The organism is Micromonospora sp. H33 (genome assembly GCF_052068455.1).
Lineage (GTDB): Bacteria > Actinomycetota > Actinomycetes > Mycobacteriales > Micromonosporaceae > Micromonospora.
In genome coordinates this window covers 1-225518 of record NZ_JBQHDE010000006.1, presented here as the reverse complement: position 1 = coordinate 225518, position 225518 = coordinate 1, and the positions used below count along the sequence as shown (strand labels likewise).

Annotated in this window: 213 protein-coding genes and 4 pseudogenes (1 of these 217 running past the window's edge); 136 read left to right on the top strand and 81 right to left on the bottom strand. The window is 73.2% G+C overall.

Annotated elements, in window-relative coordinates; all coding sequences use genetic code 11:
* Positions 1–563, bottom strand: the 5' portion of a protein-coding gene (locus tag ACTMS0_RS16795; RefSeq protein ID WP_441156127.1) for an SDR family NAD(P)-dependent oxidoreductase. It extends 469 nt beyond the left edge of the window; only the first 563 of its 1032 coding nucleotides appear in the window; the start codon lies at positions 561–563; the stop codon falls past the left edge of the window.
* 362 nt (positions 564–925) lie between these two features.
* On the opposite strand from ACTMS0_RS16795, the gene ACTMS0_RS16790 reads away from it, so the two are divergent.
* Both ACTMS0_RS16790 and ACTMS0_RS16785 read left to right on the top strand, forming a co-directional pair.
* Positions 926–2086 carry a polysaccharide biosynthesis C-terminal domain-containing protein gene (locus ACTMS0_RS16790; protein WP_441156126.1) on the top strand — a complete coding sequence of 387 codons (1161 nt, stop codon included), beginning with the start codon at positions 926–928 and terminating at the stop codon, positions 2084–2086.
* 143 nt (positions 2087–2229) lie between these two features.
* Positions 2230–2877, top strand: a complete 648-nt coding sequence (locus ACTMS0_RS16785; protein WP_441156125.1) for a sugar transferase — start codon at positions 2230–2232, stop codon at positions 2875–2877.
* 239 nt (positions 2878–3116) lie between these two features.
* Here the strand turns inward: ACTMS0_RS16785 and ACTMS0_RS16780 are convergent, their stop codons facing one another.
* Positions 3117–3533: a hypothetical protein gene (locus ACTMS0_RS16780; RefSeq protein ID WP_441156216.1), complete on the bottom strand. Its 417-nt coding sequence runs from the start codon at positions 3531–3533 to the stop codon at positions 3117–3119.
* 289 nt (positions 3534–3822) lie between these two features.
* Between ACTMS0_RS16780 and ACTMS0_RS16775 the strand changes: the two genes are divergently transcribed.
* A complete protein-coding gene (locus ACTMS0_RS16775) occupies positions 3823–5100 on the top strand; it encodes a nucleotide sugar dehydrogenase (protein WP_441156124.1) in 1278 nt (425 codons plus the stop codon).
* Positions 5101–5191: 91 nt separating this feature from the next.
* Here the strand turns inward: ACTMS0_RS16775 and ACTMS0_RS16770 are convergent.
* Positions 5192–7652 (bottom strand): annotated as a pseudogene (locus tag ACTMS0_RS16770) (Tex family protein).
* On the opposite strand from ACTMS0_RS16770, the gene ACTMS0_RS16765 reads away from it, so the two are divergent.
* Positions 7651–9162, top strand: coding sequence for a deoxyguanosinetriphosphate triphosphohydrolase family protein (locus tag ACTMS0_RS16765; RefSeq protein WP_441156123.1), 1512 nt, complete (start codon positions 7651–7653; stop codon positions 9160–9162). The pseudogene ACTMS0_RS16770 and the gene ACTMS0_RS16765 overlap by 2 nt on opposite strands.
* A gap of 3 nt (positions 9163–9165) precedes the next feature.
* Here ACTMS0_RS16765 and ACTMS0_RS16760 read toward each other — a convergent pair whose 3' ends face one another.
* The 5 genes from ACTMS0_RS16760 to ACTMS0_RS16740 all read right to left on the bottom strand — a co-directional run bounded on the left by ACTMS0_RS16760 (position 9166) and on the right by ACTMS0_RS16740 (position 15243).
* The gene (locus ACTMS0_RS16760) at positions 9166–10311 is read right to left on the bottom strand and encodes an MBL fold metallo-hydrolase (RefSeq protein WP_441156122.1); all 1146 of its coding nucleotides are present in this window, start codon (positions 10309–10311) and stop codon (positions 9166–9168) included.
* Positions 10312–10435: 124 nt separating this feature from the next.
* The gene (locus tag ACTMS0_RS16755; RefSeq protein WP_441156121.1) at positions 10436–11620 is read right to left on the bottom strand and encodes a zinc-dependent alcohol dehydrogenase; all 1185 of its coding nucleotides are present in this window, start codon (positions 11618–11620) and stop codon (positions 10436–10438) included.
* 196 nt (positions 11621–11816) lie between these two features.
* Positions 11817–12581, bottom strand: a complete 765-nt coding sequence (locus tag ACTMS0_RS16750; protein ID WP_441156120.1) for a succinate dehydrogenase/fumarate reductase iron-sulfur subunit — start codon at positions 12579–12581, stop codon at positions 11817–11819.
* Positions 12578–14509, bottom strand: coding sequence for a fumarate reductase/succinate dehydrogenase flavoprotein subunit (locus tag ACTMS0_RS16745; RefSeq protein WP_441156119.1), 1932 nt, complete (start codon positions 14507–14509; stop codon positions 12578–12580). The genes ACTMS0_RS16750 and ACTMS0_RS16745 overlap by 4 nt, the downstream gene beginning before the upstream one ends.
* Before the next feature lie 2 nt (positions 14510–14511).
* A complete protein-coding gene (locus tag ACTMS0_RS16740; RefSeq protein WP_441156118.1) occupies positions 14512–15243 on the bottom strand; it encodes a succinate dehydrogenase cytochrome b subunit in 732 nt (243 codons plus the stop codon).
* Between the two features lie 35 nt (positions 15244–15278).
* Between ACTMS0_RS16740 and ACTMS0_RS16735 the strand changes: the two genes are divergently transcribed.
* A complete protein-coding gene (locus ACTMS0_RS16735) occupies positions 15279–16208 on the top strand; it encodes a LysR family transcriptional regulator (RefSeq protein ID WP_441156117.1) in 930 nt (309 codons plus the stop codon).
* Positions 16209–16211: 3 nt separating this feature from the next.
* Here ACTMS0_RS16735 and hrpA read toward each other — a convergent pair whose 3' ends face one another.
* Positions 16212–20252, bottom strand: a complete 4041-nt coding sequence (gene hrpA, locus ACTMS0_RS16730; protein WP_441156116.1) for an ATP-dependent RNA helicase HrpA — start codon at positions 20250–20252, stop codon at positions 16212–16214.
* 102 nt (positions 20253–20354) lie between these two features.
* Between hrpA and ACTMS0_RS16725 the strand changes: the two genes are divergently transcribed.
* Complete coding sequence (locus tag ACTMS0_RS16725; protein ID WP_441156115.1) at positions 20355–20783, top strand: cytidine deaminase family protein; 429 nt, start codon at positions 20355–20357, stop codon at positions 20781–20783.
* A 30-nt stretch (positions 20784–20813) separates the two neighbouring features.
* On the opposite strand, the gene ACTMS0_RS16720 is transcribed toward ACTMS0_RS16725, so the two are convergent.
* Positions 20814–21173, bottom strand: a complete 360-nt coding sequence (locus ACTMS0_RS16720; RefSeq protein ID WP_441156114.1) for a YciI family protein — start codon at positions 21171–21173, stop codon at positions 20814–20816.
* Positions 21174–21292: 119 nt separating this feature from the next.
* Here ACTMS0_RS16720 and ACTMS0_RS16715 point away from each other — a divergent pair, with 119 nt between their 5' ends.
* The 4 genes from ACTMS0_RS16715 to ACTMS0_RS16700 all read left to right on the top strand — a co-directional run bounded on the left by ACTMS0_RS16715 (position 21293) and on the right by ACTMS0_RS16700 (position 25350).
* Positions 21293–22339, top strand: a complete 1047-nt coding sequence (locus tag ACTMS0_RS16715; RefSeq protein WP_441156113.1) for a FecCD family ABC transporter permease — start codon at positions 21293–21295, stop codon at positions 22337–22339.
* On the top strand, positions 22336–23382 hold the full coding sequence (locus ACTMS0_RS16710) for a FecCD family ABC transporter permease (protein WP_441156112.1): 1047 nt from the start codon (positions 22336–22338) through the stop codon (positions 23380–23382). Before ACTMS0_RS16715 ends, ACTMS0_RS16710 begins: the two co-directional genes overlap by 4 nt.
* Before the next feature lie 115 nt (positions 23383–23497).
* Positions 23498–24406 carry an ABC transporter ATP-binding protein gene (locus ACTMS0_RS16705; RefSeq protein WP_441156111.1) on the top strand — a complete coding sequence of 303 codons (909 nt, stop codon included), beginning with the start codon at positions 23498–23500 and terminating at the stop codon, positions 24404–24406.
* Entirely contained in the window at positions 24406–25350 is a 945-nt protein-coding gene (locus ACTMS0_RS16700) for an ABC transporter substrate-binding protein (protein ID WP_441156110.1), read from the top strand. Before ACTMS0_RS16705 ends, ACTMS0_RS16700 begins: the two co-directional genes overlap by 1 nt.
* 109 nt (positions 25351–25459) lie before the next feature.
* On the opposite strand, the gene ACTMS0_RS16695 is transcribed toward ACTMS0_RS16700, so the two are convergent.
* On the bottom strand, positions 25460–26353 hold the full coding sequence (locus ACTMS0_RS16695) for an endonuclease domain-containing protein (RefSeq protein ID WP_441156109.1): 894 nt from the start codon (positions 26351–26353) through the stop codon (positions 25460–25462).
* A 184-nt stretch (positions 26354–26537) separates the two neighbouring features.
* A complete protein-coding gene (locus tag ACTMS0_RS16690; RefSeq protein WP_441156108.1) occupies positions 26538–27185 on the bottom strand; it encodes a hypothetical protein in 648 nt (215 codons plus the stop codon).
* A 231-nt stretch (positions 27186–27416) separates the two neighbouring features.
* On the opposite strand from ACTMS0_RS16690, the gene ACTMS0_RS16685 reads away from it, so the two are divergent.
* A complete protein-coding gene (locus tag ACTMS0_RS16685) occupies positions 27417–29438 on the top strand; it encodes an N-acetylmuramoyl-L-alanine amidase (RefSeq protein WP_441156107.1) in 2022 nt (673 codons plus the stop codon).
* 244 nt (positions 29439–29682) lie between these two features.
* On the opposite strand, the gene ACTMS0_RS16680 is transcribed toward ACTMS0_RS16685, so the two are convergent.
* Together ACTMS0_RS16680 and trmB are read right to left on the bottom strand one after the other, a co-directional pair.
* Positions 29683–32187, bottom strand: a complete 2505-nt coding sequence (locus ACTMS0_RS16680) for a DEAD/DEAH box helicase (RefSeq protein ID WP_441156106.1) — start codon at positions 32185–32187, stop codon at positions 29683–29685.
* Positions 32188–32295: 108 nt separating this feature from the next.
* Entirely contained in the window at positions 32296–32997 is a 702-nt protein-coding gene (gene trmB, locus ACTMS0_RS16675; RefSeq protein ID WP_441156105.1) for a tRNA (guanosine(46)-N7)-methyltransferase TrmB, read from the bottom strand.
* A 125-nt stretch (positions 32998–33122) separates the two neighbouring features.
* Here trmB and ACTMS0_RS16670 point away from each other — a divergent pair, with 125 nt between their 5' ends.
* Positions 33123–33791 carry a hypothetical protein gene (locus ACTMS0_RS16670; RefSeq protein WP_441156104.1) on the top strand — a complete coding sequence of 223 codons (669 nt, stop codon included), beginning with the start codon at positions 33123–33125 and terminating at the stop codon, positions 33789–33791.
* 8 nt (positions 33792–33799) lie between these two features.
* Entirely contained in the window at positions 33800–34459 is a 660-nt protein-coding gene (locus tag ACTMS0_RS16665) for a class F sortase (RefSeq protein ID WP_441156103.1), read from the top strand.
* Positions 34460–34485: 26 nt separating this feature from the next.
* Here ACTMS0_RS16665 and ACTMS0_RS16660 read toward each other — a convergent pair whose 3' ends face one another.
* The 6 genes and pseudogenes from ACTMS0_RS16660 to ACTMS0_RS16635 all read right to left on the bottom strand — a co-directional run.
* The gene (locus ACTMS0_RS16660) at positions 34486–34806 is read right to left on the bottom strand and encodes an antibiotic biosynthesis monooxygenase family protein (RefSeq protein WP_441156102.1); all 321 of its coding nucleotides are present in this window, start codon (positions 34804–34806) and stop codon (positions 34486–34488) included.
* Positions 34807–34912: 106 nt separating this feature from the next.
* The gene (locus ACTMS0_RS16655; RefSeq protein WP_441156101.1) at positions 34913–35710 is read right to left on the bottom strand and encodes an exodeoxyribonuclease III; all 798 of its coding nucleotides are present in this window, start codon (positions 35708–35710) and stop codon (positions 34913–34915) included.
* Positions 35711–35838: 128 nt separating this feature from the next.
* Positions 35839–36759 (bottom strand): proteasome assembly chaperone family protein, encoded by a 921-nt coding sequence (locus ACTMS0_RS16650; RefSeq protein WP_441156100.1) that lies wholly within the window; start codon positions 36757–36759, stop codon positions 35839–35841.
* A 106-nt stretch (positions 36760–36865) separates the two neighbouring features.
* Positions 36866–38245: an IS607 family element RNA-guided endonuclease TnpB gene (tnpB, locus tag ACTMS0_RS16645; RefSeq protein ID WP_441156099.1), complete on the bottom strand. Its 1380-nt coding sequence runs from the start codon at positions 38243–38245 to the stop codon at positions 36866–36868.
* On the bottom strand, positions 38242–38538 hold the full coding sequence (locus tag ACTMS0_RS16640; RefSeq protein WP_441156098.1) for a hypothetical protein: 297 nt from the start codon (positions 38536–38538) through the stop codon (positions 38242–38244). Before ACTMS0_RS16640 ends, tnpB begins: the two co-directional genes overlap by 4 nt.
* Positions 38535–38678 (bottom strand): annotated as a pseudogene (locus tag ACTMS0_RS16635) (IS607 family transposase); the annotation flags it as partial. The gene ACTMS0_RS16640 and the pseudogene ACTMS0_RS16635, both read right to left, overlap by 4 nt.
* A gap of 282 nt (positions 38679–38960) precedes the next feature.
* On the opposite strand from ACTMS0_RS16635, the gene ACTMS0_RS16630 reads away from it, so the two are divergent.
* Both ACTMS0_RS16630 and ACTMS0_RS16625 read left to right on the top strand, forming a co-directional pair.
* A complete protein-coding gene (locus ACTMS0_RS16630) occupies positions 38961–39104 on the top strand; it encodes a hypothetical protein (protein ID WP_441156097.1) in 144 nt (47 codons plus the stop codon).
* A 43-nt stretch (positions 39105–39147) separates the two neighbouring features.
* Positions 39148–39918 (top strand): EcsC family protein, encoded by a 771-nt coding sequence (locus ACTMS0_RS16625; protein ID WP_441156096.1) that lies wholly within the window; start codon positions 39148–39150, stop codon positions 39916–39918.
* A 10-nt stretch (positions 39919–39928) separates the two neighbouring features.
* On the opposite strand, the gene ACTMS0_RS16620 is transcribed toward ACTMS0_RS16625, so the two are convergent.
* Entirely contained in the window at positions 39929–40777 is an 849-nt protein-coding gene (locus tag ACTMS0_RS16620) for a GDSL-type esterase/lipase family protein (RefSeq protein WP_441156095.1), read from the bottom strand.
* 110 nt (positions 40778–40887) lie between these two features.
* Positions 40888–41493 (bottom strand): antibiotic biosynthesis monooxygenase, encoded by a 606-nt coding sequence (locus ACTMS0_RS16615; protein WP_441156094.1) that lies wholly within the window; start codon positions 41491–41493, stop codon positions 40888–40890.
* Between the two features lie 194 nt (positions 41494–41687).
* Here ACTMS0_RS16615 and ACTMS0_RS16610 point away from each other — a divergent pair, with 194 nt between their 5' ends.
* From ACTMS0_RS16610 to ACTMS0_RS16590, 5 genes are all read left to right on the top strand, one after another.
* Positions 41688–41951: a DUF6343 family protein gene (locus tag ACTMS0_RS16610; RefSeq protein WP_441156093.1), complete on the top strand. Its 264-nt coding sequence runs from the start codon at positions 41688–41690 to the stop codon at positions 41949–41951.
* Between the two features lie 12 nt (positions 41952–41963).
* Entirely contained in the window at positions 41964–43379 is a 1416-nt protein-coding gene (locus tag ACTMS0_RS16605; protein WP_441156092.1) for an NADP-dependent succinic semialdehyde dehydrogenase, read from the top strand.
* An 88-nt stretch (positions 43380–43467) separates the two neighbouring features.
* Positions 43468–44430, top strand: coding sequence for a TIGR03885 family FMN-dependent LLM class oxidoreductase (locus tag ACTMS0_RS16600; protein ID WP_441156091.1), 963 nt, complete (start codon positions 43468–43470; stop codon positions 44428–44430).
* A 38-nt stretch (positions 44431–44468) separates the two neighbouring features.
* The gene (locus ACTMS0_RS16595; protein WP_441156090.1) at positions 44469–46043 is read left to right on the top strand and encodes a Na+/H+ antiporter; all 1575 of its coding nucleotides are present in this window, start codon (positions 44469–44471) and stop codon (positions 46041–46043) included.
* On the top strand, positions 46040–46297 hold the full coding sequence (locus ACTMS0_RS16590; RefSeq protein ID WP_441156089.1) for a UBP-type zinc finger domain-containing protein: 258 nt from the start codon (positions 46040–46042) through the stop codon (positions 46295–46297). Before ACTMS0_RS16595 ends, ACTMS0_RS16590 begins: the two co-directional genes overlap by 4 nt.
* 1 nt (position 46298) lies before the next feature.
* Here ACTMS0_RS16590 and ACTMS0_RS16585 read toward each other — a convergent pair whose 3' ends face one another.
* Both ACTMS0_RS16585 and ACTMS0_RS16580 read right to left on the bottom strand, forming a co-directional pair.
* Positions 46299–46826 (bottom strand): N-acetyltransferase family protein, encoded by a 528-nt coding sequence (locus ACTMS0_RS16585; RefSeq protein ID WP_441156088.1) that lies wholly within the window; start codon positions 46824–46826, stop codon positions 46299–46301.
* Between the two features lie 126 nt (positions 46827–46952).
* On the bottom strand, positions 46953–49319 hold the full coding sequence (locus tag ACTMS0_RS16580) for a transglycosylase domain-containing protein (RefSeq protein WP_441156087.1): 2367 nt from the start codon (positions 49317–49319) through the stop codon (positions 46953–46955).
* Between the two features lie 122 nt (positions 49320–49441).
* Between ACTMS0_RS16580 and ACTMS0_RS16575 the strand changes: the two genes are divergently transcribed.
* Positions 49442–50188, top strand: coding sequence for a hypothetical protein (locus tag ACTMS0_RS16575; RefSeq protein WP_441156086.1), 747 nt, complete (start codon positions 49442–49444; stop codon positions 50186–50188).
* 93 nt (positions 50189–50281) lie between these two features.
* Here ACTMS0_RS16575 and ACTMS0_RS16570 read toward each other — a convergent pair whose 3' ends face one another.
* The 4 genes from ACTMS0_RS16570 to ACTMS0_RS16555 form a co-directional block, all read right to left on the bottom strand.
* Entirely contained in the window at positions 50282–50794 is a 513-nt protein-coding gene (locus tag ACTMS0_RS16570; RefSeq protein ID WP_441156085.1) for a hypothetical protein, read from the bottom strand.
* 91 nt (positions 50795–50885) lie between these two features.
* A complete protein-coding gene (locus ACTMS0_RS16565; RefSeq protein ID WP_441156084.1) occupies positions 50886–52109 on the bottom strand; it encodes an MFS transporter in 1224 nt (407 codons plus the stop codon).
* A gap of 102 nt (positions 52110–52211) precedes the next feature.
* A complete protein-coding gene (locus ACTMS0_RS16560; protein WP_441156083.1) occupies positions 52212–52499 on the bottom strand; it encodes a hypothetical protein in 288 nt (95 codons plus the stop codon).
* Between the two features lie 99 nt (positions 52500–52598).
* Positions 52599–52757 carry a hypothetical protein gene (locus tag ACTMS0_RS16555; RefSeq protein ID WP_441156082.1) on the bottom strand — a complete coding sequence of 53 codons (159 nt, stop codon included), beginning with the start codon at positions 52755–52757 and terminating at the stop codon, positions 52599–52601.
* 196 nt (positions 52758–52953) lie between these two features.
* Between ACTMS0_RS16555 and ACTMS0_RS16550 the strand changes: the two genes are divergently transcribed.
* Positions 52954–53679, top strand: coding sequence for a PP2C family protein-serine/threonine phosphatase (locus tag ACTMS0_RS16550; RefSeq protein ID WP_441156081.1), 726 nt, complete (start codon positions 52954–52956; stop codon positions 53677–53679).
* 4 nt (positions 53680–53683) lie between these two features.
* On the opposite strand, the gene ACTMS0_RS16545 is transcribed toward ACTMS0_RS16550, so the two are convergent.
* From ACTMS0_RS16545 to ACTMS0_RS16535, 3 genes are read right to left on the bottom strand one after another with little or no spacing between them, the layout of a single operon-like run.
* Entirely contained in the window at positions 53684–56389 is a 2706-nt protein-coding gene (locus tag ACTMS0_RS16545; protein ID WP_441156080.1) for an ATP-dependent RNA helicase, read from the bottom strand.
* Between the two features lie 54 nt (positions 56390–56443).
* On the bottom strand, positions 56444–56638 hold the full coding sequence (locus ACTMS0_RS16540) for a DUF397 domain-containing protein (protein ID WP_441156079.1): 195 nt from the start codon (positions 56636–56638) through the stop codon (positions 56444–56446).
* A 39-nt stretch (positions 56639–56677) separates the two neighbouring features.
* On the bottom strand, positions 56678–57520 hold the full coding sequence (locus ACTMS0_RS16535; RefSeq protein ID WP_441156078.1) for a helix-turn-helix domain-containing protein: 843 nt from the start codon (positions 57518–57520) through the stop codon (positions 56678–56680).
* Between the two features lie 141 nt (positions 57521–57661).
* Here ACTMS0_RS16535 and ACTMS0_RS16530 point away from each other — a divergent pair, with 141 nt between their 5' ends.
* The 3 genes from ACTMS0_RS16530 to ACTMS0_RS16520 are packed head-to-tail and all read left to right on the top strand — an operon-like array spanning position 57662 to position 60439.
* Positions 57662–58291, top strand: a complete 630-nt coding sequence (locus ACTMS0_RS16530; protein WP_441156077.1) for a GOLPH3/VPS74 family protein — start codon at positions 57662–57664, stop codon at positions 58289–58291.
* Positions 58292–58331: 40 nt separating this feature from the next.
* Positions 58332–59852: an APC family permease gene (locus ACTMS0_RS16525; protein WP_441156076.1), complete on the top strand. Its 1521-nt coding sequence runs from the start codon at positions 58332–58334 to the stop codon at positions 59850–59852.
* Positions 59849–60439, top strand: coding sequence for a GNAT family N-acetyltransferase (locus tag ACTMS0_RS16520; RefSeq protein ID WP_441156075.1), 591 nt, complete (start codon positions 59849–59851; stop codon positions 60437–60439). The genes ACTMS0_RS16525 and ACTMS0_RS16520 overlap by 4 nt, the downstream gene beginning before the upstream one ends.
* A gap of 119 nt (positions 60440–60558) precedes the next feature.
* Here ACTMS0_RS16520 and ACTMS0_RS16515 read toward each other — a convergent pair whose 3' ends face one another.
* A complete protein-coding gene (locus tag ACTMS0_RS16515; protein WP_441156074.1) occupies positions 60559–61386 on the bottom strand; it encodes a SigB/SigF/SigG family RNA polymerase sigma factor in 828 nt (275 codons plus the stop codon).
* Between the two features lie 377 nt (positions 61387–61763).
* Here ACTMS0_RS16515 and ACTMS0_RS16510 point away from each other — a divergent pair, with 377 nt between their 5' ends.
* Positions 61764–62516: a hypothetical protein gene (locus ACTMS0_RS16510; protein WP_441156073.1), complete on the top strand. Its 753-nt coding sequence runs from the start codon at positions 61764–61766 to the stop codon at positions 62514–62516.
* Here the strand turns inward: ACTMS0_RS16510 and ACTMS0_RS16505 are convergent.
* Positions 62465–64054: a phospholipase D family protein gene (locus ACTMS0_RS16505; RefSeq protein ID WP_441156072.1), complete on the bottom strand. Its 1590-nt coding sequence runs from the start codon at positions 64052–64054 to the stop codon at positions 62465–62467. The two genes, ACTMS0_RS16510 and ACTMS0_RS16505, sit on opposite strands and share 52 nt — an antisense overlap.
* Positions 64055–64186: 132 nt before the next feature.
* Here ACTMS0_RS16505 and ACTMS0_RS16500 point away from each other — a divergent pair, with 132 nt between their 5' ends.
* Positions 64187–64315 (top strand): hypothetical protein, encoded by a 129-nt coding sequence (locus ACTMS0_RS16500; RefSeq protein ID WP_255456070.1) that lies wholly within the window; start codon positions 64187–64189, stop codon positions 64313–64315.
* A gap of 75 nt (positions 64316–64390) precedes the next feature.
* On the opposite strand, the gene ACTMS0_RS16495 is transcribed toward ACTMS0_RS16500, so the two are convergent.
* The 3 genes from ACTMS0_RS16495 to ACTMS0_RS16485 form a co-directional block, all read right to left on the bottom strand.
* Complete coding sequence (locus tag ACTMS0_RS16495) at positions 64391–65377, bottom strand: pirin family protein (protein ID WP_441156071.1); 987 nt, start codon at positions 65375–65377, stop codon at positions 64391–64393.
* Positions 65378–65387: 10 nt separating this feature from the next.
* Entirely contained in the window at positions 65388–65870 is a 483-nt protein-coding gene (locus tag ACTMS0_RS16490; protein WP_441156070.1) for a MarR family winged helix-turn-helix transcriptional regulator, read from the bottom strand.
* A gap of 177 nt (positions 65871–66047) precedes the next feature.
* Positions 66048–66635 (bottom strand): general stress protein, encoded by a 588-nt coding sequence (locus ACTMS0_RS16485; RefSeq protein ID WP_441156069.1) that lies wholly within the window; start codon positions 66633–66635, stop codon positions 66048–66050.
* A 101-nt stretch (positions 66636–66736) separates the two neighbouring features.
* Here ACTMS0_RS16485 and ACTMS0_RS16480 point away from each other — a divergent pair, with 101 nt between their 5' ends.
* Genes ACTMS0_RS16480 through ACTMS0_RS16470 form a run of 3 tightly spaced genes read left to right on the top strand, consistent with a single transcriptional unit; the run spans position 66737 to position 69899 of the window.
* Positions 66737–68590 (top strand): glycoside hydrolase family 15 protein, encoded by a 1854-nt coding sequence (locus ACTMS0_RS16480; protein ID WP_441156068.1) that lies wholly within the window; start codon positions 66737–66739, stop codon positions 68588–68590.
* Positions 68587–69366 carry an SDR family oxidoreductase gene (locus ACTMS0_RS16475; RefSeq protein ID WP_441156067.1) on the top strand — a complete coding sequence of 260 codons (780 nt, stop codon included), beginning with the start codon at positions 68587–68589 and terminating at the stop codon, positions 69364–69366. The genes ACTMS0_RS16480 and ACTMS0_RS16475 overlap by 4 nt, the downstream gene beginning before the upstream one ends.
* 32 nt (positions 69367–69398) lie before the next feature.
* Entirely contained in the window at positions 69399–69899 is a 501-nt protein-coding gene (locus ACTMS0_RS16470; RefSeq protein ID WP_441156066.1) for a metallophosphoesterase family protein, read from the top strand.
* Between the two features lie 44 nt (positions 69900–69943).
* Here the strand turns inward: ACTMS0_RS16470 and ACTMS0_RS16465 are convergent, their stop codons facing one another.
* Entirely contained in the window at positions 69944–70159 is a 216-nt protein-coding gene (locus ACTMS0_RS16465; RefSeq protein WP_441156065.1) for a DUF3072 domain-containing protein, read from the bottom strand.
* A 119-nt stretch (positions 70160–70278) separates the two neighbouring features.
* On the opposite strand from ACTMS0_RS16465, the gene ACTMS0_RS16460 reads away from it, so the two are divergent.
* Entirely contained in the window at positions 70279–71214 is a 936-nt protein-coding gene (locus ACTMS0_RS16460) for an NAD(P)/FAD-dependent oxidoreductase (RefSeq protein WP_441156215.1), read from the top strand.
* Positions 71215–71264: 50 nt separating this feature from the next.
* Here the strand turns inward: ACTMS0_RS16460 and ACTMS0_RS16455 are convergent, their stop codons facing one another.
* From ACTMS0_RS16455 to ACTMS0_RS16445, 3 genes are all read right to left on the bottom strand, one after another.
* On the bottom strand, positions 71265–72545 hold the full coding sequence (locus ACTMS0_RS16455) for a cation:proton antiporter (RefSeq protein ID WP_441156064.1): 1281 nt from the start codon (positions 72543–72545) through the stop codon (positions 71265–71267).
* 95 nt (positions 72546–72640) lie between these two features.
* Positions 72641–73318: an HAD family hydrolase gene (locus ACTMS0_RS16450; RefSeq protein WP_441156063.1), complete on the bottom strand. Its 678-nt coding sequence runs from the start codon at positions 73316–73318 to the stop codon at positions 72641–72643.
* Positions 73319–73387: 69 nt separating this feature from the next.
* Positions 73388–75514 carry an ATP-binding SpoIIE family protein phosphatase gene (locus ACTMS0_RS16445; RefSeq protein ID WP_441156062.1) on the bottom strand — a complete coding sequence of 709 codons (2127 nt, stop codon included), beginning with the start codon at positions 75512–75514 and terminating at the stop codon, positions 73388–73390.
* Between the two features lie 187 nt (positions 75515–75701).
* On the opposite strand from ACTMS0_RS16445, the gene ACTMS0_RS16440 reads away from it, so the two are divergent.
* Entirely contained in the window at positions 75702–76568 is an 867-nt protein-coding gene (locus ACTMS0_RS16440) for a mechanosensitive ion channel family protein (RefSeq protein ID WP_441156061.1), read from the top strand.
* Between the two features lie 63 nt (positions 76569–76631).
* Here the strand turns inward: ACTMS0_RS16440 and ACTMS0_RS16435 are convergent, their stop codons facing one another.
* On the bottom strand, positions 76632–77009 hold the full coding sequence (locus ACTMS0_RS16435; RefSeq protein WP_441156060.1) for a DUF6401 family natural product biosynthesis protein: 378 nt from the start codon (positions 77007–77009) through the stop codon (positions 76632–76634).
* Positions 77010–77168: 159 nt separating this feature from the next.
* Here ACTMS0_RS16435 and ACTMS0_RS16430 point away from each other — a divergent pair, with 159 nt between their 5' ends.
* Positions 77169–77618 (top strand): hypothetical protein, encoded by a 450-nt coding sequence (locus ACTMS0_RS16430; protein ID WP_441156059.1) that lies wholly within the window; start codon positions 77169–77171, stop codon positions 77616–77618.
* A gap of 12 nt (positions 77619–77630) precedes the next feature.
* Here ACTMS0_RS16430 and ACTMS0_RS16425 read toward each other — a convergent pair whose 3' ends face one another.
* From ACTMS0_RS16425 to ACTMS0_RS16405, 5 genes are all read right to left on the bottom strand, one after another.
* Positions 77631–77843: a hypothetical protein gene (locus tag ACTMS0_RS16425; RefSeq protein WP_441156058.1), complete on the bottom strand. Its 213-nt coding sequence runs from the start codon at positions 77841–77843 to the stop codon at positions 77631–77633.
* A 197-nt stretch (positions 77844–78040) separates the two neighbouring features.
* On the bottom strand, positions 78041–78301 hold the full coding sequence (locus ACTMS0_RS16420; protein WP_441156057.1) for a hypothetical protein: 261 nt from the start codon (positions 78299–78301) through the stop codon (positions 78041–78043).
* A gap of 134 nt (positions 78302–78435) precedes the next feature.
* The gene (locus tag ACTMS0_RS16415) at positions 78436–78897 is read right to left on the bottom strand and encodes an SRPBCC family protein (protein WP_441156056.1); all 462 of its coding nucleotides are present in this window, start codon (positions 78895–78897) and stop codon (positions 78436–78438) included.
* A 46-nt stretch (positions 78898–78943) separates the two neighbouring features.
* Positions 78944–79360, bottom strand: coding sequence for a DUF2795 domain-containing protein (locus tag ACTMS0_RS16410; protein WP_441156055.1), 417 nt, complete (start codon positions 79358–79360; stop codon positions 78944–78946).
* A 46-nt stretch (positions 79361–79406) separates the two neighbouring features.
* Positions 79407–80387, bottom strand: a complete 981-nt coding sequence (locus tag ACTMS0_RS16405) for a YihY/virulence factor BrkB family protein (protein WP_441156054.1) — start codon at positions 80385–80387, stop codon at positions 79407–79409.
* A 161-nt stretch (positions 80388–80548) separates the two neighbouring features.
* Between ACTMS0_RS16405 and ACTMS0_RS16400 the strand changes: the two genes are divergently transcribed.
* Positions 80549–80968 (top strand): ChaB family protein, encoded by a 420-nt coding sequence (locus tag ACTMS0_RS16400; RefSeq protein WP_441156053.1) that lies wholly within the window; start codon positions 80549–80551, stop codon positions 80966–80968.
* 51 nt (positions 80969–81019) lie between these two features.
* Here the strand turns inward: ACTMS0_RS16400 and ACTMS0_RS16395 are convergent, their stop codons facing one another.
* Complete coding sequence (locus ACTMS0_RS16395; RefSeq protein ID WP_441156052.1) at positions 81020–82453, bottom strand: aldehyde dehydrogenase family protein; 1434 nt, start codon at positions 82451–82453, stop codon at positions 81020–81022.
* Between the two features lie 72 nt (positions 82454–82525).
* On the opposite strand from ACTMS0_RS16395, the gene ACTMS0_RS16390 reads away from it, so the two are divergent.
* Positions 82526–84130 carry a phytoene desaturase family protein gene (locus ACTMS0_RS16390; protein WP_441156051.1) on the top strand — a complete coding sequence of 535 codons (1605 nt, stop codon included), beginning with the start codon at positions 82526–82528 and terminating at the stop codon, positions 84128–84130.
* Between the two features lie 54 nt (positions 84131–84184).
* Here ACTMS0_RS16390 and ACTMS0_RS16385 read toward each other — a convergent pair whose 3' ends face one another.
* From ACTMS0_RS16385 to ACTMS0_RS16375, 3 genes are all read right to left on the bottom strand, one after another.
* Entirely contained in the window at positions 84185–84964 is a 780-nt protein-coding gene (locus tag ACTMS0_RS16385) for a polyprenol monophosphomannose synthase (protein WP_441156050.1), read from the bottom strand.
* Positions 84965–85092: 128 nt separating this feature from the next.
* Positions 85093–86094 carry an SDR family oxidoreductase gene (locus ACTMS0_RS16380; protein WP_441156049.1) on the bottom strand — a complete coding sequence of 334 codons (1002 nt, stop codon included), beginning with the start codon at positions 86092–86094 and terminating at the stop codon, positions 85093–85095.
* Positions 86091–86528 carry an SRPBCC family protein gene (locus ACTMS0_RS16375; RefSeq protein ID WP_441156048.1) on the bottom strand — a complete coding sequence of 146 codons (438 nt, stop codon included), beginning with the start codon at positions 86526–86528 and terminating at the stop codon, positions 86091–86093. Before ACTMS0_RS16375 ends, ACTMS0_RS16380 begins: the two co-directional genes overlap by 4 nt.
* Positions 86529–86797: 269 nt before the next feature.
* On the opposite strand from ACTMS0_RS16375, the gene ACTMS0_RS16370 reads away from it, so the two are divergent.
* Genes ACTMS0_RS16370 through ACTMS0_RS16335 form a run of 8 tightly spaced genes read left to right on the top strand, consistent with a single transcriptional unit; the run spans position 86798 to position 95491 of the window.
* Positions 86798–88483 carry an HAD-IIIA family hydrolase gene (locus tag ACTMS0_RS16370; protein ID WP_441156214.1) on the top strand — a complete coding sequence of 562 codons (1686 nt, stop codon included), beginning with the start codon at positions 86798–86800 and terminating at the stop codon, positions 88481–88483.
* Positions 88480–89457 carry a glycosyltransferase gene (locus tag ACTMS0_RS16365; protein ID WP_441156047.1) on the top strand — a complete coding sequence of 326 codons (978 nt, stop codon included), beginning with the start codon at positions 88480–88482 and terminating at the stop codon, positions 89455–89457. The genes ACTMS0_RS16370 and ACTMS0_RS16365 overlap by 4 nt, the downstream gene beginning before the upstream one ends.
* A complete protein-coding gene (locus tag ACTMS0_RS16360; RefSeq protein WP_441156046.1) occupies positions 89442–90662 on the top strand; it encodes a glycosyltransferase in 1221 nt (406 codons plus the stop codon). Before ACTMS0_RS16365 ends, ACTMS0_RS16360 begins: the two co-directional genes overlap by 16 nt.
* Positions 90659–91363 (top strand): D-sedoheptulose-7-phosphate isomerase, encoded by a 705-nt coding sequence (locus ACTMS0_RS16355; RefSeq protein WP_441156045.1) that lies wholly within the window; start codon positions 90659–90661, stop codon positions 91361–91363. Before ACTMS0_RS16360 ends, ACTMS0_RS16355 begins: the two co-directional genes overlap by 4 nt.
* A 10-nt stretch (positions 91364–91373) precedes the next feature.
* A complete protein-coding gene (locus ACTMS0_RS16350; RefSeq protein WP_441156044.1) occupies positions 91374–92891 on the top strand; it encodes a PfkB family carbohydrate kinase in 1518 nt (505 codons plus the stop codon).
* On the top strand, positions 92888–93574 hold the full coding sequence (locus tag ACTMS0_RS16345) for an SDR family oxidoreductase (protein ID WP_441156043.1): 687 nt from the start codon (positions 92888–92890) through the stop codon (positions 93572–93574). Before ACTMS0_RS16350 ends, ACTMS0_RS16345 begins: the two co-directional genes overlap by 4 nt.
* Positions 93571–94524: a glycosyltransferase family 9 protein gene (locus ACTMS0_RS16340; RefSeq protein WP_441156042.1), complete on the top strand. Its 954-nt coding sequence runs from the start codon at positions 93571–93573 to the stop codon at positions 94522–94524. Before ACTMS0_RS16345 ends, ACTMS0_RS16340 begins: the two co-directional genes overlap by 4 nt.
* Complete coding sequence (locus ACTMS0_RS16335; protein ID WP_441156041.1) at positions 94508–95491, top strand: DNA topoisomerase IB; 984 nt, start codon at positions 94508–94510, stop codon at positions 95489–95491. Before ACTMS0_RS16340 ends, ACTMS0_RS16335 begins: the two co-directional genes overlap by 17 nt.
* Positions 95492–95723: 232 nt before the next feature.
* Here the strand turns inward: ACTMS0_RS16335 and ACTMS0_RS16330 are convergent, their stop codons facing one another.
* Together ACTMS0_RS16330 and ACTMS0_RS16325 are read right to left on the bottom strand one after the other, a co-directional pair.
* On the bottom strand, positions 95724–96737 hold the full coding sequence (locus tag ACTMS0_RS16330; protein ID WP_441156040.1) for a helix-turn-helix domain-containing protein: 1014 nt from the start codon (positions 96735–96737) through the stop codon (positions 95724–95726).
* A gap of 60 nt (positions 96738–96797) precedes the next feature.
* Entirely contained in the window at positions 96798–97556 is a 759-nt protein-coding gene (locus tag ACTMS0_RS16325) for a TetR/AcrR family transcriptional regulator (RefSeq protein ID WP_441156039.1), read from the bottom strand.
* Positions 97557–97678: 122 nt separating this feature from the next.
* On the opposite strand from ACTMS0_RS16325, the gene ACTMS0_RS16320 reads away from it, so the two are divergent.
* Positions 97679–98626 (top strand): ATP-binding cassette domain-containing protein, encoded by a 948-nt coding sequence (locus ACTMS0_RS16320; protein WP_441156038.1) that lies wholly within the window; start codon positions 97679–97681, stop codon positions 98624–98626.
* The gene (locus ACTMS0_RS16315; RefSeq protein WP_441156037.1) at positions 98619–99383 is read left to right on the top strand and encodes an ABC transporter permease; all 765 of its coding nucleotides are present in this window, start codon (positions 98619–98621) and stop codon (positions 99381–99383) included. The genes ACTMS0_RS16320 and ACTMS0_RS16315 overlap by 8 nt, the downstream gene beginning before the upstream one ends.
* 61 nt (positions 99384–99444) lie before the next feature.
* On the opposite strand, the gene ACTMS0_RS16310 is transcribed toward ACTMS0_RS16315, so the two are convergent.
* From ACTMS0_RS16310 to ACTMS0_RS16295, 4 genes are all read right to left on the bottom strand, one after another.
* Positions 99445–99948, bottom strand: coding sequence for a hypothetical protein (locus tag ACTMS0_RS16310; protein WP_441156036.1), 504 nt, complete (start codon positions 99946–99948; stop codon positions 99445–99447).
* A gap of 43 nt (positions 99949–99991) precedes the next feature.
* The gene (locus ACTMS0_RS16305) at positions 99992–101623 is read right to left on the bottom strand and encodes a RecQ family ATP-dependent DNA helicase (RefSeq protein WP_441156035.1); all 1632 of its coding nucleotides are present in this window, start codon (positions 101621–101623) and stop codon (positions 99992–99994) included.
* 94 nt (positions 101624–101717) lie between these two features.
* A complete protein-coding gene (locus ACTMS0_RS16300) occupies positions 101718–102668 on the bottom strand; it encodes a TIGR03557 family F420-dependent LLM class oxidoreductase (protein WP_441156034.1) in 951 nt (316 codons plus the stop codon).
* 183 nt (positions 102669–102851) lie between these two features.
* Positions 102852–102974: a hypothetical protein gene (locus tag ACTMS0_RS16295; protein WP_441156033.1), complete on the bottom strand. Its 123-nt coding sequence runs from the start codon at positions 102972–102974 to the stop codon at positions 102852–102854.
* A 177-nt stretch (positions 102975–103151) separates the two neighbouring features.
* Here ACTMS0_RS16295 and ACTMS0_RS16290 point away from each other — a divergent pair, with 177 nt between their 5' ends.
* The gene (locus ACTMS0_RS16290) at positions 103152–104645 is read left to right on the top strand and encodes a glycoside hydrolase family 3 protein (protein WP_441156032.1); all 1494 of its coding nucleotides are present in this window, start codon (positions 103152–103154) and stop codon (positions 104643–104645) included.
* Positions 104646–104688: 43 nt separating this feature from the next.
* Here ACTMS0_RS16290 and ACTMS0_RS16285 read toward each other — a convergent pair whose 3' ends face one another.
* Together ACTMS0_RS16285 and ACTMS0_RS16280 are read right to left on the bottom strand one after the other, a co-directional pair.
* Positions 104689–104979 (bottom strand): GNAT family N-acetyltransferase, encoded by a 291-nt coding sequence (locus ACTMS0_RS16285; RefSeq protein WP_441156031.1) that lies wholly within the window; start codon positions 104977–104979, stop codon positions 104689–104691.
* Positions 104976–105125, bottom strand: a pseudogene (locus tag ACTMS0_RS16280) (cysteine desulfurase-like protein); the annotation flags it as partial. The gene ACTMS0_RS16285 and the pseudogene ACTMS0_RS16280, both read right to left, overlap by 4 nt.
* Before the next feature lie 58 nt (positions 105126–105183).
* On the opposite strand from ACTMS0_RS16280, the gene ACTMS0_RS16275 reads away from it, so the two are divergent.
* From ACTMS0_RS16275 to ACTMS0_RS16245, 7 genes are all read left to right on the top strand, one after another.
* Complete coding sequence (locus ACTMS0_RS16275) at positions 105184–105534, top strand: hypothetical protein (protein WP_441156030.1); 351 nt, start codon at positions 105184–105186, stop codon at positions 105532–105534.
* A gap of 61 nt (positions 105535–105595) precedes the next feature.
* Positions 105596–106417, top strand: a complete 822-nt coding sequence (locus ACTMS0_RS16270) for a DUF1206 domain-containing protein (RefSeq protein ID WP_441156029.1) — start codon at positions 105596–105598, stop codon at positions 106415–106417.
* Positions 106418–106497: 80 nt separating this feature from the next.
* The gene (locus ACTMS0_RS16265) at positions 106498–107694 is read left to right on the top strand and encodes a mechanosensitive ion channel family protein (RefSeq protein ID WP_441156028.1); all 1197 of its coding nucleotides are present in this window, start codon (positions 106498–106500) and stop codon (positions 107692–107694) included.
* Positions 107695–108097: 403 nt separating this feature from the next.
* Entirely contained in the window at positions 108098–108532 is a 435-nt protein-coding gene (locus tag ACTMS0_RS16260) for a phage holin family protein (RefSeq protein WP_441156027.1), read from the top strand.
* Positions 108529–108843, top strand: coding sequence for a DUF3618 domain-containing protein (locus tag ACTMS0_RS16255; RefSeq protein WP_441156026.1), 315 nt, complete (start codon positions 108529–108531; stop codon positions 108841–108843). The genes ACTMS0_RS16260 and ACTMS0_RS16255 overlap by 4 nt, the downstream gene beginning before the upstream one ends.
* Entirely contained in the window at positions 108840–109112 is a 273-nt protein-coding gene (locus tag ACTMS0_RS16250; RefSeq protein WP_441156025.1) for a DUF4235 domain-containing protein, read from the top strand. Before ACTMS0_RS16255 ends, ACTMS0_RS16250 begins: the two co-directional genes overlap by 4 nt.
* Positions 109113–109407: 295 nt before the next feature.
* Positions 109408–109611, top strand: coding sequence for a cold-shock protein (locus tag ACTMS0_RS16245; protein WP_013732668.1), 204 nt, complete (start codon positions 109408–109410; stop codon positions 109609–109611).
* A gap of 161 nt (positions 109612–109772) precedes the next feature.
* On the opposite strand, the gene ACTMS0_RS16240 is transcribed toward ACTMS0_RS16245, so the two are convergent.
* A complete protein-coding gene (locus tag ACTMS0_RS16240) occupies positions 109773–110021 on the bottom strand; it encodes a hypothetical protein (RefSeq protein WP_441156024.1) in 249 nt (82 codons plus the stop codon).
* Complete coding sequence (locus tag ACTMS0_RS16235) at positions 110015–110998, bottom strand: aldo/keto reductase (RefSeq protein ID WP_441156023.1); 984 nt, start codon at positions 110996–110998, stop codon at positions 110015–110017. Before ACTMS0_RS16235 ends, ACTMS0_RS16240 begins: the two co-directional genes overlap by 7 nt.
* Positions 110999–111083: 85 nt before the next feature.
* Here ACTMS0_RS16235 and ACTMS0_RS16230 point away from each other — a divergent pair, with 85 nt between their 5' ends.
* Positions 111084–111878, top strand: coding sequence for a trans-aconitate 2-methyltransferase (locus ACTMS0_RS16230; RefSeq protein ID WP_441156022.1), 795 nt, complete (start codon positions 111084–111086; stop codon positions 111876–111878).
* Complete coding sequence (locus tag ACTMS0_RS16225; RefSeq protein ID WP_441156021.1) at positions 111875–112900, top strand: adenosine deaminase; 1026 nt, start codon at positions 111875–111877, stop codon at positions 112898–112900. The genes ACTMS0_RS16230 and ACTMS0_RS16225 overlap by 4 nt, the downstream gene beginning before the upstream one ends.
* A 299-nt stretch (positions 112901–113199) precedes the next feature.
* Here the strand turns inward: ACTMS0_RS16225 and ACTMS0_RS16220 are convergent, their stop codons facing one another.
* Entirely contained in the window at positions 113200–114603 is a 1404-nt protein-coding gene (locus ACTMS0_RS16220; RefSeq protein ID WP_441156020.1) for a HAMP domain-containing sensor histidine kinase, read from the bottom strand.
* Positions 114604–114632: 29 nt separating this feature from the next.
* On the bottom strand, positions 114633–115322 hold the full coding sequence (locus ACTMS0_RS16215) for a response regulator transcription factor (protein WP_441156019.1): 690 nt from the start codon (positions 115320–115322) through the stop codon (positions 114633–114635).
* A gap of 73 nt (positions 115323–115395) precedes the next feature.
* On the opposite strand from ACTMS0_RS16215, the gene ACTMS0_RS16210 reads away from it, so the two are divergent.
* Positions 115396–116316, top strand: a complete 921-nt coding sequence (locus ACTMS0_RS16210) for an ADP-ribosylglycohydrolase family protein (RefSeq protein WP_441156018.1) — start codon at positions 115396–115398, stop codon at positions 116314–116316.
* 100 nt (positions 116317–116416) lie between these two features.
* Here the strand turns inward: ACTMS0_RS16210 and ACTMS0_RS16205 are convergent, their stop codons facing one another.
* On the bottom strand, positions 116417–117325 hold the full coding sequence (locus tag ACTMS0_RS16205) for a DUF1775 domain-containing protein (RefSeq protein WP_441156017.1): 909 nt from the start codon (positions 117323–117325) through the stop codon (positions 116417–116419).
* Positions 117326–117544: 219 nt separating this feature from the next.
* Between ACTMS0_RS16205 and thrS the strand changes: the two genes are divergently transcribed.
* The 3 genes from thrS (at position 117545) to ACTMS0_RS16190 (ending at position 121298) form a co-directional block, all read left to right on the top strand.
* The gene (gene thrS / locus ACTMS0_RS16200) at positions 117545–119551 is read left to right on the top strand and encodes a threonine--tRNA ligase (protein ID WP_441156016.1); all 2007 of its coding nucleotides are present in this window, start codon (positions 117545–117547) and stop codon (positions 119549–119551) included.
* Positions 119552–119674: 123 nt separating this feature from the next.
* Complete coding sequence (locus tag ACTMS0_RS16195) at positions 119675–120187, top strand: HIT family protein (protein WP_441156213.1); 513 nt, start codon at positions 119675–119677, stop codon at positions 120185–120187.
* Positions 120188–120239: 52 nt separating this feature from the next.
* Positions 120240–121298: an aldo/keto reductase gene (locus ACTMS0_RS16190; protein ID WP_441156015.1), complete on the top strand. Its 1059-nt coding sequence runs from the start codon at positions 120240–120242 to the stop codon at positions 121296–121298.
* Between the two features lie 155 nt (positions 121299–121453).
* Here ACTMS0_RS16190 and ACTMS0_RS16185 read toward each other — a convergent pair whose 3' ends face one another.
* On the bottom strand, positions 121454–123607 hold the full coding sequence (locus tag ACTMS0_RS16185; RefSeq protein ID WP_441156014.1) for an elongation factor G-like protein EF-G2: 2154 nt from the start codon (positions 123605–123607) through the stop codon (positions 121454–121456).
* Between the two features lie 251 nt (positions 123608–123858).
* Between ACTMS0_RS16185 and pgsA the strand changes: the two genes are divergently transcribed.
* The 6 genes from pgsA to pdxT all read left to right on the top strand — a co-directional run bounded on the left by pgsA (position 123859) and on the right by pdxT (position 128947).
* Positions 123859–124494, top strand: a complete 636-nt coding sequence (gene pgsA, locus ACTMS0_RS16180; RefSeq protein ID WP_441156013.1) for a phosphatidylinositol phosphate synthase — start codon at positions 123859–123861, stop codon at positions 124492–124494.
* A gap of 22 nt (positions 124495–124516) precedes the next feature.
* Positions 124517–125452 carry a phosphatidylinositol mannoside acyltransferase gene (locus ACTMS0_RS16175; RefSeq protein WP_441156012.1) on the top strand — a complete coding sequence of 312 codons (936 nt, stop codon included), beginning with the start codon at positions 124517–124519 and terminating at the stop codon, positions 125450–125452.
* Positions 125453–125468: 16 nt separating this feature from the next.
* A complete protein-coding gene (locus ACTMS0_RS16170; RefSeq protein WP_441156011.1) occupies positions 125469–126629 on the top strand; it encodes a glycosyltransferase family 4 protein in 1161 nt (386 codons plus the stop codon).
* A gap of 79 nt (positions 126630–126708) precedes the next feature.
* On the top strand, positions 126709–127212 hold the full coding sequence (locus tag ACTMS0_RS16165) for a hypothetical protein (RefSeq protein WP_441156010.1): 504 nt from the start codon (positions 126709–126711) through the stop codon (positions 127210–127212).
* Between the two features lie 137 nt (positions 127213–127349).
* Complete coding sequence (gene pdxS / locus ACTMS0_RS16160; protein WP_441156009.1) at positions 127350–128267, top strand: pyridoxal 5'-phosphate synthase lyase subunit PdxS; 918 nt, start codon at positions 127350–127352, stop codon at positions 128265–128267.
* A gap of 74 nt (positions 128268–128341) precedes the next feature.
* Positions 128342–128947, top strand: a complete 606-nt coding sequence (gene pdxT, locus ACTMS0_RS16155) for a pyridoxal 5'-phosphate synthase glutaminase subunit PdxT (RefSeq protein WP_441156008.1) — start codon at positions 128342–128344, stop codon at positions 128945–128947.
* A gap of 152 nt (positions 128948–129099) precedes the next feature.
* On the opposite strand, the gene ACTMS0_RS16150 is transcribed toward pdxT, so the two are convergent.
* Positions 129100–129951, bottom strand: coding sequence for a helix-turn-helix transcriptional regulator (locus tag ACTMS0_RS16150; protein ID WP_441156212.1), 852 nt, complete (start codon positions 129949–129951; stop codon positions 129100–129102).
* 103 nt (positions 129952–130054) lie between these two features.
* On the opposite strand from ACTMS0_RS16150, the gene ACTMS0_RS16145 reads away from it, so the two are divergent.
* The 3 genes from ACTMS0_RS16145 (at position 130055) to ACTMS0_RS16135 (ending at position 131982) form a co-directional block, all read left to right on the top strand.
* Positions 130055–130711 carry an NADPH-dependent FMN reductase gene (locus ACTMS0_RS16145; RefSeq protein WP_441156007.1) on the top strand — a complete coding sequence of 219 codons (657 nt, stop codon included), beginning with the start codon at positions 130055–130057 and terminating at the stop codon, positions 130709–130711.
* A gap of 3 nt (positions 130712–130714) precedes the next feature.
* Entirely contained in the window at positions 130715–131011 is a 297-nt protein-coding gene (locus tag ACTMS0_RS16140; RefSeq protein WP_441156006.1) for a hypothetical protein, read from the top strand.
* Positions 131012–131232: 221 nt separating this feature from the next.
* The gene (locus ACTMS0_RS16135) at positions 131233–131982 is read left to right on the top strand and encodes a YebC/PmpR family DNA-binding transcriptional regulator (RefSeq protein WP_441156005.1); all 750 of its coding nucleotides are present in this window, start codon (positions 131233–131235) and stop codon (positions 131980–131982) included.
* A gap of 137 nt (positions 131983–132119) precedes the next feature.
* On the opposite strand, the gene ACTMS0_RS16130 is transcribed toward ACTMS0_RS16135, so the two are convergent.
* The 3 genes from ACTMS0_RS16130 to ACTMS0_RS16120 form a co-directional block, all read right to left on the bottom strand.
* Entirely contained in the window at positions 132120–132260 is a 141-nt protein-coding gene (locus ACTMS0_RS16130; RefSeq protein WP_441156004.1) for a hypothetical protein, read from the bottom strand.
* A gap of 118 nt (positions 132261–132378) precedes the next feature.
* Positions 132379–133326 (bottom strand): HAAS signaling domain-containing protein, encoded by a 948-nt coding sequence (locus ACTMS0_RS16125; protein WP_441156003.1) that lies wholly within the window; start codon positions 133324–133326, stop codon positions 132379–132381.
* Positions 133323–133664, bottom strand: coding sequence for a PadR family transcriptional regulator (locus tag ACTMS0_RS16120; protein WP_441156002.1), 342 nt, complete (start codon positions 133662–133664; stop codon positions 133323–133325). The genes ACTMS0_RS16125 and ACTMS0_RS16120 overlap by 4 nt, the downstream gene beginning before the upstream one ends.
* A gap of 172 nt (positions 133665–133836) precedes the next feature.
* On the opposite strand from ACTMS0_RS16120, the gene ACTMS0_RS16115 reads away from it, so the two are divergent.
* Both ACTMS0_RS16115 and dnaE read left to right on the top strand, forming a co-directional pair.
* Entirely contained in the window at positions 133837–135426 is a 1590-nt protein-coding gene (locus ACTMS0_RS16115; protein ID WP_441156001.1) for a LamG-like jellyroll fold domain-containing protein, read from the top strand.
* Between the two features lie 177 nt (positions 135427–135603).
* A complete protein-coding gene (gene dnaE / locus ACTMS0_RS16110) occupies positions 135604–139137 on the top strand; it encodes a DNA polymerase III subunit alpha (RefSeq protein ID WP_441156000.1) in 3534 nt (1177 codons plus the stop codon).
* Positions 139138–139172: 35 nt separating this feature from the next.
* Here dnaE and ACTMS0_RS16105 read toward each other — a convergent pair whose 3' ends face one another.
* Positions 139173–139856 (bottom strand): response regulator, encoded by a 684-nt coding sequence (locus ACTMS0_RS16105; RefSeq protein ID WP_441155999.1) that lies wholly within the window; start codon positions 139854–139856, stop codon positions 139173–139175.
* The gene (locus ACTMS0_RS16100; RefSeq protein ID WP_441155998.1) at positions 139853–141439 is read right to left on the bottom strand and encodes an ATP-binding protein; all 1587 of its coding nucleotides are present in this window, start codon (positions 141437–141439) and stop codon (positions 139853–139855) included. The genes ACTMS0_RS16105 and ACTMS0_RS16100 overlap by 4 nt, the downstream gene beginning before the upstream one ends.
* A 159-nt stretch (positions 141440–141598) precedes the next feature.
* Between ACTMS0_RS16100 and ACTMS0_RS16095 the strand changes: the two genes are divergently transcribed.
* From ACTMS0_RS16095 to ACTMS0_RS16055, 9 genes are all read left to right on the top strand, one after another.
* Entirely contained in the window at positions 141599–142978 is a 1380-nt protein-coding gene (locus ACTMS0_RS16095; protein WP_441155997.1) for a cation:dicarboxylate symporter family transporter, read from the top strand.
* A 187-nt stretch (positions 142979–143165) separates the two neighbouring features.
* Positions 143166–144203 (top strand): aminotransferase class V-fold PLP-dependent enzyme, encoded by a 1038-nt coding sequence (locus tag ACTMS0_RS16090; protein ID WP_441155996.1) that lies wholly within the window; start codon positions 143166–143168, stop codon positions 144201–144203.
* Positions 144204–144494: 291 nt separating this feature from the next.
* On the top strand, positions 144495–145256 hold the full coding sequence (locus ACTMS0_RS16085) for an ABC transporter ATP-binding protein (protein ID WP_441155995.1): 762 nt from the start codon (positions 144495–144497) through the stop codon (positions 145254–145256).
* Positions 145243–145935, top strand: coding sequence for an ABC transporter ATP-binding protein (locus ACTMS0_RS16080; protein ID WP_441155994.1), 693 nt, complete (start codon positions 145243–145245; stop codon positions 145933–145935). Before ACTMS0_RS16085 ends, ACTMS0_RS16080 begins: the two co-directional genes overlap by 14 nt.
* A gap of 45 nt (positions 145936–145980) precedes the next feature.
* Complete coding sequence (locus tag ACTMS0_RS16075) at positions 145981–147240, top strand: ABC transporter substrate-binding protein (RefSeq protein WP_441155993.1); 1260 nt, start codon at positions 145981–145983, stop codon at positions 147238–147240.
* Positions 147237–148118 carry a branched-chain amino acid ABC transporter permease gene (locus ACTMS0_RS16070; RefSeq protein ID WP_441155992.1) on the top strand — a complete coding sequence of 294 codons (882 nt, stop codon included), beginning with the start codon at positions 147237–147239 and terminating at the stop codon, positions 148116–148118. Before ACTMS0_RS16075 ends, ACTMS0_RS16070 begins: the two co-directional genes overlap by 4 nt.
* Entirely contained in the window at positions 148115–149131 is a 1017-nt protein-coding gene (locus ACTMS0_RS16065) for a branched-chain amino acid ABC transporter permease (protein WP_441155991.1), read from the top strand. Before ACTMS0_RS16070 ends, ACTMS0_RS16065 begins: the two co-directional genes overlap by 4 nt.
* A gap of 148 nt (positions 149132–149279) precedes the next feature.
* Entirely contained in the window at positions 149280–150842 is a 1563-nt protein-coding gene (locus ACTMS0_RS16060) for an MFS transporter (RefSeq protein WP_441155990.1), read from the top strand.
* 11 nt (positions 150843–150853) lie between these two features.
* A complete protein-coding gene (locus ACTMS0_RS16055; protein WP_441155989.1) occupies positions 150854–151462 on the top strand; it encodes a TetR/AcrR family transcriptional regulator in 609 nt (202 codons plus the stop codon).
* Positions 151463–151520: 58 nt separating this feature from the next.
* On the opposite strand, the gene ACTMS0_RS16050 is transcribed toward ACTMS0_RS16055, so the two are convergent.
* Positions 151521–153440 carry a helix-turn-helix domain-containing protein gene (locus ACTMS0_RS16050; RefSeq protein WP_441155988.1) on the bottom strand — a complete coding sequence of 640 codons (1920 nt, stop codon included), beginning with the start codon at positions 153438–153440 and terminating at the stop codon, positions 151521–151523.
* A gap of 14 nt (positions 153441–153454) precedes the next feature.
* Positions 153455–154237 (bottom strand): 3-hydroxybutyrate dehydrogenase, encoded by a 783-nt coding sequence (locus tag ACTMS0_RS16045; protein ID WP_441155987.1) that lies wholly within the window; start codon positions 154235–154237, stop codon positions 153455–153457.
* A 240-nt stretch (positions 154238–154477) separates the two neighbouring features.
* Between ACTMS0_RS16045 and ACTMS0_RS16040 the strand changes: the two genes are divergently transcribed.
* The 9 genes from ACTMS0_RS16040 (at position 154478) to ACTMS0_RS16000 (ending at position 164283) form a co-directional block, all read left to right on the top strand.
* Complete coding sequence (locus tag ACTMS0_RS16040) at positions 154478–154807, top strand: DUF1905 domain-containing protein (protein WP_441155986.1); 330 nt, start codon at positions 154478–154480, stop codon at positions 154805–154807.
* Positions 154808–154913: 106 nt separating this feature from the next.
* Positions 154914–155441, top strand: a complete 528-nt coding sequence (gene ruvC / locus ACTMS0_RS16035; protein WP_441155985.1) for a crossover junction endodeoxyribonuclease RuvC — start codon at positions 154914–154916, stop codon at positions 155439–155441.
* On the top strand, positions 155438–156040 hold the full coding sequence (gene ruvA / locus ACTMS0_RS16030) for a Holliday junction branch migration protein RuvA (RefSeq protein WP_441155984.1): 603 nt from the start codon (positions 155438–155440) through the stop codon (positions 156038–156040). The genes ruvC and ruvA overlap by 4 nt, the downstream gene beginning before the upstream one ends.
* Positions 156037–157101: a Holliday junction branch migration DNA helicase RuvB gene (ruvB, locus tag ACTMS0_RS16025; protein ID WP_441155983.1), complete on the top strand. Its 1065-nt coding sequence runs from the start codon at positions 156037–156039 to the stop codon at positions 157099–157101. The genes ruvA and ruvB overlap by 4 nt, the downstream gene beginning before the upstream one ends.
* A 138-nt stretch (positions 157102–157239) precedes the next feature.
* Positions 157240–157578 (top strand): preprotein translocase subunit YajC, encoded by a 339-nt coding sequence (gene yajC, locus ACTMS0_RS16020; RefSeq protein WP_441155982.1) that lies wholly within the window; start codon positions 157240–157242, stop codon positions 157576–157578.
* A gap of 261 nt (positions 157579–157839) precedes the next feature.
* Positions 157840–159744 carry a protein translocase subunit SecD gene (gene secD / locus ACTMS0_RS16015; RefSeq protein ID WP_441155981.1) on the top strand — a complete coding sequence of 635 codons (1905 nt, stop codon included), beginning with the start codon at positions 157840–157842 and terminating at the stop codon, positions 159742–159744.
* Position 159745: 1 nt separating this feature from the next.
* Entirely contained in the window at positions 159746–160936 is a 1191-nt protein-coding gene (secF, locus tag ACTMS0_RS16010; RefSeq protein ID WP_441155980.1) for a protein translocase subunit SecF, read from the top strand.
* Positions 160937–161023: 87 nt separating this feature from the next.
* Complete coding sequence (locus ACTMS0_RS16005; RefSeq protein ID WP_441155979.1) at positions 161024–161590, top strand: adenine phosphoribosyltransferase; 567 nt, start codon at positions 161024–161026, stop codon at positions 161588–161590.
* Between the two features lie 236 nt (positions 161591–161826).
* Positions 161827–164283, top strand: a complete 2457-nt coding sequence (locus ACTMS0_RS16000) for a RelA/SpoT family protein (RefSeq protein ID WP_441156211.1) — start codon at positions 161827–161829, stop codon at positions 164281–164283.
* Between the two features lie 87 nt (positions 164284–164370).
* On the opposite strand, the gene ACTMS0_RS15995 is transcribed toward ACTMS0_RS16000, so the two are convergent.
* Both ACTMS0_RS15995 and ACTMS0_RS15990 read right to left on the bottom strand, forming a co-directional pair.
* Positions 164371–165147, bottom strand: a complete 777-nt coding sequence (locus ACTMS0_RS15995; RefSeq protein ID WP_441156210.1) for a peptidylprolyl isomerase — start codon at positions 165145–165147, stop codon at positions 164371–164373.
* Between the two features lie 100 nt (positions 165148–165247).
* Positions 165248–166126 carry a peptidylprolyl isomerase gene (locus tag ACTMS0_RS15990; protein ID WP_441155978.1) on the bottom strand — a complete coding sequence of 293 codons (879 nt, stop codon included), beginning with the start codon at positions 166124–166126 and terminating at the stop codon, positions 165248–165250.
* Positions 166127–166395: 269 nt separating this feature from the next.
* On the opposite strand from ACTMS0_RS15990, the gene ACTMS0_RS15985 reads away from it, so the two are divergent.
* The 3 genes from ACTMS0_RS15985 to ACTMS0_RS15975 all read left to right on the top strand — a co-directional run bounded on the left by ACTMS0_RS15985 (position 166396) and on the right by ACTMS0_RS15975 (position 169523).
* On the top strand, positions 166396–167115 hold the full coding sequence (locus ACTMS0_RS15985) for an MBL fold metallo-hydrolase (protein ID WP_441155977.1): 720 nt from the start codon (positions 166396–166398) through the stop codon (positions 167113–167115).
* Positions 167116–167168: 53 nt separating this feature from the next.
* Positions 167169–168497, top strand: coding sequence for a histidine--tRNA ligase (gene hisS, locus ACTMS0_RS15980; RefSeq protein WP_441155976.1), 1329 nt, complete (start codon positions 167169–167171; stop codon positions 168495–168497).
* 90 nt (positions 168498–168587) lie between these two features.
* Positions 168588–169523, top strand: coding sequence for an acyl-ACP desaturase (locus ACTMS0_RS15975; RefSeq protein WP_441155975.1), 936 nt, complete (start codon positions 168588–168590; stop codon positions 169521–169523).
* A gap of 52 nt (positions 169524–169575) precedes the next feature.
* Here the strand turns inward: ACTMS0_RS15975 and ACTMS0_RS15970 are convergent, their stop codons facing one another.
* On the bottom strand, positions 169576–170088 hold the full coding sequence (locus ACTMS0_RS15970; protein ID WP_441155974.1) for a PaaI family thioesterase: 513 nt from the start codon (positions 170086–170088) through the stop codon (positions 169576–169578).
* 56 nt (positions 170089–170144) lie between these two features.
* Between ACTMS0_RS15970 and ACTMS0_RS15965 the strand changes: the two genes are divergently transcribed.
* Positions 170145–170621, top strand: a complete 477-nt coding sequence (locus ACTMS0_RS15965) for a winged helix-turn-helix transcriptional regulator (RefSeq protein WP_441155973.1) — start codon at positions 170145–170147, stop codon at positions 170619–170621.
* Positions 170622–170694: 73 nt separating this feature from the next.
* Here ACTMS0_RS15965 and ACTMS0_RS15960 read toward each other — a convergent pair whose 3' ends face one another.
* Complete coding sequence (locus ACTMS0_RS15960) at positions 170695–171525, bottom strand: SGNH/GDSL hydrolase family protein (RefSeq protein WP_441155972.1); 831 nt, start codon at positions 171523–171525, stop codon at positions 170695–170697.
* A gap of 241 nt (positions 171526–171766) precedes the next feature.
* Between ACTMS0_RS15960 and ACTMS0_RS15955 the strand changes: the two genes are divergently transcribed.
* The 5 genes from ACTMS0_RS15955 to ACTMS0_RS15935 all read left to right on the top strand — a co-directional run bounded on the left by ACTMS0_RS15955 (position 171767) and on the right by ACTMS0_RS15935 (position 177832).
* A complete protein-coding gene (locus ACTMS0_RS15955) occupies positions 171767–172825 on the top strand; it encodes a S1 family peptidase (protein WP_441155971.1) in 1059 nt (352 codons plus the stop codon).
* A 182-nt stretch (positions 172826–173007) separates the two neighbouring features.
* Positions 173008–174813: an aspartate--tRNA ligase gene (gene aspS, locus ACTMS0_RS15950; protein WP_441155970.1), complete on the top strand. Its 1806-nt coding sequence runs from the start codon at positions 173008–173010 to the stop codon at positions 174811–174813.
* Positions 174814–174916: 103 nt separating this feature from the next.
* Positions 174917–175729, top strand: coding sequence for an SDR family oxidoreductase (locus tag ACTMS0_RS15945; protein ID WP_441155969.1), 813 nt, complete (start codon positions 174917–174919; stop codon positions 175727–175729).
* A 103-nt stretch (positions 175730–175832) separates the two neighbouring features.
* Positions 175833–176426 carry a helix-turn-helix domain-containing protein gene (locus ACTMS0_RS15940; protein ID WP_441155968.1) on the top strand — a complete coding sequence of 198 codons (594 nt, stop codon included), beginning with the start codon at positions 175833–175835 and terminating at the stop codon, positions 176424–176426.
* A complete protein-coding gene (locus ACTMS0_RS15935) occupies positions 176423–177832 on the top strand; it encodes an MFS transporter (protein ID WP_441155967.1) in 1410 nt (469 codons plus the stop codon). Before ACTMS0_RS15940 ends, ACTMS0_RS15935 begins: the two co-directional genes overlap by 4 nt.
* Positions 177833–177928: 96 nt before the next feature.
* Here ACTMS0_RS15935 and ACTMS0_RS15930 read toward each other — a convergent pair whose 3' ends face one another.
* Positions 177929–178666: a GNAT family N-acetyltransferase gene (locus ACTMS0_RS15930; RefSeq protein ID WP_441155966.1), complete on the bottom strand. Its 738-nt coding sequence runs from the start codon at positions 178664–178666 to the stop codon at positions 177929–177931.
* A 165-nt stretch (positions 178667–178831) separates the two neighbouring features.
* Here ACTMS0_RS15930 and ACTMS0_RS15925 point away from each other — a divergent pair, with 165 nt between their 5' ends.
* The 20 genes and pseudogenes from ACTMS0_RS15925 to ACTMS0_RS15830 form a co-directional block, all read left to right on the top strand.
* Positions 178832–179041 (top strand): hypothetical protein, encoded by a 210-nt coding sequence (locus tag ACTMS0_RS15925; protein ID WP_441155965.1) that lies wholly within the window; start codon positions 178832–178834, stop codon positions 179039–179041.
* 76 nt (positions 179042–179117) lie between these two features.
* Entirely contained in the window at positions 179118–180626 is a 1509-nt protein-coding gene (locus tag ACTMS0_RS15920; RefSeq protein ID WP_441155964.1) for a replication-associated recombination protein A, read from the top strand.
* A 2957-nt stretch (positions 180627–183583) separates the two neighbouring features.
* Positions 183584–184207, top strand: a complete 624-nt coding sequence (locus ACTMS0_RS15915) for a hypothetical protein (RefSeq protein WP_441156209.1) — start codon at positions 183584–183586, stop codon at positions 184205–184207.
* A 150-nt stretch (positions 184208–184357) separates the two neighbouring features.
* Positions 184358–184819, top strand: coding sequence for a DUF948 domain-containing protein (locus tag ACTMS0_RS15910; protein WP_441155963.1), 462 nt, complete (start codon positions 184358–184360; stop codon positions 184817–184819).
* A gap of 32 nt (positions 184820–184851) precedes the next feature.
* Positions 184852–185157 carry a hypothetical protein gene (locus ACTMS0_RS15905; RefSeq protein WP_441155962.1) on the top strand — a complete coding sequence of 102 codons (306 nt, stop codon included), beginning with the start codon at positions 184852–184854 and terminating at the stop codon, positions 185155–185157.
* Entirely contained in the window at positions 185154–187832 is a 2679-nt protein-coding gene (gene alaS, locus ACTMS0_RS15900) for an alanine--tRNA ligase (protein WP_441155961.1), read from the top strand. The genes ACTMS0_RS15905 and alaS overlap by 4 nt, the downstream gene beginning before the upstream one ends.
* Before the next feature lie 72 nt (positions 187833–187904).
* Positions 187905–188366, top strand: coding sequence for a Holliday junction resolvase RuvX (gene ruvX, locus ACTMS0_RS15895; RefSeq protein ID WP_441155960.1), 462 nt, complete (start codon positions 187905–187907; stop codon positions 188364–188366).
* Positions 188363–189565: an endolytic transglycosylase MltG gene (gene mltG, locus ACTMS0_RS15890; RefSeq protein ID WP_441155959.1), complete on the top strand. Its 1203-nt coding sequence runs from the start codon at positions 188363–188365 to the stop codon at positions 189563–189565. Before ruvX ends, mltG begins: the two co-directional genes overlap by 4 nt.
* The gene (locus ACTMS0_RS15885; protein WP_441155958.1) at positions 189565–190389 is read left to right on the top strand and encodes a shikimate dehydrogenase; all 825 of its coding nucleotides are present in this window, start codon (positions 189565–189567) and stop codon (positions 190387–190389) included. The genes mltG and ACTMS0_RS15885 overlap by 1 nt, the downstream gene beginning before the upstream one ends.
* 152 nt (positions 190390–190541) lie before the next feature.
* Positions 190542–192242 carry a CBM96 family carbohydrate-binding protein gene (locus ACTMS0_RS15880; RefSeq protein WP_441155957.1) on the top strand — a complete coding sequence of 567 codons (1701 nt, stop codon included), beginning with the start codon at positions 190542–190544 and terminating at the stop codon, positions 192240–192242.
* Between the two features lie 215 nt (positions 192243–192457).
* Positions 192458–194386 (top strand): hypothetical protein, encoded by a 1929-nt coding sequence (locus tag ACTMS0_RS15875; protein ID WP_441156208.1) that lies wholly within the window; start codon positions 192458–192460, stop codon positions 194384–194386.
* A 156-nt stretch (positions 194387–194542) separates the two neighbouring features.
* A complete protein-coding gene (locus tag ACTMS0_RS15870) occupies positions 194543–196156 on the top strand; it encodes a lipopolysaccharide biosynthesis protein (RefSeq protein ID WP_441155956.1) in 1614 nt (537 codons plus the stop codon).
* A gap of 2 nt (positions 196157–196158) precedes the next feature.
* The gene (locus tag ACTMS0_RS15865) at positions 196159–197520 is read left to right on the top strand and encodes an O-antigen ligase family protein (protein ID WP_441156207.1); all 1362 of its coding nucleotides are present in this window, start codon (positions 196159–196161) and stop codon (positions 197518–197520) included.
* Positions 197517–199121: a lipopolysaccharide biosynthesis protein gene (locus ACTMS0_RS15860; RefSeq protein ID WP_441155955.1), complete on the top strand. Its 1605-nt coding sequence runs from the start codon at positions 197517–197519 to the stop codon at positions 199119–199121. The genes ACTMS0_RS15865 and ACTMS0_RS15860 overlap by 4 nt, the downstream gene beginning before the upstream one ends.
* A gap of 8 nt (positions 199122–199129) precedes the next feature.
* The gene (locus ACTMS0_RS15855; protein ID WP_441155954.1) at positions 199130–200032 is read left to right on the top strand and encodes a sulfotransferase domain-containing protein; all 903 of its coding nucleotides are present in this window, start codon (positions 199130–199132) and stop codon (positions 200030–200032) included.
* Positions 200029–201291: a hypothetical protein gene (locus ACTMS0_RS15850; RefSeq protein ID WP_441155953.1), complete on the top strand. Its 1263-nt coding sequence runs from the start codon at positions 200029–200031 to the stop codon at positions 201289–201291. Before ACTMS0_RS15855 ends, ACTMS0_RS15850 begins: the two co-directional genes overlap by 4 nt.
* 224 nt (positions 201292–201515) lie before the next feature.
* Positions 201516–201998, top strand: a complete 483-nt coding sequence (locus tag ACTMS0_RS15845; RefSeq protein ID WP_441155952.1) for a UDP-N-acetylglucosamine--LPS N-acetylglucosamine transferase — start codon at positions 201516–201518, stop codon at positions 201996–201998.
* Between the two features lie 44 nt (positions 201999–202042).
* The gene (locus ACTMS0_RS15840; protein ID WP_441156206.1) at positions 202043–202657 is read left to right on the top strand and encodes a glycosyltransferase; all 615 of its coding nucleotides are present in this window, start codon (positions 202043–202045) and stop codon (positions 202655–202657) included.
* Complete coding sequence (locus tag ACTMS0_RS15835; protein ID WP_441155951.1) at positions 202654–203574, top strand: glycosyltransferase; 921 nt, start codon at positions 202654–202656, stop codon at positions 203572–203574. The genes ACTMS0_RS15840 and ACTMS0_RS15835 overlap by 4 nt, the downstream gene beginning before the upstream one ends.
* Before the next feature lie 49 nt (positions 203575–203623).
* A pseudogene (locus tag ACTMS0_RS15830) lies at positions 203624–203917 on the top strand (class I SAM-dependent methyltransferase); the annotation flags it as partial.
* Between the two features lie 12 nt (positions 203918–203929).
* On the opposite strand, the gene ACTMS0_RS15825 reads toward ACTMS0_RS15830, so the two are convergent.
* Entirely contained in the window at positions 203930–205228 is a 1299-nt protein-coding gene (locus ACTMS0_RS15825; RefSeq protein WP_441155950.1) for a cation:proton antiporter, read from the bottom strand.
* A 110-nt stretch (positions 205229–205338) separates the two neighbouring features.
* Between ACTMS0_RS15825 and aroC the strand changes: the two genes are divergently transcribed.
* The gene (aroC, locus tag ACTMS0_RS15820; protein WP_441155949.1) at positions 205339–206517 is read left to right on the top strand and encodes a chorismate synthase; all 1179 of its coding nucleotides are present in this window, start codon (positions 205339–205341) and stop codon (positions 206515–206517) included.
* Positions 206517–207020 carry a shikimate kinase gene (locus ACTMS0_RS15815; protein ID WP_441155948.1) on the top strand — a complete coding sequence of 168 codons (504 nt, stop codon included), beginning with the start codon at positions 206517–206519 and terminating at the stop codon, positions 207018–207020. Before aroC ends, ACTMS0_RS15815 begins: the two co-directional genes overlap by 1 nt.
* Here the strand turns inward: ACTMS0_RS15815 and ACTMS0_RS15810 are convergent.
* A complete protein-coding gene (locus ACTMS0_RS15810) occupies positions 207010–207798 on the bottom strand; it encodes a cytochrome c oxidase assembly protein (RefSeq protein ID WP_441155947.1) in 789 nt (262 codons plus the stop codon). The genes ACTMS0_RS15815 and ACTMS0_RS15810 overlap by 11 nt on opposite strands.
* The gene (locus ACTMS0_RS15805) at positions 207795–208319 is read right to left on the bottom strand and encodes a DUF2243 domain-containing protein (protein ID WP_441155946.1); all 525 of its coding nucleotides are present in this window, start codon (positions 208317–208319) and stop codon (positions 207795–207797) included. The genes ACTMS0_RS15810 and ACTMS0_RS15805 overlap by 4 nt, the downstream gene beginning before the upstream one ends.
* 140 nt (positions 208320–208459) lie before the next feature.
* On the opposite strand from ACTMS0_RS15805, the gene aroB reads away from it, so the two are divergent.
* The 4 genes from aroB to nusB all read left to right on the top strand — a co-directional run bounded on the left by aroB (position 208460) and on the right by nusB (position 211042).
* Entirely contained in the window at positions 208460–209536 is a 1077-nt protein-coding gene (aroB, locus tag ACTMS0_RS15800) for a 3-dehydroquinate synthase (protein ID WP_441155945.1), read from the top strand.
* The gene (gene aroQ, locus ACTMS0_RS15795) at positions 209533–209964 is read left to right on the top strand and encodes a type II 3-dehydroquinate dehydratase (protein ID WP_441155944.1); all 432 of its coding nucleotides are present in this window, start codon (positions 209533–209535) and stop codon (positions 209962–209964) included. Before aroB ends, aroQ begins: the two co-directional genes overlap by 4 nt.
* A gap of 86 nt (positions 209965–210050) precedes the next feature.
* On the top strand, positions 210051–210608 hold the full coding sequence (gene efp / locus ACTMS0_RS15790; protein ID WP_441155943.1) for an elongation factor P: 558 nt from the start codon (positions 210051–210053) through the stop codon (positions 210606–210608).
* Between the two features lie 23 nt (positions 210609–210631).
* On the top strand, positions 210632–211042 hold the full coding sequence (nusB, locus tag ACTMS0_RS15785) for a transcription antitermination factor NusB (RefSeq protein ID WP_441156205.1): 411 nt from the start codon (positions 210632–210634) through the stop codon (positions 211040–211042).
* Positions 211043–211177: 135 nt separating this feature from the next.
* Here nusB and bldD read toward each other — a convergent pair whose 3' ends face one another.
* Positions 211178–211666, bottom strand: a complete 489-nt coding sequence (gene bldD / locus ACTMS0_RS15780; RefSeq protein WP_013285505.1) for a transcriptional regulator BldD — start codon at positions 211664–211666, stop codon at positions 211178–211180.
* 285 nt (positions 211667–211951) lie between these two features.
* Between bldD and pyrR the strand changes: the two genes are divergently transcribed.
* From pyrR to ACTMS0_RS15715, 13 genes are all read left to right on the top strand, one after another.
* Complete coding sequence (gene pyrR, locus ACTMS0_RS15775; protein WP_441155942.1) at positions 211952–212536, top strand: bifunctional pyr operon transcriptional regulator/uracil phosphoribosyltransferase PyrR; 585 nt, start codon at positions 211952–211954, stop codon at positions 212534–212536.
* Positions 212533–213459, top strand: coding sequence for an aspartate carbamoyltransferase catalytic subunit (locus tag ACTMS0_RS15770; RefSeq protein ID WP_441155941.1), 927 nt, complete (start codon positions 212533–212535; stop codon positions 213457–213459). The genes pyrR and ACTMS0_RS15770 overlap by 4 nt, the downstream gene beginning before the upstream one ends.
* Positions 213456–214733, top strand: coding sequence for a dihydroorotase (locus ACTMS0_RS15765; RefSeq protein WP_441155940.1), 1278 nt, complete (start codon positions 213456–213458; stop codon positions 214731–214733). Before ACTMS0_RS15770 ends, ACTMS0_RS15765 begins: the two co-directional genes overlap by 4 nt.
* A gap of 55 nt (positions 214734–214788) precedes the next feature.
* Positions 214789–215925: a glutamine-hydrolyzing carbamoyl-phosphate synthase small subunit gene (gene carA / locus ACTMS0_RS15760; protein WP_441155939.1), complete on the top strand. Its 1137-nt coding sequence runs from the start codon at positions 214789–214791 to the stop codon at positions 215923–215925.
* A complete protein-coding gene (gene carB / locus ACTMS0_RS15755; protein ID WP_441155938.1) occupies positions 215925–219272 on the top strand; it encodes a carbamoyl-phosphate synthase large subunit in 3348 nt (1115 codons plus the stop codon). The genes carA and carB overlap by 1 nt, the downstream gene beginning before the upstream one ends.
* 94 nt (positions 219273–219366) lie before the next feature.
* Positions 219367–220404, top strand: coding sequence for a quinone-dependent dihydroorotate dehydrogenase (locus ACTMS0_RS15750; RefSeq protein WP_441155937.1), 1038 nt, complete (start codon positions 219367–219369; stop codon positions 220402–220404).
* A 132-nt stretch (positions 220405–220536) separates the two neighbouring features.
* Entirely contained in the window at positions 220537–221811 is a 1275-nt protein-coding gene (locus ACTMS0_RS15745) for an adenosylmethionine--8-amino-7-oxononanoate transaminase (protein ID WP_441155936.1), read from the top strand.
* Positions 221812–221902: 91 nt separating this feature from the next.
* Complete coding sequence (pyrF, locus tag ACTMS0_RS15740; RefSeq protein WP_441155935.1) at positions 221903–222742, top strand: orotidine-5'-phosphate decarboxylase; 840 nt, start codon at positions 221903–221905, stop codon at positions 222740–222742.
* A 173-nt stretch (positions 222743–222915) separates the two neighbouring features.
* Complete coding sequence (gene mihF / locus ACTMS0_RS15735; RefSeq protein WP_007458370.1) at positions 222916–223233, top strand: integration host factor, actinobacterial type; 318 nt, start codon at positions 222916–222918, stop codon at positions 223231–223233.
* Positions 223234–223258: 25 nt separating this feature from the next.
* The gene (locus ACTMS0_RS15730) at positions 223259–223792 is read left to right on the top strand and encodes a guanylate kinase (protein WP_441155934.1); all 534 of its coding nucleotides are present in this window, start codon (positions 223259–223261) and stop codon (positions 223790–223792) included.
* Positions 223793–223835: 43 nt separating this feature from the next.
* On the top strand, positions 223836–224102 hold the full coding sequence (gene rpoZ / locus ACTMS0_RS15725) for a DNA-directed RNA polymerase subunit omega (RefSeq protein WP_405093617.1): 267 nt from the start codon (positions 223836–223838) through the stop codon (positions 224100–224102).
* A 14-nt stretch (positions 224103–224116) separates the two neighbouring features.
* Positions 224117–225325 (top strand): bifunctional phosphopantothenoylcysteine decarboxylase/phosphopantothenate--cysteine ligase CoaBC, encoded by a 1209-nt coding sequence (gene coaBC / locus ACTMS0_RS15720; protein ID WP_441155933.1) that lies wholly within the window; start codon positions 224117–224119, stop codon positions 225323–225325.
* 89 nt (positions 225326–225414) lie between these two features.
* Positions 225415–225518 (top strand): S-adenosylmethionine synthetase N-terminal domain-containing protein (locus tag ACTMS0_RS15715; RefSeq protein WP_441156204.1); only part of this gene is annotated, 104 nt, incomplete at its 3' end.

Below are 225518 nucleotides of genomic sequence, written 5' to 3'. Positions count from 1 at the left end.
ACGGTCAGCGGCACGCTGTTCTTGATCTGCTCGATGAAGAGCGGAATCACCGAACCGCGGGAGCACATCACGTTGCCGTAGCGCACAGCGCAGACGCGGGTGTGCGCCTTCGGATTGTTGCGGACGTGTGCCTGCGCCACCTTCTCCATCAGGCCCTTGGTCATGCCCATCGCGTTGACCGGGTAGACCGCCTTGTCCGTGCTGAGAAAGACGAGAGCGGACACGTCGTTGCGCTCGCAGGCGTCGACAACGTTCGCGCTGCCGAGCACGTTGGTGCGAACCGCCTCGAGCGGGAAGAATTCGCACGAGGGCACCTGCTTCAGCGCGGCAGCGTGGAACACGTACTCGACCCCCCGGGCCGCCTTGGAGACGGCATCGATGTCTCGGACATCGCCCACGTAGAACCGGACGCGGTCGTCCCGCAGCCGAGTACGCATCGCTTCCTGCTTGGCCTCGTCCCGGCTGAGGACGCGGACCTCGGCGGCGCCGGCGTTCAGCAGCCGGGCAACCATCGTTTGGCCGAACGAACCGGTTCCTCCGGTGATCAGGACACGACGGTCCACTAGTGACGACGGCACATCTCCTCCTTCTGTCCACGCCTAGGTGCGGACGGTGTGGGTAGGTCGCCCGATGCACGAACATATAGGCGTAAGTGGGCTTTGAGAGGTTGAATGGCCGGATTATGTCGAACTGAGCGTTCCTCGACTTTCCATCCCGTCTCGCGCTGTCTGGAGCATGCTCCGGGGATCTGGGAGGTTTTCGACTTCGTTGGGTGGTTCTGCGATATCTTGTCTTCGGGTCACCCGTGGACCGGGCGGGACGCTCGAGGTGGCGGTGACCCGCCCCGTCATCACCATGCGTGCCGTGCCCCGGCGCCCACCGCGGGTCCTTCAGGTCAGCGAGATCGGCTACAGGAAGTGAGAGAGTGACAATCCGCTCCACGGAGTCGTGCGCCGCCGGGCGACAACTCGCCATCACCGGGGCCGGTGGTTTTCTCGGCTGGCACGTGCGAGTCCTGGCCCACGCGCTGGGCTGGCCCGAACCTGTGGTCATCAGCCGGGCGGAGCTGTCCGACGCAGACGTCTTGGCGGCCCGCCTCGACGGTGTCGACCGTGTGCTGCACCTCGCTGGGGTGAATCTTGGCGAACCGGCCACGGTTGCCGCGGGAAACGTCGAGTTGGCGGCCGCGCTGGTGCGGGGATTGCGCCGTTGTGCCGTCCCACCCGGGTCGGTGGTCTTCGCCAACTCGGTGCTGGCCGGGGACGGGACTCCCTACGGTGACTCGAAGGCTGCGGCCGCGGCTACCCTCGCCCAGGCCCGGGCAGACCTCGTGGACGTCCGGCTGCCCAATCTCTACGGCGAACACGGCCGTCCATTCCGCAACGGCGTGACGGCGACCTTCTGCGGGCTTCTCGCCGATGGGCGCGTGCCCGAAGTGCACCAGGATCGAGAACTCACCCTCGTGCACGTCACCGACGCTGCTGCGCGCCTCATGGACGCCCCTCATCGGGGCCCGTGGAACGCCACGATGCCGGGCCTGCGCATCAGTGTGAGCGCGCTCGCGGAAGTGCTGACCGGGTACGCCACCAGCTACGAGCGGGGCGAGATCCCGTCACTGCCCGACCGGCACGCCGTGCGGCTCTTCAACACCTACCGTTCCCACCGCCTTCCGGACAGGTATCCGATCCCTGTGTCCCGCCACTCCCATGGCGCCGGGGACGTCGACGAGACGCTCCTCGCTCACGGCGCGCCCGGACGGGTCGAATCCGCGACCATCCGATCGGGCCGGAGCCGTGGGGGGCACTTCCACATGGCGACGGTGAAACGCGTGTGCGTGGTCCGGGGGGACGCCGAGGTCCTTCTCCGTCGGGTCGGTCACCAGGACGCGATCCGGCTCCGAGCCGGCGACGACCGTCCGTGGGTCATCGACGTACCCACGATGTGGGCATACCGGATCGTGAACACCGGAACGACCGAACTCGTCACGTTCAGCTGGACGAACGAACCGTACGACGTCGTCCGCCGAGATACATACCCGTCACCCGCCGAGCAGGCGGAGCCGGTACCGGCGGTGGTGACGGCGTGAACCTGCTGTCCCCGAACTCCTCGGAGGTGTGATCCATGCTGCCCGAATTGAAAGTCAAGGAGTATGGACGGGCGACCGCCGACCCGCCGGCCCCGCCCCGGTGGCCCGGCCCGGGCCCACGTCCGTACGACCGGGTCAAGCGTGTGCTGGATGTGTTGGGCGCCCTGCTTCTCCTCATTCTCACCGCGCCGTTGATGCTCGTCGTCGCGGGCGTGATCCTGGCGACGCTCGGTCGGCCGGTCCTGTTCCGGCACGCGCGTCCCGGGCGGAACGGTGAGCTGTTCCAAATGGTCAAGTTCCGCACCATGCGCCATGTTGATCCGACCCGGGGGTTGGTCGCCGACGCCGACCGGCTGACGAAGGTCGGTAGGTGGCTCCGGGCGAGCAGCCTCGACGAACTGCCCGAGCTGTGGAACGTGCTTCGCGGTGAGATGAGCCTGATCGGTCCGCGTCCGCTGCTCGTTCGTTACTTGGACCGGTACACCCCGGCGCAAGCCCGTCGTCACGAGGTCCGTCCGGGACTTACCGGGCTGGCGCAGGTTCGCGGCCGGAACAGCCTGACCTGGGAGAAGAAGTTCGAACTCGACGTCGAGTACGTCGACAGTCGCTCCTTCCTGCTGGATCTGCGGATCCTGGCCGCCACGGTCAAGGTGGTGCTCTCCCGGCAGGGCATCTCGGCGCCGGGCGTCGCCACCGGATGCGAGTTCCTTGGCAGCGGGGATCGGGCGAGTGCGGCCTCGACCGCGAGGGCCAGCTTCCGGGAGGACGAGATTCCGTTGCTGCCGACCTGAGGTGGCCGCTGCGGTTCGCCTGCGCGCCATCGCTCATGCTGGCGGAGCAGGTCATGCAGCGGCAGCGACTCCCCGTCACGTGCGCCTTCGCCGATCACGAGCGGTGCCTTGGCAGCCGCGCGATCGCACCCCAGCAGCCGTGCCCGCAGGCTGGCCTCCTCTCCCCGCGCCGGACCAGTCGTCGGCAGTCGTCGACCTGCTGGCCGGGTGGCGGCCGACCCGGCGGCGGCCGCTCGGGGTCAGTCCCCGGCGTCGCCGTCGGCCAGCCGGCGGGCGAGCAGGGTGCGCAGCGGGATCGACTCACCGTCCCGGCCGCCCGCGCCGATGACCAGCGGCGGCGGGCTGGGCTGCGGGTCCGCCCCGAACAACCGGGCGCGCAGGCCGCCCGGCACGGTCAGCAGGTGGAACCGTCCGTCGACGTCGACCGCCCGGGTCCGGGCCCGGTCGACGTACCAGCCACGCAGCCGGGTGCGGTAGTGGCCACGACCGTCGTACGACCGGGCGGTGAGTCGCTCCGGCCGTAGCCCGCGCCGGTCGGCCTCTGCGACGAACCAGGCGATCAGGTCCGCGGCCTCGGCCTGCTCGGCCGCGCGGCGGCGCTCGTCGGCCGCCGCGTGCACCCGCACCGCCCGCCGCTGCCGTTCCCGCCAGTCCATGCCGTCGTCCTCACCCACGACCGCGACGGTACGCCCCGAGCCCCCGCTCGGCGCGGCCTGCCGCTGCGCCCGGCCTGCCGCTGCGCGGGACTCACCTGCTTGGCCGCCTCGTGCGTCGCTTGGCGTCGTTCCTGGGCCGCGTCGTGAGTTAGAGACCGATGACAAGCGGCCTCACGCGCTGCACCAGATTGGGGTCGACCTGCCCGCCGCCACCAGACCCGATATCTGCAAAACGGACTCTGCGTATCAGATATGCCTTTAACCTCCAGAAGAGGCCGTTTCTCCATCTATGCAGGAGCCCCGGGTGAGCGCTGAGAAGTTGGTCGTGATCGGCCAGGGATACGTCGGTCTGCCGTTGGCCGTACGGGCCGTCGAGGCGGGTTTCAAGGTGATCGGCCTGGACGTCGACTCCGACCGCGTCAAGCGGCTCGCCTCTGGCGAGTCGTTTGTGGAGGACATCCCCGCAGATCGGCTCGGGCGGGCGCTTGGCAGCGGCCGGTACCACCCGAGCACGGAGTACGCCGACGCCGAGGGCTTCGACGTGTGCGTGATAACGGTTCCGACCCCGCTTCGTGACGGAACCCCTGACCTGAGCTATGTGGAACAGGCCGGCACAGGGATCGCGCCGTACCTACGGCCCGGCTGTGTGGTGGTGCTGGAGTCAACCACCTATCCGGGAACCACGGAAGAGTTGCTCCGCCCGCTGCTGGAGTCTGCGAGCGGATTGCGCAGTCCCGACGACTTCCATCTTGGCTACAGCCCGGAGCGGATCGACCCGGGCAACCGGACCTGGCGGTTGGAGAACACCCCCAAGGTGGTCTCCGGCATCGACGCGGCGTCCCTGTCCCGGGTGGACGCGTTCTATCGAAGGCTCGTCACCCGCACCGTTCCGGTCGGCTCTACCCAGGTGGCCGAGCTGACGAAGCTGATCGAGAACACCTTCCGGCAGGTGAACATCGCCTTGATCAACGAGTTGGCGATGCTCTCCCACCATCTCGATATCGACGTTTGGCAAGCTATCGAGGCCGCAGAGACGAAGCCCTTTGGGTTCATGCCGTTCCGGCCCGGCCCCGGTGTCGGGGGGCACTGCCTGCCGATCGACCCCTGCTACCTGTCCTGGCAGGTCAAGCGGCGCCTCGGCAGACAGTTCCGCTTCATCGACCTGGCCAACGACGTCAACCACGAGATGCCCGAGCACGTGACGCAACGGATCATGGCCGGACTCAACCGGACCGGCCGCGCGGTCAGCGGAGCCCGGTTGCTCCTGCTCGGCCTGGCGTACAAGAAGAACACCGGCGACATGCGCGATTCACCCGCCGTCGACGTGGCGGAGCGGCTGCGCGACCTCGGCGCGGACGTTCGCGCCGTCGAGCCGTACGCCGAACCGCACCACATTCCCGGCGGGGTGCTGGTGGTGAAGCTGACCGAGCCGGAGGTTCGAGCGGCGGACGCGGTGGTCGTGGTCACCGACCACGACGTCTTTGATTACGACATGGTGGCCAGACACGCGCGCTACGTCTTCGACACTCGCAACCGCTGCTCCGGCGCGGTAGTCGAGCGCCTGTAGGAGTTCCTCTGCCGGGTCCCGTCGCCCTGTTGTCGGCGACGGGACCCGGCACTGGCCTCTCCTCAGGTGGTCCTTGTTGCTGCGCGATCCCTCACGCCAGGCCGGCCCGGCGCAGTGCGTCGGCCATCGCGTTGTTGGCCGGTGGCGTGGCACCACTCGGGCCCTGCCGTGGCTGCCCGCCGCGTCCGCCCTGCCCGCCCTGGCTACCGCGCCCCGCACGGTCGCCGCGCGGGCCACCCCGCTCGCCGCGCGGGCCACCCCGCTCGCGGCGCCCGCCGTCGGCGCCACCGCCGGCCGCGTCGGCGTCGTCCTCCAGTCGTAGCGTGAGGGAGATCCTCTTGCGTGGTACGTCGACGCCGAGAACCTTCACCTTCACCACGTCGCCGGACTTGACCACCTCGCGCGGGTCCTTGACGAAGGTGCGGGACATCGCCGAGACGTGCACCAGCCCGTCCTGGTGCACCCCGACGTCGACGAACGCCCCGAACGCGGCCACGTTGGTGACCACGCCCTCCAGGACCATGCCGGGCCGGAGGTCGCCAATCGTCTCCACGCCCTCAACGAACGTGGCGGTGCGGAACTCCGGCCGCGGGTCGCGGCCGGGCTTCTCCAGCTCGCCGAGGATGTCGGTGACGGTCGGCAGGCCGAACGTGTCGTCGACGAAGTCGGTGGCCCGCAGCCCGCGCAGGATCGCGCTCTTCCCGATGATCGACCGCAGGTCCTGCCCGGTGGCGGCGAGGATCCGCCGCACCACCGGGTAGGCCTCGGGGTGCACGCTCGACGAGTCGAGCGGGTCGTCGCCCCCGGGGATCCGCAGGAAGCCGGCGCACTGCTCGAACGCCTTCGGCCCGAGTCGGGCCACCTTTTTCAGGTCGGCCCGGGTGCGGAACGGCCCGTTGGCGTCCCGGTGCAGCACGATGTTCTCCGCCAGGCCGGCGCCGATGCCGGAGACCCGGGTCAGCAGCGGCGCGGAGGCGGTGTTCACGTCGACGCCCACCGCGTTGACGCAGTCCTCGACCACCGCGTCGAGCGACCGGGACAGCTTCACCTCGGACAAGTCGTGCTGGTACTGCCCGACCCCGATCGACCGCGGGTCGATCTTCACCAGCTCGGCCAGGGGATCCTGGAGGCGGCGGGCGATGGAGACCGCGCCGCGCAGCGACACGTCCAGCCCCGGCAGCTCCTGCGCCGCGTACGCGGACGCCGAGTAGACCGACGCGCCGGCCTCGGAGACGACGATCTTGGTGAGGTTGAGCTGCGGGTGGCGCTTCATCAGGTCACCGGCGAGCTTGTCGGTCTCCCGGCTCGCGGTGCCGTTGCCGATCGCCACGAGCTCCACCCGGTGCGCGGCGGCCAGCCTCGCCAGGGTCTCGATGGAGGCGTCCCACTGCCGGCGCGGCTCGTGCGGGTAGATGGTGTCGGTGGCGACCACCTTGCCGGTGGCGTCGACGACGGCGACCTTCACGCCGGTCCGCAGGCCCGGGTCCAGACCCATGGTCGGGCGGGCGCCGGCCGGCGCGGCGAGCAGCAGGTCGCGCAGGTTGGTGGCGAAGACCCGGACGGCCTCCTCCTCTGCCGCCTGCCACAGCCGCATGCGCAGGTCCGCGCCGAGGTGGATGAGGATCCGGGTACGCCAGGCCCAGCGCACCGTGTCGGCCAGCCACTTGTCGGCCGGACGCCCCTGGTCGCTGACCCCGAAGCGGCCGGCGATGGCCGCCTCGTACCGGGTCGGGCCGCTGACCACCGCGTCGGAGTCGCCCTCCGGCTCCGGGTCCATGGTCAGGTCGAGCACACCCTCCTTCTCGCCCCGGAACATGGCGAGGATCCGGTGCGAGGGCAGCTTGGGGTACGGCTCGGCGAAGTCGAAGTAGTCGGCGAACTTGGCGCCGGCGGTCTCCTGGCCCTCGCGTACCCGGGACACGAGCCGGCCCCGCGACCACATCTGCTCGCGCAGCGTGCCGATGAGGTCGGCGTCCTCGGCGAACCGCTCGATGAGGATGGCGCGTGCGCCGTCCAGCGCGGCGGCGGCGTCGGCCACCCCCTTGTCCGCGTCGACGAACCCGGCGGCCGTCTCGCGGGGGTCGCGCGTCGGGTCGCCGAGCAGCGTGTCGGCGAGCGGCTCCAGGCCCGCCTCGCGGGCGATCTGCGCCCGGGTCCGCCGCTTCGGCTTGTACGGCAGGTAGATGTCCTCCAGGCGGGACTTCGAGTCCGCCGCCATGATCTGCGCTTCCAGGGCCTCGTCGAGCTTGCCCTGGCCGCGGATCGACTCCAGCACCGCGGCGCGCCGCTCGTCCAGCTCGCGCAGGTACCGCAGCCGCTCCTCCAGGGTGCGCAGCTGCGTGTCGTCGAGCAGGCCGGTGGCCTCCTTGCGGTAGCGGGCGATGAACGGCACGGTCGCGCCGCCGTCGAGCAGCTCCACGGCCGCGCGTACCTGGCGCTCGGCGACGCCGAGCTCGTCGGCGATCCGCTGATGAACAGAGAGGGTCACGATCTCGATCCGCCTTCACGAGTAGTTTCCGCCGTGCATTCTGCCGGGCTACCGTGGCGATCATGGAACCACCTGCGGAACCCCGGGCGCGCCGCCTCTTCGGGGGCAGCGCGCGGGCGCTGGGCGACCTGGCGGCCAGTCCGTTCCGGGCCGACCGGGACCGCATCGTCGCCTCGCCCTTCTTCGCCCGCCTGAACGGGGTGACCCAGGTGGTCAGCCCCGGCGGCTCGGGCCTGCTGGTGCACAACCGGCTCACCCACAGCCTCAAGGTGGCGCAGGTGTCCCGGGCCATCGCCGAACGGCTCACCGCCGACGACCGGCACCGGGACCTGCTGGAGAAGCTGGGCGGCTGCGACCCGGACGTCGTGGAGGCCGCCGCGCTCGCCCACGACCTCGGCCATCCGCCCTTCGGGCACCTGGGGGAGCGGGTGCTGGACCGGCTGGCCCGCCAGCGCCTCGGGCTCGCCGACGGGTTCGAGGGCAACGCCCAGTCGTACCGGATCGTCACTTCCACCGAGATCCGCGGCGCCGCGACCACCGGCCTGGACCTGACCGCGGCGGTCCGCGCGGCGATGCTGAAGTACCCGTGGACCCGACTGGACCACCCGGACCCGCACCCGCGGCTGCTCGAGCCGGCGCCGCGCGGCGCCGCTCCGCCGCCCGACGACCCGGCCAGCGGGTCGACGAAGTTCGGGGCGTACCGCACCGAGGTCGACGACCTGCGCCAGGCGCGGGAGCCGTTCGCCGGGCGGATCGCCGACTGGCAGCAGACCGTCGAGGCGTCGGTGATGGACACGGCCGACGACATCGCGTACGCGATCCACGACGTGGAGGACTTCTACCGGGTCGGGGTGCTCCAGCAGGGTGCGGTCGCCGCCGAGCTGACCGCCTGGCAGCGGGAGAGCGGGAGCCTGCGGGCGATCACCGGACAGGCCCTGACCACCGCCGCCCGCCGGCCCGGCTCGGCGATCGAGCGGCTGCGCCGCCAGCTGCACCGCAAGGACGCCTGGGTCGCCGACGACGACGCGTTCGCCGCCGCGGTCGAGCACGTCCGCGAGGAGCTGGTGGACGGGCTGCTGGCGGTGCCGTTCGACGGGTCGATCGAGGCCGAGCAGTACGTGGCCCGCTTCTCCGCCCGCTGGACGACGCGCCTGGTCGACGCGATCCGGGTGGTGGAGGCGCCCTCGGTGCGCTCGGGCCACGTGCTGCTCGCCCCGGTGCAGTGGCACGAGGTGCAGGTGCTCAAGTTCGTGCACCACCGGTTCGTGCTGGCCCGGCCCGACCTGGCACTGCACCAGCGCGGCCAGGCGCGGCTGCTCGGCACGCTGGTCGAGGCCCTGCTGGACTGGCTGCTCGATCCGGAGGAGGAGTCGCGGCTGCCGCGCCGCCTGCACGACCTCGTCGAGCTGGCCGAGGCGGAGCTGCACCCGCGGACGCCGGACCGGCTCGGCAAGGCGCGGGGCCGGGCGATCATCGACTTCGTCGCGCAGCTCACCGACGGCCAGGCGGTGGCCATGCTGGACTCGCTCTCCGGCCGCTCGGGCGCCCTCTGGACCGACGCCTTCGTCCTCTGAGCGTCAGGCGACCGCCTGCCACCAGCCGTCCACCGGCGGCGGGTCGTCCACCACCACCCGCTCGCCCGGGCGGGGAACCGCCAGCCGCACGTCCCGGGCCTTCGCCTCCGCCCAGAGCCGGTCCACCGGCTCGGACCAGTCGTGCAGGGCGAGGTTGAACGTCGCCCAGTGCACCGGGATCAGCAGACCGCCCTGCAGGTCCAGGTGAGCGGTGACCGCCTCCTCCGGGAACATGTGGATGCTCGGCCAGGCCCGGTCGTACGCGCCGATCTGCATGAGCGTCACGTCGAACGGCCCGTACGCGGCACCGATCGCCGCGTACCCGTCGAAGTAGCCGGAGTCGCCGGTGTAGAAGACGCTCCGGTGCGCGCCGGCGATCACCCACGAGCTCCAGAGCGTGCCGTCGCGGCGCAGGCCTCGGCCGGAGAAGTGCTGGGCGGGGGCGGCGGTCATCGTCAGGGCCCCGACCTGGTGGCTTTCCGACCAGTCCAGCTCGACGATCCGGTGCGCCGGCACGCCCCACCGCTCGAGGTGGGCGCCCACGCCGAGCGGCACCACGAACGGCGCGTCCTGGCGGGCGGTCAGCTCCCGCACCGTGGCGAGGTCGAGGTGGTCGTAGTGGTCGTGGGAGATCAGGATCGCGTCGACCGGGGGCAGCTCGTCGAGGCGTACCGGGGGCTGGTGCAGCCGCTTCGGCCCGACCAGCGTGGACGGGGAGCAGCGGTCGCTCCACACCGGGTCGACCAGCACCCGCCGCCCCTCGATCTCGATCAGCGCGGACGCGTGCCCGTACCAGATGACGTTCAGCTCCCGCACCGCGTCGCCCGCAGGCGGGTCGGCGGGCCGCAGCAGCGGCACGGCGGCGGTCGGGTGGCGCTTCTGCTTGCCGAAGATCAGCTCGCGGATCAGGTTGCGATCCGGCGCGCCGGCCATCGACCGGCTGCTCGCCGGGTTGCGGAAGGCGCCGGCGCGGTACTGCGGCGAGCAGGCGGCCCGCTCGGCGCGGGCGCCGGTCAGCCGGCCGCCGAGCGCCAGCGGGACGTCCCGCACCGCCCAGGCGAGGCCGGCCAGTGCCGCCAACCCGACGGCTCCGCGCACCCGCCGCCCGACGGGCGTGCCCCGATCCCCGCGCTTCGCTGGTGCCGCCATCGCCGTCCCTCCGCCGAGTCCCGACGTACACGGTAGCCCGACGTGGTAAGAGGGGGCCGGTGCTCCAGCTGAGGCGTCAGGAAGGGATCCTTTCCCGACCCCAGGCGCCGGCGCAGCGCGCCGCTCACGGCGCGAGCACGACCTTGACGCAGCCGTCCTCCTTCTTCTGGAACATCTCGTACGCCCGCGGCGCGTCCGCCAGCGGCAGCCGGTGGGTCCGCAGGTCCTCGACGCCCAGCGGGTCGTCGTCGCCGGAGAGCAGGGGGATGATCTCGTCGGTCCACCGGCGGACGTGGCACTGCCCCATCCGCAGCTGGACGCCCCGGTCGAACATCTCCATCAACGGGAGCGGGTTGACCTCGCCGCCGTACACCCCGGAGATCGAGATCGTGCCGCCGCGCCGGACGGCCTTGAGCGCGGCCTTGAGGACGACCAGCCGGTCCACGCCCACCTTGTCGGTCATGGTCTGGGCCAGCTTGTCGGGCAGCAGGCCGGCGGCGGCCTGGGCGAGCTTGCCGGCGGGCGCGCCGTGCGCCTCCATGCCGACCGCGTCGATCACCGCGTCCGGTCCCCGGCCGTCGACCAGGTCGATCAGCGCGCCCGGCACGTCGTCGAGTTCGCTGACGTCGAGCACCTCGACGCCGTGCCGGCGGGCCATCTCGAGGCGCTCCGGCACCAGGTCCAGGCCGATCACCCGGCCGGCGCCGAGGTGCCGGCCGACCCGCGCGCAGAACTGGCCCACCGGGCCGAGCCCGAAGACGGCGAGGGTGCCGCCGGGCGGCGTGTCCGCGTACTTCACCGCCTGCCAGGCGGTGGGGAGGATGTCGGAGAGGTAGAGCCAGCGCTCGTCGGGCCCGGTCTCCGGGACCTTGATCGGGCCGAACTGGGCGTGCGGCACGCGCAGGTACTCCGCCTGCCCACCCGGCACCGAGCCGTAGAGCTTCGTGTAGCCGAACAGCGCCGCGCCCTTGCCCTCGGCGGTCACCTGGGTGGTCTCGCACTGTGCGTAGAGCTGGCGGTCGCACATCCAGCACGAGCCGCAGGAGATGGTGAACGGCACCACCACCCGGTCACCGGGCTTGAGCCGGGTCACGGCGGGGCCGATTTCCTCGACGATGCCCATCGGTTCGTGGCCGAGCACGTCGCCCGGCTTCAGGTACGGCCCGAGGACCTCGTAGAGGTGCAGGTCCGAGCCGCAGATCGCGGTGGAGGTGATCCGGATGACCGCGTCGGTCGGCTCCTCGATCCGGGGGGCGGGCACCTCCGCGACCCGTACGTCCCGCTTGCCCTGCCAGGTCAGCGCCTTCATGTCCCGGAATCCCCTCTCGGCGTCCTCCCGAAGGTGCTACCCGCGTGCGCCCACTTGAACCGACCCGCCCGCCGCCCGCGCCGGCGCACAGTCGGCGCGCACCTACACGGAAAGAGTGGCTATCCGACGTCGGATAGCCACTCTTTCCGTGAAGGAGGTGATGTGGTCCGGGGCGGGCGGGCGGGCCCCGGCCCGGTCAGGAGCCGGGGGTGTTGTCGCTCCGCTTGGCGGTGGCCGCGAGGTAGTCGCGGTTGAGCCGGCCGATGGTGTTCAGCGGGATGCCCTTCGGGCAGACCACCGTGCACTCACCGGCGTTGGTGCAGCCGCCGAAGCCCGCCTCGTCGTGCGCGTCCACCATGCCGATCACCCGGGTGTAGCGCTCCGGCTGGCCCTGCGGCAGCAGCGAGAGCTGGGTGACCTTGGCGGCGGTGAAGAGCATGCCGGAGCCGTTCGGGCAGGCCGCCACGCAGGCGCCGCAGCCGATGCAGGCGGCCGACTCGAAGGCGGCGTCGGCGTTGGCCTTGGCGACCGGCACGGAGTGTGCCTCCGGCGCGCTGCCGGTCGGGGCGGTGATGAAGCCACCCGCAGCGATGATCTTGTCGAACGCGTTGCGGTTGACCACCAGGTCCTTGATGACCGGGAAGGCCCGGGCCCGCCACGGTTCGATGTCGATCGTGTCGCCGTCCTTGAACTGCCGCATGTGCAGCTGGCAGGCGGTGGTGCCGCGCTGCGGCCCGTGCGCGTTGCCGTTGATCATCAGGCCGCACATGCCGCAGATACCCTCGCGGCAGTCGTGGTCGAACGCCACCGGCTCCTCGCCGGCGAGGATCAGCCGCTCGTTCAGCACGTCGAGCATCTCCAGGAACGACATGTCCGGAGACACGTCGTCGACCTGGTAGGTCACCATCCGACCCTTGTCCTCAGGGCCCTTCTGGCGCCAGATGCGCAGGGTCAGGTTCACTTGTAGCTCCGCTGCGTGGGGTGGACGTATTCGAACTTCAGGTCTTCCTTGTGCAGCACGGGCTGCTCGGCGCCGTACTCCCAGGCCGCCACGTACGCGAACCGCTCGTCGTCGCGCTGCGCCTCGCCGTCCGGGGTCTGGTGCTCGGCGCGGAAGTGGCCGCCGCAGGACTCCTCGCGGTGCAGGGCGTCGATGCACATCAGTTCGGCCAGTTCGAAGAAGTCGGCCACCCGGCCGGCCTTCTCCAGCGACTGGTTGAGCCCGTCGCCGTCGCCGATGATCCGCACCCGCTGCCAGAACTCCTCGCGCAGTGCCCGGATCTCGTCGATCGCCTTGCGCAGCCCGGCCTCGGAGCGCTCCATGCCGCAGTGCTCCCACATGATCTGGCCCAGCTCGCGGTGGAACGAGTCGACCGTGCGGTCGCCGTTGACTGCCAGCAGCCGCTGGATGCGGTCCTCGACGTCGCGCCGCGCCTGGACCGCCGCCGGGTGGCTGCCGTCGACCTTGTCGAACGGGCCGGCCGCCAGGTAGTTGGCGATGGTGTTCGGCAGCACGAAGTAGCCGTCGGCGAGGCCCTGCATGAGCGCGGAGGCGCCCAGCCGGTTCGCGCCGTGGTCGGAGAAGTTCGCCTCGCCGATCACGAACAGGCCGGGGATGGTCGACTGGAGGTCGTAGTCGACCCACAGGCCACCCATCGTGTAGTGCACGGCGGGGTAGATGCGCATCGGGACCTCGTACGGGTCCTCGCCGGTGATCCGCTCGTACATCTCGAAGAGGTTGCCGTACTTCGCCTCGATGGCCTTGCGGCCGAGCCGCTTGATCGCGTCGGCGAAGTCCAGGTAGACGCCGAGCCCGCCCGGGCCGACACCGCGGCCCTCGTCGCAGACGTTCTTCGCGGCCCGGGAGGCGATGTCCCGCGGCACCAGGTTGCCGAAGGAGGGGTAGATCCGCTCCAGGTAGTAGTCCCGCTCGTCCTCGGGGATGTCCCGCGGGTCGCGGTCGTCGCCCTTGGCCTTCGGCACCCACACCCGGCCGTCGTTGCGCAGCGACTCGCTCATCAGGGTCAGCTTCGACTGGTGGTCGCCCGAGACCGGGATACAGGTCGGGTGGATCTGCGTGTAGCAGGGGTTGGCGAAGTACGCGCCCTTGCGGTGCGCCCGCCAGGTCGCGGTGACGTTGCAGCCCTTGGCGTTGGTGGAGAGGTAGAAGACATTGCCGTACCCGCCGGAGGCGAGCACGACAGCGTCGGCGAACTCCGTGGTGATCTCGCCGGTGACCAGGTCCCGGACGACGATGCCCCGGGCCTTGCCGTCGACGATGATCAGCTCCAGCATCTCGTGCCGGGCGTTCATCTCCACGTTGCCGAGGCCGATCTGCCGCTCCAGGGCCTGGTACGCCCCGAGCAGCAGCTGCTGGCCCGTCTGGCCCCGGGCGTAGAAGGTGCGCTGCACCTGGGCGCCACCGAACGAGCGGGTGTCCAGCAGGCCGCCGTACTCGCGGGCGAACGGCACGCCCTGCGCCACGCACTGGTCGATGATGTTGACCGAGACCTCGGCCAGCCGGTGCACGTTCGACTCGCGGGAGCGGAAGTCGCCGCCCTTGACGGTGTCGTAGAAGAGCCGGTGCACCGAGTCGCCGTCGTTGCGGTAGTTCTTCGCGGCGTTGATGCCGCCCTGCGCGGCGATCGAGTGCGCCCGGCGCGGGCTGTCCTGGTAGCAGTACGACTTGACCTGGTAACCCTGCTCGGCCAGGGTCGCCGCGGCCGAGCCGCCGGCCAGGCCGGTGCCGACCACGATCACCGTCATCTTCCGGCGGTTGGCCGGGTTGACCAGCTTCGCTTCGAAGCGGCGGCGTTCCCAGCGGGTCTCGATGGGGCCGTCGGGAGCCCTGGTGTCGGCGACCGGGTCGCCTTCGGTGTAGAGATCCATGGTCAGGACACCAATCCGGTGAGTACGGCGAACGGGACCACGAGGTAGCCGGCGCACAGGACGACGGCGACGGCCAGGGCGACGTTCTTCGCCCGGCGCTCGCCCCGCGGGGTCTGCTGGCCGAGGCTGCGCAGCGCGCTGAAGACGCCGTGCCGCAGGTGGAAGCCGACCGCGACGACGGCCAGGGTGTAGAAGAGCGTGACGTACCAGCGCGCGGGCGCGAAGTCGGCGACCACGTTGGCGTACGGGCGGCTCGGGTCGCCGACCGGGTTCAGCGTGCCGGTGGTCAGGTCCAGGATGTGGTAGATCACGAAGAGCAGGATGATCACACCACCCCAGCGCATCGTGCGGGCGGCGTAGCTGCCCTGGATCTTCTTGCGGTGCGCGTACTGGACCGGGCGGGCGGCCCGGGCGCGCAGCGCGAGCGTGGTGGCGGCCCAGATGTGGGCGACCACCGACACCAGCAGCGCCATCCGCATGATCCACAGGAACCAGACGCCGGGCAGCAGCGGGGCGCCGATCTCGCGCAGCCAGTGGGCGTAGTGGTCGAACGACGACGCGCCCGTGAAGACCTTGAGGTTGCCGAGCATGTGCGCGACGAGGAACAGCACCAGGATGATGCCCGTCACCGCCATGACGGCCTTGAGGCCGACGCTGGAGCGGATGGGCGACCGAGTTCTCGTGACTACCACAAGCCCGACGCTAGGAGTGATTTGATCAGTCGTCCAATGCATCGACCTCGCAGTCTTGATAGCCATAGGCTATGTAGATGCAGCTCCATCAGCTCCGGTACTTCGTGGCGGTCGCAGAACTACGACATTTCACCCAGGCGGCCGACCAGGTCGGCATAACGCAGCCCTCACTGAGTAAGCAAATTCACGCTCTGGAGGCCGACCTGGGGGCGCCGCTGTTCGAACGGGTAAGGGGCAAGATCGGGCTCACCGCGGCGGGGGAGGTGCTGCTGCCGTTGGCCAAGCGGATCCTCGCCGACGTGGACACCGCGACCCGGGAGGTGCAGGAGCTGGTGGGCCTGCGGCGCGGGCGGGTCCGCCTCGGTGCCACCCCCAGCCTGGCCACCTCGCTCGCCCCGCCGGTGCTGCGCCGCTTCCGCGACGCCTACCCCACCGTGGACCTGCGGGTGGAGGAGGGCGGTTCGCAGGATCTGGTGCGCGACCTGCTGCGGGGCGACCTTGACCTGGCCTTGATCATCATGCCGGCGCAGGGTGCCGACCCGGGCCTGCGGGCCGACCCGATCCTCACCGAGAGCCTGGTGGTGGCCTCGGTGGACCCGGTGCCGACCGTGCCGCCCGGCGGCCACCTGCGCATCACCGACCTGCGCGGCCAGCCGCTGGTCATGTTCCGGGAGGGCTACGACCTGCGCGACGCCACCCTCCAGGCGTGCCGGGAGGCCGGCTTCGAGCCGACCCTCTCGGTCGACGGCGGGGAGATGGACGCCGTGCTGAGCTTCGTCGAGGCGGGGCTCGGGATCGCCCTGGTCCCCGGCATCGTGGTGGCCCGCCGGCCCGGCATCCGGGTCACCCGGCTCGCCCCGCCGGGCGTCCGCCGCACGATCGCGGTGGCCCGCCGTCGCGACGTGGTGCCCACCCACGCCGGCCGCGAGCTGCGCCGCATCCTGATGGAGTACGTCCACGACGCCACCGCGACCGACGACCTCCCCGCGGGCGTGGAGCCGCTCTGACGGTCAGCGGCCCTCGGCGTCGTCCATCGCGCGGTAGATCCGTTGCTCGCTCACCGGGTACGGGGTGCCGAGCGCCTGGGCGAACACGTTCACCCGCAGCTCCTCGATCATCCAGCGGATCTGCCGGACGGCCGCCGACTGCCGCTTGGTGGGCGGCAGCGCGGCCAGCAGGTCCGCGTACTCCTTCTGCACCGCCGTGATCCGGTCCTGCTGCTGCTTGTCGCGGGCCGGGTTACCCGGCAGCCGGTCCAGCCGGCGCTCGATCGCGGTCAGGTAGCGCAGCAGGTCGGGCAGGCGGGCGTACCCGGTCTCGGTGATGAAGCCGGCGTGCACCAGCCCGGTGAGCTGGTTGCGGATGTCGGCCAGGGCCGCCACGACCGCGAGGTTCCGGGTCGCGCCCAGGCGCTGCTCGATGGCGTACGCGGCAGCGAGCACCCGCCGGACGCGGTCCATCAGCTCGACGACGGTGTCCACCAGTCCGGCGCGCACGGTCTCGCGCAGTGCCGCGAAGCCCTCGGCGTCCCAGGCGGGGCCGCCCGCGTCGGCGACGAGCTTGTCGATCGCCGCGCCGGCCGCGTCCTCGATCAACGCCTGCACCCCGCCGTGCGGGTTGCGGCTTAGCGCCAGCTTCGCCTCGTTGGAGAGGCGCCCCTGGAGGAACTTCGCCGGCGACGGCACCGTCAGCCGCAGCAGCCGCCGGGTGCCCGCCCAGTGGGCGGCCTCCTGCTCGGCGGGGGAGTCGAACACCTTCACCCCCACCGTGGCGCCCTCGTCGACCAGCGCCGGGTACGCGGTGACCGCGTAGCCGGCGCGGACCTGCTCGATGGTGCGGGGGAGGGTGCCGATGCTCCACTCCGTCAGGCCGGTCCGGGCGACGTCCGGCGCGGCGGCCGCCACCACCTGGCGTACCTCCGCCTTGAGCTGGCGTTGCAGGGCCGGCAGGTCCTTGCCCTCGGCGACCGGCTTGTTCTCCTCGTCGAGCACCCGGAAGCTGACCCGCAGGTGGGCCGGGAGCCGGTCGACGTCCCAGGCGTCCCGGGGCACGGTCACCCCGGTCATCCGGCGCAGTTGCCGGGTGAGCGCGTCCAGCAGCGGCTCCTCGCCGGCCGGCATCTCCGCGAGGGCGGCACGGGCGTAGTCCGGCACCGGGACGAAGTTGCGCCGGACCGCCTTGGGCAGCGAGCGGATCAGCGCGATCACCAGTTCCTCGCGCAGGCCCGGCACCTGCCAGTCGAAGCTCTCCGTCGGCACCTGGTTGAGCAGGGGCAGCGGGATGTCCACGGTCACGCCGTCGGTCGGGGTGCCCGGGTCGAACGTGTACGTGAGCGGCAGGCTCACCCCGTCGGCCCGCCACTCGTCCGGGTAGTCGGCCTCGTCCACCCCGCCCCGGTCGTCGTTGACCAGCAGCTCGCGGGTGAAGGTGAGCAGGTCCGGCTGCTCCCGGCGGGTCTTCTTCCACCACGCGTCGAAGTGCCGCCCGGAGACCACGTCGGCGGGGATCCGCTCGTCGTAGAACTGGAAGATCGTCTCGTCGTCGACCAGGATGTCCCGCCGCCGCGCCCGGTTCTCCAGCTCCTCCACCTCGGCCAGCAACCGCTGGTTGTCCGTCCAGAACTGGTGGTGGGTCTGCCAGTCCCCCTCGACGAGGGCGTGCCGGATGAACAGCTCCCGACTCAGCGCCGGATCGATCCGGCCGAAGGTGACCTTGCGGGAGGTGACGATCGGGATCCCGTACAGGGTCACCTTCTCGTACGCCATCACCGCGGCCTGCTTCTTCTCCCAGTGCGGCTCGCTGTAGCTGCGCTTGACCAGGTGCTGGGCGAGCGGCTCGACCCACTCCGGCTCGATCCGCCCGTCGACCCGGCCCCAGAGCCGGGTGGTCTCCACCAGCTCGGCGGCCATCACCCAGCGTGGCGGCTTCTTGAACAGCGCCGACCCGGGGAAGAGCGCGAACTTCGCCCCGCGCGCCCCCAGGTACTCGTGCTTCTGCGGGTCCTTCAGCCCGATGTGGGAGAGCAGCCCGGCCAGCAGGGACTGGTGCACCTTCGGGGTGTCGATCTCCTCCGGCAGGTCCGCGCCGGCGTGCCGCCGCCCGTCGCCGTCGGGCGCGGCGTCCGCCGGACCCCGCCGGCCCCGCCGCCCGTCCCGCTCCTGTTCCGGGGTACGCAGGACCTGGCGGAGCTGGCTCACGATGTCCTGCCACTCGCGGACCCGCAGGTAGTTCAGGTACTCCGCCTTGCACATCCGCCGGAACGCGCTCGACGACAGGGTGCGCTGCTGCTCGCGCAGGTACCGCCACAGGTTCAGGTACGCGACGAAGTCCGACTCCTTGTCGGCGAACCGGGCGTGCGCCTGGTCGGCCTGGGCCTGCTTCTCCGCCGGGCGCTCACGCGGGTCCTGGATCGACAGCGCGGCCGCGATCACGACCACCTCGGTGGCGCACCCGTTGCGCTCGCCCTCGAGCACCATCCGGGCCAGTCGCGGGTCCACCGGCAGTTGGGCGAGCCGCCGGCCGAGCGGGGTGAGCCGCTTCGCCGGGTCGGTCTCGGCCGGGTCCAGGGCACTCAGCTCGTGCAGCAGGTTCACGCCGTCGGCGATGTTGCGCCGGTCCGGCGGATCGATGAACGGGAACGCGGCGATGTCGCCGAGCCCGATCGCGGTCATCTGGAGGATGACCGACGCGAGGTTGGTCCGCAGGATCTCCGGGTCGGTGAACTCCGGGCGGGAGAGGAAGTCCTGTTCGTCATAGAGCCGGATACAGATGCCGTCCGAGGTACGCCCGCAGCGCCCCTTGCGCTGGTTGGCCGACGCCTGGGAGACCGGCTCGATGGGCAGCCGCTGCACCTTCAACCGGTGGGAGTAGCGGGAGATGCGGGCGGTGCCCGGGTCCACCACGTACTTGATGCCCGGCACGGTCAGCGAGGTCTCCGCGACGTTGGTGGCGAGCACGACCCGGCGCCCGGTGTGCGGGGCGAAGACACGGTGCTGCTCGGCGGTGCTCAGGCGCGCGTACAGGGGGAGGATCTCGGTGCCCAGCAGCGACCGTTTCTTCTGCACCAGCTTGCCGAGCGTCTCCGCGGTGTCCCGGATCTCCCGCTCGCCGGAGAGGAAGACCAGGATGTCGCCGGGACCCTCGGCGGCGAGTTCCTCCACCGCGTCGCCGATGGCCTGGATCTGGTCGCGGACGATCTCCTCGTCCGCCTCGTCCTCCGACTCGGTCACCTCGACCAGCGGCCGGTACCGCACCTCCACCGGGTACGTCCGCCCGGAGACCTCCACGACCGGGGCGGGGTTGCCCTCGGCGTCGGCGAAGTGCCGCGCGAACCGGTCGGTCTCGATGGTCGCCGAGGTGATGATCAGCTTGAGGTCGGGGCGGCGGGGCAGGAGCTGCTTGAGGTAGCCGAGGATGAAGTCGATGTTGAGGCTGCGCTCGTGCGCCTCGTCGACGATGAGCGTGTCGTACTGGCGCAGCATCCGGTCGGTCTGCAACTCGGCGAGCAGGATGCCGTCGGTCATCAACTTGACCAGGCTGTGCTCGCTGACCTGGTCGGTGAAGCGGACCTTGTAGCCGACCACGTCGCCCAGCTCGGTGCCCAGCTCCTCGGCGATCCGGTCGGCGACCGTCCGCGCGGCCAGCCGGCGGGGCTGGGTGTGCCCGATCAGTCCGTTGATCCCGCGCCCCAGCTCCAGGCAGATCTTGGGCAGCTGGGTGGTCTTGCCGGAGCCTGTCTCGCCCGCGACGATCACCACCTGGTGGTCGCGGATCGCCGCCGCGATGTCGTCCCTGCGCTCGCTGACCGGCAGCGCCGGCGGGTAGGTGATCGCCGGTACGGCGGCCCGCCGGCTCGCCAGCCGCGCCTCGGCCCGTGCCACGTCCGCGGCGATCTCGGCCAGCGCCGACTCCCGGCGCTGCGGGTCGCGCAGCTTCCGGACGCCGTCCAGTCGCCGCTGGAGGCGGCGCTGGTCGCGGAACATCAGGGGGTTCAGGCGGCGGTGCAGCTCGCGTACGGTGTCGGGCGCGGCGGAGGCGGCTTCTTTCTGCATGTCGTCGCCAAGGATAGGCAGGGCGGCCGCCCAGCGCCCCGGGGTTATCGGCGTGCGCCCCGTCTAGAGTTGACCGCCGACGTCGACCACGGGGGCGGGACCATGACGATGCGGGACACCGACCGGGCGTTGGTGCAGGCCGCCATGGCGGTGGCGAAGCTGCGCTGCCGCGGCGACCGGCACACCGTGGCGGCGGCCGCGCGGACCGCCGACGGGCGGGTCTTCAGCGGGGTGAACGTGCGCCACGCCACCGGTGACCTGTGCGCCGAGGTCGTCACGGTCGGTGCCGCCGCCACGCAGGGTGTCACCGAGCTGGAGACGATCGTCGGCGTGGGAGACCGGGGGCGGGAGGTGCTGCCGCCGTGCGGGCGCTGCCGCCAGGTGCTGCGTGACTACTTCCCCGAGATCCGGGTGATCGTCGGGCCGGTGGACGCCCTCCGGGTCGTGCCGATCGGCGAACTCCTGACCGGGTCGGACGCCCGGCCGGACCAACTGCCCGACGAGGCGGCGCCGCCCTCGCGCGTCGGCTGACCCGCGGTCCTGACCGGCCCGGGTTGCCGGTCAGTCGCCGGCCGCCGCCTCCAGCATCGAGCGGGGGACCGGCACGCTCTCGAAGCGGAGAATCCCCTCCGGAACCATCCAGCTCATCACCTGGACGGCCAGCCGCCCGGCGCGCACCGCCGGGTCGTTCGCGTACAGCTCGCGGGCCTCGTCGGGCGAGATGGAGAGCACCATGAATCCGCGCAACCGTTCGTCGTCCGCGTCGACGAACGGTCCGGCGGCGAGGACGAGACCCTGCTCCACCAGCCCGGCCTGATGCGCCAGGTGGGCGTTCTGGAGTCGGTCGAGCGCCTCCGGCGGCAGCTCCGGCGCGTCCGGCGGGCGGACCAGGAGGACGACCGTGTGCTGGTCGAATCGCATTCCCTCAGGTTAGGGGGTGCCGGAGACTGCGTCCGCTCGATCGACCGGCGCTGGTTAGGTGCCCTCCGGCTGGTCAGCTAAGGTAAGGCGTACCTAAGCGCCGCCCGTGCAGGAGACCCGTGACCACCCTCGCCACCCGGCCCGCCCCGGCCGGTTCCCCCACCCGTGGGCGCGTCGGCCGTCGGCTGGCGGTCACGGCGGCGGCGGCCTTCGTTCTGCTGCTGGCGGTGCTGGCGAGCTTCGCCCTGGGCAGCCGCCCGCTCACCGTCGACCAGGTGTGGCACGCGCTGGTGGCTCCCGACGTCGGGGAGGCCACCACCATCGTCCGGGAACTCCGGATGCCGCGGACCGCGCTCGGCCTGGCCGTCGGGATGGCGCTCGCCGTGGCCGGGGTGCTGCTCCAGGCGCTGACCCGCAACCCCCTGGCCGAACCCCGGATCCTCGGCATCAGCGCCGGTGCCTCGTTCGGCGTGGTGCTGGCCATCTCGGTGTTCGGGGTCTCCACCCTCGCCGGATACGTCTGGTTCGGCATCACCGGCGCGCTCGGCGCCGGCGTGCTGGTCTTCGCCGTCGCCGCCCGCGCCCGCGAGGGCGCCAGCCCGGTCACCCTCGCGCTGGTCGGCGCGGCCCTCGACGCGAGCCTGGCCTCGATCGTGTACGCGCTGCTCAGCATCGACGCGCGCACCTTCGAGGAGTACCGGTTCTGGGTCGTCGGCGGGCTCGCCGGCCGGGACCTGTCCGTCGCCGCGCAGGTGTTCCCGTTCGTCCTCGCCGGCCTGGTGCTGGCCGCCCTGGTGGCGCGGAGCCTGGACGCCCTCGCCCTCGGCGACGACGTGGCGCGGGGGCTCGGTCACCGGATCGGGCTGGTCCGCCTCGGCGGGGGCGCCGCCGCCGTGCTGCTCACCGGTGCCGCGGTCGCCGCTGCCGGCCCGATCGCCTTCGTCGGCCTCGCCGTCCCGCACCTGGCCCGGGCCCTGGTCGGCGCGGACCACCGCTGGACCCTCGCGCTCTCGGCCCTGCTCGGGCCCACGTTGCTCCTCGGCGCGGACGTGGTCGGCCGGCTCGTCGACCCGCCGGGCGAGGTGCCGGCCGGCATCGTCACCGCGCTGATCGGCGCGCCCCTGCTCGCGATCATGGTCCGCCGCGCCAAGGTGGTGACCGCGTGAGTGCCGTGCTCGCCGTGCTGCCCGGGCGGTCACTCCTGAAGGTCGGGCCGGTCAGCGTGCAGATCCGCCGCCGGGCGGTGCTCGTCGCCGCCGTGCTCGTCGTGCTGCTGGTCGTTGCGGGCGTGCTGAGCATGTCCCTCGGCACCCCGTACGTCGCCGCTCCGGACGTGCTGCGTGCGCTCTCCGGCGCCGGCACCCCGTACGACCTGGTGGTGCTCGACCTTCGGCTGCCCCGGTTGGTGCTCGCGGCCGCGGCCGGCGCGGCGTTCGGGGTGGCCGGCACGCTGATCCAGAGCGTGGCCCGCAACCCGCTCGCCAGCCCGGACGTCATCGGCATCACCCAGGGCGCCGGCCTCGCCGCCACGGTGGCCCTGACCACCGGCGCCGCCGCGGTTCTGGTCGCGCCGAGCGCCCTGGTCGGCGGGCTGGTCGCCGCCGGCCTGCTGTTCGTCCTCGGCGCCCGGCACGGGCTGGCCGCCCAGCGGTTCGTGCTTGCCGGTGTGGCGGTGGCGTTCGCACTGCGGGCGCTTATCGAGGTGGTCCTGCTGACCGCCGACCCGATCGACGGGCTGCGGGCCCAGATCTGGCTGATCGGTACCCTCGCCGGCAAGGGCTGGACGGAGACGGTGTGGATCACCGCGACGCTGGTCGCGCTCCTGCCCGTGCTGGCCTGGGCCGGCTGGGCCCTCAACAGCAGCGCCCTGGACGACGACACCGCCCGCGGCATCGGGCTGCGGCCGGTGGCCCGCCGGATCGGGCTGGCCGGCACCGGCGTGCTGGTCGCCGCGATGGTCACCGCCCAGGTCGGCGCCGTCGACTTCGTCGCCCTGGTCGCCCCGCAACTGGCCCGTCGCCTGGTTCGCGCCGAGCGTCCGCCGCTGGTGTGCGCGGCACTGCTGGGCGCGCTGCTGCTGGTGCTCGCCGACCTGGCCGGCCGGCGGCTGTTCGCGCCGACCCAGTTGCCGGCCGGTGTGCTCACCGCCGCCATCGGCGGCCCGTACCTCATGTTCCTGCTGCTCCGCGGCCGCCGGAGGTCGTCGTGACGACGGTGGTCGAGCGGGCCCGCGGCGCCGTCGTGCCGCCCGGGTCCGCGCCGGTGTGCGCTGTCGTCGTGACCGCCCGGCGGCTGTCGCCCGCCGCCCCTCGGAAGGAGGTCTGATGCTCTCCACCCGCGACCTGGTCGCCGGCTACGACGAGCGGACCGTGCTGGACGGGCTCGACCTCGACCTGCCCCGCGACGCGTTCACCGTGATCGTCGGGCCGAACGCCTGTGGCAAGTCCACGCTGCTGCGCACGATGGCCCGCCTGCTCACCCCTCGCCGGGGAACGGTGCTGCTCGACGGCGCCGCCATCCGGGACCTGCCCACCCGCGAGGTCGCCCGGCGGCTCGGGGTGCTGCCGCAGAGCCCGCTGGTGCCCGAGGGGGTGACCGTCACCGACCTGGTCGGGCGGGGCCGGCAGCCGTACCAGCGCTGGTGGCGGCAGTGGTCGACGGAGGACCGGGAGGCGGTGGACCGGGCGATGGCCCTCGCCGACGTCGCCGGTCTGGCCGACCGCCCGGTCGACACCCTCTCCGGCGGGCAGCGCCAGCGGGTCTGGATCGCGATGACGCTCGCACAGGACACCGAGGCGCTGCTGCTCGACGAGCCGACCACCTTCCTCGACCTGGCTCACCAGGTCGAGGTGCTGGACCTGCTGCACCGGCTGCGCTCCGAGCGGGGCCGGACGGTCGTCGCCGTGCTGCACGACCTCAACCAGGCCGCCCGGTACGCCGACCACCTCATCGCCATGCGCTCCGGCGCCGTCGTCGCGGCCGGACCGCCCCGGGACATCCTCACCGCCGACCTGGTGCGGGACGTCTTCGGGCTCGACTGCGTCGTCGTGCCCTGCCCGGTGACCGGCGCCCCGCTGGTGGTGCCCGGCCTCACCAGCCCGTCCCTGGCGCCGCTACCCGGCGCTGGACACTCCGCCGACCCGATCGTGGCGGGCGCCGCTCCGGCGTCCCGCCCCTCCGCCGACGACGCGGGGACTCCGCGCGCCGGCTCGTACCCCTCGAAAGGACACTGATGCGTCGTCTCGCCGCCGCCCTCACCGCGGCGCTCGCCCTCGGCGTCGGTCTCACCGCCTGCGGTGAGAGCGACCCGGTCGCCGGCAGTACCACCGGGGAGACCCGGGAGATCACCCACGCGATGGGCACCACGAAGGTGCCCGCCGAGCCCAAGCGCGTCGTCGTGCTCGACACCGACAAGATCGACACCGCGCTGTCGCTGGGCGTCACGCCGGTCGGCGCCGCCACCGCCGGTCAGGCGAAGAGCTGGCCGACCTACTTCGGCGAGGAGAAGCTCGCCGGCATCAAGGAGGTCGGCGTGCTCACCGAGCCCGACCTCGAGGCGATCAACGCCCTGAAGCCGGACCTGATCCTCGGCAGCAAGTTCCGCCAGGAGAAGTTCTACGACGAGCTGGCCGCGATCGCGCCCACCGTCTTCACCGAGAAGGTGGGCATCACCTGGAAGGAGAACTTCCTCCTCGACGGCAAGGCGCTCGGCAAGGAGCAGCAGGCGCGCGACCTGCTCACCACCTACGAGACCCGGGCAAAGGAGTTCGGCGCCAAGCTCGGCGACGCCGCCACCCGCAAGATCTCCATCGTCCGCTTCATGCCGACCGAGATCCGGGTGTACGGGCCGGACTCGTTCTCCGGCATCGTCATCGGCGACACCGGCCTGGGCCGTCCCGAGCGGCAGCTGCTCACCGGCAAGGAGGACCGGCGGATGGACCGGGTGAGCCCGGAGCGGATCGGCGAGGTCGACGGAGACGTCATCTTCGTGACCGCGTACGGCGAGAAGGCCGCCGCCGAGCAGGCCAAGGTCACCGCCGGCGCCCTCTGGAAGGGCCTCCCGGCCGTCAAGGCGGGCAAGGCGCACGTCGTCTCCGACGAGATCTGGATGACCGGCATCGGCGTCGGCGCCGCCAACAAGATCATCGACGACCTGGAGAAGCACCTGTCGGCCTGACGCCCATAGAACTGCAGCACTTTCACGGAAAGAGTGGCTATCCCGCGACGGATGGCCACTCTTTCCGTGAATGAGGCGGGCCATTCCGTGGGCGAGCCAGCAGCCAGGATCAGCGCCGCCGGGAGTTGATGACGGTACGCAGTTCGGTGAGGAAGCCCTGGAAATCGTCCCGCATGCGCTGACTGGTGATGTGCAGAACGATCCAGTCATCGCCGAGGATCCTGTTCAGGCGCCGCCGGTCTCGGTGGAACTGGGCCGGATCATGGTGCCAAACGCCCTCGTACTCCACGGCGATCTTGAGGTCCGGCCAGGCGAGGTCAACGCGTGCGATGAAACGTCCAGCCCGGCTGATGACGTGTTGGGTGACCGGCGGCGGAAGGCCGGCTTTGACGAGGCGTACCCGCAGCCGTGACTCGGGCAGTGACTCGGCGCCGCCGTCGCTCAGGCTCAGCGCCTCGGCGAACCTCCGCCATCCTCGTTCACCGCGGCGTTCGTCGAGGTAGCGCTCAAGATCGTGAAGCTCCGCCACACCGGCGTGCCGCAGCGAGTCGATGAGGGCGACGGAGTCCTCCAGGTCCAGCCAGCAGGCCACGTCCCAGCATGTGCGGGCGACGGTGGTGACGGGAATGCCCTCGATCCGCTGCACGTCTCCTTCCCGCCACGCCGCCACATGGATGCGAAGGCCATCCAACGGACCGAATCGCGCGGACGGTTCGACCACCACCTCGACGGGTGCGCTGGGCCCGGGTTGCGGCCCTCCGTGCATGCTCGCCGCCGAGTGGCCGGCGATGGCGCATCCCGGCGGCAACAGCCAAGAGGCCGCGGCGCGACAACGGGCGCGGTGCGAGATTTCGAGGCGGGCGTCGGCGTAGACGTTCTGGAAGAGCCGCTGCCAGGCACTACTCCGAAGATCGTTCTTGGTCAGCAGGCCACGACGGACGACTTCCCTGGCGAAGAACACCCGACCGACCAGTTCCGGTGGGCGGCGCGGCACACGAGACATGCGCTAACCCTCACCCACCAAGCCCGACGATCTCCACCCCTGTGGACAACGCCCCTCATCGCCCTGCACTTTCAGAGAAAGAGTGGCTATCCGGCGAGGAATAGCCACTCTTTCTCTGAAAGTGCGCCCTCTGAGCGGGGGTGGGGAGGCGGGGGGTGGGGGGTGGGGGGTGGGGGGTGGGGGGTCAGGCGGCGGTGGTCCAGAGGGACTGGAAGGCGGCGGCTTCGCCGGCCAGCCAGCGTTCGATCTCCTCGGGCTTCGCCCTGTCGGGCATGCGGTGCGTCTGGCCGCGGCGGACGTCGACCAGGACCGGCTCGGCGTGCGGCAGGACCGCGTCCATGTGGCGGGCCATCAGGTGGAGTGTGGCGAGCACCGTCTCGTCGCTGGGCGGGGTCTCGTCGAAGTGCAGGCGGACCGCCTCGGCGCGCCCGTCCGCATACCGGATGCCGAAGTGCGGATTGATCTTGACGGGCAGGTCGCCGAGCAGGGCGAGCGCGTCGCGGGTCTGGGCCAGGTCGACCGACTGCGGCTCGCCGAGGGACTGCAGCCAGGCCGTGGCCCCCGGCACCAGCGCCTGGTAGAGCGGGCGCCACCGGGGCTTGACGGCGTCGACCACGTGGTCGAGGTGGGTGCCCCCGGTGTGGAAGGCGATGTCGGCCTTGAGCGCCTTGACGAACTGGCCGTGCGGGTTGAAGCCGGAGCGGCTGGCCCGCTGCTTGCGAAGGCCGCCGACGAAGGTGGCCTTGGTGGGCCCGGTGCGGTCCACGTACCGGGTGAAGCCGAGGAGCGTGGCGTAGGGGGCGAGCGGGGTGGCGGAGGTGGGCGCGGTCACGAGCATCCTCCCAGGTCAGCAGCTCGATTAGTACATACATTCTAATCGACAACCCTGACATCGCCCAGCGATTGACTTGATTGCTGCTGCCGTATCGGGCAGGGGCCGACGGCCCCGGAGCGGGGGTGAAGGTTTTCTTCTTGTTGAGTTGATGCATGGAAAGGTATTGACGGAAGGCCGGCCCCGGGGTGAAGGTGACCGCATCGTCCACGCGTCCGACCAGGGGGTCCGATGCAGTTGTCCACGAGATCGAGGAGCAGGCGCACCCTGCTCGCCGCTGCCGCCGCCCTCGCCATGGCGGTCACCCCGTTCACCGCCGGCCCCGCCGCCGCCGAACCCCTCGACCGGCAACAGCAGTACGCCGCCGCGGCCGCCGAGTTCGGCGTGCCGGAGAGCGTCCTGCTCGCCGTGTCGTACCTCGAGTCCCGCTGGGACACCCATCCCGGAAAACCGAGCACCAGTGGCGGCTACGGCCCGATGCACCTCACCGACGCCGCCCACGTCCTCGCATCGACCGCCGACGGCCACATCGACGAGGGCGAGGACCCGCGCGGCGACGAGGCCCGGCCACTGACCGTGGTCGCTCCGGCCGGAGACGGGACCGCCCCGGCCGCTCCGGCCGACACCGCGCTGCAGACCCTCCAGGCCGCCGCCGCCCTGACCGGCGCCAGCGAGGAGGTGCTGCGATCCGATCCGGCGACGAACATCCGCGGCGGAGCGGCGCTGCTCGCCGCGTACCAGCAGGAACTGGGTGGCCCGGTCAACGCGGCCAGCGACCCGGCGGCCTGGTACGGCGCGGTGGCCCGCTACTCCGGCGCCGGCGCCGAGGACACCGCGGCCGCCTTTGCCGACGAGGTGTACGGCCAGCTCCGGGCAGGCGCGAGCCGGACGACCGACGACGGGTACCGGGTGACCCTGCCGGCCCGGGCGGTCAGCCCCGACGAGTCGGCCCTGCACCGGCTCGGGCTGCGGCGCGCGGAGCGGCCCGACGGCCTGGAGTGCCCAATCGGCATCGGCTGCGAGTGGATCCCGGCGCCGTACGAGAAGTACGGCACCCGGCCGGGTGACTACGGCAACTACGACCTGGGCAACCGCCCGGCCCAGCAGAAGATCGAGTACATCGTCATCCACGACACCGAGGGCTACTTCTGGCCCAGCGTCAACCTGGTCAAGGACCCGAAGCGGGTGGGCTGGCACTACACGCTGCGCTCTGTGGACGGCCACATCGCCCAGCACATCAAGACCAAGGACGTCGGCTGGCATGCCGGCAACTGGTACGTCAACGCCAAATCCATCGGCCTGGAGCACGAGGGCTTCGCCGGCCATGGGACCTGGTACACCGAGGCGATGTACCGCACCTCGGCCAAGCTGGTCCGGCACCTGGCGCTACGGTTCAACATCCCGTTGGACCGGCAGCACATCATCGGGCACGACAACGTCCCGGGCACCGTGCCGTCGACCGTCGCCGGGATGCACTGGGACCCAGGGCCGTACTGGGACTGGTCGCACTACTTCGACCTGCTGAAGGCGCCGTTCCGGTCTACCGGCACGCCGCACACCGGCCTGGTGACCATAGACCCCGAGTTCGCCGACAACCAGCCGGCGTTCACCGGGTGCTCGCGCCAGCCCCCAGGTGTGCCGAACCCGCTTCCCCCGGTCACCCACCCCTGCCCGCTGCGCGCCTCGTCGGCAGTGCTGCTGCGCAGCGCGCCGAGCCACGACGCGCCGCTGGCCGTGGACCTCGGCGAGCACCCTGACGGGTCCCCGGGCACCATGTACGTCCCGGACCACAGCGCCCGTGCGTCGGCCGGGCAGACGTACGCGGTGGCCGAGGTGCGTGGCGACTGGACGGCGATCTGGTACCTCGGCCAGAAGGCCTGGTTCCACAACCCGGAGTCGGCACGCACCGGGAAGTGGGCCACCGGCTTCGTGGTGACGCCGAAGCCCGGCAAGGCCACCATCCCGGTGTACGGGCGGGCCTACCCTGAGCGGGACGCCTACCCCACCGGTGTGCCCTACCAGGCGATCACCCCGCTGCAGTACACGCTCTCCGCCGGCCAGCGGTACGCGGTGGGCGGGGTGCTGCCGAGCGAGTACTACCGGGCCGTCACCTTCGACGGATCGGCCCCGGGTGATTGGACCGTGATCCGCGGAGACCTGCGCTACGTGCAGGTCCAGTTCGGTCACCGGATCGGCTACGTGAACCTGGACGACGTCCAGGTCCTGCCGTCTGCGGTCGGCGCTCCAGAGTGAGCCGCCCGGCCTGAGTCGGGGCTTGTCACCGAGCCGTCATGAACGCCGAGGGCCCGCGGTCGGTCGACCGGGGGCCCTCGTGCGGTTAGCGGGGAAGCGCGATCAGGGTCGGCCCCCTACCGGCGATGTCCCACGGCGACCGGCCGAGTGACCAGGACCGTACCGCCGGTCAACCGTTCACGGTCGACGTAGCTGGCGGCTACGTTCCGTGTCGACTGCGGCGGTTCCGGTGCCCGACAACCTCTCAAAGCTGTCCGACCGCGGTGATCCGCACGACCGCGGCGCCGGCCTCGTCGGACGCCTCGAGGTCCACCTCGGCGCTGATGCCCCAGTCGTGGTCGCCCTCGGGATCGTCCAGGATCTGCCGCACCGTCCACGTCGAGCGGCCCTGCTCGATCATGAGCAGCGCCGGCCCGCGCGCGTCCGGCCCCACCCCGATCGAGTCGTACGCCTCGAAGTACGGCTCCAGCGCGTCCGCCCACGCGTCGGCGTCCCACCCGTCCCCGGCGTCCAGCTCCCCGAGGAGATCCCACCGGCGCAGGGCGGCGAGCTCCACCCGGCGGAACAGGGCGTTGCGTACGAGCACCCGGAACGCCCGCGCGTTGCGCGTGACCGCCGCCGGCCGGTCGTCCAGCGCCGCGGCGACCTCCTCGACGTCGGACGGGTTGCGCAGTCGCTCCCACTCGTCGATGAGGCTGGAGTCAACCTGGCGGACCAGTTCGCCCAACCACTCGATGAGGTCGATCAGCTCCTCGGTCTTGGCGTCCTCGGGAACGGTCTGCCGCAGCGTCTTGTACGCGTCGGCGAGGTACCGCAGCACCAGACCCTCGGAGCGGGACAGTCCGTAGAACTGCACGTACTCGGTGAAGGTCATCGCCCGCTCGTACATGTCCCGGACGACCGACTTGGGGGCGAGCTGGTGGTCGGCGACCCACGGGTGGCCCTGCCGGTACATCTCGTACGCGCTCTCCAACACCTCGGCGAGCGGCTTGGGCCAGGTCACCTCGTCGAGCAGTTCGAGGCGGGCCTCGTACTCGATGCCCTCGGCCTTCATCGCGGCGACCGCCTCGCCGCGGGCCTTGAACTGCTGCGCGGAGAGCACCTGGCGGGGGTCGTCGAGGATCGACTCGATCACGCTGAGCACGTCGAGGGCGTACGCCGGGGACTCCCGGTCCAGCAGTTCGATCGCCGCGAGGGCGAGCGGCGACAGCGGCTGGTTCAGCGCGAAGTCGAGCTGGAGGTCGACGGTGAGCCGGACGCGCCGCCCGGTCTCGTCCGGCTCGGGGAGCTCCTCGACCACGCCGCCGGCGCGCAGCGCCCGGTAGATCGCGATGGCCCGGCGGATGTGCCGGCGCTGGGCGGCCCGGTCCTCGTGGTTGTCGGTGAGCAGGTGCCGCATCGCCGCGAAGGCGTCGCCGGGGCGGCCGATGACGTTGAGCAGCATCGAGTGGCTGACCTGGAAGCTCGAGGTCAGGGGCTCCGGCTCCGCCTCGACCAGGCGCTGGAAGGTCGGCTCGCCCCAGCCGATGGACCCCTCCGGCGGCTTCTTCTTGACCACCTTGCGGCGCTTCTTCGGGTCGTCGCCCGCCTTGGCCAGGGCCTTCTCGTTCTCGATGACGTGCTCGGGCGCCTGGACGACCACCCGCCCGAGGGTGTCGAAGCCGGCCCGCCCGGCCCGCCCGGCGATCTGGTGGAACTCGCGGGCCTTGAGCAGCCGGGTCCGTACCCCGTCGTACTTCGACAGGCCGGTGAACAGCACCGTGCGGATCGGTACGTTGATGCCGACACCGAGGGTGTCGGTCCCGCAGATGACCTTGAGCAGGCCGGCCTGGGCGAGCGTCTCGACGAGGCGGCGGTACTTGGGCAGCATGCCCGCGTGGTGGACCCCGATGCCGTGCCGGACCAGCCGGGACAGGGTCTTGCCGAAGCCGGAGGTGAACCGGAAGTTCCCGATCGCCGCCGCGATCAGGTCCTTCTCGGCGCGGGTGCAGACGTTCACGCTCATCAGCGCCTGGGCGCGTTCCAGCGCGGCGGCCTGGGTGAAGTGCACGACGTACACCGGGGCCTGCTTGGTCTCCAGCAGCTCCTCCAGCGTCTCGTGCATCGGTGTCATCGCGTACGAGAAGAGGAGCGGGACCGGCCGCTCGGCGGTGCGGACGACGGCGGTCGGCCGGCCGGTGCGCCGGGCCAGGTCGTCGACGAAGCGGGTGGTGTCGCCGAGCGTCGCGGACATCAGGACGAACTGCGCCTGCGGCAACTCGATCAGTGGCACCTGCCACGCCCAGCCGCGGTCCGGCTCGCTGTAGAAGTGGAACTCGTCCATGATCACCTGGCCGACGTCGGCGCGGGCGCCCTCGCGCAGCGCCAGGTTGGCCAGGATCTCGGCGGTGCAGCAGATGACCGGGGCGTCCGGGTTGACGCTGGCGTCGCCGGTGAGCATGCCGACGTTCTCGGCGCCGAACACCTCGCAGAGCGCGAAGAACTTCTCCGACACCAGGGCCTTGATCGGGGCGGTGTAGAAGGTCGTCCGGTTGTCGGCCAGGGCGGCGAAGTGCGCCGCGATCGCGACCAGGCTCTTGCCGGAGCCGGTCGGGGTGTTCATGATCAGGTTCGCGCCGGAGACGATCTCGATGACCGCCTCCTCCTGGTGGGGGTAGAGGTCGAGGCCGCGCTCCTTCGCCCAGCCGGCGAACGCGTCGTAGAGGGTGTCGGGGTCGGCGCTGGCCGGCAGCGCGGCGGTGAGTGTCATGGCGTGTCCATGGTGCCTGGATCATGGCACCGCGCGCCAACCGGGGCCAGCCGGCTGTTAACAGGGGGCCCTTCCACCTCGCCAGGCGTTAAGAAGGGGCCCTTCCTTTCACCGCCGGCGGTAGATCAGGTCGGTGATCGGGCGGCCGGCATTCAGGGCGCGGCGCTCGAACTTCGTCACCGGACGGTGCGCGGGGCGCGGGGCGAAGCCGTCGTGGGCGTTCACCAGCCCCGGGTCGGCGTCCAGCGTCTCCCGCATCGCCTCGGCGTACTCGGCCCAGTCCGTCGCGCAGTGCAGCGTGCCGCCGGGAGCGAGCCGGGAGCGCAGCAGTGCCACGTGGGCCGGCTGGATGATCCGCCGCTTGTGGTGCCGCGACTTCGGCCACGGGTCCGGGAAGAAGACGTGCACCGCGTCCAGCGATGCCTCGGGCAGGCCGCTGACCAGGTCCAGGGCGTCGCCCCGGGCCACCCGGACGTTGCCCAGCCCGTGCCGTTCCACCAGGTCGAGGAGGTTGGCGATTCCGGGCGTGTGCACCTCGACCGCCAGATAGTCTCGATCCGGGTCGGCCACTGCCATCGCCGCGGTGGTGTCGCCCATCCCGGAACCGATCTCGAGCACCAGCGGGGCCCGGCGGGGGAACAGGTGGGCCAGGTCCACCGGCGTGCCGGGCACCTCCGGGACGTCCAGGCCGTGGACCGGCCAGAGCCGCTCCAGCGCCGCGGTCTGGCGGGCGGTCATCCGGCCGCGACGCGGGTGGAAGGTGCGGACGCTCCGCGCGGGGGCGGTGGCGGGGAAGTCGGTGGCGGTCACAGCGATCCGAGCGTACGCGAGGACCGCGCCGCATCGGATGTGATGTACGACGGGGGATGAGAGGATCCACCCGTACGGCAGACCGGGCGTCTGTGGTGCCCGGCTCGGTGCGCCGGGAGGGGGTTGTGGTGGCGGTGACCCGCGGTGGCCTCGCGCTCTCGATCGCGGCCGCGATCGCCGGGCCACTGCTCGCCGCGGCCGCGGCCCCGCTGCTCGCCGCCGCGCCCGCCGCAGCCGCCCCGCCGCGCGCCGCCAGCCTGGCCCGTGCCGCGCCGCCCGACGGCCGTCCGCTCACCGGTCCACCGGCCGCCCGTCCGGTCGGCACGTGGGCCGTTCCGGTCGCCGCGCCGGCGCCCTCCGGTGCGCCGCAGCCGCAGCCGCCGAGCGTCTTCGTCGAGGTGAGCCCGAGCACCGTCCAGCCCGGCTTCCTGGTCGGCATCCGGGCGAGCTGCCCGGACAACTCGATCCCGGCGGTCGTCTGGTCCGACGCGTTCGGGCGCGTCCAGGTGCAGCCGCAGCGCGGGTTGCTGACGGCGACGCCGATGGTGCGGGAGCGCACGCTGCCCGGTAACTACCGGGTCAAGCTGGAGTGCCGGGGCGGCGAGAGCGCGTCGACGATGCTCCAGGTCGTGAAGTCGGTCCGGCCCAGTCGCGGCCCGGCCACCGGTTTCGGCGGCACCGCCGGTGACGCGGCCGGCGGGCTGCTGCTCCCGGGTGGGATCGCGCTGACGGTGACCGGCGTGGTGGTGTGGTTGGTGTCCCACCGTCGATCGCGTGGCGCGGCGCGACGCTGACCACGATCATGGCCACGTCCTCCGCCGCCAAACCGGCCGCCCGTACGGCCCGCCGGTCCCCGTGGTCGGTTCCGCTGGCCGTGGTGCTGGTGCTGGTCGGGGTCTTCGCGACCGGCGCCGGGCTCGGGCGCACTGTCGGCCCGCTGGACTGGGCCACCACGGCGAACGCCGACCGGCCGGCCCGCGGCGAGCGGGGTGGTCTGGGCGCGAGCCGCCCGGTGCGCCTGGCCGTACCCGCCATCAAGGTGTCGGCCCCGGTCGAGCCGGTGGGACAGGCCCGGGACGGTTCGATCGCCGTACCGCCGCTGGAACGCGCCGAGGAGACCGGCTGGTACGACCGCGGCCCGACCCCGGGGGAGTCGGGCTGGGCCGTCATCGTCGGCCACGTCGACACCAAGCGCGGCCCGTCGGTCTTCCACGACCTGCACAAGCTGCGCCCGGGGGACACGATCGAGGTGACCCGCGCCGACGACTCGGTGGTGGTGTTCCGGGTGGACTCGGTGGAGCACTTCCCCAAGGACCAGCTTCCCGCCGACCGGGTCTACCGCGACGAGGGTCCGCCCGGCCTGCGCCTGATCACCTGCGGCGGCGACTGGGTCGGTGGCGGCACCGGCTACGCCGACAACGTCATCGCCTTCGCCACCCTGGACTCCTCCCGCACCCCGTGAGGCGTGGCCGCGCGGCTCCGGGTGGGTCAGGCGCGGGGTGTGACGGCCTGGACCACCTCGAACTCCAGCAGGCTGGCGCCCGAGGCCACCGGCTTGCGGGGCTGCTCACCGGGGGCGGCGGCGTGGGCGGAGCGGGCGGGACCGGCGGCCCAGGCCTGGTACGCCTCCTCGCTCTCCCAGCGGGTGTAGACGAAGTACCGGTTCTCGCCGGCGACCGGGCGCAGCAGCTCGAAGCCGAGGAAGCCCGGGGAGTTCTCCACCGCACCGGCCCGGGCGGCGAAGCGCTTCTCCAGCTCCGCACCGGCTCCCGGCGGGACGTCGATCGCGTTGATCTTCACGACTGCCATGGCTCCACCCTAGTCACGGCGCGCGGCTCGGCTGTCCCGGACGGGACGCGGCCCCGTTGCGGGCGGTGGCGGAGGACAGCCGGGGCGCGGGTGCGGCCCGGCGCCGTCAGAACGACTCGACGGCCGGGACCAGGTCGGCGTCGACGACGATCGGGGCGTGGTCGGAGGGGCCCTTGCCCTTGCGGGCCTCCCGGTCCACGTACGCGGAGCGGACCGTGCGGGCGAACGGCGCCGAGGCGTACACCAGGTCGATCCGCATGCCCTTGTTCTGGTGGAACATCCCGGCCCGGTAATCCCAGTAGGTGAACGGGTGGGGGCCCTTCATCGGGGTCGGCACCACGTCGGCCAGGCCCAGGTCCCGCAGCGCCGCGAGGGCGGCGCGCTCGGCGGGCGTGACGTGGGTGGAGTGGGTGAACAGCGCCGGATCCCACACGTCCGCGTCGGTGGGGGCGACGTTGAAGTCGCCGCAGACCGCCAGCGGCAGCCCGCCGGTCAGCTCGACCTCCAGCGCGTCCCGCAGGGCCGCGAGCCAGGCCAGCTTGTACGCGTAGTGCGGATCCTCCGGGGTGCGGCCGTTCGGAACGTACACCGACCAGACCCGCAGCCCGTCACAGGTGGCGGAGAGGGCGCGGGCCTCCGGGTCGGGGAAGCCGGGCTCGCCGGGGAACCCGACCGTGACGTCGGCCAGGCCGACCCGGGACAGGATGGCGACACCGTTCCACCGGCCGTCGCTGTGGCTGGCCACCGTGTAGCCCAGTTCGCCGACCTCGGCGACCGGGAACGCCCCGTCCGGGCACTTCGTCTCCTGGAGGCAGACGACGTCGGGCTTCGTGCCGGACAGCCAGTCGAGCAGCCGGGGCAGGCGGGCCTTCACGGAGTTGACGTTCCACGTCGCCAGGCGCATGCCTCCAGCCTGCCTGATCCGTCGCCGGCCCGCCGCCCGGCGCGGTGCGTGTCGCTCCGGGCGGCGGACTCGAGGTGTTGACGAGGGCCTTCCTCTACCGCGGGCGTCGGTAACGGGCCCTTCCCACCTCAGCTGCCCGGGGTGTCGTTCGGGCGGGTCTGCTCGGCCAGGAAGCGTTCGAGTTCGGCGCCGAGTTCGTCCGCGGTCGGCAGGGAGCCGGCCTCGGGGGCGAGCAGGTTCTTCTCGCCGCGCCCGCGGGCGAACGCGTCGTACTGCTCCTCGAGGGCGTGGACCAGCGCGGTGGCGTCCTCGGTCTGGGCGACCTGCCGGTCGATTTCGACCCGGACCACCTCGGCGGCGGCCCGCAGGCCGTCGCGGGGCAGGAGCAGCCCGGTGCTGCGGGAGACCGAGGCGAGGAGCACCTCGGCGGCCGCCGGGTACTCGGTCTGGGCCACGTAGTGCGGCACGTGGGCGGCGAAGCCGAGCGCGTCCCGGCCCTGCTCGCCGAGGCGGTACTCGATCAGGTGGCCCACGCTGCCGGGCACCTGCACCCGCTGGAGCCACGGCTCGTACCCGGCGATGAGGTCGCGGCGGGTGGCGTGCGCGGTGACGCCGGTGGGGCGGGTGTGGGGGACCGCCATCGGGATGGCGTTCAGGCCGACGGTCAGCCGGACGTCCAGCCGTGCGGCGAGCCCGGCGACGGCCGCCACGAAACGCTCCCACTGCAGGTCCGGCTCGGGGCCGGTGAGCAGCAGGAACGGGGTCTCGTCGTCGTCGTGGAGCAGCTGCAGCTCCAGCGCCGGGGCGTCGTACGACTCCCAGTGGTCCTCGACGAAGGTCATCACCGGCCGGCGTGAGCGGTAGTCGAAGAGCTGGTCCAGGTCGAACCGGGCGATCGGCCGCGCGTCGAGCGACGTGAGCAGCTGCTCGCGGGCGAGCCGGGTGGCGTTGCCGGCGTCGACGAAGCCGGACAGCGCCTGGATCAGGACCGGCTGACCGAGGTCGGGCAGATCGTCGACGAGTTCGTAGAGCTCGTGTGGGTCGAGCACCGGTGCGGACCTCCCTGGGATGTGCCTACGGGTCGTCGCTCGCGGACGGCACCCGGTTGGGGGAACGTACCCGCCATCCTGATGCATTCCTGCGTGCCGTTACCTCTCAGTGCGCTCTGGTGAGCGTTGGAGCGGTAGTCCCGCCTTGCGGTGGGACGGTCCCGGTCTTGCCCGCGGGTGCGGTGCCGGGTTGACGTTTCACTGCCGCCGGCCCGCCGGGGCGGGTCTTCTGGTCGGCTCCACGTCCTGCCACCGGGCCACTCCCGGCGGTTGTTGCGTCAGCTGCGATTGCGGCTAGGTTGCGGGCGGCGTTGAGGTCCCGGTCGATGACCAGGCCGCACGTCTCGCACTGGTATTCGCGCTCGGACAGGGCGAGTTTGGTTTTCACCGCGCCGCAGTCCGAGCAGGTCTTGGAGGATGGATACCAGCGGTCGGCCACGAGCAGCCGGCCGCCGCTCCATTCGGTCTTGTAGTCGAGTTGCCGCCGCATCTCGGCGAACCCGGCGTCGGCGATGTGCCGGGCCAGGCGCCGGTTGGCGAGCATGCCCGACACGTTGAGGTCTTCGACGACGATCGTGCCGTAGGTGGCGGCGAGTCGGGTGGTGAGCTTGTGCAGGCCGTCGCGGCGTAGATTCGCCACGCGGGCGTGCGTCCGGCCGAGCCGGGCTTGGGCGCGCTGCCACCGCTTTGACGGCCGGCGTCCGGTGCGCCGGTCCGGGCCGGCCTTGCGGGACAGGCTCCGGCCGAGCGCACGCAGGCTGCGCTGCGCCTGGTGGAGGTGCCGGGGGTTCGGTTCGAGCTGCCTGGTGGACAGGACGGCGAGGTGCGTGACGCCCACGTCCACACCCACCACCGACCCGGGCCGGGCCGGGCGGCGCTCGGGCCGCTCCACTGACACTGTGAATGCGACGTGCCAGCGTCCGCCGTCGCGGCGCACAGTGGCGGACATGATCCGGGCGGTGCCGTTGTCGAGGCGGCGGGCGAGCTTGCGGGCCGACTCGTGCAGCTTCAACCGGCCCAGCCGCGGCAACACCACGTGCTTGCGGTCCGGCTCGACCCGGATCGCGCCGGTGGTGAACCGCACGGACGGCGTCGAACGGCGGCGGGATTTGAACCGCGGGAACCCGGCCGGCCGCCCAGTCCGCTGACCCGACCGGGAGTCTGACCAGTGCTTCAACGCGCGGGCGAGCGCGTCCAGACCGGTGTTGAACGCCTCCTTCGAACATTCGGCCCACCACGGCGCCACCTCGACCTTCACCGCGTTCCACGCCTTGCGAAGCGCAGGCAGCGACCACGACACGGCCGCAGTAAGCCGGTCATCCGGCACGCCGTAGGTGCGCTCGGCGGCCCGCTGGTCCATCACCGCCTTCACCCGCGCCAAAGCCCAGTTGTGCGCCACCCGCGCCGCGCCGGCGTGCGCCAGCACCGCCCGCTCCTGCGCGGGGGTCAAGTCGAGGGCGAACCGGTACGCCTGGATCGTCCTCACGCCGAGCCGTCCCCGGCATCCTCGATGATCCGCTGGGCCTGGCCTATGGCAAGAATCTCTCGTGCCCGGAGGATGCCGCTCATCGCCTCGTGCGACGGCAGCACATCGCGCCATCCCCAGAATCCACCCGCAGCGTTGATCACCAACTCGCGGACCAACCCCGGCGGCGGCCCGCCACTCGGCCCATGTCCGGTGACGCAGAAGTAGCCGTCGCAGGACTCCACCCTGCCCGGCCTCATCGTTTGAGTCCTGAAGCAGCGATCGCACGACACCACGATCTTCCGTGGCGTCATCGCTCCTCCCGCTGGCTGATCGCCGCCTCGACAGCACGGCGGGCACGGTCAGCTGCCGCGCAGCCGTACAAGCGGGCGCACCGCGAGGTCAGGACTTCGGTCACATCCCGCACCAAGTCGTCGTCGACCTCGGCTGGGTCCTTCAAGATTCCTGACCACCATAGGCCACCAACGACCGCCAAAGATTCCCGACGCGCCATCAGCTGACTACCCCTCCGGGCGTGCCGTAGGACGGCCGTCCGCCGCCCGGCGGCGACCGGAAAGCGGACGCTGGCATCCGCCGAACGGACGACGATGGTGATCACGACCGGTCCGGGCGGTACGCTCCCGCCACAGTGGACGGTTCCCGGTCCGGCATCCGGGGTACAGACGTTGTCGCTGCGAGGTACACATGGGTACACGCAGCACGACAGGAGGACGAGATGTCTCTCATGCACCGGATCACCGCGTTCCTGCGCTCGCCCAAGGGGCAGCAGTTGATCGACCGGGGTCGCCGGGAGCTGGCCAAGCCGTCCACTCAGCAGAAGCTGAAGGGCCTCGCCGCCAAGTTCCAGCACCGCCGCTGACCCCCCGACGTCCCACCTCAGGCCACCCCCTCGGGAGACCCTCGTGACCGATGCCGTGCCCACCGACGGCCAGCCCGCCGCCCTCCCGCCGCAGCCGCCCGTGACGGCCCCGACGCCCGTGGCGGCACCGGCGCCGCCCGGTGCTCCGGAGGCGCCGCCCGCCGGGCTCTGGGACCGGATGCGGGAGGATCCGCAGTACGCCCCGGAGCACCTCGCTCTGGAGGCGGTGCGCCGGCTCGGCCCGGAGGCGGCGCAGTGGGCGCAGCGGGCCCGGGCGGAGCAGCCCGGGGTGTCCGCCGAGGTCCTGGCCGAGCAGGCGGTCCGCAAGTTCGTCAACCACGCGCGGCTCTCCGGCGCGGTCTCCGGCGCGGCCGGGCTGCCCGGCGCGGTGATCGACGTGGGTGTCCTGGCCTGGACGCAGGCCCGGATGGTGCTGCACATCGCCGCCGCGTACGGCGTCGACGCCACCCACACCGACCGGGCCACCGACCTGCTGGTGCTGCAGAAGGTGCACAAGGTGGCCCAGAGCGCCCGCCTGGCGCTCGGGGTGGCCGCCGGCCGGGAACGCGCCGGGGCGCTCTTCGGTTCCGGCGGGCAGGCCCCGCTCGGCCGGGTGATGCTCCGGCTCGGCGTCCGGCTGGCCCAGATGGCCGGCGTACGGGCGGCGAAGCGGGTCTTCGCGAAGGTGGTGCCGGGGGCGGCGATCATCCTCGGCACCTGGGCCAACTCGTCGGCCACCAAGGACCTCGCGGCACGGTCCCGCGTCCTGTACCGGCAGTACGGCGGCGGTCTGCCGGAGCAGCGGCAGGGGTGAGCCGGGCCGGTCAGGTCGCCCGCCCCCACGCCCGCCAGGTGACCTCGGCCAGCTTGTCCTGCCCGGCGGCGTTGGGGTGGAACCAGTCCAGCCGGTTCACGAGGTCGAGGGTGAACCGCACCCGGTGGGCGGCGCCGCCGTCGTACCGGCAGCGGGAGCCGTACGCCTTGCACGCGGCGGCGAGCTGGGCGTTGTAGTCGGTGATCCGCTCCCGCACCGTGGCCCGGCGGGCCCGGTCCAGCGGGTCGGTCGAGGTGGGGTTGGCCAGCAGCGCGGGGCAGATCCCCCGGCGCCAGGCCCGTACGGCCCGTTCGTCGGTGTGCCCGACCTCCCACAGCCGGTACAGGTCCGGGAGGCTGACCACCAGCACCCGCGCTTTCGGCCGCTCCGTGCGGAGCACCCGCAGCCCCCGGTCGATCTCGGCACGGAACCGCTTCACCGGCGTCATCGCCTCCACGCCGCCCCGGCAGACGTCGTTGGCGCCGATGAGCACGGTCACCCGGTCCGGCTTGTCCCGGGCCGCCCGCTCGGCCTGCGCCGCCAGCGCCTCGGCCCGGGCGCCCGGCCGGGCGTGGTTGTACGCCCGACCGCGCAGCGCCGGCTCCTGGTCGAGCAGCCGGCGGTAGTGGCTGTCCACCCGCAGGCTGTCGCCTGTCGACCAGGAGTTGCGCGCGCACGAGGTGAGCACCAGGCAGGACCCGAAACCGGTGGAGATCGAGTCGCCGAGGGCGGCGATCCCGCCCGTGCCCGGAGCCGTCGATCCGCGGGTGGGGCGCGGTGCCGCCGCGCCCCCTTCCTCGCAGGCGAGAGCGACCAGCGCGAGCAGGCAGGCGACGGCGGTGACCCAGCGTCGAGGCATGACTTCCCCAGTCGGCCAAACGGAGAGCGACAGCCCGGTAACTCTATGCGCGGGTCGGTGGGGTCATCCGATGGTGTCGGGTATGCGGCACAGCGCTGCCGCCGTCCCGCTCAGCGTGGTATGCGCCAGGGTGCCCGCTGCCCGTGCAGCCACCAGCCGAGCGCCCGGGTGATCCAGGGCAGCACCACGTAGGTCATCAGCGGCGTCAGCGTCAGCGTCATGACCAGTACGCGCACCGCCAGCGGGACGCCCGGGATGAACGAGCTGGTCAGCAGCGTCGCGGTGAGGCTGAGCGGGAAGAACGCCAACCAGATCGTCACGGCCTGCTTCCAACGCGGCGGCGTCGGCGGCGGGACGGTGGGCTCCGCGCTCACCGGCTCGACGACGTGCTCCCGTGGCGGCTCGAACCAGCCCTCGATCCCCGTCCGCCGCTCGACCCGGGTGTGTTCGACGATGCCCTGCGCGGAGGCCAGCCACCAGTGCCGCTGGGGCGACTCCTCCCAGCGGCGCAGGGTCTCGTGGTCGGCGAACCGGTAGAGCATGTGCCACTCGCCGGACCCGGGCGCGCTGCGGACCCACCCGGCGCCGAGGAACCCGGGGAACGCCTCGGCGAGCGCGGCGCCGGCGCGCATCCACGCCACCATCTCGTCCGTGCGGGCGGGGTCGGTGCGCCGCGCGATCGCGACCGTCACCGGCATCGCGTGGGTCATGGTCATGCCCTCCATGCTCCCTGCCGTCGCCCGGATCGGACGGGTCACGAGGGGGTGGTGTAACGCAACCCACGAGGGCCGTGACGGGGCCCACGGGAGCGCCGCGTCCGGCACGGAATACCCCACGGCGGGGACGCCATCCTCCGGACCGTCGCGATCGGGCGCGGGTTAAGCCCGACGTGGGCGGGTAGGTCGGGGTGATGACGAGATCGCAGCCCCGGCGCGCCCGTGGCACGGTCGGCCACGCCTACAGCGCGCTCAATCTCCGCCTCGTCCTCGCCAGCTTCGGCCTGGTCACCATGGCGATCTTCGCCGTGCTGGCGTTCCGGGCCGACGTGGCGTGGCTGGGCGTGCTCTGCACGATCTTCGCGGTGGTCGCCGTGGTCGACCTGGTGATCATCCAGCGCCGCCGTGCCGCGCGCCACCGGGAGGAGCCGGGCGCGCGGCACTCACTGTTCGAGTGACAGGAGTACGAGATGCCCATCGCCACCATCAACCCCGCCACCGGACAGACGCTCAAGACGTACGACGCGATGCCGGCCGAGCAGGTCGACGCCGCGATCGAGCGGGCGGACCTCGCGTACCGGCAGTTGCGCGACACCACCGTCGAGCAGCGCGGCCGGTGGCTCACCGCCGCCGCCGACCTGCTGGAGGCCGAGCGCGACGACACCGCGCGGTTGATGACGACGGAGATGGGCAAGACGTACGCCGCGGCGAAGGCCGAGGTGGCCAAGTGCGCGACCGCCTGCCGCTTCTACGCGGCGAAGGCGGCGGAGTTCCTCGCCGACGAGCCCGCCGACGCGAAGGCCGTCAAGGCCGCGCGGGCGTTCGTCCGCTACCAGCCGATCGGGCCGGTGCTCGCGGTCATGCCGTGGAACTTCCCGCTCTGGCAGGTGATGCGCTTCGCCGCCCCGGCGTTGATGGCCGGCAACACCGGCCTGCTCAAGCACGCCTCGAACGTGCCGCAGACCGCCCTGCTGCTGGAGGACCTGTTCCGCCGCGCCGGGTTCCCCGAGGGGGCGTTCACCACGCTGCTGGTCGGCTCCGACGCGGTCGACATGATCCTCAGCGACCCCCGGGTCCGGGCCGCCACGCTCACCGGCAGCGAACGCGCCGGCCGCTCGATCGCCCAGATCGCGGGCCGGGAGCTGAAGAAGACCGTCCTGGAACTCGGCGGCAGCGACCCGTTCGTGGTGATGCCCTCGGCCGACCTGGACCGGGCCGCCGAGGTGGCCACCACCGCCCGCTGCCAGAACAACGGCCAGTCCTGCATCGCGGCGAAACGGTTCATCGTCCACACCGACGTGTTCGACGCGTTCGCCGAGAAGTTCGCGGCGCGCATGTCCGCGCTGCGGGTGGGCGTCCCGATGGACGACGCCACCGACGTCGGGCCGCTGGCCAGCGAGGGCGGCCGGGACGAGATCGACGCCCAGGTGCGCGACGCCGTCGACAAGGGCGCGACGATCCTCTGCGGCGGCGAGAAGCCGGCGGGGGAGGGCTGGTACTACCCGCCCACCGTGGTCACCGACCTCACGCCGGAGATGCGCATGTGGAGCGAGGAGGTGTTCGGGCCGGTCGCCGGCCTCTTCCGCGCGTCGTCGTACGCGGAGGCGATCGAGGTGGCCAACGGCACCTCGTTCGGCCTCGGCTCCAACGCCTGGACGGGGGACCCGCAGGAGCAGGAGCGCTTCGCGGTCGACCTGGACGCGGGGAACGTCTTCATCAACGGCATGACCACGTCCTTCCCCGACCTGCCGTTCGGCGGTGTGAAGAACTCCGGGTACGGGCGGGAGTTGTCGGCGCTGGGCATGCGCGAGTTCTGCAACATCAAGACGGTCTGGGTCGGCGGCGAGGGCGGGAGCACCGCCTCGGCCGGCGCGCACGCCGAGTGACGTGATTGCAAGGGCCCCTTCTACAACGCCAGGCGTTAAGAAGGGGCCCTTGCTTACCGCTCCGGCGGGGTGGGTACGGAACGACACCATGACGGTGTTCGGGCTCCACGCGTCCCACGAGCAGATCCACCCCCGCGCCCTGCTGGACGCGGTCGTCCACGCCGAGCGCGCCGGGTTCGGCGCCGCCATGTCCTCGGACCACTTCTCCCCGTGGAGCGCCCGCCAGGGCCACTCCGGGTTCGCCTGGTCCTGGCTCGGCGCCGCCCTCCAGGCCACCAACCTGTCCTTCGGCGTGGTCAACGCGCCCGGGCAGCGGTACCACCCGGCGATCGTCGCCCAGGCCATCGGCACCCTGGCCGCGATGTACCCGGGTCGCTTCTGGGCCGCCCTCGGCACCGGTGAGGCGAGCAACGAGCACATCACCGGCGACGGCTGGCCCCGCAAGGACGTCCGAGCCGCGAGGCTGCGCGAGTGCGTGGACGTGATCCGCGCGCTGCTCGCCGGCGAGGAGGTCAGCCACGACGGCCTGGTCCGGGTGGACCGGGCGAGGCTGTGGACCCGGCCGGAGCAGCCGCCGGCACTGATCGGCGCCGCGGTCAGCGTCGAGACCGCGCGCTGGTGCGCGGAGTGGGCCGACGGGCTGATCACCGTCAACGCGCCGGCCGGACACCTGCGGCGGATGATCGACGCGTACCGGGACGCCGGCGGGCGCGGCCCCCTGCACCTCCAGGTGCACGTCAGCTGGGCGCCCGAGCAGGCCGAGGCCGAGGCGATCGCGTACGACCAGTGGCGCAGCAACGTGTTCGCGCCGCCGGTCTGCTGGGACCTGGAGATGGTCGACCACTTCGACGTGGTCTCCGCCGACGTGCCGATGGCGAAGGTGCGCGAGGTCGTCAACGTCTCCGCCGACCTCGGCCGGCACGTCGGGTGGCTGGAGGAGTACGTCGGCCTCGGGTTCGACCAGATCGCCCTGCACCACGTGGGACAGGAGCAGCGGGCGTTCATCGACGCCTTCGGGGCGGAGGTGCTGCCGAAACTGCGTACGGGTTGATCGGGACCGGCGGGGGCCCGCCCCTAGGCTCGTACGCCATGGAGGCTCTCTTCGAGGTCGTCGTCTTCCTCGCGATCGCGACGCTCGGCGCGGCCCTGGCCCGCCGGCTGGGGGTGCTGGCGCCGATCCTGCTGGTGGTGCTCGGCCTCGTGCTCTCCTACCTGCCGGGCTTCCCGGACGTCCGGCTCAACCCGGAGCTGGTGCTGGTGGGCATCCTGCCGCCGCTGCTCTACATCGCCGCGCTGGACACCTCGGTCCCGGCGTTCCGGCTCAACCTGCGGCCGATCCTGCTGCTCGCGGTCGGGCTCGTGGTGTTCACCGCGTTCGCCGTGGGGCTGGTCGTGCACCTGCTGCTGCCCGCGGCGCCGTTCGCGGTGTGCCTGGCGCTCGGCGCGGTGGTGGCGCCGCCGGACGCGGTGGCCGCGACCGCGGTGGCCCGGCGTATCGGCCTGCCCCGCCGGGTGGTGACGATCCTGGAGGGGGAGAGCCTGCTCAACGACGCCACCGCGCTGGTGCTGCTGCGGATCGCCGGAATGGCCACCATCGGCGCGGCGGTCGGGGTGACCGAGGTGACCAAGGAGATCGTCGCCGCCACCGGTGGCGGCCTGCTGATCGGCGCGCTCGGCGCCGTCGTCTTCAGCTTCCTCCACAAGCGCATCTCGGACCCGCTGCTGGACAACGCACTCTCGCTGATCATCCCGTTCGTGGTGGCCTTCGCCGCCGAGGAGATCCACGCCTCCGCCGTGGTCGCGGTGGTGGTGACCGGGCTGGCGCTGGGGCACAAGCTGCCCCGGCTCATGTCCGCGGCGTCCCGGCTCCAGGTGGGCGCGTTCTGGCGGCTGGTGCGGTTCCTGCTGGAGGGGCTGGTCTTCCTGCTGGTCGGGCTGCAACTGCCGGAGGTGCTGCGGGACATCGACCGCCCGCTCGGCTTCGTCGCCGCCGTCACCGCGGCGGTCCTGGTGACGGTCTTCCTCACCCGGTTCCTCTGGGTGTTCCCGGCGGCGTACCTGACGCGCCTGGTGCCCCGGGTGCGTCGCCGCGACCCCGCGTCGCCGGCCCGGGTCCCGATCGTCATCGCCTGGGCCGGCATGCGCGGAGTGGTCACCCTCGCCGCCGCGCTCGCCCTGCCGCTCACCCTCGCCGGCGGGGAGCCCTACCCGCGGGGCCTGTTCATCTGGCTCGCGTTCGCGGTGATCGTGGTGAGCCTGGTCGGGCAGGGCGCCACCCTGCCGGCGGTGGCTCGCCGGCTGAAGCTGACGCCGGACGACCCGGTGCAGGACGCGCTGTCGGCGGCCGGGGTGCAGCAGCAGGCCAGCCGCGCCGCGCGGGAGCGCCTCGACGCGCTCGCCGGCACCGCCCCGCCGGCGGTCGTGGACCGGCTGCGGCGACTGGTCGACCAGCGCACCAACATGGCGTGGGAGCAGTTGGGCGGCGCCACGCGGGAGACGCCGTCGCAGGCGTACGGTCGGCTGCGACAGGAGATGATCGACGCCGAGCGGGAGGTGTTCCGGGCCGCCCGGGACGCCGGTCGGATCCCCGAGGAGGTGCTGGTGCGGGCCTACCGAGACCTGGACCTGGAGGAGTCGTTGCTGCGACGGGAGGTCGTCGAGTGAGCTGTCCCCATCTGACCGAGGCCCGCGACGTACCGCCGGAGACCACGGACACCTGCCCGGACTGCCTGGCGATCGGCAACGACGACTGGGTGCACCTACGCTCCTGCCTGAGCTGCGGGCACGTCGGCTGTTGCGACTCGTCGCCGCAGCGGCACGCCAGCAAGCACTTCGAGGGCACCGGGCACCCGGTGATGCGCTCGGTCGAGCCCGGCGAGTCCTGGCGGTGGTGCTTCGTGGACGAGGAGATCGGCTGACTCAGCCCAGCCGACGGGCCAGCACCTGACCCGGCCAGGGCTCCCGGCCCGGCCGCTGCACGCTGAACTGCTCGGTGCGGGTGAAGCCCTGCCGCTCGTACCAGCGCACCAGCGCGCCGTCGCCCCCGGCGTAGCAGTCGACCCGCAGCAGATCGAGGCGCCGCTCGCGGGCCAGGTCCGCCGCGTGCGCGAGCAGCCGGCCACCGATTCCGTGCCCGGCGTACGCGCGGTCGGTGACCAGCAGGTTCACGTACAGCTCGGGTTCCGTGGCGGGCGGTACGTAGTCGGTGGCCGAGCCGACGACCAGCGCGCCGACGGGTCGCTCGCCGAGCTGCGCCAGCCACAACCCGCCGCCTTTCGTCCACGCGTCGGCCTGGGCGATCCGTCGCGGATCGGCCGACGCGGGCTCGGTGCCCCACTGGCCGGTGCGCCCCTGGGACACCAGCCAGGCGGTCGCGTCGTCGAGCAGCCGCAGCACGGCGGGCGCGTCCGCCGGGCCGCCCGGCCGCAGAAGAAGATCATCGGTCACGGCCCCATCCTGCTACCTGGCCGAGGCGGACGGTCGTGGGAGGGGTCGACGGCCGGATGTCGCCGCGTTGACCGCCGGCCCGGCCCGCGTGGTCGCGGCCGGCGGTCAGCGCCGCCGGGGCCGGCGTCAGCCCGATGCCGGGCTGCGCGACGGCTTCAGGCTGCGCGACGGGCTCGGCTTCGGTGAACCGGTCGGCGTCGTGGTCGGCTTCGGGCCACCGGTCGGGCTCGCGGTGGCGCAGCGCTCCGGATCGCAGGTCGGCCGGGTCGCCGTAGGCGTCGGCCGCGCGGTCGTCGGGGTCGGGTCCGCTTCCGTTCGCTCTGGTCGCGCCGACGCGGTGGGCGACGACGGCGCGTCGTCGTCCGGGAACTTCGGCTCCGTGAAGCGGTACTTGTCCGGGTCGAGCTTCAGCGCCGCCGTCGCCTGTTCCATGAACTGCCGCCAGATCGGCCCGGCGCCGCTGGAGCCGAAGACGTCGTAGCTGCCGTCCTTCGTCCGCAACGGCTTGCCGTCGGTGGTGCCGAGCCAGACCGCCGACGCGAGTGCGCCGGTGTAGCCGACCATCCAGGTGTGCAGGTTCCGGGTGGTGCTCTGGCCGGCCTGCCAGGTGCCGGTCTTGCCGGCGGAGTCCCAGCCGTTGTCCAACTCGGCGGCCTTCACCCGGCGCAGCGTCCAGTTGAGCTGGGCGACCGCCTCCTCGTCGAGGCCGACGTCGGTCTGGGTGAGGCGCTCCTTGAGAACCTCCTCGTCGCCCTTGCTCACCGACCGCACGAAGTGCGCCTCGGCCCGCTTCCCGCCGGCGGCGAAGGTCGCCATCCCGTTGGCGTGGTCCTCGACCGTGATGCCGTACTGGCCGATGCCGACCTCGGTGGAGAACTGCTTCGCCACCTCCTCACTGGACTGGCCGCGCAGGCCGATCCGCTTCGGCTTCGAGTCGCCCTTCGGGTTGGCCCACATCGAGTCGACGCCGGCCCGGGTGGCCATGTCGATCACCTTGGCCGTGCCCAGCTTCTCGGTGAGCTCGAAGTAGGTGACGTTGAGCGAGGCGACGGTCGCCTCCCAGAGCGCGCAGTTCGGTTGGCACGGTGCCCGTTCGGCGTTGCGGATCGGGCCGGCCGCGCTCTCCCTCGTCCGGCCGGAGGCGGGGAACTCCTTGGTGTCGGGGGCGTGGAAGCGCTGCTTGACCGACATCTTGTCCCGCACCGCCGCGGCCAGGTCGTACACCTTGAACGACGACCCCGGCGGGTGCTGGCCGAAGCCGCGGGCAGCGCCCTCCTCGTCGTAGTACCAGCCGGCGTAGTCGGCGCCTGCCCCGTCGTCGCCGCCGTAGTAGCCGAGCACCCGCCCGGTGCCGGGTTCCACCGCCACCAGCGCGGCCTGCCAGTTCTTCGGCTGCCCGCGTACCTGTTCAGGGGCGGTGTCGCGCCGGATGTCGGCGGCGGCCTCGGCGGCGTCCTGGACCCGCTTGTCGACGGTGCTGATGATCTTGTACCCGCCGTTGCGGACGTAGTCGGCAGGCTTGTCCTTGAACGGCTCGGACTGCCGCAGCTCGCTGAGCACATGGTTGACCACCAGGCCGGTCGGCCGGTCGAGCCCGGACTGGTCGCCAGCCCGGTCGATCGGCTTCACCGTGTCGGGGTACGCCAGGTCGGCCGCGTCGTCCGCCGACAGGTACCCCAGCTCCACCATGCCGTCGCGGATGTAGTTCCACCGGTCGATCGAGTTCTGCCGGGCCTTGGGGCCGCGCTGCGGGTCGTAGCCGGGCTGGCCCTCGGGGTCGTCCGGGTTGGCCTCCGGCTGCTTCACCATCGCGCAGAGCACCATCGCCTCCGCCACGGTCAACTGTCTCGCCGCCGGCGCGTCGCGGCGCACCGTCTTGCCGAAGTAGGTCTGCGCGGCCGCCTCGATGCCGTACGCGCCGCGACCGAACGGCACCGTGTTCAGGTAGAAGCCGAGGATCTCCTCCTTGCTGTACGTGTCGTCGAGCTTCCACGCGATGACCGCCTCCCGGGCCTTGCGCGAGTAGGTGACGCCCTTGAGGTCCGCGGCCACCCGGGCGTACTGCTGGGTGATCGTCGACGCGCCCTGGCGTTGCCCGCCGGTGATGTTCGCCCAGGCGGCGCGCAGCACGCCCTTGAAGTCGATGCCCTCGTTGGTCCAGAACGTGCGGTCCTCGGCCGCCACGATCGCCTGCTTCGCGGAGTCGTTCATCTGGTCGAACGGCACGATCGTCCGGTTCTCCGTGCCCAGCTTCGCCATCGGCGTCCGACCGTCTGCGAAGTAGACCGTCGTCGACTCCGGCAGTTTCAGGTCGGTGGGAGTCGGCACGCTGTCGACGTAGTAGGCGCCGCCCAGGAGACCGCTGCCGAGCAGGAGCGCGAGCACGGCCAGGCTGATCGTGACCTTGCGGCGCCGCCGCCGCTTCGGCTCAGCGGGGGCGGCCGTCGGCTCGGGTGTGCCGGCAGCGCCGTCGTCGTAGCGTGGAGAAGTCACCCGCACCCGGTACCCAACGGCTCGCCTGCTGAATCTTGACCGACCTGGTACGCCACGCCGGGCTGTGGCCACGGGAGCGGGGTCGGGCGGATTCCGGCGCCTTTTTCGGGTACGCGCGGCGGGTGGCCGAACTGCTTGAGGACGGAGACATCTACTTCCTGTACCGCCCGCGGGTGGCCGAGGAGCATGTCGACTCCCTGGAGGAGGTGCAGCGGCTACTGGTGATCATGCACCCGTGGCAGGGGCGGCACCTTCGGCTCCTGGTGGTCGGACGCAAGCGTCTGCCCGGCATCGACGCGCACGACCGGTTCTGGGCGTTCGTCGACGAGGTGGTGGACCGGCCCGAGCAGCTGCACGAGACGCTGCGGGCGCGGGAGTACCGGACGAAGACCCGCGGCGAACGGGAGCAGCCGCCGGCGCGGCCCGCGGCGGAGGGCGCGTACGTCATCGCGCGGCACGACGACCACACCCACCTGGCGTACGAGCTGGAACTGCCGTTGCGTCCCGGCCCGGCACAGCACGGACTCAGCATCGAGTCGGAGGCGAGCTACATCGTCACGGTGAAGAACCCGCAGGCGCCGTCGCCGCCCGGGGTGGGCCTGGGTGGCGACCGGAAGGTCAAGCTGCCCGCCGCGCTGCAACGGCGGTTCCACGGCCGCCGGTTCGCCCCGGTCGACCCGCCCGGCTTCCTCGACCACCCGGGGACCGAGATCGTGCTGATCGGCGCGGCCCACGACGCCTCGGAGGAGCTGCAGATCGACCTGGACGCGGAGGTCGAGCGGGCAGAACGGAGCACGATCTTCGGGGATCTGCGGATCGGGCGCCGGGAGCGTCCGGTCGCGCCGCTCTTCGTCGGCGAATGGGCGTGAGGCTGCCGAGCCGGTCACACGCCCGTCTCCGGTCGCCGACCGCTCTTCCGGCACCGGCCCGGTCGGCCACGACGTCAGGCCCGGCGCTGCCGGTCAGCCCTCCCGATAGGCGGGCAGCCCGAGCGCGGCACGGACCCGGCCCGCCTCCTCGGCGCCGCTGTGCGCCGCCGCCGTACGGATTTCCCGCATCAGCGCGTCGGCGTCCGCCGCCTCGCCGGCCCGCCGCCAGTGCCGTAGCGCGATGTCGTTCTCCGCCAACAGCGCCGCCAGTGGTGCACGGACCTTCGCCGGCCAGACGACCTCGCGCAGCTCGGCCGCGTGGGCCGCGTTCGTCCGGGCGACCTCGGCGGCCAGCGTCCGGACCGTCCGCCACGGCTTCCCGGAGTTGACCGCATCCTCCAGTTCCTCCAGAGCCCTGTTGTACGGCGTGACGATCTCCAGGTAGCGGCTCTTGGCCTCGGCCGGGGTCAGCGCGGTCGGGGCGGCCGGCGTGGTCGGCGCTGCGGTCTGCCACGCCGGCGCCGCAGCCGGCGGCCGGCCCGGTTCGCCTCCGCCGCAGCCAGCGAGCAGCACGGTAAGGGCGAGGACGGCTCTCCAGCGAGGCATGGGACTCCCATTGGTCGAGCGGTGAGACAACCGGATCCTAGGGGTCCAGACGCCGCGCCGGAGGGTAGCCGCTGGGGGAGGGGCGCCGCGGTCAGGGCGCCGCGGGGCCGGGCGTCGAGGGCGCGGGACGGGTGGAGAGAGCGCGCCGGGTCAGCGCCGGCACGGCGAGACCGGTGACCGCGAACAGCACGCCCAGGGCCAGCCAGCCGCCCGTGCCGCCGCCGAGCACCACGACCGTCAGCAGCGCCGGACCGATCGCGCGGGCCAAGCCGGCGAGCAGGCCGTCCACGCCCTGATAGGTCCCGACCGCGTCCGGCGCCGCGAGATCGTAGGCGAGCCCGGCACCGGCCGTGCCGTGCCACAGGTCCCCGATCGTGTACGCGACGGTCGTGAGCAGCAGCAGCCCCACCGCCAGCGGGACGGGCAGGCTGGCCGTCGCGGCGTACAACGGCATGGTCGCCGCGAGCACGAGCCCGGCGCGGCGCATTGTGGCCGCCGCCGAACCGGTACGGCTTGCGCCCCGGCTGAGCCGTACCGCCAGCAGTACGGTCAGCACGGTGTTGACCAGCAGCACCGCCGACACCGTGACCGGCGGTGCGTCGGTGTGCCCGACCAGCCACAGCGGCAGCACCAGGGTGAGGACCACCCAGTGCAGGGACAACACCGCCGACGCGCCGCTCACCGCGAGGAAGGGCAGGTCGCGCAGCGGACGTCCCGGCCGTCGTGGCCCGGTCACCCGCGTCGGCGGGTACGCCGGCAGCCGCATGAGCAGGGCTGCGGAGAGCAGGTACGTGACCGCGTCGCCGACCACCAGCAGGTCGTACGCCGCACGGGTGTCCGCCGCGAGCGCGAACCCGGCCACGGCGGCGCCGACGGCGATCCCCACGTTCGCCACCGCGCGCAGCGTGGCGAAGGCGTGCACCCGCCCGGCCGGCCCAGCCACGGCTGCGATCAGGGCGGCGCGGACGGCCAGGTTGCCGGAGACCAGGAGCGCGTCCAGCACGGCCACCACGAGGAAGAGCGTGACGGAGTCGACCAGCAGGTACGCCCCGGCGACCCCGGCCTGCAGCACCTGGAGCGCGGCGCGCAGCGTACGCGGGTCCCGCCGGTCGGCGAGGCCACCGAGCGGCACACTGGCGGCGAGCCCCACCAGCCCGGCGATGGTGAGCCCGACCCCGACGGTCGACGGGCTCAGCCCGACCACCCGGGTCAGGTAGAGCGCCGAGCCGGCCACCCAGAGCCCGGTGCCGACCGTGTTGGCGAGCGTGGCCGCCGACAGCGTGCGCAGCTCGCCCGGCGGCGGCACCGGAAGCACCGTCGACCACCGGCTGCTCAGCGCCGGACGACCCGTCGCCCGCCCGACCCGACGACGCGGATGGCGCGCGCCGTCATGCCGTCCCGTCGGTGATCATGCAGCTCACCGTAGGTGTCGTGGCGCGTCGGTAGGGTGCCCGACGGACGCGACGCCGATCACAGTGGAGACGCCATGACGCCGCAGGTACGCACCGCCCGACCCGAGGACGCCCCGGCGATCGCCGGGCTGGTGCGGGAGCTGGGTTACCCGGCGGACACCGACGAGGTCGGCCGGCGGCTCGCCACTCTGCCGCCCGGGCACGTGGTGCTCGTGTCCGTCGAGGGGGACCGTGCCGGGCGTGGCGGAGACGTCGAAGCCGAGCGTGTACTCGGCGCCGGCGACCAGCGGCACGCCGTCCTGCCCGATGCCGGCGTCCCACGGGTTGGCCAGACCGCCGGGGATGGTGGTGCAGAGCCGGCCGTCGGTGACGCCGAGGGTGCCGGTGCCGTACTAGAACCAGGGGGACACGCCGGCGCTGAAGTCGCCGTTGTCGATCTGTTCGGGGGCGTCGGGTGGTGGCTCGGCGTGGGCCGGACCGGCGGCGGCGCCGGTCAGCGCCACGGTGGTCGCCGTGGCGAGCAGTGCGAGGCGGCGTCGGGATGGCGTCACGGGACTTCCTTCCGGGGCGGCGGCGAGCTGGGAGCGCTCCCAGGTTGCGTCCGATGGTTACAGTGCCCGGGCACCCTTGTCAATCGATCCGGCTTGATGAGCCGTCCGGGACGACGGCAGTGAGATTCGACGCGCCACACCGGTGGTCCCGATCTCCTAGAGACAACTGGACCCTCGGCCTGGCAGGCTGCCTCCCATGACCCTGACGCTGCGTTCGTTCGGCACGAGCGACCGTGGGCTGATCCGCAGCGGGAACCAGGACGCCTTGTACGCCGGCACCTGGCTCGTCGCCGTCGCCGACGGGATGGGCGGCATGGCGGCCGGCGATCTGGCCAGCTCCATCGCGATCGACTCGGTCGCCCCGCTGGACGCGGAGACCCCGGAGGACGCGCTGGTCGCCGCGTTGCAGAGCGGCATCCAGCTGACCACCGCCCGGATCCAGCAGGCCGTCAGCGAGGATCCGGAGCGCCAGGGCATGGGGACCACATTGACCGCGCTCCTCTTCGCCCGGACGGGCAGCTGCCTGGCGCTCGCCCACGTCGGCGACTCGCGCGCCTACCTCTTCCGCGAGGGCGTGGTCAAGCAGGTCACCCGGGACGACACGTTCGTGCAGATGCTCGTCGACCAGGGCGTCATCACCCCGGACCAGGCGAGCAGCCACCCCCGGCGGGCGGTCGTCACGCAGGCGTTGCAGGGCGACGACGTCTCCCCGACGTACGCCACGATGGTGCCCTGGGCCGGGGACCGCTGGCTGCTGTGCAGCGACGGGCTGTCGAACGTCGTCCGGCCCGACACTCTCGCCGAGGTGCTCGCCGCGTACCCGGACCGGGCCGCCTGCGGCCGCAAGCTGATCGACCTGGCCCTGCACGCCGGCGGACCGGACAACATCACCGCCATCGTCGCGGACGTGGTGGAGGAGTGACCCGTCAGCGGCGGCGCGGGGTCGGGCGCCGGGTCGGCTCGGCCACGGTCGGGTCCTCCGGCCACGGGTGGCGCGGGTAGCGGCCCCGCAGCTCCGCCCGCACCTGCGGATAGCCGGACCGCCAGAACGAGGCCAGGTCGCCGGTGACGGCGACCGGCCGCCCGGCGGGGGAGAGCAGGTGCAGCAGCACGGGTACGCGCCCACCGGCGATCCGCGGCGCCTCCCGCCAGCCGAACGTCTCCTGGAGCTTCACCGCCAGCACGGGCGCGGCCGGGTCCGTGTAGTGGATGCGGATCCGCGAGCCGCTCGGCACGGTGATCCGCTCGGGTGCCAGCTCGTCGAGACGGCCGGCGAGCGGCCAGGGCAGCAGCCGGCGCAGCGCGGCGGTGACGTCGACCCGGGCCAGGTCGGCCCGCCGGCGGGCAGTGGCCAGCTCCGGCCCAAGCCAGACCGGTGCGGCGGTGAGCAGGGCCTCGTCGCCGACGTCGGGCCAGTCGTCGCCGAGCGCGGCGCGGCAGAACGCCAGCCGCTCCCGTAGGGCCCGGGCCGCCGGCGTCCAGGTCAGCAGGTCCAGGCCGGTGCGGCGCAGCCCGTCCAGCAGCGCGGCGGTCACCTCCTCCGGGTCGGGACGGGCCAGCGGACGCTCGACCAGGTCGAGCGCGCCCAGCCGGACCACCTCGCGGGCCACCACGTCCGTCCCGGACCAGACCACCTCGCGCGCCGTGCCGAGCAGTGGCCCGCCCGCCTCCCGGGCGGTCGCCTCGTCCACCGGGGCGGCCAGCCGGATCCGTGCGGCCGGCGCGCCGGGGGAGCGGTCGGCCACCGCGACCGCCAGCCACGCCGACCCCGCCAGCGCCGACCCCGGCGCCAGCTCCGCCGCGGTCCCGCCGGTCATCAGGTACGCCGAACCGCCCGGCCGCCGCGCCCGGGCCAGCCGTTCCGGGTACGCGAGACCGACCACCAGCCCGGCCGCCAGGTCGTCGGGCAGGTGCTCCCCGGGTCGGATCCCCTCGGCCCGTCCCGTCCCTGCGCCGTCGGCCTGCGGGTCGGGCTTCCGGCCGGGCCGGACGCCGGTTCGACCGTCCGCGCGGTCGGTCGCCGGGTTCGCGTGTCGGCGGTCGGACGCCGGGGTCACGTCTGCCGCGGCCGGTCCGGTCGGCAGGGCGGCGCGCAGGCGGCGTACCTCGGCTCGCCAGCGGGCAGTGGCCGCGGCGTCGGTGCCCGCCTGGAGCCGACGCCACGCGGCGGTCAGGTCGTCGCCGGGGCCGGCCACGGTCTCCTCGGCGAGGAGCGCGACGATCTCGGCGGCCCGGTCCGCGCCCACCCGGTCCGACCCGTCGAGCAGGGCCCGGGCCAGCCGGGGGTGCGCGCCGGTGGCGGCGATCGTCCGGCCGCGGTCGGTGATCCGGCCGTCGGGGTCGAGTGCGCCGAGCGTGGTGAGGGTGTCCTGGGCCACCGTGAGGGCGGCCGGTGGCGGTGGGTCCGGCAGCGCGAGACCACGACCGTCGGGTGCGCCCCAGGCGGCGAGGTCCAGCGCGAACCCGGTCAGGTCGGCGGTCGCGATCTCCGGCTCCGGCTGCGCGGCCAGCCGTTCGTGCGTCGCCACCGACCAGCAGCGGTAGACATGACCGGGTGCTTCCCGGCCGGCCCGGCCGGCGCGCTGCGTGGCGGCGGCCCGGGACACCGGCACGGTGACCAGGGCACCCAGTCCCCGGGCCAGGTCCATCCGGGCGACCCGGGCCAGTCCGGCGTCGACCACCACCCGTACGCCGGGCACGGTCAGGCTGCTCTCCGCCACCGCGGTAGCCAGCACCACCCGCCGCCGATCCCCGGCGACTGTCCCGGCTCCCGGCGCGGAGTCGGACGCGCCGAGCCGGGCTGGTCGTTGCCGGAGGGCGGCGTCCTGGTCGGCCGCCCGCTGCCGGCCGTGCAGCGACAGGACGTCCACCTCGGTACGCAGGTCGGCGAGGCGGCCCGCCACGGCGGCGATCTCGCCCACCCCGGGCAGGAAGACCAGCACGTCGCCCTCGTGCTCGCGCAGCGCGCGGCGGACCGTGGCCGCGACGTGGTCGAGCAGTGCCGGGTCGACCCGGCCGGCGCCGGGCGGGGCGACCGGTCGGGCCGGCGGCGACCAGATCCGGGTCACCGGATGCAGGGCGGCGGACGCCCGCACCACCGGCGCGGGCGTGTCACCGCCGAGCAGCGCGGCGACCCGGTCCGTGTCCGGGGTCGCCGACATCCCGAGCAGCCACAGGTCGGGGCGGAGCGCGGCCCGGGCCTCCACCGCGAAGGCGAGCGCCAGGTCGGCGTCGAGTTGCCGCTCGTGGATCTCGTCGAGCAGCACGGCGCCGGTGCCGGCCAGTTCCGGGTCGCGGTGCAGCCGGCGGACCAGCAGCCCGGTGGTGACCACCTCGACCCGCGTACGCGGGCCGGCCCGCCGTTCGCCGCGGACGGCGTACCCGATCCGCTCGCCCACCCGCTCGCCGAGCAGCGCGGCCATCCGGTGCGCGGCGGCGCGGGCTGCGACCCGGCGTGGCTGCGCCACCAGCACCCGGCCGGACACCTCGTCGGCCACGGCGAGCGGCACCAGGGTGGTCTTGCCGGTGCCGGGCGGCGCCACCAGCACGCCGGTGCCGGTGGACCGCAGCGCCGCGACGAGGGCCGGCAGCGCGGGGCGAACCGGCAGGTCGAGCGGCACGTCGGAGAGCACGGGACAGTCTCGCACCCTCAGGGCCGGTGACGTCGACGCAGGCCCTGGGGAGCGTCAGTCGGCGCGTACCCCGTCGACGCCGGTCACGAAGGCCCGCCAGGCCGACGGCGCGAACGCCAGCACCGGGCCCCGCCGGTCCTTGCTGTCCCGGACCGCGACGCGACCGTCCAGCGTGGCCACCTCGACGCAGTTGCCGTTGCCCACACTGCGGCTGCTGATGCGCCACTTCGCCCGGTCGAGCGCGGTCATCTGGTACCTCTCGTCTGTGCCGGCGTGCCGCGTCAGCGGTCACGCAAAGTTACGAGAAGCCTCCGTCAGGCGTGCCTGCGACGCCTCCGGACCGAGCGCCAACCGGCGCAGCTCCTCGTGCACCAGGCTATACCCGGCGACCTGGCCCGCCTCCTCCAGCGCCAGGCCTGTCGTGAGATTTTCCAGGTAGACGACGGCGGCGTCGGCCGCGTCGGCAAAGGTCAGGACGACGTACGGCGCGTTCATCGCGGGGTGTCCGCCGGCCGAGAACGGTAGTACCTGGACGGTGACGTTCGGTAGTTGAGCCACCTTCGCGATGTGCGCCAACTGGTCGGCCATCACCGCGTGGCCGCCGACCGGCCGGCAGAGCACCGCCTCGTTGAGCACCACCGACAGCTCCACCGGGTCGTCGCGGTGCAGCACCTCCTGCCGGCGCAGGCGCGCGGCGACCTTCCGTTCGATGCCCTCCTCGCCGGCGGTGCGCCGGAAGACCTCCCGCGCGTACGCCTCGGTCTGGAGCAGGCCGGGCACCGCCTCGGCCTCGTACGTGCGCAGCGTCGCCGCCTCCGCCTCCAGTCCGACGTAGAACTCGAACCACTCCGGCAGCACGTCGCTGTACTTCTGCCACCAGCCGCGCTGCTGCGCGCCGCGGGCGATTTCGATCAGCGCCTCGGCGTCCGCGCCGGTCACCTGGTAGAGGGCCAGGGCGGCGCGCACGTCGCGCGGCTTGATGCCGATCTGCGCGTTCTCGATGCGGGACAGGTTGCTCTTGGACATGTCCAGCTGTCGGGCGGCGACATCCAGGGTCATGCCCGCCCGCTCGCGGAGCTGGCGGAGTTCCCGCGCGATGCGGCGGCGGCGGACGGTCGGGCTCGCGGTCACCCTCCGAGTCTGTCACGGCAAGATCCGCAGGTCGCGCAAATACGGAGTGCAACCGGCGAAACCGGGAGTTGCAATGCGGATCCGGTGGGTGCATCCTTGCCCGGTTGCGATCACTGTGGACGATGCGTACGGGAGGACCGGTTGCTCATCGCCGACGAGTTCTTCCTGATCGCCCACAACGACATCCGGGGCAGAGCCAAGCTGCACCCGACCGCCACCGGTCTCGGGCTCGCCGGCGGTCTGCTCGGCGAACTCGTCCTGTATGGACACCTCACCGTCTCCGCCGGTCTCATCTCCATCGTCAACCGGCGTCCGCCGGCGGACGCGCTCGCCCACACCGTCCTCGACCAGCTCATCGGTGAGGCGCAGCACCAGTCCGTCCGCACCTGGCTCACCTTCCTCGCCCAGAGCGCCACGACCTCGGTGGGGGAGCGGCTGGCGCGGGCGGGAGTGCTGCGTCGCCAGGAGAGCCGGCGGTTGCTGCGCACCACCGTGTCGTACGTCCCGCTCGACCCCAACACGGCGGCCTGGCCGGCCACGCGGCTACGGGTGCTGCTGGAGCGGTCGGAGCCCCTGCCCACCCTCGCCGACGCGCTGCTGCTCGGCCTCGTCACCGCGGCCGGCCTGAGCCGCGAGGTGCTGTGGACCACCGGCCCCCGTGCCCACCACCGGCTCACCGGGCTCGTGGCCGCGCTGCCGCCCCCGCTGAAGGAGCTGGTCGCGCACACCGAGGCGGCGGTCGGGGCCGCGGTGCTGCGCGGCGTTCCCTGACCCGGCACCCCCTCACCCCTCCCTCGAACCGGAGCCGCGCATGTCCTCGAGTGCAACGATCGAACGACCGAGCAACGTCTCCGAGGCGCTGGCCCGTGGCCGGCTCGGCGTACCGTCGGTGATCTTCTTCGTCCTGTCCGCCGCCGCGCCGCTGACGGTCGTGGCCGGCGTGGTGACCACCGGCTACGGCGTCATCGGCGTCCTCGGTATCCCGGTGGCCTTCCTGGCGGTGGCCGCGGTGCTCGCCCTCTTCTCCGTCGGGTACGTGGCGATGGCCCGCCGGCTCGCCAACGCCGGCGCGTTCTACGCGTACGTGTCGCGCGGGCTGGGCCGGCCGGCCGGCGTCGGCGCCGCCTGGGTGGCGCTGATCGCGTACAACGCTCTCCAGGTCGGCCTGTACGGCGCCATCGGGGCGGCCGCGGAGCCGGTGCTGGACCGGCTCTTCGGCGTCACCGCGGCGTGGTGGCTGGTGGCGCTGGTCGCCTGGGCGATCGTCGCAGTGCTGGGCCTGCTGCGGGTCGACATCAACGGCCTGGTCCTCGCCGCCCTGCTGGTCGCCGAGATCGCGGTGATCCTCGTGTTCGACCTCGGGCAGCTGGGCAACCCCGCCGACGGGCAGGTCAGCTTCGCCGCGCTTGCCCCGGACAACCTCCTCGTCCCCGGCGTGGGCGCGGTGCTGGTGCTGGCGATCCTCGGCTTCGTCGGCTTCGAGTCCGCCGTGGTCTTCAGCGAGGAGAGCAAGGACCCGCGGCGCACGGTGCCGCTGGCGACCTACCTGTCCATCGCGATCATCGCCGTGGTCTACGCGCTCTCCTCCTGGAGCATGACCGTCGCGGTCGGGCCGGACCGCATCGCCGAGCAGGCCGGCGAGCAGAGCGTCGCGCTGATCTTCAACCTGGCCGGGGAGCACTTCGGCGACACCGTCGTCACCATCGGCCAGGTGCTGTTCCTGACGTCGGTGCTGGCCGCGATGATCTCGTTCCACAACACCACGGCCCGGTACACCTTCGCCCTCGGCCGGGAGCGGGTGCTGCCGGCGGTCTTCGGGCGGACCTCCCCGCGGACCGGCGCTCCCCGGGCGGCGTCCCTCGCGCAGAGCGTGCTCGGCCTCGTCGTGATCCTGCTGTACGCGGTCAACGGATGGGACCCGGTCGTGCAGCTCTTCTACTGGGGCGGCACCAGCGGCGGCTTCGGGGTGCTGCTGCTGATCGCCACCACCTCGGTCGCGGTGATCGTCTACTTCGCCCGCAGCGGTTCCGAGGAGACGCTGTGGCGGCGGGCGGTCGCGCCGGGGCTCGCCGCGCTGGCGCTGGCCGGCATCGTCGCCCTCGCGGTCGTCAACTTCGCCGACCTGCTCGGCGTCGCGCCGGACCACACCCTGCGCTGGGGAGTGCCGGTCGCGTACGTGGCCGCCGCGCTGCTCGGCGTGGTGTGGGCGCTGGTGCTGCGGGCCGGCCGGCGCGACACGTACGCCCGGATCGGCCTCGGCGCGGAGAGCACGGCGACCGGCGTGCTGCCCGACGCCGCGGCGGCACCCGAGCGGACGGAGGCCCGGCGGTGAGCGACCTCGCCGTCGAGCGGCTGGGCCCGGCGGAGACCCGGCTGGTCGCCGAGCGGATCGCCGGGGCGTTCCTGGTGCTCGACCAGCCACGCTGGCTGGTGCCCGACGAGAGCAAGCGGGAGTCTGTCCTCGCCGGGCAGTTCGAGATCCTGGTCGACCACGCGATGCGGCACGGCCTGGTGTTCGGCACCGCCGACCGGGCCGGCGTCGCGGTCTGGTTCCCGTCGGTGGGGGATCCGGCGCCGCCGCCGGAGGACTACGACGCCCGGCTGGCCGCCGCGTGCGGCGAGTGGACCGAGCGCTTCGCCCACCTGGACGAGCTGTTCGCCGCGAGCCACCCCCACCCGGACCACCACCACCTGGCGCTCCTAGCCGTCCGCCCGGACCGGCAGGGCCAGGGGGTGGGCAGCGCCCTGCTGCGGCACCACCACGCCTGGCTGGACGCCAACGGGATCCCGGGTTACCTGGAGGCGGCGAGCGAGATCGGCGTCGAGCTGTACACCAAGCACGGCTACCAGGTCCGCGAGCCGTTCCGGCTGCCCGACGGCACCCCGTTCTGGCCCATGTGGCGGGAGCCGCAGAAGTGAAAGGAGGGGCCCCTTCTTAACGCCTCGCGTTGTAGAAGGGGCCCTTACTAACACCCGCTCGGCGGCTCGGACATGACGGTGGCCGGGCCCGCCGACCCGGCCACCGTCCTGCCGCTGACTCAGTACGTGCCGTCCAGCTGCCCACGCAGCTTGGTCAGCGCTCGGGCCAGCAGCCGGGACACGTGCATCTGGGAGACGCCGATCTGCTCGGCGATCTGCGACTGGGTCAGGTTGCCGTAGAAGCGCAGGGTGAGGATCTTCTGCTCACGCTCGTCGAGGGTGGCGAGCGCCGGGCCGAGCGCGACGCGCAGCTCCGCCAGCTCGAACTCACCGTCCTCGCCGCCGAGCAGGTCGCCCAGCTCCGTGGCCCGGTCGCCGTCGCCGGTCGGCGTGGACAGCGACACCGCGTTGTAGGCGCGGGCGCCCTCCAGGCCCTCCAGGACCTCTTCCTCGGTGATGTTGAGGTGGGTGGCGATGTCGGCGACCGTCGGCGAGCGGCCGAGGGTCTGGAGCAGGGAGCTGTTGGCGTCGGAGATGGCCAGCCGCAGCTCCTGGAGGCGGCGGGGGACCCGGATGTCCCACGTGCGGTCGCGGAAGTGCCGCTTGAGCTCACCGATGATGGTGGGGATCGCGTACCCCGCGAAGTCGACCCCGCGGGACGGGTCGAACTTGTCGATCGCCTTGATGAGCCCGACCGCGGCGGTCTGGGCCAGGTCGTCGGTGGGCTCCCCGCGGCCGCTGTAGCGGTGCGCGAGGTGGTTGGCGAGCGGCAGCCAGGCCTCGATCGCCTTGTCGCGCAGCGCGGCGCGGGACGGGTGGTTGGCCGGCAGCGCGGCCATCGCGTTGAGCAGGTCGGCGGCGCTGTCGGTGAGCGCGCGGGGGTCGAGCTTCTCGGTGGAGCTCGGTACGGCCTTCGTCGCGTTTTCGCTGATCGTTGGCGCGGTCATGGGTGGTCCTCCCTGCACCTCGTCCGCGGATAAAGACGTGACGCTTTGGTTTAGGTTCAGGTGTCCGTTCGGAAGTCACCTTAGCCCGATCGTCTCGCCGAAATCTAGCCGAACGGCTGATGCACTTAAGTTACTAACAACCGTGAAAGCCGCAAAGAGCACGAAATCCCATCGGATTGTGAGGCTGATCATCCGTTTCTTCGTCCGACCGGGCGCTGACCGGACATCCGGGCCCGGTCGACTGGACGGCCTCCCGGTGCCGTCGAGCGGTCAGCCGCAGCTCAGCGGCGAGGTTCTCGCTGTCGACTTTCCGTCGTTGTCCCGTCTATGGGACCAGCCGTAGCGTCAACGGTGACAACAGTGGCACCGGAGGCATCGTGCTCGACCCGTCCGCTCCCCAGCTCGTGGTGAACAGCCGCGCGCTCTACTTCAGCTGGCTCCCGGCGGACCCCGACGCGGTTGCCGCGATGGTGCCCGCCGGCCTGCGGCCCCGCCCCGACCGGCAGGTCTTCCTGAACCAGTACGTCGTCGACGACGCCTGCCAGACGTCCGGCTTCGGGGCGTACTCGCTGACGTACGTCGGGGTCTCGCTCGTCGGGGTGGACGCCCCCGGCGGGAAGACTCCGGGCGGCTGGTGGACCCACTACGTCACCTCCAGCGCGCGGGTCCGGGAGTACGCCGCTGCCCGCGGCGCGCCGGCCGTCCGCGGCTGGACCACCATCGGCAGTGAGGGCGGTCTCCTCGTGGCCGAGACCGCGATCGACGGTGTCCCGGTGATCCGGGCGCGCTGCCAGGTCGGCGAGGCCGGGAGCATGGTGAGCAGCGGGCACCACCGCTACTTCACCGCCCACGACGGGCGGCTGTTCAACGCCGTCTACCCGTACGTCGCCGAGCCGGTCAACCCGTTCGTCGTCGAGTCGGTGGAGTTCCTGGAGCCGGCGCACCCGATCTACGCGCTGCGCCCGGACAACCCGCTCACGATCGGGTTCGGCTTCTACGCCCCCCGCGCGTCGTTCGCGTACCCCGGCGGGCTGACCGTGCACGGCGGGGAGCCCGAGCCGGTCGGGGCGGGCGCCGCTCACCAGGTGCCGGCGCGCCGGGCGGCCAGCGGCCTGCCGTCGGGGTCGTAGACCAGGCGGTACAACGGCAGCGCCCAGGCCCGGGTGTACCAGGGCAGCCGCTCCGGCCGGTGGGGCCGCAGCCGCCCCGGCGGACGGGGGCCGACCCGGCCACCGTCGTACCACCGCTGCAGCGCGTCGGCGGCGGCCGTGACGGCCGCGACCGCGTCGGCCGGGTCGAGCAGGTCGGCGTCCTCGCCGCCGGCCGGGTCCCGGTCGAGATGCTCGCGCAGCAGCCGCAGCCGCAGTTCCCGGGCGAACACCCGGGCCCCGTCGCCGGTTCCGGCGGGGTCCACAGGGTGGCGGTGGTCGCGGGTGCCGTCGACCACGGCGCAGGACAGCTCGCTGTCGTGCGTCCAGGAGCGGCGGTTGAAGTTGTCGCTGCCGATGCTGGCCCACACGTCGTCGACGACGCAGACCTTGGCGTGGACGTACACCGGCGTCCCGGCGTGGTTCTCCAGGTCGAAGAGGTGCACCCGGTCCGGCGCGGCCTTCTCGCACAGCGAGAGGGCCTGCTCCCGGCCGACCGAGTTCGGCGGGAGCGCCAGGCGGCCGTCGACGTCGGGGTGCCGGGGAACGACGGCGATCAGGTGCAGGTCCGGATGTTCCCGCAGCGCCCGCGCGAAGAGGTCCGCCACCTCGGTCGACCAGAGGTACTGGTCCTCCAGGTAGATGAGGCGGCGGGCCCGGCGGACCGCCTTGGTGTAGCCCCGGGCCACCGTGCGTTCGCCGTCGGGCGCGAACGAGTACGGGGGCCGCACCGCCGGGTAGGTGCGCAGCACCTGGATGTGGTGGGGACCGCAGGCCGGCGGGTCCGGGGGCCGGTCCGGCAGCGCGTCCGGGCGCAGGTCCGCGCCGCGCAGCCGGTCCCGCAGGTACGCGAGCGGGTTCTCCGAGTCCAGCGGCATCGGGTCGGTCCACCGCTCCCGGAAGGCGGTGTCCAGCGCGCCGACCACCGGCCCGCGGACGGCCAGTTGCACGTCGTGCCAGGGCGGCCGGTCACCGTACCGGGCGGACATCCGGACCGCCTGCGGGTCGCCGTGGTGGTCGGCGTCGTCGCGCCGGCTGTGGCACAGGTCGATGCCCCCGGCGAAGGCGATGTCGCGCTCGGGGGAGCGGGGGTGCCGCAGCACCACGAGTTTCTGGTGGTGCGAGCCGCCGCGGCGGACCCGCTGGTCGAGCAGCACCTCACCGCCGGCCGCGCTGATCGTCTCGCTGAGGTTCCGGTTCTCGTCCTCGCTGTACGCGAGCGCGTCGAGGTGCGAGCGCCAGATCAGCCCCTTGACGACCACTCCGCGCTGGGCGGCCCGCGCGAAGAGCTGGGCCACGGTGGGGCCGTCCGGCCGCATCCGCTGGTCGGGGTCGCCTCGCCAGTCGGTGAAGAAGAGGTGGTCACCGGCCTCGAGAGCCTCCACCTCGCGCACCAGCCGGTCGAAGTACGTCGCACCGTGAATTAACGGCTCGGCAAGGTTTCCGCTGGTCCAGATGGGTAACTCAGACCTCGGGTTGGCGCGTTCGCCTGCGGAGAGGAACCACTCCTGGGGTACCACGTTTCCCACCCTCCCGAGTCGGACGACGTCGGTGGAACCCCCGCCGAGGGTCCACGGCCCGCCGGAGCTACCGGAAGGCCGACCCACGGCATACCCAGCCGATCTTGACGCGAAAACCGAGGAGGCCACACCATGCCCGGCGAGACGACGAACTCCGTGACCGAGTACCGCGAGCAGGCGGTCGAGGGCGAGCGGGGGGCGCTGGTGGCCGTGTTGGTGATGGTGATCCTCGGCGTGGCCGGCATATTCGCCGTGTCCTGACGGGCGGACGCCGACGGCGGGCGCCCCGGTCGGGGTGCCCGCCGTCGTGCGGTGGTGACGGTGCCGGCGTGCCGGTCAGGGGCGCGGACCCTGGCCGTCGGTGTGCGGCAGCCGCTCGGCGGGGATCACGCCGAGCTTGCCGGCCTGGAAGTCCTCGAACGCCTGGATCAGCTCGTCCCGGGTGTTCATGACGAACGGACCGTAGTGCGCCACCGGCTCCCGGATCGGCTGGCCGCCCATGATGTAGAGGTCCAGCTTCGGCGTGCGGCCGTCCTGGCGGGCGTCGGCGGTGAACCGCAGGGCGTCGCCCGGGCCGTGCACCGCGAGCTGTCCGGTGTGGAACGGCCGGCGGTCGCTGCCGACCGTGCCGCGCCCGCCCAGCACGTACACCAGGGCGGTGAAGTCCGGCCGCCACGGCAGGTCGACCTCGGCGCCCGGCTCCACCGTCACGTGGGCCACGGTGATCGGGGTGTGGGTCGACCCCGGCCCCCGGTGCCCGGCGATCTCGCCGGCGATCACCCGGATCAGCGCCCCGCCGTCCGGCGTGGTGAGCAGCGCCGACTCGCGGCCACGGATGTCCTGGTACTTCGGCGCGATCATCTTCGCGACCCGCGGCAGGTTGACCCACAGCTGCGTGCCGTGGAACAGGCCGCCGCTCATCACCAGGTGCTCCGGCGGGGCCTCGATGTGCAGGAGGCCACTGCCGGCCGTCATCCACTGGGTGTCGCCGTCGGTGATCGTGCCACCGCCGCCGTGCGTGTCCTGGTGGTCGAAGACGCCGTCGATGATGTACGTGACGGTCTCGAACCCGCGGTGCGGGTGCCACGCGGTGCCCTTCGGCTCGCCCGGGGCGTAGTCGACCTCGCCCATCTGGTCGAGGTGGATGAAGGGGTCCAGCTCGCTCAGCGGCACCCCGGCGAAGGCCCGGCGCACCGGGAAGCCCTCGCCCTCGTACCCGCTGGGCGCGGTGGTCAGCCGGCGGACCGGCCGGAAGGTCGTGGACTCGTCGAGCCGGGGCAGGCGCGGCAGGACGAGCACGTTGTCGACGGTGATGGCGGGCATCGCGGGCTCCTTAGGTCTCGCTGGGGTGGGTCGCCGTGTCGCGCTCGGCGCGCAGCCGGCGCCCGAGCCGGTCGAAGATCCGGGTGAGGCAGGCGACCTCGTCGTCGTCGAGGTCGTCCATCAGGTGGGTGCGGACCGACGCCAGGTGGTGCGGTGCCGCCTCCCGCAGGGTCAGCAACCCGGCGGCGGTGAGCACCGCCTCGCTGCCCCGGCGGTCCTCGGGACAGGCCTCCCGGGCCACCAGGCCGCGCCGCTGCATGGAGGAGATCTGGTACGTCAGCCGGCTCGGTGAGAAGACCAGACGGCTGGCCAACTCGCCCATCCGCAGCCGCTGCCCCGGCGCCTCGGAGAGCAGCACCAGCACGTGGTAGTCGGCGAAGCTCAGCGCGCTGTCGGCGCGCAGGTCGTCCTCCAGCTGGGTGAACAGCCGCTGGCTGGCCTCGATGTACGCCCGCCAGGCGGTGAGACGCTCCGGCTCCAGACTCTCGGTCACGGGACCCAGAGTAGCACTGTTTCAAATTTTGACAACATCGCCCGGCGCGGCGTTGATCGCGGCATGGACCTGTGGCTCACATGGGCCGTACAGATTTGAATTTTGGTCCGACACTGGAGCCCGCGCGCGAAAACACCCCGGTCGCCAGCGGCGGCCGGGGTGTGACGCGATCGGGTGTCAGCCCCGCTGGTGTGTCGGGGCCGGCGTGTGCATCCGGCCCAGGAGCTGACGGGCCTGCTCCGAGTACTGCTGATCGACGATGACCGCGTACTGGCCGGCGCGCAGTGAACTGGCCGAGGTGAAGTCCCGCCGGCCGCCGGTCATCGCGTGCGTGACCGCGCCGAACACGGCACCCCAGATGGCACCGATCACCAGACCGGCGAGAACGACCGCGATCCAGTTGCCCCCCGTGAAGATGCCGAAGAGCAACCCGATGAACAGACCGAACCACGCACCCGAGCCGGCGCCCACCAGCGCCGCCCGCCCGGTCGTCATCCGGCCGAGGACCGTCTCGACCAGGGTGAGGTTCGTACCGACGATCGCCGTGTGTTCCACCGGGAAACGGTTGTCCGCCAGGTAGTCGACGACGCGCTGTGCCGACGGATAATCCGGGTACGACCCGATGGTCACGGTCGGTGGACCGACACCCGGCCCGCTGCCGTCACCGCTCGGGGGCGAGGGGTGACCGGCGGGACCGGACGGGAAGGTGTCACCGCCCGGCATCCCGGGACGCCAGGCCGAGGTCGGACTCGACGGTGTGGTCATCAGCCTCCTCCTTCGTCAACTGGGCATGTTCCCGCCGTCGCCGGGCGGTTAACGCCGGCCGCGCGTGGAATGCCGTTCCACCCGGACGGGTAGGCAGGTCCGTGGACAGCGGACGGATCAGCGAACACGGCTTCCTGGCGGACGGCCGCAGCGCCGTGCTCGTGGACCGGGCCGGCTCGGTCAACTGGTGGTGCCCGGAGCGGTTCGACGCGCCGTCCGTCTTCGGCCGGCTCCTCGGCGACGAGGCGGGCCACTGGTCGATCCGACCCGACGGGGACTTCACCTCCGAGCGGTCCTACCTGCACGACACGCTCGTCCTGCGTACCGTCTTCACCACCCCCCGAGGACAGGTCGCGGTGACCGACGCCCTCGCGCTGGAACCCGGCGCGCGCGGGCACGACATCGGCCTGCGGTCGCCCCGGGTGCTCGGCCGGGTCGTGGAGGGACTCTCCGGCGAGGTGCCGGTCCGCCTGGACTACCGGCCCCGGTTCGAGTACGGCCGGGTCACCGCGTACCTGATCGAGGCCGACGGTGTCATCGGCGCCACCGCCGGCGCCTGCCACCTCAGCCTGCGCGGGGACGTGCCGCTGACGTGCGCCGGGGGCAGCGCGACCGCGACCTTCCGGGTGCGGGCCGGCGAGACGTACCGGTTCACGCTCGGATACGCGCCGACCTACGACTCGCCGCCCCCGCAGCTGCCGGACGCCGACCGGCTGGTCGCCGACGCGGTCGCCGGCTGGCGCTCCTGGGCCGACCTGCACCGGGACCACTACCGGGGCCTGTTCCGCGACGTGGTGCGGCACAGCGCCATGGTGGTGCAGGGCATGACCTACCAGCCCAGCGGCGCGATCGTCGCGGCGGCGACCACGTCCCTGCCGGAGGAACTGGGCGGCGACCGCAACTACGACTACCGGTTCGTCTGGGTCCGCGACTTCAGCCTCACCCTCCAGGCGCTCTGGCGGGCGGCCTGCCCCGACGAGGCGAACCGGCAGTTCGCCTGGGTCGCCCGGGCGATGGGCCGGATCGGCGACGAGCCGGTGCCCATCATGTACGGCGTCCAGGGCGAGCGGGACCTCACCGAGCACATCCTGGACCACCTGCCGGGCTACGCGGACAGCCGTCCGGTCTTCGTGGGCAACGACGCCTGGCGGCAGCGGCAGACCGACGTGCTCGGGGAGATCCTCGACGCGGCCTGGCTGATGCGGCACTACCTCGACCCGATGTCGCCCGACGTCCGGCACCTGCTGCGCGCGCTGGCAGAGCGGGCGGTCACCGACTGGCGGCGACCGGACGCCGGCATGTGGGAGGCGCGGGACGCCGAACGGCACTACGTCTCCTCGAAGGTGCAGTGCTGGACCGCGCTGGACCGGGCGGTGCGCTTCGGCCCCCGGCTGGGGGATCCGTCCGACGTGGCCCGGTGGGCGGCGGCCCGGGACGAGGTCCGTGCCGCCGTGCTGGAACGCGGCTGGAACGACGAGCAGGGCGCGTACACCGGGGCCTTCGACTCCGACCAGCTGGACGCCTCGGTGCTGCTCATGCCGTTGGTGGGCTTCCTGTCCGCCGACGATCCGCGGATGCGCTCCACGATGGACGTGGTCGAACGCCGGCTGTCCCGCGACGGCCTGCTGCGCCGCTGGGACGCCGACCCGGCGGGCTTCGTCATCTGCTCGTTCTGGCTGGTGAGCTGTCTCGCCCTGGCCGGCGAGGTGGACCGTGCCACCGACCTGTTCGCGTCGCTCGCGAGCCGGGTCAACGACCTCGGCCTGTTCGCCGAGCAGATCGACCAGGCCACCGGGGAGCACCTGGGGAACTTCCCGCAGGCGTTCTCGCACATCGGCCTCATCAACGCCGCCGGACTGCTCACCGAGGCCGCCGAGCGGCGCCGGGAGGCCCCGGAGCAGACACGACAACCCGTGCCGGCCGGTACGGGACGGACGGAAGGAGCACGCTCATGACCGGACGCCTTGCCGGGAAGACCGCCCTGATCACCGGCTCGGACTCGGGCATCGGACAGGCCACCGCCATCGAGTTCGGCCGGGAGGGCGCCGACGTGGTGGTGCACTACCTGCACGACCACGCCGGGGCGAACCACACGAAGGCCGAGGTGGAGCGGGCGGGCCGGCGGGCGGTCGTGGTGCAGGGTGACATCAGCGTCGAGCACCAGGTCGACGCGATGTTCGACGAGGCCCTCGCGGAGTTCGACCGGCTGGACGTTCTGATGAACAACGCCGGGGTGGACGCCTCCGGCATCCCGGTGGCGGACCTGGACACCGAGACCTGGGATCGGTCCATCCGCACCAACCTGTACGGGATGTTCTTCTGCTGCCGGCGTTTCGTGCGGCACCGCCGCGACCAGGGCGGGGGCGGAAAGATCATCAACACCACCTCCATCCACCAGGAGGTGGCCCGGGCCGGCGGCGCGGACTACGACTCCAGCAAGGGCGGCATGCTGGAACTGGCCAAGAGCCTCGCGCTGGAGGTCGCCCCGATGCACATGAACGTCAACAACATCGGGCCGGGCATGGTGCTGACGCCGTTCAACCAGCGGGCCATCGACGACCCGAAGTACCTGGAGGAGCAGGTGCAGAGCATCCCGTGGAAGCGGGCCGCCGAACCGGGCGAGATCGCCAAGCTGGCGGTGTTCCTGGCCAGCGAGGACGCCGACTACGTGACCGGGTCGACGTACTTCATGGACGGTGGCCTGATGCAGAACCAGGGCCAGGGCGCCTGAGCGCCGGCCTCGGGGGCCCGCAGAATGGCGGCATGCGCCTGGTCATCACCGCCGACACCCACGTACCGAAGCGGGCCCGGGACCTGCCGCCGCCGCTGTGGGCCGCCATCGACGCGGCGGACGTGGTGCTGCACGCCGGGGACTGGGTCGACGAGGCGCTCTTGGACGCCATGGCGGCCCGCGCCCGCCGGCTGGTCGGGGTGTACGGCAACAACGACGGGCCGGCGCTGCGTGCCCGGCTGCCGGAGATCGCCCGGGTCGACCTCGACGGGCTCCGGGTGGCGGTGGTCCACGAGACGGGGCAGAGGACCCGGCGCGAGGAGCGCTGCGCGGCCCGCTTCCCCGACGTCGACCTGCTCGTCTTCGGGCACTCGCACATCCCGTGGGACACCGTCGCGCCCGGCGGCCTGCGGCTGCTCAACCCCGGCTCGCCGACCGACCGGCGCTCCCAGCCGTACGCCACCTACCTCACCGCCCAGGTCGAAGCCGGACGGCTGGCGGACGTCGAACTGCACCGGCTCCCGCGCCGCTGAGCCGGGCCGGCCGGCGGAGCCCCCCGCCGGCCCGTCCCGTCGCGTCACCTGCCCCGGCCGGTCTCCTCCTGGAGTTCGTCGATCCGCTTCGAGGCCTCCGCCTTGGTCAGGCCCTCCGGCGGCTCCTCGCCCGCCTCGCGGGCCAGCGTCGCCAGGTACGACTCCTGCGCCGCGGTCGGCGGCTCCTCGCCGGTGACCCACTCGTCCGGGTCCTTGATGGCGGCCTCCGGGTTCGCCCGGCCGTTCCCTCGGTCGGTCATGGTCTCCACCTTTCTTCGAACAGATGTGCCAGTACCCCGGTCCTGGTGCGTCCATGCGGGTGAATTCGGCCTTGTGCGGAGCCGAATAGGATCACCTGGTGAGCGCGGACCCGGCGGGAGTGATCGTGGTCGGGGCGGGCATCGCCGGGGTGGCCTGCGCCCGCGAGTTGGCCCGTGCCGGGATACCGGTGCAGATCCGGGAACGCGGACGGGTCGCCGGCGGGCGGATGGCCAGCAAGCGCTTCGACGGCCGTCCGGCGGACCTGGGCGCCGCCTACGTCACGGCCGGCGACCCCGGCTTCGCCGCCGTCGTGGAGGAGTGGCGGTCGGCGGGCCTGGTACGCGAGTGGACCGACACCTTCCTGGCGTACGACGCGCAGGGCCGGCGCGAGGTGCCCGGACCGATGCGCTGGGCCGCGCCCCGGGGACTGCGCTCGCTGGTCGAGCACCTCGCCCGGGACCTGCCGGTGGCCGTGGACCGCCTGGTGCTCGGCGTGGAACCCGGGCCGGTGGTCGACGGCCAGCCGTGCGCGGCGGTGGCGCTCGCCATGCCGGGCCCGCAGGCGGCGCTCCTGCTGGACCCGGCCCTGGCGGCGGCGACCCGGACCGTCCAGGCGCAGACCTGGTCGCCGTCGCTCGCCGTCGTGCTGCGGTTCCCGGACCGCCGGTGGGCCGACTTCCGGGGTGCGTTCGTCAACGACCATCCGGTGCTGGCGCTGGTCTGCGACGACGGCGACCGGCGGGGCGACGCCGCTCCGGTCCTGGTCGCGCACACCACGCCCGAGTTCGCCGCCGGCCACCTGCTCCAGCCCACCGTTGCCGGACCGGCCGTCGAGGAGGCCGTGCGGGACCTGCTCGCGCTGCCCGAGCCGGCCGAGCACGTGCACGTGCACCGGTGGACCTACGCCAAGCCGGCGGCCGGGTCGGAGGGGACGTACCACCTCGACGACGACGGAATCGGCCTGGCCGGCGACGCCTTCGGCGCGCCCCGCGTGCAGACCGCCTGGCGCTCCGGCCACGATCTCGGCCGCGCCCTGACCACCCAGCTGACCTGACGCGGCCCCTCTAACCTCCCCGTGCCCCTTCCCGGAGGGGAGAGCTGGGGTCAGGTTCGGGCGGGTTCGGGGGTCTGGTCCGTCGCGGCGTCGTGGGTGCGTTCGCCGGAGCGGTCGAGGAGTTGCATCACCGGGGTGGCCGCGATGCCGTGCACCACCACCGACACGACCACCACCAGCCCGACGGTGGCCCAGAGCAGGTCGACCTGCGGGAAGTCGGCCTTCGTGGTGGCGTACGCGAGGTAGTACAACGAGCCGACGCCGCGGATGCCGAACAGGGCGATCACCCAGTGCTCGGCCGGACGGCCCGGCGCTCCACGTAGCGACAGCCACCCGACCAGCGGACGGATCACGAACACCAGCGCCAGGCCGACCGCCGCCGCGGTCCACGTCAGCGCCCCCAGCAGCCCCCCGACCACGGCGCCGCCGAACAGCAGCAGGAGCAGGACGGCGAGCAGCCGCTCCACCTGCTCGGCGAAGTCGTGCAGGACGGAGTGGAACTCGTGCGTCCGCTCGGCGGCACGGATGGCGCGGGCGGCCACGAAGACCGCCAGGAAGCCGTACCCGCCGAGCAGCTCCACCAGCCCGTACGCCAGGAACGTCGCGGCCAGCGCGAGGAAGCCCTCGGCGTGCCGCGCCAGCCGCAGCTCGCTCGGTGCGCGGAAGAACAGCTTGCCGAGCAGCCACCCGATCAACCAGCCGCCGGACGCCCCCGCGGCGACCTTCCAGAGCAGGTCGACGGTGACCCAGTGGGCCAGCCAGTCCGCCGGGGCGAGGCTGGTGGTGGCGATCGCGATCGCCGCGTACACGAACGGGAAGGCCAGGCCGTCGTTCAGCCCGGCCTCGGAGGTGAGGGCGAACCGGACCTCGTCCTCGGAGTCCTCGATGTCGGTGGGTTCGCCGACCTGCACGTCGGCGGCGAGCACCGGGTCGGTGGGGGCCAGGGCCGCGCCCAGCAGCAGCGCGGCGGCCGGCACCAGCCCGGCCCACCACCACCCGAGCAGCGCCACCGCCGCGATGCACAGCGGCATGGCGATGGCCAGCAGCCGCCAGGTCGACGACCAGCGCCGCCAGCTCAACGGCCGGTCGATCTTCAGCCCGGCGCCCATCAGCGCCACGATCACGCCGATCTCGGTGAGGTGGGTGGCGATGTCCCGGTGCGCCAGGGGGTCGGGCTCCGGCAGGCCGGTCGGCAGCAGGAAGATCAGCATGCCGAGGCCCAGGAAGGCGATCGGCATGGACAGGGGACGGCGCTCCAGCACGCGCGGCAGGATCCCCGCCAGCAGCGCCCCCAGACCCACCACGGCGTACGCGACGTCGATCGGCTCCACGACACCACCTCTCCGTCTCGCCCGCGGGCTACGGGCAGGTGGTGTCAGAAAGTGCCCCCGATGTCCGTTCGGTATTCCTGTCTTGCCAGTGGCGGTCAGCGCGGCACGGCGAGCGGCGAGTCGGCGAGCCCGTCGAGGAGCGCGGCCGGGTCGTCGTAGACGGCGACCGCACCCGCCCCGGCCAGCTCGCACCGGCTGGTGCCGCCGCAGGTCAGGCCGACGCACGGGATGGCGAGCCTGCCGGCTGCGGCGACGTCCCAGACCGAGTCGCCGACGAACACCGTCCGGGCGGCGTCGAGGCCGGCCTGGTCCAGCGCGGCCACCAGGATGTCCGGGGCCGGCTTGCTCTCCTGCGCGTCGGCCGACGAGGTGACGGTGCCGATGACGTCGTCCGCGGCCAGGGCCCGGCGCAGCGCCCCCACCTCGTGCTCGGCGGCCGAGGTCGCCAGCACCACCCGCAGTCCCCGGTCGGCGCACGCCCGCAGCAGGTCGGCGGCGCGGGGGAGCGGCTCGAGCCGCTCCCAGTACTCGCCGTACAGGGTGTCGTGGGCGTCCCGCAGCCGGCTGTCGGCGTCGTGGTCCCGCTCCGGCCCGAGCAGGTGGTCGAGGAGCTTGTCCGAACCCATGCCGATCGCGCGGTGGATGGTCGCCATCGGCACCGCCTGGTCGGTCTGGCGCAGCGCCTCCCACCAGCTCACGGTGTGCAGGTACGTCGTGTCGACCAGGGTGCCGTCCACATCGAAGAGGACACCCGAGGCGTTGTCGTGCGGCATGGGTGTCCTCCTACCCGCTGCGGGCCCGTTCGACGCCCGCCGGTCACCGGCCGGGGCGCGGCCCGCCGGTCACCGGCCCGGGATGAGGATCTCGAACCACACCGTCGAGCCCCGGACGGTCGGGTCGGTGCCCCAGGCGTCGCTCAGCTCCTCGATCAGGCCGAGGCCCCGGCCCCGGCTGCTCAACGTGTCGGTCTGCGCCCGGGTGACGGTGCCCCGGGTGCCCGAGTCGGCCACGGACACGAGCAGTCGCTCCGCGCTGAGGTCGATCTCCACCCGCGCGGCGGTCCCGGCGTGCAGCAGCGCGTTGGTGGTCAGTTCGCTGGTGCACAGCACCGCCGCACCGATGACCGACTCCGGTACCTGCCACTCGGTGAGCTGCGCGGTCATCCAGTGGCGTACGCGGCTGGGCGCGGTCGGCTCGGCCGGCACCTCCATGCTCGCCGACCGGCTGGGCCGCAGGGCGTGCTCCACGGCCAGCACGGCGACGTCGTCCTCGGTGGCGCCCGCCACGGCGGCCGTCGCCACGGCGCAGAGCGCCCGCGGGTCGCCGCTGCCGGCCCCGGCCACGGCGGTGGCCAGCGCGTCCAGGCCGGTGCCCAGCCCCTGCCGGCGTCGCTCCACCACGCCGTCGCTGAACAGCAGGAGCGTGTCGCCGGGCGAGAACCGGACCGTGGTGGTCGCGGGTCGGCAGCCCAGGCCCAGCGGGGCGCCGGTCGGCACGTCGGCGTACTCGGCGTACGGCTCGCCGCCGGCGGTGCACCGGCGGATCAGCGGCGCGGGGTGACCGGCGCTGGCGAGCGTGAGCCGGTGCCGGTCGGCGTCGATCACCCCGAGCACCACGGTGACGAACAGTTCGTGGTTGCTGCCCTCGGCGCCCAGGCTGCTCACCAGCCGGTCGAGGCCGGCGAGCACGGCATCCGGCCGGGGGTCGGCCAGGGCCAGCGCACGCAGTGCCGCCCGGACCTGCCCCATCCGGGCGGCCGCCTGCACGTCGTGGCCCGCCACGTCGCCGAGGACGATGGCCAGCTCGCCGGTGGGTAGCAGGAAGGCGTCGTAGAAGTCTCCGCCGGCGGCGTTCCCGTCGACGCCGGGGTCGTAGCGGGCGGCGATGCGCAGGCGGGGCAGGTCCGGCAGGTGTGCCGGAAGCATGCTGCGTTGCAGGAGCTGGGCGGTGCCGTGCTGGGTCTCGAACCGGCGGGCCCGCTCGGCCGCCTGCCCGACCAACTCGGCGGAGGCGTGCAGCAGCGCCCGCTCCGCGGCCGACCAGGCGTGCGCGGTCTGGTACCCCACCGTCAGGCCGCCACGGACGACCGCGCCGTGCAGCGGCACGGCGGCCAGGGACCGGATCTTCTGGTCGTGGCGGTCCACCCCGGCCTCCCGCAGCGGCTGGCCGTCGTCGACGAAGCGGGACCTCCCACCGAGGGCCACCACCACCACCACCGGCGCCGCCGAGTCCGCGGGGATGCGCCGCCACAGCGGCGGGAGCCGCTCGTCGGCCTCGTCGATCAGCTCACCCCGCAGCCGGCGGACCAGCCGCCAGCCGCCGCCGCCCTCGTCGACGGCGAAGGACACCCGGTCGGCGTCGAAGGAGGCGATCGCGTGACGCAGGGTGACCCGCGCCACGTCGTCCAGGGTGAGCGTGCCGGCGAGCGCGGCCGCGAGGTCGCTCAGACTCTGCAACTGCCGCGTGGCCTGGGTGGTCTCGGCGGCCACGACGAGGACGCCGACGACCCGGCCGACACTGTCCCGGACGGCCGAGTAGCCCCGCGTGAAGGCCCCGTGCTCCACCACGCCCGAGCGGCGGCGCCGCAGCGGCAGCGTGATGTCCTTCTCCAGGAACGGCTCGCCGCTGCGGTAGGTCCGCTCGAGGGCGTCCCCGACGCCGGGCAGCCCCCAGATCTCCGCGAACACCTCCGCGGCCGGTCGACCCACCGCCTCCGGGTGCTTCTCGCCGATCAGCTCGGCGTAGCCGTCGTTGTAGAACAGCAGGAACTCGTCGCCCAGGGCGAGGGCCATCGGAACGGGCGAGGAGAGCACCAGGTCGGCGGTTGCGCGGACCGCCGGGTCCCAGCCGGGCCAGGGGCCGAGGTGCGTGCCGGCCCAGTCGTGGGCGAGCACGCTGGCCGTCGCGCCCACGGATCCACCGGGGACCGGCGCTGGTGGCGTGGGCACCCGTCCGACCGTTCCTGGCATGCCCGAAGCCTAGCGGCAGCGTTCACCGGCTGGCTCCGATCGTTCCGCCGGCGCCGCCGGGGACGCCGTTTGGCCAGCTCAGGACCGTTCTGCCCGGCATGTCGGGAAAATGCGGGGGGCGTGGGCGGCGTGCCACCGCAGTGACCGGGTATGCGCGCGGCGTAGTCCATGCGACAGGAGGGACATCATGCCGGAAACCCTCGCGGTCAGACGGGTCGACATCGGCGACGCCCTGGCCGACATGTGGAGGTCGGTGCTGTTGTTCATACCGAGGGCCATCGCGTTCATCGCGATCCTCGTGGTCGGATGGCTCATCGCCCGAGCTGTCCTGAAGATCGTGGACAAGGCGCTGGAACGGGTGAACTTCGACCGGGCGGTGGAGCGCGGTGGTATCAAGCGGGCGTTGGAACGCACGAAGTACGACGCCAGCGACATCCTCGCGAAGCTCGCGTACTACGCGGTGCTGCTGTTCACCCTTCAGTTCGCGTTCGGCGTGTGGGGACCCAACGCGATCAGTGACCTGATCAGCGGTGTGGTCGCCTGGCTGCCGCGCGCGTTCGTGGCGATCGTCATCGTGGTCGTGGCCGCGGCCATCGCGAACGCGGTCCGTGACCTGGTCACCGGAGCGCTGGGCGGCCTAGCGTACGGCCGGGTCCTGGCCGACCTGGCGGCCGTGTTCATCATCGCGCTCGGTGTCATCGCGGCGCTGAACCAGGTCGGCATCGCCACCACGGTCACCACGCCGGTGCTGATCGCGGTGCTCGCCACGGTGGCCGGCATCCTGATCGTCGGCGTCGGCGGTGGTCTGGTGAAGCCGATGCAGAGCCGCTGGGACGGCTGGCTGAACCGGATGGCCGAGGAGTCACGCGCCATCCAGCAGCACCGGCAGGCGCAGGGGGCAGGCCGCGGCGACGTCGAGCGGCAGATGGCCGACCGGGCCGGTGCCGAGCGGACGCAGGTGATGTCGCGGGAGTCGTCGGAGAGCATGGCCGGCGGGCGCGGCACGTACCAGTCGGGCAGCGCGAGCGACGAGACCCAGCAGTTCCGCCGCTGAGCGGCCGGAACGGCGCAACGGAGGGTGTCCGCGACGGCGGGCGCCCTCCGCGCCCTGCCCCGGTCAGAGCGGCGGGAGCGGCGCGGGCTTCGGGGCGTCCAGGGCGCCGGCCAACGCGGAGACCGCGAGCAGGCGCGTGAGCAGCCAGTCGGGCTCCGACCAGTCGACCGGACCGGCCGGCGGCTGCCAGTCGTGCTCTTGCGCGGCGGCGCGTACCCCTTCGGCGTAGCCGGCCAGGGCGGCGGCGGTGAGCGGGCGGCGGTCGCCGCCGAGGCTCTCCCGGATCGCCGCGGCGTGCTGGTCGACCAGCGCGAGCAGGCCCGGCCGTACGGCGGCCGCGGCGAGCCCGGCGGCGCCCACGGTCGCGGACAGGGTGGCCAGCGTCGAGCGGGCGGAGCCGACGGCGGTACGGGGGGTGAGCTGGTTGAACGGCACGCGCATGGGGAACGAGGCTAACCGGCCGGACCGGTGGTCGACCTCGTCCGCTCGGCGGTTTCTGCTCCTCCACCGGTTGGCCGACCCCGACGGACGGATTGACCGGGCGCGGGCGGGGCGGGAGAGGACCGCCCGGAGCGGCACGCCGGGAACACGGAGGCACGGATGGCATCAGGCACGGACGGACCGGACGAGCGGCATCGACGACCCGCCGGGGTGAGCGACGGGACGGTCGCGGCGCTCGGCAAGCTCAGCGAGGCGCTGGAGTGCGTCGAGCGGGTACGCGGACACCTGTACTCGCTGCACCAGCTCGTCGGGCACGCCGACCTGATGCTGGACGACGCGGTGGAGATGTTCCGCGCCGCCGGGCACGACGACATCGCCGACCGCATCGACACCGAGCTGCTGGGCCGCAACGTCATCGCCGGCCGGTGGACGTTCCAGATCGTCGAGGACTTCGACGACGGCTACTACGCGCTCTTCCGGGACGTCGACCGCCAGGCCCGTGAGGAGCTGGTCGGCGGACGCCGGCACCTCTACGAGGCGGAGATGAAGGAGCGGCGTCGGACGCGGGGCCGACCGGGGCACGAGGCCCGCCCGGGAGCGGGTGGCTGACGGTCGGGAGGTTCAGTCGCGGGAGCGGGCCTCGGCCGGGCGGCGGCGGGCCGCGTCGTCGGCGATGATCACGGTCGCCACCATCAGCGCCACGCACAGGCTGAACAGCCAGGAGCTGTCGGAGACCAGCTTGGCGGAGACCGGAGCCTGGATCGCGGCGAGCAGGAAGCCGAGCCAGGCCAGGCGACGCTGACGGGTCGAGAGGATGCCGTTGCCCTGTTGCATCCCGAAAGTCTTGCGCGCGGCACCGGGGTTGCCGTCAGCCGAACGGCCGATTCTGCCTGTGCTGTCCGTATTCGCAACTGCACGGACCGTAATACTTGTCCTGTCGGGGGAGGTCAGGGCCGCGGCAGCCGGGACCCCGCGGCGGTGCCCCCGGGCCGGCGACGCCGGTCACATCCGTCCGGACCGGATCCGGCCGGTCACATGGTGTCAGGGCCGGTCCGGCCGGTGGTCGACGGCCGGTACGCGCGGTCCGGGTCGGTCGGCTCGCGGCCCGCGCCGGCTGCCTGACCGCCGCGGTCGACCGCCTCCGGCCCGTGGCCGAAGGCGGCCTCCTCGCCAGCGTCGTTGCCGGTCACGTCGTCGGTCTGGCCGTCCAGCGTCGATCGGGCGACGGCCCGGTCCAGCTCCTGGAGCGGAGTCCGGTCCTCGTCGCGCCACACCTTGTTCTCGTCGGTCATACCTGGTGCGGTACCCGACCCCACCCCCACGAAACGCCGACCCAGGGCGTGTCTCCCGGATCCTCGTCGCCCGGGACGGACCCAGGCGACGCCCGCCGGCAGTGCCGGCGGCCGTCGAAGATCCGGGTCGGGGGTCAGGGCTGTGGGCGGTCGACCTTGCCCCGCCAGGCGCCGGTCTCCTGACCGCGCCGCTCGATGAACTGCTTGAACCGCGCGAGGTCGCCCTTGGCGCGCCGGTCGACGACGCCGAGCTTCTCGCCGGCCTTCTCGACCACGCCGTGCGGCTCGAACTCGAGCTGGAGGGTGACGCGGCTGGAACTCTCGTCCAGCCGGTGGAAGGTGACCACGCCGGCGTGCTTGGTGCCGCCCGTCGAACGCCAGGCGACCCGCTCGTCGGGCAGCTGCTCGGTGATCTCGGCGTCGAACTCGCGCTTCACCCCGGCGATCTCGACGGTCCAGTGGGTCATCGTGTCGGAGAGCTGGCGGACCTCCTCCACGCCCTCCATGAACTGCGGAAACTCCTCGAACTGGGTCCACTGGTCGTACGCGGTGCGCACCGGGACCGACACGTCCACGTGTTCCATCACGCCGCTCATCAGGTGTCCTCCTCTCCGCCGGTGGTCCGGATCATGGGAGATCCGGTCACCAGCGGGTCGTCTCGTTCTTGTTGCCGAGCGCCGCCCACACCTCGGAGACCGTCTGGTAGCGGATGCCCTCCGGCAGCCCCTCCAGGGCGGTGATGATGTCCGCCGGCGCGTCGTTGTCCCGCGCGTTGGCGATCAGCGTTGCTCGGTCACCGGGGAGAGCCGACATGGTGATGAAGCGCCCCAGCCGGCTCCGATCCTCGACGTCCCGGGAACTCATCCCCTTGGGCGCCCCGCTACGCAGCTCCCCGGCCGGTGCCGTCGTCGTCTCCGGCTGGTCCTCACCCGCCGGTTCCGGCACTCGTTGCTCGTCGACCCGCGAGCCCCCGGTCCCCGGCCCCTGCACGAGGCCAGCGACCTCCTGGCTCATCTGCTCATCGAGCCTCGGTCCGTGCTTGCTGTTGACGCGTTCCATGCCTTCTGCGCTACCCGGTGGGGTGCCCGGTAAACCCGGCAGAGCGTCACGTACCGGCCTCCGCCTTGGGCGGCAGCACCGGCTCCTCCGGGTCGGACGCACCTGCCTGCAGGGCCCGGCCGCGCTGGAGTTCGGCGTTGATCTGCACGCCGAGCATCAGCGCCGAGTTGGACAGGTAGAGCCACACCAGGAAGGCGATGACCGCCCCGAGGCTGCCGTACGTGGCGTCGTACGAGCCGAAGTTGGCCACGTACAGGCCGAAGCCGGCGGACACGACGACCCAGGAGAGCAGGGCCACAGCGCCGCCCGGAGTGAGCCAGCGGAAGCGTGGCTGCTGGACGTTCGGGGCGATCCAGAACAGCAGGCTCAGCAGCACCATCATGATCAGCGCAAGCACGGGCCACTTGACGACGCTCCACACCGCGCGGGCCAGGCCGCCCGCGCCGATCAGGTCACCGACGGCGTCGGTCACCGGGCCGCTGACGATCAGCCCGACCGCGACCACGGCCAGGAGCACCAGCGACACGGCGGCGAGCCCGATCTGCATTGGCCGCAGCTTCCAGATCGGCCGCCCCTCCTCGACCCCGTAGACGGCGTTGGAGGCCCGGGTGAAGGCGCCGATGAAGCCCGAGGCCGACCAGAGCGCGCCGAGCAGACCGAAGCTCAGCAGCACGCTCGCGCCGCTCTGCTCCTCCACCACGCCGCGGACGACGCTCACGAAGCCCTCGTTGGCGACCACCGACCCGGCGCCCACGTCCCGGGCCAGGTCGAGGACGGTGTCGACGGTCCGCTCACCCTCGGAGACCAGCCCGACGAGTGCGACCACCACGATCGTGGAGGGGAAGAGCGCGAGCACCCCGTAGTAGGTCAGCGCGGCCGCCCAGTCGGCACAGTTGTCGCGGACGAAGTTGCGCGCGCTGCGGACCAGCACGCCCCGCCACGTACGCCAGCTCAGCTGCCGTACCCGCCCGGGCAGCCGCAGGCGGGGTGCCTCGTCGAGTGCCGCGCCGGGCTCTGTCGTCGTCATTGCCCGCTCCCTGTGCCCCTGGACACCGGACGCCGGGGTGCGCCGGTGTCGCCTGGCTCCGCCGGTACCCAAGGCCGGAAATCGACAAACCCGGCACCCGGTTTGCCGCTCGGCCCCCGGGGAACGGTCAAGGGAAGACCATCGACGCGGAGGAGGACGAGATGCCCGGGCGCGAGGACATGCCCAGCACGCTGCGGCGCTCCCCGGACAAGGCGCAGCGCACCTGGGAGAAGACGCACGACTCGGCCGTGGAGACCTACGGCGAGGGGGAGCGGTCGCACCGGACCGCGTTCGCCGCCGTCAAGCACCAGTTCGAGAAGGTCGGCGACCACTGGGAGCCGAAGGGCCGGAAGGGTCCGAGCGACCGGCAGGCGGCCGGCGGCGGCCCGCAGCGCCGCACGCCCACGGCCGGCGGGGTGGATGCCAACGCCCCCAAGGAACACCTGATGGAGGTCGCGCGCAAGCTCGACGTCCGCGGCCGGTCCAGCATGACCAAGCCCGAACTGGTCAAGGCCATCCAGAAGGCCAACACCCGCAAGACCACCGAGACCCGGGAGAAGGCCAAGGCCCGCTCCCGCTAGGCGTACGCGACAGTGCGGGGCCGCCCCGACCGGGGCGGCCCCGTCATGTTTTCACCAGTGGCCGCCGCCGGGGGCCTCGATGTGCACCGCCTTCGTGGCGGTGAACTCGTCGAGCAGCTCCGGGCCGTACCCGAAGCCCTGGCCGCTGCCGCGGCGCGGATGCGCGGCACCGCCCGGCGCGCCGCCGAAGACCGCGTTGACCTTGACCGTGCCGACCGGCAGCTCGCGCCAGGCGCGCTGGGCGTGGCTCATGGAGCCGGTCAGCACCGTCGCGGCGAGCCCGTACGGTGAGTCGGCCGCGCAGCGCAGCGCCTCGGAGAACGAGTCGACCACCACGACCGGGGCGACCGGCCCGAAGGTCTCCTCGCGGACGAGGGTCATGTCGTGCCGGCACTCGGTGACGACGGTCGCCGGGTAGAACGCGCCGGGACCGTCGGGCAGGGTGCCGCCGGTGCGGAGCCGGGCTCCCTCCGCCACGGCCGCGGTGACCTGCCCGTGTACGTGGTCGCGGTGCCGCCGGTCGACCAGCGGGCCCAGCTCGGTCGCCGGGTCGGTGCCGGGGCCCGTCCGGAGTGCCTGCGCCCGCTCGACCAGGGCGTCGACGAAGTCCTCGGCCACGTCCCGATGCACGTAGATGCGCTCCACCGCCACGCAGATCTGGCCGGCGTTGGCGAACGCGCCGAGCGCGGCCTGCCCGGCCGCCCAGACCGGGTCCACGTCGCCGTCGACGACGAGGGGGTCGCTGCCGCCGTTCTCCAGCAGTACCTTCGCGCCGGTGCGGGCCGCCGCCGCGGCGATGGCCCGGCCGGTGGCCGTGGACCCGACGTGCGCGACCATGTCGACCTGCTGGGCGGCCAGCGCCGCGCCCACCTCGGGCCCGCCGGTCAGCAGGGACAGCACCCCGGCCGGCAGCGCCTCGTCGAGCGCCTTGGCCAGCAGCCAGCCGGTGGCCGGGGTGCGTTCGCTGGGCTTGTAGAGGACCACGTTGCCGGTGACCAGGGCCGCGCCGAGCAGGCCGCAGGAGACCGCCACGGGATCGTTCCACGGGGTGATCGCGGCCACCACGCCGCGAGGCTGGGGGACCATGAAGTCGATCGAGTGGTGACCGCCGTGCAAGGTCCGGCCGCCGCGGACCGGGGCGAGTTCGGCGTACTGTCGCAACGTGCCGATGCCCGCGTCCACGCCGCCGCGCGCGTCGGCGAGCGGCTTTCCCATCTCGGCCGTGGTCGCCCGGGCCAGATCGTCGGCCACGGCCGCCACCGCGTCCGCCGCCCGGTGCAGGGCGGCGGCCCGATCGGCCGGGGCGGTGGCCGCCCACTCGGCCGCGACACCACGTGCCGCCTCCACCGCCTTGCCGACCTCGTCCGCCGTCGCCACCGGCACCGAGCTGACCGGGGACCCGTCCGCCGGGTCGTGGACGACCAGCTCGCCCCCCTCGCCGCCGGCGCCCCACACTCCACCTATGAGCTGCGCAACCGTGTACATGCGGCAGTGGATGCCCCGGCCCGCCCGAGGCAAACGCGTTTCGCCCGGTTCGACGCCGGGTAGGCGGATCGGATGAGTTCGACCGGCGCGGAGAGCGTGGACGCCCTCGTCGTCGGCGCCGGCCACAACGGCCTGGTCGCCGCCAACCTGCTCGCCGACGCGGGCTGGGACGTGCTGGTGCTGGAGGCGACCGAGGTGCCCGGCGGGGCGGTCCGCTCGGCCCACGTCACCGCCCCCGGCTATCTCAGCGACCTCTACAGCTCCTTCTACCCGCTCGGGTACGCGTCGCCGGTCCTGCGTGGGCTGGGCCTGGACCGGTACGGGCTGCGCTGGCGACACTCGCCGGACGTGCTGGCGCACCTCCTGCCGGACGGCCGGGCGGCGGTGCTCAACCGGGACCCGGAGGCCACGGCGGCCTCGCTGGAGGCGTTCGCGGCCGGTGACGGCAAGCGGTGGCTCACCGCGTACGACGACTGGCGTCAGGTCGCGGAGCCGATGCTGGACGCCATCACCTCGCCCTTCCCGCCGGTCCGCAGCGGGCTCACGCTGCTGCGCCGGCTCCGGGTCTCGGGGGCGCTGCGGCTGGCCCGGCGGCTCGTGGTGCCGGTCCGCAAGCTCGGCGACGAACTCTTCGACGGTTCCGGCGGGCCGGCCCTGCTCGCCGGGTGCGCCCTGCACACGGACCTATCCCCGGAGGACGCCGGCTCGGGGGTGTACGGGTGGCTGCTGGCGATGCTCGGCCAGCAGGTCGGTTGGCCGGTGCCGGACGGCGGTGCCCAGAAGATCACCGACGCGCTGGTGGCCCGGCTGGCCGACCGGGGCGGCCGGATCCTGTACGGGGCCCGGGTGGACCGGGTGCTGACCGCGCGGGGGCGGGCGATGGGTGTCCGCACCGTGGGTGGCACGCTGTGGCGGGCCCGTCGCGCGGTGCTCGCCGACGTGCCGGCGCCGGCGCTCTACCTGGACCTGGTCGGGGCGGCGGCACTCCCGCCCCGGCTGGTGGAGGACCTCGCGTACTTCAAGTGGGACGGCTCGACCCTCAAGGTCGACTGGGCGCTCTCCGCGCCGGTGCCCTGGACCAACCGGGCGGTGGCCACCGCCGGCACCGTCCACCTGGGCGCGGACCTCGACGGGCTCACGACCTACGCCGCCGCGCTGGCCCGCGGCGAGGTCCCCCGGGACCCGTTCCTGTTGGTCGGCCAGATGACCCTCGCCGATCCGAGCCACTCGCCGCCCGGCACCGAGTCGCTGTGGTCGTACACGCATCTGCCGTTCCGCCGGCACTGGCGGGCCGAGGAGACCGCCGCGCACGTGGAGCGGATGGAGGACGTGCTGGAGGAGGCCGCCCCGGGCTTCCGGAGCCTCGTCGTGGGCCGGCACGTCGCCGGCCCGGCCGACCTGGAGGCGGGCGACCCGAGCCTCGTCGGCGGGGCGCTCGGCGGCGGGACGGCCGCCGCGTACCAGCAGTTGTTCCTCCGCCCGATCCCCGGCCTCGGCCGCGCCGACACGCCGGTGGACCGGCTCTTCCTGGCCAGCGCGTCGGCGCACCCCGGCGGCGGCGTGCACGGCGCCCCCGGCGCGAACGCCGCACGGGCCGCCCTGGCCCGCGACCGCGCACTGACCGGCGCGGCCTACGCCGCCGCGATCGGCGCGGCCCAGCGGACGATCTACCGTTGACCGCCCGCGCGGGCGACGGCGTGCCCGGTGCGGCGCGGTCCGCCGCGCCTGCCGTCAGCGGTTGATGTTGGGGTTGATGTTGCGGTGCTTGCTGCGCAGCCGGAACGGCATCAGCGCGCTCTCGATCTTGGTCGCGGTGGTCATCTTCGACGTGCCGTCCCGCCGCTCCTCGAACCGGATCGGCACCTCGAGGATCGTGTGGCCCAGCTTGGTGGCCAGATAGTGCATCTCCACCTGGAAGCTGTAGCCGTTGGACTGCACCCGCTCCAGGCCGATGTCCCGCAGCGCGTCCGCCCGCCAGATCTTGAAGCCGGCGGTGAGGTCCCGGATCCGTACCCGCAGCAGGGTGTGGACGTAGAGGTTGGCCCAGCCGCTCAGGACCCGCCGGTACAGCGGCCAGTTCTCGTCCAGCTCGCCGCCGGGCACGTACCGCGAACCGATCACCACGCCCGCCTGCGTGGAGAGCAGCGCGCCGAGCATGCCCGGCAGCGCCTCCGGCGGGTGCGACAGGTCGGCGTCCATCTGCGCGACGTACTCGGCGCCGCCGTCGAGGGCGCGGCTCATGCCGTCGACGTACGCGCGGCCCAGCCCCTCCTTGCCGGCCCGGTGCACGACCTCGATCCGGTCCGGGTGCTCGATGGCCAGCTTGTCCGCGACATCGCCGGTGCCGTCCGGCGAGTTGTCGTCCGCCACGAGGATCCTGAGCCCCGGCAGCGGCAGCGCGAGGAGCCGCTCCACCAGGATCGGGAGGTTGCCCGCCTCGTTGTAGGTGGGCACCACCACCGTCAGGCGTACGTCCCGCCACGGCGACGGCAGCTGCACGGGTTCAGTCATGTCGGACATCCTCGTTTCGCGGACTTGGTTCCCTGAGAGGGTAGCCAGTTCCCCGTGCGTGTTGTCATTGCTCCCCTGTCCCGGCCGTCACGCGGGACGGCGGAAGCCCCGCCGGACGGGCCGGACGGTCACCGCCGGCGGCGGACGAACGCGCCGAGCGCGAGGGACAGACCCGCTGCGGCGAGACCGGACACGGCCGGCTTGTGGGTACTGACCCAGAGCGCCGCCGAGTGCCCTCGGGCGCGGTCGGCGAACACCCCCGCCGCGCCGTGGTCGCGCTCCTGGTCGCCGGGGCGGTCCAGGTTGTCGCGCCAGGTCGCCGGGTCGATCGGCGTCTCGGTCTGCTGGCTGTCGTACCCCTCCCGGGCCAGCTTCCGGTCCAGCAGGCCGGGGAACAGGACGTTGCCGAGGCGGGCCCGCCAGGTCGGACCACCGACGTTCAACTCCCGCGCCCCGTGGTCGGCGGCCCAGAGGATGGCCCGTGCGGCCACCTCGGGGGCGAAGATCGGCGGCACCGGCTGCGGATGGCGGGGCAGCCGCGTACGCACCCAGGAGAACTGCGGGGTGTTGATCGCCGGCAGTTGCACCATCGACAGCCGGACGCCCGGGCAGTCGTGCAGCAACTCGGCCCGCAGGGAGTCGTTGAAGCCCTGGATGGCGTGCTTGGTCGCGCAGTACGCGGACTGGAGCGGAATACCCCGGTACGCCAGGGCGGACCCGACCTGGACGATCGTGCCGCGCCCGTGCGACCGCATGTGGCGCAGCGCGGCGAGCGTCCCGTGCACCGTGCCGAGGTAGTTGACCTCGGTGACGCGCAGGAACTCCGGGGCGGGAATCTCCCAGGTCGGCGCGAAGACCGACACCATCGCGTTGTTGATCCACACGTCGAGCCGGCCGAAGCGGTGCGCGACGTCGTCCGCCGCCTGCTGGACCGCGTCCGCGTCGGCGACGTCCACGCGGTAGGTGCGCGCGTCGGCGGCGCCCCGTTCCCGGCAGTCCCGCTCCGCCGCGGCCAGGCCCGCCTCGCCGCGGGCGAGCAGCGCGAGGCGCGCGCCCCGCTCGGCGTACGCGTGGGCGACGGCGCGGCCGACCCCGGCGCTCGCCCCGGTCACCACGACGGTCTGCGTCACGGGTGCGCCTTCTGGCGCGTGGCGATGTCCGACAGCCGGCTCAGGGTCTCCTTGTTGCGCTGGTGCAGCACCAGGTCGTTGAGCTTGTTGCGAACCCAGCGCAGCGGGCCGGCGGCGAAGTCCTCGCCGAGACGTACGCGGGTGGCGTTGCTGCCCACCGGCTCCAGGGTGAAGACCACGACCGCCTCTCCGGCCGGCCAGAGCCCGGCCCGGACGATCAGCTTGTGTGGCGGCTCGCAGCCGAGCACCGTCGAGGAGTCCTCGAGCGAGAACGGCCAGGGGCCGGCCCGATGGTGCAGTTCGCTTCCCACGGCCGGCCAGCTGTCGTCCACGTCGCGCACATGCACCGTGCCGACGACCCAGTCGCTGTACGTCCAGCCGTCCGCCAGCACCGCCCACACCTGCTCGGGTTGAGCATCGATCACTTTCTCCACTATCGCCACTGTGCCCTCATACCCCCGCCGTGGCCGCCACTAACGGACGGCCGGGTTAGCTTCTCGGGGGCGGCGGGTAACGCCACCCCGGGCCGGCGTGCCGACACCGCCGGCAGTGCGGCACGGCTACCGCCGCGAAGATGATGTTTACTCCTCGGGGCCCCGGGAACCCGCCGGCTGTGCGACAGGTGGAGCCGGATCAGCGCAGGTCAGCCCGGGTCGGTGCCGGCGCTGGCCGGAGTCGCCCCGACCCGGCCCTGTTCGACGCGGTGCTGGTGGACCGGGACGGGACGTTGGTCGAGGACGTGCCGTACAACGGGGATCCGGAGAAGGTACGGCCGGTGCCGGGCGCGCGGGCGGCGCTCGACGCGGTGCGGGCGGCGGGTCTGCGGCTGGCGGTGGTGACGAACCAGTCCGGCCTGGCGAAGGGGCTCTTCACCGAGGCGCAGATGCGGGCCGTGCACGCCCGGATCGAGGAGTTGCTGGGGCCGTTCGACGCCTGGCTGGTGTGCCCGCACGACGATGCCGACGGGTGCGGCTGTCGCAAACCGGCCCCGGGCCTGGTACACGCGGCGGCGCGGGAACTGGGGACGGTGCCGGGCCGGTGCGTGCTGGTCGGTGACATCGGCCGGGACGTCACCGCAGCCCTGGCCGCGGGGGCGCAGGCGGTGCTGGTGCCGACGCCGGTGACCCGGCCGGAGGAGGTCGACGCCGCGCCCTGGGTCGCGCCGGATCTCCCGGCCGCGGTGGCGGAGATCCTGCGCCGACAGGCCGCCATCCACCCCGCCACCTACCAGAGCGCGCCCGGCGGCACGTCCGCGCGCACCACCACGGCGGCCGCCGGTGCGGCCGCGACGGGCCGGCGGCGGGCCGGCACCGTCCTGCTCGTACGGTCCGACTCCGCCGGTGACGTGCTGGTCACCGGCCCCGGCATCCGCGCGGTCGCCGCGCACGCCGAACGGGTGGTGCTGCTGTGCGGGCCGCGCGGCCGCGCCGCCGCCGACCTGCTGCCCGGCATCGACGCCGTCGTCGAGCACCGCCTGCCGTGGATCGACCCCGCCCCCGGCCCCGTCGAACCGGCCGACATCACCGCCCTCACCGCGAAGCTCGCCGCCGTCGCCGCCGACGAGGCCGTCATCTTCACCAGCTACCACCAGTCGCCGCTGCCGCTGGCGCTGCTGCTGCGCACCGTGGGCGTCCGGCGCATCGCCGCCATCAGCGACGACTACCCCGGCAGCCTCCTCGACGTACGCCACCGCGTCCCGGTCGGTGTACCCGAACCCGAACGCGCCCTGTCCCTCGCCGCCGCCGCCGGCTACGCCCTGCCCGACTACGACGAGCCCGCGCTCCGCCTGCGTCCGGTGCCGGCGCCGCAGGTCGGCCCGCCGGGCTACGTGGTCCTGCATCCCGGTTCGGCGGCCCAGTCCCGGGGGGTGCCGCCCGAGCTGGCGGCGGGGATCGCCCGGGCCCTGACCGCCGCGGGTCACCGGGTGGTGGTGACCGGGGGCGCCGACGAGGCGGAGCTGACCGCGTGGGTCGCCGGGGACGACGCCGTGGACCTCGGGGGCGGGACGGGGCTCGCCGAGCTGGCCGCGACCGTGGCCGGGGCCGCCGCCGTGGTCGTCGGCAACACCGGTCCCGCCCACCTCGCCGCCGCGTACGGCGTCCCGGTGGTGAGCCTCTTCGCACCCACCGTCCCGTTCGGACAGTGGGGCCCCTGGCGGGTGCCGACCGTCCGGCTCGGCGACGCCGGCGCCCCCTGCCGGGACACCCGTGCCGCCCGCTGCCCCGTCCCGGGGCACCCGTGTCTCAGCCGGATCACACCCGGCCAGGTGCTGGACGCGTTGGCGCTGCTGGGCGTACCTCCGGCGCGGCCGGCGACGGCGGAGCCGGCGTGGGCGGTGGCGGCGGAGCCCGCGCGGGCGGTGGCGGCGGCCGGCCGGAGCGGCCGATGAACGTCCTCCTCTGGCACGTCCACGGCTCGTGGACCACGTCGTTCGTACACGGCAAGCACCGGTACCTGGTGCCGGCCACGCCCGACCGCGGCCCCTACGGTCTCGGCCGGGCCCGCACCTACCCCTGGCCGGACAGCGCCGTCGAGGTGGCCCCCGACGAACTGCGCACCGCCGAGGTCGACCTCGTGATCCTGCAACGGCCCGAGGAGTACGACCTGGCCGCCGACTGGCTGGGCCGCCGGCCGGGCCGCGACGTGCCCGCGATCTTCGTCGAGCACAACACCCCGAAGGACGGCGACGTCCCCAACAGCCGGCACCCGATGGCCGACCGCGACGACCTGCTGATCGCCCACGTCACCGCGTTCAACCAGCTCTTCTGGGACACCGGGAGCACCCGGACGACGGTGGTCGACCACGGCGTCGTGCAGCCGGCGGTCGAGTACACCGGCGAGCTGGAGCGGCTCGCCGTGGTCATCAACGAGCCGGTACGCCGCTGGCGCGTCACCGGCACCGACCTGCTGCCACGGTTCGCCGAGATCGCCCCGCTGGACGTCTTCGGCATGAAGGTGGCCGGCCTCGCCGACCACCTGGGACTGCCGGCTGATCGGCTGACCAGCCACGACGACCTGCCCCAGGCCCGGATGCACGCCGAGTTGGGGCGGCGGCGGGCGTACCTGCACCTGTGCCGGTGGACCTCCCTCGGGCTGAGCCTGATCGAGGCGATGACGATGGGCATGCCGGTCGTCGCGCTGGCCACCACGGAGTCGGTGATGGCGGTGCCACCCGAAGCCGGAGCCCTCTCCACCCGGGTCGACGACCTGCTCGACGCCGCCCGACGGCTCATGGCGGACCCGGCGCAGGCGCGCCGGGCGGGTGCCCTGGGCCGCGCGGCCGCGCGGGACCGGTACGGGCTCGACCGTTTCCTCGCCGACTGGGACCGGCTGCTGGAGGAGGAAGTATGCGCATCGCGATGATCTCGGAGCACGCCAGCCCGCTCGCCGTCCTCGGCGGCGAGGACGCCGGCGGCCAGAACACGCATGTCGCCGAGCTCTCCGCCGCCCTCGCGGCCGCCGGGCACGAGGTGCGGGTCTACACCCGCCGGGACGCCGTCGACCTCCCGGTCACCGTCCGCGGCCCGGACGGGTACGAGGTGGTGCACGTCCCCGCCGGCCCGGCCGAGCCGGTCGCCAAGGACGCGCTGCTGCCACACATGAGGGAGTTCAGCCGGTGGCTGGTCGACCGCTGGCGCGGCGGTGACTGGGCGCCGGAGGTGATCCACGCGCACTTCTGGATGAGCGGCCTCGCCGCGCTCGCCGCCGGCCGGGAGATCGGGGTGCCGGTGGTGCAGACGTACCACGCCCTCGGGGTGGTGAAGCGGCGGCACCAGGGCGTGCAGGACACCAGCCCGGCCCGCCGGATCGGCTACGAGCGGGAGCTGGGCCGCTCGGTGGACCGGGTCATCGCCCAGTGCCAGGACGAGGTGGGGGAACTGGTCCGGATGGGGGTGCCCCGGTCTCGGATGACGGTCGTCCCGTCCGGGGTCAACCTCGGCACCTTCGCCCCGCTCGGTCCGGCCGCCGAGCGGGAGGACGACCGCCCACGGATCCTCACCGTCGGCCGGCTGGTCGAGCGGAAGGGCTTCCAGACCGTCGTCCGGGCGATGGCACACGTGCCGGCCGCCGAGTGCGTTGTGGTCGGCGGGCCTCCGGCCGGCCTGCTGGAGAGCGACCCTTACGCCCGCCGGCTGCGCGCCCTGGCACACACCTGCGGTGTGGCCGACCGCGTGAAGCTGGTCGGCGCGGTGCCCCGGGAGGAGATGGGCCGCTGGTACCGGTCCGCCGACCTCCTGGTGGCCGCACCCTGGTACGAGCCGTTCGGGCTGACCCCGCTGGAGGCGATGGCCTGCGGCGTACCGGTGATCGGGACGGCGGTGGGCGGGATCAAGGACACGGTGGTCGACGGGGTCACCGGCGACCTGGTGCCGGCGCGCGACCCGCGCGCTCTCGGTACCGCGATCCAGCGGTTGCTGGACGACCGGATCCGGCGGTTCGCGTACGCGGCCGCGGCCCGGGAACGGGCCCGGGAACGGTACGCGTGGGCAGCCACGGCGGAGCGGCTGGCCGAGGTCTACGGCGAGGTGGCCGCCGTCGGTCGGGTCAGCCGGGTGGTGGCCGGATGACGGGGCGCTCGCCGCTCGACGTCCACCTGGCGAACCTGGCCGCGGCCCTGCTGCCGTACCGGCGGTGCGAGGAACTGCTGGCCCGGTGGGGGGAGACGCTCGCCCGCCGGCTCGTGGACGGCGGGCGGCTGCTGGTGGCGGGCAACGGTGGCAGCGCGGCCGAGGCCCAGCACCTCACCGCCGAACTCGTCGGGAAACTCCGCGACGACCGCCAACCCCTGTCCGCCATCGCCCTGCACGCCGAAACCTCCGCCATGACCGCCATCGGCAACGACTACGGCTACGACGAGGTCTTCGCCCGCCAGGTCCGCGCCCACGGCCGCGACGGCGACATCCTCCTGCTGCTGTCCACCAGCGGCGCCAGCCCCAACCTCCTGCACGCCGCCCACGCCGGCCGCGACACCGGCCTGCGCTGCTGGGCCTTCACCGGACCCGCCCCCAACCCCCTCGCCGACCTCTGCGACGAGACGCTCGCCGTCGACTCCCCGGACAACCAGGTGGTGCAGGAGCTGCACCTGGTCTCCAGCCACGTGCTCTGCGAGTACGTCGAGCGGGCGCTGCCGGCGGCCCTCGCCACGGCGGCCGGGGCGCCGGTCGGGGCGCCGGTCACCGCGGAGACATCGGCCGCGCCGGCGGCCGGGCCGGTGCGGGCCGGGGTCGAGGTGGTGTTGGACGGCGGGCCGCAGGTCGAGGCGCGATGAGGGGGGAAGCGTGAGGGGACCCGTGGTGGTGGTCGGTGACACCCTGCTCGACCGGGACGTGGAAGGGGTGGTGAACCGCCTCTGCCCGGACTCGCCGGTGCCCGTGCTGGACGAGACCACGTACGCCGACCGGCCGGGTGGCGCCGGCCTGGCCGCGACGCTCGCGGCGGCGGCGCCGGACACCGAGGTGGTCCTGGTGACCGCCCTCGCCGACGACGCCGGCGGCGCCCGGCTCAGCTCGCTGCTCACCGCGGCCGGTGTCCAGGTGTACGCGCTCGGGCTGGCCGGCGGCACGCCGGAGAAGGTGCGACTGCGGGCCCGGGGCCGGGTCCTGCTGCGCCACGACCGGGGCGGCGCCCCAGGGGAGCCGGGTGCGCCGTCCGACGCGGTGCTGCGGGTCATCGCCAACGCCTCGGCGGTGCTGGTCAGCGACTACGGCCGGGGTGTGGCCCGGCAGCCCGCGCTGCGGGCGGCGCTGGCCGCGACGCGGGCACCCGTGGTGTGGGACCCCCATCCCCGGGGACCGGCGGCGGTGCCCGGAGTCCACCTGGTCACGCCGAACGAGTCCGAGGTCCGCGAGTTGGCCAAGGTACGACCCGGCGCGACGCGCCTGGTCACCGCCTCGCGGGGAGCGCAGGGCCTGCGGCGCCGCTGGCGGGCGGGTGCCGTGGCGGTGACGCTGGGCGGGGACGGCGCACTGCTCTGCCACGCCGGGTCGACCCCGCTGGTGGTGCCGGCGCCGACGACGGCCGACGGGGACACCTGCGGGGCCGGGGACCGGTTCGCGGCCACGGCCACCCTCGCCCTGGCCCGGGGCGCGCTGGTGTCCGAGGCGGTGCAGGAGGCGGTGGCCGAGGCCTCCGCGTACGTGGCGGACGGGGGAGTGGCGTCGGTGCTGCCCCCGCCGGCCCGACTCCTGCCGCCCGCCGTGTCCGGCGTCGCGGGCGATCGCGTCGGCCTGGCGGCGGCCTCCGCGGTGGTGTCCGAGGTACGCGCGGCCGGCGGCACGGTCGTCGCCACCGGCGGCTGCTTCGACCTTCTGCACGCGGGTCACGTGGCGACGTTGCAGGCCGCCCGGGAACTCGGTGACTGCCTGGTGGTCTGCCTGAACTCCGACGCGAGCGTGGCCGCGCTCAAGGGACCCGAGCGGCCGGTGATGTCCCAGGGCGACCGCAGCCGCCTGCTCGCGGCGCTGAGCTGCGTCGACGCGGTCATGATCTTCGACGAGCCGACGCCGGACGCGGCGCTGACCTGGCTGCGTCCGGACATCTGGGTCAAGGGCGGTGACTACACCACCGGGGGCGGCGAGCCGGCGCTGCCGGAGGCGGAGCTCCTGCGCCGCTGGGGCGGCCACACCGTAGTGGTGCCGTACCTGGACGGGCGCTCGACCACCGAGATGATCGCCGCCGCGCGGGAGCGGGGTGGCGGTACCTCGCGGCTCGGCGACACGGTGCCGGCCGCCGACCGCCTCGGCTGCCCCTCGTCGGGCGCGACGGCCCTGTCCCGCCCGGCCGAGGGGACCCGATGAACACCGGGACCACCGTCCTGGTCACCGGCGGGTCGAGCGGCCTCGGCGCGGCCGTCGTCGAGGCGGTCGCCCGGGCCGGCGGGCGGCCGCTGGTGCTCGACCGGCGGGCCCCGGCGGACGGGGTGCCGTGGGTGGAGTGCGACCTGGCCGACACCCGCGCCGCCGAGGCGGCGACGCGGCAGCTCGCCGAGCGCTCCGGTGGGCTGGACGCCGTGGTGACGGCCGCCGGGATGGACGTGCCCGGGCGCCTGGCGGACGTGCCGGGGGAGACCTGGGACCGGATCGTGGCGGTGGACCTGCTCGCCACCGCCGCCGTCATCCGGGCGGCGCTGCCCTTCCTCGAGGCGTCCCGGGGACGGGTCGTCACGGTCGCGTCGACGCTCGGGGTGAAGGCGGTCGGTGACGCGACTGCGTACTGCGCGGCGAAGTTCGGGGTGGTCGGGTTCACCCGCGCCCTCGCCGCCGAACTCGCCGGCACGGTCGGGGTCACCCTGCTCATCCCCGGCGGCATGCGCACCGCGTTCTTCGACGACCGCGACGACCGCTACAAGCCCGGCCCCGACGCCATCCTCAACGACCCCGCCGACACCGCCGCCGCCGTCCTGTTCGCCCTGTCCCAACCCGCCGGCTGCGCCGTCCGCGAACTCGTGGTCTGCGCCGAACAGGAAACCTCCTACCCGTGATCCTCGTCCTGCGGGCCCTCGGCGTCGGCGACCTCGCCACCGCCGTCCCGGCGCTTCGCGCCCTGCGCACCACCCACCCCGACCAGGAACTCACCCTGGCCGCCCCCGTCTGGCTCGCGCCCCTGGTCGACCTGGTGGGTGGGGTCGACCGGCTGGTGCCCGCCGACGGGCTCGGGCACCTCGATCCGTCGGTCGGGCGGCCGCGGGTCGCGGTGAACCTGCACGGGCGCGGCCCCCAGTCGCACCGCATGCTCACCGCCACCCGGCCCGGCCGGCTGCTCGCCTTCGCCAACACCGACGCCGCCCACCACGACGGCCCGCCATGGCGACCCGACGAGCACGAGGTCGACCGCTGGTGCCGGCTGCTGGCCTGGTACGGCATCCCGGCCGACCGCACCGACCTGGCCCTGCGCCGACCGCCGACCGGTGCGCTGCCCGCCCGGGTGAGCGTGGTGCACCCCGGTTCGAAGATCCCCGCGAAGCGCTGGCCGCCGGAGCGGTTCGCCGCCGTGGCCCGGCACCTCACCAGCACCGGCCACCGCGTCGTCGTCACCGGCAACACCGCCGAGGCGCCCCTCGCCCGGCGCGTCGCCCGCCTCGCCGGGCTCCCCGATCACGTGGTCCTCGCGGGTCGCACCGACCTGCACGACCTCGCCACCCTCGTCGCCCACGCCCGACTCCTCGTCAGCGGCGACACCGGCATCGCCCACCTCGCCACCGCCTACCGCACCCCCTCGGTCCTCCTCTTCGGCCCCGTCTCCCCCGCGCAGTGGGGACCACCACCCGACCGGCCGTACCACCGGGTGCTGTGGGCCGGCGGACACGATTGGCCGAGGTGGGACGGGGTAGGTACCCACCCGACGTTGGCGGCCGTCGGCGTGGACGAGGTGCTGGCCGCCGTGGACGAGGTGGAACAGGCGGTGCGGACGACCGGTGCGGTTGCGGCGTAGCGATCCGGGCAGGCCGGGGTACGGACGCCGCCGGCGCGGCGAGGGCTGGGTGTTCCTCGACCCGGCGGGCGAGCCGGTCCGCGACCCGGAGCAGCTGGCGCGACTGCGGGACCTGGTGATCCCGCCGGCCTGGCAGGACGTGTGGATCTCGCCGTACCCGAACGGGCACATCCAGGCCACCGGCATCGACGCCGCCGGCCGCAAGCAGTACCTGTACCACCCCGAATGGCGGCGCAAGCGCGACGAGGCGAAGTTCGACCACGTCCTGGAGGTCGCCCACCGGCTGCCGAAGCTGCGCGAGCGCATAGCGCACGACCTCGACGGTCGGGGACTGAACCGGTACCGGGTCCTCGCCACCGTGGCCCGGCTGCTCGACATGGGCATGTTCCGGGTCGGCAGCGACCAGTACGCCTCCGGCGACGACCCCACCTTCGGCGTGTCGACCCTGCGCCCGGAGCACGCCCGCTCCCGCCGTGGCTGCGTGGTCTTCGAGTTCCCCGCCAAGGGCGGCATCGAGCAGGTCCGTCGGATCGAGGATCCGGAGCTGTGCCGGGTGCTGACCAACCTGCGCCGCCGCCGGCGCGCCGCCGACCGGCTCTTCGGGTACTGGGACGGCCGGGACTGGCGGGACGTGCGCAGCGACGAGGTCAACGAGTACCTGCGCGACGCCAGCGGCGGCGAGATGACCGCGAAGGACTTCCGTACCTGGCACGCCACCGTGCTGGCGGCCACCGAGCTGGCCACCGCGGGCCGGCAGCGGTCGGCCACCGCGCGCCGGCGGGCGGTCGCCGCCGTCATGCGGGAGGTGGCGGACCTGCTCGGCAACACGCCGACGGTGGCGCGGACGTCCTACGTGGACCCGCGTGTCGTCGACCTCTACCACGACGGTGTGGTCGCGCCGGTCGACCCGCGGACGCCCCGGGAGGCCGCCGAGCGGGCGGTGCTGGAACTCCTCAAGGAGGCCTGACCGGCTCCGCCGGCGGCCCTGGGGGAGCAGCGGCGGAGCCGGAATCCAGGAGATCGGCAGGGATGCCACCGGGCGACCCGCCCGTCGCCCTTGCGGGCGGCGGGCGCACCGCCACGGCCCCCGTTCGGCGGGCCGCCCGCGCCGGCATGGCGTCCGGAGGGGTCGGCCGCTTCGGCTCCGAGTCTCCCACCGGCGGGTTGACCACGAGCGCCGCGCGGTTGACTGCCCGCGCCTACCCGCTGGCGGGGTGTCCCGTCGCGGACCCGGCGTGCTGTTCCCGGTACGCCCCTGGGCTCATCCCGTACGCGGTGCGGAAGGCGCGGCTGAAGTGAGCCGGGTCGGTGAACCCCCAGCGGCGGGCGATCTGTTGCACCGGCAGGTGTCGGAGCAGGGGCGCGAGCAGGTCCTGCCGGCAGCGTTCGAGCCGACGCCGGCGGATCGACTGCGCCACGGTCTCCTCCTCGCCTTCGAAGAGCCGGTGCAGGGTACGCAGGGAGATGTGGTGCGCGTCGGCGACCACCTGCGGATCCAGGGCGGGGTCGGGCAGGTGGCGGTCGAGGAAGGCCCGGACCCGCGCGAGCAGGGCCTGCTGCCGGACGTCGGCCGGGAGGGCGTCCTCGGCGTCGAGGTGCCGCGCGAGCAGCATCGACACCAGGCTGAGCGTGATCTCGGCGAGCTGCGGCGCGTCGGCGGCCGTGAACTGCTCGGGATGCCGGGTGACGTGGTGCAGGTGCTGGGCCAGCAGAGCACCGGGGCCGGTCGTGCCGGCGAATCGGGCGGCGGTGAGGCGGTCCACCCGGTCCGGGTCGAGCGGGAGCCGGGCGCGGGGGACGACGGCCGTCACGCAGGCCGCCGTCTCCTGCCCGTCCGGCCCGAGCGTGTGGGACAGGTCGTGTGGACGGCCCCAGTCGATGAGGGTGAAGTCGCCGTTGGGGATGGCCGAGTCGCGCCGGCGGGCGCTGATTGTGCAGGTGCCGGCGTACGGGAGGGCGATCTGGTAGACCTCGGGGTCGCCCTGCCGGATGAGTCGGGGGGTGCGTCGCCCGACGAGGGACTGGTACCGGAAGCGGGTGACCGCGATGTCGCCCAGGTTGAGCAGCCGGGCGCGACCGTGGAAGTCGTGCGCGTGATCACTGGTGAAACTGATCGGAGCGGAGACGTCGTCCGCCATCGCCAGCCACAGCGGGAAGCGGTCCGCCGGCGGCACCAGCGTGGTGTCCATGGTCTCGACCGGTAGTGCCGTCATGCTGCCATCCTTCCCTGCCGCCGTGGGCCGTGCTCCCTGAGCGCGGTCGGTCCGCACACCTCAGGTTGTGCCTGATCGGCTGCGGATCAGGACCTCCACACCGTCGAGGATCCGGTCCAGGCCGAACCGCCATTCGGCGTCGAACTCCTCCTCCTCCTCGTTCTCCGCCCAGTCGGTGAGCAGTTCCCGGATGGCCGGAAAGGCGGTGCCGCGGGTCAGCTGGTCGAGGTGCTGCCAGTAGCGGATGCCGGCCTCCTCGGGACTGAGGCCGGACCGGGCGGCCGCCTCGGTGATGTCAGCGGTGAGCGTGGCCCAGTTGCGCGCGTACCCGCTGACCAGCAGGACCGTCGACAGGCGCTCGCTGGGACGCAGGCCGGTGCCGCGCAGCGTGCCCAGCCCGTGCTCCATCCAGCGCACCTGGTTGGGGCGGATCGGCGGGCCGCTGATCGGCACGTGCCGCAGCCACGGGTGCCGCTGGATGGCCGCGACGTTGGCCTCGGCCCACCGGGCGAGCGCGGGTCGCCAGCCCTCGTCAGTGCCACGTGGCGGCGGGGGATCTCCGTAGGCGACGTCGACCATCAGGTCCAGCAGGTCGGTCTTGGTCGACACGTACCGGTACAGCGACATGGTGGCGACGCCCAGCTCGCCGGCGACCCGGCTCATCGAGACGGCGGCCAGGCCGTCGGTCTCGGCGACCTTGACGGCGGCGGCCACCACCTGCTCCAGGGTCAGGCTGCGCTTGGGGCCCTTGCCGGGACGCTCCCGGAGCCCCCAGGCGGTCGCCACACTCTCGGGCAGGTCGACGTCCGGCTCGCTCATCCTCACCTCACGTTCGCTGTTGACCGCCATCCTAGCTACTGCGTATCGTCTACGCAGTAAAGCGTATGGCATACGCAGAACACGGAGGGTGAGCGACTATGGGGCGGCGGACGGGACCGGCGGTGGAAGTCGTCGATCTACGGAAGTCCTTCGGGGCGGTGACGGTGCTCGACGGGCTGACCCTGCGGGTGGCCCGGGGGAGCGTGCACGCCCTGCTCGGTCCGAACGGCGCGGGGAAGACCACGACGGTGCGGATCCTGGCGACACTGACCGCGCCGGACGGGGGCACAGCCCGGGTGGACGGGCACGACGTCGTCCGCGAGCGGCGCCGCGTACGCCGGGTGATCAGCCTGGCCGGCCAGCACGCGGCCCTCGACGACGGGCAGACCGGCGTGGAGAACCTGGAGATGATGGCCCGGCTCACCGGGCTGCCCCGCGCCGCCGCGCGCCGCCGCGCCACCGCGCTGCTGGACCGTTTCGACCTGGCGGAGGCGGCCGGTCGGCGGGTGGCGACGTACTCGGGCGGGACGCGCCGACGGCTCGACCTCGCCGCCAGCCTGGTCGGCGAGCCGTCGGTGATCTTCCTGGACGAACCGACCACGGGGCTCGACCCGCGCAGCCGGCAGGCGCTGTGGGAGGTCGTCGGAGAGTTGGCCGCCGGCGGGGTGACGGTGCTGCTCACCACGCAGTACCTGGAGGAGGCCGACAAGCTCGCCGACCGCGTCGCGGTCCTGCACGGGGGGCGGTTGGTCGCCGAGGGGACGGCGGCGGACCTGAAGCGCCGCTTCGGTGCCCACCGGCTGGAGCTCACGATGCGCGACGACGACCGCTTCGCCGCGGCCGTACGCCAGCTCGGTGACCGGGTGGCCCACGCCGACGGCGCCCGGCGTGAGCTGGCCGTCCCGACCGACGGCAGCGCGCCCCAGGTGCGCGGGCTGCTCGACGAGGTCGACCCCGACCGCCAGGGCGTCGCCCGGTTCCACCTGCGCACCGCCACCCTCGACGACGTCTTCCTCACCCTGACCGGGCAGTCGACGCCCGCCGGCGCGCGGGAGGTGGCCGGTGTCTGAGCTGACCGCCCGACCGGCCGAGCTGTCCGTCCTGGTGGGACGCTGCGTACGCCTGTCCCGCCGCAACGTCGACGCGCTGCTCACCTCGCTGCTGCTGCCGGTGATCCTGATGCTGCTCTTCGTCTACCTCTTCGGCGGCGCGATCGACACCGGCGGCGCGTACGTCACCTACGTCGTCCCCGGCGTGCTGCTGCTCTGCGCCGGGTTCGGGGCGGCGGGCACGGCGGTCAGCGTCACCACCGACCTGACCAACGGGGTGGTGGAGCGGCTCCGCACGATGGACGTCTCACCCACCGCGATCATCGGCGGCCACGTCGCGGCGAGCGTCGTCCGCAACATGGTCTCCACCGTGCTGGTGCTGGGCGTCGCCGTGGCGATCGGGTTCCGGCCGGCCGTCGACCCGCTGCGGTGGCTCGCCGCGGCCGGGGTGCTGCTGCTGTTCCTGCTCGCCGCGTCCTGGCTGTCCGCCGCGTTCGGCCTGCTCGCCCGTACGCCCGAGGCGGCGAGCGGTTTCACCTTCCTGGTCATGTTCCTGCCGTACCCCAGCAGCGCGTTCGTGCCGGTGGAGACCATGCCGGTGTGGCTGCGCGGGTTCGCCGACCACCAGCCGGTGACTCCGGTCATCGAGACGCTGCGCGCGCTGCTGCTGGCCACCCCGGCGGGGACGGCGCCGGCCCGCGCGGTGGTCTGGTGCCTCGCGATCCTGGTGGCGTCGATGGTGCTCGCCGCGGTGCTGTTCCGCCGTCGGGTCGCCTGACCGCGCCGCGCACGACGGCGGCGGTGGTCCCCGCCGGGACCACCGCCGCCGCCCGGGTCGATCAGTCGTTGAGGACCTGGGAGAGACGGTCCCGGAACCGCCGCTCCGTGTCGCTCACCACGTCTCCGCCGAGGCCCAGGATGCCGCCCGTGGACGCCGCGCCGACCACCTGCTCGGCGATCTCGACCAGCCAGTGCTTGTACGCCCCGGCCTCGCCCTCGTCCACCTTGGCGGCGAGCAGCGCCGCCGCCGCCTTCGCCCGGCCCAGCACGTCCTCCATGAGCGTCCGCGGGTCCGCCGGCTCGATCACCGGCAGCTCCGCGCCGGCCTCGGGGTCACCGACCCGCGTGACGATCTCACCGGCCACGGCGGCCACCAACGGGCTGGCCGACTCGCGTCCGGCGGAGATGGTGTCCATGCCGGCCGCGTTCTCGGCCATCGTGCGGCGGGTGCCGTCGGACTCCGCGGCGCTCGCCGCCGTCAGCACCGACTGCGGCAGGCCGACCAGCAGCCCCCACTCCCCGTCGGTGAAACCGAACCCGGTGTACGCCGGCTGCTCGATCACGGCACCGCTCCTTCTCTCGCTCCGCTCAGGGCAACGCTTCAGGCTAGTCCAGCGTCAGCAGGCCCTGTTCGGACACCACGCTGACCGACAGCGTCTTGTACCCCACCTCGTCGAACAGAACCGTCATGCGGTCGTCCTCGTAGCTCAGCACCAGACCGGGCCCCCACTCGGGGTGCCGGACCTGACTGTGCACGGGGAACGGGCCGACCGCCCCGTTGTCCGCCGTGCTGGTGCCGGCGTGGCAGTTGTCGCAGTGCCCGCAGACCGCGGTCATCTGCTCCCCGAAGTACGCGAGCAGGGTCTGGCCGCGGCAGGCGGTGGTCTCGGCGAAGGCGCGCATCATGTCGGTACGCGAGCGCGTCACCGTCTGCTGCCGTTCCGCCTCGGCAACGGCCGCGGCGGCGGCCGCCACGGGTGTCGGTGAGTAGCGCGGCGCGCCGATCCGCTGCTTGCCCCGGGGCTCGGCCGCGCCCACCTGCTCCAGCAGTGCGAGGTACTGCCCGAGCTTGCGCGGGCCCAGGCCGGTCAGCTCCCGCAGTTCCTTCCTGGTGCAGGGTTCGCGCCGCAGCAGCGCGGACAGGTCCCGCAGCTCGTTCTCGTCCGGCAGGCCGCCGGAGAAATAGCGTTGCAGCCCGACGTCCTCGGCCTGCCACAGCAGCAGCACCCGGGCCGGCTCCCCGTCGCGCCCGGCCCGCCCGATCTCCTGGAGGTAGCTGTCCGGTGAGTCCGGCAGCGCCATGTGCACCACCCAGGCGATGTTGGGCTTGTCGATGCCCATGCCGAACGCCGAGGTGGCGACCATGATCGGCACCCGGTCGGCGAGGAACGCCTCGTGCAGCTCCGCGCGGGCGCCGGCCGGCATGCCCCCGTGGTAGTACGTCGACGGGAACCCGGCCGCGGTCAGCCGGTCGGCCAGTTCCTCCGCCGCGCGTCGCGTCGGGACGTAGATGATGCCCGGCCGCTGGTCGTCGCGCAGCAACGCGATCAGCCGCCGCCAGCGGTAGTCCTCGGTCGGGCAGTGGCCCACCTCGAGGAAGAGGTTGGGCCGGTCCAGACCGGACACCACGATCTCGGGGGTACGCAGCCCCAGCCGGGCGACGATGTCGTCGCGGACCGGCGGGGAGGCGGTGGCCGTCAGCGCGACCACCGGCGGCCGGCCGATCCCTTCGATGAGGTGGCCCAGGGCCAGGTAGTCGGGGCGGAAGTCGTGGCCCCACGCGGAGATGCAGTGCGCCTCGTCGATCGCCACCAGCGCCGGCTTCAGCGACCGGACCTCGGCCATCCGGTCCGGGTTCGCGAGCTGCTCAGGGGTGATGAAGAGGAACTCGGCGCGTCCGGTGCGGATCTCCTCGATCGCCTCGGCCTGCTGGGCCGGCGACTCGTCGGAGCTGATCCGGACGGCCCGCAACTCGGGCCGCTGGCGCTCGTTCAGCGCGGCGATCTGGTCCTGCTGGAGGGCCAGCAGCGGGGAGATCACCACCGTGGGACCGGGGATCAGACTGGCCGGGATCTGGTAGATCGCCGACTTGCCGGCACCGGTGGGGAGGACCACCAGGGCGTCCCGGCGCTTCATCACCGCCCGCATGGCGGCGAGCTGGTGGGGCCGCAGTGCCGTCCAGCCGAAGAGGCTCTTCGCGGCGCGGCGCAGGGTCGTCGAGTGCGTGGACAGCTTCATCGAGGGCCGGAGGTACCCCGGCTGATCAGCGACGAAACGCACTGACCGTCCGGGTTCGGGCCGTGCCCTCGGCCTCGGCTGACGGGCACCCGCGTCAGCGCACCCGGGGGAGCACCTCACGCTGGTAGAGGTCGAACAGGCCCGGCCAGTTCGGCCCGACGTTGGCCACGTACACCTCGTCGAAGCCGGCCTTCGCGTACTCCTCGATCTTTGCCACGTGCGCGTCGGCGTCGTTGCCGCAGACGAACGCCGACTTCATCATCTCCTGCGGGACGATGCTCGCGGCCTGCTCGAAGTGGCGCGGGGAGGGGAGCACCTGGGACAGTTCGCCGGGCACGCCGGCGTTCGGCCAGCGCTCGTACGCGATCCGCGCGCCCTCGTCCTCGCTGTCCGCGTACGCCGCCTTGAAGCCGGCCTGGACCGGCTTGTCGCCGCCCCCGCCGGAGCGGAACCGCTGCACCAGCTCGGCGTCCGGCGCGGTGTTGATGTACCCGTCGCCGATCCGCGCGGCGAGGTCGACCGCCTTCGGGCCGAAACCGGAGACGTAGACCTTCGGCGGCGTCTCCGGCAGCGTGTAGACGCGGGCGTGCTCGACCGTGTAGTGCCGGCCGCGGTGGCTGACGAAGTCACCCGTCCACAGCTCCCGCATCACCGCGACGGCCTCCTCCAGCATCTCCAGCCGGGTGTCGGTGTGCGGCCACGGATCGCCCAGGATGTGCTCGTTGAGCGCCTCGCCGGAGCCGACGCCGAGCACGAAGCGTCCCTCGTGCAGCACCGCGCTCGTCGCGGCCGCCTGCGCCACCACCGCCGGGTGGATCCGGACGGTGGGGCAGGTGACCGCGGTGGTGACCGGCAGCCGGCACACCTGGCTGAGCGCCCCGATGACCGACCAGACGAAGGGGCTCTGCCCCTGCGCGTCCGTCCACGGGTGGTAGTGGTCGGAGATCCACAGCGCCCCGAAGCCGGCCTGTTCGGCACCGCGTGCCTGCGCCACCAGCTCGGCCGGTGTGAACTCCTCGCTGGACAGGAAGTAGCCGATCCTCATCGTCGCCCCCTCGCCCCCGAAAGCTGTCGACGGGTCGGTACCCCCTGGATCGCCGGGGGAACCCGCCGGGCCGCGCGGGCTTCGGCGACGGCCGGTCGCGTCCGCGGCGGAGGGTCGGCGTCAGCGGCGGAACATCGGGCGTCAGCGGCGGAACATCGGGCGTCAGCGGTGGAGCATCGGGCGTCAGCGGCGGAACATCGCGCGGATCGCGGCGAGCAGCAGCAGGCCGCCCACCACCACGCCGAGCAGGCGTACGCCGGGGATGTCGGCCGGGCTCGTCGCCTCGGCCAGCAGCACGGGGTCCATCACCGCACTGTCGCCGCCAGATGCCGGGACGGCAACTGTAAGGTTTATTGACTATTTGATCGCACGGTGTGACCATGGCAGCACCGCCGCCGGTGGCGGGGCCGCCGGGGGCGTGCAGGGACGGGGGACGACGACCGCAATGAGCGATCTGATCGAGGAGCAGGCCGGAGTGGGAGCGTGACCATGCCCGAGGGGAATCTCGCGTCCCTGGCCGCCGCCGTCCTCCAGCCCGGCTTCGTGGGCATCACCCCGCCGCCCTGGGTCTGCCGCTGGCTCGGCGAGGGCCTCGGCTCGGTGGTCCTCTTCGCCCGCAACGTCGTCGACCCGGAGCAGGTCGCCGCGCTGACCGCGGCCCTGCGGGCCGAGCGCCCGGACGTCGTCGTCGCGATCGACGAGGAGGCCGGCGACGTCACCCGGATCGAGTCCGGCCGGGGCAGCTCGCGGCCGGGCAACTTCGCGCTCGGCGCGGTGGACGACCCGGCCCTGACCGCCGAGGTCGCCCGCGACCTCGGCGCGGAGCTCGCGGCCCTCGGTGTCACCCTCAACTACGCGCCGGACGCCGACGTCAACTCCAACCCGGACAACCCGGTGATCGGCGTCCGCTCGTTCGGCGCCGAGCCGGCCCTGGTCGCCCGGCACACCGCCGCCTGGGTGCGCGGCCTCCAGTCCGGCGGCGTGGCGGCGTGCGCCAAGCACTTCCCCGGGCACGGTGACACCCGGGTCGACTCCCACCACGACCTGCCCCGCATCACCGGCGACCGGCGGCGGCTGGACGCCGTGGAGCTCGCCCCCTTTCGCGCGGCCGTGGCCGCCGGGGTCCAGGCCGTGATGACCGGCCACCTGCTCGTACCCGCGCTGGACCCGGAGCTGCCGGCCACCCTCAGCGGCCGGATCCTCACCGGTCTCCTCCGCGACGAGCTGGGGTTCTCCGGCGTGATCGTCACCGACGCGGTGGAGATGCGGGCGGTCGCCGACCGGTACGGCTTCGCCGGCGCGGCGGTACGGGCCCTGGCGGCCGGCGCCGACGCGATCTGCATCGGCGGCGAGCGGGCCGACGAGGAGTCTGCGCGGCACCTGCGGGACGCGATCGTGGCCGCGGTCGTCTCCGGGGAGCTGCCGGAGGAACGGCTCGCCGAGGCGGCGAAGCGGGTCGGACAGCTCGCCGCCTGGACCGTCGCCGCCCGCGCCGACCGGCCGGCCCGACTGCCGGGCGAGGGTTCCGGCGTCGGGTTCGCCGCCGCCCGCCGGGCCGTGCGGGTCACCACCGCGCGGGGCGGGCTCGGCGTGCTGCCACTGGCCGGCCCGGCGCACGTGGTCGAGTTCGAGCCGCCGCGCAACATCGCGATCGGCTCGGAGACGCCGTGGGGTCTCGCCGCCCCACTGGCCGACGTGCTGCCGGGCACCACCGCCGTGCGGTACGCCGAGGCCGACGTACCCGGGGATCCGACGACCGGCGCCGCCGGTCGCCGCGTCGTCCTCGTGGTGCGCGACCTGCACCGGCACCGGTGGATGCGGGCGGCCGTCGACCGCGCCCTGGCGGCGCGGCCCGACGCGGTCGTCGTCGAGCTCGGCGTGCCCGAGCTGGTCACCGGCCGGGTGCACGTCGCCACCCACGGCGCCACCCGCGCCGCCGCTGCCGCCGCCGCCGAGGTCCTCACCGGCGCCGCCTGACCGGGCGCCAACCGGCCGGCGTCGACGGGCACGTGACGCCGGGTCAGGCCCGGTCGGTCACCAGGTCCGCGTACTCGGGGTGGCGCTCGATGAAGGCGGCCATGAACGGGCACCGCGGGACCACCTTCGTGCCGCGCTCGCGGAGCTGGTCGAGGGTGCCCCGGATCAGCGCCGCCCCGACGCCCATGTTCTGGAACGCCGAGTCCACCTCGGTGTGCGTGAAGACCAGCACCTCCCCCCGGGGCAGGTACGCGGTGAAACCGGCCAGCGCGTCGTCGACCAGGATCTCGAAGCGGTGCTTGGCGGGATTGTCCTCGACCAGGGTGCTGCTCACCCAGCCATTCTGCCCCCGGCGCCGTTCGGGGCGTCCAGTTCGTTCAGCAACCGGTCCACCTCGGCGGCGGTGTTGTGGTGGTAGATGCTGGCGCGTACTGCGCCACCGCTGTCCCGCAGACCCATCGTCGCGAAGTACTCGTAGGCGGGCGCCGGCCGCCGGGTGATCATGGCAGGGTCGCCGTCGTCTCGTACTCTTGGCGCCGTGACGAACCGACGCGTTTTCCCCCTGACCCCTTCCCGCCGGGCCGCCGGCCTGTTCGCCGGCCTGGCGCTCGGCGTGGCCGTGCTGTCCGGTTGCAGCTCCGAGGGCGCCTCCACCGACTGCGGGCTGGACGCCTGCACGGTCACCTTCGAGCGGGGCGTCGACGCCCAGGCCAACGTCTTCGGCGTCGAGGCCAAGCTGGTGGGCGCGCAGGACGACCAGGTGACCGTCGAGGTCGCCGGCGAGCAGCTCACGCTGACCACCGGCCAGCAGGCCGCCGACGTCGGCGGGCTGGCGGTCACCCTGGACAGCGTCACCGACCAGCAGGTGAAGATCCGCGTCGCGCGGTGAGGCGGCCTCGGGCGGCGGTGGCCCACGTTTGGAGATCTTCGCGTTCGGAGACTGAGGCGCCATGTCTCTCACCCGGAACGCCGAAGCCACCGCCGCCCGCACGGCGAACAGCACGTGGCTCGAACTCCTCGCCCGGGCCGGCTTCATCGGCTACGGGGTCGTGCACCTCCTTTTCGCCTGGCTGGCGTTGCAGATCGCGTTCGGGAAGCCCGCCGAGGGCGGCGACCAGTCCGGCGCGCTGCGGACCATCGCCGCGCAGCCCCTGGGCAAGTTCCTCGTCATCACGATCGCGGTCGGCCTGGCCGCCATGGCGATCTGGCAGGCGCTCGAGGCCGCCATCGGCCACCGCGTCGAGCGCGGCAGGGAGCGGGTCTGGGAACGCCTCGCCTCGCTCGGGCGGACCCTCGTCTACCTCTACTTCGCCTGGACCGCGTTCAAGGTCTTCAAGGACGCCGGCTCCAACAGCGCCGACCAGCAGGAGACATTGACCGGCCGGGCCATGGAGTCCGCCGGCGGTCGCTGGCTCGTCGGCCTGGCCGGCCTCGTGATCGCCGCGATCGGCGTCGGCCTGGTGATCTACGGGCTGGTCAAGCGCTTCGAGAAGCACCTGAAGACGGGTGAGATGAGCCGGCGGACCCGGCAGCTCGCCCGGCGGCTCGGCATCGCCGGCTACGTCGCCAAGGGCGTCGCGTACGGGATCGCCGGCCTGCTGGTCGTCATCGCGGCCGTCAACTACGACCCGGACAAGGCCCGCGGTCTGGACGCCGCGCTGCGGACGCTGCGTGAGCAGGCGTACGGGCAGGTGCTGCTCACCGTGGTCGCCCTCGGCATCGCCGCGTTCGGCGTGTTCTGCCTCCTCCAGTCCCGCTACCGGAAGGTCTGACTGGTCGATTCGACCGTCCACCGGCACCATTGGGCTTTTGCCCGATGCACCCGACGTTCGGTTGAAGAGGGGAAGAACCTGTGCAGAGCTACCTCGGGACGATCGTCGCCGTGCTCGCCGCGGCGGCGATCGCCTTGTTCGTGGTGGAGGTCGTCCACCGGGTGATCCGGCGGCTCGGCCGGCGCTCGCTGCTGATGACGGAGCTGACCCAGCACGCGCACCGTTCGTTCCAGGTCGCGGCCACCGTCCTCGCCGTCCAGTTCGCCGTCCGGTTCACCACCGGGTACGCGGTCGGCGCCGCCTGGCGGCAGGTCCTGCTGCACGTGCTCGTGCTGGCCGTGATCGCGGCCACCGCCTGGCTGGTCGCCGCGCTGCTGGTGGTGGCCGAGGACACCGCGCTCGCCCGGTTCCGGGTCGACGTGCCCGACAACCGGCACGCCCGGCGCGTACGCACCCAGGTGGTCATGCTCCGCCGGCTGACCATCGCGGTGATCGTGGTGCTGGCCGTCGGCGTGATGCTGATGACCTTCCCCGCCGTCCGGGGCATCGGCGCCGGTGTGCTGACCAGCGCCGGTGTGGTCGGTGTGGTGGCCGCGCTGGCCGCGCAGAGCCTGCTCGGCAACGTCTTCGCCGGCCTCCAGCTCGCGTTCAGCGACGCCGTACGTCTCGACGACGTCGTGGTCGTCGAGGGGGAGTGGGGCCGGATCGAGGAGCTGACCCTCAGCTACGTGGTGGTGCAGATCTGGGACGACCGGCGGCTGATCCTGCCGACGTCGTACTTCACCAGCACGCCGTTCCAGAACTGGACCCGCACCGAGGCGGCGGTCCTCGGCACCGCCGAGTTCGACGTCGACTGGTCGGTGCCGGTGCAGGCGATGCGGGAGGAGCTCCGTCGCCTGGTGGAGAACAGCGAGCTGTGGGACGGCCGGGTCTGCGTACTCCAGGTCACCGACGCGACCGGCGGCATGATCAAGGTACGGGCGCTGGTCAGCGCGGCGGACGCCGGAAGCCTGTGGGACCTGCGCTGCCTGGTCCGCGAGCACCTGGTCGGCTGGGTCCGGGACCACCGGCCGACCGCCATGCCGCGGATGCGCGCCGAGGTGGGCGACGCCGACAGCAACCTGGCGTGGCAGTGGGTGCAGCCGCGGCGTCCGACCCGCCGCCTCGCCGAGGGCGAGGTGCCCGACGACGCTCGCGTCTTCGGCGGCAGCGACGACGGCGACGCCCGCAGCGAGGCTTTCGTCGGCCCCGACGAACCGGTGGACGCCCGCCGCTGACCCCGACCGTTCGCCACGAGCCCCCGGCCGCCTCCGGCGCCCGGGGGCTCGTTCGTCGGCCGGCCCGCCCGCACCCCGCCCGCCTGCCCGCGCCGATCTTGCAGTTTGTGCCCGGTCAAATCGGCGCGGAAGGCGCAAATGAAGGGCCGAAAGTGCAAGATCGCGGGAGGAGGGGTGGGCTTCCCGTGACCTCGGGTCGTGGCGGGCGTTGGGCGGCATGAGGAAGTGCGTGGGGAGTGGTGTGGGGGAGCGGGGGCGTTTGGACGGGTGTTTTTCGGGGACGTGCTGCCGGACACCCCGCGGCTCTCGGTTGGTCGCGGGGAGGCGGCGGTCGGACGGCCGCGAAGGATTGACGGGCGGCGACTCCGGGCATACAGCGCGGTGATGACGAAAGGAGGACAGCATGGCTGACGTGGCGAACGCCCGCACGACCCGGACCGGGAGCGAGCCGTCCACCGCCGAGCTGGTGCAGCGGGCCACGGAGCAGGTCTCCCGCCTGGTCCGCGACGAGCTGGCCCTTGCGCGTGCGGAGCTGACCCAGAAGGGCAAACACGCCGGCATCGGCATCGGCCTCTTCGGCGGCGGCGGCGCGCTGGCGCTCTACGGTCTCGGTGCCCTGGTCGCGACCGCGATCCTGCTGCTGGACCTGGTCCTGCCCGCCTGGGCGGCCGCCCTGATCGTCGCGGTGGTCCTCTTCCTGGTCGCGGGCATCCTCGCCCTGGTCGGCAAGAAGCAGGTCAGCCAGGCGGTCCCGCCGGTGCCGGCGGCCACGGTACGCAGCGTCCGCGCGGACGTCGACACCGTCACCGCCGCCGTGAAGGACGGGAGACGGGCATGACGGGCAACGGGCGGGGCAGGGGGGACACCGACGCGCTCCGGGAGGAGATCCGGCGGACCCGGGTCGAGCTGGGCGAGACCATGGAGGCGCTGGCGGCCAAGGCCGACGTGAAGAAGCGCCTCAAGTCCTCCACCGAGCAGGCGAAGGAGCGGATGCGGGAGCAGGCCGCGTTGACGGTCGCCCGGGTGCGCGGGCAGGCCCGGCAACGGGGCGAGCGGGTGCGGGGCAACGCGGTGCCGTTCGCCGCGCTCGCCGCGGGCGCGCTGGCCGCCGCCGTCGTGCTGATGATCGTCCGAGGGAGGCGCCGGTGAGCCGGGGTATCGGAAAGGCGGCCTACAAGCCGGTCGGCATCCTGCTGGGTATCGCCGCCGGCACCATCGCGGGAGCCATCTTCCGCCAGGTCTGGACGGTGACCGCGGGCGACGGCGAGGCGCCGAGCGCGACCGACGAGGACCGCGGCTGGGGCGAGATCCTCGCGGCGGCGGCGCTGCAGGGGGCCATCTTCGCGGTCGTCCGGGCCGCCGTCGACCGGGGCGGCGCGGTGGGCGTACGCCGGTTGACCGGCCGCTGGCCGGACTGACGCGGCGGCTGACCTGGGCCCCCTTGCCGGATCGCCACCGGCGAGGGGGCCTTTTCGGCGGTCGGTAAGTACCCACCGGACTGATCTCTGGCATCCGACAGGTCACATGTCGGAGAATTTCGTCCGGTAGGCTGTGCAGAGTTTTTGCGTACGTGGTTTGCTGTTCCACGCTGTTGAGAGATGGCGTGGGTTGAGAGAAGTCTCCTTCATCGGGGGCCGCCTCAGGCGCCGCTGCTCGAAAACGGCCACCCGGCCGCACGGCGTGCTCGGCCGCCAGTTTTAGAAGGAGATACACATGGCGCAGGGAACCGTGAAGTGGTTCAACGCTGACAAGGGCTTCGGCTTCATCACCGTCGACGGCGGGGGTGCTGACGTGTTCGTCCACTTCTCGGCCATCCAGTCCAGCGGCTACCGCACGCTGGAGGAGAACCAGCGGGTGGAGTTCGAGATCGCCCAGGGTCAGAAGGGTCCGCAGGCCGAGCAGGTCCGCCCCCTCTGAGTGATGCCGGCCGGCAGCCGCCGGCCAGTGGGCGATCCGGCCCCCCGGATCGACGCGAAGCCCCGTATCCCGTCCGGGATGCGGGGCTTTCCATGTGTCCGGCCAACCGTCATGTCCGGCCATTCGTCCGCCGGTCGCGGGCGGCCGGGGAGGCGGCTGCGTCAGCGCCGGTCGCGGGCGCGCAGGCCGAGCCAGAGCAGGACCAGCCCGGCGAGCGCGACGACCGGGCCGACCACCACCCACAGGCCCACACCGGTCATCACGCTGCCCTCGACGTGCCCGAGCCCCTGCACCGTCCACAGCGCACCGAGGACCACGGCCAGCAGGCCGATCGTGAGCCTCAACCAGCCCTTCATCACGTTCTCCCGTCCCGGCGCGCCCGTGCCCGGGGTGCCCCTGCCGTTCACCATCGCTCGTGCACCTGCGGCCGGATCAGTTCGTCGTACACCTCGGCGACGGTCGCGCGGTCCTGGTCGGACAGTGGCGCCTGGCCGGCCACGGCGGCGTTGGCCCGGGCCTGCGCCGCGTCCCGGGCGCCGGGGATCACCACCGTCACGCCGGGCTGGTCAACGACCCAGCGCAGGGCGAACTGCGCCATCGTGCGGTCCGGGCCGACCAGCGGCGCGAGGCGACGGACGGCCTCCAGGCCGAGTGCGAAGTCGACGCCGGAGAACGTCTCGCCGACGTCGAACGCCTCGCCGTGCCGGTTGTAGGTGCGGTGGTCGTCGGGGGCGAAGGTGGTGTGCTCGTCGTACCGGCCGGAGAGCAGCCCGCTGGCCAGCGGCACCCGCGCGATGATCCCGACGCCGGCGGCGGTCGCGGCCGGCAGCACCCGCTCCAGCGGCTTGAGGCGCAGGGCGTTGAGGATGATCTGCACGCTGGCCACGCCCGGACGGGCGATCGCCGTGAGCGCCTCGTCGCAGGTCTCCACGCTCACCCCGTACCCGGCGATCCGCTCCTCGGCGACCAGCGTGTCGAGGGCGTCGAACACCGCGTCGTCGGCGAAGACCGGCGTCGGCGGGCAGTGCAGCTGCACCAGGTCGAGGGTGTCGACCCCGAGGTTCTTCCGGGACCGGTCGGTCCACTCCCGGAAGTGCGCGAGGGTGTACGCCTCCGGCCTCTGGGGGACGCGGCGGCCCATCTTGGTGGCCACCGTGAGCCCGGCGTCGGGCCGGGTACGCAGGAACCGCCCGATCAGCTGCTCGCTGCGACCGTCGCCGTAGACGTCGGCGGTGTCCAGGAAGGAGACCCCCGAGTCGACGGCGGCGGCGAGGACGCCCATCGCGTCGTCCTCGCTGACGGTGCCCCAGTCGGCGCCGAGCTGCCAGGCACCCAGCCCGACCACGCCGACGGTCCGGCCCAGCCGGGGGAAGGTGCGCTGCTCCATGCCCCAGAGCCTAGTGATCCGCTTGCGGGGCCGCGCGTCGGGCCGTACGGTTAACAAGACGTACGTACGGTTTGGGGGGGGCGACATGTGGGATCCGGCGGCATACCTGCGCTACGGCGACGAGCGGTCCCGGCCGTTCCACGACCTGCTCGCCCGCGTCCCCGCCGACCGACCGCGCGCCGTGGTCGACCTCGGCTGCGGGCCCGGCACGCTGACCGCCACCCTCGCCGACCGGTGGCCGGACAGCCGGGTGACCGGCCTCGACTCCTCCCCGGAGATGGTGCACCGGGCCGCCGCCCTCGGCGGCCCGGTGGAATTCGCCGTCGCCGACGTCCGCGACTGGCGTCCCGGCCCGGACACCGACGTCGTGGTCAGCAACGCCGTGCTCCAGTGGGTGCCCGGCCACCAGGACCTGCTCTCCCGCTGGGCCCGTGAGCTGCCCCCCGGCGCCTTCCTCGCGGTGCAGGTGCCGGGCAACTTCGACGCGCCCTCGCACCGGGCGCTCCGCGCGGTCGCCGGCCGTCCCGCCTGGCGCGGCGTGCTCGGTCCGCTGCTGCGGGAGGCGCCCGTCGAGGACCCGGTCGGCTACGCGCACCTGCTGGTCGCCGCCGGCTGTGCGGTGGACGCCTGGGAGACTGTCTACGTGCACCTGCTCCCGGCCCCGGCCGACGGGGACCATCCCGTCCTCACGTGGATGGAGGGGACGGCGCTGCGCCCGGTCCGCGCGGCGCTGGACGCCGCCGGCTGGTCCGACTTCCGGGCCGAGCTGGGCGTACGCCTCGCCGAGGCGTACCCGGTACGCGGGGGTCAGGTGTACTTCCCGTTCCGACGCGTCTTCTTCGTCGCCCGAACCGGCGCCCGTGCAGAGGAGAACCTGTGACCGATCTGTCCACCTTCATCGCCGGACTGCCCAAGGTGGAACTCCACGTGCACCACGTCGGCTCCGCCTCGCCCCGGATCGTCGCCGAGCTGGCCGCCCGCCACGAGGGGCGCAGCCCGGTCCCGGCCGATCCGGCCGCGCTCGCCGACTACTTCGCCTTCCGCGACTTCGCGCACTTCATCGAGGTCTACCTCAGCGTGGTGGACCTGATCCGGGATCCGGAGGACGTCTGGATCCTCACCCACGAGGTCGCCCGCGAGCTGGCCCGGCAGGAGGTCCGCTACGCCGAGCTGACCGTCACCCCGTACTCGCACGTGCACCGGGGCATCCCGGCGCCGGCGTTCTGCGAGGCGATCGAGGACGCCCGCAAGCGCGCCGAGGCCGACTTCGGCATCGAGCTGCGCTGGTGCTTCGACATCCCGGGTGAGGCCGGGCTGCCGGCGGCCGAGGAGACCCTGCGCGTCTCGTTGGAGGAGCGCCCCGACGGGCTGGTCAGCTTCGGCCTGGGCGGCCCGGAGATCGGCGTACCCCGGCCGCAGTTCAAGCCGTACTTCGACCAGGCCCGGGCGGCCGGCCTGCGGTCGGTCCCGCACGCGGGCGAGACCACCGGCGCGCAGACCGTCTGGGACGCGCTGCGCGACCTCGGCGCGGAGCGGATCGGGCACGGCATTGCCGCGGCCGACGACCCGCAGCTGCTCGCGTACCTCGCCGAGCGGCAGATCGCCCTGGAGGTCTGCCCGACCTCCAACGTGCGCACCCGGGCCGTGGCGCGGATCGAGGACCACCCGCTGCCCCGGCTGATGGCGGCCGGCGTGCTGGTGACGATCAACTCCGACGACCCGCCGATGTTCGGCACGACCCTGAACGACGAGTACGCGGTGGCGGCCCGCCTCCTCGGTCTCGGCCCGGACGGGCTGGCCGCGCTGGCGCGCAACGCGGTGACGGCGTCCTTCCTCGACCCGAGCGCGAAGCAGCGCCTCGCCGGCGAGATCGACGCGTACCTGGCGACCGCCCCGCGCTGACCCCGGCCGCCCTCGATCCACGACGACCGGGGGCTCCCCGAACCGGGGAGGCCACTGTCGTTCATGGTCGAACGTGGTCGTGCGTGTCGTGCGGGGGAGGGAGTGGCGCGCGGCGGGAGGAGGTGTGGGGGGACTTTCTCCCGCCGCGCGCACGGCTCCACCGGCCGCGGGTGCGCGGGGCAGATGGCCGGTGGAACTGATGGGTTCGTGCCGTTGATCCTGGCAGCTCCGCGCCCGGACGGCGCCGGTGTTAACCCGGATCTAAGGAAGACTTGCGCCGGCCCACAGCCCGCCGTGGATCAGCCGTCGGTGTGGCGCTGCCGCGGCCACCGGCGGCCGCTGCTCTTCTGGTCGCGGACGTCCCGGGCCATCCGGCCCACCAGCCCGAACCGGCTCACCTGCCGGGGCGTCGCCTCCGGGTCGGCCAGCAGCATGACCACGCTCGCCCCGCCCAGCCGGGCCCGGTCGATGCTGACCGACCCGTTCGCCTGCAACGCCACCCGCTTGGCGATGTCCAGCCCGAGACCTGTCGAACCGCGGTCGCTCGCACCGCGGCGCAGCGCGCGGTCCGGGTCCGCGATGCCCGGCCCGGCGTCGTCGACGCGGATCGCCACGTACCCGTCGCGCCGCGAGACCGCCACCTCGAACGCGGTGCCCTGCGCCGTGTACCGGAAGACGTTGCCGATCACGGCGTCCAGCGCGGCGGCCAGCTCCGCGCGGGGCACCGGCGCCGGGATGCGCAGCTGCGCGCCGCTGACCCGGTGCGGCCGGTTCTGGTCACCCGCCAGGGCCGACCAGAACACCATCCGCTCCCGGACCACCTCGCTCACGTCGCACGTCGCCGGCGCGGTCTCCTGGGTGACCGCCTTGCGGGTGGTCTTGATGAGCTGGTCGACCTCGCCCTCCAGGGTGACGATCGCCTGCCGGATCCGCCGGATCCCGCGCCGGCGGTCCAGCTCGGCCTCGCTGAACACCCCGATGCTGGTGTCGTCGGACTCCAGCGCCTCGGCGTCGAGCCGGAGCGCGGTCAGCGGCGTCCGCAGCCGGTGCGACAGGTCCGCGACCAGCTCGTGCTCGTCGGCGCGGGCGTCGACCAGCCGCTCGACCATCCGGTTGAACGCGTACCCGGCCTCGGCCAGCTCCCGTGGACCCGTCGGCTCCACGCGGACGTTGAGGTCGCCGCCGCCGAGGGCGCCCGCGGCCCGGACCAGACCGCGGGCGGCGTCCACCGCGCGGGCCGCCACCCGGTCCACCATCAGCACCGCCGCCCCGACCAGGGCGACGGTCACGCCGAGCAGCAGGAGCCACCGACGACCGGAGCCCCCGTCGAGCTCGGACTCGGGCACGAAGACCTCGACCACCGCCGTCCGGTCGCCGAGCAGCACCGGGTCGAGGCGCGCCACACCACCGTCGACGTCGACGACGACCGAGCGCCCCTCGGCCCGGGCCCGTTCCAGGTCGGCGCTGCCGGCCCGGCCCGCGGACGCGTCGACGTCCAGCCCGTGGACCACCGGCCGGGTGGCCGGGTCGTCCCCGCTGGCCGCCACCGCCCGCTCGACCACCTCCGGGGCGGTGCTCACGGCGAGCGCCCCGGTGACCAGCGCGCTGCGCCGGGCCGCGTCGGCGATCGCCTCCTCGCGGACGCGGTCGCCGAGGCTCGAGGTGAGCGGCACCAGGAAGGCGAGCGCGACCAGGGTGCACATGCCGGCCGTGACCAGGGCCAGCGTCCGCCTCAGTCCGGCGGCACCAGTCGGAAGCCCACCCCCCGCACGGTGTGCAGGTAGCGTGGCTTCGCCGCGGACTCGCCCATTTTGCGACGCAGCCAGTAGAGGTGAACGTCGATGGTCTGATCCTCGCCGACCGACGGTTGCCGCCATACCTCCTCCAAGAGCTCGCGGCGGGACACTACCCGGCCGGGTCGTGCGGCGAGATACGCCAGCAGGTCGAACTCCTTGCGGGTCAGCGCCAGCGGTTCACCGTCGAGGTGGGCGCTGCGCTCCCCGGCGTCGACGCGCAGCCCGCCGACCTCGTGCACGGCCGGCTGCACACTCCGGCTGGCCCGGCCGGCACGGCGCAGCACGGTGGTGATCCGGGCGTCCAGGTGCGCGCCGGTGAACGGCTTGACCATGTAGTCGTCGGCGCCCGCCCGCAGCAGCCGGACCACGGACTGCTCGTCGTCGCGGGCGGTGGCGATGATGATCGGCACGTCGGTGATGCCGCGCAGCATGCGCAACGCGTCCGAGCCGTCGAGGTCGGGCAGGCCCAGGTCGAGCACCACGAGGTCGGGTGTCTCGGCCGCCACCCGCCGCAGCGCGTCGAGCGCGGTGCCCACCGCGTGCACGGCGTGCCCACGGTCGGCGAGGGAACGCAGCATCGCGCCGCGGACGACGTGGTCGTCTTCGACCAGGAGCACGGTGGCCACGCCAAGACGGTACTCGGCGTGGCAAGTTGATCGCGTTGCGACGCCTCGGCAAAAGCGGCAAGCTGGTACAACGATGTCCTTCACGCTCTTCGCCGACACCCGACTCGCGCTCGCCCGGGACTCGCTGGCCGGCCTGTCGGTCGGTGACGCGCTCGGCTCCCAGTTCTTCGTGCCCGGCCGGCGGCCCGCCGACCTGGCCGCCGGCCGACTCCCGCCGCCGCCCTGGGCATGGACCGACGACACCGAGATGGCCTGCTCCGTCGTCGCCGCCCTCGCCGACACCGGGCGGATCGACCGGGACGCGCTGGCCCTCGCGTTCGCCGAGCGCTGTGAGCCGTACCGGGGCTACGGGCCGGGCGCCGTCACCATCCTGCGGCTGATCCGGGCCGGCACCCCGTGGCCGGTGGCCGCCGCCTCGGCCTTCGACGGGCAGGGCTCGTGCGGCAACGGCGCCGCCATGCGGGTCGGGCCGCTGGGGGCGTACTTCGCCGACTCGACCGCCCGGGCGGCGGCGCAGGCCCGGGCGTCGGCCGAGGTGACCCATGCCCACCCGGAGGGCGTCGCCGGCGCGGTCGCGGTCGCGGTGGCCGCGTCGCTGTCCGCCCGCGGCCGGCTGGACGGGCACCGCCCGGAACCGGACCGGCTGCTCGCCGGGGTGGCCGCCGCGCTGGATCCCGCCACCGAGGTGCACCGGGGCGTACGGCGGGCCGCCGGGTTGCTCGGCCGTCCCCTGCCGGAGGTCGTGGACGCCCTCGGCAACGGCTCCCGGGTCACCGCCCAGGACACCGTCGCCTTCACCTGCTGGGTCGCCGCCAGCCGTCTGGACGACTACCCGGCGGCCGTCCGCACCTGCGTCGAGGCGGGCGGGGACGTGGACACCACCGCCGCGATCGTCGGGGCGGTGGTTGCCGCGTACACCGGGGTCGGCACCCCGGGCGGGGTGCCGACCGAGTGGCTCGACGCCCGCGAGCCGCTGCCCGACTGGGCGTCCTGACCGGTCGGCGGGCGGGGCCAGGCCCAAGATCGACTCCGTGCCGGCGGCATGGTGGTTCCCGACCGTGCCGGATACCGCGATGCCGCCGGCATGGAGTGGATCAGCCGGCCGTCACGGTGGTCCGGGACGCCGGGTCGGCCGGAGCCGCCATCTCGGGTTCCGCCGCCGAGGCGGTGAGGGTGGGCGGCTCCTCCGGTCGAGGCTCGTCGGCGGGCGGGTCGCCGTCCTCGGCGGGCGGTTCGCCGTCGAGGACGGCGCGCAGATCGGTCCGGTCACCGGACGGCTCACGGCGGCGCAGCCGGCTGAGGAACCAGCCGCCCGCCACGCCGCCGCCCAGGCCCGCGAGCAGACCGGCGGCGAGCAGCCCGTTCGCGTTGCCGCCGTCCGACTCCGGGGCGCCGGTCGTACCCGCCGGGTCGACCGCGTCCGGCGCGCCCGGCGCCGCGCCGTGGCCGTGCCCGCCCCCGGCCGCGCCCGGCTCCGGCGGCAGCAGGGTGAGCGCGGGCGCCGCCTTCTCGCCCGCCGGGCCCGACCAGCGGACCACCGTGCCGTCGGCGTACGTCTGGAGCACCTCGAAGCTCAGCCGCTCCACCTGTGGCAGCGGGCCCATCGACAGCGTCAGCCGGGCCGGCCCGGCGGGCGAATCCGGCATGCGGAACCAGGTCACCGCGCTGGTCACCGTGGTCACGCCCGAGGAGTGGATGCCGGCGACCGGCTTGTCGAGGTCGCGGGTGGCGGTGCGGGGCGCCCAGCCGGTCACCGACATCGGGTAGACCTCGGCGATCGGGGTGTCGGCGGGCAGCCGGATCTCGATCCGCTCGGTGCGGGTGCCAGCCCGCTCCTCCGGCACCACGAACTCCAGCTTCACCGCGTCGCCCTGCCGGGCCTGCGCCGGCTGGACCGTCACGTCCGCCGCGTACGCCGTGCCGGGCCAGGCCAGCAGCGCGCCCGCGACCAGGGCGGTGACCGCCCCGGCCCGGCGGCCGCGCCCCTCGCGCGTCCTCGCCATCGTCGTCCCCATCCGTGTCCACGTGGCCGGAACCGGCTCCGGCCACACCTGGTAGTTCGGACGCGGGCACGGAAAGGTTCAACGGCCTTTCGTGTTAGAGGGGACCCCTTTGCCACGCGAGACGTTAAGAAGGGACCCTTCCTTACACCGCAGGCGGTGCGGGGTGGGACGACCGATAGCATCGGCAGCATCCGTACCGCCTGCCCGTGAGGAGTCACCGTGTCCGCACCCCGTATCCCCGTCGTGGCCGACCCCGTCGTCGTGGCCGCCGGGACGACGGCGGCCGACGCGGTGGCGGCGGCCGGCCTGCCCACGACCGGGCCCAAGGCGATCGTGGTGGTCCGCGACTCCCAGGGCCAGCTGCGCGACCTGGACTGGCGGCCGGAGGCCGACACCGAGGTCGAGCCGGTGGCCATCGACACCCCGGACGGGCTGAACGTGCTGCGGCACTCCACCGCCCACGTGCTCGCCCAGGCCGTGCAGGACGTCTTCCCGGAGGCGAAGCTCGGCATCGGCCCGCCCATCGAGAACGGCTTCTACTACGACTTCGCCGTCGACAAGCCGTTCCAGCCGGAGGACCTGGCGAAGCTCGAGAAGCGGATGCAGGAGATCGTCAAGTCCGGCCAGCGGTTCCGCCGGCGGCGCTTCGACAGCCTCGACGAGGCGAAGGCCGAACTGGCCGCCGAGCCGTTCAAGCTGGAGCTGATCGACGTCAAGGGCGAGGGCCTGGACTCGGACGAGGTCATGGAGGTCGGCGGCGGCGAGTTGACCATCTACGACAACCTCGCGGCCAACGAGGACAAGGTCTGCTGGTCGGACCTGTGCCGCGGTCCGCACCTGCCGAACACCCGGCTGATCGGCGCGTTCAAGCTGATGCGCTCGGCCGCCGCGTACTGGCGGGGTTCGGAGAAGAACCCGCAGCTCCAGCGGGTGTACGGCACCGCGTGGCCGACCCGGGACGAGCTGAAGGCGTACCTGAAGCTCCTCGAGGAGGCCGCGCGGCGCGACCACCGCAAGCTCGGCGCGGACCTCGACCTGTTCAGCTTCCCCGACGAGATCGGCTCCGGCCTCGCGGTGTTCCACCCGAAGGGCGGCATCATCCGCCGGGAGCTGGAGAACTACTCGCGCCGCCGGCACGAGGAGGCGGGATACGAGTTCGTCAACACCCCGCACATCACCAAGGGGCAGCTCTTCGAAACCTCCGGGCACCTCCAGTGGTACGCCGACGGCATGTACCCGCCCATGGAGATGGAGGGCGCGAACTACTACCTCAAGCCGATGAACTGCCCGTTCCACAACCTGATCTTCCGGTCGCGCGGGCGGTCCTACCGGGAACTGCCGCTGCGGCTGTTCGAGTTCGGGTCGGTCTACCGGTTCGAGAAGTCCGGTGTGGTGCACGGCCTGACCCGGGTGCGCGGCATGACCCAGGACGACGCGCACATCTACTGCACGCAGGAGCAGATGGCCGGCGAGCTGAAGTCGCTGCTGTCGTTCGTCCTGGACCTGCTGCGCGACTACGGCCTGGACGACTTCTACCTGGAGCTGTCCACCCGCAACCCGGAGAAGTCGGTCGGCACCGACGAGAACTGGGAGCGGGCCACCGAGGCGCTGCGGTCGGCCGCCGAGGAGTCCGGCCTGCACCTGGTGCCCGACCCGGGCGGCGCGGCCTTCTACGGGCCGAAGATCTCGGTGCAGGCGAAGGACGCCATCGGGCGGACCTGGCAGATGTCGACCATCCAGGTCGACTTCAACCTGCCGGAACGGTTCAACCTGGAGTACCAGGCGGGCGACGGCTCGCGGCAGCGGCCGGTGATGATCCACCGGGCCCTCTTCGGCTCGATCGAGCGGTTCTTCGGTGTGCTGACCGAGCACTACGCGGGTGCGTTCCCGGCGTGGCTCGCCCCGGTGCAGGTGGTCGGCATCCCGATCCGCGAGGACCACACCGACTACCTGCACGGCTTCGTCGCCGCGCTGCGCGCCGAGGGCATCCGCGCCCAGGTCGACGCCGGTGACGACCGGATGCAGAAGAAGATCCGCACCGCCCAGCAGCAGAAGATCCCCTTCATGGTGATCGCCGGCGACGACGACGTGGCGGCGGGCACCGTGTCGTTCCGCTACCGGGACGGCTCGCAGCGCAACGGCGTACCGATGGCCGAGGCGGTCACCCACGTCGTGGACGTGGTGTCGTCGCGCAGCAACATCGGCCCGTCCGCCGCGGCGGAGTAGGGGCCGGCCCCTGCCGCGCCCGTCGACGTCCGGCGGGCGCGGTGGCGTTCGGCGGCCCGCCGTGCGGGTCGTAGGATCGCTGCTGTGACTGGGGCGGACGGACACACGGACAGCGGCGACGCCATGGCGGACGGCCTGGATCGGCTCTGGACGCCCCACCGGATGACGTACATCTCCGGCGAGGACCGGCCCGAGGGCGGGTACGAGAAGCCGAGCGGCTGCCCGTTCTGCCTCGCGCCCGGTCGCCCCCGGCCGGAGAGCCTGGTCGTGGCGCGCGGCGAGCACGTCTTCGTGGTGCTCAACCTCTATCCGTACAACCCGGGGCACCTGCTGGTCTGCCCCTACCGGCACGTCGCCGACTACACCGACCTCGACGGCCCGGAGACGGTCGAGCTGGCCGGGTTCACGCAGACCGCCATGCGGGTGATCCGCAAGGTCAGCAACGCGCACGGCTTCAACCTCGGGATGAACCAGGGCGGCGTGGCCGGCGCCGGGATCGCCGCGCACCTGCACCAGCACGTGGTGCCCCGGTGGGGCGGGGACGCCAACTTCATGCCGGTGATCGGCCGCACCAAGGTCCTGCCGCAGCTGCTCGGCGACACCCGCGAGCTGCTGGCCCGCGCCTGGCCGTCCTGACACCCGGCGCGATCGCCTCCCTCCGGTCGGCCGGAGGTGACAGGATGCGGCGATGGCAGTCATGACGCGGACGCTGGGTCGCAGCGGCATCGAGGTGAGCGCCCTGGGCATGGGGTGCTGGGCGATCGGTGGGCCCTGGTCCGAGGGGGCCCAGCCGCTGGGCTGGGGCGTCGTCGACGACGACGAGTCCGTCCGGGCGGTCCGCCGCGCGCTCGACCTCGGCGTGACCTTCTTCGACACCGCCGACACGTACGGCGCGGGGCACTCGGAGCGGATTCTCGGGCGGGCCCTCGCCGGCCGGCGTGACGAGGCGGTCGTCGCGACGAAGTGGGGTTACACGTTCGACGAGGCGGCCCGCCAGGCGACGGGGCAGGACGCGTCCCCGGCGTACCTGCGGCGGGCGGTGACCGACTCGCTGCGCCGGCTCGACACCGACCGCATCGACCTCTACCAGCTGCACCTGGGCGACCTCCCGGTGCCGCGCGCGGAGGCCCTGATCGGCACGCTGGAGGACCTGGTGGGCGACGGGCTGGTCCGCGCGTACGGGTGGAGCACCGACCGGGTGGACCGGGCCGCCGCGTGGGGGCAGGCCGCCCGCGGCGCCACCGCCGTGCAGCACACCCTGTCGGTGCTGCGGGACGCCCCCGAGCTGCTCGCCGTCTGCGACAAGTACGACCTCGCCAGCGTCGCCCGGGGCCCGCTCGGGATGGGCCTGCTCACCGGCAAGTACACGACGGGCTCCACGCTGCCCCGCGACGACCTGCGCGGGCACGCGCCCGGCTGGCTGGAGTGGTTCCGGGGCGGGCGGCCGGCGCCGGAGTGGCTGCGCCGGGTGAGCGCCGTCCGGGCCGCGCTCACCGCCGACGGCCGGACCCTGGCGCAGGGCGCGCTGGGCTGGATCTGGGCGCGCAGCGACCGTACGGTCCCGATCCCCGGCTGCCGTACGGTCGCCCAGGTCGAGGAGAACGCGGCGGCGCTGGCCCGGGGCCCGCTCCCGCCGGACCAGTTCGCCGAGGTCGAGCGCCAGTTGGCGGCCCTGCGCGCCGCCGCCCTCCGCGAGGCCGACCGCCCCTACTGGCCCAGCCCCACGCTCCCCACCGCCCGCCCCTGACCGCCGTGGCCGCCTCTTCCCTCTCCGACTGCCCCTCTTTCAGCGAAAGAGTGGTCATCCGGCGCGCAATACGCACTCTTTCTCTGAAAGTGCGCGCGCGTCGGCGGGCGCGGGCGCGGGCCGGCGGGGGCGGGTGGGGCGGGGACGGGGGTGGGTCAGGTGTGTTCTTTGCGGATCTGGTCGGCCAGGTGGGTGGGCATGGGCTCGTAGCGGACGAACGTGCGCCGGAAGGTGCCGGTGCCGGAGGTCATCGAGCGCAGCTCCACCGCGTACCGGAGCAGTTCCGTGTGCGGCACCTCGGCGCGCACCAGTGTGCGGCCCTCCGCGGTGGTGTCCGGCTCGGTGCCGAGTACGCGGCCGCGCCGGCCGGACAGGTCGCCCATCACCGCGCCCACCGACGAGTCGGGCACCCGGATGACCACCTCGTCGACCGGTTCCAGCAGCGCCGGCTGGCCCTTCTCGGCCGCGTCCTTGAGCGCCAGCGCCCCGGCGGTCTGGAACGCCGCGTCGGAGGAGTCCACGCTGTGCGCCTTGCCGTCGAACAGCGTCACCCGCAGGTCCACCACCGGGCAGCCGGCCACCAGGCCGCGCTCCATCTGGGCGCGGACCCCCTTCTCCACCGACGGGATGTAGTTGTGCGGTACCGCGCCGCCCACCACCCGGTCGACGAACTCGAAGCCGGCGCCGGGCGGCAGCGGCTCCACCTCGATGTCGCAGACCGCGTACTGGCCGTGGCCGCCGGACTGCTTGACGTGCCGGCCGTGCCCCTTGGCCGGCACGGTGAACGTCTCGCGCAGCGCCACCCGCACCGGCTCGGTGTCCAGCTCCACGCCGCCGGTCCGCAGCCGCTCCAGCACCACGTCGGCGTGCGCCTCGCCCATGCACCAGAGCACCAGCTGGTGGGTCTCGGGGTTACGGTCCAGCCGCAGGGTGGGGTCGCCGGCCACCAGCCGGGCCAGGTTGCGGGCGAGCGCGTCCTCGTCCGAGCGGCTGCGGGCCACGATCGCCACCGGCAGCAGCGGCTCCGGCATCTCCCACGGCGCGATCAGCAGCGGGTCCTCCTTCGCGGAGATGGTGTCACCGGTCTCCGCGCTGCCCGACTTGGTGATCGCGCAGACGTCGCCGGCCACGCAGAGGCCCACCTCCCGCAGCGTCGCGCCGAGCGGCGAGTAGATGTGCCCCACGCGTTCGTCGGCGTCGTGGTCGGGGTGGCCCCGGTCGGCCATGCCGTGCCCGGAGACGTGCACGGTCTGGTCCGGGCGCAGGGTGCCCGAGAACACCCGCACCAGCGAGACCCGACCGACGTGCCGGTCGATGGTCGTCTTGACCACCTCGGCGACCAGCGGTCCGTCGGGGTCGCAGGTGAGCGGCGGGTGGGGCGTGCCGTCCACCCCGGCCACCGCCGGCACGTCGTGCTCCAGCGGCGACGGGAAGCCCGCGGTGAGCACCTCCAGCAGGGCGTCGAGCCCCACCCCGGTCTCCGCGCATACCGGCACCACCGGGTAGAAGTGACCGCGCGCGACCGCCTTCTCCAGGTCCTCGATGAGGATGTCGGTGCCGATCTCCTCGCCCTCGAGGTACCGGTCCATGAGGGTCTCGTCCTCGCTCTCGGCGATGATCCCCTCGATCAGCTCGTTGCGGGACTCGGCGATCGCCGGCAGGTGCTCCGGGTCCGGTTCGCGTACGTCCGCGGGCAGGCCGCCGGTGTAGTCGAAGACCCGCCGCGTGATGAGCCCGAGCATGCCGACGGTGGAGATGCCGTCGTCACCGAGCATCGGCAGGTAGAGCGGGAGCACGTTGTCGCCGAAGACCCGCTGGCAGAGCGCCACCGCCTCGTCGAAGTCCGCACGCGGGTGGTCCAGCCGGGAGACGGCGACCGCCCGGGGCATGTCGACGGCGGCGCACTCCTCCCACAGGGCGGCGGTGGCGGCGTCCATCCCGTCGACCGCGGAGACGACGAAGAGCGCCGTGTCGGCCGCCCGCAGCCCGGCCCGCAGCTCACCGACGAAGTCGGCGTACCCCGGGGTGTCCAGCAGGTTGACCTTGATCCCGTCGTGCATGAGGGGCGCGCAGGCCAGGCTCACCGACCGCTGCTGGCGTACGGCGGCGGGGTCGTGGTCGCTGACCGTGGTGCCGTCGGTGACGCTTCCGGCGCGGCCGATCGTGCCGGTCGCGGCGAGCAGCGCCTCGACCAGTGTCGTCTTGCCGGCACCGGAGTGGCCGACGAGCACCACGTTGCGGACCCTGCCGGGGTCGGTCACCACCGGCACGCCGCCGGTGACCCCCTTCTCCTGACTCTTCTGCGCCATGGGGCGCACCTCCCTCAGCCGGTGGTTGGTGGCGACCGCCGCGCGCGACGGGGAGCGGCCCGGGGCGGGTGCGCGGCGATATCCTCCGGTGGTCTGCTGCCAAGCGGGAACGGGACCGGTGGACCGGTGAGCTGGCTCACCTTTCCTGGGTCGATCAGACACCCGATGTCCGGGCGGCACAAGCCTCGCCGCGCGGGTCACCTGACCGGCCGTATCGCCGCTGGCCCGGGGACCGTTATCGTGGGACCGCCATGGCGAAGATCTTCCAAGTGACGGCCCGCGCGGGCATGACCCGCGTCGTCGAACCGCTCGCGCGCCGCCTGCTCCGCGCGGGCGTCACCCCCAACGCGGTCACCGTGACGGGCACCCTCGGCGTGCTCGTCGGCGCGCTCGGCTTCGGCGCCCGCGGCGACCTCGTCGCCGGGGCGCTGATCGTGACGGTGTTCGCGCTCACCGACCTGCTCGACGGGACGATGGCCCGGATGAGCGGCGGCTCCACCCGGTTCGGGGCGTTCCTCGACTCGAGCATGGACCGGGTCGCCGACAGCGCGGTCTTCGGCGCCGTGGCCTACTACCTGGCCACCGAGGGCGATCACGCCGGTGTCGCGGCGGCCCTCGTCTGCCTGGCCGCCGGCAGTCTCGTCTCCTACGTGAAGGCCCGCGCCGAGGGGCTTGGCATGACCTGCAACGTGGGCATCGCCGAGCGCACCGAGCGGCTCCTCATCGTCGGCGTCGGCGGCCTGCTGGCCGGCCTCGGCCTGCCGGTCGCGCTGCCGGTCGCGCTCTGGCTGCTCGCCGCCGTGTCGATCTTCACGGTCGGTCAGCGGATGACCCACGTGTACCGGCAGTCCCAGCAGGTCCCCACCGCGTCGGGCGGGCAGGGGTGAGGGCCGCGCGGGGCTCGCGCCGGTGACCCTCACCGAGCTGGGCTACCTCGCCGGGTGGCGTGCGGTCCGCGCGCTGCCCCGGCCCGTCGCGGCCGCGGCCTTCCGGGCGGGCGCCGACCGCGCCCACCGTCGCGGCGGCCCGAGTACGGCCCGACTCCGCGCCAACCTGCGCCGCGTCGTCGGTCCCGACGTGCCGGAGGCCGAGCTGGACGAGCTGGTCCGTGCCGGCCTGCGCTCGTACGCCCGGTACTGGCTGGAGGCGTTCCGCCTGCCGGCGCTGAGCCGTACGGAGATCCTCGCCGCGTTCCGGCTGGACCGCGAGGAGGTGCTGGCCGCCGACGTGGCCACCGGCCGGGGGGCGGTCGTGGCGCTGCCGCACGCCGGCAACTGGGACGCCGCCGGCGCCTGGGTCGCGGCGATGGGCTGGCCGATCACCACGGTCGCCGAGCGGCTCAAGCCGGAGGGCGTCTACCAGCGGTTCCTCACCTTCCGGCGCAGTCTCGGCATGGAGATCCTGCCCACTCACGGCGGGGACCGGCCGGCCTTCGACGTGCTGGTCGACCGGGTCCGGGCCGGCGCGGTCGTTCCGCTCCTCGCCGACCGGGACCTCTCGGCGCGCGGCGTGGAGGTGGAGTTCTTCGGTGCCCGCACCCGGATGCCCCCCGGTCCGGCGCTGCTCGCGCTGCGCACCGGCGCCCCGCTCTACGTCGCCTCGTTGTGGTACGAGCCGGACGCCGCGCGCGCCTCGATCGAGGGGCCGCTGCCGGTGCCCGGTCCGGAGGAGGGCCCGCTGGACGTGCGGGTCCGGGCGCTGACCCAGCGGATCGCCGACGGTCTGGCGGCGGGCATCGCCCGCCATCCGGAAGACTGGCACATGTTGCAGCGGATGTGGTTGGACCAGCAGCACGCGACAGCGGACGGCGCGGCCCAGCCCTCGCCGGCTACGGGACAGGTCTGAGGGAAAGGGCGCCAACGTGCGGATCGGCATCGTGTGCCCGTACTCCTTCGACGTACCGGGCGGCGTGCAGAACCACGTGATGGACCTCGCCGAGGCGCTGATCGGCCTGGGGCACGAGGTGAGCGTCCTCGCCCCGGCCGACGAGGACTCGCCGCTGCCGCCGTACGTGGTGCCGGCCGGGCGGGCGGTGCCCCTGCCGTACAACGGCTCGGTGGCCCGGATCGCCTTCGGTCCGGTCTCCACCGCCCGGGTCCGCCGGTGGATCACCCGGGGTGAGTTCGACGTGCTGCACGTGCACGAGCCGCTGACCCTCAGCCTGTCCATGCTCGCCGTGCTCTGCGCCCGCGGGCCGGTGGTGGCGACCTTCCACACCGCGATGACCCGGTCCCGGGTCCTCGCCGCCGCGCAGGGCGTTCTCCAGATCGTGCTGGAGCGCATCACCGCCCGGATCGCGGTCAGCGCCCTGGCCCGCAAGGTGCAGGTCGAGCACATGGACGGCGGGGCGGTGGAGATCCCGAACGGGGTGGCCGTCGCGAAGTTCACCGACGCCGAGCCGCTGTCCGGCTGGCCGGGGGAGTGCGCTCCGGGCCGGGGCGGCACGATCGGGTTCCTCGGCCGGTTCACCGAGGCCCGCAAGGGCTTCCCGGTGCTGCGGGACGCGTTCCTGCAGCTCGCACCCGAACGCCCCGGGCTGCGGCTGCTCGTCGCCGGGCCGGGCGACTCCGACGACCTGTACGAGAAGTTCCCGGCCGAGCTGCGCGACCGCGTCACCTTCCTCGGCCTGGTCTCCGAGGCGGACAAGGCCCGGATGCTGCGCAGCGCCCACCTCTACGTGGCGCCGAACACCGGCGGCGAGTCGTTCGGGATGATCCTCACCGAGGCGCTCGCGGCCGGGACCACCGTCGTCGCGAGCGACCTCGACGCGTTCCGGCGGGTGCTCGACGGCGGCCGGGCCGGCCGGCTCTTCCGCACCGGAGACCCGACGGCGCTGCGGACGGCCCTGGTCGAGCTGCTGGACGACGCGGACGCGCGGGCCGCGCTGACCGCCTGCGGCGACCAGGTGGTGGCGAATTTCGACTGGCCCGTGGTTGCCCGACGGGTTCTGGAGGTATACGCAGCGGCGATCGAGGCCACCGACGGCCGGGTCATCGACCAGGAGTGGGTGGGGCTGGGCTGACCGGCGGGGCCGGTGGTACCGGAGAGGCCGGCGGTCGGCCGGCCGTGGCCGGCGGAGACGGAAACGGAGCGACACTACGATGCCGGGCATGTGGTGGGTGGTGGGCGCGACGCTGGTCGTCGGGCTGGTGGCGGCGTACCTCGTGTGGACCGCCGGCCGGGTCGACCGGCTGCAGGCACGGGCGGAGTCGGCCGCACGCGCGCTCGACGCCCACCTGCTGCGCCGCGCGGCGGCCGCCGCGGTCCTCGCCGAACGCCGCTACGGCGTCGAGCTGTACGCGGCGGCGCGGATCGCGCTCGACGCCCGCCCCGACGAGCGGGAGGCCGCCGAGAACGACCTCACCCGCCAGCTGCGCTCGGTGCAGCTCGACCCGGGCGATCCGGACGCTGAGGCCGTGATCGCCGCGAGCCGGCGGCTGGCGCTGGCCCGGCAGGTCCACACCGACCTGGTCCGCGACGCCCGCGCGGCGCGCAGCCGACCGCTGGTGCGCCTGTTGCGGATGGGGCGGCGGCAGCCCTGGCCGCGCTACTTCGACATCGACGACCCGACGCTGACCGCACCCGCCGACGTCCCCGCCGGCTGAGCGCGCGCCCGCCGCCCGACCCGTGACGCCTGCCACAGAGCAGGCCACCGTGGGTCTGATTGGCTGTCGGACGCGCGTTGGCCCGGTCGTAGCATTTCCGCAGCCACCCCCGAGCACGTCTCTAGGAGCGATGAACCGTGCCCGAAACCACCTCCCACAACACCACGGCCACCCCCGTCACCGGCACCGCTCGCGTCAAGCGCGGCATGGCCGAGATGCTCAAGGGCGGCGTGATCATGGACGTGGTCACCCCCGAGCAGGCCAAGATCGCTGAGGACGCCGGCGCCGTCGCCGTGATGGCGCTGGAGCGGGTGCCCGCCGACATCCGCGCCCAGGGCGGCGTCTCCCGGATGAGCGACCCGGACATGATCGACGGCATCATCAACGCCGTCTCCATCCCGGTGATGGCCAAGGCCCGGATCGGCCACTTCGTCGAGGCGCAGATCCTCCAGTCCCTCGGCGTGGACTACGTCGACGAGTCCGAGGTGCTGACCCCGGCCGACTACGAGAACCACATCGACAAGTGGGCCTTCACCGTCCCCTTCGTCTGCGGCGCCACCAACCTGGGTGAGGCGCTGCGCCGGATCACCGAGGGCGCGGCCATGATCCGCTCCAAGGGCGAGGCCGGCACCGGTGACGTCTCCAACGCCACCACCCACATGCGCAAGATCCGCAAGCAGATCCGCCGGCTCCAGTCGCTGCCGGCCGACGAGCTGTACGTCGCCGCGAAGGAGCTGCAGGCACCGTACGAGCTGGTCAAGGAGGTCGCCGAGACCGGCAAGCTGCCGGTGGTGCTGTTCACCGCCGGTGGTATCGCCACCCCGGCCGACGCCGCCATGATGATGCAGCTCGGCGCCGAGGGCGTCTTCGTCGGCTCCGGAATCTTCAAGTCCGGCAACCCGGCCCAGCGCGCCGCCGCGATCGTCAAGGCCACCACCTTCCACGACGACCCGGACGTGCTGGCCAAGGTCTCCCGCGGCCTCGGCGAGGCGATGGTCGGCATCAACGTCGACGAGATCCCGCAGCCGCACCGCCTGGCCGACCGCGGCTGGTGACGTGAAAGGAGGGGCCCCTTGTTAACGCCTGCGGTAGAGCAGGGGCCCCTTCCTAACACTCGGAAGGAGCGAACGTGACGGCACCCGTGATCGGTGTGCTCGCCTTGCAGGGCGACGTCCGCGAGCACGCCGCCGCACTGGCCGCGGCCGGCGCGGACGCCCGCCCGGTCCGGCGCCGCGAGGAGCTGGAGGCGGTCGACGGCCTGGTCATCCCCGGCGGCGAGTCCACCACAATCAGCAAGCTGGTCGACATCTTCGAGCTGCGCGAGCCGATCGACAAGCGCATCGCCGGCGGCATGCCCGTGTACGGGTCCTGCGCCGGCATGATCATGCTGGCCGGTGAGGTGCTCGACGGCCGGCCCGACCAGCGCGGCTTCGCCGGCATCGACATGACCGTCCGGCGCAACGCGTTCGGGCGGCAGGTCGACTCGTTCGAGGCGCCGGTGAACGTGGCCGGCGTCGACGGCGGGCCGTTCCACGCGGTGTTCATCCGGGCGCCGTGGGTCGAGCGCGTCGGCGACGGCGTCGAGGTGCTCGGCACGGTGACCGAGGGCCCGGCGGCCGGGCGGATCGTCGCGGTCCGGCAGGGCAACCTGCTGGCCACGTCGTTCCACCCCGAGCTGACCGGCGACCGACGCCTGCACGCGTACTTCGTCAACCTGGTCCGCACCGCGGCCTGAGCCCGCACAGCCCCGCGCGTCCGCCGGGCCCCGGCGCTTGTCGATCAAGAGGTTTTCGGGGTGAGAGAGCCCTCTCCCGCCCGCAAACCTCTTGATCAACGGGAGCGGGCGCGGAGCGCGGGACCAGGAGAGGGTGCGGGGTGCGGGACCGCTCAGCCGGCGACGGCGCGCAGGCGGCCGGGTACGCGGCCCAGGAGCTGGTCCAGGCGGGCGGCTGTCACCGCCTCCGCGGGCAGCTGCACGACGAGCCACTGGTCGGGCGCGTCGCCGACGGCGAGGGTCTCGTAGGCCAGCCGGAGCGGCCCGGCGTGCGGGTGGCGCAGCTCGCGGACCCCGTGGCGCGCCGCCGGCACCGGGCGCCGCCGCCACCGGTCGGCGAACGGCGCGCCCACTGTGCGGACCAGCCGGTCGGCGAACTCGTCGGTGGCCGGGTCGCCCTGGCGTAGCCGGTGCAGCTCGGCGACCTGGTGGTCGGCCGTCCCCGCCCAGTCGGCGAACGCCTCCCGCGCCCGTTCGTCGGTGAAGACGTACCAGGTCAGGTTGGGGCGGGAGCCGTCGAGCAGGCCCAGCGGCCGGGCGACCCGGTCGAAGGGGTCGTTCCACGCCAGGATGTCGCCGAGCCGGTTGGCCACGTGCGCCGGCGCGTCGCGGAGGGCGTCGAGCAGCGCGCGGACGGACGGCCGGACCGTACGCGTGACCGCGGTGCGCCCGCGCGGGCAGAGCTGCCGGCTGTGGTGGGCGGCCGCGAGCTGGCGGAGGTGCTCGCGGTCGGCGTCGTCCAACCGCAGCGCGTCGGCGAGCGCGGCGAGGATCTCCGGCGACGGGCGGGTGTCGCGGCCCTGTTCGAGGCGGGTCAGGTACTCCACGCTCACCTGCGCGAGCGTCGCCAGCTCGGCGCGGCGCAGCCCCGGTGTGCGGCGTCGGGGCCCCTCGGGCAGGCCGACCCGCCCGGGCGGGAGCGCCTCCCGCCGGCTGCGCAGGAACGCGCCGAGCTCTCCGTCCATCACCGGCCCAGTCTGACACCGGACACCCGATGAAGGGTGTCCCTGCCGGGGCCACCCTCGCGACGGCCTCCCCACCCGTCCGGTCCGGCGCGAGGCTCAGGTCATGCAGAACACACAGACCTCCGGGCCGGTTCGGATCGGCGTGATCGTGGGCAGCACCCGACCGGGCCGGCGCGGCACCGCCGTCGCCGGCTGGGTGTCCCAGGTTGCGTCCCGGCACCCGGCCGTTCGTGACGGCAACGCCGTCGTCGAGCTGGTGGACCTGGCCGAGCAGGGCCTGCCGCTGCTCGACGAGCCGGTGCCGGCGCTGTTCGGCGACTACCGCAACCCGCACACCCGGCGTTGGGCGGGCGTGGTCGGCGGGTACGACGCCTTCCTGTTCGTCACCCCGGACTACAACCGGTCGATCCCTGCCGCGCTGAAGAACGCCGTCGACTACCTGTACGCCGAGTGGAACGGCAAGGTCGCCGGGGTGCTGACCTACGGCGTGCAGGGCGGCACCCGGGCCGGCGACCACCTCCAGACCGTCCTCGGCGAGGTGCGGGTCGTGGTCGTACCGACGCGGGTGTCGCTGGGGCTCTTCACCGATTTCGACTTCTCCGGCGCACCGCCGGGCGACCCGACCCACCCGGCCCGGCTCGACCCCGAAGACGGGCGGGAGCAGTCGCTCACGACGATGCTGACCGAAATCGTGACGTGGACGACCGCGCTGCGCACCGCCGAGGCGGCCGCCGACCGCCGTCCCGAGCTGGTGGGGTGAGCGGTGGAGACGATCGTCATCCAGTACCGGGTCCGCCCCGAGCAGGTCACCACGCACCTGACCCTCCTGCGTGCCGTCTACGCCGAGTTGGCCGGGACCCGGCCGGCCGGGTTTCGCTTCGTGACGCTGCAACTGGACGACGGGCGCAGCTTCGTGGACATCGCCCTGGCGCCGGAGCTGCCGGGACCGTTGCCGCAGCTGGAGTCGTTCCGCCGGTACCGTGCCGGGCTCGAGGCCCGCTGTGAGGAGCGGAGCACCTCCGGATTCACCGCGGTCGGGTCGTACGGCTTCGGGGAATGACCACCCGGCCCGCCCCGTTGTGCCTGTTCGGGCCGCCCGGGGCGGGCCGGCACCGTGCGGTGCTGCCGCTCGCCCGCCGGTCACCGGTAGGATTGCCGAGATTCGGCAGGGCCATCTGCCCGCCTTCCGCCAGAGCTGACCGGCACCTCCGCGTGCGCCGGCGGGAGCGGGGCGTGTGCGGTGCGGTCGATGCAGACGGCGGGTAGCAACGGAGGTAGCTGATGTCCGGCCACTCAAAGTGGGCGACGACCAAGCACAAGAAGGCGGTCATCGACGCCAAGCGCGGCAAGATGTTCGCCAAGCTGATCAAGAACGTCGAGGTGGCGGCGCGCACCGGCGGCGGCGACCCGGCCGGCAACCCGACGCTCTACGACGCCATCCAGAAGGCCAAGAAGAACTCGGTCCCCAACGACAACATCGATCGTGCCGTCAAGCGCGGCTCCGGCCTGGAGGCCGGCGGCGCCGACTACCAGACGATCATGTACGAGGGCTACGGCCCGAACGGCGTCGCGCTGCTGATCGAGTGCCTCACCGACAACCGCAACCGCGCCGCCACCGAGGTGCGCACCGCGCTGACCCGCAACGGCGGCTCGTTCGCCGACGCCGGCTCGGTGTCGTACATGTTCTCCCGCAAGGGCGTGGTGATCGTCCCCAAGACCGGCACCACCGAGGACGACGTGATGATGGCCGTCCTCGACGCGGGCGCCGAGGAGGTCAACGACCTCGACGAGGCGTTCGAGGTGGTCTCCGAGCCGGGTGACCTGATCGCGGTCCGCACCGCGCTCCAGGATGCCGGCATCGAGTACGAGTCGGCCGAGTCCTCGCTGATCCCGAGCGTCAACGTCCCGCTCGACGAGGAGGGCGCCCGGAAGATCTTCAAGCTGATCGACGTCCTGGAGGACTGCGACGACGTGCAGAACGTCTACGCGAACTTCGACGTCAGCGACGAGATCATGGCCGCCGTCGGCTGACCTGGGACGCCAATCGCGCCGGACGACGTTTGTCGTCCGGCGCGATTTTCTGTCTGGGTGATCCACTCCGTGCCGCCGGCATCGGGCTTTCCGGCCGTGCGGGACGCCGCGATGCCGCCGGCATCGAGTGGATCGTGTCAGGACCGGCGGCGCAGGAGCTGGTTGAGGTGGCCGCGGGCTGCGGCGGACACGGCCGGACGGGTGCAGCCGACGAATCGGGCGAACAGGTGGCGGCGGCCCGGGCCGGCGCCCTGCGGCCCGGCGCCGACGGGTAACACGCGCCGAGGTTGCGGCGGCCCCTGGCCCGCCGGGCCACCGGCCCTCGTGATCCACTCCGTGCCGCCGTGCGCCGGCCGGGCACCCCCGTGAGTGCCGGGCCGGGGCGGGAGTAGGCCGTCAGCGGCGGGCGCGGAGCGCCTTGACCACGCTGTCGATGACGTCCCAGATCACGATGGCCACGATGCCGACCACGACGCCGGTCGCGACCGTGTCGAGGTTGTCGCCGTCCCGCAGCCAGGGGATCCGGGCCACGAACTCGGGGTTGAGCAGCCGGTCGGTGAGCAGCAGCCAGATCACCGGCACCGCGAACGTCAGGTGCAGCAGGGCGTTGACCGCGACGAGGGGCCAGGTCCAGCGGCCGATGCGGTACTTGGTGAGCTCCAGGCCGACGCTGACCACCATCACCGCGAGCAGGACCGGCAGCCAGGACGTCCACAGTGCGGGGTCGAGGATCGCCAGCTGGTCACTGCCGGCGGGAACCAGCGTCTGGAAGTGCTGCCAGACGAGGAACGCGGCCGTCAGCACCAGCGCGACGAGCGACGCGCACGTGTCGGTGAGCGTGACGTCCCGCTCGACGGGCTCGTCGGGGAGGTCGTCGACGGTCCAGTCGGGCAGGTTCAGCGGGGTGCCCAGCCGTTCGAGCACCGCGAAGACCACCGTCACCCAGAACGCGATCTGCACCGCGGTCTGGAAGGCGGCGACGATCCCGGCCCCGACGGCGCCGCCCGGGTTGTCGCCGGCGGTGGCCTCCACCACGCCGACGACCACGCCGACGATGCCGGGGATGATGCTGAGCAACGTGACGAGCAGCCGCTGCCAGACCAGGTAGTAGGTGGGGCCGATGAGCTGCAGGCGCCGGTCGGCGTACCGGGCGGCGAGCTGTGCGGGGTCACCCAGCTCGGTGAGCACCTCCCGCTCGGCGGCGGCGCTGGCCTCCCCGGCGGCCGCCCGGCCCTCGATCATGTCCTCGATCGAGGCGCGCAGCTCGGTGGCGATCTCCCCGCGCCGCGCGGCCGGCACCGAGCGCAGGGTCGCGGCGACGTAGCGGTCGGTCAGCGTGGTCATCGGTCGACTCCTTCGAGCAGGGCGGTCATGGAGGTCTGGACGGCGGACAGGTCGGCGAGGAGCCGGTCGAGGACGGCCGCGCCGTCGGGGCTGGTCCGGTAGAACTTGCGCGGCCGGCTCTCCTCGGTGTTCCACTCGCTGGTCAGCAGCCCCTGGTCCTCGAGACGGCGCAGCAGCGGGTAGAGCGTGTTGGCGTCGACGGGGAAGCCGTGGTCGGTCAGGCGTTGCAGCAGCGCGTAGCCGTAGTCGGGACGGCGCAGGGCGACCAGGCTCGCCACCACGACGGTGCCCCGGCGCAGCTCCTGGAGGTGGGTCCGGAGGATCTCATCGCTGACCATGCATCACACGATACTGTGCGGCACACACTATTGTCCAAGGCCCATCATTGTGTCGGGATGGCGACGGGGTCGCGGCGCTGGCACCGCCCTGTGACACTGGCCGGGCGAACCGGCCGGACGCGCGTGGATCCACTCGGGACAGGTCGGCCGGACTTCAGCGGGGAAAGGTGTTATGACCAGCTATTTCTCGTCCGGCCGTGCCCGGACCAGCTCACTTGCCCTGGCGGTGGCCGCCGCCCTCCTGCCCGCCGGCGCCGCGGAGGCGGCACCGCGCACCACCACCATCGACCGTCCGGCCCCGCCGACCGCCTACTGGTCGGTGGAGACGTACCCCGGCATCACCCGGGAACAGGCGTTCGCCGACAGCCAGCCCGCCGTCCGTGGTGACACCCCCTTGACGCCCGTCGGCATCGGATGGGAGCAGGATGCCCGGCTGGTCGGGGGAGAGGCACCCGCGTTCGACGGCGTGTCGTCGTACCTGTCCGCGGCGTCCGCCACGCTGGACAGCTCCGGCACCTTCTCGGTCGCCGCCTGGGTCCGCCTCACCGACACGTCCGTCAGCCGGGACTTCCTCAGCAAGGCCAGCTCCGGGCACGCCACGTTCTCGGCGGGCTACGACAAGGCCTCCGACCGGTGGCAGGTCCGGATGCCGACGAAGACCGGCAAGGGCGCCAAGTGGTCCGTCGCCCGCTCCACCTCGGCGCCGCGGGTCGGCCTCTGGACCCACATCGCGGTGGTGCACGACGCCGCCGCGCGTACCCTCACACTCTGGGTCGACGGCGTCGCCGAGGCGACGCAGACCGGTGTAACCGGCGTCAACGACCCCGCCGGCGAGTTCCGCCTGGGTCGCGGTGACGCCACCTGGTGGCGGGGCAACCTGGCCGGCGCCCGAGTGTACGACCGGGCCCTCGTGGTCCAGGACTTCACCGGCTGGCGCGCCTCGGACCCAGGGTCCGGCGGCTTTGACGAGCCGGGTCTCCTCAAGCCGATCCAGGTCGGCAAGTGGAACTTCGAGAACGCGATCCCGTGCTACGACGAGTCGATCGACGACCCCACCCTCTGCTCCGCCCCCGACAGCACCGCCTTCGGCCGACAGCTCTACCTGACCCAGGGGGCGTACATCGACGCCGGGCGGTGGGGCAGCGTCCTCACCCTGGACGGGACGCACTGGATCGACGACCCGTCGGATCCGCACTACGGCGAGGCCACCCGGGAGTACGCCCGCAGCCAGGCCAACCGCGGTGAGCCGGCCAACCCGGTCTGGGAGGACGCGCCGGTGCTGCGTACCGACCAGTCGTTCACCCTCTCCACCTGGGCCCGGCTCGAGCCGTCACGTGGCACGCAGACCGTGCTGTCCCAGGACGCGGCCGGCGGCCACGCGTTCCGCCTCGGCTGGGAGCCGGTCGACGGCGGGCGCTGGACCCTCGTGGTGCCGGCGGACGGCACCGGCGCGGACGGCGGCGCCGCCGCGGTGGCGGCCGCCCCGGCACTCGACGCCGACCTGTGGCACCACCTGGTCGTGGTGCTCGACGCCGCCCACCGGCGGGTGCTGCTCCACGTCGACGGCACCCTCGTTCAGTCGGTGGCGCTGGACGCCGCCTGGCAGCCCCGGCAGGCGACCGGTTCGCTGCTGGCCGGGCGCGTGAGCACCCCAGCCGGCCCCGAGGGGTGGCTGTACGGCCAGGTGGACGACCTGGGCGCGTACCAGGGCGCGATGAGCTCGGCGGACGTGCGGGCGCTCTTCGACGCCCAGCGGGTCTGACACCCCTGGCGAGGGTGCGGGTACCCGGCGGTGCCCGCGCCCTCGCCGGCCGCGCCGTCGCCGTGTACGAGATGCGGACCACCTCCGGCGCGGACGGTGGAGGCCGTCAGCCGGCGTCGGTAGGGTAGGTCGGTCGACTCCGACACCGCTTGATCCACAACCCGGGGGGCGCCACGCATGGGCGATTCGTTCGCGCATCTGCACGTGCACACGGAGTACTCGATGCTCGACGGTGCCGCCCGGCTCAAGGACCTCTTCGCCGAGGTCAGCCGCCAGGGAATGCCGGCGGTGGCGATGACCGACCACGGCAACATGCACGGCGCGAACGACTTCTACAAGCAGGCCATGGCCGCCGGCGTGAAGCCGATCCTGGGCATCGAGGCGTACGTGGCGCCGGAGTCGCGGTTCCACAAGCAGCGGGTGCGGTGGGGCCGCCCGGAGCAGAAGAGCGACGACGTCTCCGGCAGCGGCGGCTACACGCACATGACCATCTGGGCGCGGAACAGGATCGGCCTGCACAACCTGTTCAAGCTCACCAGCCGGTCGTACACGGAGGGGTTCTTCGTCAAGTGGCCGCGGATGGACGCGGAACTGCTGGCCGAGCACGCCGAGGGGCTGATGGCGACCACCGGCTGCCCCTCGGGTGAGGTGCAGACCCGGCTGCGGCTGGGCCAGTACGACGAGGCGTTGAAGGCCGCGGCCAAGTACCAGGAGATCTTCGGCAAGGAGAACTTCTTCCTGGAGATCATGGATCACGGCATCAGCATCGAGCGCCGGGTCCGCCAGGAGCTGATGGAGATCTCCCGCAAGCTGGACATCCCGCCGGTGGTCACCAACGACTCCCACTACACGCACGAGTCACAGGCCGAGGCGCACGACGTGCTGCTCTGCGTGCAGACCGCCGCGAACGTCGCCGACCCCAATCGGTTCAGGTTCGACGGCAGCGGCTACTACATCAAGTCCGCGGACGAGATGCGCGCCGTCGACACCTCCGACATCTGGCTCCAGGGCTGCCGCAACACTCTGCTGGTCGCCGAGAAGGTCGACCCGGCCGGCATGTTCGAGTTCCACAACCTGATGCCGCGCTTCCCGGTGCCCGAGGGGGAGACCGAGGAGTCCTGGTTCCGTAAGGAGACGTTCAAGGGGCTTGCCCGCCGCTTCCCGGACGGCGTCCCGGAGGGACACGTCAAGCAGGCCGAGTACGAGTTGGGCGTCATCATCCAGATGGGCTTCCCGTCGTACTTCCTCGTGGTCGCCGACTTCATCCAGTGGGCCAAGAACCAGGGCATCGCCGTGGGTCCGGGCCGTGGCTCGGCCGCCGGCTCGCTCGTCGCGTACGCCCTCGGCATCACCGACCTGGACCCGATCCCGCACGGGCTGATCTTCGAGCGGTTCCTCAACCCCGAGCGCGTCTCGATGCCGGATGTCGACATCGACTTCGACGAGCGTCGGCGCGGTGAGGTCATCAAGTACGTCACCGAGAAGTGGGGCGAGGACAAGGTCGCCCAGATCGCGACCTTCGGCACCATCAAGGCGAAGGCCGCGATCAAGGACTCGGCGCGGGTGCTCGGCTTCCCGTACGCGGTCGGCGACCGGATCACCAAGGCGATGCCGCCGGCCGTGATGGGCAAGGACATCCCACTCACCGGCATCTTCGACCCGAAGCATCCCCGCTACGCCGAGGCCGGCGAGATCCGGGGCCTCTACGAGTCGGATCCGGACGTCAAGAAGGTCATCGACACCGCGCGCGGCATCGAGGGGCTGATCCGGCAGACCGGCGTGCACGCCGCCGGCGTCATCATGTCCGCCGAGCCGATCGTCGAGCACATCCCGCTCATGCGGCGGGACGCCGACGGGGCGATCATCACGCAGTTCGACTACCCGACCTGCGAATCGCTCGGGCTGCTGAAGATGGACTTCCTCGGCCTGCGCAACCTGACCATCATCGACGACGCGCTGAAGAACATCGAGAGCAACCACGGCCGCAACGTCGACCTGCTCAAGCTGCCGCTGGACGACAAGCCCACGTACGAGCTGCTGGCCCGCGGCGACACCCTCGGCGTCTTCCAGCTGGACGGCGGGCCGATGCGTTCGCTGCTGCGGCTGATGAAGCCGGACAACTTCGAGGATATCTCCGCGGTCCTCGCCCTCTACCGGCCCGGCCCGATGGGCGCCAACTCGCACACCAACTACGCCCTGCGCAAGAACGGCCAGCAGGAGATCACCCCGATCCACCCGGAGCTGGCCGAGCCCCTGGAGGAGATCCTCGGCCCGACGTACGGCCTGATCGTCTACCAGGAACAGGTGCAGCGCGCCGCGCAGAAGCTCGCCGGCTACTCGCTCGGCCAGGCCGACCTGCTGCGCCGCGCGATGGGCAAGAAGAAGAAGGAGGTCCTCGACAAGGAGTTCGTGCCGTTCCGCGACGGCATGCGGGCCAACGGCTACTCCGACGAGGCCATCCAGACGCTGTGGGACATCCTGGTCCCGTTCGCCGACTACGCGTTCAACAAGGCGCACACCGCCGGGTACGGCCTGGTGTCGTACTGGACCGGTTACCTCAAGGCGAACTACCCGGCCGAGTACATGGCGGCGTTGCTCACCTCGGTGGGCGACGACAAGGACAAGATGGCGCTCTACCTGTCGGAGTGCCGCCGGATGGGCATCCAGGTGCTCCCGCCGGACGTGAACACCTCGGCCGGCCCGTTCACCCCGGTCGGGAAGGACATCCGCTTCGGCCTCGCCGCGATCCGCAACGTCGGCGCCAACGTGGTGAGCGCGATCAGGCGCTGCCGCGAGGAGAAGGGCGAGTACGCCGACTTCTACGACTTCCTGTCCAAGGTGGACGCGGTCGTCTGCAACAAGAAGACCATCGAATCGCTGATCAAGGCGGGCGCGTTCGACTCGCTGGGGCACCCGCGCAAGGGCCTGCTCGCGGTGCACGCCGACGCCATCGACGCGTACGCCGACGTGAAGCGCAAGGAGGCCGTCGGCCAGTACGACCTGTTCGGCGCCGGGTTCGGCGACACCGACTCCGCCGCCAGCACCACGGTGATGCCGACCATCGCCGAGGGGGAGTGGGACAAGCGGGACAAGCTGGCCTTCGAGCGCGAGATGCTCGGCCTGTACGTCTCCGACCACCCGCTGTTCGGCCTGGAGCACGTGCTCGGCGCCGCGGCGGACTGCACGATCGCCGCGCTCTCGGAGGAGGGCACCGTCCCGGACGGCGCGGTGGTCACGCTCGCCGGGATCCTCTCCGGCGTGCAGCGGCGGGTCACCAAGCAGGGCCGCGCGTGGGCGTCGGCCACCCTGGAGGACCTGGCCGGTGGGGTGGAGACGCTGTTCTTCCCCAACACGTACGAGGTGATCGGTCAGTACATCGCCGAGGACGCGATCGTGGTGGTCAAGGGGCGGGTCGACCGTCGCGACGACACCCCGCGGATCATGGCGATGGACATGTCCATGCCGGACATCAGCAGCAACCCGGCCAACAAGCCGGTCACGCTCACCATCCCGGTCACCCGCTGCACCCCGCCGCTGGTCGAACGGCTCAAGGAGACGCTGGTGCTGCACCCCGGCGACGCCGAGGTGCACGTCAAGCTGCTCAACGGCGGCAAGGTGACCACGCTGCGGCTCGGCCCGTTCCGGGTGGCCAGCACCCCCGCCCTGATGGCCGACCTCAAGAGCGTCCTCGGCCCGGCCAACGTCAGCTGACGGCGGCCACCCGCCGGCCGGTGCCGGCGCGGCGGTCACACCGCCCGGTACTCCATCTCCGGGCGCCCCGGCGTGCCGTACCGGGGGGTGCGCGCCGCCCGCTCGACGTCGACCAGGTACTCCAGGTACCGCCGGGCGGTCACCCGAGAGATGCCCGTGCGCTGCCCGACCTCGGTCGCGGAGAGCCCGGCCCGGTCGGAGAGCGCGCCGAGCACGGTGCCGAGGGTCTGCTCGTCCAGCCCCTTCGGCAGGGTGTGGCGCGCCGGGCCGCGCAGGGTGGCGAACATGCGGTCCACCTCGTGCTGCGCGGCGACCTCACCGTCGGCGAGCGCCTGCCGGCGGTAGTCGGCGTACCGCTCCAGCTTGTCGCGGAAGGCCGCGAAGGTGAACGGCTTGAGCAGGTAGTGCGTCACCCCGAGGGAGACGGCCGTGCGGACCACCGCCAGGTCCCGGGCGGAGGTCACCGCGAGCACGTCGACGCCGCTGCCCGCCGCCCGCAGCGCCCGGCAGACGTCCAGGCCGTGCAGGTCGGGCAGCCGGAAGTCGAGCAGCACCAGGTCGATCCCGGTGCCGTCGTCCCGGCGCAGCGCCGCCATCGCCTCCTGCGCGGTGTACGCGACGCCGACCACCACGAAGCCGGGCACCCGTTCCGTGTACGCCTTGTGCGCCTCGGCCAGCAGCGGCTCGTCCTCCACCACCAGCACCCGGATGTCGGTCATGACCGGCCGCCCCCGACCGGCAGCCGGACGGTGAAGAGAGTGCCGCCCTCGTCGGAGCGGCGGACGTCGGAGCTGCCACCGTGCCGGCGGACCACCTGGCCGACCAGCGCCAGGCCGAGGCCCCGGCCCGAGCTCTTGGTCGACCAGCCGCGCCGGAAGGCGTCCGCCACCCGGTCCGGTTCCAGCCCCGGGCCGTTGTCGCCGACCCGGATCACCAGCTCGTCGCCGGCGGTGCCGACGAAGACCCGTACGCGGCGCGGCGGCGGTGTGCCCGCCACCGCCTCCAGCGCGTTGTCGACCAGGTTGCCGACGACGGTCAGCAGGTCGGCCGCCGGCAGGGGACTGTCCTCGAGCCGGCAGTCCGGTTCGATCACCAGATCCACGCCCCGCTCGCCGGCCTGTGCCGACTTGCCGAGCAGCAGCGCGGCCAGGGCCGGCTCGGTCACCGCCCCGACCACCCGGTCGGTCAACTGCTGAGCCATGGTCAGGTCCCGGGTGGCGAGCTGGACGGCCTCGTCGGTGCGGCCCAGCTCGACCATCGTCAGGACGGTGTGCAGGCGGTTCGCCGCCTCGTGGGTCTGCGCCTGGAGGGCCTCGGTGAGCCCGCGGACCGAGTCCAGCTCGCTGGCCATCGCCCGCAGGTCGGTCTGGTCGCGCAGGGTCAGCACGGTGCCGTGGGCCCGGCCCTCGAAGCGGGCGGTGCGCTGGTTGGCCACGAGCACCCGGTCACCGGCGAGCACCAGCTCGTCGTGCGTCTCCCGCCCGGAGCCGAGCAGCTCGGCCACGGCCGGGGGCAGGTCGATCCCGGCCACCGGCCGGTCGGTCACCGGCGCCGCACCGTCGAGCCCGAGCAGCCGGCGCCCCTCGTCGTTGACGAGCGCCACCCGGCGGTCCGTGGTCAGCACGACGAGGCCCTCCCGCACCGAGTGCAGGACCGCGTCGTAGTACTCGTACATCCGGGTCATCTGCGCCGGCCCGAGGCCGTGCGTCTGCCGGCGCAGCCGCCTGCTGAGCAGCCACGAACCGGTGGCCGCGAGGGCCAGCGCCGGCACGGCGGCGCCGAGCAGCACCGGCAGTTGGCCGAGCAGCTTGCGGTTGATCGCCCGGGTGGTGATGCCGACCGAGACGAGGCCGACGACACGGCGGTCCTCGTCGTACACCGGAACCACCGCGCGCACCGACTCGCCGAGCGTGCCGACGTTGGTGGTGACGAGCGGGCGGCCGGTGAGGGCCGGCCCGATGTCGCCGATGAACGGCTGGCCGATCCGCTCCGGGCTGGGGTGCGAGTACCGGGTCCGGTCGGGGGCCATCACCACCACGAAGTCGGTGCCCGTCGCCACCCGGGTGGCCTCCGCGTACGGCTGGAGACGGGCGACCGGGTCGGCCGAGGCCAGCGCCGCCCGCACGTCGGGGGAGCGGGCGACGGTCTGCGCCACCGCGAGCACCTCCTCCTCCGCCGCCTGCCGTGCGTCCACCCGGGCGAGCCAGACCGCGCCGGCCGCGCCGGCCAGGACGAGCAGCGTGACCACGACGGCCTGGAGGGCGAACAGTTGCCCCGCGATGCTCCACTGGCGTCGGGCCACGTCCACCTCCTCGCCGGGCCGCCGCTGCGCCGCCGCACGGTTGCGGCCGCGCCGCAAGTGTTGCGCACCCGTCAGGTCCGGATGTCCGCGCCGAGTCCCGGGGATGAACAGAATGACCGCAACGCTGACTGGCGTTGAGACCTGGTTCACATTGTGGGCATGGACACCGCCACCACCATCGCGCGGCCCCGGCGCCGGGACCGCACCCACTACCTCTACATCGCGGTCATCGTCGCCGCGATCGCCGGCGTCGTCGTCGGCTTCGTCGCCCCGGAGTTCGGCAAGGCGCTGAAGCCGCTCGGGACCGGCTTCATCGCGCTGATCAAGATGATGATCAGCCCGGTCATCTTCTGCACGATCGTCCTCGGTGTCGGATCCGTCCGGCAGGCGGCGAAGGTCGGCAAGGTGGGCGGCCTCGCGCTCGGCTACTTCCTGCTGATGTCGACCGTCGCCCTCGCCATCGGCCTGGTGGTCGGCAACCTGATCCAGCCCGGCGCCGGGCTGAGCCTCGGCGCGGAGACGGCCGGCGCCGGCCAGGCGGCGGCGGACGGGGAGAGCGGCGGCACGGTCGACTTCCTGCTCGGGGTCATTCCGACCTCGCTGCTCTCGGCGCTCACCGAGGGGGAGGTGCTGCAGACGCTGCTGGTCGCCCTCCTGGTCGGGTTCGCGGTCCAGGCCCTCGGCACCCGCGGCGAGCCGGTCCTGCGGGCGGTCGGCGTGATCCAGCGGCTGGTCTTCAAGGTCCTCGCGATGATCATGTGGGTCGCCCCGGTCGGCGCCTTCGGCGCGATGGCGGCCGTGGTGGGCGCCACCGGGCTGGACGCGCTGAAGAGCCTGGCGCAGATCATGCTCGGCTTCTACGCCACCTGCCTGGTCTTCGTGTTCGTGGTGCTCGGCGCGCTGCTGTGGTTCGTGGCGCGGATCAACATCCTCAGCCTGCTGCGGTACCTGGGCCGGGAGTTCCTGCTGATCGTGTCGACCTCGTCGTCGGAGTCGGCGCTGCCGCGGCTGATCGCCAAGATGGAGCACGTCGGGATCAGCCGGCCGGTCGTCGGCATCACCGTGCCGACCGGCTACTCCTTCAACCTGGACGGCACCGCCATCTACCTGACGATGGCCGCGCTCTTCGTCGCCGACGCGATGGGCAAGCCGATGGCGATCGGTGAGCAGATCGGCCTGCTGGTCTTCATGGTCATCGCGTCCAAGGGGGCCGCCGGCGTCACCGGCGCCGGCCTGGCGACCCTGGCCGGCGGGCTCCAGTCCCACCGTCCGGACCTGCTCGACGGCGTCGGGCTGATCGTCGGCATCGACCGGTTCATGTCCGAGGCCCGCGCGCTGACCAACTTCGCCGGCAACGCGGTCGCCACGGTCCTGATCGGCACCTGGACCGGGGAGTTCGACCGGACCCAGGCACGGGCGGTGCTGAGCGGGGAACGGCCGTTCGACGAGGCCAGCATGCTCGACGAGGACGACGAGCGGCCCGAGCCGGCGGATCGGTCGGACCGGCCGGAGCCGGCGCTGACCGGCGCCACGGCCTGAGTCCGGCCGCACCGCCCCGGGCGCCGGCCGGACGGGGTCCGGCCGGCGCGCGGTCGTCGCGAAGGGGCCGTCCGCCGACGGCGGGTGGGCCCCTTTGCTCATCGGCGCACGGTTCGCGGACGGGCCGGGCCAGGAGTGTGGAATTGGCGCTGCCCCGCCGCCGGTCGCGATCGCTAGCGTCGTCGGCGTGGAGATCGAACAGGCACGGAAGCTCTGGCAGCCCCAGCCGGGCTGGTTGAACACGGCGAGCTACGGGCTGCCGCCCGACCCGGCGTGGGAGGCGTTGCAGGAGGCGCTGGCCGGCTGGCGCGTCGGGCGCATGGCGTGGGAGAGCTGGGACACCTCCACCTCGCGCACCCGCGCCGCGTTCGCCCGCCTGGCCGGGGTGGCCGCCGGGGACGTGGCGATCGGCAGCACGGCGTCGCAGCTGGTCGCGCCGGTGGCGGCCGCGCTGCCGGCGGGCGCGACCGTGGTGGTCCCCGAGGTCGAGTTCACCTCCAACCTCTTCCCCTGGCTGGTGCAGGAGCAGCGCGGGGTCCGCGTCCGCACGGTCCCCCTGGCCGGTCTCGTCGACGCGATCGACGCCGACACCGACCTCGTCGCGTTCAGCCTGGTGCAGTCGTCCGACGGCACGGTGGCCCCGTACGAGGAGATCGTGGCCGCCGCCCGCGCGCACGACGCCCTCGTGGCGGTCGACGCCACCCAGGCGTGCGGCTGGCTCCCGTTCGACGCCGGGCTCGCCGACGCGGTGGTGGTCGCCGCGTACAAGTGGTTGATGGCGCCGCGCGGGGTGGCCCTGGCGTACTACGCGCCGGAGCTGCGCGACCGGATGCGCCCCGACGCCGCCTGCTGGTACGCCGGCGCCGACCCGCACGCCGCCTACTACGGCCCGCCGCTGCGGCTGGCCGACGACGCGCGACGGTTCGACATCTCCCCGGCCTGGTTCAGCTGGGTCGGCGCCGCCCCGGCCCTGGAACTGCTGGCGGAGATCGGTGTGCCGGCGGTCCACGCCCACGACGTCGCGCTGGCCAACCGGTTCCTCACCGGGCTGGGCCGGCCGCCGGGGGACAGCGCGATCGTCACCGTGGAGGTGCCGGGCGCGCAGGAGAAGCTGGAACGCGCCGGCGTGCGGGCCGCGGTCCGGGCCGGCCGGGTCCGGGCGTCCTTCCACCTCTACTCCACCGTCGAGGACGTCGATCTGGCCCTCGACGCCCTCGCGGCGTGAGCCATCCGGCCGCCACGCAGCGCCGAATCACCGCCGGCACGGCGTGACCTGTCACCGGCCGGCGGGATGTGGGCGGCCCACGCCGGGACGGGCGGGAGCGCACACAGTCACTTCCCTCAATGACCCGGGCTGGGGTCGGGGTGGCGGCCGGGCCCGGTTCGGTGCCGGGGATTATGTGGGCCGTCAACATGGCTGCGTTCGCCGGCCCGGCCGTAGGTTTCCTGCACGCGACGGCCCTGTGACCACGGTCACCGAACCGGACGTCGCGGCAGAACTGCGGAGGATGTGGCGATGGCCGGGCAAGCGCTCCTGTCGGCTCGCGGGCTGACCCGCGACTTCCGGGGTTTCCGGGCGGTCGACGGTGTCGACCTCGACGTCGCGGCGGACAGCGTGCACGCGCTGGTCGGCCCGAACGGCGCCGGCAAGACGACCCTGTTCAACCTGCTCACCGGCTTCCTCCCGCCCACCGGCGGGCGGATCGAGCTGGCCGGCCGGGACATCACCGGGCTGGCGCCGGAGCAGGTGGCCCGCCTCGGCGTGGCCCGCTCGTTCCAGATCACCAGCCTCTTCCCGCAGCTGTCCGCGCGGGAGCACGTCGTGCTGGCGTTGCAGAGCTCGAGCGGGCTGGGCTGGCGGTTCTGGCGGTCGGCGAAGCTCATGCGGCGCTACACCGACCGGGCCGCCGAACTGTTGGACATGGTCGGCCTCGCCGACCTGGCCGAGGCGCCCGCCGAGGCCCTGGCGTACGGGCGCAAGCGGGCCCTGGAGCTCGCGATCGCCCTCGCCCTCGACCCGAAGGTGCTGCTGCTGGACGAGCCGACCGCCGGCATGGGCCTCGAGGACGTCGACCGCACCGTCGACCTGATCGGCCGGGTCCGGCAGGGCCGGACCGTCGTGATGGTCGAGCACAACATGAGCGTCGTCGGGCGGCTGGCCGACACCGTCACGGTCCTGCAGGCCGGCAAGGTCCTGGTCGAGGGCCCGTACGAGCAGGTCCGCACCGACGAGCGCGTGATCACCGCCTACCTGGGAGCCGCTGATGCTGCGCATTGAGAACCTGTCCGCCTGGTACGGCGAGGCGCAGGTGCTGCGGGAGGTCGGCCTGGAGGTGAAGGCCGGCGAGGTGGTGACGCTCGTCGGCCGCAACGGCGCCGGCAAGTCCACGCTGCTGCGCTGCGTCATGGGCCTGCACGCGGGTCTTCGGGGGACCGTCGAGCTGGACGGACGCGACGTCAGCAAGCTGCCGGCGCACAAGCGGGCGCGGCTGGGGCTCGGCTGGGTGCCGGACGACCGGGGCAGCTACGCCACGCTGACGGTGACGGAGAACCTGACCCTGCCGCCGACGGTGGGGCCGGACCCGTGGTCGCTGGAGCGGGTGTACGAGGCGTTCCCCGCCCTCTACGAGCGGCGCGACTCGGCCGCCACCATGCTCTCCGGCGGCGAGCAGCAGATGCTGGCGCTGGCCCGGGTGCTGCGGATGGGCGCCCGGCTGCTGCTCTGCGACGAACCGACCGAGGGGCTCTCGCCCCTGCTCGTGCAGCAGGTCGGCGACCTCCTGCGCGAGGCCAAGAAGCACGGCGTGACCGTGCTGCTGGTCGAGCAGAACCTGCACTTCGCCACCGGCGTCGCCGACCGGCACTACCTGCTGGCCGAGGGACGCATCGCGGAGGCGATGGACAACTCCGAGGTGCGGTCGCGGGAACGCGAACTGCTGTCGTACCTCGGTATCTGATTTCTCTTCTGACGACCGACCCCGCGCGGCGCGCGGACGAAAGGGATGAGCATGCGTAGGACGGTGGGTGTGGCCGCCGCGTCGGCGGCCGCGATGATGGTGGTCGCCGGCTGCGGCGGCGGTGGTCCCCAGTCGGGCGGCGACGAGAAGCTGACCGGGGGCAAAATCGTGCTGGGCGTGCTCAACGACCAGTCCGGCGCGTACTCGGAGCTGTCCGGCAAGAACTCGGTCAAGGCCGTGGAGATGGCCATCGCCGACTTCAAGGCGAAGCACGGCGACAAGGCGGTCGCGAAGGACATCACCGTGGAGACCGCCGACCACCAGAACAAGCCGGACGTGGCCAACAGCAAGGCCCAGGAGATGTACGACCGTCAGGGCGCCGACATCATCCTCGACGTGCCCACCTCGTCGGCGGCGCTGCGGGTGGCCGACGTGGCGAAGGCGAAGAAGAAGCTCTACTTCAACATCGGCGCGGCGACCACCGACCTGACCGGCAAGAGCTGCAACAAGTACACGTTCCACTACGCGTACGACACGTACATGCTGGCCAACGGCACCGGGAAGACCACGACCGAGCAGGTCGGCAAGAACTGGTACATCCTCTACCCGAACTACGCCTTCGGTCAGGACATGGAGAAGAGCTTCTCCACCGCGATCACCGCCGCCGGCGGCAAGGTCGTCGGCAAGGACGGGGCGCCCTTCCCGAACACCAGCGGGGACTTCTCCACGTTCCTGCTCAAGGCGCCGACGCTGAACCCGAAGCCGGACGTGCTCGGCACCATGCAGGCCGGCGCGGAGCTGGTCAACGTGGTCAAGCAGTACAACGAGTTCAAGCTCCGGGAGAAGGGCGTCGGGCTGGCCGTCGGGCTGATGTTCATCACCGACATCCACTCGCTCACCCCGGCGGCGCTGGCCGGCACCACCTACACCGACGCCTGGTACTGGAACTTCGACCAGCAGAACCGTGAGTTCGCCGACCGGTTCCAGAAGGAGACCGGCACCCGGCCGTCGTTCGCGCACGCGGCCAACTACTCGGCGGCGATGCAGTACCTGGAGGCCGTGCAGGCCGCCGGCACCGACGACGCCGACACGGTGGTCAAGGAGCTGGAGGGCAAGGAGGTCAACGACGTCTTCCTGCGTAATGGCAAGATCCGCGCCGAGGACCACCGGGTGATCCACGACGCGTACCTGGCCCAGGTGAAGCCGCAGTCCGAGGTCACCGAGCCGTGGGACTACGTGAAGGTCCTGAAGACCATCCCGGCCGCGGAGGCCTTCCGTACCCCGTCCCCGGACTGCAAGCTGTGACCGGTTTTCTCCAGAACACGTTCAACGGGTTGGTGAGCGGGGCGTTCTACGCCCTGCTCGCCCTCGGGCTCGCGGTCATCTTCGGCATGCTCCGTGTGGTCAACTTCGCCCACGGCGCGTTCTACATGCTCGGTGCGTTCGGCGCGTACGTGCTGCTCACCGAGGCGGGCGTGCCGTTCTGGGCGGCCCTGGTGATCATGCCGCTGGGGCTCGCGCTGATCGGCATGGCCCTCGAACGGGCCTTCATCCACCGGCTCACCCGGCTCGACCCGCTCTACAACTTCCTGCTCACCTTCGGCCTCACCCTGATCCTCCAGGACCTGGTGAAGCTCCAGTACGGCGTGCAGTCCAGCCCGTACGAGACCCCGTCCGCGCTGAGCGGGTCGGTGGACTTCGGGCTCTTCGACTTCCCGACGTACCGGGTGTTCATCCTCGGCTTCGCGGTGGCGGTCTGCGTCGGCGTCTGGTGGGCGCTGACCCGCACCCGGGTCGGCATGGTGGTCCGCGCGTCGACCGAGCGGCCGGAGCTGACCCGTGCGTTCGGCATCAACGTCGGGCGCTGGGTCACCCCCGTGTTCGGCTTCGGCATCGGGCTGGCCGGGCTGGCCGGCGTGCTGGCCGCGCCGATGCGGGCGGTGAACCCGCTGATGGGCGCCGATCTCATCATCGTGGTCTTCGCCGTGGTGGTGATCGGCGGACTGGGCTCGATCTTCGGCTCGGTCGCCGCCGGCTTCGGCATCGGCCTGGTGCAGGCGTGGGGCGAGGCGTACCTGTCCGCCTTCCCGATCGTGTCCCAGACGATCGTCTTCATCGTGATGGCCGCCGTGCTGCTCTGGCGCCCGGCTGGGCTGTTCGGCCGTGAGGAGGCACCGGCATGACGAGCACCGTGGACACCAAGGCGGGCGCCTCCCGCCCTTCCGTACCGTCCGGGCTGGTCACCGTCGCCCGCGCCCCCGGCTGGGTCCGGTACGCGCTGCTCGCGGCGGCTCTGGTGGTGGCGCTGTGGCTGCCCAACGGCCTCTACCCGGCGGTCGCGGTGGACATCCTCTGCTGGGCGCTCTTCGCCGTAGCGGTGGACCTGCTGCTCGGCTTCACCGGGCTGATGTCCTTCGGGCACGCCGCGTTCTGGGGAGCGTCGGCGTACGTGACCGGCCTGGTGGCGATCCACGTCGGCCTGCCGTTCCCGGTGGCCGTGCTCGCCGGGGCGCTCGCCGCGGCGGTCCTCGCCGTGCCGATCGGCTACCTGGCGGTCAAGCGGACCGGCATCTACTTCGCCATGGTCACCCTGGCCTTCGCGCAGATGGTCTACTACGTCGCCAACGAGTGGCGGTCGGTGACCCAGGGCGAGAACGGCCTCCAGGGCGTGCCGCGGGAACTGTTCGGGCTGGACCTCAGCGACGACTACTACTTCTACTACGCGATCCTGCCGATCGTGCTGCTCGGCCTGGCCGGCGCCTGGCGGATCGTCCACTCGCCGTTCGGCCGGGTGCTGGTCGGCATCCGGGACAACCCGGCCCGGGCCCGCGCGCTCGGCTACCCGGTGCACCGCTACAAGTTGACCGTGTTCGTGCTCTCCGGCTTCATCGCCGGCCTCGGCGGCGGGCTGTTCGCCGTCGGCCACCGCTTCGTCTCGCTGGAGGTCCTGCACTGGACCACCTCCGGCAAGGCGGTGATCGTGGTGGTGCTCGGCGGGATCGGCACCCTCTGGGGCGGCGTGCTCGGCGCGGGCATCGTCGTCCGCCTGGAGGACTGGCTGTCGTTCTCCGGCTTCGAGACGATCGGGCTGGTCACCGGCGGCATCTTCGTCCTCGTCGTGTTGCTGTTCCGGCGCGGCATCTGGGGTACGGCCTCCGCGCTGGCCCTGCGCTGGTGGGCGTCCCGCCGGAAGTGAGCCGTCCCCGCACGTTGCCCGTCCGCTGGCGTGAGTGACGGCGAACACATCAGATACGGATCGGTTCCGTATCGTTAATCAGGTGCCTAGGCTGAGCCCAGTTACGAGTCTGACCCGTATCGAAACGGGAAACCGGGGAAAGCCGCAGATGCCACCAGACGAGAACACCGGACACCCAAGGAGGTGGGCGATCCTCGGCGTGCTGGTGATCAGCCTGCTCGTGGTCGTCCTCGACAACACCATCCTGAACGTCGCGCTGCGGACGCTCGCCGACCCGGTGCACGGGCTCGGCGCCACCCAGGGCGAGCTGGAATGGTCGATCAACTCCTACACGCTGGTCTTCGCCGGGCTGCTCTTCACCTTCGGCGTGCTCGGCGACCGCGCCGGGCGGCGCCGCTTCCTGCTGATCGGGCTGGCGCTCTTCGGGCTCGCGTCGCTGCTGTCGGCGTACGCGCAGAGCCCCGCGCAGCTGATCGCGGCCCGCGCCCTGATGGGGGTCGGCGGCGCGGCCATCATGCCGGTGACCCTCTCGATCATCTCCAACGTGTTCGATCCCCGGGAGCGGGCCCGGGCGATCGGGGTCTGGGCCGGCGCGGTCGGGCTGGCGGTCGCGATCGGCCCGGTGCTCGGCGGCGCCCTGCTGGAGACCTTCTGGTGGGGATCGGTCTTCCTGATCAACGTGCCGGTCGTCGCGCTCGGCCTGGTCCTGGTCACCCTGCTGGTGCCCGAGTCCCGCGACCCGAACCCGGGCCGGGTCGACCTGGTGGGCGTCGTGCTCTCCGTGGTCGGCCTGGTCGCGCTCTCCTACGGCATCATCGACGGCGGTGAGCACGGCTTCGGTCGGCCGGTGGTGTGGGCGTCGATCCTCGGCGGGCTGGCGGTGCTCACCACGTTCGTCCTGGCCGAGCGGCGCAGCGACCACCCCTCGCTGGACGTCCGGCTGTTCCGGGTGCCGCGCTTCGCCGCTCCGGTCGCAATGATCGGGCTGGTCTTCTTCGCCGCCATGGGCGTGATGTTCTTCAGCTCCTTCTACCTGCAACTGGTCCGGGGCTACAGCCCGTTGGAGACCGGCCTGCTGTTCCTGCCCTTCGCCGCGGCCCAGCTCGCCTTCGCGCCGCGCAGCGCGACGATGGTGCAGCGGTACGGCGCCAAGGCCGTCTCCGCGGTCGGGCTGACGCTGACCACGCTCGCGCTCGCGGCGTTCGCGGTCGTCGACGCGTCGACCCCGATCTGGGCGGTCGCGGTGGTCTTCTTCGTCCAGGGCGTCGGGATGGCCAACATCATGCCGCCGGCCATGGAGTCGATCATGTCGGCGGTGCCCCGGGAGAAGGCCGGGGTCGGCTCGGCGGTCAGCAACACCGTCCGGCAGGTGGGCGGCGCGCTCGGCGTCGCCGTGCTCGGTGCGGTGCTCTCCGCGGTCTACCGCGCCGACGTCGACGGCGCGCTCCGGGAGCTGCCCGCCGGAGCGCGGGAGACCGCCGGCGAGTCCATCTCCGGGGCGTACGCCGCCGCGACGCAGGCCGGCCCCGCGGCGCCACAACTCATCGCGGTGGCCAACGACGCGTTCGTCGCGGCGATGCACGCGGCGGCCGTCGGGTCGGCGGTGGTCGCCGGGCTCGGCATCCTGGTCGCGCTGCGCTGGATGCCCGGCCGGCCGGCCGCCCCGGCGGCCACGCCGACCGGCGAACCCGAGTTGGCCGGGACCGCGTAGGTTCGGGGACAATGTCCGCCATGACCTCCACCGCCGACGCTCCGCGGCCGCCCGGTCGGCCGCGGAGCGTCCGCGCGGACGAAGCCATCATCGAGGCCACCCTGGACCTGCTCGCCGAGGGCAGCACCATCGAGGCGATCTCGGTCGAGGCCATCGCCGCCCGGGCCGGGGTCGGCAAGGCCACGATCTACCGCCGCTGGCCGGGCAAGGACGCGCTGCTGCGCGACGCCCTGCGTACGCTCAAGGGCGGTCTCCCCGAGCTCGGCGGCCGCTCGGTCCGCGACGACCTGGTGCTGCTGCTCGGCGCGGTCGGCCACAACATCGACCCCCGCGCCGCGCGGATCATGCCCTGCCTGGTGCCCGAGATGAACCGGCGCCCGGAGCAGTACGAGCTCTACCAGAACATCATCGAGCCCCGCCGGGCGCTGATGCGCGAGGTGCTGCGACGGGGGGTCCGCACCGGCGAGCTCCGCCCCGACCTCGACATCGAAGTCACCCTGGCGATGCTCACCGGACCCCTGCTGGTGCAGCGGATGCTGCGCTGGCACCCGGACCTCGACGAGACGACCCTGCCCGACAAGATCGTCGACGGGGTCCTGGAGGGCATCCGGGCCCGCTGACCGCAGCGGGTCCGCCCGTCGTCGGCGCGGTCGGCGGGCCCGGAGGCCCTCCGGGGGCTCAGCCGATCGGGTGGCGCAGGCGGTGCAGCCGCAGCGCGAGCTGCACCTCCAGCGCCCGCTCCGGCCGCTGCCAGTCCGCCCCGAGCAGCTGCCCCACCCGCTCCAGGCGTTGGGTGACCGTGTTGACGTGCACGTGCAACTGCTCCGCCGCGCGGGCCAGGCTGCCGCCCACCCCGAAGTACGCCTCCAGCGTCTTCACCAGCGCGGTGCCCCGGCGGGCGTCGTAGTCGACCACCGCGCCGACGGTGGCGTCCAGGAACCGGGCCACGTCCTTGTCACCGCCGTCGCCCACCGCGCCCAGCAGCAGCCCGACGAAGCCCAGCTCGTCGGTGCTGGCGCCCTGCCCGGCCCGGCCGAGCGCGCCCAACGCGGTCAGGCAGCGGTCCGCCTCGCGGAAGGTGCCGGCCAGCGAGGCCGGGCCGGTGGACGGGCCGCTCGCCCCGGCGGTCACCGGCCGCCCGGTGATCCGGGACAGGTCGCGCGCCACCGCACGGGCCGCACCACCCGCGTCCTTGCCGGGCAGCATCAGCACCACCCGGCCGTCCCGCGCCGCCGCCAGCCCACCCCGGGTCGAGGCGTACGTGGTGGCCCAGGACAGCACGCGCAGCCGGGCCGAGCCGGTCGCGGCGATCGCGTCGTCGCCGACGCAGACGAGCACGTGCGGGGCGTCCAGGTCCACGCCGAGCCGGCGCGCCCGGCTGCGCAGCGCGTCGGTGTCCCGCAGCGGGCGGGCGATCAGGTCGTCGAGCAGTTCGCCGCGGACCCGCCCCTCCGCCTCGGCGACCGTCCGCCGGAACAGCAGCAGCAGCGCGGTCACCAGGGACGCCCGCTCCAGGATCCGCTGGTCGGCGTCGACCAGTTCCCCGTCCGGACGCAGCACCAGCGCGCCCAGGTTCTCCGCGCCGGCCACCACCGCCGCGTACCAGAGCGGACCCCGGCGGACGCTGCGCCCCTCCGTACGCGACGCCGCCACCGCCTCCACCATGTCCGCCCGGTCCGGCTCCTCTATCTCACCCACCCGGGCCAGCAGCCGGCCCTCGGCGTCCAGCGCCAGCAGGGCACCGCCGAGCACCTCCGTCACGGCGGCCGCGACGTCCTCCACCCCGCCGCCGCGCAGCACGAGCGCGGTCATCCGGTCGTGGGCCGCCGCGGCCCGCTCCACCGAGGTGCTGTGCGCCCGGATGGTGGTGTTCGCCGCCGACAGCTCCTCCAGCGCCGAGCGGGTCTCGGCGAGCAGCCGGGCCGTGTCGATCGCCACCGCGGCGTGCGCGGCGAGGGAGACCAGGAGCGCGACCTCCTCCCGGGCGAACGGCCGGGCCGAGCGGTTGGCCGCGTAGAGCACGCCGATCGAGGTCGACCCGAGCCGCAGCGGCACCCCGAGGATCGCCACCAGGCCCTCCTCGCCCACCCCGGCGTCGATCTCCCCGGTGTGGTGGAACCGTTCGTCCTCCGGGTAGTTCGCGGTGGCGTACGGGGTGCCGCTCTGGGCCACCAGCCCGCCCAGGCCGGCGCCCATCGGCAGCCGCAGTCGCTGGAAACGCGCCGAGATCGAGCCGTCGGTGACCCGCATGTACGTGTCGCCGTGCTCCTCGTCGTTGAGCGTCATGTAGGCCACGTCGGTGCCGAGCAGGCTCCGGGCCCGGTGCACGATCGCCCGCAGCACGTCGTCCAGGTCGCGCAGCCCGGCCAGGTCGCTGGCCGTGTCGTACAGGCCGGAGAGCTCGATCTCCCGGCGGCGCCGGCGCTCCAGCAGCGCGCGGACCCGCAGCGCCACCGTCTTGGCCTGCTCCAGCTCCGCCAGCCGGTCGGCGGGCAGGCCGGCGGCGCGCGCGGCGACCAGCGGACCCTCGAACTCGACCGCGGCCGCCTCCCGCGCGAGCAGCTCCAGGAACTCCACCGGCGACGACATGAGCGACATTGTGCGCGACGCCACTAGTTCGCCGTCCAGCCCCCGTCGAGGGCGATCGACGCGCCGGTGATGAAGGCCGCCGGCGGGGAGCAGAGGTACGCGACCAGTTCGGCGACCTCCTCCGGCTCGATCAGCCGCTTGATCGCCGCCCGGGCCAGCATGATCCGCTCGACGACCTCGGTCTCCGGGATGCCGTGGGTGGCCGCCTGGTCGGCGATCTGGCTCTCCACCAGCGCGGTGCGCACGTACGCCGGGTTGATGCAGTTGGCGGTGACGCCGTGCGCCGCGGCCTCCAGCGCGACCACCTTCGACAGGCCCTCCAGGGCGTGCTTCGCCGACACGTACGCCGCCTTGTAGGGGGAGGCGCGCAACCCGTGCACGGAGGAGATGTTGACGATGCGGCCCCAGCCCCTGGCGTACATGTGCGGCAGCGCCCGGCGGATGATCAGGAACGGCGCCTCCACCATCACCCGGTGCAGGTACTCGAAGCGTTCGACGGAGAACTCCTGCACCGGCGCGACGTGCTGGAGGCCGGCGTTGTTCACCACGATGTCGATGTCGGCGTCGAGCCGCCCCACCGCCTCCGGGTCGGCCAGGTCGATCCCCTCGGCGCGCCCGCCGACCTCCGCGGCGACCGCCTTGGCCGCCTCCACGTTGCGGTCCACCACCAGGACGTTGGCGCCGGCCGCGCCGAGCCGAAGGGCACACGCCCGCCCGATGCCACTGCCGCCCCCGGTCACCAGGGCGGTACGACCTGCGAGGTCGACGTGTACGACGTGGGGGACCGCCACGGGTTCTACCGTCATGGCGCAAGAAACTACGAGCTGTGTGGCCGGGCGCACATGGGGCCGCGACACATACTCGCCCCACAGTGTGTGTGGCGGGGCGCCCATGTGCACGCCTGTCCGGCCTCGATCCGCTGACCGCGACAGTGCGGTCCGGGCCCGCCGGTCCGGACACCGGCCGGTGCGCGATCGACGTGGCCCCCGCGGGTGTCGGAGGGTGGTGGGAGGCTCGCCGGGTCGTTGGGCGGCGAAGGGGAGCGGATGGGCGAGGGGGAGCGGACCGGCGACGCGGAGCGGACGGGCGACGCGGGGCCGGCCGGGGCCGAGGCGTTCGAGGCGACGCTGGTGCGGTGGTCGGGGGCGGGCGGCTGGGTCTTCGCCCCGGTGCCGGCCGCGCACGCGCCGGCCGCCGCCGGGCCGTTCGGGCGGGTGCCGGTGACCGCCACCGTCGACGGCCGCACCTGGTCGACGAGTGTCTGGCGGGACCGGAAAGCCGGCTGGCTGCTCCCGGTGCCCGTCCGAGTCCGCGTCGGCAAGGACGACGGCGACCCGGTGACGGTGACGATCGAGGTCGACCCGACCCGCCGCTGACGCCTGCCTGTCCGTGCGGGGCGCGGCGTGTCCGATGGCGCGTAGCGCTGGCCGCATCGGTAGTGTGTCGAACGCATGTACTGCTGGCGGTCGGGGAGGGGGCGGCGTGCGCGTGCTCGGCATCGACCCGGGCCTGACCCGGTGCGGGGTCGGCGTCGTCGAGGGCGTGCCCGGGCGGCCCTGCGCGTTGATCGCCTACTACGTCGTCTACACCGACCCTGCCGACGAATTGCCGGTGCGGCTGCTGCACCTGGACCGGTCGCTCACCGACCTGGTCGCCGAGCACCGGCCGGACAGCGTCGCCGTCGAGCGGGTCTTCAGCCAGCACAACGTGCGCACGGTGATGGGCACCGCGCAGGCCAGCGGCATCGCGGTGCTCGCGGGCGCCCGCGCCGGGCTGCCGGTGCAGACGTACACGCCGAGCGAGGTGAAGGCGGCGGTGACCGGTTCCGGTCAGGCCGACAAGGCCCAGATGACCGCCATGGTGACCCGGCTGCTGCGGCTGCCCGAGCCGCCCCGCCCGGCCGACGCCGCCGACGCCCTCGCCCTGGCCATCTGCCACGTGTGGCGCGGCGGCACCCGATCGAAGCTGGCCGCCGCGGCCGACCGCGTACGACGAGGAGGAGCGCGATGATCGCCAGCGTCCGCGGCGTGGTGACCGCGACCGGTCCGGACCACGCCGTGATCGAGGTCGGCGGCGTGGGCCTGGCGGTGCAGTGCGCCCCGGGCACGATCGCCGAGCTGCGGGTCGGCCAGCCGGCCCGCCTCGCCACCAGCCTGGTCGTCCGCGAGGATTCGCTGACCCTCTACGGGTTCGCCGACGACGACGCCAAGGCCCTGTTCGAACTGTTGCAGACCGCCAGCGGGGTCGGCCCCCGGCTCGCCCAGGCCGTGCTCGCCGTGCACACCCCGGACGCGGTCCGCAAGGCCATCGCCAACGCCGACACCGCCGCGCTGACCCGCGTACCGGGCATCGGCAAGAAGGGCGCCGAGCGGCTGGTCCTGGAGCTGCGGGACCGGATCGGTCCGGTCCCGGTGGGCGTCGACGGCGCGGCCGGCGTCACCACCGGCGCCTGGCCCGAGCAGGTCCGGCAGGCCCTGGTCGGTCTCGGGTGGACGGCCGGTCAGGCCGACCAGGCGGTCGCCGCGGTGGCGGAGACCATCGACGGGGCCGTCCCGCCGGTGCCGGTCCTGCTCAAGCAGGCGATCCGACTGCTGGGTCGCACCCGGTGACCGGCGACAACCTGGTCTCGGCGTACGTCAGCGACGCGGAACGGGACGCGGAGGCCAGCGTCCGGCCGCGGCGGCTGTCTGAGTTCATCGCCCAGGACCGCGTCCGCGATCAGCTCGACCTTCTGCTCCAGGGCGCGATGCGGCGCGGTAGCCCGCCCGACCACATCCTGCTCTCGGGGCCGCCCGGCCTCGGCAAGACCAGCCTCGCCAACATCGTCGCCGCGGAACTGGGCTCGGGCATCCGCGTCACCAGCGGCCCGGCCATCGAGCGCTCCGGCGACCTGGCCGCCATCCTGACCAGCCTCGCCGAGGGCGACGTGCTCTTCATCGACGAGATCCACCGGATCGCCCGGCCGGCAGAGGAACTGCTCTACAGCGCGATGGAGGACTTCCGGGTCGACGTCGTGGTCGGCAAGGGACCCGGGGCCACCGCCATCCCGCTGGACGTGGAGCCGTTCACGCTGGTCGGCGCGACCACCCGCTCCGGCCTGCTCACCGGCCCGATGCGGGACCGGTTCGGCTTCGTCGCGCACCTGGACTTCTACGCACCGGCCGACCTGGAGACGCTGCTGCACCGCTCGGCGCGGATCCTGGGCGTGCCGATCACGGACGACGGCGCCGCCGAGATCGCCGGCCGGTCGCGGGGCACCCCCCGGATCGCCAACCGGCTGCTGCGCCGGGTCCGGGACTTCGCCGAGGTCCGGGCCGACGGCGTGGTCAACCGGGAGAACGCGCGGGCCGCCCTCACCGTGTACGACGTCGACGCGCTCGGGCTGGACCGGCTGGACCGGGCGGTGCTCAGCGCGCTGGTCGACTCGTTTCGCGGCGGCCCGGTGGGCCTGTCCACCCTCGCGGTCGCGGTGGGGGAGCAGCCGGACACGGTGGAGGAGGTGTGCGAGCCGTTCCTGGTCCGCGCCGGCCTCCTCGCCCGTACGCCGCGCGGCCGGGTCGCCACCGAGGCTGCCTGGCGGCACCTGGGGCGTACGCCGCCAAATGGTATATTTGGCACGGATGCCCCTCCCGTGCCCGATCTGTTCTCCGTGGAGCCCGATCAGCCGTGATGTGAACGTGATCTGTGCCGCATTCGGCGTTCCCAGGTGCAGGGATTAGACTCGCCGCGGTCTGTACAGGACGTGAGAATCCGCCTCCGCTCCGGCGCCCTCGTGCCGGTCCGGGGGCCAATGGGAAGGTCTACCACGGTGCTTTACGCACAATCGGCCGGCGGCGCCGGCGGCTTCACACCCATCCTCATGATCGCCCTGCTGTTCGGCGTCATGTACTTCATGATGATCCGTCCGCAGCAGAAGCGGCGCCGCGAAGCGGCGGCGATGCAGTCCGCCCTGTCGCCGGGCGACGAGGTCGTGACCATCGGCGGGCTCTACGGCACGGTCACCGACGTGGACGACGACACCGTCCTGCTGGAGGTCGCCCCCGGCGTGCAGACCCGCTACGCCCGCCCCGCGATCGCGCGGGTGTCCACCAAGGCGGAGCGTCCGGCGGAGTCGGCCGCCGACGACGCGGACGTCGTCAAGGAGTGACGTCGTGCCCGCCCGGCGGGTGACCGGCCGTCCCGCCGGGATCCGGCCGGACCGCCCACGGGGCAGCGGGCGCGTCGACAAAATTGGATAGTAGGGCCGACGCCGGGCGTCGGCACGCCCGCACGACCGTTGACGCCCCTCCGCGTCGGCCGGTCGCCGGTGGTGCCGCTCGCCACGTCGGTTCGGGTAACCGTCGGGCCGGCAGGCCGGCCGACCTCGCCGCCGCAGCGGCGGCCGACCGTACAGGGAGACAGGACAGCCGTGGCACCACCTCAGGGACAGATGCGCCCCGGACGGCAGTTGGCCGTGCTCGGGCTCATCTTCGTCGTCCTCTATCTTTTGGTGTTCTTCTCGGGCGGCGCCAGCGGTGGCTGGAAGGACCGGTTGGAGCCGCGTCTCGGCCTCGACCTGGTCGGCGGGACGCGGCTCACGCTGGAGGCGACCAACAGCGTCGACGGCCAGGCCCAGGCCCCCACCAACGAGAACCTCGAGGAGGCCCGGCGCATCATCGAGAGCCGGGTCAACGCGTTCGGCGTCGCCGAGGCCGAGGTGGTCACCGAGGGCGACCGGAACATCGTGATCTCCCTGCCCGGTGAGAACCGGGACCTGACCGAGGTCGGCAGCGCGGCCGAGCTGCGCTTCCGCAAGGTGCTCAAGGTCGCCGACGGCAGCGGCGCGGCGGCCGCCCCGGCGCCGAGCCCGACCGCCACGCCTTCCGGCAGCGCCTCGCCCGCCCCCTCGGGCAGCGCCACGCCCTCCCCGTCGTCCAGCGTGAAGGCGACCCCGTCGCCGAGCGGTGGCCAGGGCGGCGGTGCCCCGGCGCCGAGCGCCAGCGCCACCCCGTCGGCCACTCCGAGCGCTGCGGCGCCGTCGCCGAGCGGCAGCGCCCAGCCGGTCGCGGCCGACGTGCAGGAGCAGCGCAAGGCGGTCGAGCAGAAGGTCGGCGCGGCCGCCTGGGCAGCCGCCAGCGGCCTGCAGGCCCCGGCCGACCTGACCACCGACCCGTCGCTGGGTGAGAAGCTCAAGCCGTTCGCGTCGCTGAGCCCGCGCGAGGTCGCGGTGCTGCCGGCGCAGATGCAGTTCAACGTCCCGCAGATCACCTGCGCCCAGCTCGACGCGCGCCCGCCGGCGTCGATCTCCACCCCGGACCAGCAGGTCGTCTCCTGCGAGGACGGCGCCCTCAAGTACCTGCTCGACCAGGCCAAGGTGCTCGGCACCGACGTCGATGACGCCAGCGCGGTTCTCGACCAGACCAACCAGTGGGTGGTCAGCCTGGACTTCACCGGTCCCGGCCAGGAGAAGTGGACCAACCTGACCCGCGAGGCGTTCAACAACGAGGGCCAGGCCTGTGACGCCACCGCCCTCGGCGACACCGGCAAGTGTCGGGTCGCCGTCGTGCTCGACAACGACGTCGTCTCGTCGCCGGAGATCCAGGGCGTGCTGACCGGCAACTCCCAGATCACCGGCAACTTCACCCAGCGCGACGCCAGCGAGCTGGCCGGTCAGCTGCGCTACGGCGCGCTCCCGCTGACCTTCGAGGCGGCCGAGTCGCAGAACGTGACCGCCACCCTGGGGGCCAGCCACCTGCGGGCCGGCCTGCTCGCGGCCGGCATCGGCATGCTGCTGGTCATCATCTACTCGTTCTTCTACTACCGCCTGCTCGGCTCGGTGATCTTCCTGAGCCTGGTGCTGTCGGCGCTGCTGGTCTTCGGCGCGCTGGTGGTGCTCGGCCGGCAGATCGGCTTCACCCTGACCCTCGCCGGCATCGCCGGCATGATCGTCTCGCTCGGTGTGGCGGCGGACTCGTTCGTCATCTACTTCGAACGGCTCAAGGACGAGATCCAGGAGGGCCGGAGCCCACGCAGCGCGGTCTCCCGGGCCTGGGTGCGGGCACGCCGGACGATCATCTCGGCGAACGCCATCACCATCATGTCCGCGGTGGTGCTCTACATCGTCTCGGTCGGCGCGGTGAAGGGCTTCGCCTTCGCGCTCGGCCTGGCGACCGTACTCGACCTGGTCGTGGTCTTCCTCTTCCGGCACCCGATCATGACGATGTTCGCCCGGACCCGGGCGTTCCTGTCCCCGCGGGTGAGTGGTCTGGGCCGGGTGCTGCCAGCCCGGACCGAGCAGGCCAAGACCCGCAACCCGCGCGTGAAGGAGGCCTGAGATGGCGGGAAGTGGTCTTGCTAGCCGCCTCTACCGGGGCGAGGCCGGCCTCAACGTCGTCGGTCGCCGCAAGGTGTGGTTCATCACCGCGGTGGTGCTCATCCTGCTCGCTCTCGCGAGCTTCCTGATCAAGGGCTTCAACCCGGGCATCGAGTTCGCTGGCGGCAACGTGCTGCGGGTGCCCGCCAGCGCCGGCACGCTCGACGAGGTCGAGTCCCGCGCCAAGGCGGTCCTCGCCGAGGACGCCGAGGGCTCCCGGGTGGTTACCGCGCAGAAGGTGGGCGGCGGCACCGGCGGTGAGGTCTACGAGCTGAAGACCACCCAGCTCGACGCCGAGCAGGACGCGGCGGTCCGGGCGGACCTGGCCGAGTCGTTCGGGCTCCCGGTGGAGCAGATCTCCGGCGACCGGGTCAGCAAGGCCTGGGGTGACCAGGTGACCTCCCGTGCCCTGCTCGGTCTGGTCATCTTCCTCGCGGTGGTGTCGATCTACCTGGTCCTGCGCTTCGAGTGGCAGATGGCCGTCGCGGCGATCGCGTCGCTGGTGATGAACCTGGTTCTCACCGCCGGCATCTACTCGATGGTCGGCCTGGAGGTCACGCCGTCCACGGTCATCGGGTTCCTCACGATCCTGGGCTTCGCGCTCTACGACGTGGTGGTGGTCTTCGACAAGGTGCAGGAGAACACCCGGGGGATCACCGCCAACAGCAACCGGACGTACGGCGACGCGGCGAACCTGGCGTTGAACCAGAGCCTCATGCGCTCGTTCAACACCTCGGTGGTCGCGCTGCTCCCGGTCGGCTCGATCCTGTTCATCGGCGCGTTCCTGCTCGGCGCGGGCACCCTCAAGGACCTCGGTCTGGTGCTCTTCGTCGGTATGGCGGTGGCGTTCCTGACCTCGATCCTGCTGGCCACCCCGCTGCTGGTGCTCCTGAAGAACCGCGACCCGCGGATCCAGGCGCACAACAAGCGGGTCCAGGCCCGCCGGGCCGCGATCGAGCGCGGCGAGGTGACGCCGAAGGGCGCGCCGCGGTCGGCGGAGAGCACCGACGAGCCGGTCGACGCGGAGGCGGCGGCGCTGGCCGGTGCGGCACCGAAGGTGGGCGCGCGGCCGGCTGGCAAGCGGCCGTCCGGCGCCCGGGGCGGGCGTCCCGCCGGTGGCGGCGGCAACCGTCCGGGTGGCAAGCGGCGCTGACCCGGCGCAGATCGGTCCGACGGCGTCCTTCATGCTGTGCGAGCAGCAGGGAGGACGCCGTCGTCGTGGAAGGGAACGGATACTGCCGTGACGGAGACCCACAGCACCGGGGTACGGGGAGACAGCGGCCGCGAGGTCGCCCAGCTGGTGGCCAGCCGGGTGCTGGACGTGCCCGACTTCCCGAAGCCCGGCGTCATGTTCAAGGACCTGATGCCGCTCTTCGCCGACGGTGACGCGTTCCGGGAGGTCGTCGACGGGATCATCGGCCACCACGGGCGGGACTCGTTCGACGCGGTGGTCGGGATCGAGGCGCGCGGGTTCGTGATCGCGGCGGCCATCGCGTACGCGGCCGGGGTCGGCGTGGTGCCGGTGCGGAAGGCGGGCAAGCTGCCCCGCCCGGCGTACTCGGCCTCCTACGACCTTGAGTACGGCGAGGCCACCCTCGAGGTGCACCAGGACGCCTTCACCGCCGGGCACCGGGTGCTGGTGGTGGACGACGTGCTCGCCACCGGCGGCACCGCCGAGGCCACCCTCGACCTCGTCGAGCGGGCCGGCGGCACCGTGGCGGGGTTCACGGTGCTGCTGGAGCTGGGCTTCCTCGGCGGCCGGGAGCGGCTGGCCCCGCGTCCGGTCCATGCCCTGTTGACCGTTTGAGCACCACAGCCGTCGGGCGGACCCGGTGCGGTCCGTCCGGCGGAGCGGCGGGGCACCGTGCGTGCGGGTAGCATTGCCCTTTGCTGACCGGACGGGTGACCGTTCGGCCGGCGCCGGCCGGGGGCCGGCGCGGAACAATACCGGCCCGACGGCCGGTTGAACACGACGTCGGCCGCACGGCCGGCGCATCCCGGCGAGCGGTGAGGAGGCCGGTGTCCCACGATGTCGCCCCTCCGGTGGAGGGCACGGTGCACCCGACAGGTGACGGCTCGGTGACCGACCGGAACGGTGACGCCCGGGTGAACGGCCCCGGCAACGCCTCCGGCGCGACGGACGCCATCCGCTCCGGCACGACCGCCGGGAGCGAGGGGGTCGTCGTCCCGATCCGGGCTGACCTCTCGCCCGACCCCTCGCCAGGTGGCGGGTTCGCGCTCTCCAACGCGCCCACCGGCCGGCGGGTCCGGGCCCGACTCGCCCGCTTCAACGCGCCCTGGCAGTCCTCGCAGGTCAGCGAGGTGCTGGAGCCGCTGATCTCGACCCACCGGGACGCCCACCCCAAGGCCGACGCGCGGCTGCTCCAGCGCGCCTTCGACACCGCAGCCCGCTGGCACTCCGGGCAGTACCGCAAGTCCGGCGACCCCTACATCACCCACCCCCTCGCGGTGGCGACCATCCTGGCCAACCTGGGGATGGACACCACGACGCTGGTGGCGGCGCTGCTGCACGACACCATCGAGGACACGGAGTACACGCTCGACCAGATGCGCGCCGACTTCGGCGGCGAGGTCGCGCTGCTCGTCGACGGCGTGACGAAGCTCGACAAGGTCAAGCTGGGCGACGCGGCCAAGGCCGAGACGATCCGCAAGATGGTCGTCGCCATGGCCAAGGACCCGCGGGTCCTGGTGATCAAGCTCGCCGACCGGCTGCACAACATGCGGACCCTGACCTTCCTGCCCCGCCCGAAGCAGGAGCAGAAGGCCAAGGAGACGCTGGAGATCCTCGCTCCGCTGGCGCACCGCCTCGGTATGAACACCATCAAGTGGGAGCTTGAGGATCTGGCGTTCGGCACCCTGTTCCCGAAGCGGTACGAGGAGATCAACCGCCTGATCGGGGAGCACCAGCCGCAGCGGGAGGCGCTGCTGCGCCAGGTCACCCAGAAGGTGTCGACCGACCTGAAGGCCGCCAAGATCAAGGCGGAGACCACCGGCCGGCCGAAGCACCTGTACTCGATCTACCAGAAGATGATCGTGCGGGGCCGCGACTTCAACGACATCTACGACCTGGTCGGCGTGCGGATCCTGGTCGACACGGTGCGGGACTGCTACGCGGCGCTGGGCGTGATCCACGCCAACTGGCAGCCGGTGCCGGGCCGGTTCAAGGACTACATCGCCATGCCCAAGTTCAACATGTACCAGTCGTTGCACACGACGGTCATCGGGCCGACCGGCAAGCCGGTCGAGATGCAGATCCGCACGTACGCGATGCACCGCACCGCCGAGTTCGGCATCGCCGCGCACTGGAAGTACAAGGAGCACAAGGGCACGCAGATCGTCGGGCCGCCGGCGCACATCGACGAGATGACGTGGCTGCGCCAGCTGCTGGACTGGCAGCGGGAGGCGGCCGACCCGAGCGAGTTCCTCGACGCGCTGCGCTTTGACCTGTCCAGCCAGGAGGTGTACGTCTTCACCCCGAAGGGTGACGTCATCCCGCTGCCGACCGGGTCGACGCCGGTGGACTTCGCGTACGCGGTGCACACCGAGGTCGGGCACAAGTGCATCGGGGCCCGGGTCAACGGCAAGTTGGTGCCGCTGGAGTCGACGCTCTCCAACGGCGACGTGATCGAGATCTTCACCTCGAAGTCCGAGACGGCCGGTCCCACGCAGGACTGGCTGGGCTTCGTCAAGAGCCCGCGGGCGCGGACGAAGATCCGCCAGTACTTCAACAAGGAGCGGCGCGAGGAGGCGATCGAGGAGGGCAAGGACGCGATCGTCAAGGCCATGCGCAAGCAGGGCATGCCCCTGCAGCGGATGCTCACCTCCGACGCGCTGATGGCGATCGCCCGGGACCTGCACCTGGCCGACGTGGCCTCGCTGTACGCGGCGGTCGGCGACAGCCAGGTCTCTGCCCAGTCGGTGGTGCAGAAGCTGATGGCCACGTACGGTGGCGAGGAGGGCGCGGCGGAGGACATCGCCGAGACCGCCGTCGCCACCCGGCCCCCGCGCAGCCGGCAGAGCAGCGCCGACCCGGGCGTGGTGGTCCGGGGCGTCAGCGACGTCTGGATCAAGCTGGCCCGCTGCTGCACCCCGGTCCCGCCGGACGCGGTCTTCGGCTTCGTCACCCGCTCCGGCGGGGTGAGCGTGCACCGGGACGACTGCGCCAACGCCGAGGACCTGCGGGCGCAGAGCGAGCGGGTCGTCGAGGTGAGCTGGAAGCTCACCAGCGCGTCGACGTTCCTGGTCGCCATCCAGGTGGAGGCGCTCGACCGGCACAAGCTGCTGGCCGACGTGACGCGGGTGCTCTCCGACGAGCGGGTCAACATCCTCTCCGCCACCGTCACCACCACCCGGGACCGGGTGGCGGTGAGCCGGTTCAGCTTCGAGATGGCCGACCCGAAGCACCTGGGCCACCTGCTGGCGGCGGTCCGCAAGGTCGACGGCGTCTTCGACGCGTACCGGGTGACCTCCGGCGCCTGACCGACTCCGGCGCGAGGGGCGACAGGCCCACTCCCGCACACGGAAGCGCCCCCGGCCGACGGCCGGGGGCGCTTCCGTGTCCCAGGGTCAGCCCTGGGGGGCGCTCATGGCGAGGTTCGTGATGGTGATCTCCTTCTTCGGGTGACCACCGCCGGCCTGCTGGGCGAAGGCCTTGTCGTCACCGGCCGCCGCCACCTGCTTCACGATGTCCATGCCGCTGGTGATGGTCCCCAGCACCGTGTAGTTCGGGTCCAGCGGCGAGTCGCCGTAGACGATGAAGAACTGGCTGCCCGTGCTGCCCGGCTGGCCGGAGTTGGCCATCGCGATGACGCCCTCCGGGTACGGGGGCCGCTTGTCCGTGGGCAGGTTCTCCTCGGCGAGCCGGTAGCTCGGGCCGCCGGTGCCGTCGGTCTCCCGCCAGCCCTTGCCGGTCGCGCTCGGGTCACCGCACTGGAGAACCTTGATGCCCTCGGTCACCAGCCGGTGGCACTTGGTGTTGTCGAAGAAGTTCTTCTCCGCGAGGTGGGTGAAGCTCCCGGCGGTGCACGGCGTCCGGGACCGGTCGACCTTGGCGATGATCTGCCCCAGGTTGGTGTCGATCGTGAGCGTCTGGGTGCCGGTGTTCGACTGCTGGTTGCCCGGCAGGCCGACGTCCTTGATCTGCGGGGTCCGCTGGCCGGCCTCGATCGGGGTGAACGCGCACTGGGCGGCGCCCGACGGTGCGGCCGTGTCGGTCGACGAGTCGTCGCCGACGGTGGACACCAGCCAGACGGTGCCGGCGACCACCAGCAGCAGGGCCGCGCCCGCCCCGACGATCGCCTGGGTCTGCCGACGTCGGCGCGCCCGGGCCGACCGTTCGGCCATCTCCTTCTCGAGCCGGGCGCGGGCCGCCGCGCGCTGCCGCTCTCTGGTGGACGTCACGCCTGATCCTCCTGCGCTGTGTCGGGTTGGTGGGTCGGCCGCGTCAGCCGGCGCTGGGGCTGGCCGCCGGGGCCGCCGACGCCGTCGGAGTCGGCGTCCCCGCCGGCTCCGTGACCGTCAGGCTCTGGACGACCACGTCGTCGTCCTTGGGCTTGACCTTGGCCCCGTTCCCATTGTCCACGGTCGGCAGCTTGCCGATCTTCTCGATGGTGTCGAGACCGGACGTGACCCGGCCGACGATCGAGTACTTCGGGTCGGCCGTGGTGAAGTCCTTGAAGAAGATCAGGAACTGGCTGCCGTTCGCTCCCGGCGCGCTGCCGATCATCGCGACCGTGCCCTTCGGGTACGTCGCGGGCTGGCCGGGCGCGGGGCTCGCCGACGGGGACGGAGCGGCGGTGGGGACGTTCTCGTCGTAGAACGAGTACGCCGGGCCGCCCAGCCCCGTGCCGCTCGGGTCACCGCAGCGCACCGCGCCCTCGGTCGTGATCTCGTGGCACTTGGTGTTGTCGTAGAAGGAGCGGCTGGCCAGGTGCGAGATGCTCGCCACCGCGCACGGGGCACTGGCGACGTCGAGCTCGGCGGTGACCGGGGCCCCCTGGTTCGTGACGACGGTCATCGTCCGGACGCCCTCGGTCGGCAGCCCGGTGGTGGCGGGGGTGCCGACGTCCTTGAGGTTGGTGTTCGCGGTGGCGTCCTGGGGCGTCCAGAGGCAGACGTCCTCGGCGGCGGAGTTCTCGGCCGGGTCGCGGTCGAAGGCGCCCAGGCCCCAGGCCGAGCCGACCACGATCAGCGCGAGGACGACGGCGACGCCGACACCCGCCTGGATCTGCCGGCGGCGACGGACCCGGGCGGCCCGCCGGGCCATCTGCCGGTCGAGCTTGGCCCGCGCGAGTTTGCGCTGCCGGTCCCTGCTGGAAGCCACCCGTGCTCCCCTTCCTCTACCCTGGTTCCGTGGCGGACGGGCGCGCGCCCGTCGGGTCGGCAAGGTGCGCCACGCCACACGCCCGCCAGAGTGTACGGCCAGTGGCTGGGAACGTGGTGTACGAGGTCCGCGCCGCGGCTATCGGGCATCGTCACTGTTCCCGGCGGAAGCCCGTCCCCGGCCGTCGCCGCCACCGCGGCAGTACCGGTCCGCCCCGGCGACTAGGCTCACGGGCGGGGACCCGACAGATCGACGGAAAGGGAGCGGACGTGCTCGTTGCCGGCTTTCCCGCGGACGCCTTCGGCACCAACTGCTACGTGGTCGCCACCGCGCCGGGGGAGCAGTGCGTGGTGGTCGACCCCGGCATCGGCGTGCTCGACCGGCTCGACGCGCTGCTGGCCGAGCACCGGCTGCACCCGGCCGCGGTCCTGCTCACCCACGGCCACCTCGACCACACCTTCTCCGTCGCGCCGGTCTGCGGCGCCCGCGGGATCACCGCGTACGTGCACCCGGGGGACCGGGAGCTGCTCGCCGACCCGGCGAAGGGGCTGTCGGCCGACCTCACCGCGCTCTTCGGCGGGCGCCTGCCGTACACGGAGCCGGAGGACGTCGCCGAGCTGGCGGACGGCGCCACGCTGAGCCTCGCCGGGCTGGAGATCACCGTCGACCACGCGCCGGGCCATACCGGCGGGTCGGTGCTGTTCCGGTTGCCCGGCGCCGGCTCGCGCTGGGAGGCGGACGAGATCTGCCTCTCCGGCGACGTGCTCTTCGCCGGCTCCATCGGCCGCACCGACCTGCCGGGCGGCAACATGCCGGCGATGCTCACCAGCCTGCGGAGCAAGATCCTCCCGCTGGCGGACGACACCGTCGTGCTGCCCGGCCACGGCCCCGCGACGACCATGGGCCGCGAGCGCGCGACCAACCCGTACCTCATCGAGGTGGCCGGGACCGGCGACGCGCGACCGGAGGCCCCCGCCCGCGGCCTGTAGCGGCCGCACCGATTCTTCCCGCGCGGATCGCGCGGTTCTGTGAACGGAGCATCATGAGCAAGCCCACGCCCATCTCCGGCTTCCCGGAGTGGACGCCCGCCCAGCGGATGATCGAGCAGTACGTGCTGGACCGGATCCGCAGCACCTTCGAGCTGTACGGGTTCGCGCCGCTGGAGACCCGCGCGGTCGAGCCCCTCGACCAGTTGCTGCGCAAGGGGGAGACCTCGAAGGAGGTCTACCTGATCCGGCGGTTGCAGGCCGACACCGACGGCCCGGCCGGCGATGACGCCCTCGGCCTGCACTTCGACCTGACCGTGCCGTTCGCCCGCTACGTGCTGGAGAACGCCGGCAAGCTGCAGTTCCCGTTCCGCCGCTACCAGATCCAGAAGGTGTGGCGGGGCGAGCGGCCGCAGGAGGGCCGGTACCGGGAGTTCCTCCAGGCCGACATCGACATCGTCGACCGGGACACCCTCGCCCCGCACCACGAGGCGGAGATGCCGCTGGTCATCGGCGACGCGCTGCGCTCGCTGCCCATCCCGCCGGTCCGTATCCAGGTCAACAACCGCAAGATCTGCGAGGGTTTCTACCGGGGCATCGGGATCGAGGACCCGGAGGCGGCGCTGCGCGCCGTCGACCGGCTCGACAGGATCGGCCCGGCCAAGGTCGCCGAGCTGCTGGCCGAGACGGCCGGCGCGAGCGAGGCGCAGGCCAAGGCCGTCCTGGCGCTGTCGGAGATCTCCGCGCCGGACGCGTCGTTCGCCGACGCGGTGCGGGCGCTCGGGGTGAATCACCCGCTGCTCGACGAGGGCATCGAGGAGCTGGTCCGGGTGATGGAGACCGCCGTCGAGCACGCCCCCGGTCTGTGCGTGGCGGACCTGCGCATCGCGCGCGGCCTGGACTACTACACCGGCACCGTCTACGAGACGCAGATGGTCGGGTACGAGCGGTTCGGTTCGGTCTGCTCCGGCGGCCGGTACGACAACCTCGCCGCCTCCGGGAACGTCCGCTTCCCCGGCGTGGGCATCTCCATCGGGGTGACCCGCCTGCTCGGCCTGCTCTTCGGCGCGGGCGCGCTGACCGTGTCGCGGGACGTGCCGACCTGCGTGCTGGTGGCGGTGCACAGCGAGGAGTCGCGGGCCGTGAGCAACCGGGTCGCCGAGGCGCTGCGGTCGCGGGGCGTGCCGACCGAGGTGTCGCCGAGCGCGGCGAAGTTCGGCAAGCAGATCCGGTACGCCGAGCGGCGCGGCATCCCGTACGTGTGGTTCCCCGGCGTCGACGGCGCGGCCGACGAGGTGAAGGACATCCGTTCCGGTGCGCAGGCGCCGGCGGAGGTGGGCGTGTGGACGCCCCCGGTGGTGGACCTGAAGCCCCTGGTGAGCTGAGCCGGCCCGGCGCTCCGGTGGGACACGACTGGCGCGGACGGCCGATCGCACCTACGGTGGCGTAAGTTACGCCACCGTAGGGAGATCGCCATGACCATCCTCAGCCAGACCGCCCTGCTGCACGAACTTGACGCCGTCGTCGAGAAGAACCTCGACCGGCACCTGTCGGTGGCAAAGGAGTGGTTCCCGCACGAGTACGTGCCGTGGAGCGAGGGGCGCACCTTCGACGGGCCGCTGGGCGGGGAGGCGTGGGTTCCGGAGGACTCCACCATCCCCGAGGTGGCGCGCACCGCGCTGATCGTCAACCTGCTCACCGAGGACAACCTGCCCTCGTACCATCACCAGATCGCCACGCTCTTCGGTCGGGACGGTGCCTGGGGGACCTGGGTGCACCGGTGGACCGCCGAGGAGGGGCGGCACGGCACGGCGATCCGGGACTACCTGACCGTGACCCGTGCCGTCGACCCGGTGGCCCTGGAACGGGCCCGGATGACGCACATGTCCAACGGCTTCCACAACGCCCACGACGAGGAGATGCTGCACTCGCTCGCGTACGTGTCGTTCCAGGAACTCGCCACCCGGATCTCGCACCGCAACACGGGCAAGGTCACCGGCGATCCGCGGTGCGAGGCGCTGCTCGCCCGGATCGCCGCCGACGAGAACCTGCACATGGTGTTCTACCGCAACCTGCTCGGCGCGGCCTTCGAACTGGCCCCGAGCCAGGCGATGCGGGCGGTGGCCGACGTCCTGGCCGACTTCCAGATGCCGGGCAACGGCATCGAGGGCTTCACCCGCAAGTCGGTGGCGATCGCCCTGGCCGGCATCTACGACCTGCGGCAGCACCGCGACGACGTGGTGGTCCCGGTGCTGCGCCAGTGGGACATCTTCAAGGTCACCGGTCTGAACGCCGACGGTGAAGCCGCCCGCGAGCAGATCGCCGCCCACCTCGACGACCTGGAGCGCGCCGCGTCCCGCTTCGAGGAGAAGCGCGATGCCCGCCACGCCCGCCAGGCCGCCCGCGGCTGAGGCTTCTCGTGCCCCGGGTGCCGGCGGCGTCCCTGCGGAGTGGAGGGCGGGGTCAGGGCGTGGGGGAGTCGAGAGGGAAGAGCAGGCAGGTGGACGTGGCGTGGGCGATCAGGCGGCCCTTGGTGTCCGTGAGGCGGGCCTCGGCCAGGGCCGTGCGGCGACCGCGCTGAAGGACCGTGCCCTCGCAGCGCAGGGTGCCGGAGTCGACGGTGACCGGGCGGAGGAACTTCACGTTCAGGTCCAGCGAGGTGTAGCCCACGCCGGCCGGCAGGGTGGTGTGCACGGCGCAGGCCGCGGCCGTGTCCAGCAGCGTGGAGATGACGCCACCGTGGACGGTGCCGAGCGGGTTGTAGTGGAACTCCTGCGGCACCAGCTCGACGGCGACCCAGCCCTCCTCGGCCTCCATCCGGGCCATGTCGACCAGGTGCATGATCGGCGGCGCGGCGAGCTCGCCCGCGATCATCGCGCGCAGCAGGTCGAGGCCGCTGCGCCGGCCGAGCTGGGCGGCGTTGATGCCGGGGTCGGACCAGGAGAACGTACGGCTGCGGTCCTGCGTCTGGGTCATGGACTCAGCCTCGCAGTCGTTTGCTGAGTCTGTCAATCAGACCTAGCCTGGCGGGTATGAGACCCGCGGCACTGGACTGGTCGATCGAGAACTGCACCCTCGCCCGCGCGATGGAGGTCCTCGGCGAGAGGTGGACCCTCGTGGTGCTGCGCGAGGTCTTCAACGGCGTCCGCCGCTTCGACGACATGCGGGTCCGCACCGGCATCCCCCGCCAGGTGCTCACCAACCGGCTCGCCACGCTGGTCGAGGAGGGCGTGCTGCGGCGGGAGCCGTACCGGGAGCCCGGCAGCCGGCTGCGCCACGAGTACCGGCTGACCCCCAAGGGCCTTGACCTGTGGCCGGTGCTGGTCGCCGTGCTCGGCTGGGGCGACCGGTACCTCGCCGACCCGGAGGGCTCGCCGCTGCGCGTCGACCACCGCGACTGCGGCGGCGAGGTTCGCGCCGTGCTGCGCTGCGAGCGCGGCCACGAGGTCGACGAACCCCGCGACGTGGTGCCCCGGCCGGGCCCCGGAGCGCGCCGCCGGGTCGGCTGACCCGTCGCCTCGTACCGCTGCGGGGTGGCGTGGCGCGCGGCGGCCGGAGCTCCGCGCGCCGGTCACCGATCGCCTACCAGCGGAAGCCGGCGGCGTACGACACGCTCGCCAGCACCTGCTGCCCGCTGGTGTTCGGGTGGAAGTAGTCCCAGCCGGAGAGCTGGCTCAGGGCGAACGGGTAGCCGAAGACCGCGTTGTTGTCGAAGAGGCAGTTCGCGCCGTACGCGGCGCAGGCTGCCGCGAGTTGGGTGTTGAAGTCGATCACCCGCTGCCGGACCCGGTTGCGCCGGTCGACGTCGGCCTGGGCGGTGGAGGTCGGGTTGGCCAGCATGGACTGGCAGATGCCGAACGCCGACCAGGCGCTGCGGGCGCTGCCGCTGTCCTTGCCGACGAACCAGAGCCGGTGGATGTCCGGGACGCTGATGACGAGCACCTTGGCGTTGGGCAGGCCGGCCTTGAGCCGGTTGAGCGCGGAGTCGATGTTCGCCCGGAAGGTGGTCACCGAGGTCATCGTCGACTCCGAGCTGGTGCAGGCGTCGTTCGCGCCGATCAGCATCGTGACGTACCCGACGCCCTGGCTGACCGCGGTGCCGGCCTGGCCGTACATGTCTGCGGACTTCGCCCCCGACCGGGCGTCGTTGTGGTTGCGACCGTTGATGTTCGGGTTGACCGCGCGGATGCGCAGGTAGTGACTGTTCACCGTGGAGTAGTCCCCGGTGCTGAACGAGCGTGACGTGCAGTCGGTGTACCACCCGCAGGCGTTGAAGCCGCGGGTGATGGAGTCGCCGAGGCTCGCCATCGAGTTCGGCGGCGGACCGGCGTCGGCGACGGCGGGGGTGGCGGCGATCAGGACGAGGATGACGAGGCTGGCGAGGGTGGCCAGCGCGCGACGGACGACGGTCATGGTGGCCTCCGGTCACGGGTCCCGGGATACGCGGTGACCGGAGCGTATAGACAACCGTCTGTGTCTACAATGTTGCGGATCAGTTACGTGCGGCTGTTGGGTGAATTCGGGCAAAGAGGGGTCTTGCCTACGATCTTAAATATGTGAATACTTCCCTCACTCGACCGATTCCCCCAGGTCGAGTGGTCCCCGGGCCCGCCGCCGAAGGCGCGGCCCCCATCCCCATCAGGGAGGCTGTTACATGCGACCCACGAGGTCAACGCTGCGCCGCGTCGCCACCGTCGCCGTCGCCGGAACCCTGGTTGCCGGCTCGCTGCTCGGCGCGCCAGCCCAGGCGGCACCCGCCTCGCCCGCATCCCCCGACGCCGCTGCCGCCCTGGTCGAGCGCCTCGGCGCCCGCTCTGCTGGCACGTACGCCGACGCCAGCGGCAAGATGGTCGTCGCCGTGACCGACGCCGCCGCCGCCCGCCAGGTCGCCGCCGCCGGCGCCACCCCGAAGATCGTCAAGCGCGGCGCCACGGAGCTGAACCGCGCCACCGCCGAGCTGGAGCGCACCGCCAAGATCCCCGGCACCGCCTGGTGGGTCGACCCGGCCACCAACCAGGTCGTCGTCTCCGTCGACAGCACGGTGACGGGTGACAAGCTGGAGCGGGTCAAGGCCGCCGCCGCGCGGACCAACGGCGCGGTGCGCATCGAGGCCGAGGCCGGCGTGCTGAGCACCCGGATCTCCGGCGGCCAGGCCATCTACGCCGGTGGCGGCGGGCGCTGCTCGCTCGGCTTCAACGTGCGCAACAGCAGCGGCGTGAAGTACTTCCTCACCGCCGGCCACTGCACGAACATCTCGTCGAGCTGGTACTCGAACTCGGCCCAGACCTCGCTGCTGGGCACCCGCGCCGGCTCCAGCTTCCCGGGCAACGACTACGGCATCGTCCGGTACAACAACCAGACCACCACGCAGCCCGGCAACGTCTACCTCTGGAACGGCAGCTACCGGGACATCACCGGCGCCGGCAACGCGTTCGTCGGCCAGTCCGCGCAGCGCTCCGGCAGCACCACCGGCCTGCGCAGCGGCTCGGTCACGGCGCTCAACGCGACGGTGAACTACGCCGAGGGTTCGGTCTCCGGCCTGATCCGCACCAACATCTGCGCCCAGCCCGGCGACAGCGGCGGCTCGCTGTTCAGCGGCTCCACCGCCCTCGGCCTGACCTCGGGTGGCAGCGGCAACTGCACCACCGGCGGCACCACCTACTTCCAGCCGGTCACCGAGGCGCTGAGCGTCTACGGCGTGAGCGTCTACTGATCCACCGCAGCGAGCGGGCCGCCGGATTTCTCCTCCGGCGGCCCGCCCCTGTGTTAAGGAAGGGCCCCTTCTTCACACCCGCGCGTTAAGAAGGGGCCCTTCCTTACACCCGCGGAACGCCAGCCGAGCAGCACTGACAGAATGCGGGAAACAGACGTACCGCAGATGAGGAGACGCACGTCGTGATCCGTACCCATGACGCCGGCAGCCTGCGCGCGACGGACGCCGGCACCACGGTGACGCTCGCCGGGTGGGTGGCCCGCCGGCGCGACCACGGCGGTGTCATCTTCGTCGATCTGCGTGACGGTTCCGGCGTGGTGCAGGTCGTCTTCCGCGAGGAGGACGCGCACGCCCTGCGCAACGAGTTCTGCGTCAAGGTCACCGGCGAGGTGACCCGCCGCCCCGAGGGCAACGAGAACCCGGACCTCGCGACCGGTGAGGTCGAGGTGACCGCCGTCGAGCTGGAGGTGCTGTCCGAGGCGGCTCCGCTGCCGCTGCCGGTCGACGACCAGGTGGAGGCCGGTGACGACGTCCGGCTCCGCTACCGCTACCTGGACCTGCGCCGCAGCGGCCCGGCGAAGGCGATGCGGCTGCGCTCGCGGGCGAACCAGATCGCCCGGACCGTGCTGCACGAGCGGGACTTCCTGGAGATCGAGACGCCGACGCTCACCCGCTCCACGCCCGAGGGCGCCCGCGACTTCCTGGTGCCGGTGCGGCTCCAGCCGGGCACCTGGTACGCGCTGCCCCAGTCCCCGCAGCTGTTCAAGCAGCTGCTCATGGTCGGTGGCATGGAGCGGTACTACCAGATCGCCCGCTGTTACCGCGACGAGGACTTCCGCGCCGACCGGCAGCCGGAGTTCACCCAGCTCGACATCGAGATGTCGTTCGTCACCGAGGACGACGTGATCGACCTCGGCGAGGCGATCGTCTCCGCGCTGTGGAAGGAGCTGGCCGGCCACGAGATCGCCCGCCCGATCCCGCGGATCACCTGGCACGACGCGATGGCCCGGTACGGCTCCGACAAGCCGGACCTCCGCTACGGCGTCGAGCTGACCGAGCTGACCGACTACCTGCGGGGCACGCAGTTCCGGGTCTTCGCCGGCGCGATCGACGCGGGCGGCTACGTCGGCGCGGTGGTCATGCCGGGCGGCGCGAGCCAGACCCGCAAGGAGCTGGACGGCTGGCAGGACTGGGCCAAGGCGCGCGGCGCGAAGGGCCTCGCGTACGTGGTGCTGGACGCCGAGACGGGCGAGGCCCGCGGTCCGGTGGCGAAGAACCTGTCCGAGGAGCACCTGGCCGGTCTGGCCGACGTGGTCGGCGCCAAGCCCGGTGACGCGATCTTCTTCGCCGCCAGCGGCAACACCCGCGAGGCGCAGGAGCTGCTCGGCGCCGCCCGCATCGAGATCGCCAAGCGGGCCAACCTGGTCGACGAGAGCGCCTGGGCGTTCTGCTGGGTGGTCGACGCGCCGATGTTCGAGCGCACCGACGAGGGCGGCTGGACGGCCGTGCACCACCCCTTCACCTCGCCGAACGCGGAGTGGGTGGACCGCTTCGAGGAGGCGCCGGACCGGGCCCTGGCGTACGCGTACGACATCGTCTGCAACGGCAACGAGATCGGCGGCGGCTCGATCCGTATCCACCGGGGCGACGTGCAGCGGCGGGTGTTCGACCTGCTCGGCATCACTCCCGAGGAGGCGCAGGACAAGTTCGGCTTCCTGCTGGAGGCGTTCAAGTACGGCCCGCCCCCGCACGGCGGCATCGCGTTCGGCTGGGACCGGGTCTGCATGCTGCTCTCCGGCGCCGACTCGATCCGCGAGGTCATCGCCTTCCCGAAGACGCGCGGCGGCTTCGACCCGCTGACCGGCGCCCCGACGCCGATCACGGTGCAGCAGCGCGCCGAGGCCGGCATCGACGCCAAGCCGAAGCCCCAGGCGGCGCCGCACACCGGCACCGCCGGCCCCGCCGCCCCGGTCGCCGATCCAACCTGACCCGCCCTCGCTTCGTCGATCATGAGGTTGGCGGCGATGTCGATCGCTGAAACTGCCGCTAACCTCATGATCAACGGGTGCGGGTGGGAGGAGTGGGTGCGGGATGACGCTGCTCGTGGTGGGGGCGAGCGGGTTTCTCGGTGGCGAGGTGTGCAGGCAGGCGGTGGCGGCCGGCTGGCGGGTGGTGGGGACGTACCACGCCGGCTCCGTCGCGGTGGCGGGCGTCGAGGCGCGTCGGCTGGATGTCACTGACCGGTCCGCCGTGCGCGGGCTCCTCGCCGAGGTACGACCCGACGCCGTCATCGGCACCCCCTACCGATACGACGACTGGGCGGTGACCGCCGACGGGGCTGCGCACGTCGCGTACGCGGCCGCCGAGGTCGGGGCGCGGCTGGTGCACCTGTCCAGTGACGCGGTGCACGCCGGGCGGCCGACTCCGTATCTCGACGACGAGCCGCCTATGCCCGTCTTCCCGTACGGCGCGGCCAAGGCGGCGGCCGAGACGGCGGTGCGGGCGATCGACCCCGGCGCGGTGCTGGTGCGGACCTCGCTGATCGTGGGGGAGGGGAGCAAGCAGATCCAGCTCTGCCTCGATGCCCTGGCCGGCCGGGCCGTGCTGTTCACCGACGAGCTCCGCTGCCCGGTCGACGTCACCGACCTGGCCGGCGCTGTCCTGGAACTGGCGCGCTCCGACGTAGCCGGCCCGCTGAACATCGCCGGACCGGAGGCGGTCAGCCGCGCGGAGATGGGCCGGCTGGTCGCCGCGAAGATCGGCCTGGACTCGGCAGGCCTGAAGACCACCACCAGCGCCGAGTCCGGGCTGCGCCGCCCCACCGAGGTACGCCTCGACTCCACCCGGGCGGCCGGCCTGCTCCGCACGCGCCTGCGCGGCATCACCGAACTCCTCGCCTCCTGAGCTCATCCGGCGATCCCGGGCACCTCCTACCGGCCACCGGAGTATGCACAATCTCTATGCATGGGACTTGTGCATAGAGATTGTGCACAAGTATTGTGCAAGCATGGCGAAGGACGAAAAGCCGCCGGCACGGCGCCAGGTCTGGCTCGATCACCGGCAGGTCCGCGTGCTCGCCCACCCCCTGCGGACCCGCCTGCTGGGCGCGCTCCGGGTCGGCGGACCGGCCACCGCGACGCGGCTGGCGGAGAGCCTCGGCACCAACACCGGCGCGACCAGCTACCACCTGCGACAGTTGGCCGACGTCGGCCTCGTCGCCGAGGCACCCGAGCTGGGCAGCGGACGGCAGCGCTGGTGGCGTGCCGCCCACGACGTCACCAGCTGGGAGCCCAGCGACTTCGACGACGACCCCGACGCGCGGGCGGCGATCGAATGGATCCAGGGGGAGCAGGTCCGCCACCTCGTCGAGGTGGCCGAGCGGTGGTTCGCCGTCCAGCACGAGTGGTCGCCGGCGTGGCGGGACGCGTTCGGCATGGACGACATCTTCATGGCCCTCACGCCGGATCGGCTGGAGGCGTTGCAGCGGGAGGTCTACCAGCTGTTGAGGCGCTACCACGACGAGGCCGACCCGGCGGCGCCGGACGCCCGGACCGTGCAGATCGTCCTCGCCGCGTACCCGCTGCTGGAGGGGAAGCGATGAGCGCCCTGTCCGTCCGCCAGGTCCGCGTCCGTTTCCTCGTCCTGCACGGGCTGCGGTGGCTGCCGGTCGGGCTGATGATCCCCGTGCTGATCCTGCTCATGCAGGAGCGCGGCCTCACCCTCACCCAGATCGGCCTGGCCGCCGCGGCCCAGGGGATCATCGTGCTGATCCTGGAGCTGCCCACCGCCGGCCTCGCCGACGCGCTGGGCCGCCGGCCGGTGCTGGTGATCGCCTCGGTGGTGAACCTCGCCTCGGGAGCACTGCTCGTCGTGGCGGACACGTTCGCCCTGCTGGTCGCCGTCTGGGCACTACAGGGCGTGTTCCGGGCCCTGGACAGCGGCCCGCTCGAGTCCTGGTACGTCGACTCGACGCTGGCCGCCGACCCGGACGCCGCGTACGAGAAGGGCCTGGGCCAGGGCGGCACCGTGCTCGGCGTGGCGATCGCCGCCGGGGCCCTGCTCAGCGGCGGCCTGGTCGCGCTCGGCCCGGTCGGACCGGTCACCGCCCTCACCACGCCGGCCCTGGTGGCCGTGGCGTTGCAGGTCGTCGCGCTGGTCGCCCTGCTGGCCCTGCTGCGGGAGCCCCGCCCCGCCGCCGGCGGGGGAGCGCTGCGCGCGTCGGTCGCCCGGGCGCCCCGGATGATCGGCGAGGCGGTCGGGCTGCTGCGCCGGTCCCGGGTGCTGCTCGCCCTGGTGGCGGTCGAGCTGTTCTGGGGCTTCGGGATGATCACCTTCGAGAGCCTGCTGCCGGTCCGCCTCGCCGAGGTGGTCGGGGACGCCGACGCCGCGGCCGCCCTGCTCGGCCCGGTCAGCACGGTGGCCTGGCTCGCCTCGGCCGGTGGCGCCGCCCTCACCCCGCTGCTCACGCGCTGGCTGGGCGCCGCGCCGGCCGCCGCCCTGCTGCGCGTCGTGCAGGGCGCGACGGTCGCCGCGATGGGCCTGCTCGCCGGCCCGGTGGGCGTGCTGGTCGCGTACGTCGTCTGCTACGCGGTGCACGGCGCGTCGAACCCGCTGCACATGGGCCTGGTGCACCGGCAGGTCGACGGGCCGTACCGGACCAGCGTCGTCTCGCTGAACTCGATGGTCGCCATGCCCGCCGCCGCCCTCGGCGGGGTGGTGCTCGGCCTGGTCGCCGACCGGGCCGGGGTGAGCGCCGCGATGGTGGTCGGCGCGGTGGTGCTGGCCGTCGCCGCGCCGCTCTACCTGCCCGCCTGGCGGGCGGCCCGCCGGAGTGGATCCGAGCCGCGACCCGCCGGCCCGCTCGACCGGGCACCGACCGACGGCACGCCGTCCGATGCCGTGCCGTCCGCCGCCGTGCCGGCTGACGTCCTGCCAGCCGCCGCGGTGCCGGTGCCGCGCGACCCGGTGCCCGCCGGGGGCGCCGATGCTCCCGCGCCGCCGCGCTGACGAGGGGGCCCCTCCGCCGCGGACGGCGTGGCGAGGAGCCCTACGCGTGGTCCTGCGGCGCACACCGTCCCGGCGCGCCCCGGACCACCCGTCCGGTCACGCGAGGTGGACCGAGCTGCGGGCAAGGGCGCCGGTGTAGCCGAGCCGGCGGTACAGGCGGATCGCCGCGACGTTGTCGGTGTAGACGCCGAGCGCCACCGTGTCGTGCCGGCTGAACAGGGCCCGCGTCATGCCGGCGGTGAGTGCGGCGCCGAGGCCCCGGCCCCGCCGGTCCGGTGCGACCGTCAGGCCGGCGAGGAAGCCGATGTCGCCCCGGCTCCGGTCGGCCCCGCAGGCGACGATCCGGTCGCCGTCGCGGATGCCGTACCAGGTGACGATCCTCGGGTCGCCCGGGCGCGACGTGGTGGACGGGAACGACTCGTCGATCATCGCCGCCAGGGCCGGGTGGTCGGCCTCGGTGAGGCGTACCACCCGCTCCTCGTCGGGCTGCCGCGGCGGGGGAGCGGCCGTCCAGAGGAAGTCCCACTCGTCGTGCCGCGCCACCGCGAGCCGGCCGGCGAGCAGGTCCGGATCGAGCCGCGGCAGGTGCAGCCACTGGCCGGGCGCGAGCGTCCCCTCGGCGACAAGACCGGCGAAGACCTCGACCGCCGGCCCGGGCGCGCCGACCGCGCCCGCCGGCCCCGGCCCGGACGGCAGCAGCCAGCCGACCGTGCCCTCGCGCCGCCAGCCGCGCGGCATGCCGTCGCGCCACAGCGCGTGCCGGACGTACGGGTGGTGTTCGGCGGCCGCGAGGATGGCGTCCCGTCCGGCCAGGGCCTCGTCCGCGATGATCATGACCTCAGCCTAGCCCGGGGCCGGGCGGCGCGGCGGCGCCCTGGCGGCCGCGGGGGCGGTGTCGACACGGGCGACGCGGCGTCGATCCAGGGTGGAGATTGGCGGGCGGACCGATTGGGTACATCCGGGCCGACCTACTGGGACCCCCCTCACCGGAGGAACGCCATGCTCGCCATTCTCGCGGCGATCGTTTTCGGGTTCGCCCTGCTCCTCGATCTGCTGAACACCAACTTCGGCGCGCCGGACCTGTTCAACTGGAACACCCTCGTGCTCATCGGGCTGCTGCTGCTCTCCCTGTACCTGGCCGGGGTCGGCCGCGGGCCGGGCGGTGGCGGCGGTCGCTGGTACCGCGGCCGGCGCCCAGGCCGGGGCTGACCGGATCCGATCACCGGAGGCCCGGTCGGCGGCGCTGATTCCGGCGTCACCGGCCGGGCCCGGTACTGTTCCCGTGATGGAGTCCGACGCCCTCTTCTCCCTCGGAGGCCCCGCCGCCGCGCCCGCCGCGCCCGCGGGCCCCACCGGCGTGGACGGCTTCACTCCGGCCGGGGAGGATTCACCCCTGGCCGTCCGGATGCGGCCGACCAGCCTCGACGAGCTGGTCGGTCAGGATCACCTCCTCGCGCCCGGCGCCCCGCTGCGGCAGCTCGTCTCCGGCGCCGCCCCGATGTCGGTCATCCTCTGGGGGCCCCCGGGCAGCGGCAAGACCACCATCGCGCACCTCGTGGCCCGCGCGACCGACCGCCGCTTCGTCGCCATGTCGGCGCTGAACGCCGGGGTCAAGGACGTCCGCGCCGTCATCGAGACCGCCCGCCGGCAGCGCCGCGCCGGCGGCCCGCAGACCGTGCTCTTCATCGACGAGGTGCACCGCTTCAGCAAGACCCAGCAGGATTCGCTCCTCGCCGCGGTTGAGGACCGGACCGTCACGCTGCTGGCCGCGACCACCGAGAATCCGTACTTCTCGGTCATCTCGCCACTGCTCTCGCGGTGCGTGCTGCTCACCCTCCAGCCGCTCGACGACGCCGCGGTGCGTGGTCTGCTCCGCCGGGCGGTCGCCGACGAGCGCGGCCTGCGCGGCGCGCTCACCCTCGACCCCGACGCCGAGGACCACCTCGTTCGGCTCGCCGCCGGGGACGTCCGCAAGGCCCTGACCGCGCTGGAGGCGGCCGCCGCCTCCGCCACCGCCGTCGGCGCCGACCGCATCGACCTCGGCACGGCCGAGCAGGCGGTGGACACCGCAGCCGTGCGCTACGACCGGGCCGGCGACGCCCACTACGACGTGACCAGCGCGTTCATCAAGAGCATGCGCGGTTCCGACGTGGACGCGGCCCTGCACTGGCTGGCCCGGATGCTGGTCGCCGGTGAGGATGCCCGGTTCATCGCCCGGCGTCTGGTGATCTTCGCCAGCGAGGACGTCGGGATGGCCGATCCGGGCGCGCTCGGCGTGGCCACCGCCGCCGCGCACGCGGTCGAGTACGTGGGCCTGCCCGAGGCCCAGCTCAACCTCGCCCAGGCCGTGATCCACCTGGCCACCGCGCCCAAGTCCAACTCGGCGACCACCGCGCTCGGGGCGGCCCTCGCCGACGTCCGGGCCGGCCGCGGCGGGCCGGTGCCGCGCGGGCTGCGCGACGCGCACTACGCCGGCGCCAAGGGCCTCGGTCACGGCGCCGGCTACCGCTACCCCCACGACGACCAGCGCGGCGTGGTCACCCAGCAGTACGTGCCCGACGACCTCGTCGGAGCCGACTACTACCGACCCAGCCAGCACGGTGCCGAGCGGGCCGTGGCCGAGCGGCTGCCGCTGCTGCGCCGGATCGTCCGCGGGCTGCCCGCACCGGCCGCGCGCCCAGCGGTGGCGGCGACCGTCGGCGAGACGGTAGGCAACGGCCGTCGACCCGGGGGGTCGGGCGACGGCGGGGCGCACGAGGGCGGCACCGACGCCGTCGAGGAGGGTCACCAGTGAAGTCGCGTGGGGCGGAGCGACCCGAGGACGGCGCCGACGAGCGGCGCCCCAAGGGTCGCCGCTGGGGGCGGGGCAAGGCCGAGGCCGAGCCGGAGCAGCCGATCAGCGGCGAGGAGTTCGGCTGGATCGACGACCTGCGTACGGCGAAGGCGCAGCAGACGGACCTGGGCCCGGAGGGCGGGCCGGCCCGCCCCGCGACGCCGCCGGACCCGTCCGGTCCCGACGGGACCCCGCGCGGTCCGGCCGCGCCGCCTCCGCCGCGCCGCGGCGAGGCGGAGCCACCGCGACCGGGCGCGGGTCCGTGGCCCGGCTCGCCCGAGCCCGCTGGCCCGGCGCGTCGGGGTGACACCCCTCCGCCCGGCGCCCGTCCGGTCCCGCCCGGCAGTCCGGCGGGACGCCGGCCAGCCGGATGGACGCAGGGCGGGCCCGAGGGGCCGGACCGCGCCCGACCGGCCTCCGGGTCGGGGGCACCGGCCGCCCCCGCACCACGGTCCCAGCCGGCGACGCCGGCCGGTCCGCCCGGACCACCTCCGGCGGCCGGTCCGCGGCGCGGCGTGCCCGCCGGCGTCCCGTCCGGCCCGCACGCCCAGCCCGGCCCACGCCGGGACGTGCCCGCCGATCCGCCTTCCGGCGTCGCGCCCGGTCCGCACGCCCAGCCCGGCCAGCCGGCCCAGCCCAGCCCGCGCCCGTCCCGGTCCGCCGGCCGCGGCGGTGCGGCCGATCCGCAGGGGCCGGGCCCGCAGGCGGGTCCACCCGGTTCCCGGGGCGTCCCGGCGGGCCCGCACGCCGGGCCGGCCAGCCCGGCCGGCCCCCACGTGCCCGCGCCCGCCGGTCCGCCGCCCGGCCGGCGTCCGGACGCCCGTGGCGCCGGGGGCGACCCGTACCGCTCCGGTGACCTGACCGGCTCCGCCGCCCGGGCCCGGGTGCCCCAGCCCGGCCCGGCGGCGCCGCCCGCCGCCGGCGGTGAATCCCGTCCCGGGTCGAGCGACCCGTACCGTTCCGGTGACCTGACCGGGTCCGCCGCTCGGGCCCGGGCGGCCCGACCCGGCGCGGCGGCGTCGCCCGCCGCCGACCCGGAGTCCGGATCCGGCCCCGCCCGCCGTGGGCCGGAGAACCCCGGCAGCCCGCCGGGAGTTGCCCCGGGCCTCGGCCGGCAGGCGGGCGAGGTGTCCGGGGACGTGGCCGATGCCGCCGCCAGCGGCCGGCCGGTGAATCGCCCGCCGCTGGCCGATCCCGGCCGCCGCCCGGCCGCCGGTGCCGACGAATCGGTCGTGCCGCGCAGCGGCAACGCTCTGCCGCTACCGGGCCTCGCGCCGCCCGCCGGCCGGCGGGCGGCCGCGGAGGAACCGAGCCGGTCGGCCCACGGCCCGCTACGGAACGCGCCGGCCGAGGCCGGCGAGCCCGGCACCACGCCGGGGCGCCGCGGCGCCCCGGACGGCGGCCTGCCGCCCGGTGGCCGGCGTGCCGAGACGGACGGCGCCGACGGCGCTCCGCGGGGCCGCCGTGCGGCGCCGGACCAGACCGAGGGTGCTCCGCGCGGTCGCCGTGCGGCGCCGGACCAGACCGAGGGCGCTCCGCGCGGTCGCCGTGCGGCGCCGGACCAGACTGACGGCGCTCCGCGCGGTCGCCGTGCGGCGCCGGACCAGACCGATGGCGCTCCGCGCGGTCGCCGTGCGGCGCCGGACCAGACCGAGGGTGCTCCGCACGGCCGGCGTGCGGCGCCGGACCAGACCGAGGGTGCTGCGCCGCGTGGCCGGCGGGCCGCGCCCGAGGGCGCTGACACCCCGCCGCGCGGCCGGCGAGCCGCGCCGGACGACGGCACCCCGGGTGCCCCGCGGCCCGCGGGCGCCGCCGCGCCCATCCCTGGTCGGCGCGGCGCCGCCGACGGCGACGAGCGGCCGGCCACGGAGGGCCGGCGCAACCGGCCGGAGCGCCCGGCCGACTGGCTCCGGCAGGCCGGTCGTACCCCGCACCACACCGACCCCGCACTGCGGACCATCAACCGTCGGGCGACCCCACCCGGCTCGCCGGTTGCCCCGCAGAGCGGCCCGACGGCCGGGCGCGCGCCCGCCGACGGGCCCCGCCCGGGCCTCGAGCCGCCTCGGGAGGGTACGGACGCCGGCCGGGCCCCGACCGGTCGTGCCCGCCCGACCGGCGGTGCCCCCAGCGGGCCGGTCACCGGCCGGGGTGCCGCCCGACCGGCCGCTCCGGCACCCGGACCGGTGACGCCTGACCTGCCGCACCAACCCGCAGCCGGGGCGCCCGACCGCCCCGGTCAGGGTGGCGCGGGCGACCTGCGTACCGCCGGGGGGGACGCCCGCCCGGCCGGCCCGCGCCGACCGGACGGCCCGCCGCACGGCGGCGCACGTCCCGACACCGGACCGGTCCGCGGTGCCGCGACCCCGCCGCGCCCCGGCGCGGCGAACCCACCCGCCGGGCCTGCCGCCGGCGGCCCGACGCCGCCCGGCGTCGCCCGTCCCGGCGGCGCGCGCGGCGCCGCGGCCCCGCCCGGCGCCGTTCGTCCCGGCGCCGCGCCGGCCGGCCCGACACCGCCCGGCACGGCCCGTCCCGCTGCCGGACCGCCCGGTGCTCGGGGCGGCGCCCCCGTCCCCGGCCGGCCGCCCGTCGACGAGGGCCGGCCGGAGCCGACATCCGGTGGCCCGCGCCCGCCGGCCGGTGTGGCCCGACCCGCCGGGCCCCGGCCCGGCCCCGAGGACCGGTCGTACGGCCGAGCCCTGCCGCCGCAACGGGAGCCCGGTCGGCCGGAGCCCTCCGGCGTGTCGCCCGTGCGACCGGCCGAGCCGGCGCTCGCCCGCGCGGCCGTCGTACCGCCGGTGGCCGCGGCCGCCGTGCCGCCGCCGGACGGCCCGCCGCTGCGGCGGCCCACCGAGCCGGACGCCGACGACGCGACGAACTCGGGCGGGCTGAGCGGCGCCCGGTCGGAGCTGCGCCGGCAGATGCGCGAGCGGCGGCGGCTGCGGATGGGCGTCCTCGCGCTGGTCAGCATCGTGCTGCTCGGCGCCGTGCCGCTCTTCTTCGGTCTCCGGACCCTGAGCCGCGACCCGGCGTTCGACACGCTCGACCAGTTGGACGTCCCGAGCTGGGCGGCGGTGGAGACGGTCGACGACGTGAGCGGCAGTCGCTGGTGCCTGCTCGACTGCCGGCTGCGGGAGCGCACCGTGGAGTCCGAGAAGTCACCGGAGGAGACCGCGCAGGCGTACGAGGCGGCCCTGGCGAAGGACGGCTGGCAGCCGTGGAAGGTGACGCGCTGCCCGGAGCAGCCGGCGAAGGGCAGCTACACCTGCTGGCGCCGGGACGAGTTGACCCTCGACCTGTGGGTGCGCGAGCCGACCTGCGTGCCGCCGCCGGTGGACGGGGAACCGGCGGTCGTTCCGTCGCCCGATCCGTCGGCCGCAGCGGAGGAGTGCGCCGGCTCGTTGGTGTCGATGAAGGTCCGCAACGCGATCGACGACGACCGTACGCGGCCGCAGCCGAGCACCGACCCGTCGCTGACCGGTGAGGATCCCTTCCCGACGCTGTCCGAGGACCCGCTCGGTGAATTGACACCCTCACCGTCCTGAGCCGGTTTCCATCACGGACGGTAGGGTCTGGGGCTGGCAGGCCCGCCTGCTCCCGTTGATCCGTCTCCGGGCGCGCGGCGTGGTTGTGGGTACGACGGTCGCGCGCTCCGGGACGCCCGGCGCCGCGGATTCGGCTTGAGGAGGACAGGCGTGGACTTTGGAGAGGTCGCGGCGCTGATCGCGGCGATCGCGTTCGCGATGCTGGTGTTGATCCTGATGCTGCCCATCCTGCGGCTGCGGCACACCGTGGACGCCGCCACCCGGATGATCAACGACCTCAACGACCGCACCGCCCCGCTGCTCGGCGACGTCAACACCACGGTGAAGAACGTCAACACCGCGCTGGAGCAGGTGCAGACCTCGCTGGACGGCGTCAACCTCCAGCTCGCGAAGGTCGACACCATGACCAGCCACGCGCAGAACGTCACCGCCAACATCGCCAACCTCGCCACCGTCGTCTCCGCCGCCGCCGCCAACCCGCTGGTCAAGGTCGCCGCCTTCGGCTACGGCGTCCGCCGGGCCGCCTCCGCGCGGCGGCACGCCGAGACCGAGCGTGAGGTCCGCGACACCATCAAGCAGCAGCGGCGGGCGGCCCGGCGCGGCAACCGCTGACCCGGGCCGGTGGCGAGCAGGAGGATGAGAGCATGAGGCGGTTGTTCTGGCTCGGTATCGGCCTGGCCGTCGGCGTGGTGGTGGTCCGCAAGGCCACCCGGACCGCGCAGGCCTACACGCCGGCCGGGATCGCGAGCGGGCTGTCGGAATCCGCTGGCAGCCTGGTGGAGTCGCTGCGTAGCTTCGTGGAGGACGTCCGGATCGGGATGGCCGAGAGGGAGCAGGAGATCCACGAGGCCTTCGCCCGCGGCGAGGCGTTCGACGACCAGTTCGCCGACCTGCGGGAGGACCCGCGCATCGGCGATCGAGAGATTTTCCCGGAGGAACACGAGCGATGAAGACGGCGGAGATCAAGCGGCGGTACCTCGCGCACTTCGAGGCGAATGGCCACACCGTGGTGCCGTCCGCTCCGCTGCCCGCCATCAGCGACCCGAACCTGCTGTTCGTCAACGCCGGCATGGTGCAGTTCGTCCCCTACTTCCTGGGCCAGCAGACCCCGCCGTACCGGCGGGCGGTCAGCGTGCAGAAGTGCATCCGTACGCCGGACATCGACGAGGTCGGCAAGACCAGCCGGCACGGCACGTTCTTCCAGATGAACGGCAACTTCTCCTTCGGGGACTACTTCAAGGACGGGGCGATCCCGTTCGCCTGGGACCTGGCGACCAAGTCGGTCGACGCCGGTGGGTACGGGCTGGACCCCGACCGGATCTGGCCCACGGTCTACCTGGACGACGACGAGGCGTTCGAGATCTGGCGGTCGGTCGGCGTGCCGGCCGCGCGGATCGTGCGCCGCGGCAAGGCGGACAACTTCTGGTCGATGGGCATCCCCGGCCCCTGCGGCCCGTGCTCCGAGCTGTTCTACGACCGCGGGCCGGAGTATGGCCGCGAGGGCGGCCCGGCGGTCGACGAGGACCGCTACATGGAGTTCTGGAACCTCGTCTTCATGCAGTACGAGCGGGGTCCGGGCACCGGCAAGGAGGACTACCCGATCCTCGGGGATCTGCCGGCGAAGAACATCGACACCGGCATGGGCCTGGAGCGGATGGCGTCGATCCTCCAGGGCGTCGACAACCTGTACGAGATCGACGAGGTCCGGCCGATCCTGGACAAGGCCGCCGAGCTGACCGGCAAGCGGTACGGCGTCCACTCCGGGCACGTCGCCAGCGAGTCGCACCCGGACGACGTGCGGCTGCGGGTCGTCGCCGACCACGTCCGCACCGCGCTGATGCTGATCGGCGACGGCGTGACCCCGAGCAACGAGGGGCGCGGGTACGTGCTGCGCCGCATCATGCGCCGCGCGATCCGCGCGGTCCGGCTGCTCGGCTGGCAGGAGCGGGCGCTGCCCGAGCTGCTGCCGGTCGCCCGGGACTGCATGGCGCCGTCGTACCCGGAGCTGGCCGCCGACTTCGACCGGATCGCGGATTACGCGTACGCGGAGGAGGAGGCGTTCCTCTCCACGCTGCGGGCCGGCACCACGATCCTGGAGACCGCGATCACGGAGACCCGCACCGCGGGCGGCGCGGCGATCAGCGGCGAGAAGGCCTTCCAGCTGCACGACACGTACGGCTTCCCGATCGACCTCACGCTGGAGATCGCGGCGGAGCAGGGCCTGCAGGTCGACGCCGAGGGCTTCCGCCGGCTGATGGCCGACCAGCGGGCCCGGGCGAAGGCCGATGCCCAGGCGCGCAAGACGGGGCACACCGACCTGTCGTCGTACCGGGCGGTGCTCGACGAGGGCGGGCCGGTCACGTTCACCGGCTACCACGAGGTCGCCCGGGAGTCGCGGGTGCGGGCGGTCCTCGGTGCCGACGGTCCGCGCGGAGCGGCGGTCGAGGGGGACACGGTCGAGCTGGTGCTCGACGCGACCCCGTTCTACGCCGAGGGCGGTGGGCAGCAGCCCGACCTGGGCAGGATCACGGTGGACGGCGGGCAGGTCGAGGTCCTCGACGTGCAGCAGCCGGTGCCCGGTCTGATCGTGCACCGGGCCCGGGTGATCCGGGGTGAGGTGCGCGCCGGCGAGACCGGCTTCGCCGAGATCGACACGAGCCGCCGCCGGGCGATCTCCCGGTCGCACACCGCGACCCACCTGGTCCACCAGACCATGCGCAACTTCCTCGGTGAGTCGGCCACCCAGGCCGGTTCGCTGAACGCGCCGGGCCGGCTGCGGTTCGACTTCAACACGCCGACCGGGGTGGCGCCGAGCGTGCTGCGCGACGTCGAGCAGCAGGTCAACGAGGTGCTGCTGGCGGACCTGGAGGTGCACGCGTTCGTCACCTCGCTGGAGGAGGCGCGGCGCATCGGCGCGATGGCGCTGTTCGGTGAGAAGTACGGCGAGCAGGTGCGGGTCGTCGAGGTCGGCGACTACGCCCGGGAGCTGTGCGGTGGCACCCACGTCGCCCGCTCCGGCCAGCTCGGCGTGGTGAAGATCCTGTCCGAGTCGTCCATCGGGTCCGGTGTCCGCCGGGTCGAGGCGCTGGTCGGGATGGACGCGTTCAACTTCCTCGCCCGTGAGCACCTGCTGGTCTCCCGGCTGGCCGAGCTGTACCGGGTGCCCAGCGAGCAGGTCGCCGACCGGGTCGAGCAGACGGTCACCCAGCTGCGCGACGCGGAGAAGGAGTTGGAGAAGCTGCGGGCCCAGCTGGTGCTGGGCGGGGCGGCGGCGCTCGCGGCGCAGGCGAAGGACGTGCGTGGTGTCGCGTACGTCGGCACTGAGGCCCCGGAGGGCGCGGCCGGCAACGACGTGCGGACGCTCGCCCAGGAGATCCGCGGCAAGATCGATCCGGCGCGGCCGGCGGTGGTCGCGGTGGCCGCCCGGGCAAACGGCAAGGCGTCGCTGGTGGTGGCGGTCAATCCCGCCGCCCGCGGCCGCGGCCTGTCGGCGGCCGACCTGGTCAAGGCGGCCTTCTCCGGCCGTGGCGGGGGCAGCGCCGACCTGGCCCAGGGCGGCGGCCTGCCGGCGGCGGAGGCGCCCAACCTGCTCCGCACCGTCGAGAAGGCCATCGCCGAGGCGTGATGTTCCTTTCGGGCACGGCCAGGGCGGACCAGCCGGTCCGCCCTGGCCCGTCTGTGTGGGTGGTGACCGTCGGTGACTGAGCTCTCTCGGGGAGTCCGGCTCGGCGTGGACGTCGGGCAGGTCCGGGTGGGGGTGGCCCGGTCGGACCCGCACGGTGTGCTGGCCACCCCGCTGGTCACGCTGGCCCGTGACCTCACGGCGTCTCCCGACGCGGTCCCGAGTGACATTGCCGAGCTGGCTGCGCTGGTCGCGGAGCACGAGGCGGTCGAGGTTGTCGTCGGTCTTCCGGTCACCCTCGCGGGAAAGCAGGGCCCGGCCGCTGTCCACGCGAAGGCGTACGCTGGCCGTCTGGCCGATGTAATAGCGCCCGTCCCGGTAGCGCTCACCGACGAGAGGATGTCCACCGTCGTGGCTTCTCGTAGGCTTGCGGAGCGTGGTGTCCGGGGACGACGACAACGCGCGGTGGTCGACCAGGCCGCCGCGGTGGAGATTCTGCAGAGCTGGCTGGACGCGCAGCGGAGGCGGACAGGATGATCGACGATCTGGATCTCGGGTTCGATGAGCAGGAACAGGGGGAGAAGGGCCGGCACCGGCGCGGCTACGTGCGCAAGCGCAAGAACGGCTCGGGCGGCGGGCGCGGTAAGACCGTCCTGGCCCTGCTGTTGGCCCTCGTCCTGCTCGGTGGCATCGGCGGCGGCGCCTTCTACGGCTTCGACCGGATCCAGAGCTACTTCGTCACTCCGGACTACGAGGGCAGCGGCACCGGCGAGGTGACCGTCGAGATCAAGCAGGGTGCCCTGATCGCCGACATGGCGGTGGCGCTCTACGACGCGGGGGTCGTCAAGAGCACCAAGGCGTTCATCGAGGCGGCGGAGGAGAACTCGCGCAGCACGAACATCCAGCCGGGCCTGTACAAGCTGCGCAAGCAGATGAGCGGCGTGAGCGCCGTCACGGCGATGCTCGACCCGAAGAACCGCGTCGTGAACGGGATCACCGTCCCGGAGGGGCGCACCGCCAAGAAGGTCTACGAGCTGCTCTCCGAGAAGACCAAGATCCCGGTCAAGGAGTTCGAGGCGGCGGCGAAGGACCCGATCGCGCTCGGCGTACCGGACTGGTGGTTCAACCGCGGCGACGGCAAGAAGGCGGCGAAGTCGGTCGAGGGTTTCCTCTACCCGGACACGTACGAGATCCCGCCGAAGGCGACCGCCGAGTCGATCCTCAAGCTGATGGTGGAGAACTTCGTCGCCGTCACCGGTGAGCTCCAGTTCGCCGACAAGGTGCAGAAGGGCCTGGGTGGGGTCAGCCCGTACGAGGCGCTGATCGTGGCGTCGCTCGCGCAGGCGGAGGCCGGCAACAAGGACGACCTCGGCAAGGTCTCCCGGGTCGCCTACAACCGGGTGTACAAGGGCAACTTCCCGTGCGGCTGCCTGGAGATGGACGTCACGGTCAACTACTACCTGGAGCTGACCGGGCAGCGGACCAAGGCCTCCAAGGACATGACCGCGGCCGAGCTGGACAACCCGAAGAACCCGTACAACCGCAAGCTGCGGGGCATGGTCCCCGGCCCGATCAACAACCCGGGCAAGGACGCGCTGGCCGGAGCGATGAACCCGCCCAAGGGCAACTGGCTCTTCTTCGTCGCCATCGACGACGAGGGGCACTCCGCGTTCGCCGAGACGTACGCCGAGCACCAGCGCAACGAGGCCAAGGCGCGGGAGGCCGGGATCATCTGATGGCGGTCGCGCGGCGGGCGGCGGTGGTCGGCAAGCCGATCGCGCACTCCCTCTCCCCGGTGATCCACAACGCCGGCTACGCGGCGGCCGGCCTGGCCGGCTGGTCGTACACCCGGTTCGAGTGCGCGGAGTCGGAGCTGCCGGCCCTGGTCGCCGGACTGGGCCCGGAGTGGGCCGGCCTGTCGGTGACCATGCCCGGGAAGGAGGCGGCGCTCGCGGTGGCGGCGGCCGCGTCGCCCGTCGCGACCGCCGTCGGCGCCGCCAACACGCTGGTACGGCGTCCGGACGGCACCTGGTACGCGGACAACACGGACGTGGCCGGCATGGTCGAGGTGCTGGCCGACGCCGGCGTACGGCCGGACGCCACCGTGACGGTGCTCGGCGCCGGCGGCACCGCGCGGGCGGCGGTCGCCGCGGCGGCGCAGTTGCGTGCGCGGGCGGTGACCGTGGTGGCCCGGCGCGCCGAGGCGATCGACGACCTGCGGCCGGTGGCCGGGGCGGTCGGCGTGCCGCTCGTCGGCGCGTCGTGGGCCCAGGCCGTCGAGCACGCCGCCGCCGACGTGGTGATCTCCACCGTGCCGAAGGGGGTCGCCGATCCGCTGGCGGGCACGGTGGCCTGGCATCCGGCGACCGTGCTCTTCGACGCCCTCTACGACCCGTGGCCGACGCCTCTGGCGGCCGCCGCGCACGCGGCGGGCTGCCGGATCGTCTCCGGCCTCGACCTGCTGCTGGCCCAGGCGGTCGGGCAGTTCGAGCAGTTCACCGGCGTGCCCGCACCCCGTGCGGCGATGGCCGCCGCCCTGGCGGCGGCGCGTGGCGACTGACCTCCCAGGCAGGAGGGCACCGTCCGCTGTGGGCGTACGCGGAATACTTAGGCGACGGTTAAGACGCGCTTAGGTCCCGCTGTCGTCCCCACGTCGTGTCGCGGCCATCGCTACGCTGCCGAGAGTAAGCGCAGCAGACACAGGGAGTTTTGTTGGGCAGGCGCGGAGTGCACCGACTCACCCGGCACCACGGCCCGCGGCGCAAGGCGGCGCTGGTCGGCGTGGCCGCCGCGACGGTGGTCGGCGGGCTGGTGGCCGGCGTGATGCCGCTGCTCGCGGCCGACGACCTGTCCGTGCGGGCGGTGGCCGACACGACCGCCACCACGGTGTCTCAGGACGGCGACAACGGCGCCAAGACGACCCTCGCCACCTGCCCGGTCCGCTGCGACGCCAACCCGCGCGGCATGCGTGAGGCGGTCCTCCAGTTCGCGGTGACCGCCCTGCCGGCGAACGCCGTCAACATCCGGGCCACGCTGCGGGTGCACGCCTGGCAGGAGTTCGACGCGACGGTGACCGCCCACGCCTCCACGGTGGACGCCCGGCTGGGGCGGCCCGCGCCGGCGCCGGTGGGCGCCGCCCTCGACAGCGTCGCGGGGGTCGAGCCCGGCTTCAACGAGTGGGACGTGTCGAAGCTGGTGACCGGCAACGGCACGGTCACGGTGTCGCTGGCCCAGGCCGGGCTGGAGACCCGGGTCTACTGGGCGTCGTCGGAGAACCGCAACCCCGACCTGCGTCCCCGCCTGGTCCTCCGCTACGACGTCGGCAGCCGCCCGACACCGGCGCCGAGCAGCGCCGCGCCCTGGCCGAGCCGCACGACGGTCCCGACCACCCCGCCCGCGCCCCCGCCGTCCCCGAGCGCCAGCCCGAGCCGTCCGGCGCCGAGCCCGACCCTGACGCCGTCGCCGCGCCCCGGCGGCTGCGGGCAGGTCTCGTCGAAGCTGGTGCCCTCCTGCGGCGCCTGGTGGGGCATGTACTCACCGACGGACCCCGCCACGTGGGACCACGGCCGGGCCATCACCGACGTGGAGGCGCAGGTCGGGCGGAAGTTCGACATCGTGCACCGCTACCACGACTTCTCGAACACCGGCAGCAACGGGGCCTTCCCCGACGCGTACGAGCAGCAGCAGATGCGCGAGGGCCGGCTGATGTTCTTCGCCTGGGAGTCCCGCGTCTTCTCCTCCGGCGCGGTGCTGACCTGGAAGGACGTCTACAGCGGCCGGCACGACGCGACCATCGACGCGGTCGCCGGCCGGATCCGGGCCACCGGCGTGCCGGTGTTCATGGGCTTCGACCACGAGCCGGAGGACGAGCCGGCCAAGGGCAGCGACGCCGACTTCGTGCGCGCGTGGCGGCACGTCCACGACCGGTTCGCCGCCGCCGGGGCCCACAACGCGGTCTGGGTGTGGACGATGATGGGCTGGTCGGGCCACTACAGCCGGTACCCGGGGCTGTACCCGGGCGACCGCTACGTGGACTGGGTCGCCTGGGACCCGTACAACTTCCACGTCTGCAACGGCAGCACCGTCTGGAAGACCCCGGCGACCACCGTCGGCAGCTTCTACCGCTGGCTCGACCAGAACGGCATCGGCGCCGGCAAACCGCGGATGCTCGCGGAGTTCGGGACCAACGTCAACTCGACCGACCCGGACGCCAAGCGGCGCTGGTTCGAGGAGTTCCCCGCCGCGCTCAAGGCGCACCCGAAGATCAAGGCGACGATCTACTTCAACTCCGCCGGCATGACCACCCGGACGCGCACCTGCGACATGACCATGAACCATGACGCGTCCGCCCTCGCGGGATTCGCCCGCGCCGGACGGGACGGCTACCTGCGCCAACCGACCGGAGCGAACTGACCACGCGACGCGATGGGATGGCGGACGGAGAGTCGGACATCCGACCCGGTACGCTCGCCGTCGTCGCGTGGGGTGCCTGACCGCCCAATCGGCGGATATCGCCAACCAGGGTCGGCGAGGCACGCTACGCGGGTTCTCATCCAGCTTGGAGGCGCAGCGTGCCCGAAGTCTCGCTCTCTCGGCGATCTGCCGGATTCCGCATCCGCGCGGCCGCGATCGGTCTGGTGACCGTCGCCGCCGTGGTGGCCGTCCCGTCGGCGGCGTCCGCCGCCGTGGTGCCGGCTCCCGAGACGCAGACCCTGGTGTCGACCAACCCGGCCGACGCCACCCCGCACGCCCGCGACGGCGAGACCCGCGCGTTCGCGCAGGTCGGCTCCATGGTGTACGTCGGTGGCAGCTTCACCCAGATCCGGCAGAACGCGAGCGCGGCCTGGACGACCCGCAGCTACCTGTTCGCGTACGACCGGACCACCGGCACGATCTCGACGACCTTCCTGCCGGTGCTCGACGGGCCGGTCAACTCGCTGATCGCCGGCCCGAACGGCACGCTGATCGTGGGCGGCGGCTTCAAGATTGTCAACGGCGTGTCCCGGAAGAACCTGGTGGCGCTCAACCCGACCATCGGGGCGATCGTCGACAGCTGGGTCGGGCGCTCCGACGGCGGCATGATCCGTGACATGGTGCTGCACGACAACTGGCTGTACCTGGCCGGTGCGTTCAACTGGATCAACGGCACCGCGCACTCCGGGCTCGCCCGGCTCAACGCCACCACCGGCGCGATCGACTCCGGCTTCAACGTCAACACCTCCGTCGGGCGACACAGCACCAGCCCGTACGCGTGGACGATCGACGTCACCCCGGACGGGAACACACTGGTCGTCGGCGGCAACTTCATGTATGTCAACGGCCAGTCGCGCAACCAGATGGCGCTGGTCAACCTCTCCGGCACGCCGTCCGTGATCGACTGGAGCACCGAGAAGTTCGTCCCGGCGTGCGCGGCCCCGGCGACCTTCGTGCACTACGTACAGGACGTGAAGTTCGGCGGTGACGGTAGCTGGTTCGTCGTCGGCACGAACGGCGGCGCGGGGTGGCCGGCCGCGTACTGCGACGCGCTCGTGCGGTTCGAGACCGCCGCGCGGGGCGGCGGTCAGCTCGGCACCTGGGTCGACTACACCGGCAACGACACGATCACCTCCGTCGAGGTCGCGGACAACGTCATCTATCTCGGTGGACACTTCCGCTGGCTGAACAACCCGAACGCCCACGACGCCGCCGGTCCCGGCGCGATCGACCGGCTCGGCATCGCCGCCGTCACCCCCGCCACCGGCATGCCCGTGGCCTGGAACCCCGGCCGTCGGGGCAGCTCCTCCATGCCGGCCGGCACCAGCTCGTGGGGCTCGCAGGTGCCGGTGCTCTGGCGGGGCAGCGACGGCCTCTACTTCGGGCACAACTCCGACGGGATGGGCGGGGAGTACCACGGCCGGCTCGGCGTGTTCCCGCTCTCCGGCGGCCGCACCGTCACCCCGAAGACCGCACCGACCGCCAGCACCGGCAACCTCTACCTCGGCACCGGCGAGGGTACGGTGGCCAAGGTGCCGTTCGACGGCACGACCATCGGCACCCCGACCACGGTCAGCCAGCCGAACTACACCGGTGCCGGGGCGACCTGGCGGGTGAGCGACCGGATCTACTGGGCGCACACGGTCGCCGGGACGCCCACCGGCAGCCGGATCGACATCTCGATGTTCAACGGCACCACGATCGGTGCGCCGTGGGAGTCCTCCGGCTACAACGACTGGTTCAACGCGGCGAACATGACCGGCGCGTTCTTCCTCAACGGCCGGCTCTACTACACCCGCAGCGGTGCCAGCGGTCTCTACTACCGGTACTTCGAGACCGACGGGAACTACCTCGGCGGCACCGAGTTCACCCTGCCCACCACCGGCGTCACCTGGTCGGCGGTGCGGGGGATGGCCTGGGTCGGCGGCAAGATCGTGTACGGGAGCACGGACGGGACGCTGCGCAGCGTGCCCTTCGACCCCACGGCGAGCCCGGCGGTCGACGGCGCGGGCACCACGGTGATCGCGCCGGCCAGCGCCCAGCTGACCTGGTCCAGCCCGCGGACGTTCTTCTCCGTGCAGTGACCGTCACCTGCTCGTGACGGGCGATCGGTAGATTGTTCACGTCGGGCCGGCGGCGGATCCCCTGTCGCCGGCCTGCAACGTCGGGAGGGACCGTCCGCGGTATCCGGCGCCCGCGACGTTCCCCTGCGGAGAGACGACAACAGACGGTGAAGCTCCATGACTGATGCACCTCCCGGTTCCTGGTCCGCCGACGCGTCCGGGGGCGCGGGCGCGCCGGCCCGTACGGTCACCCTGACCGACCTGCTGCGGGTCCCGTTACACCGGATCCGGCTGGTGGCGGCAGTCGCCGCGGTCGGCTTGGTCGCCGCTCTCGGGTACGTCTTCCTCGTCCCCGGTGCGGTCACCGCGAACGCCGTGGTGGCGGTCCGTCCCGTCGTCACCGACGCCTTCACGCCCAGCGGCGCCGCCGCCGACCGCGCGGTGAACATGAACGTGGAGAGCGGCATCGCCACCGGCACCGACGTGGTGCAGCGGCTCGCCGAGGCCAACGCGGCGGACCCGCGGGACGTCCGGGACGCCCTCGACGTGGAGGTGCCCACCGGCGGGCAGATCCTGCGCTTCTCCTACACCGGCCGCTCGGCGGAAGAGGCGGTTCGCAGCGTCAACCTCGCCGCCCAGGCCTACCTCGATGTGCGCCGTTCGATGTACGAGAAGCAACGCGAGGAGATGCTGCGCTCGTACGACGAGAGCATCGACAAGGTCGCCGAGCAGCAGACGGCGCTGCAACGGCGAGTGGCCAGCGCCAGCGAGGGCGCCCGCGACGCCGCGGTCGCCGAGCTCGCCGGTGTCAACAGCCAGCTGACGCAGTTGAGCTCGGCGCGTACCGAGATCGCGGCGGTGGACGTCAACCCGGGTTGGGTCACCCAGAGCGCCGAGCGCGCCCTGGTCTCCTCCGGCGGGCGGGGTCCGCTCTACATCCTGGCCGGTCTGCTCGGCGGCGTCCTGCTCGGTGTGGTGCTGGCGTACGGCTGGGAGTCGGTGGACCGGCGCATCCGGTCGGTGGACGACGGCCGGGACGCCACCGGCCTTCCCCTGCTCGGCACGGTCCGTAGCCGTGGCCTGCGAGGCTCCCGGCACGCGGTGGACGCCGACATCCGGTACGTGGCGATGGCGATCGCCGAGCGGGTGCGCGAACCGGCCCGGGTGGCGCTGCTGACCACCCGGGAGGACCAGACCGTGATGACCGCCGGGCTGGCGGTGGCGTTGGCCGCGACCGGGCGGGACGTCTACGTCGCCGACGACACTGGCCGCCTGGACCGGCTGCGCGCGGAGGTGTTGGCAGGGCTGGGGCGACTCCCGGCGGCCGCCAACCCGGCCCGGCCCGCCGTCCCCAAGCCCCGCGAGGGCGGGGCGGTCACGGTCGACGACATCACCCAGCAGATCTCCGTCCGGCGGCCCTCTCCGCACCCGACGGGCGGCCGCCCCGTGACCGACCCGGACGCCACGATGACCCTGCCCCGGGTGACCTCCGGCGTGCCGGTCAGCGGGAAGAGCAGGGTCCGGGAGACCGCCGACGAGGTGCCCGTGGGGGCCGGCGGCGTACGGTTCGGCACCTGGCGGCAGCGCGCCGCCCAGGGTCTGGTGCTGTTCAACGCGCCGCCGGCCGAGGCGGACGAGCGTGGTGTCGCGGCGGCCCGGCAGGGCACCGCCGTCGTGGTGATCGAGCAGGACCGCACCCGGCAGGCCGATCTCCGCCGGCTCGCGGAGCGGCTGCGCGCCGCCGGTGTCGCCCCATTGGGCTTCGTTCTGACCCGCGGCGGGCGGGGGTGACGGTGCCCACCCGGGCGCCGTCCGTCAGCGAGCCGGCGGGTGAGGGCCGGGCGGCGATCGGGCCGCCGCCTCCGCCGCCCCCGCCGCCACCCCGGTTGCCGGTCTGGCCGCTGGGGATGATGTTCGGTCTGGTGCCGGTCTGGTGGCTGGCCGGCGCCTTCTACCTGGGCTGGTCGCTCTTCGGCGCTGTGCTGCTGGCGCTGCTGCTCGTGCGGGGCCGGGTGCCGTTGCCGCCGGCCACCGGCATCTGGCTGCTCTTTCTGGCCCTGGTCATGGTCAGCGCCACCCAGTTGCCGGAGCCGGGCGCGCTGCTCACCTTTGGCCTGCGGGTGGGCTTCTACGTGACCGCCCTGGTGGTCGGGGTCTACGTGTACGTCGTGGCGCGGGAACGCGTCGACCTGGCCGCGGTGCTCGTGCCGCTCTGCCTGTTCTGGTTCGGCCTCGTCGTGCTGGGCTGGGTGAGCGTACTGGCGCCGACGCTCTCGCTGGCCACCCCCGTGGAGGTGCTGCTGCCCGCAGGGATCGCCGGCAACCCTTACACGCAGGACCTGGTGCACCTCACGACGGCGGAGTACAGCGCCCGGTCGCTCAACCCGATCTACCGGCCGGCAGCCCCCTTCCCGTACACCAACAACTACGGCAGCGCGTACGCGATGACCCTGCCCTGCGTGGTGGCGTACACCATGCTGCGTCGGCGCGGCGTGCTGCGGTGGGCGCTGCTGGTGTCGCTGCCGCTGTCGCTGGTGCCGGCGTTCCTCACCCTGAACCGCGTGATGTTCGCGAGCCTCGGCGCGGGTCTGCTCGTGCTCGGGTTGCGGGCGGCCCGGCGCGGCAACGTCCGGGTGGGTGCCTCCGTCGTCGGGGTCCTGCTCGTCGGCGCGCTCGTGACGCTGTTCATCCCGGTCGCCGAGCTGATCGGCAACCGGGTCGAGTCCAGCTCCACGAACGCCGACCGCTTCGCCCTCTACGCCGAGGTGATCCGCCGGATCAGTGATTCGCCGTGGCTGGGCTACGGCGCGCCGGCCAGCGTGGACACGGTCTCCTCCGGAGTGCCGGTCGGGACCCAGGGGCAGCTCTGGATGGTCCTGTTCAGCCATGGCGTACCGGCGCTGCTCTGCTTCCTGGCCTGGTTCGCGGTCGCCGCCGTGTTCTGTGCCCGTGCCCGCTCGGCGCCGGGGCAGTGGATGGCCGTGGTGCCGGTGGTGTGCGTGGTGCAGATCCCGTTCTACGGCATGGCCAGCCCGACCATCACCGTGGCCTTCTTCGCGATCGCTTTCGCGATGGCGCTGACCGAACGGGAGGTCGCCGTTCGACGTGCGTCTCCGTCCCGTCCTGCTCCCGGCCCGAAGGCGGTTCCTGCATGACCGTCACCCGCACCGAACGGGCCGTCGCGGATCCAGGCTCCGGGCCGCCCTCTGCGGACGGCGCGACGGAGATCCGGCGCGGCGCCCGAAGCGGAGCCGCCGCGCTCGCCGGCGCTGCCGTCAACGGTCTCTTCGGCTTCGTCCTGGCGGTGGTGATCACCCGCGGTTACGGCGCCACCGGCTCGGGTGCGTTCTTCGCCGCCGTCGGAGTGGTCACGGTCGTCGCCGCGGTGTGCACCCTCGGGGCGGAGACCGGCCTGGTGTGGATGCTGCCGCGGCGGCGTGCCGGCGCGCAGGGCGACGCCGCCCGGGTGCTGCCGGTGGCGCTGCTCCCGCCGCTGGCGGCCGCGCTCGCCGTCGCCGTCGCCGGTGTGTTCGCCGCCGATGCGCTTGCGCCCCGCCTGCTGGACGACCCGGGCGCCGACGGCGCCGCGCTGGTGGCGGTCAGCTTCGCGGCGGTGCCGGTGGTGGTCGCGATGACCCTGTTGTTCGGTGCACTCCGTTGCGTACGTCCGATCCGGGCGTACGTCGCGGTGCAGTCGGTCCTGCTGCCCGTGGCGCGGCCCGTGCTGGTCGTCACGGCGGTGCTGGCCGGCGGTGGCCTGTTGGCCGGCATGACCGGCTGGTTGGTGCCGGCGGCCGTCGCTCTGCTGGTGTCCCTGGCGCTGGTCGCCGCCCCGCTCGGCATCGGCCGTGGCGCCGGCCTGCGACCGGAGCGCGAGGACTGGTCGACATTCTGGCGCTTCGCGCTTCCCCGGGCCGCCTCAGTGGCGATCGACACCGGCGCCGTGTGGATAGTGGTTCTCCTCACCTCGGTGCTGGCCGGGCAGGCCGACGCCGGCGTGTTCGGCGCCGTCGGCCGCTACATCCTCGCCGGCCAGCTCGCCATGCACGGGCTGCGGGTAGCGGTGTCGCACCAACTGTCCCGGCTGCTCAGCCGGGGCGAGCGCGCGACGGCAGCCGCCGTGCACCGGCAGCTGACCGCGTGGGGGCTGGTGCTGTCCTGGCCGATCTACCTCCTGCTCGCCGTCTTCGGGCTGGCCTTCCTGCAGCTCTTCGGCCCTGACTTCACCGGCGGCGCCACCGCGATGACCGTCCTCGCGCTGGCCATGCTGGTCAACACCGGAGTCGGCAACGCGCAGAGCCTGCTGCTGATGGGTGGACGCAGCGGGCTGCACCTGGCCGCCACCGTGGCCGGGCTGTTCGTCACCGTCTCCCTCGGGCTGTGGCTGATCCCCATGTACGGGGTGACCGGTGCGGCACTGGGCTGGGCAGCCGGGATTGCCACCGAGAACCTGTCCGCCTTCGCCTGCGCCCGGATCGTCACCGGCCAGCCACTGGTCGACAAGTCGGTGCTACGTGCCGCTGCGGCGACGGTCGCCGGGGTGGGCGCCGCGGCGGCGATCGGGGTGCTGGTCGGTGGGCGCGGCATCCCCGGCCTGGCGGTGGCCGTCGGCGTGCTTGCCGCCGGCTGCGTCGCCTTGTTGACGGTGCCCCGGGTGCGACGAGGCATCCGGGCGACCATGGACCAGATACGGGGGCGGGCGGGGGCGACTCCGGACGCCGGTGAGCCCACCGGGCAGCAGGTGAAGGGCAGGTGAGGTCCGTCGTGCCGGCTTTGCGAGATCGGGTGAAGCAGCTGGTGCCGACGCAGGTGACCGCGCGGGTGAAGGAGTCCCTCGTCGGGTACGGCGTCCGGACCAGCGACCGGCGGCCCCTGCCGGACTTCCTCATCATCGGCACGAAGCGGGGTGGCACCACCTCGCTGTGGAACTACCTCGTCCAGCACCCGCTGGTGCCCCGGCTCTTCCCGGCGTGGAACACGAAGTCCGCCCACTACTTCGAGGAGCACTGGCGGCGCGGGGAGGCGTGGTACCGCTCGCACTTCCCGACCGTGCGCCACCGCGAGGCGCTGCAGCGGCGGCACGGCGGCCCGGTCCGGGTCGGCGAGGCGGCCCCGCTGTACATGTTCCACCCGCTCGCCGCGCGGCGGGTGGCCGCGCTGATGCCGTCGGTCAAGCTCATCGCGCTGCTGCGCGACCCGGTGGAGCGGGCGTACTCGCACTGGAAGGAGCGGCGCACGCACGGCATCGAGCCGCTGGACTTCGCCGACGCCCTCGCCGCCGAGGAGGAGCGCACCGCGGGGGAGCGGGAGCGGCTGATCGCCGAGCCGGAGTACTTCAGCGAGGCGTACGACTGGTACACGTACCGGGCCCGGGGCCGCTACCTGGAACACCTGGAGCCGTGGCTGGAGCGCTTCGACCGGGACCAGTTCCTCTTCCTGCCCAGTGAGGACCTCTACCGGGACGCCCGGTCGACGTACCGCCGGACGTTGGACTTCCTCGGGCTGCCGCCGCACGACCTGCCGAACTTCAAGATCTACAACGACCGCCGCTCCGCGCCGCTGGACCCGGCGCTGCGGGCGGAGCTGACCGCGTACTACCGCCCGTACAACGACGCGCTGCGGGAGCGCCTCGGGATGGACCTCGACTGGCCGGACCGGGCCGCGTGACCGCGTCGGCGAGCACGTCCGTCGACCCGCGTACGCGCACGGACGGGTTGGGCTGGGTGACCCGTGCGGTCTTCGGGGACGAGCGGGTCGTGCTCACCGTGGGCGGCCACCCGCCGGCCGGTCACCGGGTGGTGGCCCGGTACGCGGTCGTCCCGTCACAGGAGCGGGCCCGCTTCCTTCTCCCGCTGGGTGCGCCCCGGGCCACGGCCGCGTCGCTGCTGGCGTACAACGCGCTGCGGCCGCCGAAGGTGCGGGCCGTCCGGGCCGTCCTCGGCGGGATCGCCCGCCTGCGCGGGATCGAGCTGGCCCCGTTCCCGACGCTGACCGTGTCCCTGCCCGACGGGGTGGCCGCCGACGAGGCGCTGCTCGCGCACCGGCTCGCCGCCCTCCTCGGCGGCGCACCGGCGTACGCGGCGTGCGGCGTACGCCCACCGGATCCGAACCACAAGCCGACCCTGCAACTGTTCGACGGGGACGGCCGGCCGCTCGGCTACGCCAAGATCGGCTGGAACGACGCCACCCGCGCGCTGGTGACCGCCGAGGCGGCGGCCCTGCGCGAGCTGCCCGTGTTCGCCGGGGTGCCGGACCACCCGGTGGCGCCCCGGCTGCTCGCCGAGACCGCCTGGGCCGGCCAGGTCGTGGCGCTGGTCGAGCCGCTGCCGGCCGACGTACGCGGAGTGCCGGTCACCGACCCGCCCGAGGTCGCCGCGGTGCTCGCGGTGGCCCGACGGGGCCGCCCGCCGGCGCCGTCCCGCCCGTTGGCCGGGTCCACCTTCCTGGGACGGCTCACCGCGACGGCGGAGCGGGCCGCCGCGGCGACCCCGGACGGCGCACGGGCGGCCGCCGCGGTGGCCGCGCTGGCCCACCGGCACGGTGGGACCCTGGTCGAGTTCGGCCACTGGCACGGCGACTGGGTGCCGTGGAACCTGGGCCGGCACGCCGGCCGGCTGGTCGCCTGGGACTGGGAGCACAGCGGGCCGGACGTGCCGCTCGGCTTCGACCTTGCGCACGACGCGTTCCAGCGCGCCCTGGTGCTGCACGGCGAATCGGCGGCCGCCGCGGCGGGCGCGGTGGACGCCCAGCTCGACCGGTACGGTGACGCCCTGGGCCTGGACCCGGCGGGGCGCCGGCTGGCGGCCGACGCGTACCTGCTGGAGATGTGGCTGCGGACGTGGCGACTCGCCGACGCCGGGGCGGGATGGAATTCCGCGCTGCATCCCGCCCTGTTGGACGTGGTCGAGAAACGACATAGCGGGTGAACCGCTGGTCCCGCCGGGTGTTGACGTCGGATCCACTCCGGAGTGTGATGGTAGGGGTGCAGCTAGTGACGATCGTTGATGGCGCCGGACGGTCTGGCGGGCAACAGACCCCGCAGCCGGCGGAGATCGGCTGATCATCCGGTCGCCCTATACAACCCGCGCGCGAAACGTGATCTGCTCGCGCGTGGCGTCGATCGGAAGTCCAAGCGAACGTGGGGAGTCGCGTGGAGAGGAACATCGAGGATCGCGGCGATCCTCCCGTCCTGCTGCTGGTGGGGTCGAGTGGCGGGCATCTCGCCCAACTGCTCGCACTGCGCTCCTGGTACGAGCGCTGGCACCGCGTCTGGGTCACCTTCGACACGCCGGAGGCGGTCTCGCTGCTCACCGGCGAGGACGTGGTCCCGGCCCACCACCCGACCACCCGCAACGTGCCCAATCTGCTCCGCAATGCGGTGCTCGCGGCACGGGTGCTCCGCCGGCGGAAGGTCGCCGCCGTGGTGACCACCGGCGCCGGCGTCGCGGTGCCGTTCGTGGTGCTCGCGTGGCTGCGGCGGATCCCGACCGTCTACATCGAGGTGTACGACCGGATCGACACCCCGACGCTGACCGCCCGCCTCTGCCGGCCGTTCCTGTCCGCGATGCTCGTGCAGTGGGAGGAGCAGCGCCGGCAGTACCCGGAGGCGACCGTCGTGGGGACCCTCCTGTGAGCGCGGAGCAGGTCGCGGCGCCGGCGGCGCCGTGCGAGCCCGCGGTGCGTGTCCCGCGGCAGCGGGACCGCGCCGGCGCGACCCAGTCCACCGTCCTGGTCGCCGTCGGCACCGACAAGCACCCCTTCGACCGGCTGGTCGGGTGGCTGGAGGGCTGGGCGCCCGAGGTCACCGACCTGGTGGCGCTGACCGTCCAGCACGGACACACCCGCGCCCCCGACGTCCCCGGCGCGGTGCCCTTCCTTGGGCACGACGAACTCCAGGCGGCGATGTCCGGGGCCGACCTCGTGGTCTGCCACGGCGGCCCGGCCACCATCCTGGAGGCCCGTCGGCACGGGCGCCTGCCGATCGTGGTCCCCCGGGACCCGGCCCACGGCGAGCACGTCGACGACCACCAGTTGCTCTTCGCGCGCCGGCTCGGCGCGGCCGGCATGGTGGCGCTGTGCGAGACCCGCGAGGCGCTGGTGGAGGCGCTCGCCGCCGGGCTCGCCGACCCGAGCCGGTTCACCGTCCGCGCCGACCCCGACTCGGTCCGGGCGCGGGAGACCGCGGTGGCGCGGGTCGGGGAGATCGTGGAGGAGTTGGTGGCCGCGTCCAGTGGCCGGCGGACGTGGTGGCGGCCGTGGGCACAGCCGCACCGGAAGGGAGCGCGACGATGACCGGACACCCGAGCGTCAGTGCGGTGGTGCCCACCCGGGACCGCCCGGAGCTGCTGCGATCCGCGGTGCGCGCCATCCTCGACCAGGAATACCCGGGCGAGGTCGAGGTGGTCGTCGTGTACGACCGCTCGGAGCCGGACCCGACGCTCGCCGAGCTGTCCCGGCCCGGCCGGCCGGTGCGGCTGGTCCGCAACGAGCGCACCCCCGGCCTGGCCGGCGCCCGCAACACCGGCACCCTCGCCGCCACCGGCGAGCTGATCGCCTTCTGCGACGACGACGACGAGTGGCTGCCCGGCAAGCTGCGGGCCCAGGTCGAGGCACTCGCCGCCGCGCCGGGGGCCGAGTTCGTGTCCTGCGGCATCCGGGTGAGCTACGACGGGCACACCGTCGACCGGTCGCTGCCGCGCGACCGGGTCACCCTCGCCGATCTGCTGCGCGACCGGATGACCGAGCTGCACCCGTCGACCTTCGTGATCCGTGCCGCCGCCCTGCGGGACGGCTTCGGGCTGGTCGACGAGGAGATCCCGGGCAGCTACGCGGAGGACTACGAGTTCCTGCTGCGGGCCGCCCGCAGCGCGCCGCTGGTCAACCTGCGCACCCCGTACGTGCTGGTGCGCTGGCACAAGCGCTCCTACTTCGCGCAGCGCTGGGACACCATCTCCGAGGCGTTGCAGTGGCTGCTGGAACGGTATCCGGAGTTCCGGACCCAGCCGGCCGGGGAGGCGCGGGTTGCCGGGCAGATCGCGTTCGCCCGGGCCGCGTCCGGCGACCGGCGGGGGGCGCTGCGGTGGGCGCGCCGGACCATCCGGCGCAACCCTCGCGAGCCGCGCGCGTACCTGGCACTCGCCGTGGCCGGGCGCGTGGTGCGCGCGGACGCCGTCCTGCGCACCCTGCACAAGCGGGGCCGGGGCATCTGAGGCCGTCGTGGGGCGGGCGCGACCGCCCCACGGCTCGCCTCGCACCCCCCGGCGATCCGCGCCGGCGTACTGGGTGCAGACGCCCTATCGCTACTTCCCGATCGAGCCGCACTGGGTCGCGCCCGGCATGCAGTTCCCGCCGGTGTCGGCCCGGGTGGTCGTCGCGCTTAGATGGCCGCTGGCGTACACGCCGGGCAAGTCCTACGAGGCGGCGATGCGGCAGGTCCTGACCACGGAACTGGTCGGCCGGGCCGAGATGCGGTACCTGTTCCCGGACGCCACCATCCGCAACGAGCGCCTGCTGGGCCTCACCAAGTCGCTGATCGCGGTCCGTACGCCCTGACCGCCGCCGTCGTCAGGACGGCGGCCGGGCTCCGTCCCCGCGGCCGTCCCGTCGCTCCGCGGAGGCCGCCCGCAGCCGCTCGTACCAGTGCGGGGTCGTCGCCGGGTCGAAGATCCGGGCGATCGCGAGGTCGGTGGAGGAGTGAGCCAGGATCGACAGCACCACGGTCAGCGCCACCAGGTGGAACACCTCGTCGCCGGCGGCGATGCCGGCCTGGAGCACGAGCAGGCCGTAGACGACCGACGCGAAGCCCTTCGGGCCGAACCACATGGCGGCGAACTGCTCGGTGCGGGTCAGGTGCGAGCCGAGGAACGACACCGCGAGCGCGAGGGGACGGGCCACCACGATGGCGAGCACCGCGAAGACCCAGCCGGTCCAGTGGATCTCGCCCAGGAACTCCACCGAGATCAGCGCGCCGAAGACCAGCAGGGCGGCGAGCTTGAACAGCTCGGCGATCAGCTCGCCGAAGTGTTCGAAGCTCTCCCGCTGCCGCTCACCGAAGGTGGCCACGGTGATGCCGGCGGCGAACGCGGCCAGGAACAGGTTGGCGTGGGTGACCTGGCCCAGGGCGAGCACCAGCAGGCCGATCGCCATGCCGTTGAGCGGCTCGTACTGGGTCGAGGCGGAGAAGAACCGCAGCTTCTCCAGCCGCAGCGCCAGCCACGGGACCGCCACCCCGATCACCACGCCGAGCAGCAGCTCCGTGCCCAGCTCGTCGAGGTGCAGGTCGTCGGAGCCGGCGGCGATCGCCAGGAACAGGATGACGAACGGCAGGGCCAGGCCGTCGTTGATGCCGGACTCGACGTTGAGCAGGTGCCGCAGCCGGCCCGGCACCCGCTCGTTGCCGACCAGCGCGGCGGCGAAGACCGGGTCGGTGGGAGCGAGGACCGCGCCGATCAGCAGCGCCTCCGGCCAGTCCAGCCCGGCCACGTAGTGCGCCAGCAGCGCGGTGATCAGCAGGGTCAGCGGCAGGCCCCAGCCGAGCGCCCGCCCGGGCAGGCGCCACGCCGAGCGCAGGTCGGCGAAGCCGACCCGCATCCCGTCGGTGAACAGCACGGTGAACAGCGCCAGCTCGGCGAGGGTCGCGACGATCTCGCTGTCGGAGGTGATCTCCAGCACGCCGGTGGTGTCCGGGCCGAGCACGAAGCCGGCGACCAGGAAGACCACTGCCGTGGAGAGGATCGTCCGGTGCGCCAGGCTGGAGAGCAGCACGGCGAGGAGCAGGACGGCCGCGAACGCGAACAGCAGCACCGGTGCCTCCAGACGGGTCGACGAATCCTCCGCCGACCAGACTTCCCGGCACGCCGCCATGATCGTACGGCTTCCCCGCCATCCGGATGACCCGGGCCGGCCCCGTCCGCTGGGCGGGACGGGTCGGCCACCGCACCGGAGCGGCCACCGGCCGTGACAGACTGGCCGCTGTGTTGCGCTGGTTGACTGCAGGTGAATCGCACGGTCCCGCCCTCGTCGCGCTTCTCGAGGGCGTACCGGCCGGTGTCGAGGTGACCACCGGGGACATCGCCGGTGAGCTGGCCCGGCGCCGGCTCGGCTACGGCCGGGGTGCCCGGATGTCCTTCGAGCAGGACGAGGTCGAGATCATCGGCGGCCTGCGGCACGGCGTCACGCTGGGCAGCCCGGTCGCGATCCGGGTGGGCAACTCCGAGTGGCCGAAGTGGCGCACCGTCATGGCCGCCGACCCGGTCGACCCGGAGGAGCTTGCCCGGCAGGCCCGCAACGCACCGCTCACCCGCCCGCGTCCGGGCCACGCCGACCTGGCCGGCATGCAGAAGTACGGGCACACCGACGCCCGCCCGATCCTGGAGCGGGCCAGCGCCCGGGAGACCGCCGCGCGGGTCGCCGTCGGCACCGTGGCCAAGGCGCTGGTCAAGCAGGCGCTCGGCGTCGAGATCGTCTCGCACGTGGTGGAGCTGGGGCCGGTGGCCGCGAAGCCCGGCCTCCGGCCCACGCCGGCCGACGCCGCACGGATCGACGCGGACCCGCTGCGCTGCGTCGACCCGGAGGCGAGCGCCCGGATGGTCGCGGAGGTCGACGCCGCGAAGAAGGCCGCCGACACCCTCGGGGGCGTGGTCGAGGTCCTGGCGTACGGGGTGCCGCCCGGTCTGGGCAGCCACGTGCAGTGGGACCGCAAGCTCGACGCCCGGCTCGCCACGGCGCTGATGTCCATCCAGGCGATCAAGGGCGTGGAGATCGGCGACGGCTGGCAGCAGGCGCGCTCGCGGGGCTCCGAGGCGCACGACGAGATCATCCCGACCGCCACCGGCGTCCGGCGGGTCACCGACCGGGCCGGCGGCCTGGAGGGCGGCATCACCACCGGCGAGCCGCTGCGGGTGAAGGCCGCGATGAAGCCCATCTCCTCGCTCAACCGGGCCCTGTCGACCGTGGACGTCACCACCGGCGAGCCGGCCACCGCGATCAACCAGCGCTCCGACGTGTGTGCCGTGCCCGCCGCGGCGGTCGTCGCCGAGGCGATGGTGGCGCTGGTGCTCGCCGAGGCGGCGGTGGAGAAGTTCGGCGGTGACTCGGTCACCGAGATGCGCCGCAACCTCGCCGGTTACCTCGACGCGCTGGTGATCCGCTGATGGCGCCCGTCTGCGTCCTCGTCGGCGCGCCGGGCTGCGGCAAGACCACCGTGGGGCAGGCGCTCGCCGCCCTCCTCGGGGTGGAGTTCCGGGACACCGACCTCGACATCGAGACGATGGCCGGCAAGCCGATCCCGGAGATCTTCGTGGACGAGGGGGAGGCGCACTTCCGTACGCTCGAACGGGCGGCGGTGGCGGCGGCGCTGGCCTCCTGCTCCGGGGTGCTCGCCCTCGGCGGCGGCGCGGTCCTCGCCGAGGAGACCCGGGCGGCGCTGGTCGGGCACCCGGTCGTGCACCTCTCCGTCGAGCTGCCCGACGCGGTCAAGCGGATCGGCCTCGGCGCCGGCCGGCCGCTGCTCGCGATCAACCCGCGGGCCACGCTCAAGCACCTGATGGAGCAGCGCCGGCCCCTGTACGCGGAGGTCGCCACCGCGACCGTGGTCACCGACGGGCGTGACCCGGAGGACCTCGCCACCGAGATCGCCGCCCTGCTCAAGCCCTGACGGCCGCCGGCCGCGCCGGTCGCCCGCGCCCGGCCCGCTCCGGCCGCCACGTGACCAGCAGGGCCAGGGCGAGCAGGATCTCGGCCAGGTCCCCGCCGTAGTACATGACCGCCGCGCCGGCCCGCAGCTCGCCCGCCGTGGCCGGCACGTCGACGAGGACGCCGGCGTGGAGGAGCTGGGCGAGGGTGGCGTGCGCGGCCACCCCGACGCCGAGCACGACCAGGCGGACCGGGACGCGGGGCCGGTGCGGCCCGGGATCCGGGCCGGCGATCGACCAGGCGAAGAGGTAGCCGCTCACCACGAAGTGCAGCTGCACCGTCGCGTGGACCGCGGGACTCGCCAGGCTGGCCCGGTAGAGCGGGGTCAGGTAGAGCAGCCAGAGCCCGCCCGCGGTGAGCAGCAGGCCGGTGACCGGGTGGGCGAGCAGCCCGGCGGCCGGGTGCCGCAGCAGCCGGACGGCCGCCCGCGCGGTCCGCGGCCGTACGCTGCGCAGCGCCAGCGTGCCGGGCGCGCCGAGCACCAGCGCGAGCGGCGCCAGCATGCCGAGCAGCACGTGCTGGACCATGTGCCCGGACAGGTCCCGGGCGGGCCAGAGGAGGCCGGCGACGAGCAGGCCCGCGCCGAGCGCGAAGCTCCCCGTCCGCCGGTGGCTCCAACCCGGCCCGCCGGAACCCCGCTGCACCAGCGCCATCGCCAGGTAGACCCAGAACACCACCAGGGGTACGAGGGCGGCCACCGGGAAGCCGTCGGCCGGGTGCCCGGCGTGGGCGAGGGTCACCGCTGACCGCTGGCGCAGAGGTCGACGGTGGTGGCCCGCCGCTGGATCGCCCAGCCGACCGCCACGAACACCGCCCCGAGCGTGAGGAAGCCGAGGTCCCACCAGAGCTGGTGCGGACCGCCGTGCACGTGGTGGATGCCGAGCAGGTGGTGGTCGACGATCCCCTCGACCAGGTTGAACAGGCCCCAGCCGACCAGCGCCCAGCCCCAGAGCGCGGGGGAGCGCCACAGCCGGCCCCGGGATCGGGTGACCCGCGCGTAGAGCAGCGCCAGGCCGGTCAGCACGGCCACCCACGTGACCACGTGGAAGAGGCCGTCCCAGAGGGTGTTCATCTGCAACCCGGGCACGGTGTCGACCGGGTACGGCCTGATCCCCACGTTGTCGGTGTCGGTGCTGCTGAGCAGGTGGTGCCACTGGAGGACCTGGTGCAGCAGGATGCCGTCGACGAATCCGCCCAGGCCCACGCCGAGGATCGTGGCCGGTACCCGGATGTCCGCTCCGTCGATGGTCGATCTGGCCATGCCGCACACCCTCCGCGGTCGGTGGTCCTTCCCCGGAACCCCGTCCCCCGGGTCACACCGGTGAAACGTCCCTCCCGCGGCGTGGTCACGGAGTGGACACTCGCCGCGTCGGGGCCGCCCGCTCGACTAGGCTGCGCGCGATGGACGACGTGACCCGGATTCCGGTCGGCGGCGAGCGGCCGTACGACGTGCTGGTCGGCCGTGACCTGCTCGGCGAGCTGCCCGCTCTGCTGCCCGGAGCGACCCGCGTGGCGGTGCTGTACGCCCCGCCGCTGACGGACCTGGCCAGGGCGATCGGCGACCGGCTCCGCGCGGCGGGCGTGATCCCGCTGCCGGTGGAGGTGCCCGACGCCGAGGCCGGTAAGCACGTCGACGTCGCGGCGGCCTGCTGGGACCAGTTGGGCGAGGCGGGCTTCACCCGGACCGACGCGGTGGTCGGCGTCGGCGGCGGCGCCCTCACCGACCTGGCCGGCTTCGTGGCGGCCTGCTGGCTGCGCGGCGTGCGCTGGGTGCCGGTGGCGACCTCCCTGCTCGGCATGGTGGACGCGGCGGTCGGCGGCAAGACCGGCGTCAACACGGCCGTCGGCAAGAACCTGGTCGGTGCGTTCCACCCGCCGGTCGGGGTGCTGGCCGACCTCGCGACGCTGGACGGCCTGCCGGCGGTCGATCTGGCGGCCGGGATGGCCGAGGTCGTCAAGTGCGGCTTCATCGCCGACCCGGTGATCCTCGACCTGGTCGAGCGGGACCCGGCGGCGGCCACCGACCCGGCCGGCCCGGTGACGCGGGAGCTGATCGAACGGGCGATCCAGGTCAAGGCCGACGTGGTCTCCGGAGACCTGCGCGAGTCCGGCGTCCGTGAGGTGCTCAACTACGGCCACACCCTCGCCCACGCGATCGAGAGGGTCGAGGGCTACCGCTGGCGGCACGGCCACGCGGTCGCCGTCGGCCTGGTGTACGCCGCGGCGCTGGCCCGGCTCGCCGGCCGCCTCGACGACGCCACCGCGCAGCGGCACCGCACCACGGTGGCCGCGCTCGGCCTGCCCACCACCTACGCCGCCGACGCGTGGCCCCAGTTGCTGGCCACCATGCGGGTGGACAAGAAGGCCCGCGGCAACCGGCTGCGGTTCGTCGTGCTCGACGGGCTGGCCCGCCCGGCGATCCTGGAGGGCCCCGACGACGAGCTGCTGGCCGCCGCCTACCGCGAGGTGGCCGCGTGAGGGTGTACGTGCTGAACGGCCCCAACCTGGGCCGCCTGGGCACCCGGCAGCCGGAGGTGTACGGCGGCACCACGTACGCCGACCTGGTGGAGCTGTGCGAGCGGACCGGTCGGGACCTCGGGCTGGACGTGGTGGTGCGGCAGACCGACGCCGAGCACGAGCTGCTCGGCTGGCTGCACGAGGCGGCCGACGAGGGTGCCGCCGTGGTGCTCAACCCCGCCGCCTGGTCGCACTACTCGATCGCGGTGCGGGACGCCTGCGCGATGCTGCGCGGCCCGCTGGTCGAGGTGCACATCTCGAACATCCACGCGCGGGAGCCGTTCCGGCACCACTCGGTGGTCTCCGCCGTGGCGACCGGGGTGATCTGCGGCTTGGGCGTCGACGGCTACCGGCTGGCCCTGCACCACCTCGCGACGCGGCATTCCTGACCGCCTCACGTCGCCGCCGGGCTACGGCGCGCAGCCGCCTAGTAGACTTGCCAGGTCTGTCCGCCAATTGATGATCAAGGCAGGAAATGGCCACCACCAACGACCTGAAGAACGGCCTGGTACTCAACCTCGACGGTGAGCTGTGGGCCGTCGTCGAGTTCCAGCACGTCAAGCCCGGCAAGGGTGGTGCCTTCGTGCGCACCACGCTCAAGAACGTGCTGTCCGGCAAGGTGGTCGACAAGACCTTCAACGCGGGCACCAAGGTCGAGACCGCGACCGTCGACAAGCGCACGATGCAGTACCTGTACGCCGACGGCGAGGACTACGTCTTCATGGACCTGGAGACGTTCGACCAGATCACCGTGCCCGGCGGCACGGTCGGCGAGGCGGCCAACTACCTGCTGCCCGAGGCCGAGGCGACCGTCGCCACCCACGAGGGCGTTCCGCTGTACATCGAGCTGCCGACCAGCGTCGTGCTCGAGATCACGTACACCGAGCCCGGCCTCCAGGGTGACCGCTCGACCGGCGGCAACAAGCCGGCCACCCTCGAGACCGGCGCGACCGTGCAGGTGCCGCTCTTCATCACCAACGGCGAGAAGATCAAGGTCGACACCCGCGACGGCCGTTACCTCGGCCGAGCCTGATGGGCGAGGGTCCGAAGCAGCAGATGCCGGCGCGCCGCAAGGCGCGCAAGCGGGCGCTGGACGTGCTCTTCGAGGCCGATCTGCGGGACCGCCCACCGGTCGAGGTGCTCGCCGGCTACGTCGAGCGGATCGAGAAGCCGCGTCCCGAGCACCTGGGGTACACGGTCAGCCTGGTCGAGGGGGTCGCCGGCCACCTCGACCGGATCGACGAGCTGATCGCCAGCTACGCCGAGGGCTGGACGCTGGAGCGGATGCCGGCGGTGGACCGCAACCTCGCCCGGATCGCGGTGTACGAGCTGCTCTACGTCGACGAGATCGATGACGCGGTGGCGATCAGCGAGGCGGTGGAACTGGCCCGGCAGATGTCGACCGACGACTCGCCGCGCTTCCTCAACGGCATTCTCGGGCGCATCGCCGAGTACGCCACCCGCTGAGCCGCGCCGAGCGGCGGGGCCACGCCCGCGTGAGCCGCACCGCGATCCGCCGAGCGGACGCCGGAGCCGCGTAAAGCGACAGGAACGACGAAAGGGCCCGTGCCGGACGGCACGGGCCCTTTCGTCGTTCGGTGCTCAGGAGGCGAAGAACGCCCGGGGGTCGGCGACGAGGACGCCGTGCTCGGTCAGCCGCTCGATCAGGCCGGACGGCGAGGCGTCGTAGACGATCGCCAGGGCGCGCAGGTCGTCGGCGCGGATCGACAGGACGCGGCCGTTGTAGTCACCGCGCTGCTGCTGGATCGCGCGGGCGTACCGGGCGACGTAGGCGAGGTCCTCGCTGGCCTCGTCGTACAGCCGCTCGAGGTCCAGCACGATCTTGCTGGTGGGCTCGTGGCGGACGCCGCTGCCGTCGGGCAGCAGCTCGGAGACGGGAACGCGGTAGAAGTCGGCCAGCTCGGCGAGACGGGACACGGTGACGGCGCGGTCGCCGCGCTCGTACGAGCCGACCACCACGGCCTTCCACCGCCCGTTCGACTTCTCCTCCACGCCCTGCAGGGACAGGCCCTGCTGCTGGCGGATGGAGCGCAGGCGGGCGCCCAGCGACTTGGCGTACTCAGAGGGCATTCGGACACTCCCAGTGCTGCTCGGGGTTCTCCCGTCGATCGCTACGGAGCGTGACGGTACGGGGATTGCGACAGCCGGTCAAGTGGTCGCGACCTTACCGTTGGGGGCGCTGGGGCAGTTGTCCCCATTTCGCCACCCTGACCCCCAGGTCAGCGGGTGGCGACGGTCCGCGCGGTGACCACTGGTAACGTGGCTCGAAGCCCCCGGCCGGTCCGTCCGCGGTCCGCGCCGGTCATCCGACGTCCTTTAACGACCCGTCCCGTGAGGCGGGGAAGGAGGTCCGCCGTGGCCTACCCACCGGCTGCCCGCTCGTCGACCGCGCCGCAACCCTCGGTGAAGGTGATCCTCACCAGCGCCGACGTGCAACGCGTGGTCGACCGCATCGCCCACCAGATCCTGGAGAAGACCCAGGGCGCCCAGCAGACCGTCCTGCTCGGTATCCCCACCCGGGGGGCGCCCCTCGCCCGGCGGCTCGCCGCCCGGATCAGCGCCTTCGAGGGCGTCGACGTCCCGGTGGGCGTGCTCGACATCACCCTCTACCGCGACGACCTGCGCCGGCACGCCACCCGCGCGATCGGGCCGACCGAGCTGCCGGCCGGCGGCATCGACGGCAAGCGGGTCGTCCTCGTCGACGACGTCCTCTTCTCCGGCCGCACCGTGCGCGCGGCGCTCGACGCGCTGAACGACGTCGGCCGCCCGGCGTCGGTCCAGCTCGCCGTCCTGGTCGACCGCGGCCACCGCGAGCTGCCGATCCGCGCCGACTACGTCGGCAAGAACATCCCGACCTCCCTGGCCGAGAGCGTGAAGGTCACCCTCGCCGAGACCGACGGCGCCGACGAGGTCAAGCTCTACGGGGGTACGCGCGCATGATCCGCCATCTGCTCTCCGGCGCCGACCTGGACGCCGCCACCGCCACCGAGATCCTGGACACCGCCGCCGAGATGGCGACCGTGGCCGGCCGTGAGGTCAAGAAGCTGCCCGCGCTGCGCGGCCGGACGGTGGTGAACCTCTTCTACGAGGACTCCACCCGCACCCGGATCTCCTTCGAAGCCGCCGCCAAGCGGCTCAGCGCCGACGTGATCAACTTCTCGGCCAAGGGCTCCAGCGTCGCCAAGGGCGAGAGCCTCAAGGACACCGCGCTCACCCTCCAGGCGATGGGCGCCGACGCCGTGGTCGTCCGACACCCCGCCTCGGGCGCCCCGCACCGGCTCGCCGACTGGGTGGACGGCTCGGTGGTCAACGCCGGCGACGGCACCCACGAACACCCCACCCAGGCGCTGCTCGACGCGTACACGATGCGCTCCCGCCTGGGCCGGCTCGCCGGCCTGTCGGTCGCGGTGGTCGGGGACGTGCTGCACAGCCGCGTGGCCCGCTCCAACGTCCTGCTGCTGTCCACCCTCGGCGCGAAGGTCACCCTGGTCGGCCCGCCGACGCTCATCCCGGTGGACATCGCGCAGGCGCTGGCGCCCGGCACCGACGTCTCGTACGACCTGGACGCGGTGCTGCCGACCTCGGACGTGGTGATGATGCTGCGGGTGCAGCGCGAGCGCATGAACGACTCCTACTTCCCGTCCGCCCGCGAGTACGCGCGCCGCTATGGCCTCGACGGCCCGCGCATGCGCCGGCTGCCTGAGCACGCGATCGTCATGCATCCCGGCCCGATGAACCGGGGCATGGAGATCACACCCGAGGTCGCCGACTCGCCCCGCTCCACCATCGTCGAACAGGTCGCCAACGGCGTCTCCGTCCGGATGGCCGTCCTCTACCTGCTGCTCGGAGGGAACAACCGGTGAGCGCGTACCTGATCACCAACGTGAGCGTCGTCGGCGGCGCGCCGACCGACCTGCTGATCCGCGACGGCGTCGTGGCCGAGACCGGCACGGGCCTCGCCGCGCCGGACGCCACCGTGGTCGACGGCACCGGCCTGGTCGCCCTGCCCGGCCTGGTCGACCTGCACACCCACCTGCGTGAGCCGGGCCGGGAGGACGCCGAGACCGTCGAGTCCGGCTCCCGGGCGGCGGCACTCGGCGGCTACACGGCGGTGTGCGCGATGGCGAACACCTCACCGGTCGCCGACACCGCCGGCGTGGTCGAGCAGGTGTGGCGACTGGGCCGCGAGGCCGGGCTGGTCGACGTGCAGCCGATCGGCGCGGTGACCGTCGGCCTGGCCGGCGAGCGCCTCGCGGAGCTGGGGGCGATGGCCGACTCCGCCGCCCGGGTGCGGATCTTCTCCGACGACGGGCACTGCGTCGCCGACCCCCGGCTGATGCGCCGGGCGCTGGAGTACGTGAAGGCGTTCGACGGGATCATCGCCCAGCACGCGGAGGAGCCCCGCCTGACCGAGGGCGCCCAGATGCACGAGGGCGAGGTGTCCACCCGCCTCGGCCTGACCGGCTGGCCGGCGGTCGCCGAGGAGGCGATCATCGCCCGGGACGTGCTGCTCGCCGAGCACGTGGGCAGCCGCCTGCACATCTGCCACGTCTCCACGGCGGGCAGCGTCGAGGTGCTGCGCCAGGCCAAGGCCCGGGGCGTCCGGGTCACCGCCGAGGTGACCCCGCACCACCTGCTGCTGACCGACGAGAAGGCCGCCACCTACGACCCGGTCTACAAGGTCAACCCGCCGCTGCGCACCACCACCGACATCGCCGCGCTGCGTGCCGCGCTGGCCGAGGGCGTGATCGACATCATCGCCACCGACCACGCCCCGCACGCCGTGGAGGACAAGGAGTGCGAGTGGGCGTACGCCCGGCCGGGCATGCTCGGCCTGGAGACGGCCCTGTCGATCGCGCTGGACGTGCTCGGCCCGCAGTGGGACCTCATCGCCGAGCGGATGTCCCGCGCCCCGGCGCGCATCGCCGGCCTGGCCGACCACGGCCACGCCCCCGCGCCGGGCGCACCGGCCAACCTGACCCTGGTGGACCCGGCCGCCCGCCGCACGATCGAGCCCGCGGAGCTGGCCAGCCGCAGCCGCAACACCCCGTACGCCCGCATGACGCTGCCGGGTCGCATCGTGGCGACCTTCCTGCGCGGCGAGCCGACGGTCCTGGACGGAAAGGCAGTCAAGTGAGCGTGAGGAACGCCGCGAAGCGGAGCACGGCAGTCGGGAACGAAGGGCGGGCACAGTGAAGCGCCGGCCCGCGATCCTCGTCCTGGAGGACGGGCGGACCTTCCACGGCGAGGCGTACGGCAGCATCGGGGAGACCTTCGGCGAGGCGGTCTTCAACACCGGCATGACCGGTTACCAGGAGACGCTGACCGACCCGTCCTACCACCGGCAGGTGGTGGTGCAGACCGCCCCGCACATCGGCAACACCGGCGTCAACGGCGAGGACGACGAGTCCGGCCGGATCTGGGTCGCCGGGTACGTGGTCCGCGACCCGGCCCGGATCGGCTCCAACTGGCGCGCCACCGGCGGCCTGGAGGACCGGCTCGCCGCCGAGGGCGTGGTCGGCATCAGCGGCGTCGACACCCGGGCGCTGACCCGCCACCTGCGCGAGCGCGGCGCCATGCGGGTGGGTGTGTCCAGCGTCGAGACCGACCCGCGCGCGCTGCTGGCCCGGGTCCGCCAGTCGCCGCAGATGGTCGGCGCGGACCTCTCCGCCGAGGTGACCACCCCGAAGCCGTACGTGGTGGAGGCGGTGGGGGAGCACCGGTTCACCGTCGCCGCCCTCGACCTGGGCATCAAGCGCAACGTGCCCCGGCGGCTCGCCGCCCGCGGCGTCACCACGCACGTGCTGCCGGCCCACTCGACGATCGAGGACCTGCTCGCCACCGGCGCCGACGCGGTGTTCTTCTCGCCCGGCCCGGGTGACCCGGCCACCGCCGACGGGCCGGTCGCGCTGGCCCGCGAGGTGCTGACCCGCAAGGTGCCGCTGTTCGGCATCTGCTTCGGCAGCCAGATCCTCGGCCGGGCGCTCGGCTTCGGCACCTACAAGCTGGGTTACGGCCACCGCGGCATCAACCAGCCGGTGCTCGACCGGGTCACCGGCAAGGTCGAGGTGACCAGCCACAACCACGGCTTCGCGGTGCAGTTCCCGGGTGCCGAGCCCGGTGCGGTGGTGCCGAATCAGGTGATCGACACCGAGTTCGGCGGTGTCGAGGTCAGCCACGTCTGTCTGAATGACAACGTGGTCGAGGGGCTGCGGGCCAAGGACGTGCCCGCCTTCACCGTCCAGTACCACCCCGAGGCGGCAGCCGGCCCGCACGACGCGGACTACCTCTTCGACCGTTTCGCCGAACTCATCGAAGGCGGGAAGTAATGCCCAAGCGGAGCGATCTGAAGCACATCCTGGTGATCGGCTCCGGGCCGATCGTGATCGGGCAGGCCTGCGAGTTCGACTACTCCGGCACCCAGGCGTGCCGGGTGCTGCGCAGCGAGGGGATCCGGGTCAGCCTGGTCAACTCCAACCCGGCGACGATCATGACGGACCCGGAGTTCGCCGACGCCACGTACATCGAGCCGATCACCCCGGAGTTCGTCGAGCTGGTCATCGCCCGGGAGCGCCCGGACGCGGTGCTGCCGACCCTGGGCGGGCAGACCGCCCTGAACACGGCGGTCGCGCTGCACGAGGCCGGCGTGCTGGAGAAGTACGGCGTGGAGCTGATCGGCGCGAACATCGACGCCATCCGCCGCGGCGAGGACCGGCAGCTGTTCAAGGACATCGTCGCCAAGGCGGGCGTGCGGATCGGCGTCGAGGATCCGTCGGCCCTGGTGCCCCGCTCCCGGGTCTGCCACTCGATGGACGAGGTCCGCGACACCGCCGCCGAGCTGGGCCTGCCGGTGGTGATCCGGCCGTCGTTCACCATGGGCGGTCTCGGCTCCGGCATGGCCCACACCGACGAGGACCTGGAGCGCATCGCCGGCGCCGGCCTGGCCGCCAGCCCGGTGCACGAGGTGCTCATCGAGGAGAGCGTGCTCGGCTGGAAGGAGTACGAGCTCGAACTCATGCGCGACCGCCACGACAACGTGGTGGTCGTCTGCTCGATCGAGAACGTCGACCCGATGGGCGTGCACACCGGCGACAGCGTGACCGTGGCCCCGGCCATGACGCTCACCGACCGGGAGTACCAGCGCCTGCGTGACCTCGGCATCGCGGTGCTGCGCGAGGTCGGGGTGGACACCGGCGGCTGCAACATCCAGTTCGCGGTGAACCCGGCCGACGGCCGGATCGTCGTGATCGAGATGAACCCCCGGGTGTCCCGCTCGTCGGCGCTCGCGTCGAAGGCGACCGGCTTCCCGATCGCGAAGATCGCCGCGAAGCTCGCCATCGGCTACACCCTCGACGAGATCCCCAACGACATCACCCTCAAGACGCCGGCGGCGTTCGAGCCGACCCTGGACTACGTGGTGGTGAAGATCCCCCGGTTCGCGTTCGAGAAGTTCCCCGGCGCGGACCCGGAGCTGACCACCACGATGAAGTCCGTCGGCGAGGCGATGAGCCTGGGCCGCAACTTCACCGAGGCGCTCAACAAGGCGATGCGCTCGATGGAGACGAAGGCGGCCGGCTTCTGGAGTGTGCCGGATCCGCGGGGGGCAACCAAGGAGAACACGCTCGCCGCGCTGCGCATGCCGCACGACGGGCGGCTCTACACCGTCGAGCGGGCGCTGCGGCTGGGTGCGTCGATCGCCGAGGTCGCCTCCGCGTCCGGCGGCATGGACCCGTGGTTCCTCGACCAGATCGCGGGGCTGGTGGAGCTGCGCGCCGAGATCGTGGACGCGCCGGTGCTCGACGCCGACCTGCTGCGCCGCGCGAAGCGGGCCGGCCTGTCCGACCGGCAGCTCGCCGCGCTGCGCCCCGAGCTGGCCGCCGAGGACGGTGTCCGTACGCTGCGGCACCGCCTCGACGTCCGCCCGGTCTACAAGACGGTGGACACCTGCGCCGCCGAGTTCGAGGCGACCACCCCGTACCACTACTCGTCGTACGACGCGGAGACCGAGGTGCGCGGGTCGGACCGGCCGAAGGTGCTGATCCTCGGCTCCGGGCCGAACCGGATCGGGCAGGGCATCGAGTTCGACTACTCCTGCGTGCACGCGGTGATGGCGCTGCGGGACGTCGGCTTCGAGACCGTCATGGTCAACTGCAACCCGGAGACCGTCTCCACCGACTACGACACCGCCGACCGGCTCTACTTCGAGCCGCTGACCTTCGAGGACGTCCTCGAGGTGTGGCACGCCGAGGACTCCTCCGGGAAGGCGGCCGGCGGCCCGGGCGTGGTCGGGGTGATCGTGCAGCTCGGCGGGCAGACCCCGCTGGGCCTCGCGCAGCGGCTCAAGGACGCCGGTGTGCCGGTGGTCGGCACCTCCCCGGAGTCGATCCACCTCGCCGAGGAGCGGGGCGCGTTCGGCTCGCTGCTGGCCCGGGCCGGTCTACGCGCCCCGGCGCACGGCACGGCCACGTCGTACGACGAGGCCAAGGCGATCGCCGACGAGATCGGCTACCCGGTGCTGGTCCGCCCGTCGTACGTCCTGGGCGGCCGGGGCATGGAGATCGTGTACGACGACACCACGCTGCGCGGCTACATCGGCCGGGCCACCGACATCTCCCCGGACCACCCGGTCCTGGTGGACCGCTTCCTCGACGACGCCATCGAGATCGACGTCGACGCGCTCTGCGACGCCGACGGCGAGGTGTACCTCGGCGGCGTGATGGAGCACATCGAGGAGGCCGGCATCCACTCCGGCGACTCGTCCTGCGCGCTGCCGCCGATCACCCTCGCGGGGTCGCACGTCGCCCAGGTCCGCCGCTACACCGAGGCGATCGCCCGGGGGATCGGCGTCCGGGGTCTGCTCAACGTGCAGTACGCCCTCAAGGACGACCAGCTCTGGGTCCTCGAAGCCAACCCGCGCGCCTCGCGGACCGTCCCGTTCGTCTCCAAGGCCACCGCGGTGCCGCTCGCCAAGGCGGCGGCCCGGATCGCGCTCGGCGCCACGATCGCCGAGCTGCGCGCCGAGGGCCTGCTCCCGGCCGACGGGGACGGCGGCACACTCCCACCGGACGCGCCGATCGCGGTCAAGGAGGCGGTGCTGCCGTTCAAGCGGTTCCGCACCCCCGCCGGCAAGGGCGTGGACTCGCTGCTCGGCCCGGAGATGAAGTCGACCGGCGAGGTCATGGGCATCGACACCTCCTTCGGGCACGCCTTCGCCAAGTCGCAGTCCGCCGCGTACGGCTCCCTGCCGACCGGCGGCCGGATCTTCGTCTCGGTCGCCAACCGGGACAAGCGGGGCATGATCTTCCCGATCAAGCGCCTCGCCGACCTGGGCTTCGAGATCGTCGCCACCGCCGGCACCGCCGAGGTGCTGCGCCGGCACGGCATCGCCTGCGAGCAGATCCGCAAGCACTACGAGTCCGGCGAGGGCGAGGACGCGGTGTCGATGATCCTCGGTGGCGACGTGGCGCTCGTGATCAACACCCCGCAGGGCTCCGGCGCCAGCGCCCGCTCCGACGGCTACGAGATCCGCAGCGCCGCCGTCACGGCCGACATCCCCTGCATCACCACCGTGCCGGGCGCAGCCGCCGCGGTGATGGGCATCGAGGCACGCATCCGCGGCGACATGCAGGTCCGCCCCCTGCAGGATCTCCACGCGTCCCTGCGAGCCCCCCGGTGACCCCCCACCCCGACACGTCGATCATGAGGTTGGCGGCAGTGGAGGAGATCCACATCGCCGTCAACCTCATGATCAACCCGACGGGGGGCGGGCGGTGATGTTCGAGCGGGTGGTGCGGCCCGTCCTGTTCCGGGTGGGGAAGGGGGACGCGGAGGCGGCGCACGAGTGGACGCTGCGGCGGTTGGCCACGCTCGCGCGGTCGCCCGCACTGCTGGCAGCGGTGCGGGCGCGGTACGCCGTGCGGGCCCCCAGGACCGTCTTCGGTGTGGAGTTCCCCAATCCGGTCGGGCTGGCCGCCGGGATGGACAAGGACGGCGCGGCACTGCCGGCGTGGCCCGCACTGGGCTTCGGGTTCGTCGAGGTCGGCACCGTCACCGCGTACCCCCAGCCGGGCAACCCCCGGCCCCGGCTGTTCCGGCTGCGCGACAGCGAGGCCGTGGTGAACCGGATGGGGTTCAACAACGCCGGCGCCGAGGCCCTCGCGGCCCGGCTGGCGGCGCTGCCCCGCCCCATCGGGGTGCCGCTGGGCATCTCGCTCGGCAAGTCCAAGGTCACCCCCCTCGACGAGGCGGTCGAGGACTACCGGGCGTCGTACCGAGCGCTGCGCGCACACGGGGACTACTTCGCGGTCAACGTCTCCTCCCCGAACACCCCCGGCCTGCGGTCGTTGCAGGACCGGGCGCACCTCGACGCGCTGCTGGCCGCCCTGGTCGGGGAGAAGCCGGTCCTGGTGAAGATCGCGCCGGACCTCACCGAGCCGGCGATCGCCGAGCTGCTGGAGGTCTGCCTTGCGCGTGGCGCGGCCGGGGTGATCGCCAGCAACACCACCCTCGCCCGCGACGGCCTCGCCCCGGCCGACCGGGAGCGCGGCGCCGAGACCGGTGGCCTGTCCGGCCGTCCCCTCGCAGCCCGGGCCCGCGAGGTCGTCGCGTTCGTGCACCGGGAGACCGGTGGCCGGCTGCCGATCGTCGGCGTCGGCGGGATCGTCGACCCCGACGACGCCGCCCGGATGTTCGACGCCGGCGCGTCCCTGGTCCAGCTCTACACCGGCTTCATCTACCGGGGCCCGGCCCTCGTCCGGGCCGCCGCCCACACCGCGGCCACCACCCCAACCCCAACCCCGACCCGGTGACCCGCCGTCCCGCCTCCCCGTCCCCGCCGATCTTGCACTTCGTGCCCCGGCGAAACGGGCAAAAGTGGACGGAACGGGGGCCGAAAGTGCAAGATCGCGGAGGGTGGGGGCGGGCTGCCCGGAAGGAGTGTCGTGACACCGGAGGAGATCCTTGCCGCGGACGCGGCGTACGTGTGGCATCCCTACGCCACGGTGCCGCCGGCCAGCACGCCGTACGTCGTGGAGAGCGCCGCGGGCGTACGGCTGCGGTTGGCCGACGGGCGGGAGCTGGTGGACGGGATGTCGTCCTGGTGGGCGGCGATCCACGGCTACCGGCACCCGGTGCTCGACGCGGCGGTGACCGACCAGCTCGGCCGGATGAGCCACGTGATGTTCGGCGGGCTGACCCACGAGCCGGCGGTCACGCTGGCCCGTACCCTCGTCGAGCTGGCCCCGGACGGCCTGGAGCACGTCTTCCTCGCCGACTCCGGCTCGGTGAGCGTCGAGGTGGCCGTCAAGATGTGCCTGCAGTACCAGCGGGCCACCGGCCGGCCGGAGCGCCGCCGGCTGGGCACCTGGCGGGGCGGCTACCACGGCGACACCTTCCACCCGATGAGCGTCTGCGACCCGGAGGGTGGCATGCACCACCTGTGGGGGGACGTGCTGCCCCGGCAGGTGTTCGCCCCGGTGCCACCGGGCGGCTTCGACACGCCGCCGGACCCGGCGTACGAGGCGGCGCTGGCCGACGCGGTCGAGCGGCACGCCCACGAGCTGGCCGCCGTCATCGTCGAGCCGGTCGTCCAGGGGGCCGGCGGCATGCGCTTCCACCACCCGCACTACCTCCGGGTGCTGCGGGAGGTCACCCGCGCCCACGGCATTCTGCTGATCTTCGACGAGATCGCCACCGGCTTCGGCCGGACCGGCGCGATGTTCGCCGCGGAGCACGCCGGGGTGGCCCCTGACGTCCTCTGTGTGGGCAAGGCGCTCACCGGGGGATACCTGACCCTGGCCGCCGCCCTCTGCACCGCGCAGATCGCCCAGGGCATCTCCGCGGCCGGTGTGCTCGCGCACGGTCCCACCTTCATGGGCAACCCGCTCGCGTGCGCGGTCGCCAACGCCTCCCTCGGTCTGCTGCGGGCCGGGGGCTGGCCGGCCGAGGTGACGCGGATCGAGGCGGGTCTGCGGGCCGGCCTGGAGCCGCTGCGCGGCGCGCCGGGCGTGGTGGACGTACGGGTGCTCGGCGCGATCGGCGTGGTGCAGCTCGACCACGACGTGGACCTCCCGGCGGCCACCGCCGCCGCGGCCGGCGAGGGTGTCTGGCTGCGGCCGTTCCGGGACCTGGTCTACACCATGCCGCCGTACGTCACCGATGACGCCGACGTGGCCCGGATCACCGCCGGGGTCGCGGCCGCGGTGAAGGCCGGCTGAGCCGCCGGTTCCGGCCGGTGGGGAGTACGCGGGCGGCCGCCGTCGCCCGCGCAGGAAGCGCGCTGCGGGCGCGCGGAGAAGGAGAGCAGCGATGGAGACCTTCGGCGCCCGGCTGCACCGGGCCGTCATCGAGCGGGGACCGCTGTGCGTGGGCATCGACCCCCATCCGGGCCTGCTAGCCCGGTGGGGACTCGACGACGACGTACGGGGCCTCGAACGGTTCGCCGGGACCGTCGTGGAGGCACTGGGCGACCGGGTCGCGGTCGTCAAGCCCCAGTCCGCCTTCTTCGAGCGGTTCGGGGCCCGTGGCGTGGCAATCCTAGAGTCAACTATCCGACAGTTACGAAATTGTGGCTCGCTCGTTCTGCTCGACGTCAAGCGCGGGGACATCGGCTCCACGGTCGCCGCGTACGCGTCCGCGTACCTCGATCCATCGAGCCCGCTGTATGTCGATGCGGTGACGGCGAGCCCGTATCTCGGGGTCGGCTCGCTCGCGCCGATGTTCGAGCTGGCCGCCGCGCACGGCGGCGGCGTGTTCGTGCTGGCGCTCACGTCCAACCCGGAGGGTGCGGCCGTCCAGCGGGCCCGCGCCGCCGACGGGCGGACCGTCGCGCAGACCGTGATCGACGAGATCTCCCAGCTCAACGCGGGTGCGCAGCCGCTGGGCAGCTTCGGTCTCGTGGTCGGGGCGACCATCGGCGAGACCGGCCACGACCTCTCCTCGGTCAACGGTCCGCTGCTCGCCCCCGGCCTCGGTGCCCAGGGTGCGACGGCCGCCGACCTGCGTGTCGTCTTCGGTCCGAGCCTGCCCGCGGTGCTGCCGTCGTACTCCCGGGAGGTGCTGAACGCGGGCCCCGACGTGACCGCCCTGCGGGCCGCCACGGACCGCGTCCTGGCCGACTGCCGGGCCGTCCTGGCTGGCCGCGACTGACTGACGGCTCGGTCACTTTCTGTTGATCATCGCGCGTCCACGTTGCCGAAAGCTCCGCTGACCGCTAGTTTTCCCCGCGCTGGGAACCATGGACCCCTTGGTTCACAGCGACACCACGTTTCACAGTGCGGCGGTGCGTCCCGCCCGTCGCGATAGGGACCTGAGGAGAACTGGTGCCGCTCCCGTCACTGACCCCCGAACAGCGCGCTGCCGCGCTGGAGAAGGCCGCGGAGATCCGCAAAGCCCGCGCTGAGCTGAAGGAGCAGCTCAAGCAGGGCAAGACCACCCTCGGAGCCGTTCTCGAGCGGGCCGAGTCCGACGACGTCGTCGGCAAGCTGAAGGTGTCCGCCGTCCTGCAGGCGATGCCGGGCATCGGCAAGATCAGGGCGACCCAGATCATGGAGAAGCTCAAGATCGCCGACAGCCGGCGCCTGCGTGGCCTCGGCGAGCAGCAGCGCAAGGCCCTGCTTGGAGAGTTCGCCGCCAACTGAGGTGGCAGCCGTGTAGAAACAAGCAGTGAGCACGGATGGCGAGACGCGCCCGGCGGCTCGGCTCACTGTCCTGACCGGGCCCTCGGGTTCCGGCCGGGACGGTGTCGCCGCGCTGGTCCGGGCGCGTTCTCCCGCCGTGTGGACGCCGGTGCCGGCCACCACCCGGCCCCGGCGCGACCACGAGGTGGACGGCGTCGACCGCGTCTTCCTCACCCCGGCCGAGTTCGACCGGCTCGTCGCCGGCGGCGGCCTGTTGGAGTGGAGCCGTACGGGCCCGCACCGGCGGGGCACGCCCTACGAGCCGCTGCGTTCCCGGCTGGCCGCCGGTGATCCCGTCCTGCTCCCGCTCGACCTGGCCGGCGCGCTGCTGGTCCGGGCGGCGCTGCCGGACGCCCGGCTGATCCTGCTGCACCCGCCGGGCGACCTGCCCGATCCGGTCACCGCGGCCCACTTCGAACACACCGTGGCGCACGACCTGACCGAGCGGGTCGTGGACAAGCTGGTAGGGTTGTTCGGTTCTTCCTTCCTGGCTCCGGCGCGACCGCGCGTGCGCGGTTGACCGCCAGCACCGCGAGCGGTGCGACAGACGTAGAGGTCAACACGTGGGATCCATCGCCACCAACCCCGAAGGCATCACCAACCCGCCGATCGACGAGCTTCTCGAGAAGACCACGTCGAAGTACGCCCTGGTCATCTTCGCCGCCAAGCGCGCGCGGCAGATCAACGCCTACTACAGCCAGCTCGGCGAGGGCCTGCTGGAGTACGTCGGCCCGCTGGTCGAGACCACCCCGCAGGAGAAGCCGCTCTCCATCGCCATGCGCGAGATCAACTCGGGCCTGCTCACCGCTGAGCCCACCGACCAGCCGTAACCCGCATCAGCCCGATGTCTCCCCGGATCGTTCTCGGGGTCGGCGGCGGGATCGCCGCGTACAAGGCGTGCGAGCTGCTGCGGCTCTTCACCGAGTCGGGCCACCAGGTCCGGGTCGTCCCGACCGAGTCGGCGCTCCGCTTCGTCGGGGCGCCGACCTGGGCGGCGCTCTCCGGGCAGCCGGTCGCCGACGACGTGTGGTCTGACGTCCACGAGGTTCCCCACGTGCGGCTCGGCCAGCAGGCGGACCTGGTGGTGGTGGCCCCGGCCACCGCCGACCTGCTCGCCAAGGCCGCCCACGGGCTCGCCGACGACCTGCTCACCAACACGCTGCTCACGGCGCGCTGCCCGGTCGTCCTGGCCCCCGCGATGCACACCGAGATGTGGGAGCACCCGGCCACCGTGGCCAACGTCGCGACCCTCCGGGCCCGCGGTGTCCGGGTCATCGAGCCGGCGGTCGGCCGCCTCACCGGCGCCGACACCGGCAAGGGGCGGCTGCCCGACCCGGCGGAGATCTTCGCCGTGGCCCGGCGTGCCCTCGCGCGGGGCGTCACCGCCCCGGCGGACCTGACCGGCCGGCACGTGGTGGTCACCGCGGGCGGCACCCGGGAGCCTCTCGACCCGGTCCGTTTCCTCGGCAACCGCTCCTCGGGCAAACAGGGGTACGCGTTCGCCCGCACCGCCGTCGCGCGGGGAGCCCGGGTCACGCTCGTCTCGGCCAACGTCGCGCTGCCCGACCCGGCCGGCGTCGACATGCTGCGGGTCGGCACGACGGGCGAACTGCGCGAGGCGACGCTCAAGGCGGCCGTCGACGCGGATGCGGTGGTCATGGCGGCCGCTCCGGCCGATTTCCGCCCGGCGACGTACGCGACTGGCAAAATCAAGAAATCGGACGACGGCAGCGCGCCCACGATCGAACTCGTCACGAACCCGGACATCGCCGCCGAGCTCGGCCAGCGCCGTCGCCCGGAGCAGGTGCTGGTGGTGTTCGCTGCGGAAACCGGCGACGCCGAGGCCAACGGCCGGGCCAAGCTCGCCCGCAAGCGGGCGGACCTCATCGTCATCAACGAGGTCGGCCCGGACAAGGTCTTCGGCGCCGAAACCAACGCGGCGACGGTCATCGGCGCGGACGGTTCGGTCAGCCGGATGCCCGAGCAGTCCAAGGACGACCTCGCCGACGGCGTCTGGGATCTCGTCGTCACCCGGCTCACCGGCCGTTCCTGACGGCTGGAACCGGCACGACCGAAGGGGCCGACTCCGGACGCGGGTGACTACACTGCCGCGGAACGACGTTTCCACAACTTAGGAGTGCCGTGACACGCCGCCTCTTCACTTCCGAATCGGTCACGGAAGGCCACCCCGACAAGATCGCCGACCAGATCAGCGACGGCATCCTGGATGCGCTCCTCACGGAGGA

What these genes read in the sequence shown, in the direction of transcription:
- ACTMS0_RS16780 (WP_441156216.1), bottom strand. Translation starts at nt 3,533, where the DNA reads ATGGACTGGCGGGAACGGCAGCGGCGGGCGGTGCGGGTGCACGCGGCG.
- ACTMS0_RS16775 (WP_441156124.1), top strand. Translation starts at nt 3,823, where the DNA reads ATGCAGGAGCCCCGGGTGAGCGCTGAGAAGTTGGTCGTGATCGGCCAG.
- ACTMS0_RS16765 (WP_441156123.1), top strand. Translation starts at nt 7,651, where the DNA reads ATGGAACCACCTGCGGAACCCCGGGCGCGCCGCCTCTTCGGGGGCAGC.
- ACTMS0_RS16760 (WP_441156122.1), bottom strand. Translation starts at nt 10,311, where the DNA reads ATGGCGGCACCAGCGAAGCGCGGGGATCGGGGCACGCCCGTCGGGCGG.
- ACTMS0_RS16755 (WP_441156121.1), bottom strand. Translation starts at nt 11,620, where the DNA reads ATGAAGGCGCTGACCTGGCAGGGCAAGCGGGACGTACGGGTCGCGGAG.
- ACTMS0_RS16745 (WP_441156119.1), bottom strand. Translation starts at nt 14,509, where the DNA reads ATGGATCTCTACACCGAAGGCGACCCGGTCGCCGACACCAGGGCTCCC.
- ACTMS0_RS16740 (WP_441156118.1), bottom strand. Translation starts at nt 15,243, where the DNA reads ATGCATTGGACGACTGATCAAATCACTCCTAGCGTCGGGCTTGTGGTA.
- ACTMS0_RS16735 (WP_441156117.1), top strand. Translation starts at nt 15,279, where the DNA reads ATGCAGCTCCATCAGCTCCGGTACTTCGTGGCGGTCGCAGAACTACGA.
- hrpA (WP_441156116.1), bottom strand. Translation starts at nt 20,252, where the DNA reads ATGCAGAAAGAAGCCGCCTCCGCCGCGCCCGACACCGTACGCGAGCTG.
- ACTMS0_RS16725 (WP_441156115.1), top strand. Translation starts at nt 20,355, where the DNA reads ATGACGATGCGGGACACCGACCGGGCGTTGGTGCAGGCCGCCATGGCG.
- ACTMS0_RS16720 (WP_441156114.1), bottom strand. Translation starts at nt 21,173, where the DNA reads ATGCGATTCGACCAGCACACGGTCGTCCTCCTGGTCCGCCCGCCGGAC.
- ACTMS0_RS16705 (WP_441156111.1), top strand. Translation starts at nt 23,498, where the DNA reads ATGCTCTCCACCCGCGACCTGGTCGCCGGCTACGACGAGCGGACCGTG.
- ACTMS0_RS16700 (WP_441156110.1), top strand. Translation starts at nt 24,406, where the DNA reads ATGCGTCGTCTCGCCGCCGCCCTCACCGCGGCGCTCGCCCTCGGCGTC.
- ACTMS0_RS16695 (WP_441156109.1), bottom strand. Translation starts at nt 26,353, where the DNA reads ATGTCTCGTGTGCCGCGCCGCCCACCGGAACTGGTCGGTCGGGTGTTC.
- ACTMS0_RS16685 (WP_441156107.1), top strand. Translation starts at nt 27,417, where the DNA reads ATGCAGTTGTCCACGAGATCGAGGAGCAGGCGCACCCTGCTCGCCGCT.
- ACTMS0_RS16680 (WP_441156106.1), bottom strand. Translation starts at nt 32,187, where the DNA reads ATGACACTCACCGCCGCGCTGCCGGCCAGCGCCGACCCCGACACCCTC.
- ACTMS0_RS16665 (WP_441156103.1), top strand. Translation starts at nt 33,800, where the DNA reads ATGGCCACGTCCTCCGCCGCCAAACCGGCCGCCCGTACGGCCCGCCGG.
- ACTMS0_RS16660 (WP_441156102.1), bottom strand. Translation starts at nt 34,806, where the DNA reads ATGGCAGTCGTGAAGATCAACGCGATCGACGTCCCGCCGGGAGCCGGT.
- ACTMS0_RS16655 (WP_441156101.1), bottom strand. Translation starts at nt 35,710, where the DNA reads ATGCGCCTGGCGACGTGGAACGTCAACTCCGTGAAGGCCCGCCTGCCC.
- ACTMS0_RS16640 (WP_441156098.1), bottom strand. Translation starts at nt 38,538, where the DNA reads ATGACGCCACGGAAGATCGTGGTGTCGTGCGATCGCTGCTTCAGGACT.
- ACTMS0_RS16630 (WP_441156097.1), top strand. Translation starts at nt 38,961, where the DNA reads ATGTCTCTCATGCACCGGATCACCGCGTTCCTGCGCTCGCCCAAGGGG.
- ACTMS0_RS16620 (WP_441156095.1), bottom strand. Translation starts at nt 40,777, where the DNA reads ATGCCTCGACGCTGGGTCACCGCCGTCGCCTGCCTGCTCGCGCTGGTC.
- ACTMS0_RS16615 (WP_441156094.1), bottom strand. Translation starts at nt 41,493, where the DNA reads ATGACCATGACCCACGCGATGCCGGTGACGGTCGCGATCGCGCGGCGC.
- ACTMS0_RS16610 (WP_441156093.1), top strand. Translation starts at nt 41,688, where the DNA reads ATGACGAGATCGCAGCCCCGGCGCGCCCGTGGCACGGTCGGCCACGCC.
- ACTMS0_RS16605 (WP_441156092.1), top strand. Translation starts at nt 41,964, where the DNA reads ATGCCCATCGCCACCATCAACCCCGCCACCGGACAGACGCTCAAGACG.
- ACTMS0_RS16600 (WP_441156091.1), top strand. Translation starts at nt 43,468, where the DNA reads ATGACGGTGTTCGGGCTCCACGCGTCCCACGAGCAGATCCACCCCCGC.
- ACTMS0_RS16595 (WP_441156090.1), top strand. Translation starts at nt 44,469, where the DNA reads ATGGAGGCTCTCTTCGAGGTCGTCGTCTTCCTCGCGATCGCGACGCTC.
- ACTMS0_RS16570 (WP_441156085.1), bottom strand. Translation starts at nt 50,794, where the DNA reads ATGCCTCGCTGGAGAGCCGTCCTCGCCCTTACCGTGCTGCTCGCTGGC.
- ACTMS0_RS16550 (WP_441156081.1), top strand. Translation starts at nt 52,954, where the DNA reads ATGACCCTGACGCTGCGTTCGTTCGGCACGAGCGACCGTGGGCTGATC.
- ACTMS0_RS16540 (WP_441156079.1), bottom strand. Translation starts at nt 56,638, where the DNA reads ATGACCGCGCTCGACCGGGCGAAGTGGCGCATCAGCAGCCGCAGTGTG.
- ACTMS0_RS16525 (WP_441156076.1), top strand. Translation starts at nt 58,332, where the DNA reads ATGTCCTCGAGTGCAACGATCGAACGACCGAGCAACGTCTCCGAGGCG.
- ACTMS0_RS16515 (WP_441156074.1), bottom strand. Translation starts at nt 61,386, where the DNA reads ATGACCGCGCCAACGATCAGCGAAAACGCGACGAAGGCCGTACCGAGC.
- ACTMS0_RS16500 (WP_255456070.1), top strand. Translation starts at nt 64,187, where the DNA reads ATGCCCGGCGAGACGACGAACTCCGTGACCGAGTACCGCGAGCAGGCG.
- ACTMS0_RS16495 (WP_441156071.1), bottom strand. Translation starts at nt 65,377, where the DNA reads ATGCCCGCCATCACCGTCGACAACGTGCTCGTCCTGCCGCGCCTGCCC.
- ACTMS0_RS16485 (WP_441156069.1), bottom strand. Translation starts at nt 66,635, where the DNA reads ATGACCACACCGTCGAGTCCGACCTCGGCCTGGCGTCCCGGGATGCCG.
- ACTMS0_RS16475 (WP_441156067.1), top strand. Translation starts at nt 68,587, where the DNA reads ATGACCGGACGCCTTGCCGGGAAGACCGCCCTGATCACCGGCTCGGAC.
- ACTMS0_RS16470 (WP_441156066.1), top strand. Translation starts at nt 69,399, where the DNA reads ATGCGCCTGGTCATCACCGCCGACACCCACGTACCGAAGCGGGCCCGG.
- ACTMS0_RS16465 (WP_441156065.1), bottom strand. Translation starts at nt 70,159, where the DNA reads ATGACCGACCGAGGGAACGGCCGGGCGAACCCGGAGGCCGCCATCAAG.
- ACTMS0_RS16450 (WP_441156063.1), bottom strand. Translation starts at nt 73,318, where the DNA reads ATGCCGCACGACAACGCCTCGGGTGTCCTCTTCGATGTGGACGGCACC.
- ACTMS0_RS16445 (WP_441156062.1), bottom strand. Translation starts at nt 75,514, where the DNA reads ATGCCAGGAACGGTCGGACGGGTGCCCACGCCACCAGCGCCGGTCCCC.
- ACTMS0_RS16440 (WP_441156061.1), top strand. Translation starts at nt 75,702, where the DNA reads ATGCCGGAAACCCTCGCGGTCAGACGGGTCGACATCGGCGACGCCCTG.
- ACTMS0_RS16435 (WP_441156060.1), bottom strand. Translation starts at nt 77,009, where the DNA reads ATGCGCGTGCCGTTCAACCAGCTCACCCCCCGTACCGCCGTCGGCTCC.
- ACTMS0_RS16430 (WP_441156059.1), top strand. Translation starts at nt 77,169, where the DNA reads ATGGCATCAGGCACGGACGGACCGGACGAGCGGCATCGACGACCCGCC.
- ACTMS0_RS16425 (WP_441156058.1), bottom strand. Translation starts at nt 77,843, where the DNA reads ATGCAACAGGGCAACGGCATCCTCTCGACCCGTCAGCGTCGCCTGGCC.
- ACTMS0_RS16420 (WP_441156057.1), bottom strand. Translation starts at nt 78,301, where the DNA reads ATGACCGACGAGAACAAGGTGTGGCGCGACGAGGACCGGACTCCGCTC.
- ACTMS0_RS16415 (WP_441156056.1), bottom strand. Translation starts at nt 78,897, where the DNA reads ATGAGCGGCGTGATGGAACACGTGGACGTGTCGGTCCCGGTGCGCACC.
- ACTMS0_RS16410 (WP_441156055.1), bottom strand. Translation starts at nt 79,360, where the DNA reads ATGGAACGCGTCAACAGCAAGCACGGACCGAGGCTCGATGAGCAGATG.
- ACTMS0_RS16405 (WP_441156054.1), bottom strand. Translation starts at nt 80,387, where the DNA reads ATGACGACGACAGAGCCCGGCGCGGCACTCGACGAGGCACCCCGCCTG.
- ACTMS0_RS16400 (WP_441156053.1), top strand. Translation starts at nt 80,549, where the DNA reads ATGCCCGGGCGCGAGGACATGCCCAGCACGCTGCGGCGCTCCCCGGAC.
- ACTMS0_RS16395 (WP_441156052.1), bottom strand. Translation starts at nt 82,453, where the DNA reads ATGTACACGGTTGCGCAGCTCATAGGTGGAGTGTGGGGCGCCGGCGGC.
- ACTMS0_RS16390 (WP_441156051.1), top strand. Translation starts at nt 82,526, where the DNA reads ATGAGTTCGACCGGCGCGGAGAGCGTGGACGCCCTCGTCGTCGGCGCC.
- ACTMS0_RS16385 (WP_441156050.1), bottom strand. Translation starts at nt 84,964, where the DNA reads ATGACTGAACCCGTGCAGCTGCCGTCGCCGTGGCGGGACGTACGCCTG.
- ACTMS0_RS16365 (WP_441156047.1), top strand. Translation starts at nt 88,480, where the DNA reads ATGAACGTCCTCCTCTGGCACGTCCACGGCTCGTGGACCACGTCGTTC.
- ACTMS0_RS16360 (WP_441156046.1), top strand. Translation starts at nt 89,442, where the DNA reads ATGCGCATCGCGATGATCTCGGAGCACGCCAGCCCGCTCGCCGTCCTC.
- ACTMS0_RS16355 (WP_441156045.1), top strand. Translation starts at nt 90,659, where the DNA reads ATGACGGGGCGCTCGCCGCTCGACGTCCACCTGGCGAACCTGGCCGCG.
- ACTMS0_RS16345 (WP_441156043.1), top strand. Translation starts at nt 92,888, where the DNA reads ATGAACACCGGGACCACCGTCCTGGTCACCGGCGGGTCGAGCGGCCTC.
- ACTMS0_RS16330 (WP_441156040.1), bottom strand. Translation starts at nt 96,737, where the DNA reads ATGACGGCACTACCGGTCGAGACCATGGACACCACGCTGGTGCCGCCG.
- ACTMS0_RS16325 (WP_441156039.1), bottom strand. Translation starts at nt 97,556, where the DNA reads ATGAGCGAGCCGGACGTCGACCTGCCCGAGAGTGTGGCGACCGCCTGG.
- ACTMS0_RS16305 (WP_441156035.1), bottom strand. Translation starts at nt 101,623, where the DNA reads ATGAAGCTGTCCACGCACTCGACGACCCTGCGCCGCGCCGCGAAGAGC.
- ACTMS0_RS16300 (WP_441156034.1), bottom strand. Translation starts at nt 102,668, where the DNA reads ATGAGGATCGGCTACTTCCTGTCCAGCGAGGAGTTCACACCGGCCGAG.
- ACTMS0_RS16295 (WP_441156033.1), bottom strand. Translation starts at nt 102,974, where the DNA reads ATGGACCCCGTGCTGCTGGCCGAGGCGACGAGCCCGGCCGACATCCCC.
- ACTMS0_RS16270 (WP_441156029.1), top strand. Translation starts at nt 105,596, where the DNA reads ATGTCTCTCACCCGGAACGCCGAAGCCACCGCCGCCCGCACGGCGAAC.
- ACTMS0_RS16260 (WP_441156027.1), top strand. Translation starts at nt 108,098, where the DNA reads ATGGCTGACGTGGCGAACGCCCGCACGACCCGGACCGGGAGCGAGCCG.
- ACTMS0_RS16255 (WP_441156026.1), top strand. Translation starts at nt 108,529, where the DNA reads ATGACGGGCAACGGGCGGGGCAGGGGGGACACCGACGCGCTCCGGGAG.
- ACTMS0_RS16245 (WP_013732668.1), top strand. Translation starts at nt 109,408, where the DNA reads ATGGCGCAGGGAACCGTGAAGTGGTTCAACGCTGACAAGGGCTTCGGC.
- ACTMS0_RS16240 (WP_441156024.1), bottom strand. Translation starts at nt 110,021, where the DNA reads ATGGTGAACGGCAGGGGCACCCCGGGCACGGGCGCGCCGGGACGGGAG.
- ACTMS0_RS16235 (WP_441156023.1), bottom strand. Translation starts at nt 110,998, where the DNA reads ATGGAGCAGCGCACCTTCCCCCGGCTGGGCCGGACCGTCGGCGTGGTC.
- ACTMS0_RS16230 (WP_441156022.1), top strand. Translation starts at nt 111,084, where the DNA reads ATGTGGGATCCGGCGGCATACCTGCGCTACGGCGACGAGCGGTCCCGG.
- ACTMS0_RS16220 (WP_441156020.1), bottom strand. Translation starts at nt 114,603, where the DNA reads ATGTGCACCCTGGTCGCGCTCGCCTTCCTGGTGCCGCTCACCTCGAGC.
- ACTMS0_RS16210 (WP_441156018.1), top strand. Translation starts at nt 115,396, where the DNA reads ATGTCCTTCACGCTCTTCGCCGACACCCGACTCGCGCTCGCCCGGGAC.
- ACTMS0_RS16205 (WP_441156017.1), bottom strand. Translation starts at nt 117,325, where the DNA reads ATGGCGAGGACGCGCGAGGGGCGCGGCCGCCGGGCCGGGGCGGTCACC.
- ACTMS0_RS16195 (WP_441156213.1), top strand. Translation starts at nt 119,675, where the DNA reads ATGGCGGACGGCCTGGATCGGCTCTGGACGCCCCACCGGATGACGTAC.
- ACTMS0_RS16190 (WP_441156015.1), top strand. Translation starts at nt 120,240, where the DNA reads ATGGCAGTCATGACGCGGACGCTGGGTCGCAGCGGCATCGAGGTGAGC.
- ACTMS0_RS16185 (WP_441156014.1), bottom strand. Translation starts at nt 123,607, where the DNA reads ATGGCGCAGAAGAGTCAGGAGAAGGGGGTCACCGGCGGCGTGCCGGTG.
- pgsA (WP_441156013.1), top strand. Translation starts at nt 123,859, where the DNA reads ATGGCGAAGATCTTCCAAGTGACGGCCCGCGCGGGCATGACCCGCGTC.
- ACTMS0_RS16165 (WP_441156010.1), top strand. Translation starts at nt 126,709, where the DNA reads ATGCCGGGCATGTGGTGGGTGGTGGGCGCGACGCTGGTCGTCGGGCTG.
- ACTMS0_RS16150 (WP_441156212.1), bottom strand. Translation starts at nt 129,951, where the DNA reads ATGGACGGAGAGCTCGGCGCGTTCCTGCGCAGCCGGCGGGAGGCGCTC.
- ACTMS0_RS16145 (WP_441156007.1), top strand. Translation starts at nt 130,055, where the DNA reads ATGCAGAACACACAGACCTCCGGGCCGGTTCGGATCGGCGTGATCGTG.
- ACTMS0_RS16135 (WP_441156005.1), top strand. Translation starts at nt 131,233, where the DNA reads ATGTCCGGCCACTCAAAGTGGGCGACGACCAAGCACAAGAAGGCGGTC.
- ACTMS0_RS16125 (WP_441156003.1), bottom strand. Translation starts at nt 133,326, where the DNA reads ATGACCACGCTGACCGACCGCTACGTCGCCGCGACCCTGCGCTCGGTG.
- ACTMS0_RS16120 (WP_441156002.1), bottom strand. Translation starts at nt 133,664, where the DNA reads ATGGTCAGCGATGAGATCCTCCGGACCCACCTCCAGGAGCTGCGCCGG.
- ACTMS0_RS16115 (WP_441156001.1), top strand. Translation starts at nt 133,837, where the DNA reads ATGACCAGCTATTTCTCGTCCGGCCGTGCCCGGACCAGCTCACTTGCC.
- dnaE (WP_441156000.1), top strand. Translation starts at nt 135,604, where the DNA reads ATGGGCGATTCGTTCGCGCATCTGCACGTGCACACGGAGTACTCGATG.
- ACTMS0_RS16105 (WP_441155999.1), bottom strand. Translation starts at nt 139,856, where the DNA reads ATGACCGACATCCGGGTGCTGGTGGTGGAGGACGAGCCGCTGCTGGCC.
- ACTMS0_RS16095 (WP_441155997.1), top strand. Translation starts at nt 141,599, where the DNA reads ATGGACACCGCCACCACCATCGCGCGGCCCCGGCGCCGGGACCGCACC.
- ACTMS0_RS16085 (WP_441155995.1), top strand. Translation starts at nt 144,495, where the DNA reads ATGGCCGGGCAAGCGCTCCTGTCGGCTCGCGGGCTGACCCGCGACTTC.
- ACTMS0_RS16080 (WP_441155994.1), top strand. Translation starts at nt 145,243, where the DNA reads ATGCTGCGCATTGAGAACCTGTCCGCCTGGTACGGCGAGGCGCAGGTG.
- ACTMS0_RS16075 (WP_441155993.1), top strand. Translation starts at nt 145,981, where the DNA reads ATGAGCATGCGTAGGACGGTGGGTGTGGCCGCCGCGTCGGCGGCCGCG.
- ACTMS0_RS16065 (WP_441155991.1), top strand. Translation starts at nt 148,115, where the DNA reads ATGACGAGCACCGTGGACACCAAGGCGGGCGCCTCCCGCCCTTCCGTA.
- ACTMS0_RS16060 (WP_441155990.1), top strand. Translation starts at nt 149,280, where the DNA reads ATGCCACCAGACGAGAACACCGGACACCCAAGGAGGTGGGCGATCCTC.
- ACTMS0_RS16055 (WP_441155989.1), top strand. Translation starts at nt 150,854, where the DNA reads ATGTCCGCCATGACCTCCACCGCCGACGCTCCGCGGCCGCCCGGTCGG.
- ACTMS0_RS16050 (WP_441155988.1), bottom strand. Translation starts at nt 153,440, where the DNA reads ATGTCGCTCATGTCGTCGCCGGTGGAGTTCCTGGAGCTGCTCGCGCGG.
- ACTMS0_RS16045 (WP_441155987.1), bottom strand. Translation starts at nt 154,237, where the DNA reads ATGACGGTAGAACCCGTGGCGGTCCCCCACGTCGTACACGTCGACCTC.
- ACTMS0_RS16040 (WP_441155986.1), top strand. Translation starts at nt 154,478, where the DNA reads ATGGGCGAGGGGGAGCGGACCGGCGACGCGGAGCGGACGGGCGACGCG.
- ruvA (WP_441155984.1), top strand. Translation starts at nt 155,438, where the DNA reads ATGATCGCCAGCGTCCGCGGCGTGGTGACCGCGACCGGTCCGGACCAC.
- secF (WP_441155980.1), top strand. Translation starts at nt 159,746, where the DNA reads ATGGCGGGAAGTGGTCTTGCTAGCCGCCTCTACCGGGGCGAGGCCGGC.
- ACTMS0_RS15995 (WP_441156210.1), bottom strand. Translation starts at nt 165,147, where the DNA reads ATGGCCGAACGGTCGGCCCGGGCGCGCCGACGTCGGCAGACCCAGGCG.
- hisS (WP_441155976.1), top strand. Translation starts at nt 167,169, where the DNA reads ATGAGCAAGCCCACGCCCATCTCCGGCTTCCCGGAGTGGACGCCCGCC.
- ACTMS0_RS15975 (WP_441155975.1), top strand. Translation starts at nt 168,588, where the DNA reads ATGACCATCCTCAGCCAGACCGCCCTGCTGCACGAACTTGACGCCGTC.
- ACTMS0_RS15970 (WP_441155974.1), bottom strand. Translation starts at nt 170,088, where the DNA reads ATGACCCAGACGCAGGACCGCAGCCGTACGTTCTCCTGGTCCGACCCC.
- ACTMS0_RS15965 (WP_441155973.1), top strand. Translation starts at nt 170,145, where the DNA reads ATGAGACCCGCGGCACTGGACTGGTCGATCGAGAACTGCACCCTCGCC.
- ACTMS0_RS15960 (WP_441155972.1), bottom strand. Translation starts at nt 171,525, where the DNA reads ATGACCGTCGTCCGTCGCGCGCTGGCCACCCTCGCCAGCCTCGTCATC.
- ACTMS0_RS15955 (WP_441155971.1), top strand. Translation starts at nt 171,767, where the DNA reads ATGCGACCCACGAGGTCAACGCTGCGCCGCGTCGCCACCGTCGCCGTC.
- ACTMS0_RS15945 (WP_441155969.1), top strand. Translation starts at nt 174,917, where the DNA reads ATGACGCTGCTCGTGGTGGGGGCGAGCGGGTTTCTCGGTGGCGAGGTG.
- ACTMS0_RS15940 (WP_441155968.1), top strand. Translation starts at nt 175,833, where the DNA reads ATGGCGAAGGACGAAAAGCCGCCGGCACGGCGCCAGGTCTGGCTCGAT.
- ACTMS0_RS15935 (WP_441155967.1), top strand. Translation starts at nt 176,423, where the DNA reads ATGAGCGCCCTGTCCGTCCGCCAGGTCCGCGTCCGTTTCCTCGTCCTG.
- ACTMS0_RS15930 (WP_441155966.1), bottom strand. Translation starts at nt 178,666, where the DNA reads ATGATCATCGCGGACGAGGCCCTGGCCGGACGGGACGCCATCCTCGCG.
- ACTMS0_RS15925 (WP_441155965.1), top strand. Translation starts at nt 178,832, where the DNA reads ATGCTCGCCATTCTCGCGGCGATCGTTTTCGGGTTCGCCCTGCTCCTC.
- ACTMS0_RS15920 (WP_441155964.1), top strand. Translation starts at nt 179,118, where the DNA reads ATGGAGTCCGACGCCCTCTTCTCCCTCGGAGGCCCCGCCGCCGCGCCC.
- ACTMS0_RS15915 (WP_441156209.1), top strand. Translation starts at nt 183,584, where the DNA reads ATGCGCGAGCGGCGGCGGCTGCGGATGGGCGTCCTCGCGCTGGTCAGC.
- ACTMS0_RS15905 (WP_441155962.1), top strand. Translation starts at nt 184,852, where the DNA reads ATGAGGCGGTTGTTCTGGCTCGGTATCGGCCTGGCCGTCGGCGTGGTG.
- alaS (WP_441155961.1), top strand. Translation starts at nt 185,154, where the DNA reads ATGAAGACGGCGGAGATCAAGCGGCGGTACCTCGCGCACTTCGAGGCG.
- mltG (WP_441155959.1), top strand. Translation starts at nt 188,363, where the DNA reads ATGATCGACGATCTGGATCTCGGGTTCGATGAGCAGGAACAGGGGGAG.
- ACTMS0_RS15885 (WP_441155958.1), top strand. Translation starts at nt 189,565, where the DNA reads ATGGCGGTCGCGCGGCGGGCGGCGGTGGTCGGCAAGCCGATCGCGCAC.
- ACTMS0_RS15870 (WP_441155956.1), top strand. Translation starts at nt 194,543, where the DNA reads ATGACTGATGCACCTCCCGGTTCCTGGTCCGCCGACGCGTCCGGGGGC.
- ACTMS0_RS15860 (WP_441155955.1), top strand. Translation starts at nt 197,517, where the DNA reads ATGACCGTCACCCGCACCGAACGGGCCGTCGCGGATCCAGGCTCCGGG.
- ACTMS0_RS15835 (WP_441155951.1), top strand. Translation starts at nt 202,654, where the DNA reads ATGACCGGACACCCGAGCGTCAGTGCGGTGGTGCCCACCCGGGACCGC.
- ACTMS0_RS15825 (WP_441155950.1), bottom strand. Translation starts at nt 205,228, where the DNA reads ATGGCGGCGTGCCGGGAAGTCTGGTCGGCGGAGGATTCGTCGACCCGT.
- ACTMS0_RS15815 (WP_441155948.1), top strand. Translation starts at nt 206,517, where the DNA reads ATGGCGCCCGTCTGCGTCCTCGTCGGCGCGCCGGGCTGCGGCAAGACC.
- ACTMS0_RS15805 (WP_441155946.1), bottom strand. Translation starts at nt 208,319, where the DNA reads ATGGCCAGATCGACCATCGACGGAGCGGACATCCGGGTACCGGCCACG.
- aroB (WP_441155945.1), top strand. Translation starts at nt 208,460, where the DNA reads ATGGACGACGTGACCCGGATTCCGGTCGGCGGCGAGCGGCCGTACGAC.
- efp (WP_441155943.1), top strand. Translation starts at nt 210,051, where the DNA reads ATGGCCACCACCAACGACCTGAAGAACGGCCTGGTACTCAACCTCGAC.
- nusB (WP_441156205.1), top strand. Translation starts at nt 210,632, where the DNA reads ATGCCGGCGCGCCGCAAGGCGCGCAAGCGGGCGCTGGACGTGCTCTTC.
- bldD (WP_013285505.1), bottom strand. Translation starts at nt 211,666, where the DNA reads ATGCCCTCTGAGTACGCCAAGTCGCTGGGCGCCCGCCTGCGCTCCATC.
- ACTMS0_RS15770 (WP_441155941.1), top strand. Translation starts at nt 212,533, where the DNA reads ATGATCCGCCATCTGCTCTCCGGCGCCGACCTGGACGCCGCCACCGCC.
- carB (WP_441155938.1), top strand. Translation starts at nt 215,925, where the DNA reads ATGCCCAAGCGGAGCGATCTGAAGCACATCCTGGTGATCGGCTCCGGG.
- pyrF (WP_441155935.1), top strand. Translation starts at nt 221,903, where the DNA reads ATGGAGACCTTCGGCGCCCGGCTGCACCGGGCCGTCATCGAGCGGGGA.
- coaBC (WP_441155933.1), top strand. Translation starts at nt 224,117, where the DNA reads ATGTCTCCCCGGATCGTTCTCGGGGTCGGCGGCGGGATCGCCGCGTAC.